Below are 228,275 nucleotides of genomic sequence, written 5' to 3'. Positions count from 1 at the left end.
CCCGATCGCGTAGCGGTGGCCGGACTTGAACCGGCGACACAGCGATTATGAGCCGCTTGCTCTACCGACTGAGCTACACCGCCTTGACATGCCTGAACCGCGGTGCCCGGAACCGAACACCGCGGCCAGCTCACCGAGCCCCAATACGGAATCGAACCGTAGACCTTCTCCTTACCATGGAGACGCTCTACCGACTGAGCTATTGGGGCGGATCCAGAACTCGGAAGTTCCTTTGGAGCCGTGAGAAGACTACATGGTCCGTCCGTGCCGATGAAATCGGGTGCCTCCTAGGACAGCAGCGTCAGCACGGTCTCGTCCCGGATCCCTCTGGCCTGCGCGGTTCGCGCCTGGAGCCACGCCTCGAGCCGCTCCTCCGAGAGCGGCCGCGAGATCAGGTACCCCTGCGCGACGTCGCAGCCCATCGCGGCCAGTTGGTCGCGGGCCACGTCCTCCTCGACGCCCTCGGCGACGACCGTGAGCCCCAGCGAGTGCCCCAGCTCGACGATCGACCGCACCACGGCCAGGTCGCCGAGGTCCGAGCCCATGCCGAACACGAAGCTCTTGTCGATCTTCACCTCGTCCACGGGCAGCTGCCGCAGGTAGGCCAGCGACGAGTACCCGGTTCCGAAGTCGTCGACGGCCAGCACGACACCCAGGTTGGACAGGGCCCGCAACACCGGGAGCGCCCGCTGCGGGTCGGCCATCACGCCGGACTCGGTCAGCTCCAGCGTGAGCAGCTCCGGCGGCACGTCGTGGCGCTTGAGCACCGCGGAGACACTGTCCGGGAAGGAGAGGTTCGCGAGGCTGCGCACGGACAGGTTGACCGCGACACCGATCCGCAGCCCCCGGTCCATCCACTTGCGGACCTTGATCAACGACTGTTCGAGCACGAAGTCGGTGAGCGCGTCGACGAGCCCCGCCGCCTCGACGGCGGGCACGAACTCGTCGGGGTGCAGGTCGCCGAACTCCGGGTGCCGCCAGCGCACCAGCGCCTCGACGCCCAGGATCTCGCGGCTGGGCAGGGAGATCTTCGGCTGGTAGTGGATCTTGACCTGACCGGTCTCCATGGCCTGCCGGAACTGCGTGACCAGCTGGAAGCGCCGCAGGAACATCTGGCCCATGCTCGGCACGTACGCGCGGGCGGGCTCGCCGCTGGTCCGCGCCGCACGCAGGGCGACATCCGCGCGTTTGAGCAGCTCGTCGACGTCCATGGTGGCGGGCGCGACGTCCCTGGCGTTCGCGGACGTGGTCTCGGAGAAGAGCACGCCGTCGGCCATGGACGCCGAGGAGTAGCCGATCACGACACCAGCCTCGATGGACAGCCGGTCCACCGGGTAGGGCGTCGACAGGCTCACGATCAGCTGGTTGGCGACGAGCTGCGCCTGGTCGAAGTCCGAGTCGACGAGCAGCGCCGCGAACGCACCGCCCTCGAGCCGGGCGAGCGGGGTGTCGGCCCCGAGCGTGTCCCGCAGCCGCCTGCCCGCCGCGATGGTGATGCGGTCGCTCCAGGCGTAGCCGAGGGCGTCGCTGATGGCGGGCTGGACCTCGAGGTCGACGCGCAGCATGACGGAGCCGGGGTTGGTGCCGAGCAGCTCGGTCGCGACCTGCCGGAAGCCGGGCCGGTTGTAGAGGCCGGTCAGCGGGTCGTGGTAGGCGTCGTGGCGCAGGGTGGCGAGCAGGCGCCGGTTGTCGAGCGCCGTGGCGAGATGGCTGGCGGTGGTGCCGATCATCCGGATGTCGGCCTGGCCGAAGCCGCGCCAGCGGGAGAGCTTGTCGTGTGCCTCGACCACGCCGAGCAGATGGCTGGCGCTGCGCAGTGGCACGACGAGCGCCTCCTGGGCGTCCCGCTCGACGAGGGCGGTCCTGACCTCGGGTAACGCGTCGACGCGGCGGAAGTGCCGCACGTGCGAGCCGGGCAGGCGCAGCAGGGCGTCGGCCCTGGCGCCGGTGGCCTCGAGGTCGTACATGGCCTTGGCCATCTCGTCGCCAGCGACGACCGTGTGCATGGGCTGCTGCGGGTCGAACCTCAACCGCAGCACGACCCGGGCGGCGCCGAGCTGGTCCTTGATGCGCTGCGCGATCCCGAGCCAGTCCTCGGAGCTGACGGCCGCGGCGGTGTCGGCACCGGCGGCTGGCCGTGCGGCGGCACGACGGCCCGACCGCGCGACGATGAGGCTGACCTCGGACAGGGCCTCGAGGTCGCGCTGCTCACGCAACAGGCCGGAGTAGGCGAGGTAGAGCGCCCAGAGCCCGCCGAGCATGGCGAGGACGAGCGGCCACCCGTTGTCGACGTTGGTGGCGACCTCGTAGCCGACGACGCCGACGGAGGCGTTGACGAGCCCGAGGACGAGCGTGCGGGACACGAGCTTGGTGGCGGCACCCAACCGGATCCGCCGCCCGAGGACGAAGACGGCGACGAGAGCGAGCAGCGTGCTGGTGACAGGTGCCGACAGTGCCCCGGCGAACACCGCGAACCATCCCGGCCGCCCGGACAACGTGTCGGTCAGGAACGCGAACACGGTGAAGGCGACGGCGATCTCGAGCGTCTCCGCACCGGTGTTGTAGAGGACCCGGTCCTGGACCCGCCTGGCGAGCAGCGTCCCGACCCCGGCGACGAGGTGGGCGGCGAGCACGACGGGGAACGGCGCGACGAACAGACCGATGGCCAGCGGAATCTCGGTGAAGGAGATAGTCCACGACACGCCGCCGCGAACGTCGATATTGACGGACAGCTGTTCGACAATGAGGAAGCCGACAGCGAGGAGGAGCCCGGTCCAGATCAGCTCGGAGCCACCGTCGAAGGGCAGCCACCAGGTGACCCCCAACGCGGCAGCGACTCCGGCGACCAGCACGAGGACCGAAAAAACGCCGAACCGGCGGTTCAGCATTGGGTAGTCCTCTGGCGTGCGGTCAGTAGACGCCGGCATGGGATGGTCCGGCATGCAACCTCCTAGGCCGCCCCATTGGCGACAACTCCCCCGCACGGTGACGAAGCCCCCCGATTGGGCTAGTCACGGTCGCGTAACTGTACCCCCTCCGTGCACAGAATCCGACTGTGCTATTCGGCGAGGATCAGGCCGCTGGACCGAGGAACCAGCTGGTCAGTCGGGTACCGCTCCGCCCGGTCGGGAAGAGCCTCCCCGACCACGGCGGCGACTCTACGCAGGTCAGCCCCTACGAGAGATAGTTCACAACGCAACCGTTCCAAGATCGTTGTGAACGCGGCCACCTCCCGCGAACGAGCCGCCGCCTTTGACCCACGTGTCCACACCGTGAGACAACCCCGGTTGCCAGATTCAACCTTCCGTGTACTTGCCACCCAAACTCACCACGCTAAGTAACTCCAACTCCTGGGGTGCGCGCGGCGTCAGCCCTTGACGATGACCAGTCGGCGACCACGCAGGTCGGTGCGGGTCCACGCCTGAGCGATGCGGCTGAGCGGCATCGTGGTGACCGGGATGGTGAGGGCGCCGCTACGTACCCATTCGACGACCTGCTGGTGGGCGGCAGGCATGGCGACGGCGTTGCGGGCGGCGCCGTAGACCTCGAGCCCGGAGGTACGCAGGGCGTCGGCGGCAAGCCGGAGATCCGGTCCGGCGGACTCACCGATCTGCACCAGCCGGGTGGACTTGGGCATGGCGAAGCTGTCCGGAACGAGGGCGCGAGTGAGCATCTCGGCAGGCCGCCCCCAGAGGTAGTCGACGACGACGTCATATCCGTCGCCGGCGTGCTCACGGAAGGCACGTACCAACCGCTCGTCGTCGACGGTGGTATCGATGACCGCGTCGGCACCGAGGGCGACGACCTCCTCGAGTGCGGCCTGGTCGCGTCCAGTGGCCACGACGCGCTTGGCACCCAACAGCCGGGCAACCTGAACAGCGAGACGGCCGGCAACACCCGTGGCGCCCTGAACCAGCACGGTCTCCCCAGCAGACAAACCACCGGCAGTCTGCATACACATGGCGCTGATGGCCGACGACAACGCCGCGGCGACCGGCGGCTCGACCCCGTCAGGGATCGGAACGGTGTGCGCCGCCGGGACGGCGACACGCTCGGCGAGCGCGCCACGAGGCGGTCGCAGCCCGCCGAAACCCACCACGGTGCCGTCGGGAAGACGACCGATGCCGTCAAAACAGGGAACCGCCGGAAGCACCTCCTGGAACCCGGCGGCGGTGTAGTGGGTGCCGGCCACGATCGCCCGGTCCACGTTCTCGACAGCGACCGCCGCTACGGTCAGCAACACCTCACCGTCATTCACCTCCGGTTCGGGGACGTCCAGGTATTCCGGAACCCCACCCCGCCGGTCGACCACAGCAGCCTTCACATCAATCTCTCTTACACCGTTAGAGAACTACCGTATGTCTAACACCGTTAGAGACACGGCGCAAGGAGTAGTCGGGTGCCGCTCAACCGCGAACAAGTCCTGCACGGGGCAATGCAACTGCTCGACGACGTCGGCCTTGAGGCACTGACCCTGCGCACCCTCGCAGCCCGCCTGGGCGTCCGAGCGCCGACGCTGTACTGGCACGTCAAGAACAAAGCCGAGCTACTGGACGCCCTGGCCGACGCGATCATGGACGAAGCGATCGCCACCACGCCCACCCCGAGCGCCGAAGAAGACAGCCGACTGTGGCTGCTGGCCGCCCTCAGCCAGTTCCGGACGGCACTGCTGCGGCACCGCGACGGCGCCCGCGTCGTCTCGGGCGCCCGCTACTCGATGCGCCGAGGCGACTTCACCGAAAGGGCCGTCGCCACCCTCGTCGACCACGACGTCGACCTGCACCAGGCGCGGCTGCTCGTCCTGGCCGGCGAGCGCTACACCGTCGGTTGGGTCCTCGAAGAGCAAGCCCCGGTGCCCGACACGCCGGAGACACCCGACATCGAGGTCGAGGCACTGAAGGCCCGCTTCCCGATGACCACCCGAGCGATCACCGAGTACTTCACCGTCGGGCGTACCGCGGACGATCTCTACGAGGACATCGCCCGCCTGGTCCTGCATCTCCCACCCAAGAACCGCTAGAGCGTCGGCGAAGTCCGACGCACCGCCGATCACGCCCGTTGCCGCAGCTGCCGACCAACAGCAACTCGTCAACCTGCTGACACGCTTCGCCGGGGACGATCGACACACCGGCCAGTCTTCGCAGGCCAATCCGCATACATCGGCGTCGGGTCGCGAGGGACAGGTCCAGCAGCCCGTCAACGGCGGAACCTATGCCGCGTATTCGCCGCGACCAGCCCAAGATTGCCCGACATACAACGGACAGAAAGCGAACGGCACGTTGACCTGTTTACCTGGTCAGCGTGCCGTGTGTGCATATGGTGGCGGGTGAAGGGTTCGAACCTTCGTAGCTTGCGCGACAGATTTACAGCGCCATCCCGGTGCGGAGATCGAAATAGGCTCTGACCTGCACTTCTGTACGTCCATTCAGGTCACCTTGGGTCACCCATGCCCCCCAGTTGCCCCCAGCGCGACAGATTTACAGCGGGCATACCAGTTCAAGATTGACATGCGCTCTGAACTGCAAGGATCTATACGGTTGTCAAGCGTTACCAGTGAGAGGCCCACGGATGGCCCACAGATCCTGATATCGCTGCCGCTGCAGCCGGCATCTCTACCTACATCGATGACCGGTACTCGTTGGCAGAATGATCGCCAACGAGTACCGGCCCCTGTGCTTGATCAAGATTGATCAGTGGTCTCGTCGAGTCATCACACCCACTCGGCCGGGGTCAGGGCGCTGCGGAGCTTTGCCAGCGCACGGTGCTGCGTCACCCGGACCGCCGTCGGTGTCAGGCCCACCGCGGTCGCCGTCTCCTGGGCGGACAAGCCCACGATCAGACGCAGCACCAGGATCTCCCGCTGCTGCGGCGCCAGCGTGCCCAGCAACTCGGTCAGACGCTCACGCAGATCCGCCGCCATCATCATCTGCTCCGGGCTGGCCCCCACGTCCACCCCGTCCGGCACGTCCGCGGCCGGGTCCGACCGGTCGCGGCCCGCCCGGCGGTAGTGGTCAGCCAACTTGTGTGCGGCGACGCCGTACACGAACGGGAGGAACGACTCCGGCTCGTCGCTGTACCGCGCCAGCGCCCCCAGTACGGCCATGCAGATCTCCTGAGCCACATCGTCCGCCGACGAGTACGCCGAGCCGCTACGGCCGATGCGTGACCGACAGTAGCGAACTATGGCCGGCCGGATCCAGGTGAACAGTGTGGAGACGGCTTCCTGATCCCCCGCCATCGACGACCTGACCAGCTCATGGAACGCGGCGCTCTTGAGACGAGCAAAGATCTCATTAGCATCTGTAGTTGAGCTAGCCGCCAATATGTAAGAAGCATTCTCCTCAGGCGAACGCGAGGTAAGTCGATACTCGACATCCGCCAAATTTAGCGGCGGGATGCCGTCGTCTTCTGGGCGATTGAGACCGGTCATCGCTGATCCTTCTAGTGATGCGCTGCGAGTTGCCGAGGAGTCTGCAGCGAGCGACCCTTACGTCGCGGCTGTCGAGTGAACCTGTTCGCATCGATGTCAGTCGAGATCGAGTAGAACGGCTTCGATCTCGCGGCGCATGTCGATCTCGTAACGTCCGTGCCTTCCGTGCAGTTTGGCGGCGCGCTGCAACACAGCAAGGGCTTGCTCTTGGCTGAGTTTACCCTTCTCCCGCCAGTAGTGAGTGAAGGTCGCTGCTGCTTCATGCATGATGTCCGTCATCAGGTTTTGATCGTCACACACGTGCGTTCGCACGTAGATCGCCAGTTCAGACCAGACAGCACGAAGTATCTCCACTCGACGAATTTCGCTGTTGTCGCCCTCTGACATGTCTACAACGTTACTGCTGTCGATCGAAGGTTCAGAACCATTGGAGAGGTCACCCGGCCCGGAAGATTCATCCGAGAGCGCATTCAGGCACAAGTTCATGAGAGAGCGCGCTTCCTCAACGCCGGTGTCGACGGCGTGCCGGAGGTGACGCAGAGCCTCGTCGTACTTTTCGCGCTCCAACTCAAAAACGCCGATCGCGAATGACCTGTACGCAAGTTCGACCTGATGGGCTCGGGTCGACCAGGAGTCTTGTTCAGTGGAAACGTGCTGCGTGGCAGCACGCAACATCCTGTCGAGCTTGATGTCTAGAATTTCGACGTCCTTGTTGTTCATCAGCGCACCTTCGGCTCATATGCGGGAGTGCGGTAGTCAGCGAGTACTGGAGACTCCGTGAGCGTTGCCTTTGCGCTCCGCAGCAGATTGTTCAGCTGGGAGGGGGTCGCTCCCAGTAGCGCCGCGACTAGTTTCTGGGGTAGCTTCCAACCGTAGGCCAACACGGCCGCCTGACGTTGCCGCAAGGGCAGCTGTTTCAGCGCTCGACGCACGTCTATTCGCAACACCAGGTCATGAGCAAACTCACGACTGTTAATGATCGTTTCTGCGGTCTGAAGCTGCGCTTCGACGTCGTCAGATAGATCCTCAGGGTGGCGACCCAGTTGGCGTTGTCGGTCGATGCACCTCAACCGAGCTATTTGGAAGAGGAGGTTCTCGGGCTCGCGGAGCTCCCCTTGCTTTTGCCAACGGGCCGCCAATTCACCCCATGCTCGCTCTGCAACCTTCACGCTGTCACAATCATCGCGCAGCAAGCGACTGACTAGCGCGTCGAGGACGACCGCGTACTCTGCCATCATCGCGCCCAGCGCCTCTCTGCTGAAGACGATCGAGCTGGCAATGATCGGCGGGTGTTCATCAGGTGTGTCAGTAGGCGGAACTAGTGGCCCGGTCACAGATGCTGCGACTTCTCGGTAGCTGACAGCGCCAGCGCGTCGGTGGAGCTGAACGCGACCGACCACTGGTCGCCCTTCTGGCGGCTGACGACCGTCCCGTTCCGCCCGGAATCACGAAGCACCTCGGCGACAGCCGCGATCGTGTGACCTCGCTCGCGGGCGATCCTCTGTGTGGTCCTGGCTCGGACGAACATCAGGACTGCACTAAGCAACGATCGCGGACGGGGAACGCGGATGAAGTCACCTTCGCTGTACTGCTCCACTTGCGCCTCCTTCGGTATTCAACGCTCTCTACTCCTTGAACCGAAGAAGGCCGGCCACTTCAGCGTCGCTCGTACAAATTCCTACGACTGGGGACTGCGGCTTCGATTGCCGCAGGCTAGTCCTGCAGAGGGGTCGCTTGAACAACGGGGTAGCAAGGACAACGAGCCAGACTACCAGTGTTACACGCATCGAGCCGCCGAGAACTATAAGTCGTTGAAGATCAGTGTGGATCTGACCCCAGTTGCCAATGGAACGTTATTCGCCGACTTCACTTAAAGATCAATATACGCTGTGACCTGCAATGATTTGATCCTCCGGTTCCCGTCAGGTGGTCACTGGCCCACAGACCGCGATAGATTCCGGATCTGTCGAGCCGGGCCAGAGACCCACCGCCAGGCGATCATCCTTCCCACGTGGCCCAGTGCAAATGCGGCTCAAGCTGCGGAATCGCCTCTGCGAGCGTGCCGCCTCGTCCCAGCGAACGGCACGATCGGACTACGTCACGTCGACAGGATGGCGGCAGCCCTTCCTCGTGACCACTTGGTCCATTCGGGGTAAGGGCGCCGAACCGTGCTGTCACCAGTTCGCTGCCGGTCAACCCCGCAGTGGCCGGCCACCACAGCATCAACACCACAACATCAACACCACAACATCAACACCACAACCGCAGTGAGGAGCACGACTCCCGTCGTGGCCACTGCCAGCGCCATTCCGGACAGCGGCTTCCGCGCAGGGCGATCAGCGCGCGACGGTAGTCGCGCCGGGGGATCTATCACGCCCGGGATCATCGCTCGTCGAGGTCACGATGTTTACCAATCCTTTAAGCCACGTGTCCTACGCAGGTTCGAATCCTGTCGTGTTCATACCTGCTCCAGGCCGTGGTCACGGCTAATCCCCTTGCTTGGATGGCGCGTTGACTAACGGGTATGTCGCCTTCAAGGCGGGCGCCTGCCAGCGCCCGCTGGCCCACGATGACACAGCCCCGTCGAACCGCGAAGGGAAACGCGCTCATCGCGCGGCAGGCCGCCGGGGTGGCCGAACCGCGGCGACGCGGCAGTTCATCGGCAACAACCTGCCGTCCCACGACCTCCGCACGGGCTACAGCCCGGGTCAAGGGACACGCCCAGCTGACACGCTGGCCATAACGAGAGAGCCCCGTCGATCCGGCAGGATCGGGCTCCCGCCACGTCGACGGGATTGCAGGAAGCCCTTCCTGAGGAAGGATCCTCAACATGACGACACCCGATGTGTATCGACTTGGTAACGCCACGGCATGTTGTGGCGTGGCGCTCCGCGCGTCCCGACTACGCTCTGCCCCGCTAGCGCGGGCCCGGAGGGTACGGCAGAGCGTAGTCGGGACCTAAGTGCATTCTATGTTTATGCAGGTCAGGGCACTATTTCAGTCGAATCGATCGACTTACACTACTCCATGTAGCCGCCGTACTGCACTGCGTGGCTAGCATGTGACGGAACCCTCCCCGGCTCTCTTGTCGAACTCAGAGTTGGTGTTTCTTCTGGGTTTGACCTGGTCTCCGAGCCGGAACCGTCTGGAGGCGCAGCCGTGCAGGACGTCCGATCGGGTGGTTGTAACACCCGGGCCGTATCGGCGATCTACCTCGTACGTTACATTGGTGTAGTTGCTCCCCGCCGTCCTCCGGGACTGGCGGGGCTTTTTTTGGGGGTAGCCGTGGAGGCTCCGCGTGTCTGCGTGGTGATCGACTATCAGAACATCCACCTGACCGCACGTGACCTGTTCGCGCCTAACGGATCGCCCCCTGAGGACTGCTTGATCGATCCTCTCAAGTTCGCCGAACAGGTGCTGCAAGTGCGAGCCAGTTGTCAGCGGGATGAGCTGCAAAAACTGGCGGAACTTGCGAGTGTTCGAGTGTTCCGAGGGCAGCCAAGCAACTCGCGCCAAGCCTTCGTGTACGGGATCTCCCAACGCCAACGATCCGAATGGACGCGCGATCGCCGGGTCGAGGTGACGTACCGGACACTCAAGTATCCGCCGTCCTGGCCGGACAAGGCCGCTCAGGAGAAGGGCATTGACGTGCTCGTCGCCCTTACCGTGGTGCGTCAGGCTTTGACCGGCGATTACGGGGTAGTGATCTTGGCATCTCACGACACCGACCTTGAGCCGGCGCTCGAGATGAGTGCCGCTGACGGCGCGAGCAAGATCGAAACGGCTGGGTGGCAAGGTGGGCGAGTCTTGCGCCTTCCCGGTGGACGTCGCCTCTGGCATACCGCCCTGTCAGGTGCCGACATGGTCCACACTCGGGATCGTCGGAACTATTTGCCCCCAGATCGTCGATAGCTAGCCCCGACGAACCCCCAGAGGGGCGACCACCGGACTACGCACATCGACGGATATAGGCCCGTCTCGCGAGTGGTCCACAGGGCCCGGACAAGATCACTTTCCACTTCTATCCCCAAAGTGAGTTGAGCTACACCTGGGTGTAGCGACAGCTCAACTCACAGCCTCTGACCAGGTGTTAATTACATCTAACTGGATTCGTCAAAGCTGCACTTGGAGTGCAAATCAACTCTAGAGGCGAGGCCAAAGGCCACTCGATTAGTTACCTAAGAGGCGCACGTGTGGTCATAGATAGATCGTTGTAAGCGCGCTGGCCTTCCGGCCTGTTCAGCTCTGGTCGGGGCCTCGTCCTAGCCAGTCTTCGACTCGTCGAAGCGCTATGGCTTGACCACCGTCGACGAATTTGGCGTACACCTTCATGAGGACAGCGACGCTGTGTCCCGCCCAGTAGGCCACTCTGGTCGGTTCGACGCCCGCAGCAAGCCAACCAGACACGCAAGCGTGTCGGAGGTCGTACGGTCGTTTACCCAGCGTGGAGGCATAGAGTTCTGCGGTGAAGGTCTCGGCGCGTGCGCTTTCCCATACCCGGCCGTACACAGAGCTGGACAGTCTCCCTCCGGACCGGACACCCCAGAACAGGTGTCCGTCAGGGGTCGTGCCGAATTGCCGCAGGTGGTCGTGAAGCAGGATGGTCAGGTCTGGCCAGCAGGGCACCGTACGTGTGTCCTTCTCCCCGCGGCCCTTGAGTGACCTCTCTTCGTGCCGTTCTCCGGAGTCTGTCCATTCCCCGCTGATCTCCGGGACGGCCCGTTCAAGCCGCAACTCCCCCCGGCCGTCGACTCCGTCCGGGAACACCCACCGCTGGTGAGTGTCGTCCCAGTTGGCAGATGGCAGTGACAGGTTCGACTTGCGGACGTTCACTGCTTCCTCTGGCCGGAGGCCGCCGAAGTACATCAGGCCGAAGAACGCGACCAGCCGCGGCGAGTTCTCGCGGACAGCGTTCAGAAGCGTTCGCGCCTGCATTGGGCTCACGACTGCGGCCGTTTCAATCTCACGAAGAGCGGTCTTGTTCTTCCGAACTCTGACCTTCCGCAGCGGGTTGAAGCTAAGCGCTTCTTTCTCGATCGCGTAGTCGATCACGCCCACCAGCGCTGTGCGACGCAGACGGATCGTGTCTGGTGCGGCCCTCGTACCATCACCCTTCTTGTCGAGTGCTGTCATCAGCCGCCGAAAGACGTCCACGTCTTCGAGTGCCCGGACTGCGCCGCCGTGTCGCTTCACCCACGTGACAGCGTCGGCGATCTCAGCGGAGGGCTCAGCATCCCTTTTCGGGTTGAACGCGATGCGAAGCGCCTTGCTGAGTACCGGACGGTCCGGCCGACTGCGGTGCGCTGGCAAGAGGGCGATGGTGACGTCGGAAAGGTCTCGGACCAGGTTGCGCCGCGAGCCGGGCGACAACTCGTCCCATCGCGCAGCACAGTGTGCGGTCACGAGGTCGAACCAGGTTGTGTCCGTCTGTTCAGGTCGGAGCATCGAGAGAGGCAGTCCGGAGCCGATGTCGAACGGTTCGCCCTTGCGGGCCGCCGTCATCAGCTCCGAGCGGAAGCTATCCGCCTGCGTCGACCGTTTGAAGCCTCGCTCACCCCTTTTCCGATCCACCGACCACCGGACGATGTACCGCGTCGGCTTCTTTGCCCCGTTGTCGTAGCGCCTGTGGATCTCGTGCACCCGCACGTCGTATGTCGTCGCCATCAGGCGGCCACCTCGCACGTGTCCCACCACGTGTCGACGTCTCGGCGATCCATGCGTAGCTTGCCGTTGGGCAGTTTGCGGTGCAGTGGCGCACGGCCCTTGGCTACCCATTCGTAGAACGTGGATCGAGAGATTCGCGCTTCTTGGCAGAAGTCGTCGACGGTCAGGAATTCGCGCTTCGGTGCCACATGTCCTCCCCTGGCTCGCGGGTGACTGGCTGACGTGGGTGTCACAGGTGGTGTCACAGCTGTTCTCCCTGGTCAGCGGGGGGTGGAGTGACTGAGTGACAGGTGTGACAGCGGTGGCGTGCCACTGGCGTTGCCGCTCGGTTCTGGCGGGTAGTACTCGCCGCTGGGGGTCTTGCGGACCTGGCCTTGGTCGGCCATGCGAGCGAGGGTCTTGCGGACCGTCGCCGGGTTGGCGTGGAGGGCTTCGGCGAGCTGGGCCGGTTTGAGGCCGGGGTGGTCGCGGATGATCCGCATGAGGTCTGCGCGGGTGTCGCGCAGCTCGTAGTCCGCAGCGGGGCCGTCGAGCTTGGTCCACGCACCGTTCTGCGGGTCGAAGCTCATCGCGTACTCAGCCTCTTCGACGTCGCGACCGGTCACGTACAGCACGCCGTCGGCGCTACCGCGAGACCGCTTCAACACGAGCGTGGCGTCTGCGGCTCCGGTCAGGCCGTTGGTGCCGGACACGAGGTCCTGCCAGTCCTCTGCGCCCTGCTTGCGGACGTGGTGAATGAGCAGGAACGGCACCCCGTAGGTGTCCGCGATGGTCTTGAACCGGGATGCTGCGGCGTAGTCGGCCGCGTAGGCCGATGCGCCGGGTAGGGTGGCGCCGCGCATTTTTTCGAAGGTGTCGATGATGACCAGTCGCGCCGCCGGGTTGTCTGCCAGCCAGTCCACGATCACGGCGTCTCCGCCGTTGGTCATGGTCGGGCAGGCGGTCTCCAGGGTGAGCAGCGGCGCGGTCCGTCCACCTCCGGCGAGCATCTGACGGCGGCGGCGCTGCAATCGGCGGCCGGTGTCCTCCAACGCGCAGTACAGCACCGGCCCGCGCTCAACCTCGATCGCGTTGAGCGCCAGATCTCCGTTCGCGATCGCCGCACCCAGTCCCAGGGAGAGCCACGACTTGCCCAGCTTGGGCGCACCGGCCAGCAGGTTCAGTCCTTCGGAGAGCAGGCCGGGCACGGCCCACCGCGGCTCCGGGAAGTGCTCCCGCATCAGCTCCGAGTCGGTCCACCGTGTACGCCGCTCCGGTCGAGTCTCGACCGCGTGCAACGGGCGTGCGGCGCTCATGCCGCCACCTGCCGGGGCCGGTTCGCGCCACGCGCGATCCCGGAGGCGATGGTGGCGCGGGCCTGCCGTTCGCTATACGCCCCGACCGCGATGTGCCGTCCGGCGGCGGTCAACAGCGTGGCTTCCACGTCGGCGGCTGCCAGCTCTCCCCCGGCGACGAGCTGTCCTAGGGCGAGCGCGGCGGCGTACAGAGTGGAGTTGCGCTCTCCTTTTCCCGCGTGAGCGACCTTCGCAGCCTCAGCTCGCACCGCGCACTGAAGGTAGCGACCACGGCGGTCACGACCCACGCTCACCGGCTGAGCAGGGGCGGCCGGGAGCGGCGCGGGTCGCAGCAGGTCACCCAGCCAGGCCGGTAGCGGAGCTGGCGGTAGATCCACAACCACCCGGTAGTCGCCGTGGCCGGCACGGGAGCCGGGCGCGACGACGTAGCCGCCATGGCCGCGCGTGTCGATCTTCCACCCGAGCTTGCCCTGCGTGTTGCGCAGTGGCTCCCCCACCTCGGGGGCGAGGAAGTACAGGTGCACACCGCTCGACGGTGTGGCGACGGTGAAGGTGTACAGCGGCACGTCTTGGCCGTGGAGGTCGGCGAGCACCGCGAGCACGTCTTGCCCGTCCCGGACACCGGGCAGGTCCCACTCCGCGGGCGGAGTGTCATCGGGCTTGGCGGTGTCGAGGTCGACCACCAGCAGCCCAGCCGGCCCGGTGGCGAGACCGATGTTGAACCGGCCTGCCGTCCAGGCGGCGCGGATGCGCTCCGGGTCGGTGGTGGCGCGCTGCTCCCACCCCAGATGACCCGTTCCGCACAAACCTGTGTGGTCGCAGTCGGTCAGGCCATGCAGCGCCGGCACCTTGGTGCCAGGCCGGAGTGGAAAGACGTGCCAGCCAAGTTGGGCAGCATCGAGCGCGGCGGTGAGCAAGTCAGCCGTGTTGTTGTCCCGAGTAGACATCGAACTACTCCCCTATTGGTCACATTGAGTGACCGTCGATGGGCATAGCTGGCCGCAGCGGGCACCGTGAGTGGCACCCGCCGGGCGGGTTAGCTGTTGGGTTAGGTCGAGAGGAACGGGTTAGGTTCCTAACTCGACTGGTTAGATCGGTGATGTTGCCGCTGGCCAGCGGATAGTTACGAGTTATGCGAGTTAGGCCAGTCGAACCAGAGCACCTGCGAGGCGGGAATGTGCGTCGTTTGTGGCGCTGTTCCGGCCTAACTCGACGGTGTTGCCGCTATCCCTGGTCGTCCAGGTCGGCAGTCGCCCGCCTGGCTAGAACATCACGTACGGTGACAGGGTCGACGGGCCAGCGGTTGCCCGTTGAGGCGACCTTGACCCCGAGGTCAGCGAGTTGCTCGCGGAGCTGCTTGCCGGTCAACCGCTGGTAGGCCGGCCACGTGGGTGCGCAGCGCTTGAGCAGAGCGGGCACGTCGGCCGCAGGCACCGGGTCGGCTCCCAACACCTCGTCCAAGTCCTCCAGGAGGTCCCGTGCTAGTTCGGTCTGCCGGACTGGCGCCGGGCCACCGGGCAGCGTCCCGCGCTCCCGCACGGCGGTCATGGCACGCTCGATGATCGGCGTGACCTGGTCGTTTTCCCTTGCTACGTCGAGGAAGTAGACCTGCACGATGTCTGATCGCTCTCCGGTGAAGCCCTTGACGACCGCAGTTCCCTTGTCAGTGCCCGGAATAAGCTCGGTAGCGCGGTGCCCAGCGGCGTACGCACCCTGCCCAAGTAGTGCGTCGTTGGCCACGTGGTCGCCCACGGCGAACGCGATGCCGTTGGAGCAGTTGCGGGTCACGTCACGGGGCATGCTGTCCTTGGTAGGGGCCTGTGTGGACACGATGAGATGGATACCGCGCTTACGTCCCAGCCGGACGATGTCGACCAGGAGCTTGGAGATCTCTTTGCCGTAGTCGGGATGCTGGATCGCTACGTGCGCCTCTTCGAGCAGGCAGAACAGTGGGTGCAGCCCGATGTCCCTGTTCGCAAGCTCGCGGGTAGCGGCCGGGGTCTCGAACTTGATCAGCAGTTCACCCCGGCCCTGCACCTCCGCGTGCAGCTCACGCAGGTGATCCAGGATTTCCGCGATCTTCTCGTCCTCCGCGCCCATGACGTAGCGGGAGCAGCGCGGCCGGAACACCTCGAAGTCAAAGTTGGCGTCGGGCACCCAAATCCGCAGCTCAGCCGTCGGGTCCAGCGCGGCACCGGCCATGATCACGCGGGCTGCGGACGACTTGCCTTGGCCGGGCATGCCACCTGTGATGGTGTTGCGCTCCATCAGTGGCGCGTTGAGCGGCACTCCGCGCAGGGTCTTGCCGAAGGGAACGCCCTTGAACACGTCCACTGCACCATCGGTGAGCAGCGGATATGCTCCCGCACCCTCCGCCAGCGCACCCTTGTCCGCCACCCACACGTCCAAGATCCCTGCTTCCGCGCCAGTAGTCGGCCACACCTCCTTGGCCAGACGGTGCAGGCCCGTGGCGAGCTGGGCGCGTTTGCGTGCGACCGTCTCCGCGGTCACCCCGGCAGGCAGACGGACGATGGCGTGCGTGCCGCGACCATCCACACGGGCCGGGGTGATGAACTGCAACGGCAGACCTTCCTTGAGATAGGCCGTGACCTGTGGGATACGCAGCGCCGCGAGCGCGCCAGTGATGGTCAGCTCGTTGATAGCAACATCCACATCGGCATCCCGCGCCGTCTGCAACCAGCCGGGCCGATGCCCGCGGCGGCGGCCTTCACGCCACGCAGCAAGCAGTACGAACAGCGGCAGGCCCATGATGAACGGCGTCCACGCGAACGCGATCGCTCCAACGATCCAGGCGACCCCGGTCATGAAGCCGCCGACTACTGACGTGAACTCCCCCGCGCCGGCCAGCTGTACGACTAGCCCGATGACTGGCACCAGTACCGCCGTGCCGAACATGAACACCAACGTGGCTAGGAAGATCTTCACGATCTGCATCGGCAGTTCACGCAGCCGCTCTGTGCGACGCTGGGCCTCGTTCTGCTTGCGCTCCAACCACTCAGCCAGCAGTTCCTGATTGCCGCTTATCTCCGCAGCCTTGATCTGACGGCGGTAGACACCCATGGTGGACGCGTCATAGGCGCGCTTGGCCCATGACTCGACTCCCTGCACCACGTCCAGTCCCGCGCGCAGCACGCCCTTACCGGCCTGCTGGGTGCGCTCAGACTCGCGCACCACTCGCACCACCTTCACCGCACGAGTAGCGGCGGTCTTCGCGGCCGGGGTGAAGCGGCCCAGCACGGCGGCACGGGGCAGCCGCCGGTCCACAGCGGAGTTCTCCTCCGGAGTCAGCAGCTCCCCGTGCGAGCGCCACTTCACGACCGTGCCCGTCGACTCCGACCCGGGGCCGTGTTCACGGTCGTCACGGCGTGGCTGCAACGGGATCACGTTGCCCACCACTCCGTCGATGTTCACGACCGTGTTCGCCGGATCGTTCACCGACCCGTTCACGGAGGTGGGCACCTCGCTGGCGTCGTGTACGTCCCTCGGAAGGCTCGCGAATACCTCCGACGTGGTGTCGTGACGAGACTCGTGAACGCCGTCATGAACGGGCTCGTGAATGCGAGCGTCGTCCTGGTTCGGGGTCATCACGCGGCCTCCCGTCCGGTGTTCACCTCGGTATGCGGGGTGAGTGCGGCCGGGTGCGCCTCGGCGACGTCGTCACGCAGCGCGGCAGCGACCTTGGACGACAACCCCGCAGAGCATCCGGTAGCGCGACGAGCCCATGCCGGGGTGATCTCGACCCCGGGCGACCACGATGCGCGGGCGTCGTTCACGTAGTCCGCGAGCATCTTCCGCGCGGGCTTGCGCTTGCTCGGCTTCGCGCGCTTCCGCGCCTGCCTGGTCGGTACCTGCTCGACAGTCCCGCCGCCGATCGCCGAGTCTGGCTCGGTGTCGGGCAGCGTGAACCCTGCCGACACGGACAACGCGGGCGGCGCTGCCGGCGTGAGGCGGCACCGACCCGTGAGCGAAGTGCGAGCAAAGGTGTACGTGCCGGGGGCGAACACCAGCCGTGCACTGCCGTCGACGTCGAGTTCGGCGATCGCAGCGCGGACTGCGGCTCGCTGCACCCTGGCGACCTTCCGTGCCACTCGCGCCGCCATCCGCACCGCGTTCCGTTCGACACGCGAACGGCGCGGAGAGGCAGTCACCAGCTGGTGCGCCACGACCCCGGCGACGCTGGCCAGGCCCATGACCGCGCCGTCGAACACGCTGCCGGTGCCCTGCCAGCCATGGCCGAAGTTCACGCCGAAACCTGCCGCAGTGAACGCCCACACCCCCACCTGCAACGCCCACACCGGACGCTCCGGATACCGGTGGCGAGCGACGTGTACCGCGATGGAGAACGCCCACATACCCAGCTCAGTGATGAAGAACAGCGCGAACCCTGTACCCGAGTGGTACAGGTCGTAGCCGTAAGCGGCCATCGCTGGCACTGCCATCAGCGCGGACACCAGCGCCAACGGATAGATCAGCAGGTCCACCACATGAAGACCCACCCAGCCACGCACTGCGGCTATCTGGGCTGCCCGGCGAGCGCGGGACTTGTCCCGGTCAGCGTTCTTCTCAGCGCGGAGCTGGCGATGCAACCGGGCGTGGTACTCGGTGTCTGCGCGCTCCCGCTCTGCCCGCGCGGCGTCCTTCGCGGTCTCGATCTCGGCGAGCACCACCGCGTTCTTACGTGCCTCCTCGGCTCGCGCGGCCTCGTCCAAGCGCCGCTGTGCGCGCCGATCGGGCACGTGGCCCGGCGCGTAGCTGGTGCCTACCATTGGGGTCTCTCCACTTCCTTGCAGGTGGTTGGGAGTCCCGACCCGGTGGGGGTTGCTGGCCGGCGTCGCCACCGGGTCGGGGTTGAACATGTGTTGGTTGGACATCACGCCACCTCGTCGACCACGTCCGAGACGCTCAGCCGGGCCGGCAGCACTCGCAGCACCGTCCGGTCTTCTCGACGGCGCGCTCGACGTGCCCGCGTCTGGTCGGTGAACACCTGTGACACTCGCGCGGCCTCCCGCTGCTCAGCGGCGGCCCACTCGCGCTCGGCTTCCTCGATGAGCGTGTCGATCTCGGCGACTTCGGCCGCTGAGGCTTCGTCGCTCGCAACGGCGGCAATGTCGTCGTCCAGATGCGGCATCAGCGCCTGCGTGACGCGCTTGTCTGTGATCTTCAGGGAAAACATCGGTCTCCTCGGACGTAGTATCTGGACTAGGCCAGATTGGAATACTGGGACAGTAAGTAGTCCAGATGCACGTTGTCAAGGGTCTGGCCTAGGCCCAATGCCGGTCGTTTAGATCGCCAAGGGTCTGCTTGTGGATCTTGGTCGTGCCTGTTTCCGCTGGTCGCCGATCGTCGAGTTGATCTTGCACTGGCTTAAACGACCGGCATTGGGCCTAGGCCAGCTATGATCGAGGCGGTGAAAGGGGCCTAATGCCAGGTCGCAAGGACATCGCTGACGTGCTTCGAGACCGGATCAGAGCCGGTGACTATCCAGTCGGCAGCAAGATGCCGAGTACGCGGGAGATAACCGGCGAGCTTGGTGGTTCCCGTGCGACGACGAGCGCCGCCCTGCACCTGCTCGCGGACGAGGGCTTCTTGACTCTCAAGGACAAGAGCACCGCTGTCGTGCGCTCGCCGGAGGCGACGGGTGAAACGCCGGAGGCTCGTATCGCTGACGTGCGTGAGGAGCTGCTGGCGCTTCGCGATGACGTCGCCGAAGTGCAGCAGCGGCTCGACGAGGTGACCGATCGACTCGCGAACGCACTGGATCGGCTGAGGACCTGACTGGGCGAGTCGCGTCAGCCGGCGAGTCGCTGCACGAAGGTCCACAGTCCCTCGATCACGCCGACGAAGGCACCTCCGACCACCTTGAACATCGCTGCCGCCTCGCTCGGATGCCTCACCACGATCACGAGCACCACCAGGCCGACGAGCACGCAGATCAGCTTGGGGAGCACCTTGCCGCCGGTCGGCATCATCGGCGTCTGGGTCTTGGCCATGGCTTCCTCCTGGGCCTTCGTCTGGGGCGTTGTGTGCCATGGCTCTATGAAACCGCTGCCTGACCAGCGGAAACAGGGCACACTAGGGGGCACACTTGAGCACTCAGGGCACAGTCGGGGAGCGTGATGACGGGTAACGCACAGCTCGAGGCCCTGATGTCGACCGCAGGGTTCCTCCGGGAAGACGGCGCGGTCGGCCTGAAGGTGTTCGGCCGTGCGGTCAGCCGGCACGCTGGGCGCGACCTCAACCACACCTACGTCCGTCGCTGGCTCAGCGGCATGGTCCCGCGCGAGGAGAAGGTGCGCCGCGCCATCGCGCAGGCACTCGGCGAACGGCTCGGCCGGCAAGTCAGCCTCGACGAGATCGGATTCGGCAAGGCCAAGTCTGTGCCCGCTGACCTGGGTCTCTCCTATCCGGACAAGGCGTCAGACGGGATCACCGCAGTCACCGACCTGTGGCAAGCGGACCTCGCGGGCGTGCCGACGCTCATCACGGCCCCTGCGAACGTCGGGGCATGGAACGACGCGTCGCTGTCCTGGCTGGTGTCGGCCCGGCATGACGCGGCACAGAGCACGGGCAGTCGGCGGGTGGGGCCGGGCGACATCGCAGGCATCCACGACACGACCAACCTGTTCGATCACCTCGACGGCCAGCACGGCGGCGCGCACGCGCGAAGCGCGCTGATCCAGTTCCTGCGTACCGACCTGGCAGCCTTGCTGCACGGGACCTACAGCGACGAGATCGGCCGTGACCTGTACAAAGCCGCCGCGCAGGCGACCCTCCTGGGCGCATGGATGTCGTACGACGCTGGCCTTCACGGTCTGGCTCAGCGGTACTTCATCCAGGCTCTTCGACTCGCCGAGTCGACCGGTGACCGGCTTCTCGGCGCGAGCATCCTCGACGCGATGAGCCACCAGGCCAACTTCCTCGGGCGGTACCGCGAAGCGGCCAACCTTGCTCGCGCCGCTCGACTGGGGACGACCACGGCAGGCTCAGCGAGCGCGGCGGCGCATTTCTACGCGATGGAGGCCCGTGCCCTGGCGCGGCTCGGCGACGCGGCCGGATGCGACGAAGCGATGTCCGGCGCCGTCCGTGAATTTGAACGACGGAATGTCGACACCGACCCTGCCGAATGGTTTGAGTACTTCAACGACGCGGAACTAGCCGCCGAACTCGGCCATTGCAACCGCGACCTGGGCCGTGCCGTACACGCGAGTGCTTACGCGACGCAGTCACTAGGGCCGACTTCCAGCGGGTACGTTCGTAGCGATTTCTTCGCGACGATGGTCCTGGCTGACTCCTACCTTGAGCAGGGCGAGACTGAGGAGGCTTGCCGCATCGCGCTGAGCGCACTGACGATTGGTGAGCAACTCAAGTCAGCGCGATGCGGGGCGTACGTCAAAGAGTTTCGAGAACGGCTAACGCGCGTTGGCAACACAGCAACGGTCAGGGAGTTTGTGGAGCAAGCGTCAGCAACTCGCCTGTGGACTCCTCAGGATGCTAGAACGGCGCCCAATCACGGCGACTTCCGCCAGACCTGATCGACTCCACGCGCTTACGCACCTCTGCGGCCGCTTCCTCGTCGGCGCCAGCCTTTCCAGCGAGCCACAAGGTCATCGAGATCTCGCGGTAGCCGGCTAGGATGCGGTACCCAGGCCACGACATGATATCGAATCCGTACACCTCGACGAACGTCCTGTATTCGTCCTCCGTATGCCACCCGAAGCGCTCGTAAAACAGTGCCGTCTGAACCAGGTCCCATTCACGCGGACCGATCGCGAAATCATCGAGGTCGATCAGTACCGGCTCGCCGTCTCGACTCAGGATCACATTGCCGACGTTGGCGTCACCGTGAATCACACCGGGCGCCAGCGGGAAGTCCAATGTCTCGTATCGACTTCGCAGTTCGCCGATCAGCTCACGCAGAAAATCCGCGTCCGACTCGTCGAGGTTCGCCAGCACGGACAGTCGGCTATCCAAGTCGGCGAAGGGTTGCGCGGCCGGAAGCACGAAGTCACTCGGCGGATCGAGGTCGTGCAGTTGCCGTATCAGGTCGGCAACCTGCTGGATCGGCGCGTACTCCGCGGTCTCGGCCACGGATACCCAGAAGGTCGCCACATGACCATCTATGTCAACCGGCTGATCAACGTCGAGTGCCCGGGTGGCCGGGTAGCCGGCCTGCTCCAACCATCGCGCGACCTGGACTTGCCGCGTGACGTTCTCCACTGTGTCCACGTCGCGGCTTACCCGCACGATCACAGGTTCTGCCAGCCGGTATACGGCGTTCGAGCCCAGTCGGACGAGCTTCGCTCCTGTCGGGTCCGCTCCGACCTGCTCACAGGCTTTCGCCAGGACGCCGTACGCCGTGCTCTCGGTCAGAGCTGCTGCGCTGCTCAATGTCTACGGTCCCTTCGCTGTACCAGCTGTTGTCTAGTGTCCGCCAGAAGCCAACCCTCTGCCTCGCTGGCGTACCGAGGCACAGACGCACCGGTCGTGCGGTCGCCGGCGGTGCGGCGTGTTCGTGATCCGGAGGTGCGCGGGTCCACCCGAACCCTCACCCGAACATGTCTGGCCTCTTGCTCTCCGTCGGCGTGTCCTCCGGCGCGAATCGGGCCAGATAGTTGAGCAGGTCGCGGTACGCACAACCCACGAACAGGGCAAGGTGTTGGACCACGTCCGGCGCGACGTCGACGATCCCGTCGGGGTGTTCGTTGAGTAGGTTGCGTGCCCACTGCCGCATCGGCCGGTAGACGTCGCTGTATTCGCTGAGCAACGCTTGCAGGTCGATCCGGATGGTCATGTTCTGCAGGTGGATACGCGCTCGCTGGAGCGCCTGACGGTGCACCGACACCGAGTCGACCTCCAGACCCCAGCACACCTCGATGAATCGGAGCATGGTCAGGTGGCGGGTGCCGTGCTCGTAGCTGAGCAGCGTGCGGTCACCGATCCCGGACGGCAATCGAGTGATCAGTTGAGCCCGGGACAAACCGCGTTCTTCGCGTAGGCGCCTCAGCTCGGTGCCAATCGCCCGGCTGATGGCCCTCTCCGTCGCATCCCCGACGATGGGCTCCGACGCCCTCACTGGTCACCCTCATTGAGCCGCCGCTCGATGTCCTGCGCCTTGCGGATTTCTATCGCGGCACACTGCAACGTCTCATGCTTGTGCCGGGTGTCAACCGCAGCGGTCTGTGCATACACAGTCGCGCTGTGCCGGTGGAACTCCGCCCACATCAACGGGTCCGCATCGCGCGCCGGCCGCTGACGCCACAGCACCTCGTGCGCCTCCGCCAGTGTCGTTGGCCCATCAGGCTGTTTCTTCGCGGAGCCACCGTGTGGCAGCGTGACTGACACCGCGTCTCCTTCCATTGATCTTCTTTGTCTGATGTGGATGCGGTCCGCCTCCCAGGATGGAATGAGAGGCGGACCGCGCCCGATCACGCGCGATGTCGGGGAAGCACGCGCGACCGGGAGTTTCGAGGCCCCGTCTTGAGGGGGTCTCAAAACGGGGCCTGCCCGTGCACACGGCTGGTGGAGAACGGTCCACCTGGGGGTGAGGCCGTGCACACTGGGACAGTCCGCTCCCGAACTGGTAGCCGGGGAATCGAGAAGCGGACCGCACCCCAGCCGCGCGAGACAGGACAGCGTTCGCGGCCGGGAGACTCTTGATGGAGTGGCGTTTCTGGCCGACAGCAGCCAGGGCGTTGAGCAACCGCTTCCTGGCATCGAGGGCGACCAACGCGGCCGGAGCTAGCTCGGCGGTTGAGGCGCATTCATCGGTGGCCTGACAGTGAGGTGCGAGTTGCGCGGCATTCGTACACTTTCGGTCAGGCTGTTCCGAAGTTCGCGAGGAAGAGCACAGGCAGGCGGAGGCGACATCAAGGGCCGGTAGGTCCGCTCCTTGCCGCACTCGTCCCACGTGAGAGCGACCCGAAGCGTGTGGGCAGGCACTCCCGAACTCCACTCGGTAATGAACTCCGGAACAAACACGTCGTGGCATGGGGGCGTTCTGTAGGCCACGGCACCGTGCCGACGCACGAGCACGACGTCAGCGACGCCGTTGTCCCAGAAGAACGCGGCGCCACGCACCTCGGGCTCGGCGCCGGAACTGTGACCCCACTCGTACAACGTCCACCCGCGCTGAGTCATCTTGTCCAGCAGCAGGTGGATCTCCAGGTCTCCAACTTGCGGCGTGTTCATGACTTCTCCCTCGTGATCCCAGGGCCGGTGGGGCAGCAGAGAGGCACTCGTTAACCGTCGAATCGCGGAGCACCTCTCAGGTCGAACCGGGCGTGCCCCACCGGCAAACAGGAAACTACACCGGAATTTCTGGTTGGAGTTGGCGAACGGTAAAGTTGCACCGAACGGAGTACGTGGGGTGCACAGGGAGTGAGCATCACGGGAGGATGTCGGCCATGACCAAAGCGGACGAGGGCGACGAGGACCCCGGCGCGCAAGCGGACCTCGGGTCGTTCGTGCAACGGATCTTGCTGGGCGCCCGGCTACGTGCTGCCCGCGAGTCCATCGAGCTGAGCAGTACGGAGGCGACAAAGGCGCTCGGGTGGTACGCGGGCAAGCTGTCCAAGATCGAACAGGGCGACGTCCCGACGAGTGACAAAGATCTCGCGGCAGCCATCCGTGCCTTCAAGATCGAGCCAAAGGAGGCCGGCGATCTGCAACGGCTCGCGAGTCTCGCCCGGCGGAAGCTGCCGCCGAGCCGGGTTGCGGAGTGGGCGGCCAAGTACGTGCACCTGGTCGCGGCGGCGCGCGAACTGAAGTTGTGGAACGCCGACGCGTTCCCGGGCACGGTGCAGACGGCTGACTACGCACGCGCCCAGCTGGAGCGCGTGGTCACCGTACGGCCGGCCGACGTGGAGCCGATGGCGCAGGACCGCGCGAAGCGAGTCGAGCGCCTACGGGCGCCGGGCGCTCCGCGGTTGTGGCTGGTTGTCGGGGAGGAAGCGCTGCACCGCGCGATCGGCGGCGCCGAGATCTTGCGTGGACAGCTCGAACAGGTGCGCGATCTCGCCGAACTGGAGAACGTATCCGTCCAGGTCATGCCGTTCGAAGCCGGCGCGCACGCATCCCACGGCGTGTCGTTCTCGATCGTCAACCTGATGGAAGGTCGATCAGGGCTCGTGTACGTAGCCGGTCCGACTACCTCGGCCGGGAGCACGTACGCGTGTATGACCTGGTCTTCGACAAGCTACGGGCCGACGCGCTCAGCACGCAGGGGACAATTGAGCTGATCAACCGTCGGATCGCTGAGCTGTAGGAGTCCCCCCGATGCAAACCCCCATCCCCATCACCAACAACGCACAGTGGCGAAAGAGCACGTGGAGTGATCAGGGAGAGAACTGCGTAGAGGTGTGGCGTGACTCTCAGGTCGCCGCCGTGCGCGACTCCAAGAACACGGCTGGCCCCATGCTGAACTTGCCCGTGTCTGCCCTAGTCAACCTTCTCGGCATCGTCGCAGAGTAAAACACCAGAAGCGAGGGCTCCCGGGATTCAAAGACATTCCCGGGGGCCTTCTTATGAGCAAAGCATCCACCACTAGCAAGGCACACAACCAATGACAATCACTCGACTCTACATGCCTTAAATAGCACGACGTCGCATTGGAAAAGAAATGATCGCCGCCACACCCCCAACCGGGCCAGCAGCCAGCATGACTCCAAGGGCCCAAGCCAACAGCGGTCTAGCGACAAACACCTCGTTCTGCCGCAAAGCCTCGACACAACTTACAGATCCAGAAAGTGTGCGCTTTGAATCCTCTTGACAGTATGCGATCTCATCGGGACTCACAGGCGCATCGGGTCGCGTCACGATGTCAACCACAAATAGCGCAGCACCAATAATTAAGAGTGCTCCCATCAAGGCATACACCCCCTTCGATACCCGACTTCTCGTCCGATGAACGTCCTCCGGAATGAGTTCGTCACGAACAACGTCGATATCCACAAGCGGGGATTCAATTCTGGGAGACCTTGAGCCAGAGACCAAAGCTGTCACCTCCCAAGACTTCTTCCTTTTCAGGAGAGAAGGCATAAATTCGACAACGCCAGCCGACCCTATGGCGCCGATGCGAGCATTCGGCGTGGCGTCGGAGCCTGACGACTCTAGCAGCCCATACATCTTGCAACCCAGGTCGACTTTGAGGGGTTGCCCGTTGTCGAAATGCACACTCGTAAGGTCCCGTTGCCCCACATTGGTAAGCTTGATAGTCACAACATATGGATCGGGGACTTCAACATCTCGATAAGAAATCTTCAGCTGGTCACTCGCCCCATCCCTGGTCAGCAAACGAGTGCACTCGTACTCAAGTCGAAGCTTCCCTCGCAGCGTCCCCCACCGCCTGGTGAAGATTGCCGAGGCGACAATGGCCACCACGCCAATCGCAACACCGGCAACTGCGATCACGTCGCTCCAAGTCCAGGTCATGGGATCTATTATGACGGCCCATTGCCAATCTTGAGAGACCACCGCTAACACAGTGCGCACCGAGATGACAGGCGCACCAGGTGTCCGGCGGCGTCAACCACGGGTGACGCACCTGCCACAGTGTCACTCGATAGGCTTTGACCTGCAGAAATAGGTGTGTCACCTGAGTGACACCCACAAGCCGCACTCGCCTCTCACACTCTCTCTATGTCACATGAGTCCTCCTCAGCGGCTGGACCATTGTTAGGTGCGCATCACTGGGAGATTGCCAGCAGGAGCAGAATAGGCTGATGTCACCCGCCAAGTTCCGGTGACGCAACCACGTCTGGAACAACCGGAACCTTTCGTCACACGCGAGAAGCCCTACAGCAACACTCGGACGCCCACCGTGGCGACACTCACCGCCAGACAGACTCGCGTGACCTGTACCGCATCAGCCGCAGAGATCGAACGATAGGTAGGCCGTATACGGCCAAGCGGCGACAGAGTGGTCCGATCCATCGACCCGTGCGCTTGGGAGCCCAGACATCGCCTGATCGTGCTCATGGTCCAGCCGCTTCAAGGCGCATCGCGCCGAACACATACCGAGCAGCGTCTAGCGGCAACAAGTACTCGCCCCATCCTGAGATGTGCCCCCCATGTGCCCCCAACTGGCCGTAGTTGACCAGTGAGAGCCGGACACAGTCGGACAGACGACAAACGGCCCGCTGACCTGTTTTCGCAGGTCACGGGCCGTTTTGGCTGCTGGTGGCGGGTGAAGGGTTCGAACCTTCGTAGCTTGCGCGACAGATTTACAGTCTGCTCCCTTTGACCGCTCGGGCAACCCGCCGGGAGTGTCCGTTCTGGCTGGACGGCCGAAACCTTACCCAACGCCCCTGCGGGGCTGCCAACCGGTATCCCCCACAGCGGTAGGCTCGCCCGAGTACCCGGTAGGCACGGCCCGAGAGGTGAGACTGGTGGCGGATCCGTCCTTCGACGTGGTGAGCAAGGTTGACCGGCAGGAGGTCGACAACGCGCTCAACCAGGCGAGTAAGGAGCTGACCACGCGGTTTGACTTCCGTGGGACGGGCGCCTCCGTCAAGTGGTCCGGTGAGGAGGCCATCACCATCGAGGCGGAGACCGAGGAGCGGTGTAAGGCCGCCATCGACGTCTTCAAGGACAAGCTGGTCAAGCGGCAGATCTCGCTCAAGGCGTTCGAGGTGGGTGAGCCCGCCGTGTCCGGTAAGACCTACAAGGTGACCGGGCAGATCGTGCAGGGGATCTCGTCGGAGAACGCCAAGAAGATCGCCAAGAAGATCCGGGACGAGGCGCCCAAGGGCGTTCAGGCCCAGATCCAGGGCGACCAGCTGCGGGTCACCGGCAAGAAGAAGGACCATCTGCAGGACGTCATCCAGCTGCTCAAGGCCGCCGACTTCGGTGTCGCCCTCCAGTTCACCAACTACCGGTGAAGGGCATCGTCCTCGCGGGGGGCAGCGGGACTCGGCTGCACCCGATCACGCAGGCGGTCTCCAAGCAGCTTCTGCCGGTCTACGACAAGCCGATGATCTACTACCCGCTGTCGGTGCTCATGCTGGCCGGTATCCGGGACATCCTGATCATCACCACACCGCAGGACATGCCCAGCTTTCAGCGGCTCCTCGGCAGCGGCAACCAGTGGGGCATCGAGCTCTCCTACGCCGAGCAGCCTCAGCCGAACGGGCTCGCGGAGGCGTTCATCATCGGGGAGAGCTTCGTCGGTGGTGACGACGTGGCGCTGGTGCTTGGTGACAACATCTTCTTCGGGGCCGACTTCTCCGCGGTCATGCACGAGCACGTCGAGGGGCTCGACGGGGCTGTGTTGTTCGGTTATCCGGTGAAGGATCCGCATCGCTACGGCGTCGGTGAGGTTGACGAGACCGGGCGCCTGCTCACTATCGAGGAGAAGCCGGCCAAGCCCAAGTCCAACCGTGCGATCACGGGGCTGTACTTCTACGACAACGACGTGGTCGAGATCGCCAAGGGGCTGCGGCCTTCGGCTCGCGGCGAGCTTGAGATCACTGACGTGAACATGACGTATCTCAGGCAGGGGCGTGCCCGGTTGCTGGACCTGGGCCGCGGCTTCGCCTGGCTGGACACCGGGACGCATGACTCGTTGCTGGAGGCTGGGCAGTTCGTCCAGGTGCTCGAGCACCGGACCGGGGTGCGTATCGCCTGTCTCGAGGAGATCGCCATGGACGGTGGTTTCATCAGCCCGGACGACTGCTACGGGCTCGGTAGCAAGCTTGCCAAGTCCGGCTATGGCGACTACGTGATGGAGGTCGCCCTCGCGGCGGGTGCCACCGGCTGACTCGTTCCTGTCACCTGCAGAGGCCCGGCTTCCTCGTGGACGCCGGGCCTTTGTCCTGACCTCGGGGAATCGCGGCCGACTTTGCCGCCGTAGTGTGATTTTGGTAACGCTCGACGACGTCTTGCCGACTATCCTGGCATCCACTCGGGAGGTCGTTATGGACATTGCCGAACGTACTCAGGCATTGGCGCTCAAGATCCGGAAGCAGAAGGCCGCCATCGAGACCGAGGAGGCGACCAAGAACGCCTTCGTCATGCCGTTCATCAGTACGGTGCTCGGTTATGACGTCTTCAACCCCGCCGAGGTGATTCCCGAGTTCACCGCCGACGTGGGGACCAAGAAGGGCGAGAAGATCGACTACGCCGTCGCGCACGACGGGAAGATCCAGCTGCTCGTCGAGGTCAAGAAGGTCAACGATCCGCTGAAGATCGAGCATGCGTCTCAGCTCTTCCGCTATTTCGCGGTGACCTACGCGCGGATCGCCATTCTCACCAACGGCGAGGTCTACCAGTTCTACACCGACCTCGACGCGCCCAACCGGATGGATGCCAAGCCCTTCCTGGTGCTCGACTTCTCCGCCCTCGACGAGACACTGCTGCCCGAGCTGGCGAAGCTCACCAAGGAGTCGTTCGACCTGGACTCGGTGATCAGCGCGGCCGGGGAGCTGAAGTACATCGGGCAGCTCAAGCGGGTGCTCGCCGCGCAGTTCAAGGAACCCGAGGACGAGTGGGTCCGGTTCCTCACCACCCGCGTCTACGAGGGGTCGTTCACGCAGCGCGTGCGCGAACAGTTCGTCCCGCTCGTCACCAAGGCCACGCGGCAGTTCCTGAACGAGCAGGTCAACGACCGTCTCAAGAACGCGCTCGGTGGGCCCGACTCCTACGTCAGCGTCTCCAAGGACGCCGTTGAGGACACCGCCGCGCCCGACGAGCCCGCTGCCGAGCCCGTCGGTGACATCATCACCACCGACGAGGAGATCGAGGGTTACCGGATCGTTCGGGCCATTGTGTGCAGTGAGGTGCCGGTCTCGCGGATCGTCGCGCGTGACACCAAGACCTACTGCGGCATTCTGCTCGATGACAACAACCGCAAGCCCATCGCTCGGCTCTGGCTCAACCGGTCCAGGAAGTATCTTGGTGTGTTCGACGAACACAAGGTCGAGACGCGTATTCCTATCGACGATGTGCAGGACATTTATCGGCATGCCGAGTATCTGCGGAAGACCGTGACCAGGTATCTCACCAAAGGGGCCACCGAGGAAACAGTTGCCGCTGACGGGCCCGTGCTCGCCGTGTGACCGTCTACCGCAGGTCGTTGCGGCGGGCCATTTCTTCCAGGCGGTGGATTCTGTCCGGGATCGGTGGGTGGGTCGAGAACAGGCGGGCCATGTGCTCGCCTGGGCGGAACGGGTTCGCGATCATCAGGTGCGACTGGGAGACCACCTGGGGCTCCGGTGCCAACGGCGCCCTTGCCGTGCCGGTCTCCAGCTTGCGCAGGGCCGACGCCAGCGCCAGGGGGTCGCCCGTCAGCTGTGCACCCGACTCGTCGGCCTGGTACTCACGCGACCGGCTCACCGCCATCTGGACTATCCCGGCCGCCACCGGACCCAGGATCGCCAGCAACAGCATCGCCAGTGGGTTCGGGCGGTCGTCGTCACCGCCGCCGAACAGGCCCGCGAAGATCGCCAGGTTGGCCAGGACGCTCACCACGCTCGCCAGCGCGCCTGCCACGCACGAGATCAGGATGTCGCGGTTGTACACGTGGGACAGTTCGTGGCCCAGCACCGCACGCAGTTCGCGTTCGTCCAGTAGTTCCAGGATGCCCGTTGTGCAGCAGACGGCCGCGTTGCGTGGGTTCCTCCCCGTCGCGAACGCGTTCGGGGCCATTGTCGGGCTGATGAAGAGCCTTGGCATCGGCTGGCGGGCGGAGGTCGCCAGCTCGCGGACTATCCGGTACATCGCGGGCTGTTCCGCCTGCGACACCGCTCTGGCGCGCATCGCACGCAGCGCCAGCTTGTCCGAGCTGAAGTACGCGTACCCGTTCATGAACAGTGCGATCGCGAGGCCGATGAACAACGCACCGCGGCCGAACAGTCCGCTGATCAGGATGATCAGCGCGCTCATGCCGCCCAGCAGCAGCGCCGTCTTCAGTCCGTTGTAGTGCCTGTGCACCTTGCGCCTCCGTGACGTCTCTCCCGCCCGGACAAACGGAGAACCATGGTCGGAAGTTCCCGTGGCGCGGCGAATCCGCAGGTCAGTTGCCTGTTTCGCCTCTTCGCCAGTACGTCGTCGGGCGGACCCCCGCGCGGTCGTGGCCTCGGTCGGACAGCAGGTGGCGTCGCAGCGCGACCATCGAGGACCGCTCCCCCGCCAGCCACGCGTCCACGCGTCCGGACGGTAGGTCGGCCGCCGCCACGGCCCTCGCGAGCAGGTCGTCGGTGCCGTCGCGGTGTAGCCACGTGACGTGCGCGCCCGGGGGCAACGGCTGTTCGTCCGTCGCGTCCGTCACCTCGACGAACACGTGGACCGGCACGTCGTCACGCAGCTCGCGCAGGATGGCCGTGATCGCCGGGAGCGCGGTCTCGTCGCCTGCCAGCAGGTGCCAGTCGGCGGTGTGGTCGGGCTGGTAGGCCGGTGAGGGGCCGACGAAGATCAGGTGGTCGCCCGGTGCGGCCTGCTTCGCCCAGTCGGAGGCCGGGCCCGCGTCGGAGTGCAGGACGAAGTCGAAGTCGATCTCACAGGTCTCCCTGTCGTATCGGCTCACGGTGTAGGTCCTGGTCAGCGGCCTGACCTGGGACCACATGCCGCGTGCCGACTCGAGAGTCAGCGGTTCGGGTAGTTCGACATCGTCTGGGTAGAAGTAGAGCATCACGTTCTGGTCGGTGCCCGCTGCGGCGAAGTCGGCGAGGTCCGGGCCGCCGACGGTGACCCTCGTCATGCGAGGCGTCAGCCGTGCCACCCGCAGGACCGGGACCCGCCACAACTTGGTCTGCTGCCGGCGCGAACGCCTGCTCACGGTCGTGTTCATCGCGCCCATCCTCTCACCGTCCTAATGTCGATCTCATGATCGAGGGGTTGGGGGCACAGGCACGCCGCCTTGCGGCCGGGGAGACGACGTCGGTCGAGCTGACGCGTGCGGCGCTGGACCTGGCGGCGGACACGCAGCCGACGCTCAACGCGTTCCGCCGCCTGCGCCGTGGCGCCGCGCTGGTGGAGGCCAAGGCCGCGGACAGCGCCTTGCCGCAGGCGAGCGCCGTCCGCTGCTCGGGGTGCCTGTGGCGATCAAGGACGACATGGACCTGGCCGGGGAGCCGACGGCGTTCGGCTGTGCCGGCGAGTACCCGGCCGCCGACGAGGACAGCGTCCTGGTGCGACAGTTGCGTGTGGCCGGTGCGGTGATCATCGGGAAGACCAACACGCCGGAGTTCGGGTTGTGGCCGGTCACCGAGGGGTCGGCGTTCGGGGTGACGCGCAATCCGTGGCACCTCGGGCACACCCCGGGTGGGTCGTCCGGCGGGTCGGCGGCCGCGGTGGCTGCGGGGGTCGTCGCGGCGGCTGTCGGGTCGGACGGGGCGGGCTCGATCCGCATTCCGGCGGCGTGGACGCATCTGGTGGGCATCAAGCCGGGGCGTGGCACGCTGCCCGGGCCGGAGGCGTTCAACGGGATCACCGAGTGGGGGCCCCTGGCTCGGACGACGGTCGATGCCGCCTTGCTGCTGGACGTGCTCGCTGGTGGATCGCGGTTCGTGGCCGCGGCTGGGCGTTCTCCTGGCCGGTTGCGGGTCGGGTTGTCGTTGCGGCCCGCGTTCATGGGTGGCGTGCGGGTTCGGCTCGATCCGGCGGTTCGTGCGGCGGTGGTCGGTGTGGCGCGGCGGTTGCACGGGCTGGGGCACGAGGTGGTGGTCGCCGAGCCGAGTTTCGGGCTGTTGGCGTTGAGTTTTCTGCCTCGGTCGCTGGCGGGGGTCGAGGCGTGGTGTGTGGCGGCGCCGGACCGGTCGCTGCTGGATCCACGGACGAGTGAGACGGGCCGGCTGGGGGCCCGGCTCGCGGGGCGCGCGCTGCGGTGGTCGACGGCGTCGCTCGACCACTACCGGCGGCGGGTCGGGCGTGTGTTCGACCGGGTCGATGTGGTGCTGGCGCCCACGACCGCGACGCCGCCGCTGCCGGTCGGGGCGATCGACGGCCTGTCCGGGTGGCGCACGGATCGTGCGGTGATGGCGGCTTGTCCTTATGCGTGGCCGTGGAACGCGTTGGGGTGGCCGGAAGTGAACGTGCCTGCGGGGATTACGGCGGGTGGTCTGCCGGTGGGTGCGCAGCTGTTGGGGCCTGCCGGGGGTGAGGAGGTGCTGATCTCGCTCGCCGCGCAGTTGGAGTCGGAGCTGCGGTGGTCGGAGCTGGTCCCTGGTGGCCGCTCGTCATCGATCGGCTGATTCGTACCGGGATGGGTTACATCGTCCTGCCGGGAAACTCAGAATGACCTCATGACGGAGACGCCACCGAAGTCGCGTTCTCCGGGGACGTCGGTGGACGAGCGGCGGGTGCTCAGGGGGACGGAGGCGGCTGCGGCTCGGACCGAGGACGCCCTGCGGCAGAGCTGGTGGAGCTTCGCCGCGAAGTGCGTGCGTTGGCCGAGCGACAACGCCCTGGTCACTGACACCACAGACGGCTCGGCCAGCGCCGGTTTTCCGAAGCCGCGGATGGGCGGCGTTCGGGCCTGACGCTGGCCGAGGAGTTCTGTGGCGGGGTCAGTCGCGGATCTCCAGGGTGCAGCACTTGGGACCGCCGCCGGACTTTCGGAGTTCGGCGATGTCCACGAAGGTCGGCTCGTAGCCCTCGGCTATCAGGTTGGCCGCCAGGTGTGTCGCCTCCATCGGGATGACGACGTTGCGGCCGTCCGAGACGCCGTTCAGGCCCAGGCACTCGGCGTCTGCCTCGTTGGCTATCACCGCGGTGGGGAACAGGCGGGCCAGAACCCGCCGCGAACCCGGTGAGAACGCCTCCGGGTAGTACGCCACGTGGGCCGGGCGGGTGGGAGACGCCTCCTGGAGTACGAACAGCGCCGTGTCCAGGTGGTAGTAGCGCGGGTCCATGAGCTGCAGCGACACCACCGGCACCCCCAGCACCTCCTGCGCCTCCCCGTGGGCGGCCGGGTCCGTGCGGAAGCCCGTGCCTGCCAGCAGGAACTCGCCCGTCCACGCGAAGTCGCCTTCCGCCTCGTTGATGGCGGTCGGCATGACCACGTCCTGGTAGCCGTGGTCCAGGAACCAGCGGCGGTAGTGGTCGGCCTCGGCGGTGCGCTGCCTGGCTCGGAACCTCGCACCCAGCACCCGCCCATGAACGACGGTGCCGGAGTTGGCCGCGAAGACCATGTCCGGCAGGCCCGCCACTGGACGGATTGTTTCGACCCGGTGACCGAGGCGGCGGAAACTGTCCGCAAGCTCGGTCCACTCCTTGACGGCCAGCTCGGCGCTGACCGGTTCGTCCGGGTTCATCCACGGGTTGATCGAGTACTCCACGGCGAAGTACCTCGGCTCGCACATCAGGTAGCGGCGCGGTGTGGCTGTGCGCCCGGGGCTGCCCGTCATGATTCCAATGTAAGTGCACGGATCACCGGCGATCAATGTCGCACTAGTGCACTTCAAGCGGCAGAATGTTGCGTGTGGACGTCATAGATCAGCGAATCATTTCGCAGCTTGTGTCGGACGCCCGTCGTAGCTACTCGGAGATCGGGAAGGTCGTCGGGCTGTCCGCGCCCGCGGTCAAACGGCGGGTCGACCGGTTGCTCGAGGCGGGCATCCTCAAGGGGTTCACCGCCGTGGTCGATCCCGAGGCCCTCGGCTGGGGCACGGAGGCGTTCGTCGAGGTCCACTGCATGGGAAACGTGACACCCGAGCGGATCCGGGCCCGGCTCCTTCCCCTCCCGGAGGTGGTCGCCGCCTACACCGTCTCCGGCGCCGCCGACGCGATCGTCCACCTGCGGGCGGGCAGCATCCACCACCTCGAGGACGCGCTCGAACGGCTCCGCGCCGTCGACATGATCGACCGGACGGTGTCGACCGTGGTGCTGTCCACACTGTTGGAGCGACCACCGGCCCCGGAGGTCACCGGGGCTTAGGGTCCTGCCATGAGTGTTTCGCTTGAGCGGCGTGACGGGGTCGGGGTCATCACGATCGACCTGCCGGAACGCCGGAACTCGCTGACCATCGACATGTCCGCCCAGCTCGCCGGGCACGTGGCCGCCTGCGAGGGCGACCAGGACGTCGCCACGATCGTGGTGACCGGGGCGCCGCCCGCGTTCTGCGCCGGCGCCGACCTCACCGCGCTCGGCGAGGCACGCGAGGAGGGTCTTCGGGCCATCTACGCGGGGTTCCTCGCCGTCGCGAAGTCCACGCTGCCCACCATCGCCGCCGTCAACGGTGCCGCCGTCGGGGCCGGGCTGAACCTGGCGCTCGCCTGTGACGTGCGGCTGGCCGGACCGCGGGCGAAGTTCGACACGCGGTTCCTCCAGCTCGGGCTCCACCCGGGTGGCGGCATGACCTGGATGGCACAGCGGCTGGTCGGGCCACAGACCGCAGCCGCCATGACCCTGTTCGGCGAGGTCCTCGACGCCGAGGAGGCCGTGCGGACCGGGCTCGCGCTCCGCGTGGTCGACGACGTCGTCGCCGCGGCGGTCGAGCTGGCCCAGCCTGCCGTCAAGGCACCTCGGGAGCTCGTCCTCTCCACCAAGCGCTCGCTGCGGACCACCGCGGCCCAGGACCGGCACGACGACGCCATCGAGACCGAGCTCGTCGCGCAGCTGGCGTCCATGGCAACACCGGAGTTCGCCGAGCTGATCGCCGCGATGCGTGCTCGGATATCCCGCAACGCGTGACAGGCCTCCCAGAATCTGGGAACCGGCACTGTGACGTCCACCGCGAATACCCTGAGCACAAAGGAAACCGTTGGTAAGGCGCGGCTACCCTTGGGCAGAGGCACGTAGCCGTGCGAGAGAGGGACCAGCAGAGCTATGAGCACCAGCGTCAACGGAGGCGGCAGAGCCACCAAGGTCACCAAGCTTGACCGGGTGGTGATCAGGTTCGCCGGTGACTCGGGTGACGGGATGCAGCTCACGGGCGACCGGTTCACCTCCGAGTCGGCGGCCTTCGGCAACGACCTCGCGACCTTGCCCAACTTCCCCGCCGAGATCCGCGCACCAGCAGGCACCCTGCCGGGCGTGTCGTCGTTCCAGCTGCACTTCGCGGACTACGACATCCTGACCCCCGGCGACCGGCCCGACGTCCTCGTCGCCATGAACCCGGCCGCGCTCAAGGCCAACATCGGCGACCTGCCCGTCGGCGGCACGGTCATCGTCAACACCGACGAGTTCTCCAAGCGCAACCTCACCAAGGTCGGCTACGACGCCGACCCGCTGCAGGACGACTCGCTGTCCAGCTTCCAGGTCCACCAGGTCGCCATGGCCACCCTCACGCAGGGCGCGCTCGACGGCACCGGGCTCTCGAAGAAGGACGCCGAGCGCTGCAAGAACATGTTCGCGCTCGGGCTGCTGTCGTGGATGTACGGGCGGCCCACCGAGGGCACCGAGCGGTTCCTGCGGGAGAAGTTCGCCCGCAAGCCCGACATCGCCGAGGCCAACGTGCTGGCGTTCCGGGCCGGTTACAACTACGGCGAGACCACCGAGGCGTTCGCGGTCACCTTCGAGGTGCCGCCCGCCGAGTTCCCGCCGGGCACGTACCGGCAGATCACCGGCAACGCCGCGCTCGCGTACGGGATCGTGGCCGCGGGCCAGGTGTCCGGGCTGCCCGTGTTCCTGGGCAGCTACCCGATCACGCCCGCGTCGGACATCCTCCACGAGCTGTCCAAGCACAAGAACTTCAACGTCACCACCATGCAGGCCGAGGACGAGATCGCCGGTGTCGGCGCCGCACTCGGCGCCGCCTACGGCGGGTCGCTCGGGGTCACCACGACCTCCGGGCCCGGCATCGCACTGAAGGCCGAGACCATCGGCCTCGCGGTCATGTCGGAGCTGCCGCTGCTGGTCATCGACGTCCAGCGCGGTGGCCCCTCGACCGGCCTGCCGACCAAGACCGAGCAGGCCGACCTGCTGCAGGCCATGTTCGGCCGCAACGGCGAGTCGCCGGTGCCGATCATCGCGCCCAACTCCCCCGGTGACTGCTTCGGCGCGGCCATCGAGGCGACGCGGATCGCACTGCACTACCGGACGCCGGTGCTGCTGCTGTCGGACGGCGCCATCGCGAACGGCTCCGAGCCGTGGCTCGTCCCGCAGGCCGCGGACCTGCCCGACCTGCGGGTACGGTTCGCGACCGAGCCGAACGCGCTCGACGGCAGCGACGAGCACTGGCCCTACGTCCGTGACACCGAGACCCTCGCCAGGGAGTGGGCCATCCCCGGCACGCCCGGCCTGCAGCACCGCATCGGCGGCCTGGAGAAGGCCGACGGCAAGGGCAACATCTCCTACGACCCCGACAACCACGACCGCATGGTGCGGCTGCGCCAGGCGAAGGTGGACGGCATCACCGTGCCGGACCTCGAGGTCGACGACCCGACCGGCGACGCACGGGTGCTGGTGCTCGGCTGGGGCTCCAGCTACGGACCCATCGGCGCGGGCTGCCGGCGCGTCCGGGGTCAGGGCATGGCGATCGCGCAGGCACACCTGCGCAACCTCAACCCGTTCCCGAAGAACCTGGGTGAGGTGCTGCGCCGGTACGACCGGGTCGTGGTGCCCGAGATGAACCTGGGACAGCTGGCGTTGCTGCTGCGTGGCAAGTACCTCGTCGACGTGCGGTCCTACACCAAGGTGGCCGGCCTGCCGTTCAAGGCGGAGGAGCTGCAGCACGTCTTCACCGAGCATGTTGAAGGGGTTGGCGCATGACCGCGGTCGATCTGGGGCTTCCTTCGTTGGGTGGGCTCGACCTGGTGCCCACCGACGACGCGCCGCAGAAGGCGAAGGACTTCAAGTCGGACCAGGAGGTCCGCTGGTGCCCCGGCTGCGGGGACTACGTCGTCCTCAACGCCATGCAGTCCTTCCTGCCGAGCCTGGGCCTCAAACGCGAGAACATCGTGTTCATCTCCGGAATCGGCTGCTCCTCCCGATTCCCCTACTACATGAACACCTACGGCATGCACTCCATCCACGGACGTGCCCCCGCCATCGCCACCGGACTCGCCGTGACCCGACCCGACCTGTCCGTGTGGGTCGTCACCGGCGACGGCGACGCGCTCTCCATCGGCGGCAACCACCTCATCCACGCGCTGCGCCGCAACGTCAACCTCAAGATCCTGCTCTTCAACAACCGCATCTACGGCCTCACCAAGGGCCAGTACTCGCCGACCTCCGAAACGGGCAAACTCACCAAGTCCACCCCCATGGGGTCACTGGACCACCCGTTCAACCCGCTCTCACTCGCCATCGGCGCCGAAGCCACCTTCGTCGCACGCACCCTCGACAACGACCGCGCGCAGCTCACCGACATCCTCACCGCCGCCGCCCAACACCGCGGCTCGGCACTCGTGGAGATCTACCAGAACTGCCCGATCTTCAACGACGGCGCCTTCGACGTCCTCAAGGACACCGGCGAGAAGGAACAGCGCCTGATCCCGCTGGAGGACGGCAAGCCGATCCGCTTCGGGCCGGAGGGTGAGTTCGGGGTCGTGCGGTCGGCGTGGGGCGGCCTGGAGGTCGCGAAGGTGGCCGAGGCGGGCGAGGAGCGGCTCGTGGTGCACGACGCCACGATCGAGGACCCGTCGTACGCGTTCGCGCTGTCGCGGCTGTCGACCCAGGACCTGTCCCACACGGTCACCGGCATCTACCGGAACGTGAACCGGCCGACCTACGACGACCAGGCACGGGCGCAGGTGGCCGCCGCGTCGGAGACCAAGCCCGCGAACCTGCAGGCGCTGCTGAACGGCAACGACACCTGGACGGTCGGCTGAACAAGCCGAGGACACGTCGACGGCCCCGGGAGATCCTCCCGGGGCCGTTCTCGTGTCGCTACTTCTTCGTCGCCGCGCGCTTCTTGTGGTCCCACGCCTGGAAGCCCGCGCCCTCGGCGTCGGCCTCGGTCTTGAACCAGACGTCGGCCTTCGTACGGGTGAAGTACGGGGACTTCGCGGTGTGGAAGAGCTTCGACGACGTCTTGCCCTTGACCGTGAAGTCGGCGGAGGGCGCGGAGCCGTCGGCGGCGGGTTTGCCGGAGCCGGGACCGTAGGGCCCTTCCGCCTGCAGCTCGGCGGTGATGCCCTCGACGTCGAGGGTGCTGATCGCCGGGTCGCTGCTCTCGCGCCGGACCTCGGCGGCGGGCTCGGCGACCGGTTCCTGCACCTCCGCGACCGGTTCCACCGGCGGGGCGTCGGCGACCGGGGTGTCGGTGACGGGCTCGACGGGCGGGGCGTCGGGCTCGCTGACCGGGACGACGACCTCGCTGGCGGTGGGCTCGTCCGCGATGATCGGGGTTTCGGTGGCGACCGGCTCCGCGGTGGTGACCGGTTCCTCGGCCGGGGCGGGCTCGGTCGCCGCCACGACGGTCGGAGCGGCGGTACCGGCGGGCGTCTCGCTCGTCGGCTCGTCCGCCACGGTCGGCTCGGCGGCGGTCGAGGTGGGCTCCTCGGTCGTCGCCGGCCCGTCGGCCTCGGTGGTGGCTTTCGCCGAAGCCTTGTCGATAGTCGTCGGGGTAGCTGCGTCCCCTTCAGCGGTCTTGCCTCCGAAAGCCGACTTCAGCTTGCCGACCAGTTGCTGCAACCAACTCACGGCGTCTGCCTCCTCGCGGATATGACGCGGTAACGATCACCGGTAGGCGTGAACAATAGGGCAAGCGGAATGTCGACTGGTGACCGGCCGTCAAGTCGGTGTCAAGAAGATCATCCGACCGGACGGAAGCCCACCCTTTCGGCCTCCGCCGCACTACGGAACCAAACCTCCGCCACGGTACGCCCGAACTGCGTCGATTCCGGTGTGCAGTACCGCAGTGCTGCCACGCTTGCCTTGATGGTGAACTCAGGTGACGGGGACGCGCCACCCGGGAGCGGCATCGCCGAGCCGGGTCCGAACGGGCCGCGGCCGGGACCGCTGCCCTGCCGCAGGCGGTGCGGGGGCGGCGGGGTGGACGTGCCCTCGTCCTCGGCCGGGACGATCGGCTCGAAGAGCGACCGCTGCGGGTCCGGCTGGTCGCCGACCGCCACCGCCGAGGGCTCCGGCGTGGATGACGGCTGCACACCGAACGGGACCTGATGCCTCGGCTTGCTCGGCACGCGCTTGGGCAGCGCGACGGGCGTCGGATCGACGCGCACGGACACCCCCTGCGAGATGCGGTTCTGCTGTGGCACGCGCTTCGGCAGGTTGCCGGACCGCGTGGTCTCCGCCGGCTTCTCCTCCGTCGCCGACGTCATGGAGGAGACGATCTCCGTCTGCTCCGCGGGTGACTCCGCCGGGTAGCCGGCGCTCTCGGCGGCCTGCTCCAGCTTGGCGAAACGACCGGAGGACTCGCCCCGCCCGAACCGCCTGCCGAGGGACTCCTGCTCGCCGAACCCCTCGGACGACTCCGGCTCCGTGAACCCTCGGGCCGCCTCGTTCCGCAGGGCACGCCGCCCGGAAGGCGTGGGCTCCTCGGGCTCTTCCGAGGGCTTCGACTCGGCCAGCGCCGCGATCGTCTCGGGGCGCAGTGCCCGCCGCCCGGTGGACTCGGGCTCGGTGAACCCCTCCTGCGGCTCCTGCTCAGCGGACTCGCCGTCGGACGCCGGCTCGCTGAACCGGTCCTCGGACTGCGGCTGGGCGATCGCGGCGGCCGTCTCGGGCCGCAGTGCCCGCTTGCCGGAGGACTCGGGCTCGGTGAACTCCGGCGAGTTCTCCGTGAAGAAGCGTCCCGACGACTCCGGCTCGGTGAACCGGTCCGCCGAGCCCGACTCGGTGAACCCGCTGGGGGCGGTCTCGGAGGTGCGCTCGGCCCTGGCGTCCTCTTCCGGCTCCTCGGCCAGGTCGTCGACGAGGCTGTCGGACTCGGCGCGAGCCAGCTCCGCCTTGCCGGACTCGTCGATCCGGCGGATCAGCTCACCGGGGATCGGGTGCGTGCGCTGGGTGAAGACGGTGCCGCCCGAGTCGTCCTCGATGGCCGGTCGCTCGTCGTCGTCCGAGAAGGGGTCGTCGTCCGAGAAGGGGTCGTCGACGACGAGCCGCGAGTCGTAGGACTCGGGCTCCTCGACCAGCTGGTGGCGGTTGCGCGGGACCGCGGCCTGCTCCTCGGGTGCCTTGTTGGCCGCGTCACCGTCGAGTTCGTCGTCGAACCAGCTTCGGTTGGCGGGCGGCGGCGACATGGCGGGCACCTCGGGCGGTGCCGAGAGGTTGCCAGCGGACACGTCGAGGTACTGGGTGGCTATGCCGGGGCGGCCCTGCTCGGCACCTGAAGCAGGCGGTGCGTCGAGCTCCGGGTCACGCAGCGGCTCGGGAGGCAGCGGCGCGAAGTCGCGGTTGGGCTCGGGCTCGGCGTAGGCGGCGAGGCGGTCGCGCTCGGGAGGCAGCGGCGGCGGGGTGTCCCGCAGCCCGTACGCGCGAGTGCGGTAGTCGTCCTGGTCGCGGTCGCCCATGCCGGGCGCGAACGTGCTCTCGACGTCGCTGTGGCGGTCGGGCTCGAAGCGCTCCGGGATGGACTGACGGCGTGCTCGCGTGGCGAGCTGGGCTTCCAGCTCACCGACGCGGCCTCGGGCCGGCCGGGCCACCAGCAACCAGCAGAGCAGTGCTCCGAGCAGGAAGGCCAGCAAGCTCCACAACCAGACCTGCCCAAAGATCGGCATCGATCGAACTCCCTCCGCGCGACGCGCGAACACACAAGCAGGGTGGGTGTCAGGTTACTGCGGCGGGTACGTGCGTAAGCACCACCCGGTCCATTTGGCAAGCCCGACACGCACCGTTGTCGCCTATCGTGTACGGGCCACCACATAGCGCGCCAGCATGTCGAGGGCATCACGCGCTGAGCAGGGCGGAAGCACCTCGAGCTCGGCACGCGCCCGATCGGCGTAGTCACCGAGCGTGCGCGCCGCCTGTTCGAGTCCCGGTGACTTACGCAACAGGGTGAGTGCCTCCTCGACCGCGTCGTCGTCGGTGATCGGACCGGCGAGCAGCTCCGCGAGCCGTGGGTCTGGGTCCTGCGCGAGCGCGTAGTGCATCGGCAGGGTCTTGACGCCCTCGCGGAGGTCCGTGCCCGGGGTCTTGCCGGACTCGTCGGCCGGAGAGGCGATGTCGATGACGTCGTCGGAGATCTGGAACGCGGCGCCGATGATGTCGCCGAACCGGTACAGCGCCTCGGTGTGCTCGGGAGCGGCGCCGGAGAACATGCCGCCGTAGCGCCCGGCCGTGGCGATGAGCGACCCGGTCTTCTGCCCGATGACGTCGAGGTAGTGCCGGACGGGGTCGTCGCCCTCCTGCGGGCCGACGGTCTCGCGCATCTGCCCCGTGACCAGCTTCCCCATGGTCTCGGCGATGATCCGCGCCGCGTCACTGCCCAGCTCGGCGACCAGCCCTGACGCGTGGGCGAAGAGGAAGTCGCCGGTGAGGATGGCGATGGTGTTGTCCCAGCGGGCGTTGATGCTCGACACCCCGCGCCGCATGGTGGCCTCGTCCATGACGTCGTCGTGGTAGAGCGTGGCCAGGTGCACCAGCTCCACCGCGGCTGCGGCCGTGACGACCTCGTCGGTGTTGCCGCCGGCGAACTGCGCGGACAGGAGCGTGAAGAGGGGACGGAACCGCTTGCCACCGGCCTTGACCAGGTGTGTCGCCGCCTGGTCGACGAACTCGACGTCACTGCGGACGACCCTGGTCAGGACCTCCTCGACCCTGACCAGGCCGCTGGTGATCGTCTCGACCAGCGCCGGGTCGGCCGTGTCGAGACCGAGCGACGCCGGTAGCCGCGGCACGGTCTGGTCAGCTGTCACTCGGCATCCGCTCCCCAACTTGGAATCCCTGGCTACAGCGTAATGTCCAGCGGTTTCACGTACTCCACGAGTGGCTGTGACACGGGTGACGGTGAGGGAGACCCCGCACAGACCGGCGCCCGCCTCCGGTGGGAGACGGGCGCCGGCGGGAGAAGCGGTCAGCGGATGGCGAAGGTGCCGCCACTCGCCCAGTCGAGCGCGAAGGCCGGGACGATGCCCAGCAGCAGCGTGATGACCACGCCGAGGGTGATGGCCGCGGTCGTGAAGGCACCGGGCACCGTCACGGACGGGCCGTCCGCCGCGGGCTCGCTGAAGTACATCAGCACGATCACCCGCAGGTAGAAGAACGCCGCCACCGCCGAGGCCACGAGAGCGACCACGACCAGCGGGGCCATGCCGTTCGACAGGGCCGCGGAGAAGACCACGAACTTGCCGATGAAGCCCGAGGTCAGCGGGATTCCCGCCAGCGCGAGCAACAGGAACGTGAAGACCGCCGCCACCAGTGGTGAGCGCTTCGCCAGGCCGGCCCACTGCGACAGGTGCGTTGCCTCGCCGTCCGCGTTGCGGACCAGGGAGATCACACCGAACGCCGCGACCGTGGTGAAGCCGTAGGCCAGCAGGTAGAACAGCGTCGAGGACACGCCGTCCGGGGTCAGCACGATCGCGCCGATCAGCAGGAAGCCCGCGTGTGCGATGGACGAGTACGCGATCATGCGCTTGATGTCGGTCTGGGTCAGGCCCAGCACGGCACCGATGACCATCGACACGATCGCGACGCCCCACAGGACGCCTCGCCACTCCCATTGGGTGGACTCGAGTCCCACGGACAGGACGCGCAGGATGCCACCGAAGGCCGCCACCTTCGTGCAGGCCGCCATGAAGGCCGTGATCGGTGTCGGGGCACCCTGGTAGACGTCCGGGGTCCACGCGTGGAACGGACCGACCGAGCCCTTGAACAGCAGGCCGACGATCAGCAGCGCCATACCACCGAACAGCAGCGTGTCCGAGCGGTCCGAGCCGGCCGCCGCGTTCGAGATGGCCGACAGGCTCACCGAGCCCGCGTAGCCGTACAGCAGCGCCAGGCCGTACAGGAAGAACGCCGACGCGAAGGCACCGAGCAGGAAGTACTTCACCGCCGCTTCCTGGGACAGCAGGCGACGGCGACGCGCCAGACCACACATCAGGTACAGCGGGAGGCTCAGGACCTCGAGCGCGACGAACATCGTCAGCAGGTCGTTCGCCGCGCAGAAGGTCATCATGCCGCCCAGCGCGAACAGCGTGAGCGGGAAGACCTCGGTCTGCATGCCGTAGCGGGCCGCGTCACTGCGTGCCGGGTGGGCACCGAGGCGCTGCTCGCGGTCCTGGATCGTGCCGGGGCGGATGGCCGCCGTCGCCACGAAGGCACCACCCGGTTCCACCGAGCGGTCCGCGATCATCAGCACCGCCCCGAGCGACAGGGCGAGCAGGGTGCCCCACAGGAACAGGGCCGGACGGTCGACGGAGATGGCGTTCGAGAACGTCGTCTCGCCGCCCGAGGGAGCGTCGGACAGGTAGAGGGCCAGTGCGACGCCGGAGCCGACCAACGCGAGCAGCGTCAGGAACACCTGCGCCGACCAGCGCTGGTGCTTCGGCAGGAACGCCTCGAACAGCACCCCGACGCACGCCGCGCCCAGGATGATCAAGACCGGCAGGACCGCCGGGTAGTTGATCGGCGCCAGCGTTTCCTTCGCCGGCGGGTCCTGGGCGAGGTAGAGAAGCGCGGACAACTCAGTTGCCTCCGTCCGAGATACCGACCGACTGGAGCGTTGCGTCCATCGTCGGGGTGATCACGTCGAGCACCGGCTTCGGGTAGAACCCGATGCCGATGACCAGGATCATGAGCGGGGCCAACACCAGCTTCTCCCGACCGGACAGGTCGAGGATCGCCCTGCGGGCACCGACTTCCGGCGCGATCGCGGTGCCGGGACCGCCGGTCACGTCCACCAGCGCGTTGCCGCGGACCGGGCCGTGGAACACCCGCTGGTAGAGCCACAGCACGTACACCGCGGCGAGGACCATGCCGACCGTCGCGATGATCGTGAACACCGGCTCCCGGCCGTACGAACCGATCAGCACCAGGAACTCCGAGATGAAGGAGTTCGTGCCGGGCAGCGACAGCGAGGCGAGACCGGCAAGCAGGAACACACCCGCGAGCGCGGGGGTGATCTTCGCGAGACCGCCGTAGTCGGCGATCAGCGACGAGCCGCCACGCGCGATCACCATGCCGATGACCAGGATCAGCATGCCGGTCGAGATCGAGTGGTTGACCATGTAGGACACCGCGCCGACCTCGGACTGCTGCGAGAACGCGAAGATCCCGAGCGCGATGAAACCGAAGTGGGCGATCGACACGTACGCGATGAACCGCTTCATGTCGCGCTGTCCCGTGGCGAGCACGGCGCCGTAGAGGACACCGGCGACACCCATGACCAGCACCAGCGGTGCGAGCGAGCGGGACGCGTCGGGAGTCATCGGCAGCAGGTAGCGCAGGAAGCCGAACGTGCCGACCTTGTCCAGGATGCCGACCAGGATGACCGCGACGCCGATCGGCGCCTCGGCCGCCGCGTCCGGCAGCCACGTGTGCAGTGGCACCAGTGGCGCCTTCACCGCGAACGCGAGGAAGAAGCCGAGGAAGATCCAGACCTGGTTCGACAGCGGCGCGTCCGACACGACCCGCACCAGCGTCGCCCAGTCGAACGTGCCGGAGCCCAGCTTCTCGGAGGAGAGCGAGTAGGCGCCGATCGCCGACGCCAGCATGATCAGGCCGCCGAGGAACGAGTACAGGAAGAACTTGACCGCCGCGTACTGCCGCCTGGCGCCGCCGTAGTTCCCGATGAGGAAGTACATCGGGATCAGCATGACCTCGAACAGCACGTAGAACAGGAACACGTCGGTCGCCGCGAACACGCCGACCGCGATGGTCTGCTGCAGCAGGATCAGCGACAGGTACCCGCCCTGCGAGCGCTCGGCAGGCAGCTTCTCGGTCCAGCCCGCGCCGATCACGACCGGCACCAGCAGGGCGATCACCGCGATCATCACGAGCGCGATGCCGTCGATGCCGAACGAGATGTGCACGCCGAGCGTGGGGATCCAGTCGAACGAGAACGCCTGCTGGAGCCGGGCCCCGGAGGGCTCGTAGGCGATCCAGGAGATCACCGCGACCACGAACTCGACGAGCGAGAACGCGAGCGCCACCTGCTTGGCGAGCTTGTCGTTCTCCCGCAGGAAGGCCACCACGACGGCGCCGACGAGCGGGATCAGCAGGAGCAGTGCCAGAAGGAACGCTCCGGAGGAGGAAGTGCTCACGCGTACCTCACCGCCAGGAAGGCAATCAGTACCAGGATGGAGCCGGCGAGCATGGACGCCGCGTAGGAGCGGACGAACCCGGTCTGGAGCCTGCGCAACCGGCCGGAGCTGCCGCCGAAGCCTGCCGCGATGCCGTTCACGAGCCCGTCGACTCCCTTGTTGTCCACGTACACCAGCGCCCGCGCGAGCCAGGTGCCCGGGCGGGCGACCAGTGTCTCGTTGAGGGCGTTGCCGTACAGGTCCTTGCGTGCCGCGCGGACCGGCCAGGCCACCGGCGACGGCTTGACCACCGGCACCTCGCGGCGGCCGACGACCAGCCACGCGATCAGCACGCCGAGCAGCGACAACGCGATCGTCAGCCACGGGATGAGCGTGTGGTCGATGGCCGTGTGCTCCGGCTCCTGCAGTGTGCCCAGTGTCGGCTTGAGCCAGTCGGCGAGCCGGTCACCGGCGGAGAAGAACCAGCCCGCGCCGATCGAGCCGATCGCCAGGATCGCCATCGGCACCCACATGACCGGGCCGGACTCGTGCGGGTGGAAGTCCCTACCGTCCTCGGACTTCAGCTCCTCCCACCGCTTCTTGCCGAAGAAGGTCATGAACATCAGGCGCGTCATGTAGAAGGCGGTCAGGCCGGCACCCAGCAGTGCGGCGAGCCCGAACGCCCAGCCGCGCCAGCCCTCGGCGCCGAACGCGGCCTCGATGATCGCGTCCTTGGAGAAGAAGCCGGAGAACGGCGGGATGCCGATCAGCGCGAGGTAGCCGAGGCCGAAGGTGGCGAACGTGATCGGCATGACCCGCCACAGCCCGCCGTACTTGCGCATGTCGACCTCGTCGTTCATGCCGTGCATGACCGACCCGGCGCCGAGGAAGAGCCCCGCCTTGAAGAAGCCGTGCGTCAGCAGGTGCATGATGCCGAGCGCGAACCCGAACGGGCCGAGGCCCACGGCCAGCATCATGTAGCCGATCTGGCTGACCGTGGAGTACGCGAGGACCTTCTTGATGTCGTCGTACGCACAGCCGATGATCGACCCGACCAGCAGTGTGACCGCGCCGACGAGCGTGACGACCAGCCTGCCGTCCTCGCTCATCATGTAGATCGGGTTCGACCTGGCCACCAGGTACACGCCCGCGGTGACCATCGTCGCCGCGTGGATCAGGGCCGAGACCGGGGTCGGGCCCTCCATCGCGTCGGGCAACCACGCCTGGAGCGGGACCTGGCCGGACTTGCCGCAGGCACCCAGCAGCAGCAGGATCGTGATCGCGGTGATCGTGGCGGGCGAGAGCTGGTCGAGGTTCGCGAACACCTCGGTGTACTGCGTGGTGCCGAGGTTCGCGAACAGGATGAAGATCGCCAGGGCCAGGCCGACGTCGCCGACCCGGTTCATCAGGAACGCCTTCTTGGCGGCGGTGGCCGCGGACGGGCGGTTCGTGTACCAGCCGATCAGCAGGTAGGACGCGAGACCCACGCCCTCCCAGCCGAGGTAGAGCGTCACGAAGCTGTTGCCGAGCACCAGGATCAGCATCGCGGCGACGAACAGGTTGAAGTACCCGAAGAACCGCCGCCGGTCGGGGTCGTCGGCCATGTAGCCGACCGAGTAGATGTGGATCAGCGAGCCGACGCCGGTGATCAGCAGCACGAAGCTGATCGACAGCGGGTCGATGCGCAGTCCGAAGTCGACCTGGAGGTTGCCGACCGGGATCCAGTCGAAGACGTGCAGGTTCTGCACCCGCTCGCCCTCCTCGAGCCTGGTGGAGGAGAAGAAGAGGATCGCGCCGTACACGAACGACGCGATGACGGTCAGGCAGCCGAGCAGGTGGCCCCACGCGTCGGTGGCCTTGCCGCCGAACAGCAGGACGGCGGCCCCGATCAGCGGGAAGGCGACCAGCAGCCAGGCGCCGCCTGCCACCCCCGAGGCTTCGTGGACCTGCTGGGCCACGGTGAACGTAGACGACACGGATTACCCCTCAGTACTTCAGCAGGTTGGCGTCGTCCACGGAGGCCGACCGGCGGGTACGGAAGATCGACATGATGATCGCGAGCCCGACGACCACCTCGGCCGCGGCCACCACCATCACGAAGAAGGCCATGATCTGCCCGTCGAGCGAACCGTTGATCCGCGCGAAGGTGACCAGCGAAAGGTTGACCGCGTTCAGCATCAGCTCGATGCACATGAACACGACGATCGCGTTGCGCCGGACCAGCACACCCACCGCGCCGATGGTGAACAGCAGGGCCGACAGCAGCAGGTAGACGGTTGGGGTCATCAGGCGTCCCCTTCCCTGGTTGGGTTCAGCGCTCGGGCTTCGGCCGGTGCGGTGCCCGCGACGGCCCTGCGGTCCTCGTCGAACCTGTCCGCTGCGGCCGACTCGATGAGCGCCGACAGCGACTCGGGTGCGATCGAGCCGTCCGGCAGGAGCGCGGGGGTGGCGACCGAGGTCGACGTGGCGAACACGCCGGGACCGGGCAGCGGCGACGGGCGGTCGTGCTCGCCGCGGAAGCGGGCCTCGACCAGCTCCCGCTGGGTCTTGCGGCCCCGGGTGTGCCGGTCGACGTACCCGAGGACCATCGCGCCGACGGCCGCGGTGATCAGCAGTGCGGAGGTCAGCTCGAAGGGGAACAGCCAGTCGGTGAAGATCGACCGGCCGATGTTCTCGACGTTCCCGTTGCCGCCGTTGGCCTCGGTGCCCTGCAGCCCGACCGGGGTGACCGAGGTGAACGAGCGGGCGACCGCGGTGACCACCAGCACGGCGAGGCCGATGCCGAGGATCGTGGCCATCAGCCGCTGTCCTCGCAGGACCTCGACCACCGAGTCGGAGGAGTCCCGCCCGACCAGCATCAACACGAACAGGAACAGCATCATGATCGCGCCGGTGTAGACGATGATCTGCACGAAGCCGAGGAACGGCGCCTGCTGGACCATGTACAGGATCCCGAGCGACAGCATCGTCAGCACCAGGAACAGCGCCGAGTGCACCGCGTTGCGGGCGAAGATCATGCCGAGCGCACCGAGCAGCGCCAGCGGGCCGAGCACCCAGAACGAGATGGCCTCACCCGTGGACATGTGGTTCTGGACGTCCTGGGCGAGAACCAGCGCGGAGTCCATCGTCATTTGACTTCCTCCTTGGTCGCGTCCGGGTAGCCCCACTTGCGCGCGAGCCGCGGCGCGTCGACGTAGTAGTCCTTCTCGTCGTCGCCGAGGCGCATCGGGTGCGGAGGCTGCTCCATCCCCTTCATCAGGGGCGCCATCAGGTCTTCCTTGGTCCAGATCAGGTCCTGGCGGTTGTCGTTGGCCAGCTCGTACTCGTTGACCATGGTCAGCGAGCGGGTCGGGCAGGCCTCGATGCACAGGCCGCAGCCGATGCACCGCAGGTAGTTGATCTGGTAGTCCTTGCCGTAGCGCTCACCCGGGGAGTAACGCTCCTCCTCGGTGTTGTCGCCACCCTCGACGAAGATCGCGTCCGCCGGGCAGGCCCACGCGCACAGCTCGCAGCCGACGCACTTCTCCAGCCCGTCGGGGTGCCGGTTGAGCTGGTGGCGGCCGTGGTAGCGCGGCGCGGCGGGCGCACCGGCCTCCGGGTACTCCTCGGTGACGACCTTCTTGAACATCGTCGAGAAGGTGACGCCGAAGCCCTTGAACGGATCAAACATCGCCATCGGTGGACTCCTTCTCCTGCGCCGTGCCGACGGCGGCCCGCTGGCGGCGGCGCTCCCGGCCGCGGACGGCCTTGCGCTTCGGGGGCTCGGGGATCTGCAGGTCCAGCGGTGGCACCGGATAGCCCCCACCCGTGATCGGCACGCGGTCCTCGTCGTCCTCGACCTTGCGGTCCGGCAGGAGCAGGGACAGCAGGATCAGGATGAGGATCGCGCCACCGCCCAGGAAGATCCACTGCCCCGCGGAGACCTCGTTCTCGTTGCGCACCGCGCGTACCGCGACGACGAGCACGATCCAGACGAGGTTGGCCGGGACCAGGACCTTCCAGCCGATCTTCATGAACTGGTCGTAGCGGAAGCGCGGCAGCGTCGCGCGGGCCCAGATGAAGCAGAACAGCAGCACGAAGGTCTTGGCGAAGAACCAGAGGACCGGCCACCAGCCCGTGTTGAAGTAGTTGTGGTTGATCAGCGAGATCGGCCACGGCGCCATGTACCCGCCGAGGAACAGCGTGGTCGCGAACGCCGAGACGATCACCATGTTGACGTACTCGGCGAGGAAGAACAGCGCGAACTTCATCGAGCTGTACTCGGTGTGGAAGCCGCCGACCAGCTCCGACTCCGCCTCGGGCAGGTCGAACGGTGCGCGGTTGGTCTCGCCGACCATCGACACCAGGTAGATCAGGAAACTCGGGATCAGCAGGTAGAAGTACCAGCCGCCCTGTTGCGCGTCGACGATGTGGCCGGTGGACAGCGACCCCGCGTACAGCACCACCGCGACGATCGACAGGCCCATCGCGATCTCGTAGGAGATCACCTGTGCCGCCGAGCGCAGCCCGCCGAGCAGCGGGTAGGGCGACCCGGACGCCCAGCCCGCGAGCACGATGCCGTACACGCCGAGCGAGGAGCAGGCCAGGACCACGAGCACGCCGACCGGCAGGTCGACCAGCTGCAGCACCGTCTCCTCGCCGAAGATCGACACCTTCGGGCCGACCGGCATCACGGAGAACGCGAGCAGCGCGGGGATGGTCGCGATGACCGGGGCCAGGAAGTAGACCTTCCGGTCCGCGCTGTTCGGGATGATCTGCTCCTTGAACGGGAGCTTGATCGCGTCCGCGAGGGACTGCAGCAGGCCGAACGGGCCGACCCGGTTGGGGCCCGGGCGCTGCTGCATGCGGCCGATGACCTTGCGCTCACCGACGATCAGACCGATGGTCATGATCGGTCCGATGAGGAGCACGACCACGACCTTGATCAGGATCAGCCAGATCGGGTCGTCGGCCAGTAGTGCAGCCCTGTCCATGCTCACTCGCCTCCTGTACTACCGGTGAGCAGGTTCTCCGCGCTGACGGAAACGACGTCGCCGTGTCCGGCCCGCAGTACACGCCGGACCTTCGACGATCCGGAGTTGCCCGGCAGCCAGACCACCCCGTCCGGGAGGTCGGCGTACTCGACCGGCAACGTGATCGAGCCGTGCTCGGTCTTCACCGTGGCCGTACCGTTGACACCGAAGCGCGCCGCGGTCTCCGGGTTGAGCCGGACCACCGCCGGGCGCCGGGTGCCTGCCAGGTGCGGCTCGTCGGACTGCATCGTCCCGTTGTCCAGCAGCTGGCGCCAGGTCGCGAGCACCGCCTGCTTCTCGCCGAGGACCGGCGCGGCCACGACCGTCGCGACCGGCAGCGGCGCCTTGCGCAGCACGCCGGACAGCTTGGCCAGGTCACCGGCGGCGGCCCTGGGGGTCTGGGTGAACAGGTCGACGTCCATCTCGACGCCGAGCGTGTCGAGCACCCGGCAGTCCGGCAGCGCGCCGGTGTTCTCCAGCGTGGCGCCGAAGACGCGGCGGCGGCCCTCCCAGTTGAGGAAGGTGCCGGACTTCTCGACCGCCGGGGCGACCGGCAGGACCACGTCGGCGAACTCGGTGACGGCGCTGGCACGCAGCTCCAGGCTGACCACGAAACCCGCCTTGCGCAGGGCTTCCTCGGCAAGCACCGGGTCGGGCAGGTCGTCGACCTCGACGCCGCCGACCAGCAGGCCGTCGAGTGCGCCACCCGCCGCGGCGGCGAGGATGCCGCTGGTGTCCAGGCCCTCGGTGGCAGGCAGCGTGCCTTCCGCGAGGCCCCAGGCCTGCTCGACCTCGGCCCTGGCTGCCGCGTCGGTGACCAGGCGGCCACCGGGCAGCAGCGTCGGGGCGGCACCGGTGTCGAGCGCGGCCCGCTCACCCGCGCGACGCGGGATCCAGGCGAGCCCGGCGCCGGTGACCTCGGCGAGCTTGACCAGTTCCGTCAGCAGGCCCGGGACCTGCGCGGCACGCTCGCCGACCAGGATGACCGCGCCCGGCTTGGACAGTCCCTCCGCGACGTCGGGGGCGTGGGTGACCAGGCCCTCGACCGCGGCGGTCTCGCCACCCGGCTGGCACGCGAGCAGCGTGCCGATGGAGCCCTTGTCCGCGCTGAACGGCCGGATCGTCTTCTCGACGGCCGGTGAGGTCCACTGTCCGATGTGGAAGATCCGCGCGCCGTGCTTGCGGGCCGCCTTGCGCAGCCGCAGGAACACGATCGGCGCCTCTTCCTCCGGCTCGAACGCCACGCACAGCACGGCCGGCGCGGCCTCGATGCCCGCGAAGGTGACCCCGTCCGCGGGCGTCGTGCCGACCACCCGTGAGGCGAGGAAGTCGAGCTCCTCGGCGGAGTGCGGGCGGGCCCGGAAGTCGATGTCGTTGGTGTGCAACGCGATCCGAGCGAACTTGGCGTACGCGTACGCGTCCTCGACGGTCAGCCTGCCGCCGGTGAGGACACCGACGCCCTTGCCGTCACGGGCCTTCGTGAGGCCTTCCGACGCGACGCGCAGCGCGTCGGTCCAGGAGGCCGGGACCAGCTCACCGGTCTCCGCGTCGCGCACGAGGGGCCGGGTGATCCGGTCGCCCGCGTTGACGTACCGGAACGCGAAGCGGCCCTTGTCGCAGATCCACTCCTCGTTGACGTCCGGGTCCTCGGCGGCGAGCTTGCGCATCACCTTGCCGCGCCGGAAGTCCGTGCGCTCGGCGCACCCTGAGCTGCAGTGCTCGCAGATGCTCGACGTCGACACCAGGTCGAACGGCCGCGACCGGAACCGGTACGCGGCGCTGGTGAGCGCGCCGACCGGGCAGATCTGGATCGTGTTGCCGGAGAAGTAGGACTGGAACGGCTTGTTCTCCGCGATGCCGATCTGCTGGTGCGCGCCGCGCTCGAGCAGGTCGATGAACGGGTCGCCCGCGATCTGGTCGGAGAAGCGGGTGCAGCGCTGGCAGAGCACGCACCGCTCGCGGTCCAGCAGGACCTGCGTGGACACCGGGATCGGCTTGGCAAAGGTCCGTTTGGCCTCGACGAACCGGGAGTCCGTGCGGCCGTGTGCGAGGGCCTGGTTCTGCAGCGGGCACTCGCCGCCCTTGTCGCAGATCGGGCAGTCCAGCGGGTGGTTGATGAGCAGCAGCTCCATCACACCCTGCTGGGCCTTGTCCGCGACCGGCGAGGTCAGCTGCGTCTTGACCACCATGCCGTCGGCGACGGTGATGGTGCAGGAGGCCTGCGGCTTGGGCATCGGCCGCCCACCCATCTCGACCTCGACCAGGCACTGGCGGCAGGCGCCCGCCGGGTCGAGGAGCGGGTGGTCGCAGAACCGGGGGATCACGGTGCCGAGGCGCTCCGCCGTGCGGATCAGCAGCTCGCCCTTCGGCGCGATGACCTCGACCCCGTCGATGGTCAGTTTGACGTGTCCCTCGGGTACCACCGTGGGCTTTTCTTCGATGGCAGTCATTTACTGGGCTCCCGCAAGCGCAGGGGTGGACTTGTTCTGGTCGCACAGCGCGAGGAACTCGTCCCGGAAGTACTTGATGCCGCTCTGGATCGGGCTGACCGCGCCGTCACCCAGCGCGCAGAACGAGCGGCCGAGGATGTTGTCGCAGACGTCGAGCAGCGTCTCGATGTCGGACTCGGTGCCCCTGCCGTCGACCATCCGCTCGAGGATGCCCGCGAGCCAGTACGTGCCCTCACGGCACGGGGTGCACTTGCCGCAGGACTCGTGCTCGTAGAACTGCGTCCACTTCATCACGGCCCACGGCACGGAGACGGTCTCGTTGAACACCATCACCGCGGTGGTGCCCAGGATCGAGCCCGCCTCGACGGCGCCCTCGAAGTCCAGCGGCACGTCGAGGTGCTCGGTGGTGAACATCGGCGTCGAGGACCCGCCCGGCGTCCAGAACTTCAGCGGGATGCCGTCCTTCATGCCACCGGCCAGCTCCAGGAGCTGGCGCAGCGTCGTGCCGAGCGGCGCCTCGTACTGGCCGGGCCTCTCGACGTGACCGGAGATCGAGTAGATCTTCGGACCGGGTGAGCGCTCGGAGCCCATGGTGCGGAACCAGTCCGCGCCACCGTTGACGATGAACGGCACGGACGCGATGGTCTCGACGTTGTTGACCGTGGTCGGCGCCGCGTAGAGCCCGGCGGCCGCGGGGAACGGCGGCTTGAGGCGGGGCTGGCCGCGGCGGCCCTCGAGCGAGTCGAGGAGCGCGGTCTCCTCACCGCAGATGTACGCGCCGGCACCGGCGTGCACGGTGATCTCCAGGTCGAAGCCGGTGCCGAGGATGTCGGCGCCGACGTACCCGGCGGCACGTGCCTCGCGGACCGCCGCGTTGAGGCGGCGGATGCAGTGCGGGACCTCGCCGCGCACGTAGATGAAGGCGTGGTGCGACCGCATCGCGTACGCGGCGATGACCACGCCCTCGATCAGCGAGTGCGGGTCCGCCATCATCAGCGGGATGTCCTTGCAGGTGCCCGGCTCGCCCTCGTCGGCGTTGATGACGAGGTAGTGCGGCTTGTCCTCGTTGGGCGGCATGAAGGACCACTTCACGCCTGCCGGGAAGCCCGCGCCGCCACGGCCACGCAGCCCGGAGTCCTTGACCAGCTGGACGAGCTGCTCCGGCGTGCCCGCGAGTGCCTTGCGCAGTGCGGTGTAGCCCTCGAGCTGCTCGTAGGTGTCGAGGCGCCAGGAGTTCGGGGACAGCCAGCGCTTCGTGAGCACCGGGGTCACCGGGTCGGGACGGTTCTCGGTGGATGTCATTTCTTCTCGACCTCCGGAAGCTCCGGCGCCTTCTCCGGCATGGCGGGGGCGGTCCAGCCCCGGTCCGCGGCCAGCTGTGCGCCACGCAGGGTCTCCACCGCGGCGGACGGGCCGTCGATCCTGCCGCGGAACTCCGCGTCGTCCTCGGGGTAGAAACCGGCCAGCTCCAGCTCGACCGTGCGCAGGTCGGTGAGCGGTGCGCCCCGCGTCGGCGCGGGCTTCTCGCCGCGGCGCAGGGCGTCGACCAGCTCGACCGCCGACTCGGGCGTCTGGTTGTCGTAGAACTCGTAGTTGACCTGCAGCACCGGACCGAGGTCGCAGGCCGCGAGGCACTCGGCGTGCTCCAGCGTGATGGAGCCCGTCTCGCCGGGGGTGCCGGAGGTGTCCTCGTGCTTGAGCGGGCTGCCGTCGTTGGACAGGTGCTTCTGCAGGCGCTCGTAGATCGCGTCGCCGCCGAGCACCGCGCACAGCGTGTTGGTGCAGACGCTCACGAGGTGCTCGCCGCACGGCTTGCGCTTGTACATCGTGTAGAAGGTGGCGACCGCGGAGACCTCGGCGTTGGACAGCTCCAGCTGCTGTGCGCAGAACTGGATGCCCGCCTGGCTCACGTAGCCCTCGACCGACTGCACCAGGTGCAGCATCGGCAACAGCGCCGACCGCGACTCCGGGTAGGTGGCGATCTGCACCTGTGCCTTGGCGATGACGTCCGGGCCGAACACGGAGAGGTCCGGCATGGCCGGCTCGACCAGCGCCCTGGTCTCCTCCGGGCTCACCGCGGAGGTGGCGATCACGTCCGTGTCGGGGCCCGTGGCGGCGTGGGTCTCCCCCGCGCCGACGCTGGAACCGCCATACGTGGAGCCGGTGTTGAGTGGTTGGTTCACGACCGCGCCTCGCTCTCTCCTCGCAGGCTCCGAGAGACCGGCGCTGGTCGTGGTGTCTGATGGTTCACTCCGCAAGCTCCGTTCACCGGTCAACCCCTCCCATCACCGGGTCGATCGAGGCGATCGCCGCGATGACGTCAGCGACCAGGCCGCCCTCCGACATCGCGGGCATCGACTGCAGGTTCACGAAGCTGGGTTCGCGGACGTGGACCCGCAGCGGGCGGGTGCCACCGTCGGACACCAGGTGGTAGCCCAGTTCGCCGCGTGGCGACTCGATCGGCACGTACACCTGGCCTGGCGGCACCTGGAAGCCCTCGGTCACCAGCTTGAAGTGGTGGATCAGGGCCTCCATGGACTGGCCCATGATCTTGCGGACGTGGTCGAGGGAGTTGCCCATGCCGTCCGCGCCGATGGCGAGCTTCGCGGGCCACGCGACCTTGCCGTCGGCGACCATGACCGGGCCCGGCTCGATCTTCTTCAGGCACTGGTTGATGATCCGCAGCGACTGGTGCATCTCCTCGACCCGCAGCAGGTACCGCGCGTAGGCGTCCGCCGCGTTGGAGGTGGGCACCTCGAACTGGTAGTCCTCGTAGCCGAGGTAGGGCTCGGTCTTGCGCAGGTCCCACGGCAGGCCCGCCGACCGCAGGATCGGTCCGGTGACGCCGAGCGCGAGGCACGCGTCGACCGGCAGGTAGCCGATGCCCTTGAGGCGGTTCTTCCAGATCGGCTGGCCGGTCAGCAGCTTGTCGTACTCGGGGAGCCGCTTGTGCATGACCTTGACGAAGTCACGGACGACCTGCTCGAAGCCCTCCGGCATGTCCTGGGCGACGCCACCGGGACGGATGAACGCGTGGTTCATGCGCAGGCCGGTCAGGTACTCCAGGAGGTGCAGGCACTCCTCGCGCTCGCGGAAGCCCGCGGTCATGGCGGTCATCGCACCCAGCTCCATGCCACCGGTGGCCAGCGCCACCAGGTGCGAGGAGATGCGGTTGATCTCCAGGAGCATGACCCGGATGACCTGCGCGCGGATCGGTGCCTCGATGCCGAGCAGCTTCTCGACGGCCAGGCAGTAGGCGGCCTCGTTGGACAGCGGCGCGAGGTAGTCCATGCGCGTCACGAACGTGACGCCCTGGGTCCAGGTGCGGTACTCGCAGTTCTTCTCGATGCCGGTGTGCAGGTAGCCGATGACCGACCTGGCCTGCGTGACCGTCTCGCCCTCGAGCTCCAGCACCAGCCGCAGCACGCCGTGCGTCGACGGGTGCTGCGGACCCATGTTGATGATGATCCGCTCGTCGTGGATCGCGTCCTCGAGAGCGGAGTCCCAGTCGCCGCCGGTGACGTTGTAGATCCGGCCCTCTGTCGTCTCGCGGTCGCTCGCGTAGGTCTGGGGCCGACCCGAGTCGGCCTTGGTCCCGGTGGTGACGTCGCTGAGGTTCTCGGTCATGAGTACGACCTCCGCTGGTCGGGCGGTGGGATCTCCGCGCCCTTGTATTCCACGGGGATGCCGCCCAGTGGGTAGTCCTTGCGCTGTGGGTGGCCGTCCCAGTCGTCCGGCATGAGGATCCTGGTGAGCGCCGGGTGGCCGTCGTAGACGATGCCGAACATGTCCCAGGTCTCGCGTTCCTGCCAGTCGGCGGTCGGGTAGACCTCCACGACCGACGGGCAGTGCGGCTGGCCGTCCTCTTCGCCGTTCCAGTCGATGGCGACCTCGAGCCGGATGCGGCGGCGCCAGGTCATCGACGTGAGGTGGTAGACCGAGTGCAGCCGCTGCGGCACGCCGACGCCGTAGTCCACGGCGGACACCGAGCTGCACAGCTCGAAGCGCAGCGCCTGGTCGTCACGCAGCATCTTGCAGAGCCGTACGAGGTGGTCCGGGTGCACGTAGTAGGTGATCTCGCCTCGGTCGACCGTGACCTGCAGGATCGATTCCGCCGGGATGCTCCGGTCCCGCATGGCGCTGAGCATCTGGTCCGTGAACTCGTCGAACCAGCCGCCGTAGGGCCGCTCGGCCGGGGCGGCGACGTGGGCGGGCAGCCGCAGGCCGCCGAAGCCTGAGGTGTCGCCGGAGCCGGACACGTTGAACATGCCCTTGCGGCTCTTGCCGGTGACCAGCGGGTCGCCCGAGGTGCGCAGCACCTCGCCGGACTTGGGCAGCGCGTCCTCGGTCGTGGGGCGCAGCTCGGTGTCGGCGGGTCGCTCCGCGCCCGAGTGCTCGTCGCCGGGCGGTGGTGTGGTGGGTTCGTCAGCCATCGTTCAGTTCACTTCTTCGCGTACTTGACGGAGGAGGCGATCATCTCGGTCCGCCTGCCCTCGGCCTCACGCAGCGCCGCACGGCGGGCGTTGAGCGGCTCGTCGGCGATCTTGGCGTGCAGCTTGAGGATCGCGTCGAGCAGCATCTCGGGGCGGGGCGGGCAGCCGGGCAGGTACATGTCGACGGGGACTATGTGGTCGACGCCCTGGACGACCGCGTAGTTGTTGAACATCCCGCCTGACGACGCGCAGACGCCCATGGCCAGGACCCACTTGGGCTCGGCCATCTGGTCGTAGATCTGGCGCAGCACGGGGGCCATCTTGTTGGTCACGCGCCCCGCGACGATCATCAGGTCCGCCTGGCGCGGCGTGGCGCTGAAGCGCTCCATGCCGAAGCGGCCGATGTCGTAGCGCGGGCCGCCGGTCGTCATCATCTCGATGGCGCAGCAGGCCAGGCCGAACGTGGCCGGCCACAACGAGTTCTTGCGACCCCAGTTGACCAGCTTCTCGAGGCTGGCCAGCAGGATCCCGTTGGGAAGCTTTTCCTCTAGTCCCATTGTTCGCCTCCCCCGTCAGTTCCAGTCGAGCCCGCCGCGCCGCCACACGTATGCGTAGGCGAAGCCGAGCGTCGCGATGAACAAGAAGATCTCCACCAGCCCGAACAACCCGAGCGCGTCGGCCGAGACCGCGAACGGGTAGAGGAACACCATCTCGATGTCGAACAGGATGAAGAGCATCGCCGTCAGGTAGTACGCCACCGGCACTCGCCCGCCGCCGACGACCGGCTGCGGGCTGGGCTCGATGCCGCACTCGTAGGCCTCCAGCTTGGCCTTGTTGTAGCGCTTGGGGCCGACAAGGGGCCCGAGCAGTGCGGAGAACGCCGCGAACGCCGCGGCGAGCACGAAGAGCAGGACCAGAGGGAGGTAGCTCCCCAGCCCTGCGGAGACGTTCTCGTTCTGTGCTACAGATGTGCTGACAGCCGCGAGTGACACTTCGCCAGTCCTTTCCCGGTGAGCGGAGCTTGCGGAGCTCACCATCACCACCGCCCGTCGGGCACCTTATGGGTCTTCCCGACGCTGCTCCGGGTTAGGCATGCCTAACCCGGGCCTTGTGAAAATCTTCACAAGCTCCCGCAAGCTTCGAGTGAAGCGATTCACAAGGCCGGGGCTCAGTGTAGAACTCGTAAAATCCGCCTGTAACACAGGCTGGCGGGTTCCCGGAACGCACTCCCGGCTCCTCGGCCGGACGCCGGTTTCCCACCCGATGGTGTGAGTCCTACCGCGACGTTCTCCACAACAGGTCGCGACCGCGCGGCGACATGACCTCGGCGTTCAGGCCGCGACCGCGGCAGGCTCGGGGCCGGTCAGCTCACGGGCCTTCCGCAGCGGCGAGAACATGATCGGCACCCACACCAGGGCGATGGCCGTCGCACCCGCCGCCACGGCCGCTCGCGGGGACGCCACCTCGCCGATCACCCCCGCCGCGGCCGCGCCGAGTGCCAGCGCGCCCATCAGCACGAAACGGAACGACGCCGTCATCCTGCCGAGCAGCCGGTCCGGCGTCACCGTCTGGCGGAAGCTCACCAGCACCACGTTGTTCGAGCCGGACATCGCGGTCACCACCACCCAGCCCGCGCCCGCGAGCCACAGGCGCGGCCCCTCCGCCACGAACGGCATGCCGAACCCGCACGGCGCGGCCACCAGCGAGCCGATCAGCGACAGCCTGCCCGCACCGACCAACGCCGCCAAGCGCCTGGCCAGGAGCGATCCCGCGAGCGTGCCGATCCCACCCGAGGCGAGGAAGAGCCCCAGCACCGCGGGCGAGACCTTCATCTCGTCCACCAGCACCACCGGCAGCATCGTGACGACCAGCACGAAGCCGAGGTTCGCCAGCGCCCCCGACGTCGCGATCGTCCGCAGTACCCGGTGGTGCCAGACGAACGAGATGCCCTCCGTCATGTCCGGCCACAGCCGGGTCGCCGACGGTGCCGGCACGGGTTCGCGGTGGCGCACCCGCAGCACGCACCAGGCCGACACCAGGAAGCTCGCCGCGTCGACCAGCACCGCCACCGGGGCCGTCACCAGCGCGACCAGGTAACCGGCCACGCCGCGGCCCGCGATGTCGTTCACCGCGTCGACGCTGACCAGCCTCGTGTTCGCCGCCAGCAGCGCCGACCGGCCGACCACCTGCGGCACGTAGGACTGGTTGGCCACGTCGAAGAACACCGTGCCGATCCCGCACAGCAGCACCACGACGTACAGCTGCGCCATGTGCAGCACGCCGAACCACCACGCCACCGGGACCGAGCACAGGACCACCGCTCGCCCCACGTCCGCCGTGACCATCACGCCGCGCCTGCGCACGCGGTCGGTCCACGCGCCGGCCGGCAGGCCGATGAGCAGGAACGCGACGGTGCTCAACGTGGCGAGCAGGCCGACCTCCCCCGGCGTCGCGTCCAGCGCGGTGACGGCGATCAGGGGTGTGGCCACGTAGCCGACGGACGTGCCGAGACGGCTGACCGCGGCCGCGGCGAAGAGCAGGTGGAAGTCACGGTTCACGTGCCAGAAGGTCACACGCGCCACCGGCCACCACCGACTGATTTAGGCTCAGCTGAATGTTGGAGCTGTCCTTCACCGCGGCGGACGTGGCCTACACGCGGTTCGCGTTCTCACCGCTGTGGGAGGTCGTGGCCTCGGTGCTCGTGCTGAAGGGCGAGCTGGGGCACGACATCCACACCCGCTGGACGGCACAGGCGGCCGGACGTCTCGACGGCTTCGACTGGCACCTGCTCGGCGACCTCGTCGTCCCGAGGGCGCGGGTGATCCCCGGCTTCGTCTGCCCGCCGCCGACCTCTCCCCTGCCCGACCTCGACGCCGAGCTGGCCACGCTCCGGGTCACCCCTCGGGACCAGATCGTCGGGGAGTTGGCGGCGATCCCGGCCATCACGACCGAGCCACCGGACGCGGCTGCGCTGGCCGACGTCATCCGGGAGTACTGGGACCGCGCGCTCGCGCCCTTCTGGCCGCGGATCCAGACCCTGCTGGAGGCCGACGTGCAGTACCGGGCCAGACGGCTGACCACTGGCGGCGCGTCCGCGTTGTTCGCCGACCTCAACCCGGCGGTGCGGTGGGAGGACGACCGGCTGCGGATCGACCACCCGAGGCTCTCCGCACGCAGGGGGCTGCGGGGCAAGGGGCTGTTGCTCGTGCCGTCGGCGTTCGCGTGGCCGAGGGTCTTCTCGATCACCGTGCCGGGTTGGCAACCGACCCTGCGGTACCCACCGAGGGGTGTCGCCGAGCTGTGGTCGCCACGGAAGGTGACACCGAGCAGGGCGCTCGTCGGCGTGTTCGGCACGACCCGCGCACGGCTGCTGGCCGAGCTGGACAACCCGGCGTCCACGAAGGACCTCGCGCAGCGGACCGGCCTGACCCCAGGCGGGGTGAACCAGCACCTCACCGCGTTGAAGGAGGCCGGGCTCGTGTCGTCACACCGGGTGGGACGGTTCGTGCTCTACGCGCGGACGGCGGTCGCGGAGACCCTGCTCCGGACATGACGGAGGGGACGCCCTGTCCGTACGACAGAACGTCCCCTCGATGTCACTCCGAGACTAGTCGGAGTTCAAGTAGTACAGCAGTCGCAGGATCTCCAGGTACAGCCAGACCAGCGTGGTCATGAGGCCGAAGGCCGCGTACCAGGCCCACTTGGACGGCATGCCCGAGCGGATCATCTGGTCGGCCATGTCGAAGTCGAGCAGGAAGTTGAACGCCGCGATGCCGATCACGATGATCGAGAAGACGATCGACATCGTGCCGCCGCCGCGCAGCGGGTTGAGGCCGAAGAACGACGTGATCAGGTTGATCAGCATCAGGGCGCCCGCGGCGATGGTCGCGCCGATGATCCACTTGGTCAGCTTCGGGGTGACCTTGACGGCACCCGTCTTGTAGACCACGAGCATCACGATGAACACCAGCGCGGTGCCGAGGATGGCCTGCAGCGCGATGCCGGGCACGAGGTACTCGAACACACCCGTGAGCGCGCCGAGGAAGAGTCCCTCGGCGGCCGAGTAGCCGAGCACGAGCCCCGCACTGGGCTTCTGCTTGAAGATGACGATGAGCGACAGCACGAGGCCGACGATCATGCCGATGATCATCGGCGGGAACGGGCTGATCGTCTCGGTCAGCACGGCGAAGGCGGTGATGATGCCGATGACCAGCGCGAGGCCGAGGGTCAGCGCGGTCTTGGTGACCACGTCGTCGACCGTCATGGGTCGCTCGGACGCGGTCGGCGGCGCCTGGTTGTAACCGCCGTATCCCGGCACGTCCGCCTGGGGCTGGGTCTGGAAGCCCGCGTAGCCGCCGCCGAGCCCGCCTCGCGGCAGGTTCCGGAACGCGGGATTACTGGTAGAACGCACTGTTCCTCCTGGGCCTGATGGCTCCTTCACCGGCTTGAACGCTCGACCGCGCCAGTCGGTTCCCGATGAGTAAAACGTACTTTACCCGGCCGTCGTGATCGCCGCGACAAACCCTGCCGGAACACTAACTGTCACGACGCCACGCCGCTTGGGGTCCCCCAACAGGGGCACTACCCTCCGTTAGCCTGACCGGCATCACTGGGGAGGCGCGAGATGAACCGGCGCTGGGGACCGATAGCCACCGGGGTCGCGCTCGCTCTCACCTTCCTCATCCTGGTGCTGCTCGGCACGGCGGGCGGCTCGGACACGCCGGCACAGACCGGTGACGAGCCCGTCGCACAGGGCAAGGCAGCGCCGCCCGCCTGGATGCGCAGGCTCCGGGACGGGGAGAAGCCGCCGCAGTTCGTGTTGTTCTCCTTCGACGGCGCGGGCTCCCACGACCACTGGCAACGCGTCCTCCCGCTCGCCGACAAGGTGAACGCGCACGTCACGGGCTTCCTCTCCGGACTGTACCTGCTCCCCGACCAGCTGCGTGGCACCTACAACGGACCCGGCCACGGCACCGGCCGCGCGTCGATCAGCTTCGGCGGCACCGACGCCGACGTGGCGACCCGTGTCAAGGACCTCAACGCCGCGCTCGCGAGCGGCCACGAGATCGGCACCCACTTCAACGGGCACTTCTGCGCGGGCAACGAGCCGAGCGGCGGCGTCTGGACGGGGGCCGACTGGACCTCCGAGCTCGACCAGTTCTTCGACATCGTCCGCGCGGCGTCCGCACGCGGGTTGCGCGTGCCGGAGACCGAGATCAAGGGCGGCCGGATCCCGTGCCTGGAGGGCGACCCCAACGCGTTCCTGCCGGTCATGGCCGACAGGGCGATGACCTACGACACCAGCCTGACCAGTGACGGCATCGCGTGGCCCTCGCGCAAGGACGGGCTGTGGGAGTTCTGGGTGCCCGTGGTGAAGGTGCCCTCGCTCGGCGGCAGGAAGGTCGTCATGCAGGACTACAACCTCTGGTACGCCATGAACGGCGCGAAGGAGGAGCCCGGCCGCGACGCCGAGCTGACCGCGGACACCCTCGACACGTACCGCGCCGCCTACCAGGCCGCGTACAACACCAACCGCGCGCCGCTCACGATCGGCAACCACTTCAACGACTGGTCGGGTGGCGCGTTCAGCCTGGCGACCGAACAGTTCATGACCGAGGTGTGCGTGCGGGCCAACACGGTGTGCGCGACCTACAGCGAGGTCCTCCGGTGGATGAAGCTGCAGGACCCTGCCGTACTCGACACCTTCCGCGACAAGCCGCGCGCCCAGATCTCGTGAGCGAGGACGGTTCGGTACGAGCCGGCCTCGGGACTCCACCCCGGCGAAAGTCGTCGCAGGCGATGTGTCGAACCGTCCTCGATGGGATGCTGTGCTCCGGCGAAGGGAGCACCTGATGGTGACCTACCTGGTGACGGGGGCGACCGGCCTCATCGGCCGGCACTACGTGGCGGAGATCCTGGCCCGACAGGACACCGAACGGGTGTGGCTGCTCGTGCGGGAGCGGTCGCGTGACCGGCTCGCCGAGGTGGCCCGTGACTGGGTCGGCGGGGACAAGGTCCGCCCACTCGTGGGAGACATCCGCGCCGAGCGCCTGGGCATCACCGACGAGCAGGTCGCCGAGCTGACCGGCACGGTCGACCACCTCGTGCACCTCGCCGCCCTGTACGACATCTCCGCGGACGACGACGCGAGCATCGCCGCGAACGTCGAGGGCACCAGGCACGTCCTCTCGCTCGCCGAGGCACTGCGGGTCGGCTGCCTGCACCACGTCTCGTCCGTGGCCGTCGCCGGCGACTACCGGGGCCGGTTCACCGAGGAGATGTTCGACGCCGGCCAGCGCCTGGTCACCGCCTACCACCGCACGAAGTTCGAGTCCGAGCGCCTCGTGCGCACGCAGACCGAGGTGCCGTGGCGGGTCTACCGGCCCGCGATCGTGGTGGGCGACTCCGTCACCGGCGAGATGGACAAGATCGACGGGCCCTACTACTTCTTCTCCGCGCTCCAACGGCTCTCGTCGGTGCCGAGCGTGCCGTTCGTGTTCCCGGACATCGGCAACACCAACGTCGTCCCGGTCGACTACGTCGCGAAGGCCTTGGCGCACCTCGTGACCGTGCCGGGGCTCGACGGCCGCGCGTTCCACCTGGTCAACCCGCAACCGCAGTCCGCGCGCGAGGTGTACAACGCCTTCGCCAGGGCGGCCGGCGCGCCGCTCGCGACCGTCGAACTGGGCAGGCAGTTCGCGAAGCCGCTGGTCGGCCTCGTGAAGCTCGCCGAGCACGTGCCCGGCGTGACGATCGCGCGGGACGCCGTGCTCGACCGCCTCGGCATCCCGCCGGTGCTGCTCACGACGCTCACGTTCGACCCGGTCTTCGACTCGACCGAGACCAGGAAGGCCCTCGCCGACTCCGGCGTCGACGTGCCCGCCCTCGGCGACTACGCCGACGTGCTGTGGCGGTACTGGCGCGAGCACCTCGACCCGTTCCGGGCACGCAGGCACGGGCAGCGCGGCGAGCTGGACGGGCGGCGCGTGGTGATCACCGGCGCGTCGTCGGGCATCGGGCGGGCGGCGGCGCTGAAGATCGCCGAGGCGGGTGGCGTGCCGCTACTGGTGGCGCGGCGGCAGGCCGAGTTGGAGGAGGTCCGTGCCGAGATCGCGGCGGCGGGTGGGCAGGCCCACGTCTATCCCTGCGACCTGACCGACGAGGAGTCGGTGACGAAGACCGTCGCGCAGATGCTGGTCGAGCAGCCGTCCGTCGACATGCTGGTCAACAACGCGGGCCGGTCGATCCGGCGGTCGGTGCAGCTGTCCTACGACCGCATGCACGACTACGAGCGCGCGATGGCGATCAACTACTTCGGCGCGGTGCGGCTGATCCTCGCGCTGCTGCCGCACATGGTCGAGCGGCGGTTCGGCCACATCGTGAACGTGTCGTCGATCGGCGTACAGGGCATCGCGCCCCGGTTCTCGGCGTACGTGGCGTCGAAGGCCGCGCTCGACTACTTCTCCAAGATCGTCGCGACCGAGACCCACGGCGCGGGCATCACGTTCACGACCGTCCACATGCCGCTGGTCAGGACGCCGATGATCCGGCCGACCAAGATCTACGACGCGTTCCCGACGAAGTCGCCGGAGCAGGCCGCGGACATGGTGCTGGAGGCGTTGGTGCGCAGGCCCAAGCACATCGGGACGCCCACCGGCCAGGTGATGTCGGCGGCGTACTCGGTGGCGCCCGGCCTGGTCGACGCGATCGCCTACCAGGGGTACCGGATCTTCCCCGACTCGACGGCGGCGGGCGGCGGCGGGCGGGTGAAGATCGGCAAGGGCGACCGCCACCTCGGTGCCGCGGCGATGGCGCTGGCCCGGCTCACGAAGGGCTTCCACTGGTGACCCGGACGGCCGCGACACGCCGTCCACTGTAGACAGTTCGGTCGAATATGTTGCGGACCGTGGTGATCCGAGTACGGTTTCATCATGGCAGTCGCCGACGACCGGGAACCCGTTGGTTTCACCGTGGTGCGCCACGGGTTCGACCGCACTCAGGTCAGACAACGTCTTGACGAGCTGACCGAGGTCGCCGAGAAGGCGACGACCGAGCGCGACGAGGCGCTCGAACAGGTCGCCGAGCTGCACGGCGAGCTGGAGATCGCCCGCCGCGAGATCGCCGCGCTGGCCGAGCGCCTCGAGACCCAGGGCGACGACGAGAGCTCGACGCGGCTGCTCGCCGTGGCGAAGTCCCAGGCGGCGGAGATCACGGCACGCGCACGTGTCGCCGCGGAGCAGACCTGGGCCGCGGCCGAGCAGGCGGCGGCGACCATGCGGGACCGCTACAAGGCGATGATCGCCTCCCTCGACGACCAGAGCGACGAGCTGAACCGCACCCACAAGTCGGTGATGGCGGCGGCGAAGACGCAGGTCGAGGAGATGACCACCGAGGCGGAACGCCGTCGCGAGGCCATCGACAAGGAGGCCGAGGAGGACCGGATCCGCATCGACCGCGAGTTCTCCGAGACGATGGCCGCGAAGCGCGAGGCGCTGCGCATCGAGATCGAGGAGACCACGGCCTCCTGCGAACACGACGTGGGCGCGCGACTGAGGGCGGCGGACGAGGAGGCCCGTCGTCGCGTCGAGTCGGTGACCGAGCAGGTCCAGCGCCTGACGTCGGTCCGCGACCAGCTGAACGAGCGCCTCCGTGACACCAAGGAGCTGCTGGACATCAGCTCGTCCCTGCTCGAACCGGTGGAGGGCGAGTCGACGACGCCCGCGGAGGAACCTCCGGCCAAGGACGACGGCTCGAAGGTCCCCCCGCAGCGCGCGACGAAACGCCAGCCCGCGAAGCGCTAGGCCATCCCGTACACCCTGGTGACGGGGATGCGCAGGACCAGCCGCTGGTCGGCGACCATGGCCGCGCGGTACTCGTCCCAGTCGGGGTGCTCGCCCGCGATCTCGCGGTAGACGTCGACGAGGTCGTCGACCGTGGCGTCGTCCGGGGCCCCGGCCACCGGGGTCAGCTCGGCGTCGCCCTCGGCCACCACGTAGGCGCGGAAGTCGGGGGCGGCGACGTAGAAGCTCACCCTCGGATCGCGGCGGAGGTTCTTCGTCTTCGCGCGGCCGTCGGTGATCGACGCCCGGATCAGACGGCGGTCGGGGTCGAAGGTGTAGCTCACGTTGGACAGCTGTGGGCGGCCGTCACGCTTGAGCGTGACCACCACGCCGCCGTGGTGTTCGGCCAACAGAGCCAGGAGGCGTTCTTCCATACCCTGATCCTGCAACCTCCAGCATTGTCCAGGTCAAGCGGCCCGGTCGGCCGCGGCGGACGCGCACGTCGCCAGGATCAGCGCCGCCACCTTCTCCGGCTCGTCGATCATCGGCACGTGCCCCGCCCCGTACAGCCACACGTGCCGGGCCCTTGGCAGCAGTGCCGCCGCCCTGCGGGCCTGGCGCGGCCACAGGATGCGGTCACGGGTGCCCCACGCGACGGTCACCGGGACGGTCGGCGGCGGGGCCGCGAAGGTGTACTCGCGACCGGCCTTCGCGACCAGGTCGAAGCCCTTCGCGCCGACCATCGACAGCAGGTCGGCGAGCATGATCTCCGCCGTCATCCGGGAGGGGTGGCCGTAGAGGAGGCTGGCGGCGGCCAGCCGGAAGTACCGGTTGCGCACGGCCGCGGTCCGCAGCCAGTCGGGGGTGCGCCCACTGGACCGGATGAAGGTCAGCACCCGCAGCGCCCACGCACGGTCGCGTGCGGTCCAGAACCCGGCGGGCGCCAGCGCGGTCGCCGACGACACCAGGCCGCGCGACGCCAGCTCCAAGCTGATGGCGGCACCGAGGGAGTTACCCGCGACGTGCGGACGGCCCAGGCCCAGGTCGGCGAAGATGTCGGCACAGGCCTGGACCGCGCTCGGCATGTCGTAGCCGCGCTCCTCGGGCAGCAGCGGCGACCCGCCGAAGCCGGGCAGGTCCACCGCGATCACGTCGTGCTTCGCGCTCAGCGCGTCCAGTACCGGTGCCCACGCCTGCCAGCGGTGGCCGATGCCGTGCAGCAACACGAGCGGGCTGCCGTTGCCCCGCCGTTCGAACGCGACCTCGATGGACATGTCCGACCTCCCCGGTGAGTGTTACCGGGAATCACAGTAACTCAGTACTCGTCGTGAAGTCGCCACCAACTGCTCGGTTCGTCGTTGCCCCGACCGGACTCCTCCCACGCCTCCTGACGTCCGAACGGGGTGAGGTCGAGGTAGCGCAGGGTGCTGACCATCAGGTCGCCGCCCCTGCCGGTGGTGAAGTAGGTGCGGAACACGTCGTCACCGTCGCGGAGGAACACGCTGAAGCCGAAGCCCGTGCCTGCGCCGCTGTCGGGCGTGAAGTCCGAGCCGAACGTCGAGTACCACGGCACGGTCCAGCCCATCCGCTCGCGGTAGGGCTCGCTCTCCTCCAGCGGTGCCGGCGCCGTGACCACGAGGGTGGTGTCGCGGGCGTGCAGGTGCTCGAGGTTGGCGATGTTGTCGACGAGCAGCGAGCAGCCGGGGCAGCGGTGCGGGTCGCCGGGATGCATCATGAAGTGGTAGGTGATCAGCTGGCGGCGGCCGTCGAACAGGTCCAGCAGCGACTTCTCACCGTCACGCCCGTGGAAGACGTACGACTTGTCCCAGCGGACCATGGGCAGCCGCCTGCGCTCGGCGGCCACCGCGTCGACGGCCTTGAGCGCCGCCTTCTCCTTGGCCAGCAGGGCTTCCCTGGCCTTCGTCCACTCCTCGACGGAAACCACCTCTGGCAGGGTCGTCGTCGTGGTCATGCGTGTCCTCCTCTGTCAAGAGATGATGCTGGCGCGCCGTGGCAGGTTGTGGGCGTGGATTCGTGCGTAGCGCCTCCCAAGCTCGGCGCAGGTTGTGCGGGACCTGGCGGCACAGTTCCTCCCAGCCCTTGGCCGCGTCGTTGGTCGCGAACCGCATGTCCCACTCGTCCAGGCCGGGTGGCGGTGCCACCCGGTACATGCAATTGGGCGTCATGACGCGGGAGGTATGGGTACTGCCCCGTAGTCCTCACCCTCTTGAGTGGCGGCAGCGAAGACCTCAGGGTCGGCGTAAACCTCGGCAGTGTGCCGCCACCCGGTGATCACCTGAACCACCGGGGCGGGACTGCCGAGTTCTCCGATCGCGTGCTTCGATCGCGTGCAAGGTGCCGATCATCTCGACGAGAAAGGCCTGTACATCCGCTCTTGGGAGGAACCGCACCCACGGGAATGCCTCGGGGATCACTGGAGTGGTGGGTGATCAGCCGGCAGCGGCCGCCGAACTTCCCCGAGGTAGGCGCCGAGGTCGTCGAAGGTCTCGCGCCAGCCCTCCTCGTGGCCGTCGCGTTCGCCGGCGGTACGGAAGATCGCCTGGTGGAAGGTCATCTCGGTCTTGCCGTCGCGGTCGTCGAAGGTGATCGTGACCAGCGTGTCGTGGCCGGGGCCGCCCGTGGGCTCGTCCCAGGCGAAGCTGAACACGAGGCGTTCCGGAGGCGTGATCTCGTGGTAGACGCCGCCCGACCAGTGCTCGACACCGTCCGCGTCGCGGATGCAGGTCCGCCACGCGCCGCCCTCGACGAGCTTGACCGTGCAGGACGGGGTGGTGAAGCCCTTCGGGCCGAACCACCTGACGAGCTGGTCCGGTTCGGTCCACGCCGCGAAGACCAGCTCGCGTGGGGCGTCGAAGACACGGGTGATCGTGAGGTCGAGGTCAGTCATCGTCATCCTGTTGCTCTTGTCGCTTCCGCAGCTCGCGGAGGTGCTCGTCCAGGCGGTCGAAGCTGTCCTCCCAGAACTGCCGGTACTCGGCGAGCCACTCGGTCGCACCCCGCAGTGGCGCCGCCTCCAGTCGGCACGGACGCCACTGCGCGGTGCGCCCGCGCGTGATCAGCCCCGCGTGTTCGAGGACCTTCAGGTGCTTCGACACCGCGGGCAGGCTCATGGCGAAGGGCTCGGCCAGTTCCGTGACCGTCGCCTCTCCCGTCGCGAGCCGCGCGAGGATGGCCCGCCTGGTCGGGTCCGCCAGTGCGGCGAACGTCGTGCTGAGCTGATCCACTGCCATACTCAACCGCCTAGTTAATTAACCAACAGGTTGAACATAGCACGCATCCGCATCCTGTCAAGCACACGGGGTTAGCGCTTTCCTCGTCGCGGAACGCGACCGGTCATGTATTCAGCGTGTTGACGACGCCCTCACCTGCAACGACCCGAACCATTCCACGAAAACATGGCGGAATGAGAACACACTGCGTGTCAACGCAATTGCTGGGAGTCGCCGAGAACGGGCAAGAAACTGTCGCTGTTGTGCCCCCGACCGGATTCGAACCGGCACTCCACCCCTTTTAAGGGGGCTGCCTCTGCCAGTTGGGCTACGGGGGCAGGCGCAGCCTAGGGCGAGATCATGTGGCAGCGGAGGGGTTTTCGGAAAATCCCTCCGCTGGACCAATCCGCGATACGCCGGTTGGCTCCATCCGCGCTGGGCTGGATAAGGCTACCGAACGGTGTATCCGAAATCGTTATCTCAGCCGCGTGACACGCGGTCGAACTCGGCTCGCGGATTGTTGATCTGGCCCATCGAGATGACCTCACGCCGTAACAGTCCACTCAGTAACCAGTCGGCTACTACGCGGAATTTCCTGTTGAACGTCGGGACCCGCGCGACGTGGTATCCGCGGTGCATCCCCCACGCGACGAAGCCCTTGGCCTTGATGTTGTAGACGTCCGCGACGCCCTTGTGGAGGCCGAGGCTCGCGACCGAGCCGACGTTCTTGTGGAAGTAGTCCTTCGGCTGCCTGTCACGCAGCACGGCGACGATGTTGGCGGCCATCACGTTGGCCTGCCGCACGGCATGCTGGGCGTTCGGCGCGCACAGCGCGTTCGGGTCCTCGGCGATGCGGGACAGGTCCGGCACGGCGGCGTTGTCACCGGCGGTCCACACGTCGGGCATGCCGTCGACCTGGAGCGTGGCGGTGGCCTTGAGGCGTCCGCGCTCGTCGAGGGGCAGATCCGAGGTGGCCAGCACCGGGTTGGACTTCACGCCCGCCGTCCACACGATGGTGTCGCTGTCGAACTCGGTGCCGTCCGAGAGGACGACGTGCCCGTTCTCGAAGGACTTGGCGAGTGTGGACAGGTACACCTCGATGCCGCGCTTCTCCAGCTGCAGCACGGTGTAGACGCCGAGGCTCTCGCGCACCTCCGGCAGGATCCGACCCGCTGCCTCGACGAGGACCCAACGCAGGTCGGTCGGCTCGAGCTCGTTGTAGTAGCGGGTGGCGAAGCGCGCCATGTCCTCGAGCTCGGCCAGCGCCTCGATGCCCGCGAACCCGCCGCCGACGAACGTGAACGTCAGCAGCTTGCGGCGCAGCTCGGGATCGCGCGTAGTCGCCGCCGCGTCCAGCTTCGCCATGACGTGGTTGCGGAGGTAGATCGCCTCGCCGATGGTCTTGAAGGAGATGCCCTGCTCCGCGAGCCCGGGGATCGGCATCAGACGGGCGACCGATCCCAGCGCCACGACGAGGATGTCGTACTCGACCCGCTCGTGGTGCCCGTCCGGCGCCTCGATCTCGACCGTCCTCGTCGCGTGCTCGATCCTGGTGACGCGCGCGGTCAGCACGTGACAGCGCTTGAGCGTCTTGCGCAGGGGCACGACGACGTGCCGGGGCTCGATCGCGCCCGCGGCGGCCTCGGGCAGGAACGGCTGGTAGGTCATGTGCGGCTGCGGGTCGATCACGGTCACGGAGGCCTCGTTGCCCTTCAGCTTCCGCTGCAGGCCCAGTGCGGTGTAGAGGCCGACGTAGCCGCCGCCCAATATCACGATCCGCTTCGGTTGCGAAAGTCCTCGACCCATATGTCCATGGTGTCACCCCTGTCCTGGCAATGCCCGTCACCCCGGGTCAGGTGTAATGCTTAACACTCACCTCACACGCTGCAGCTGGATCACCAGCACCGCGACGCCGGCGAGCCCCACGAGCGCGACCGCCTCGACGACCTGAGCGGTCGGACCGGTGGGCAGCAGCGCGGCGATGCAGACCAGTACCGCCATGGCCGCCTGGACGAGCAGGAACCGCCGGGCAGCCACCCACACGGCCGACACGTGCACCCGGCCGCGGGCAGGCATCACCCCGGCCAACCCGCAGGCGACGTGGAAGAGGTGGACGAGCGGGATCAGGACGAGCACCTCGGCCCGCAGCGGGTCACCGCCGCCGAGCGTGACCAACACCGCCGCGACGACGACCACTCCGGCGGGTGCCGGGCTGGCGGGCGCGTAGGCGGAGGCCAGCACCGCGGGCAGGAGGACGACGAGCGTCCCGACGGTGACACCCGCGTGCAGCGGCACGGACACGATCGCGGCCCCCACGACGAGAATGGTCACCCGCAGCAGGTAGGCGGGCACTCCCCGCCCGACGACCAGTGCGTCCCTCGCGTTCGAAGCCGCCACCCCGCGCGAATGTCCCACTCGTGCACGCGGGGGCCCCCCGCTTTCCACGCTACCGGGCGGCACCGACAGTTCCTGGCGGCGAGCGGCCGGGTCCGACTCGGTCATGAGCGCCGCCTCCTTCGAGCGGATCGCAGCATGGCGCCGAGCGGTGGCCCGCTCTGCCAGCGGACGACCGCCACGCCGTGTTCCTCCATCGCGCGGATGCGGACTCGGTGCTCGGCACGCAGGACCGACACCACCGCCGCGCCCCACGGCGTCGACGCGTCCGGGGTCAGGTCGTCGGGGAGCAGGTCGACCGCCACCACCAGACGACCCCTGCGGGCCACGCGGACCACCACGTCCACCAGCTTGTCGTCCAGGAACGGGGACAGGACCAGCACCGTAGCGCCCGCTGGGATCTGGGCCGGGTTCAGCACCGGGTCACCGCTGCCCGCCACGCGTTGTGCCGCGTACACGAGCTGGTGGCGGATCCGTTCCAGGTGCCGCCGCCCCGAGCCGATCGGGACACCGCTCCTGGGATGGCCGAGGTCGACGAGGCCGACCCGGTCGCCGTGGCGGAGGAACGCCGCCGCCAGGGACGACGTCGCACGCACGCCGAGGTCCAGGCTGCCGCCGGGCCGCACGCCGGAGCCCGGCAGCCGCGCGTTCCAGTCCGCCACCGCGCCGTCCACGTCCAGGCGCGTGTCCAGGGCGAGCACCAGGTCCGCGTCGGCCTCCGCGTGACGTTCGCGGACGTGCAGCGTGCCGGGTGCCAGCTCACCGCCCCTTGCCGCGGCCGCACGCAACGACACCCGCCAGTCCACGCGGCGCAGGCGGTCACCCGAGCGGAACGGGCGGATGTCACGCAGCTCCATGCCGTCGCCGGGGCGCGCGGACCGGTGCGCCCCGACCAGTCCCGCGGCACGCGGCGGCAGCGGGCCGGGCGGCAGCGGGTCGATCGGCGGCAGCACCGTGTGGTGCGCGACGACCCCGACCACCGGCCCGTACATGTACAGCCCCTCGTGGCTCGCGAACAGGTAGTCCGGCCGCAGGTAGATGCCGTGTCCCCACAGCCGCCACGACAGTCGCGTGTGGACCTCGCCCGCGACCGCGGGCAGCAGGTGGACCTTGCCTGCCCCCGGCATGTTCGGCATCGGCATGCGCAGCGCCGCGAACGCGGCACCCTCGCCGGGGTCGACCGTCACCGCGACCGTCGAGTCCTTGCCCGCGTCGACGGCCTCGTGACGCGGTTCCGACGTGACGGTCGGTGTGCCCGTCGGCGGTCGCGAGAGCAGCAGACCGACCACCAGCGGCATGCCGATCAGCACCAGTTCCAGGCGGTGCAGGACCAGGCCGACGGCCACCAGCCCCAACCCGCACACGGTCGCGCGGACCAGTGCGTCGGTTCGCCGCCACCCCTGCTCGCGGGCCGCGCGGCGGCCCGCGAACCACGCGTGGGCGCGGCTCTCCCGCCTCTCGGTCACGACGGCCGCGTCGTCGCCGGTCCGGGCACCTGGTCGAGCAGCTCGGTCACCACCTGCGTGCTCGTCACGCCGGAGCTCCACGTCTCGGCCCGCATCGTCAGCCGGTGCGCGAGTGCGGCGACCGCACAGTCCTTCACGTCCTCCGGCAGCACGAACTCACGGCCGTCCAGCACGGCAAGGGCCCGTGCCACCAGCAGCAACGCCTGCGACCCGCGTGGCGACGCGCCCACCTCCACCGCGCGGTGAGCACGGGTCGCTCCTGCCAGGTCGACGCAGTACCGCAGCACGTCGTCGTCGACCTCGACGCGTTCAAGCGCCGCCTGCAGGTCGGCGAGGCGGGTGGCGTCGATGACCGCGGACAACTCGGCCGTCTCCTGCCGCCTCGCGATGCGCCTGCGCAGCACCTCCGCCTCCTCCTCCGGCGGCGGGTAGCCGACGTCCAGCCGCAGCAGGAACCGGTCGAGCTGCGCCTCTGGCAGCGGGTAGGTGCCCTCGTACTCGATCGGGTTCGACGTCGCGAGCACGTGGAAGGGACGCGGCAGCGGGAACGTGCGGCCCTCGACCGTGACCTGCCGTTCCTGCATGGCCTCCAGCAGCGCGGCCTGCGTCTTCGGCGGCGTGCGGTTGATCTCGTCGGCCAGCAGCAGGCCCGCGAACACAGGCCCCTCGCGGAAGCTGAAGTCGCGCTCGGTCGGGTCGTAGACGAACGAGCCGGTGATGTCCGCAGGCTGCAGGTCCGGCGTGCACTGGATGCGCCGGAACTCCAGGCCGAGGGTCTGGGCGAGGCTGCGGGCCATGAGCGTCTTGCCGAGGCCGGGCACGTCCTCGATCAGCACGTGGCCGCCCGCGAGCACGGCGGCGAGCGCGAGCCGCAGCGTCCGGTCCCGGCCGACGACGACCTCGCCGACCGAGGCGAGCACGGCCGTGGCCTCGGCACGGATGTCGGTGGTGGTCAGCAAAGCTCCTCCAGACGGCGCATGAGCGCGGCGAACTCCTTGGGCGGTGGCAGTTGGGCGTCGGTCGCCGTGAGCAGGGTGTGCAGCTGTGGACCGAGCCGCTCCCTCGCCTCCGGCGTGTCCAGGTCCTGCTGGAGCGCGGCCGTCGCGATGCGACGAAGGCGCGGCTGGATCCGCGACGTGAAGCGGTACTGGTCCAGTGTGGACCGTTCGAGGCGTTCGGTGAGGGAGGTCGCGTGCAGCGTGACGCTCGAGGACGGCGCCTCCGGCTCGACGGTCCAGTCGGCGTCGAAGGTGCCGGACAGCAGGCAGCCCGCCAGGGTGACCGCGCCTGCCGGGGCCGCGAAGAGGAAGGCCCAGACGACCGGGGTGTTCATGCCCGCGTAGGCGGTGACCCCGACCGCCACGGCGACGAGGGCGGCGATGACCGAGGCACGCAGGAGCGTCATCGGATCGTCGCCAGGATCCGGTCGAGTGCGTCCCTGGCGTCGGCCGCGTCCTGCTCGCCGCTGTCCCGGCCGAAGCGGGCCCGGTGGTAGAGGGCGCGGAGGTCGGCCAGTGCCCGCTCGTCGGCGGTCTCACTCGCCAGCAGCGACACGGTGAACTCGGTGGCGGTCTGGTGCGGCGCCCGCCGGTGCTCCGTGGCGTTCTCGAGGGTGACCCACGCACGGATGACCGCGTCGCGCGGCTCGCCGCCTGGGCGGGCGAGCACGTCGCGGGCCTGTTGGACGGCCTCCCGGAGGCGCAACCGCATGACGGTGTCGACGGTGCCCTCGACCGGCTCGATCACGGCCCCGATCCCGGAGTTACGGGCCAGTGCCCGCCCGCGCAGCGCGGCGAGCACCGACAGCGCGACGGCGAGCAGGAGCATGACGGCGATGACCGCGAGGACGATCTTGAAGGCCAGTCCTGGGTCCACGTCCGCGACGCGTGGGCCCTTGGTGGGGCTGTTGCCTGCGCCCCTCGGCAGGAACGGCAGGCCGGGCTCGATGTGCGGGTCGGCCATGCGGCTGGGGACGGCCGACTGCCCGCGTGCCACGACGACCACGAGCATGAGCACTGCCGCGGCCAGGAGCGACAACGCCACCCTGGGTCCCCTCATCCCAGACAGCATGCCCGACCGCCCGCTTTCCGGCGGACAGCTTTTCCGTATCGAGACCTACGCGTGCAACTCAGCGCGCGGCGAGTTTCTTGGCGTTTCGGAGGACGGATTCCAGCATCGCGGGAGTGAGGCGCCCGGTGAACGTGTTCTGCTGGCTCACGTGGTAACAGCCGAGCAGGGTAAGCGGGGCGGGCCCGTCCAGTGCCACCGTCACCCCGTGCCCGAATTTCGGGCGGGGCACGGGAATGCGCCATCCCGCCGAGGAAAGCACGGGTAGCAGCGCCTGCCAGCCGAACGCGCCGAGCACGACGATCGTCCGCAGGGTCGGTGCGAGCAACGCCAGCTCCTCGGCGAGCCAGGGCCTGCAGTTGTCCCGCTCCCGCGGGGTCGGTTTGTTCTCCGGCGGCGCGCACTTGACCGGCGCGGTGATGCGCACGCCGTAGAGGGTCAACCCATCGTCGGCGGAGACGGCGGTCGGCTGCGAGGCCAGGCCGACGGCGTACATGGCGGCGTAGAGCACGTCACCGGAGCGGTCGCCGGTGAACATCCGGCCGGTGCGGTTCGCGCCGTGGGCCGCCGGGGCGAGTCCGACGATCGCTATCGACGCGTCGGCGGGGCCGAAGCCGGGCACCGGGCGTCCCCAGTAGTCCCAGTCCATGAAGGACGCCCTCTTGACCCGGGCGACCTCCTCACGCCAGGCCACGAGGCGTGGACAGCGGCGGCACCCGGTCACCCGCCCGTCCAGATCGGCCAGCTCCTCGCTCACCCGGAACAGCATGCCAAACCCGTAATGTGCGGGCATGGCAGACACCACCGACGAGGACCGCACCCCACCAGAGCCGACCGACGACCTCGTCACGACCTCCCACACCCTCACCGTCAAGCGCCGCAAGCTGACCTACACCGCCACGACCGGCCGGCTCGTGCTGCGCAAGGAGGTGCTGACCGACGGCAAGTTCGACGGGCACCTGCCCAAGGCCGAGGTCTTCCTCACCGCGTACACCCTCGACGACGCCGACCCCACCCAGCGCCCCGTCACGTTCGCGTTCAACGGCGGTCCCGGCGCCGCCAGCGTGTGGCTGCACCTCGGGCTGTTCGGTCCGCGCCGCGTGATCTCGGGGGACGCCGGTGACCCGGCGCCGCCGCCGTACGGCCTCGTGGACAACCCGGAGTCGCTGCTGGCACACAGCGACCTCGTGTTCATCGACCCGGTCGGCACCGGCTACTCGCGGGCCGCGAAGAACGAGAAGCCCGGCGACTACCACGGCTTCAAGCCCGACATCGAGTCCGTCGGCGAGGTCATCCGGCTGTGGACCAGCCGCAACGGCCGGTGGCTCTCGCCGAAGTTCCTGGCGGGCGAGTCCTACGGCACGACCCGCGCAGGCGGGCTCGCGCACCACCTGCAGACCCGTTACGGCCTGTACCTCAACGGGCTGATCCTGATCTCGGCCGTGCTCGACTTCGGGTCGCTGGACTTCACCAAGGGCAACGACCTGCCGTACTCGACGTACCTGCCCACGTACGCGGCCATCGCGCACTACCACGGCCTGCTCGGCGACCGCCCGCTGGCGGACGTGCTGGCCGACGCGGAGGAGTTCGCGTCGAAGGACTACCCGTGGGCGCTGTCGCAGGGCAGCAGGCTGTCGGACGAGGACCGGGCGACGACGATCGCGAAGATCGCGGCGCTGACGGGCCTGTCCGAGGACTTCGTCGACCGCGTGGATCTTCGGGTCGAGCACGTCCGTTTCTTCACGGAGCTGCTGCGGCACCAGCGTCGGACGGTAGGGCGGCTCGACGGCCGGTTCACCGGCTGGGACCCCGACTACGGCCGCGAACACTGGGAGACCGACCCGTCGTTCACGGCGATCTCGGGTGCGTACACGGCGGCGCTCAACCACTACGTGCGGGCGGAGCTGGAGTACCCCAACGATCTGCCGTACGAGGTCCTGAGCGAGTCGACGATCGAGGGCTGGTCGTACAAGGAGTTCGAGAACGCACACGTCACGGTCGCGGACAAGTTGGCGTCGGCGATGCGGGCCAACCCGCACCTCAAGGTGCACATCGCGTCCGGCTACACCGACGGCGCGACGCCGTACTTCGCGACCGAGCACGTCCTCGCGCATCTCCAGCTGCCTGCCGAGCTGCGGTCGAACATCGAGGTCGCGTACTACGAGGCCGGGCACATGATGTACGCGCACGAACCATCCCGGGTCCAGCAGTCGAAGGACATCGCGGCGTTCATCACGAAGGCGTCGAACCGTTGAACTGACGGAGAGCCCGGCGACTACGCCGTCCACCGCGAACCACTACCATCAGTCACCATGGCTCGGCCGCTCGTCACGCCGAGTCATGGTGACATGGGGCTGGGTGGGTTATGCGTGCAATCATCAGAAGGTAACGGGAAGGAGCGCGGAGTGGGCGATGTCGTGTGGCTTATGGATCGCCCCGTGTACACCTACCCGCAGGTCGACCGCATGTTGACGTTGACCAAGGGGACAGCGATGCGGTGGCTGAACGGATACCGCCGTGACGGAGTGTCTTATGCGCCCATCCTGCGGACCGAACCGAGCAGGACTCGGTGGGTGACCTGGGGTGAGTTCGTCGAGACCCGACTGCTCGCCGGCTGTCGAGACGTCGACCGCATCCCGGTTCCCCAGCTTCGACATGTCGTGGAGGTGCTGCGCGAGAAGTTCGACCGCAGGTATCCCCTGGCGAACGCACAACCGTATCTCAAGCCCGCGGGCCGCCTGATGCTGTGGAGCGCACAGGACGAGGCCGGGCTGTCGGGCATGTTCGGCGAAGAGGTGACTGGTCAGCTTCTGCTCGCCCCGTGGGTCGAGCAGTTCGTGAACGCCGCGCAGTTCGATGACGACAACGAGGGCGATGTCGCGACACTTCGACCAGATCCGGACTTCCCGGCCGTGCGACTCGATCCGTACCTGAGAGGCGGCGAACCCGTCATGGACGGGCGCAGTGTTCGTGTCACCACCATCGCCGGCCTGGTCCGTGCGGGTGAACGACCCGCCGACGTCGCCGAATGGTACGAACTGACGGAGGACGAAGTCCGTCAAGCCGTCAGCTACGACCGGCTCCACGCACGACGTGGTGACCGGGTCACACGAACCAGTGAAGGAGTTTATCCCGCGCAGGGATGAGGAATGGATTCCGGCGGTCGCCAAGCGCGGATGGGTCGTGATCACCGCCGACCGCCACATCCGCACCCGCCATTACGAAGCGAAGGCCGCGCTTGAGCATGCACTGCTTTGCGTATGTCTGAGGCCGGCTGGTGGCAACGCCTCGCGCTGGGACTACGTTCGGCTACTCGCCGCACACTGGGAAGCAGTCGAGCTGATGCGCGCCGGTCACGGTTCGGACTGGCTCGAGGTGAAGCTGCAACGCACCCGGCATCTGGACTATCAACCCGGGAAACCTCCACGGCTGCCGCACCTCGAGACCTGACTCGGTCCTCACCGACCTGGCCCGGCCCGCTGAACGGAACACGGAGGCGTTGAAGGCGTCTTCGTAACGCCCGGCTCAACTTCAGCGTGCCCGGCCAGAGACGCTGAGGCAACCGAACGCGTGGCTCACGCGTGAACCGTGGGACCGCAAGTCGTGCGCAACCCCGCGGGGAGCACATTGTGAGACCGTCGAGCAGACCATTGACCAGGCTTGGCATGGCGCTGACCGTCGTCGCGTTCGGGTTGGTCGCCGTTACCGCGGTGGCGATCGCCGAGCCGAGCGACGTGCCGTCCACGCCGTCCTCGCCAGCGGGGACGCCCTCGGCGACACCAGGGGAACCGCCCTCGGGGACGCCGTCCTCGTCGGCGGAACCCGAGACCACCGCCGTGTCCCTTGACGACCTCGACGTCAGGGCGTCGTTCGACAGGTCCGCCTACGCCACCGGCGAGGACATGGACATCACCGTGACCGTCACCAACAACGGTGCCGAGGAAATCCGCGCCAGCACCGTGATCCGCGACGAGTCGGACGCCGTCTCCGTGACGTCGGCCAACACCCTCGACAGCCTCACGATCGGCGCCGGCGAGACCGTCGTTCGGAAGCTGACCGGTGTCATGGCCCGCGCCAGGTTCGCCACCGGCACGCTGTACCTGCTCTTCACCAGCGGCAGCGACCAGCGACAGTTCGCCTTCCCCGTCGCCGTCACGCCTCGGTTCGGGCACGTGACCGGCACGGTTTACCGCGACGCCAACGGCAACGGCGTGTTCGACCGCGGTGAGGGCCTCGCGGGCGCCACGCTCACCTGGGACAGCGACCTCGACGACGACTCCCCACCGACCGTGACCACCGACGGGGCCGGGGCCTTCGCCTTGGACGTGCCCACCGGGGCCTATCACGTACGTGGCGAGGCGCCCGGCGTCGAGATCGGGTCCCGCGCGGTGGACGTGCCCGAGTCGGGGATCGACGGCCTGCTCTTCCGTGCCACGGCACCCCTGCGCGACCTGACCGCGACCGCCGCGTTCACCAAGGACACCTACGAACCGGACGACGTGCCGACCCTGCGCATCACGCTCACCAACACGGGCGACCTCGCGCTGACCGGGATCGTTGCCCGGTGCGCCGACTACCCGGCCAGCCTCAAGGGCACGGGCGCCGGCTGGGGAAACCTCGCCGGTGCCGGCATGACCGTGTCACCTCACTCGACCGTGTCCATCGACGTCACAGAGCCGATGCCGGACGGCGTCGCCGGGCACGGCTTCGTGGTGGCCGACTGCACCCTGTCCTACGCGGGCGTGTCCTCCGACCTCAACCCGCGCTTCCAGGTATCCGCGCCGGTGCCGGGCACGTCCGCCGACGTGACCGGCACAGTCTCGTCCTCCGTGGACACCGACCTCACCGGGTTCCGCGTCGTGGTCACCGCGCGCGGCGGCGGCTGCCCGATCGTCGCCGAGGCGACCACCGGGCGGGACGGCTCGTTCTCGCTCGGGCAGCTGCCCGTCGGCCGTTACCTCGTCATCCTGGTGCCTCCCACCGACGACTGGCGGGTCGCCACGCACAACTTCGCCGACCTCGACGTCGTGGCAGGTCAGGAGAACCGCATCGGGTTCGAGGTCTCTCCCGGCGCGCGGAACAGGGACTTCAAGGTGCCGCCGAACTGCACGGCCGCCCCGCAGGGCAGCGTCCTGCCGCCGCTGGCCTACACCGGCGCGAGCCTGGTCCTGCCCGGTGTCGCCGGGCTGGTGGCGCTGATCCTGGGGGCCGGCACGCTCCTGCTCGTTCGCAGGCGCGGGGACGGCTGACCAGGCCGGGTGCTCCCGTGCGATCCCAGCTCGCACGGGGGCACCCCGCCAGGCTCAGCCCAGGTACTTCGCGCCGTCCGTCACCGCGGCCAGTGCGTCCACGTTCCCGTTGCCGTAGAAGCCGTTGAACTCGGTGTCACCCTCACAGGTCGCCGTGTAGGAGTCGTCGCGGCCCTCGTTCTTGTACTCGACCGTGCGTGGTTCCGGGCACGGTCGGGCGGCTGCCGTGTCCTCCATGATCCGCTGCACGTCGTCCGGCCTCATGGTGACGTCGTCGCCGGTGTACGTGCCGTACTCGGACACGATCAGTGCCGCGACACCCGCCGCGTGCGGTGCGGCCATCGAGGTGCCCTGCAGGTACTGGTAGTACCCGCAACCGTTGTCGTCGCAGGCTTTCTGCACACCCGCCCTGACTCCCGCGTTCGTGATCTCGCCGGTCGTGCCGTCGATCATTCCCTCCGCCACCCCGACGTTCCTCGGGTACGCGGACAGGATCGCGTTCGTGTTGGTGTTGAACTGCGAGGTGCCGAAGTAGTCGCGGAGGTAGCCGCCCGGGGCGGACACCGAGATCTGCTCGAGGCCGTAGCTCGAGTAGTCGGCCTTCTTGCCGGACGGGCCGTACGCGGCGACACCGATCGTGTGCGGACCCTCGAGCGGCAGCAGGAGGCACGAGTCGTTGTCGATGTCGCGGGAGTGCGCGCTACCGGCCGGAAAGTTCGGGCTCGACGTGTCGACCTGCGGGTGGCCGCTGTCCTCGTGCTGGTTGCTGAGCGCCACGACCTGGGTGACGCCGTTGCGGTGGGCGTAGTCGAGCGCGCGGATCATGGCCGTGACGATCGTCCGCTGCTGTGCCTGCTGCTCCGGGCTGTCCGCCGGGTTCGCCTGGCAGTTGTACAGCCACGGGTCCACGTAGAACGACATGTTCACCACGTCGAGGCCCGCGTCGCCTGCGTAGGTGAGCGCGTCGACGACCGGCTGTAGGAAGAACGTGCCCGAGTCCTGTCCGGCGCGGATGTTCACAATGGACACCTGCGGGGCGACACCTGAGATGCCGAAACCGTTGGCCGCCGCGGCGATCGTGCCGGCGACGTGCGTGCCGTGGCCGCCGTCGTCCCAGTTCACCGGGTCGACGCAGCCCTCGAACTCGCACGGGCCGTCGAAGGTGTTCCCGTTGTCGTCCACGGGCATGTCCCGGGTGAAGTTGCGCGACAGCTCCTCGTCGAAGTTCGGCGCGATGTCCGGGTGCGTGCCGTCGACGCCGGTGTCGAGCACGCCGACCCGCACCCGGCTGTCGCCCGGCTGGACCGTGCGTGCCTGGTCGGCCCGGATGGACGTGAGGCCCCACAGACGACCGTCCATCGGGTCCATCGCGACGGGTGCCGGTCGGCTCCCGACCTGACCGTGCCGCCCGGCGCGGGCCTCCTTCTCGACGGCGTCCCGGTCGGTGGCCGCAGGATCGACCGGCGAGTGTCCGATCGGGACCGTCCGGCTCGCGAACTGCACGTCCGGCGCCGTCGAAAGCCGTTCGGTGAAGCCGTTCTCCGGCGCTGTCACGGTGAGGAGACCCGTCGCGGCGTTGCCGCGGGTGACCGTGCCACCCGCGGCGACCACCGCCTGTTCGAGCGCGCTCTCGGTCGCGCCGACACGGGCCAGGACGCTGTACTCGACCGTCTGACCGAAAAGGTCCGGTGCGGCGCCGGCCGGTACCGCGACCACGGCGGCACCCACCACCGCCGCGACGGCCGACACGAACTTCAGTCTCACGCACTCCTCCTCGAAGGACCAGTCAGGGCACGACCGATCTTTCCTCAGAGAAGTGACACGCGCTGGGATGAGCACCTCCCCGCGACACCAGGGCGGGCTCCTCGGAAGCACAGACCTCCTGCGCTTTCCAACACCTGGTACGGAAGCGACACCCGGATGGGGGATCGACAGGGCTCGGCACGTCACCCTCAAGGCGGATGACCTGTCGCTGCCCGCGCACGGTCGGATCGGCCACCGGCACCGCGGAGAGCAGCGCCTGCGTGTACGGGTGCATGGGGTGGTTGTAGATCTGCTCCTCGGTGCCCAACTCCACCACCTTGCCGAGGTACATGACCGCGACACGGTCCGAGAGATGGCGTACCACCGACAGGTCGTGCGCGATGAACACATAGGACAGTCCGAACTCGGACTGCAGCTCCCCCAACAGGTTCATCACCTGCGCCTGGATCGAGACGTCCAGTGCGGACACCGGCTCGTCGCAGATGATCACCTCGGGTCGCAGCGCGAGCGCGCGGGCGATCCCGATGCGCTGGCGCTGACCTCCGGAGAACTGGTGGGGGTAGCGGTTGAGGTGTTCCGGGTTGAGCCCGACGACGTCCAGAAGCTCCCGGACCTTGCCCGCCCGCGATCCCTTCGGCGCCACTTCCGGGTGAATCTCGAAAGGTTCGCCAATGATGTCGCCGACGGTCATCCTCGGGTTGAGCGAGGTGTACGGGTCCTGCAGCACGATCTGGATGCTGCGCCGGAGCTTGCGCAGCTCGGCGCCGCGCATGGCGAAGATGTCCCGGCCCTGGAACCGGGCGGTGCCGCCGGTGGGCGGCTCGAGGCGCATCAACACCTGCGCGAGCGTCGACTTGCCGCAGCCGGACTCGCCGACCACGCCGAGCGTCTCGCCCTTGCCGAGGTCGAACGAGACGCCGTCGACGGCACGCACGTGCCCGACGGTGTGCTTGAACAACACCCCCACCCGCACCGGGAAGTGCTTCACCAGATCGCGAACCTCGAGAATCGGCTCGGTACCGGGGTTCTGCTCAGACACGCGACACCAGCTCCTCCGCGAAGTGGCACTTCGACACCCGCCCGAAACCCAGCCCGTGGTCGCCGGGTACCTCCGTGCCGCACCGGCTCACCGCCATCTCGCAGCGCGGGTGGAACGGGCAGCCCGGCGGGATGTCGAGCAGGCTCGGCGGCAGACCCCTGATCGTGTTGAGCGTCGAGCCCTTCTGGTCGAGCCTCGGCAGCGAGTCCATCAGCGCGGCCGTGTACGGGTGGCCGGGGTTGCGGTACAGCGACACCGCGTCCGCGTGCTCCACGATCCGCCCCGCGTACATCACCGCGATCCGGTCCGCGACCTCCGCGACGACCCCGAGGTCGTGCGTGATGAGGATCAGCCCCATCTGCCGCGCGACCTGGATCTCCTTCAGCAGGTCCATGATCTGGGCCTGCACGGTGACGTCGAGCGCGGTCGTCGGCTCGTCCGCGATCAGCACCTCCGGGTCGAGCGCCAGCGACATCGCGATCATCGCTCGCTGACGCATCCCACCGGAGAACTCGTGCGGGTACTGCCGCACCCGCCGCGCCGCGTTGGGGATCCGCACCAGGTCCAGCAGCTCGACCGCGCGGGTGCGGGCGTCCCGCCGCGACATCCCGAGTCGCACGCGCAGCTGCTCCTCGATCTGGAACCCCACGGTGTAGACGGGGTTCAGCGCCGACAGCGCGTCCTGGAAAACGATCGCGATGCCCTCGGCACGCACGTCGTTGCGCCGCTCGTCGCTCACGGCCAGCAGGTTCTCGCCGTGGTAGCGGATCTCGCCGCCGGTGACGACCGCGGGTGGCGTGTCGAGGATGCCCATGATCGCCTGCGCGGTCACGCTCTTCCCCGACCCGGACTCGCCGAGCACGGCCAGCGTCTCGCCCGCGTTCACGTGGTAGGTCACGCCGTTGAGCACCTTGGCCACGCCGTCACGCGTGCGGAACTCCACGAAGAGGTCCTCGACCTCCAGCAATGGCGCCACGCTTCACCTCAGCTTCGGGTCGAGGGCCTCGCGGACCGCGTCGCCCAGCATCACGAACGCCAGGACGGTCACGGTCAGGAAGCCCGCGGGGAACAGGAGCATGTGGGGCGCGACCCGCACGTAGTTGCGGGCGTCGGAGATCATCACGCCCCACGACACGGCCGGGTCGCGCAGGCCGATGCCGAGGAACGACAGCGTCGCCTCCACCCCGATGAACGCGCCGAGCGCGATCGTGCCGTACACGAGGACCGGCGCCAGGCAGTTGGGCAGCAGGTGCCGGAAGATGATCCGGCCGGGCCGCGCGCCCAGCGCCCTGGCCGCCTTGACGTAGTCCTGCTGCTTCGCCGCGATGGCCGCCGACCTCATGATGCGCATGGCCACGGGCCACGACAGCACGGCGATCGACACCACCACCGCGAGCACGATCGGCAGCGCGCCGTCGATCCGCGCGTTGCGGACCAGGTTGAGGATGACGATCGCGCCGAGCACGAACGGCAGGCCGAAGAAGATCTCGCCGATGCGTGAGACCAGCCCGTCGACCCACCCGCCGAAGTACCCGCCGAGGATGCCGAGGAACGCACCCACCAGCACGGTGAGCACGCTCGCCGAGACGCCGACGAGCAGCGTCCACCTGGTCCCGTAGATGACACGGGCGTACACGTCCTGGCCCTGCAGGTCGTACCCGAACCACGCGTCGCCGGACGGCGGCTGCCGCGAGAAGTCCAGGTCCCGGTGGTTCGGGTCCACCGAGGAGAACAGGCCGGGGAACAGGGCGATCACCACGAGCAGGACGATCACCGCGCTCGCGATGATGAACAACGGCCTGCGCCGCAGGTCGCGCCACGCGTCCGACCACAGGCTGCGTGGCTTGCCGGGCCCGCCGCTCTGGTGCTCGGCCGAGGTCACGAACGCCGAGGAGTCCATCCCGGCCATGGCGGTGCTCGGTTCAGTCATAGCGGATCCTCGGGTCCAGAACGGCGTACATGAGGTCGATGAGCAGGTTGACCACCAGGAAGACCACCACGAGCAGCACGACCACGCCGACGACGATCGTGCCCTGCTTGTCGATGATCCCGTCGTAGACGAGCTTGCCGATGCCGTGGATGCCGAAGATGCCCTCGGTGACGATCGCGCCGCCCATCAGGTTGCCGATGTCGGTGCCCAGGAAGGTGAGCACCGGGATCGCCGAGTTGCGCAGCAGGTGGACACCGACGATCCGGCGTTTCGGCTGGCCCTTGGCGAGCGCGGTCCGCATGTAGTCCGCGCGCCGGTTCTCGGCGATGGACGTGCGGGTCAGCCTCGACACGTAGGCCATCGACAGGCTCCCCAGCACGAACCCGGGGATGATCAGCTCGCCCCAGGTCGCGTCGGAGGAGACCGTCGGGGTGAGGATCTCCAGCTGGAAGCCGAGCACGATCTGGATCACGAACCCCGTGACGAACGTGGGGATCGCGATCAGGAACAGCGTCGACACCAGCACCAGGTTGTCGACGAAGCCGCGGCCGCGCAGCCCGGTGAGGATGCCTGCCGTGACGCCCACGATCGCCTCGATGGCGACCGCGACGACCGCGAGCCGCAGCGACACCGGCGCCGCGAGCGCGATCAGGTCGCCGACGGACTGTTCGGAGTAGGTCTGCCCGAAGTCGCCCGTGAGCAGGGCGCCCATGTACTTGAGGTACTGCACGATGACGTTGTCGTTGAGGTTGTACTTGTCGGTCATGGCCGCCACGAACGCGGGCGGGCACGGCCGGTCGCCGCACATCCCGGTGAACGGGTCACCCGGCACGGCCCACACCAGCACGAAGATCAGAAAAGTCGTGCCGACGAAGACCGGGACCAGCTGGAGCAGGCGGCGCAGAACATAGCGTCCCATCGATGACTCCCGAATACCCGTGAGGGCCGGCTCCCCGTCGCCGCGGGGAGCCGGACCTCTGGCCTGCGGTTACTTGACCTCGACGTAGCTGAGGTCGAGCTCGCGCTTGGGGGTCAGCCGCACGTTGGTCAGGCGCTCCGACCACGCGCTGATGGACGGGGTCTCCCACAACGGCACGGCGGGCATGTCCTCGGCGATCAGCTCCTCCGCCTCGTGGTAGAGCGCGTAGGCCTCGTCCGTGGTCTCGGCGGAGTCCGCCGCGGCGAGCTTCGCGTCCACCTCGGGGTTGGAGTAGGCGTTGTCGTTCGAGGCACCGCCGGTGCGGTAGATCGGGTTCAGGAAGTTCTCGATCAGCGGGTAGTCCGCGAGCCAGCCCGACCGGTAGATCTGGGTCATGGCGTGGGCGTTGATGGCCTCGCGGATCTGCCCGAACGCCTGCACGGGGACGAACTTGCAGTCGGCGCCGAGCGACTCCTTGATCTGGCCGCAGACGGCGTCGATCCACTCCTTGTGGCCGTTGTCCGCGTTGCTGGTGATCTCGATGGGGCCGGTCCAGCCCGACCTGTCGAACAGCTTCTTCGCCTCGGTCGGGTTGTACTCGCACCACTTCCCGCACGCGCCGCCCTCGTAGCCGGGCACCAGGTCCATGGCGTACCCGTCGAGCGGCTTGCGGTTCCCCTCGAAGATCGTCTTGGTGACCTGCTCGCGGTCGATCGCCATGGAGAACGCGTGGCGGAAGTCCGGGCTGGCGTACTTCTTGTCGTACAGCGGGAACGACACCGTCTGGACCGACATGACCGGGTACGCCTTGGCGCGGCCCGGCAGGTCGGTCTGCCACACGTTGCCCGCGATGCCCTGCGGCGGCACCGTGTCGATGAAGTCGAGCTGGTTGCCCTTGACGTCGGCGTACGCGGCGTCGGCGTCGGTGTAGGTGAACTTGACGCCCTTGATCTTCGGCTTGTCGTTGCCCTGGTAGTCGTCGTACCGCGTGAGCTCGACGTTCTGGTTGGGCGTGCGGCCGACGTACTTGAACGGCCCGTTGCCGATCGGGTTCTTCTTCCACGCCTCGGGGTCGGCGAAGAACGAGGCGGGCATCGGCATGTAGGCCGTGTAGCCGGTCTTGATCTTGAAGATCGCGTGCGGCGACTTGAACTTGATCTTGAACTCGTAGTCGTTCACCTTGGTCAGGCCCGACATCTTGTCCGTGGCCGGGGTCGGTGGCACCTGTGGGCCGTCCGGCCCGTCCGGGTCCTCGGTGTAGACGTCGTCGAAGCCCTCGATCTGGATGAAGAAGCTCGCCATCTGCTGAGCGTTCGGGCCGTAGGCCGTGTAGTTCCAGGCGTTGATGTAGCTGTCGGCCGTGACCTCGGTGCCGTCGTGGAACTTCCAGCCCTTCTTGAGCTTCACGTCGTACTCGTCGGGCGCGGTCAGCTCGAAGGACTCCGCCATGGCCTCTCTCGGCTCGCCGGAGACCGGGTCGTAGTCCATCAGTCCGGTGAACATGGCGTCGATGATCTTGCTGCCACCGGTCTCGTTGGTGTCACCGGGAACCAGCGGCCGTTCCGGCTCCGAGCCGAAGACGGTGATCACGGCCGAGCTGGTCTTGCCCGCGTCGCCGCCGCCACTCGCCGGTTCCTCGCCGCCGCCGTCTCCGCCGCTGCAGCTCGTGATCACGAGCGCGACGGACATCGTGATCGCTCCGGCCGCCAGCCAGCGCGGTCTACGCATGAGGTGTCTCCAGTTCGAGTACCCCAGCGGTCCGCCGCCCGCTTACTTGGCCGGGGGCAGTCTCGTTGTGCGCCCGGACTTCGTGAGAGTGGACGTTAACGGCAGCGGCTGAGCGTGCCCAACCACGAAGCCGTCACGAATCAGTCACGATCTTCGGCGACGCCTCGTCAACCGGTCACCTGATCGACGCGGTCAGCGGAGGGAGAGCACGATCCCGTCGAGGATGTCGTGCTCGGAGACCAGCAGCTCGTCGATCCCCGCGACCTCGGCGAGCCGTTTCGCCAGCACGTCGGTGATCAGCGCCCCGCCGCCGATCACGTCGACGCGACCGGGGTGGATGACCGGATTGGCGGCGCGCTCGTCCCTCGTGGCCGCGAGCAGGCGTTGCGTCGTTCGGCCGATCTCCGCACGCGAAAGGCGGGACAGGTGTGTGCGCTCGGAGTCGTACTCCGGTAGTCCCTGTGCGTAGGCCGAGAGCGTCGTGACGGTCCCGGCGACGCCGATCCACGTCCGTGCCTCGCCGACCGGGACCGTGTCGAACGCCGGCTGGAGCCGCTCGGCGGCGAACTCGCGGGCTGCGGCGATCTCGGCCTCGGTCGGCGGGTCGCCGGGCAGGCACCGCTCGGTGATCCGCACACAGCCGATGTCGACGGACAGCGCGCCGGTCACCTCGGCCCGCTTGCCGTCCCACGTTCCGACGACCAGCTCGGTGGACCCGCCCCCGAGATCGGTGACGACGAAGGGACCGTCCTCCGGCTCGAGGTCGCCGACCGCGCCGGTGAAGGAGAGGCGGGCCTCCTCGTCGCCGGTGATGACCTCGGCCTCGACCCCCAGCGTCTCGCGGGTCATGGCGAAGAACTCGTCCCGGTTGGCGGCGTCGCGGGTGGCGGAGGTCGCGACCATGCGGACCCGCTCGGCGCCCTTGCGCCGGCAGATCATGGTGTAGTCGGCGAGCGCGTCCCGTGTCCGCTTGATGGCCGCGACCGAGAGCCGCTGGGTGGCGTCGACGCCCTCGCCGAGCCGGACTATCCGCATCTCGCGGTGCACGTCACGCAGGTGCGCGGTGCCGTCCTCGTGCTCGGTCACGTCCGCGACCAGCAAGCGGATGGAGTTCGTCCCACAGTCGATCGCCGCAACCCGTGCCATGGCGCCAGCCTAGGCGAGCGCCGTGCACGGGTTGTGGACAACCCTGTGGACAACCCCTGTCAGCAGCTCGGGGCGGGCGTGGTGGTCGGGTCCGTGGTCGTCGGGTCCGTCGTCGTGGGAGTCGACTCCGTCGGCTCGCTCGGCGGCGGCTGCTCCGTCGTCGTGGTCGTCGTCGTGGTCGTGGTCGTCGACGACGGGTGCGGGATGCACGGGAGCGACGGGACGGTGCTCACGACCGGCGACTTCGACGTCGTGGTGGTCGGCGGCGGCGAACTCGGCGGCGTGGTCGGCGGGTTCGTCGTCGGCGTGACCAGCGGCGGGGTCTCGCCGTTGGACGACGGGCCCTGTCCGTAGCCGGGGTCGTAGGTCGTGTCGGGGCCGTAGTCGTAGTCGTCCGGCGGCACGTAGTCGTCGGCCATCGGGGTCACGCCGTCGGCGTAGGCGTCGGCCCACAGGAGCACGGTCGCCACGTAGCTGTCGGAGTGGTTGTAGCGGAACACGGCCGTCGCGCGGTCCTGCGGCTTCGCCAGGTCCAGGTTGCCGGAGCACAGGTACTTGCCTGCCGCCAGCGTCTCGTCGTACACGTTGTGCGGGCTCTTCACGCCGTCCTCGTTGCCGTCGGAGGCGTAGCCCTCCCACGTCGACGGGATGAACTGCATGGCGCCGACCGCGCGGTCCCAGCGGGCGTCGCCGTCCCACTTGCCGCCGTCGGTGTCGCGGATCGCCGCGAAACCGCCGCCGCTGAGGACGGGCCCGAGGATGTTCGGGGTGGTGTTGCCGTCGAGGTCGACGCTGCCGTGGCGGGCGTGGTTCGACTCGATGCGGCCGATGCTGGCGAGCAGCGACCAGTCGAGGTGGCAGTTCGGCTGGCTGGCGGCGAGCATGTCGGCCGCGTTCATGTACGCCTCGAGCAGCGTGCTCGGGATGCCGAGCTCGTCGTCGGAGGGGGCGTCCTCGCCGAGTTTCAGCAGGCTGTCGACGTCGTCGGCGTTGTCGAGCAGGTAGTCGCCGATCTTGTCCCGGTCGTTCAGCCGACCGGACGCGCCGACCTCGCTCGGGTCGGTCATGCCCTTCAGTCCGCCGCCGATGCCACCCGCGACCTGGGTAGCGCCTGCCGCCAGACCGATCGGCTCACCAGCGACCGCCGCGGCCGCCAGCAGGACCGTGCTGGTCGCCGCCACCAGCTTACGGCGCCGCCGCCGTAGCCGCCGCTCGGCTGATCTTCCGTTCGCAGCACTCACCTGTACCGAACCCCTTCGCGCCGTGCTCCGCCGAACTGGTCGCCGTTCGTCGCAGCCTGTGTGCCGCCTGCCACCGTCTCATGAACCATCATCACAAGAAAGGGGTCAACCGACGGTCAAGTTGTAACCGTTCCCCTCTGGGACGTAGATATACGGGCGCGAGGTTGCCCTTTCGGGTACATCAGCTCAACCGGGCACGAACTTGCCACTTACCAGTTGGCGCGACACGTCTCCCCAGGCCAGTCGGCCCTGAGCAGCTCGACGGCCTCGTCACCGAAGGGGTTCACACCGGGCCCCATGGCCAGCGCGTGGGCGACGTGCACGTGCAGGCACTTCACGCGACCAGGCATTCCGCCCGCGCTCACGTCGGTGCCCAGCGGCTCGATGGCGTCCCGCTCCGCGAGATAGGACCGGTGCGCGGCGAGGTAGGCGGCCGCCAGGTCGGGGTCCGTGGCGAGCCGGTCGGTCATCTCCTTCATCAACCCGCTCGCCTCGAGCCTGCTCGTGAGGGAGGTCAGGCGCGGACACGTCAGGTAGTACAGCGTCGGGAACGGGGTGCCGTCGTCCAGCCGGGGCGAGGTTTTGATCACCGCGGGATGCCCACTCGGGCAGCGGTACGCGACCTCCCGGATGGCCCTCGGCGGGCGGCCGAGCTGTTCCGCGACCGCGACCCGGTCGGCCTCACTGACGTTCACGGCGTTCCCTCGCCGGCTCGGTGCCGCCGCTCGCTGCCGCCCTGTGCCCGATGGTTCGTTCACTCCCCCGACACCGCGTTCCACAGCAACTGGTACCACGACTCGTCCTTCGCCTTGCCCTTCGCCGGCTCGTCGCCGGGCACGTCACTGCCCGAGTCGCCGGGCAGCTCGACCATGTACGGGGTCTCCCCCGGCATCACGTACCGCAGCCGCCGCCGTGCCTCGGCCTCCACCTGCGCCGGGTCGGCCAGCTGCGCCTTGCGCTCCTCGAGCGCCTCGACCTGGGACCGCAGCTCGGCCTGCCGCTGCTCCTGGAGCGCCACGTCGTCACGCTGGCCGAGGTAGGTCCGCAGCGGCACCGCCACGGACAGCGCCAACGCGCACACCACGATCGCGAACACCGCCGCCCGCCGCGTGGTCGACAGCCCGAAGGCCGCCGCCGCGCGGACGGTCCGGCTACGGCCCGTGCGCGCAGGCACCACCGGGCGGGCGGGACGCCCGTCCTTCGGCCTGCGCACGCTCTGCGGGCGCCTGCCACCGGTGGTGCGCTGTCGTGGTTCGCGCGCGGGCTCGTCCGCCATCAGCTCTCCGGGTTGAACCTGGGGAAGGCGGCGTCTCCGGCGTACCGGGCGGCGTCGCCGAGGATCTCCTCGATACGCAGCAGCTGGTTGTACTTCGCCGTGCGCTCGCCGCGTGCCGGGGCACCCGACTTGATCTGCCCGACGCCGGTCGCGACGGCCAGGTCGGCGATCGTGGTGTCCTCGGTCTCGCCGGACCGGTGGCTCATCATGCTGCGGTAGCCGTAGGAGGTGGCCAGGTTGACCGCGTCCAGCGTCTCCGAGAGCGTGCCGATCTGGTTGACCTTGACCAGCAGCGCGTTGGCGGCGCGCCGCGCGATGCCCTCGTCGAGGCGTTCCGGGTTGGTGACGAACAGGTCGTCGCCGACGATCTGCACGCGGTCGCCGATCTCGTCGGTCAGCCGCACCCAGCCGTCCCAGTCGTCCTCGGACAGCGGGTCCTCGATGGACACCATCGGGTACGCGTTGAGCAGCTCCGTGTAGTACGCGGTCATCTGCTCCGCGCTGCGCTTGGTGCCCTCGAACGTGTAGGCGCCGTCGGAGAAGAACTCGGTGGCGGCCACGTCCAGGGCGAACGCGATGTCCCGGCCGACCGTGTAGCCGGCCTTCTCCACCGCGGTGACGATCAGGTCGAGCGCCTCGCGGTTGCTGGGCAGGTTCGGCGCGAAGCCGCCCTCGTCACCGAGGCCGGTGCCGAGGCCCCGGCTCTTCAGCACCGACTTGAGCGAGTGGTAGACCTCCGCACCCCAGCGCAGCGCCTCGCGGAAGGACTCCGCCCCGATCGGGGCGATCATGAACTCCTGGATGTCCACGTCGGAGTCGGCGTGGGCGCCACCGTTGAGGATGTTCAGCATCGGCACGGGCAGCACGTGCGCGTTCGGGCCGCCGATGTAGCGGAACAGCTCGAGGCCGCTGGACTCCGCGGCCGCCTTCGCGACGGCGAGCGAGACGCCGAGGATGGCGTTCGCGCCGAGCCGCGACTTGTCCGGCGTGCCGTCCAGGTCGACCAGTTTCTGGTCGACGATCCGCTGGTCGACGGCGTCGATGTCCTTCAGCTCCGGCCCGATCTCGTCGAGCACGGCGGCCACCGCCTTCTCGACGCCCTTGCCCGAGTACCGCTTGGCATCGCCGTCGCGAAGCTCCACCGCTTCGTGCTCGCCGGTGGACGCCCCCGAGGGGACCGCCGCACGGGCCAGCGTGCCGTCGTCGAGCGCGACTTCTACCTCGACGGTCGGGTTACCACGCGAGTCCAGGATCTCACGCGCACCGACCTGCTCGATTACCGCCACGTGCTTGCTCCTCAACCGGTTCAGGGAAGTCTCGCCACGAGGGTACCCAGCCCTCCGATTCCCCCGTTGGAGGCTCGCTCTGGACCTCCCGAACACAGCGTCACCACCCAAGAGGATCTTTCTGGAACACCTTCGGCGCGGGTAGCGTTGTCGCCACCATGACCGGAGACGCCCAGGAGACGTTCGAGGCGTTCCGCCGCGCGGAGTCGTTGGTGGCGCAACGCCGGCCCCTGGATGCCCTGGCGGTGTTGGCCCCGGTCCTCGACGCCGAACCCGACAAGACCTCGGTGCACCTGCTCGCGGGCCGCGCCTACCTCATCTCGGCCCAGCTCAGACGGGCCGAGATGGCTTTTCGGCGGGTCATCGAGCTGGATCCGACCGACCACTACGCGTTGTTCGCGCTCGGCAAGACCCTCCAGCGGATGAGCAGGCTCACCGAGGCGCAGACCCAGCTGCGGCTGGCGGTGGCGATGCACCCCGACCCCGCGTACCAGGAGGCGTTGGGCGAGGTCAGCGCCCGTATCTCGGTCGAGCGCGACCGCTAGCCGGCGGCTTTGGCGTAGGCGTCCGCGCCGCTGAAGACGTTCCTGCCGTAGGTGACCGACTCGTTGTACGTCAGCACGGCCTTCCACCAGCCCTCGGCGCTGGACAGGTCGCCGCCCGCCGCGCACAGGTACTTGGCCGCGCTCATCGCGGCGTCGTCCATGTTCTGCGGGTCGGGTGAGGTGCCGTCGCCGCTGGCCCGCACGCCCCAGCGCATCCAGGTCGTCGGCAGGAACTGCATGGCGCCGACGGCGCGGTCCCACCGCCTGTCGCCGTCGAGGCGGCCGCCGTCGGTGTCGGGGATGGCCCGGACCCCCGGCGAGCCGTCCAGCGGGATGCCGATGATCGGCGGCGTCAGCTCGCCGTCCGCGCCGATCTCCGTGCCGCCGTACCGGCCGTGGTGGGACTCGACGCGGCCGACGCCGGCGAGCGTCGCCCAGTTGATGTTGCAGCCGGGCGTGGTCTGCCGGGTGGCGATCTCCGCCTGGGCGTAGGCGACCAGGCTTCGCGCCGGGATCTCGGTCTTCTCGGACAGCCGCGCCGCCCACGCCTCCACGTTCGAGGAGTCGGCACCGGGCACGACCGTCGTCGTGGGTACGGCGGCGCCGGGTGCGACGTCGAGCTCGGGCACCTCGAACCCGGGTGGTGGCTGTGCCGGCGTGGTCAGTCTGTTGGGCCGACCCGTCCCGACCACGACGATCGCGACCACCGCGACGAGCGCGGCCACGATCACGATCAGTCCACCCAGCCTGCGGTGGCGGCGGGTAGGCGGCTCCGGCTCGGGTCTGTCGTGAACCGGAGGCGAGGGATGGGACACACCTCCAGGCTACGGATCCGCGTGGCGTGGTGTGGCTCACCACGGCTGGAAGTACCGGGAAAGATCCGGTTCGAGGTCGTTCATCCCTTACCTGAACTGGACAAACACGCGCATCCGGACACCGACGGGTGCATTTGGATCTCGGGTGCCGGGGCCGACTGGACATGACAGGTAAGGCTTGCCTATTTTCAGCAAGGTTAGGCATACCAACACCGGGAGGCACCGTGCTGACCAGCAGCGCGCTGATCGGCCTGCGCGAGGGGCTCGAGGCCGCGCTGGTCGTCAGCATTCTCATCGCCTTCCTGGTCAAGTCGGACCAACGGGCCGCGATCAAGTGGGTGTGGGGCGGGGTCGCCGCGGCGCTGCTCATCTGTGTCGGCATCGGGACCGTCGTCGCCTACACGATCGGGGAGATGCAGTTCGAGCACCAGGAGATCGTGGGCGGCTCGCTGTCCATCGCCGCCGTCGGCTTCGTCACGTGGATGATCTTCTGGATGCGGTCGACGGCCAGGACGCTCGCGAAGGAGCTGCGCGGCAAGCTGTCCGACGCACTCGCGATCGGGCCGGTCGCGGTTGCGGTCATGGCACTGCTCGCGGTGGGTCGCGAGGGCCTGGAGACCATGGCGTTCTTCTACGCGAACGTCCGCACCGCGGAGGCGGGCACGCGGGAGCCGCTGATCGGGTTCATCGTCGGCATCGTGGCCGCGGTCGTGCTCGGCTGGCTGATCTACCGGGGCGCGGTCACGTTCAACCTCGGCAAGTTCTTCACCTACACGGGTGTGCTGCTGGTGTTCGTCGCGGCGGGCATCCTCGGCTACGGCCTGCACGACCTGCAGGAGGCCGGCGTGCTGCCCGGCCTGAACACCCTCGCGTTCGACCTGTCCGGTCCCATGCCGGAGGACTCCTGGTACGGCGCGCTGTTGAAGGGCCTGCTCAACTACTCCGCCCAGACCACGGTCCTGCAGGCCGTCGTGTGGGTGCTCTACGTCGTGGTCGTACTGACCCTCTTCCTGTGGCCGCGCAAACAGACCACGCCGGCCGCGTCCCCATCCACCCCCGTTCCAGTCAAGGAGCACTCGTGACCTCGACCCGTGCAGTCCTCGTCGGCGCTTTGGCGCTGGTGACGCTGGCCGGCTGTGGCACAGCCACGCCGTCGGAGAAGACCGGCGGCGCCATCACCGTCTCGGCAGGCGACGACAGCTGCAAGGTGGCCCGCACCTCGTCGGACGCGGGCAACATCACGTTCGAGGTGACCAACAAGGGCAACCGGGTCACCGAGTTCTACCTGTACGCCGAGGGCGACCGGATCATGGGCGAGGTCGAGAACATCACGCCCGGCCTGACCAGGCGGCTGATCGTCGAGGTGTCCGACTCCGGCAAGTACGAGACGGCGTGCAAGCCGGGCATGCAGGGCAAGGGCATCCGCGGCGACTTCACGGTGACGGGCAACGCCAAGAAGGCGACCGACACCGACGAGAAGCTGGCCGACGCGACGGCGAGCTACCAGCGCTACGTGAACTCGCAGGTCGTGGCCCTGGTCGACAACACGAAGCAGTTCACGACGGCGGTCAAGGCAGGCGACGTCGAGAAGGCCAAGTCCCTGTACCCGGTGGCCCGCCTCTACTGGGAGCGCATCGAGCCGGTGGCCGAGAGCTTCGGCGACATCGACCCGAAGACCGACGGCCGCGAGGACGCCCTCGACCCGGGCATGGCGTTCACCGGCTACCACCGCCTGGAGAAGGACCTGTGGTCGCAGGGCCTGCAGCCGGACTCCAATGCGATCGCCGACCAGCTGATGTCGGACATCGAGGACCTGGCGACCCGCGCGAAGACCGTGGAGCTGACCCCGCTGCAACTGGCCAACGGCGCGAAGGACCTGCTGGACGAGGTCGCGACGGGCAAGATCACCGGCGAGGAGGACCGCTACTCGCACACGGACCTGTGGGACTTCCGCGCGAACGTGGACGGCTCCCAGGCGGCGATCAACTCGCTGCGCCCGGTGATCCAGGACCGCGACCCGGACCTGCTCACCACTCTGGACAAGCAGTTCGCGGCGGTGGACGCGGTGTTGGAGAAGCACCAGAAGGGCGACGGCTACAAGCTGTACACGGAGCTGACCCAGGACGACATCAAGGAGATGTCCGAGGTGGTGGACGCCCTTGGTGAGCCGATCAGCCAGGTGGCAGAGGTGGTGGCAGGGAAGTGACGCTCTCGCGTCGCAGACTGTTCGGTGTCGTCGGCGCCGGCGCGGCAGTAGCCGGCGTCGGCGCCGCGGCGGGTGTGCTGGCCACGGAGGCGCTGTCCGACGACCAGGTGACCCCGACCTCGGGCGCGGCGGAGGCGGTGCCGTTCTACGGTCGGCACCAGGCGGGGATCGTGACGCCTGCGCAGGACCGCATGCACTTCGTGGCACTGGACGTCCGCACCGAGGACCGCGAGGAGCTGCGGACGCTGCTGGCGGACTGGACCGCGGCGGCGGAACGCATGACCCGCGGCCTGGAAGCCAAACCGAACGGCGCGGTGGGCGGCGTGGCGGACGCGGCCCCCGCGGACACGGGAGAGGCGCTGGACCTCCCGGCGTCGGCACTGACGCTGACCATAGGTTTCGGCGCGTCGCTGTTCGACTCCCGCTTCGGCCTAGCGGACAAGCTGCCCCCGGCGCTGGCCCCCCTGCCGAGGTTCCCGGCCGACGAACTGGACCCGGCGAGGTCGGACGGCGACATCTGCCTACAGGCCTGCGCGAACGACCCCCAGGTGGCCGTCCACGCCATCCGCAACCTGGTGCGGCTGGGATTCGGCAAGGTCGCGGTCCGCTGGTCGCAGCTGGGCTTCGGCCGGACGTCGTCGACCTCGAAGGCGCAGAAGACGCCGAGGAACCTGTTCGGCTTCAAGGACGGCACGAGGAACCTGAAGGCCGAGGAAGCGGACCTGCTGGACAAGCACGTGTGGGTGTCCGAGAAGGACGGCCCGGACTGGATGGTGGACGGTACCTATCTGGTGGCCCGCAGGATCCGCATGCACATAGAGATCTGGGACAGGACGACCCTGGCGGAGCAGGAGGCGATAGTCGGCCGGACCAAGGGCGAAGGTGCGCCGCTGGGACAGGTGGCGGAGTACGACGAGCCGGACCTGAACGTGAAGGGCGAGGGGGGCGTCCCGGTGATAGCGGAGGATGCCCACATCCGTCTGGCGTCGTCGGAGACGCAGAAGGGCACGAAGATCCTGCGGCGGGGCTACAACTTCACCGACGGCACGGACGGTCTGGGGCACCTGGACGCCGGACTGTTCTTCGTGTGCTTCAACAGGGACTCGAGGAAGCAGTTCGTCCCCATGCAGCAGGCGCTGTCGTCGAAGGACAAGATGATGGAGTACCTGGAGCACACGGGCTCGGGCCTGTTCGCGGTGCCACCCGGGGTCGGCAAGGGCGGCCACTGGGGCGACACACTGTTCGGGTGACCATAGACAAGATCGCCTGGCTGGAGATACGCGACGGCAGGATCCTGAGCACGAGGTCGAAGGGCAAGGACCCCTTCTACCTGCCGGGCGGCAAACGGGAGCCGGGCGAGTCCGACCTGGACACGCTGGTGCGGGAGATCCGCGAGGAGCTGGCCGTGGAGGTGGACCGCACGACGGCGGTCCACGCGGGCACGTTCACGGCGCAGGCCCATGGCCACGCCGAGGGCGTGGCGGTGCAGCTGACCTGTTACTCGGCGGATCACGAGGGCACCCCGGTTCCCAGCAGCGAGATAGAGGAAATCCGCTGGCTGACGTACGAGGACCGCCCCAGGGTGTCCCCAGTCGACCAACTGATCTTCGACTACTTACATGGGGCAGGCCGCCTACGCTGAAGTCTCGCGAGGCCGCCTGGCCCGGATGGCGTAGAGCAAAGGAATCCGCGGCGAGGAGTCGGGGAAACGGAACCACCCGTCCTCCCCGCGAGCCATGTCGCCGAACCGAGGCCAGGGAAGGGCCCCGTCCTCCCGCAGCACCTCGATCGTCAACCCGGCCGCGGCGAGAGCGGTGACGACGTCCCCGATACCGTGCCGCCACTCATAGGCGACTCGGGCGGAGGTCAGGGCAGGGCCGTCGGTGTAGGTGCGGGTGGCGTCGCGCTTCTCGACCCCGCGCCCGGCGAGGTAGTCGAAACGCAGCAGCGGCTCCCCCGCCCCGTCGGCGGGCGGCACGACCCCGAGCGAGTAGAGCAGGGGGTGGAACTCAACGAGATAGACAAACCCGCCGGGTCGCAGCAACGCGAAGACCACGTCCGCCCAGGCCGGAAGATCCGGCAGATAGCAAAGCGCCCCCTTTCCTGTGTAGATCACATCGAAATCCCGCCCACCGAACGCGGCGACGGCGTCGTAGACATTTGCTCGCACGTAGGAGACGTCCGCCCCGAACCGCTCGGCGACATCCCGAGCCCCCAGAACCGACTCCGTCGAGAAGTCAAGACCCACAACCCGAGCCCCCCGCCGAGCGAGCGCGACGGTCTCGACTCCCAGGTGGCACTGGAGATGGGCGAGGTCGGTTCCGCGCAGCTCCCCGAGGTCCTCCCACTCGTAACCGGCGAACCAGGACTCGGGCTCCCGGGAGCCGTCGACCCCGTAGAACGAGCTAGCGAGGTGGACAGGCGTCCGCTGATCCCAGTTGGCCTCGTTGGCTGACATCATTCGCTCTGTTTCAGGCTCGAACCCACGCACCAGCACATGGAGCCACAAACCCACCCCCAAGTCCACCCAACAGGAAAGGGTCCACCCCAAAGATCCCCGAGAGCCGCTCGCTTCGAACGGCAGGCAGGCAGGACACCACTCCACCCGCCGCAGCCATCGACAGCCCTCTCACCTGCCTTCCAACTCTCACCCTTCGCTGGCCGGACACGCGCCGGGAGCAGCCCTCTGTCGCCACAGTCGACCCGGCCCGTCTGCAGGCGCGCCGCCCCCACCTGCGAGCCGCTTCCAGTGCCGGAGCCGCCTTCGGTGGCCTGACCGCCGCCTCACCCGGGTCGTCCACGTCCAGCACGGCCGACCCAACCCACCTGCCCAGCCGACCCAACCATCGGCCGCCACCCTCAACCGTCTGACGGCCGCCTTCGGCGCCAGCCGCCTACACAACCGCCCCAACCCCACCCGCCAACCGACAGACCCCGTCTGCCAGCCGCCGCCACTGCCGGCAGCCGATCCCACCCCCTAGGCAGTCATCCGCGCCCGCCGTGCAGCCGTCATCACGCACCGGCAGCCGCCCCCACCGGTCTCTGCCTCTCACTCGCGCCCGGCCTCCCGGCGGGCGCCAGCAGCCCCTCGCAGCCCGCCTGTCAGTCGGGCCCTAACGAGCCAGCAGCCGTCATAACCACCTCCAACCCACCTTCCAGCCGTCACTGCCAGTACTTCCAGCCGCCGGCGGCAGTCCCCAACCGCGTTCAGTCCGAGCATCCACCGTCCAGTCCGCCAGCCATCGCCAGTCCGCCCGCCAGCAGTTATCCCCAACCGCCTCCCACTCCGCCTTCTAGTCGCCGGCAACCGCCGCCCCTTCCCACTGCCAGCCCGTTCCCCAACGCCAGCTCTTCAACTCTTCAACCCACTGTCAGTCGTCCGACCCGCCTACCGGCCGTCTCCGCCCAACGGGAGACTCCCTCATCCACTACCGGCCGTATCACTCGCCGCCAGACGGCCTCGTTCGCCTTCCGACCCGCCCGTCTGCGACGAGGGCGGCCTCCTTCCTGTCCACCCGCCCACTGTCAGCCATCCACTCGCCTACCCGCCAACCCCAGCCCCGTCACACCCACTGGCAGCCCCACACCCACGGCAGCCGCCCTGCCTGCCGGCTGACCCACCATGACTGTCAGCCGACACCTAACCCGGCAGCCGTCCCGACCAAGCTGCCTTTCTGACGAGGCTGCGTTCCCGACCCCGGCTGCCTTCCCGACCCCGGCTGCCTTCCCGACCCCGGCTGCCTTCCCGACCCCGGCTGCCTTCCTAACCAGACGGCCGTCCTGACCAAGCTGCCTTCCCGACCCGACGGCCGACCAATCCCAACCGTTGGCAGCCCGCGCCGCCCGGCCCATCCGGCCGCGCCTACCCGCCCGCAGCCCCACCCGCCCGTAGGCCCGCGAGTCAAGCCAACGGCGGCAGATCCGGCTGTGAAGCCGCAGGGGTCTCCGCCAACGCGGTGAGAGCCAGGCGGATCGCCTCATCCAGCTGGGGGTCTCGACCTGCGGCGTAGTCCTGCGGGGTCACCACCACCTCCACGTCCGGGTCCACCCCGTAGTTCTCGACTCCCCAGCCGGGGCCGGTCATCCACGTCGCGTACCGGGGTTGGGTGACGAGAGTCCCGTCCACCAAGCGATACCTGTTGTCGATCCCGATGACTCCGCCCCACGTCCGGGTTCCTACTACGGGCCCGATCCCCAATGCCTTAATCGCGGCGTTGACGATGTCCCCGTCCGACCCGGAGAACTCGTTCGCGACCGCAACCACCGGTCCCCGCGGCGCGTCCACGGGATAGCTCTCCGCCGCGTTCCCGTCCCGCGTGATCTGCCAGCCGATCACCTTTCGCCCGAGCTTCTCCACGACGAGTTGTGAGAGGTGGCCGCCGCGGTTCTCCCGCACGTCGACGATCAGCCCTTCGCGCCGCACCTCCAGCCGCAGGTCCCGGTGCAGTTCCGCCCATCCGCTGGCGATCATGTCGGGGACGTGCAGGTATCCGAGCCGCCCATCGCTGGCGGAGTGCACGTAGGTCCGTCGGTCGGCGACCCAGTCGTGGTAGCGCAGCGGCATGTCGTCCACCAGCGGCACGACCACGACACTCCGGTTGGCGCCACCCCCGCCGGGCGCGATCACCAGCTCCACCGGTTTCTCCGCGGTGCCCGCCAACAGCGGGAACGGACCGGCGACGGGGTCGACCGCCCGCCCGTCCACGGCGACGATCGCGTCCCCGACCCGAACCGCGACGCCTGGCGCGCGTAGCGGCGACCGCGCGTGCGGGTCCGACGACTCACCCGGCAGTATCCGGTCGATCCGCCACACGTCCCCGTCCCGCACCAGGTCCGCGCCCAGCAGACCGATCCGCCGCGCCGACTGGATGCCCCGTCCCGGAGGTGACACGTAGGCGTGCGAGGTGCCCAGCTCTCCCTGCACCTCCCATAAGAGGTCGACAAGCTCGTCGTGTGAGTTGATGCCGTCGACCAGCGGGCGGTACCGCTCGAGCACTCCCACCCAGTCGACTCCGTTCATGTCCGCCCGCCAGAAGTGGTCGCGCATCAACCGGCCTGCCTCGTCGAACGACTGGCGCCACTCCGCGGCCGGGTCCACCTGCACGCGCACTCGTGACAGGTCCACCCGCACCGCGTCGTCCCCGTCGTCCGACGAGTCGAACTTCTGGTCCGCCGCCTGCACCCGCAACCGCCTGCCGGACCGCACGAGGAGCCGTTCGCCGTTTCCGGTCACCCACACGCGGTCGACGTCGCCGGCCAGTGTCTCCAGCTTGCGTTTGGTGAAGTCGTAGCGTTCCAGCTCGACCTTGCTCTGGTGGTGGTCACCGTCCCCGTCGTGGCCCAGCTCTCCGGACAGCGGGTACCGCAACCACACGAGCCCGTTCTTGACCGCGTGCAGCACGCCGTACCGGGCGGCCTGGACGGGCAGTGCCACCACCCGGTCGGCCAGGCCGTCGAAGTCGACCTCGGTGCGCGGCGCGGAGTCGTCGTCGCCGTCCTTGTCCTTGTCCTTGTCGGCGGGCTCGTCCTCCACCGGCCTGCCCCTCAGCTGCGGGGAGAAGGGCGACGGCGTGGTCGCCGCCAGCGGCACCAGGTGCGGCCGAGCGCCGTACGGGAACGACATGTCGAAGACGTGCGTGTCGTACACGGGGTCGAAGCTCCGCACGGACATGAACGCGAGATGTTTGCCGTCGACGGTGAACACCGGGTCGGTGTCGACGAACCGCAGCGGCGTCACGTCCATGATGGACAGATCGGTCGTGCTTGCCATCCTGATGTGGCGCAACGGGCTCGGCCCCGGATGTGACCACGCGAGCCACGCCGAGTCGGGTGAGAATCTGAGATCGCACGGATCGCCGTCCTTGGTGTGCACCAGTTCGCGGAACTCACCGCCGTCGATGTCCGCCAGCAGCACACGGCCGTCGTGCGTGGCGACCGCGACTCGCCGCCCGTCCGGCGACGCCGCCAGCTCGAGCACGCGGCCGAGCTGCCCGGACCCGATCCGGCGTGGCGGCGCGGACGATCCGTCCACCGGCGCGATCTCCAGCGCCTCCTCGCCGTCGGCGTCCGTCACCCAGACGACCTGCTCGCCGAGCGTGCGTGGATACCGTGCCCGCACACCCGGCTCGGCCGACAACGCACGCACCGGACCGTCCCGATGCGTGAGCCAGTGCACCGTGCCCCGCACCTCGACCGCGCTCCCACGACCGGTCTGGTCCGGCCCGATGTCACCGAGCTCGTCGGCCGCACGCACCGGATACGGCGCCCTGGCAAGGCGTGGCCCACCGAGCCGGACGTCGAGCTCGCGCGGCTCGCTGTCCAGGCCGTCCACGAGCCAGAGCCGCCCGGCGCGGTGGAAGATCACGCGGTGGCCGTCCGTGGTGGCGTTGCGCGCGTAGAACTCACCGGGCGCGTCGACCGCGTGCCGGCGCAGATCGCTCCCGTCCGGCAGGCACGAGTACAGGTCGCCGACGCCCTCGTGGTCCGACAGGAACGCGACCCGGTCACCGACCCACATCGGTGCCGAGAGGTTGCCGTCCAGCTCGGGCAGGAACCTGCTGAACTCACCGGACCCGTCCGCGTCGAGCCACAGCTTGCCCACGGTGCCGCCTCGGTACCTCTTCCACCACGCGGGTTCCCGCGAGTTCGCGCTGACGACGAGGGCCGCGCCGTCAGGCCCGTCGGCCACTCGGCCGACGGGACCGTAGGGCAGCCGCCGGAACACCCCGTCCTGGTCGACCGCGTACGCCCAGGTGCGGCGAATGCTCGGCTGCCCGACCGTGCTGATGGCCAGCACTTCGTCGCCCCGCCACCCGAACACCTCGGTGTTGACGTCGGCCCAGTGGGTGAGGCGGCGACTCGGGCCGCCCTCCACGGGCGCGACGTGCACCTCTGGTTCGACGTCACGCCAGCTGGTCCAGGCGAGCCGCGTGCCGTCCGGTGAGAAGCGAGGCGAGCTGACGGCGACCTGGTCCGCGGACGCACGCCAGGCGCGCCCGCCGCCGAGCGGGGCGAGCCACACGTCGTCCTCGGCCACGAAGGTCACGAGTTCGCCGTGCAGGTGGGGGAAACGAAGGTACGAGTCGTTCACGGCCGCCACGTTAGCCGCGATCACCGACAGTGCCACGGCCAAAAGGGGCAGTTTGTCGGACGAACCCGAACGAAGGGTCCATTCATGCGCTCGACTCGACGCGGCCGGGAGCCGCGTCCGTCCACAGTGGCCAGTCGACGGGGAAGTCGAACGAATGGGACTTTCGCTCGGCCTTGTTCGTGACAACCGTCCCGACCGACGTCATCGTGGAGTCATGACACGAGCACATTCCGTCACCACGGTCGTTATCGCGGCTGTCATCGCAGCCGTCACCCGAGCCGTCAGCGCGGCCAGAACCGACGCCAGTCCGACTCGTCCATGCCGGCCGGGTCGACGCCTTCCGAGCGCGCGGCCTGCTCCGCGACACGGACGGCCTCGGCGAACCGGCGCGCCTCCGCACGCAGCGAGTCCTCCGGGTCGTCGCCGGAGAGTTTGGCCATGGCCGCCGCCGCGAACAGCGGCGAGTCGGGCAGCAGGTCGACTGGGAGACCCACGCGCCTGGTGCGCTGTACCAGCTTGGCGACCAGCGCGGCCGCCGGCTGACCCATGGCCACACCGTCCACACTGGACTCGCGTTTCTTCTCCTGCTGCTTCAGCTGTTCCCAGCGGTTCTCCTGCGAGCGTGCGTCCCGCACCTCGGGATCACCGCCGCCGAACACGTGCGGGTGCCGACCAACCAGCTTCGCGACCAGCTCACCGGCGACGTCGTCGATGGAGAACGGCTCGTCCGACGCTTCCTGGGCGACCCTGGAGTGGAACAACACCTGCAGCAGCACGTCGCCGAGCTCTTCCCGGAGAGCCGCCCTGTCGCCGTCCTCGATGGCTTCGAGCAGCTCGTAGCACTCCTCGACCAGATACTGCCGCAGCGAGTCGTGCGTCTGCTCCGCGTCCCACGGGCAGCCACCCGGCGAGCGAAGGCGATCCATCACGGCAACCGCTTCCAGCAGCCTGCCGCCGTACACCGGCTCGGGGCGGACGACCTCGGCGCCGAGTGCCAGCAGGACAACGGCGTTCGGGTCGTCAAGCTCGGCGGTCAGCAGCACCACGGGGCTGGTACGCGCCTCGTCCGCGAGTGTGGCGGGCGCGTCCGCCGTCGTGTAGACGGCGGACGCCGAACGGACCACCGGCAGTGCCGCGCCCGGGATCGCACCGCCGGGGCCGAGCAGCACCACGGCCGTTCCCGACGGGATGGGCCCGGCCGCCCGCGTCACGACTTGTCGGACGTGGGCCGCACCACGAAGCCGGACACGTCGGCCTCGTTCTTGGGCACGACGGTCAGCGTCACGTCGTTCCAGACGCCGTAACGCGGGCTGATCCTGAGGTCCTGGCCCATCACGTACGGGCGCAGCACGTACCGGCCGAGTGCCGGGAGCTGGCTGCCGTCGACCTGGCTCAGGTCGATGTCGGGGGACATGGTGGCCGCGGTCTTGGTGGAGAGCACCTGCACGACCTGGAAGCCGCTGCCGCCCGAGGCGCCCTGGCTGGCCGGCAGGACGAACACCGAGTTGTCGGGCGCGGAGAGGTACACGCCGTCCGGGGTCTGGCCGGTGTCCTGGTTGATCTGCGGCTCGGCCCCGGCCTTCGCGGCGGCGGCACGCATCAGGGACGCGGCGTCACCGGGGTTGGCGGCCACCTTCTCGGCGAGGTCGCGCGCCTCGTCGCCGTTCTCGATCGAGACCAGGCTGTAGGAGGCACTGTCACGGCCGATGTGTGCCCTGGCCAGCGCGTCGAGCAGCAGCTGGTCGTTGGCGTACGCGTCGAAGCCGCGTGCCCGGTAGACCAGTTCGGGCACCAACTGCTCGGTCGGCACGCTGCTGTCCGCGGACAGCTTCTGGTCGAACGGGTTCTGGCTGCGCAGGTCCGACAGCAGGTCCTGGTCGACCTTGACGCCCTCGCGCTTGGCGACGACGCCGAGCACGTCGTGCACGATCAGCTGGCTGACCGCCTCGCGTGCGACGAGGTCGAGCTTGTGCTGCTGGGCGAGGCTGCGTGCCGCGGGTTCCTTCACCACCTTGTCGACCAGGCTCTGCACCTCGTCGACCGAGATGACGTGGTCGCCGAGAATGACGGCGGAGTTGACCTGGCTTGGCCCGGTGCCACACGCGGACAGCGTCGCGACCAGCACGGCCACGGCGGCGAACGGCGCTACGACACGGCTAAGGACACTCGTCACGGTGGCCAAGCCTCTCACAGGCCCCTACCCGACCGGCGCCGGGGCGATCACAAGGGACTTGAGGAACTTCGCGCACCACTCCAGCAGCTCGACGTCGCGCAGTGGCGGGGCGCCGATCCGGCCGCCCGCGCCGCCCTCGGTCGGCCTCGGCACGGTGATCAACTCACTCACCGGCTTGTAGTTCGCCTTGGGGTGCAGGCGCCTCAACCGGACGATCTGCGAGTCACGAAGCGCGAGCGGCGCGATACGGATGGAGCTGCCCTGCGTCGTCACCTCGCGGACGCCGTGCTCGCGGCACGTCTGCCGGAAGGCTGCCACCGCGAACAGCCGCTGCACCGGCAGCGGCGGCGTGCCGTAACGGTCCTTGAGCTCCTCCTCGACGGCGGTGAGCCCGTCGGCGTCCACCGCGGCGGCGATCTTGCGGTAGGCCTCGAGGCGCAGCCGTTCCCCCGGCACGTAGTCGTGCGGGATGTGTGCGTCGACGGGCAGGTCGACCCGCACCTCGGCCAGCTCTTCCTCCTCCTCGCCCGGTTCGGCGCCCGCGTGCTTGCGGAAGGCGTCGACGGCCTCGCCGACGAGGCGGACGTAGAGGTCGAAGCCGACGCCAGCGATGTGGCCGGACTGCTCGGCGCCGAGGATGTTGCCGGCTCCTCGGATCTCCAGGTCCTTCATCGCCACCGCCATGCCCGCACCCAGCTCGGTGTTCTGGGCGATCGTGGCGAGCCGGTCGTGGGCGGTCTCGGTGAGCGGCGCCTCCGGCGGGTAGAGGAAGTAGGCGTACCCGCGTTCGCGGCCGCGGCCGACGCGACCACGCAGCTGGTGGAGCTGCGCGAGGCCGAGCAGGTCGCCACGCTCGACGATGAGTGTGTTGGCGTTGGCGATGTCGAGGCCGGTCTCGATGATCGTGGTGCACACGAGCACGTCGAACTCGCGCGCCCAGAAGCCCTCGATGAGCTTCTCGAGGCGGTCCTCGTTCATCTGGCCGTGCGCGGTGACGATGCGGGCCTCCGGCACCAGCCCCCGGAGCTGACGTGCGGCCTTCTCGATGCTGGAGACCCTGTTGTGCACGAAGAACACCTGGCCGTCGCGCAGCAGCTCGCGGCGGATGGCGGCGCCGACCTGCTTGTCGTCGTAGGCGCCGACGTAGGTGAGGATCGGGTGCCGGTCCTCCGGCGGGGTGAGGATGGTCGACATCTCGCGGATGCCGGCGAGCGACATCTCGAGCGTGCGCGGGATCGGGGTGGCGGACATCGTCAGCACGTCGACGTGGGTGCGGAGCGCCTTGATGTGCTCCTTGTGCTCGACGCCGAACCGCTGCTCCTCGTCGACGATGACGAGGCCGAGGTCCTTGTAGCGGATACCGGTCTGCAGGAGCCGGTGTGTGCCGATGACGATGTCGACCTCGCCGGAGGCGAGGCCCTCGACGACGGCGTCGGCGTCCGGGCCGTGGGTGAACCGGGACAGGCCCTTCACGTTGACCGGGAACGAGGTCATGCGCTCGGTGAACGTGTTGAGGTGCTGCTGGGCGAGCAGCGTGGTGGGCACCAGGACCACGACCTGTTTGCCGTCCTGCACGGCCTTGAACGCGGCGCGCACGGCGATCTCGGTCTTGCCGTAGCCCACGTCGCCGCAGATGACGCGGTCCATGGGCACGCCACGCATCATGTCGGCCTTGACCTCGTCGATCGCGGCCATCTGGTCGGCGGTCTCGGTGAACGGGAAGGCGTCCTCGAGCTCGCGCTGCCAGGGAGTGTCGGCGCCGAACGCGTGGCCGGGCGCGGACTGGCGGGCGGCGTAGAGCTGCACGAGCTCCGCGGCGATCTGCTTGACCGCCTTCTTCGCCTTGGCCTTGGTGTTCTTCCAGTCGGAGCCACCGAGCTTGTTGAGCGTCGGCAGCTCGCCGCCGACGTAGCGGGACACCTGGTCGAGCTGGTCGGTCGGGACGAACAGGCGGTCACCCGGTTGACCGCGTTTGGAGGAGGCGTATTCGAGAAGTAGGTACTCGCGGGTCGCACCGCCGACGGTGCGCTGGACCATCTCGACGTAGCGGCCGATGCCGTGCTGCTCATGGACCACGTAGTCGCCCGCCCTGAGCGCGAGCGGGTCGACCGCGTTGCGCCTGCGGGAGGGCATCTTCGCGGAGAGGTCCCTGGTGGAGGTGCCGTGCCGGCCGCCGGTCAGGTCGGTCTCGGTGAGCACCACCAGGGCGCACTCCGGGGCGATGAAGCCTTCCTCGAGGGCGCCGCGGACGACGGTGACGATGCCGCCCGCCGGTGGCTCGGCCAGGCCGTGCTCGACGAAGGTGGCCGGCACGTCGGCGTCGGAGAGCTGCTCGACCGCGCGGCGGGCGGTGCCGGCACCGGGGACCACGAGGACGGCGGCGCCGCCGGTGGCGGTGTGGGCGCGGAGGTCGGCGAAGGCGCGGCTGACGTCGCCTCGGTAGCCCTCGACGGCCACGATGTCGAGCTGGACGACGTTCTCGTCGGGGGTGGTGAGCTGGGAGAGCGTCCACCACGGGTGGCCGGTGTCGCGGGCGTGCGAGGCGATCTCGGTCAGGCCGCGGTAGGCGGATGCGCCGAGGTCGAGTGGCGACTTGCCGCCGCCCGCCGCGGCCATCCACGCCGCCTCGAGGAACTCCTGGCCGGTGCGGACGAGGTCGTGGGCGCGGGTGCGGACCTTCTCGGGGTCGATGACGAGGACGTGTCCGCCCTCGGGCAGGACGTCGGTGAGCAGGTCGAGCTCGCCCTCGCAGAGGACGGGGATGAGGGCCTCCATGCCCTCGACGGGGATGCCGCCGGCGAGCTTGGCGAGCATCTCGGCGAGGTGGGCGTCGGCCGAGCCGTTGGCGGCCTGCTCCTCGGCGAGTTCCATGGCGCGCCGGCGAACGTCCTCGGTGAGCAGCAGCTCGCGGCAGGGCGGGGCGTTGAGCTCGGTGATCTCGGTCGGCAGCGAGCGCTGGTCGGCGACGGAGAAGCAGCGGATCTCCGAGACCTCGTCGCCCCAGAACTCGACGCGGGCGGGGTGCTCGGCCGTCGGCGGGAAGATGTCGAGGATGCCGCCTCGGACGGCGAACTCGCCGCGCTTCTCGACCATGTCGACGCGGGTGTAGGCGAGCTCGACGAGGTACTCGACGAGCCCGTCGAAGTCGTGCTCGGCACCCACGGTGAGGTGCACCGGGTCGAGCTTGCCCAGGCCGGGGGCCATGGGCTGGATGAGGCTGCGCACGGTGGCGACGACGACCTGTGGCGGGTCGTCGCCTCGGAGGCGGTGCAGGACCTCGAGCCTGCGGCCGACGGTGTCCGCGCGCGGGGAGAGGCGCTCGTGCGGCAGCGTCTCCCACGACGGGAGGTTGACGACGGCGTCGCGGCCGAGCAGGTCGCGGAGGGCGGCCGTGAGATCGTCCGCCTCGTGGCCGGTGGCCGTGATCGCGAGCACGGGCTTCCTGGCGGCCAGGGCGGCGGTGACCAGTGGCCGGATGGCGGTGGGGCCCTCCAGCTCGAGATTGGCGACCCCGACAGCCTCGGTGATCTTTGTCAGGGCTGGGTCGGGCAGCACTGCTTGCAGCAGACCGGACAGAGACACTGGAAGTAACCCCTCGGAGCACACGTGGACATACCCCTGCCCAGGACGAGCCCGGCGAAGGGGTTCTCACTACCCAGCCTACGTGCCCCGATCCACGGATTTCATGTCGAGGCGACGGGCGGCCGTGAACTGTCCGCCCGCCGGATGCGGATGGGTGGTGGCCCTGCCGCCTGCGAAAGAGAGCCCGATGCACGAACCCGACGAGGACCATGTGACGGTCGTCGAGCGGCGGGCCGCCGATCCTCGTCTTCGACGTAGACATCCACGCCTATCTGGGCATAGCGAGACGGCACGCGAGTAGTGGTGCCGCCCTCGAACAGACCAGGTCGGGCAGTTTCCCCGAGTCGGGGGCCGGGCGTTTCAGAAGCGGGGTGGGCGCTTCTCCAGGAACGCCCGCACGCCCTCTGCGTAGTCGGCGCTCGTCACCGACCTCTCGTAGAGGGCGTGCACGGTCTCGTCCTCGTCGAAGCGGCCTTCGGTGATCCGGTCGATGATGAACTTCGCGCCCAGCACCGAGACCTGGGACCGGCCCGCCATGGTCTCGGCGAGGGTCATCGCCCGTGGGACGACCTCGTCCGCCGGGTGGGACTCGTTGACCAGGCCGATGCGCAGTGCGGTCGACGCGTCGAGCAGCTCGCCCGTGAACAGGATCTGGCGGGCCCACGACGGGCCGACCGCGTCGACGAGCCGCTTCGTGGACGTCGCGTTGTAGACGATGCCCAGCTTCGCCGGGGTGATGCCGAAGCGGGCGTCGGCAGCGGCCACGCGGAGGTCGCAGGCCAGGGCTATCTCGCAGCCGCCGCCGACGCAGACGCCCGTGATCGCGGCGATCACCGGCTTCTCCAGGCCCGCGATCGACCGCTCCCCCGCGTGCACGGCGTCGCTGTAGCGGCGGGCTCCCTCCGGGTCGGCACGCAACGAGGTGAACTCGCTGATGTCCGCGCCCGCCGAGAAATGGTCGGTGCCGCGGATGACCAGGGCGCGCACCGAGTCGTCGGACGCCACCTTGTCCAGGAGGCCCGGCAGGGCCGACCACATCTCGAAGCTCATCGCGTTGCGCTTCTCGGGGCGGTCGATCGTCAGCACCGCCACCGCGCCCGTGCTCTCCAGGTTCAGCGTCACTCGGCCACGGTAGCCAGCGCGGCACGCAGCGCCGCCATGTCGTCGGTCACCCTCGCCTGGCGGTCGTGCAGCTCCCGCCTCGTGCTCGCGAACAGCTCCACACGCTCGGCGACGTCCGCGCGGAGCCTCTCCCGTTGGGTCACCGCGTGCTCCGCCGCCTCCCGACGCAGCCTCGCGTCGGTCATCAGCTGATACACGCCCACACCCACCGCACCGAGCGCCACGAACACCCAGCCCCATCCGGCGACGACCGCCAGCACCACGAACAGGACCGCGACCACACCGGCCCCGATCGCCGCCTGCCTGCCCCTCGACTCGGGCCTCGACACCTGCCCCACCATGTCCTCGGCCTTCTGGAGCGATGTCCCGTCCGCCTCCGTCGGGGTGATCGTCACCTGGCCGTAGCGGCTGCGGTAGGTCACCGTCGCGGGCGGCTGGGTGCGCGTAGCCGCCTCGAACTTCTCCGCCACCGACAGCACCACCGCGGCACTCGCACGCAGAGCCAGTGCCCTGCGGCCCTTCCGCTCGGCCACCAGGTCCTCGCGCAGCAGGTCCGTGGCCTTCCCGACCTGGCCGTCCCACGTCCGCGACTCGGCGCTCGTGCCCTCGATGACCGCCCGCAGCTCCCGCTCCCGCACCAGCAGTGGCAGCTCGACCGGGCTGCCCTCGTCGATCAGCAGGTCGAGCGTCCGCCGCACCAGCGGGTCCGCGGTGGCCTCCCGCTCGCCGGTGTGGGCGTCCAGAGTGGACGTCACCCAGTCCCGCAGGCCCGTCAGCCTGTCGGCCGCCTGCAGGGCCGTCACCAGGTCGGCGACGCCGTCGAGGTCCCTCGGCATCTCCACCTTCGTCGGCGACGACGACGCGGCCCGCAGCGTGTCCTCGAGCGAGGAGTCGGCGAGCTTGCTCAGCAGCGACCCGCACTCCGACCAGCCCCCCGGCCCGAAGAAGCCGTCCGCTGCGAGCAGCCACATCGCGCGCTCGTACCTCGACACCGTCTCCGACAGCGCAGGCACGACCTCGCCGAAGGCCTGCGGCGTGCCACCGACCGAGGACGCGAACAACGCGTGGAAGGCCTTCGTACGCAGCGGGTCCCTGGCTTCGGCGAGCGACAGCGCCTCCGCGTCGACCACGCCGTCGGCCACGCCGCGCAGTGCGACGAGCGCGGGCGCGAGCCAGTAGCCCTCCGCGTCGGCCACGTCGACGACCGGCTCGCCCGCGAGCAACCGCTTCATCTGGTGGCGCACCCGGCCGTGCGCGTGGAACAACGCCAACGTCACCCGCAGGTCGCTGATCTCGACGAACGCGTCGAACGCCGCCGAAAGCCTGGTCAGGCGCTGTTCCAGCGAGCCGCTGACCTTCGACAGCTCCGACTTCAGCCGGGCCGTCGACGCCCGTGCGGCCGACAGCGACGAGCTCACCGAGGTCAGCTCGTCCTCGAGCCCCGAGAGGCGCTTGTTCTGCTGCCAGTCAGTCCAGTAGTTGTCGCTCATCCCGGTTCCTCCCTCGGCGCCACCACACAACAGTGCGACGCGCGACCGGGCATTCTGGACTCATGCGAACCCGGACGAGTTTCGCCGTTGTCGCGACCGTGCTCGCCACCCTCACCGCCTGCACCGACAGCCCCGCGCAGCGTGACGTCGGTCAGGTGCCCGGCACGAGCGAGCCGACCTCCCCGAGCAGCGCGCAGACGCCGCAGCTCAAGGTCGAGACGGTCGCGGGCGGGCTCTCCCACGGCTGGGACATCGGCTTCCTGCCCGACGGCAAGGTCCTCGTCTCCCAGCGCCCCGCCAAGATCGCGCTCCTCTCCGGGAGCGCGCCGGGCGCGACGACCACCGAGCTGAAGGCCGACCTGTCCGACGTGCTCGTCCAGGGCGAGGGCGGTCTCCTCGGCCTGGTCGTCCACCCCGACTTCGAGCAGTCCCGTGAGTTCACGACCTGCCAGACCCACACCGAGAACGGGCAGCCGACCGACATCCGCCTGGTCACCTGGCGACTGTCCGAGGACGAGAAGGTCGCCACCCGCGTCAAGGACCTGCTCACCGGCCTGCCCCTCAACCCGTCCGGCAGGCACTCCGGCTGCAGGCCGACGCTCGCCCGCGACGGCGCGCTGCTGGTCGGCACCGGCGACACCGCCAGAGGCAACATCTCGCAGGACCGCACGATCCTCGGCGGCAAGGTGCTGCGCCTCGACCTGGACACGGGCGAGCCCCTGCCGGACAACCCGTTCGTCGGCTCGGACAACGAACGCGAGCGCTACGTCTACACCTACGGCCACCGCAACATCCAGGGCGTGGCACTGCGGCCGGACTCGGACCAGGTGTTCACCGCGGAGCACGGCCCGGACAAGAACGACGAGGTCAACCTCGTCCAGGGCGGGAAGAACTACGGCTGGGACCCGTCCCAGGGCGGCACGGTCGGCGGCTACGACGAGGGCGTGCCGATGACCGACCTCGGCCGCTTCCCGGACGCCGTGCCGTCGAAGTGGCAGACCGGCGACCTCACCGAGGCGGTGTGCGCGGCGACCTTCCTGGACGGCAGCCAGTGGGGTGCGCTCGACGGCGCCCTCGTGATCACCGCGCTGAAGGGCGCGAAGGTGATCATCCTGTCGCTGTCCGAGCAGGGTGACGTGACGTCGGTTTCGGTCCCGAAGGAGTTCGACTCGACCTTCGGCAGGTTGCGTGCGGCACGAACGGGGCCCGACGGCGCGCTCTACATCACGACCAGCAACGGCGACGACGACAAGCTGCTGCGCGTCACGCCCGCCTGAACCCGGCACACCGCCTGCGCGTAATAAGAGCGCATGAGCACCTTCCCGCAGCCGTTGCTCGACGCCCTGGCCGAGGACCCGAGGCGGACGGTCCTCGAACACGGCGACCGGAAGGTCTCCTCGGGCGAGCTGCTCGCGACCGTCCGCCGCATGGTCGGCGCGCTGGAAGAGAACGGGCTCGGGCGCGGGAGCGGGGTCGCCATGCTGACCGGGGTCTCCCCGGAGGCGTTCGCGGCGTACCTGGCGGCGGCGGTCGCTGGCTGCCGGGTGATCGGTGTGCGGCCCGGGTACCCGCCCAACCAGCTGCGGCACGTGCTGACCACCGGTGTCGACGTGCTGGTCACCGACGGCCCGACCATCTACGGCAGGACCATCACGGTCGCGGAGCTCGCCGACGGCCCCCGGCGCGACCTCGATCCCGCCGGCGGGCCGGACGACGTGGCACGCCTGATCTACACGAGCGGCAGCACCGGCACGCCCAAGGGCTGCATGCAGAGCTACGAGGCCATGTCCCACCACTGGTCGTGGGCGCCGGACATGTGGGACGACGACACCCGCGACCTCGCGGGCCACGGCGAGCGGTACCTGCTGTTCGGCACGCTCGCGTCCGCGGTCGTGCAGGACTACGTCGTGCTCGCGCTGCACAGCGGCGGCACCGCGGTCATCCCCGCCGTGGACGAGCCGCTGCCCTACGCGATACAGCGGTACGGCATCACCGGCACGATCCTGAACGTCCCGCGCCTGTACCAGTTCCTCGACATCCTGCGTGCCCGCGACGTCGACACGTCGTCGCTGAGCGGCATGGTCGTCGCGGGCTCACCGCTGCCGCCGCACCGCTTCAAGGAGGCCGTCGACCGGCTCGGCCCGGTGGTGTACCAGGCGTACGGCCAGAGCGAGACCGGCAACCTCACCCTGCTCACGCCGGCGCACATCGAGACCCACGGCCCGGACATCCTGTCCTCGGTCGGCAGGCCGCACGCCCACGTCGACGTCGCGGAACGCGACGGCGAGCTGTACGTCCGCACCCGCTACGCCATCTCCGGCTACTGGGCGGACGATGAGGAGACCGCCGACCTGCTCGCGGACGGCTGGGTTCGCACCCGCGACCTCGGCCACCTCGACGAACGCGGGTTCGTGCACCTCACCGGCCGCGCGCGGGACGTGATCATCGTCAACGCGACGCCGTACTACGCGGGTCCGATCGAGGCGGTCCTCGCGGCGCAGCCGGACGTCGACCAGGCCTACGTCGTCGGGGCGCCGGACGAGCTGACAGGGGAGGCGGTGCACGCGTTCGTGGTGGCGGCCCCCGACCGCGTCCCGTTCGACGACGCGCTGCGCGGCGCCGTCCTGGACGCACTCGGCCAGGCCTGCGTGCCCAAGACGATCACCCTCCTCTCGGAGGTGCCCGTCGCGAACAGCGGCAAGCCCGACAAGCACGCACTCCGCGACTCACTGCGGTAAACGCCTGGACGCGTCCGGGACGATGGAGGGCGTGCCGGACCCACAGGACCTCGACGCGACCACCGTGGCGCGACTGATCGCCGCGCAGTGTCCACAGTGGGCGGACGAGCCACTGCGGCCCGTCGCGAAACCCGGTGTGGACAACTCCACGTTCCGCCTCGGCGACGACAAGATGGTGCGGCTGCCCCGGTTCGAGCGGTGGATCGGCCAGGTGACCCGCGAGCAACGCTGGCTCCCTTGTCTGGCGCCGCATCTGCCGCTGCCGGTGCCGAGACCACTCGCACAGGGCGAGCCTGCCGAGGGTTTCCCGTACCCGTGGTCGGTGTACGAGTGGCTGCCCGGCGAGCCCGCGGACGCCGCGGAACTGACCGACCTGCGCCAGGTGGCCGTCGACCTCGCCGAGTTCCTGCTCGCACTGCGGGCGGTCGACGCGACGGACGGCCCGCCACCCGAGTCCAGCAACGGTTTCCGCGGCTGCGACCTCGCCGACGAGCGTGACTCGCCGGTCGTGCGGTCCTACCTGGCGTCGCGCATCGACCGGCTCGACGGGATCCTCGACACGGGTCCGGTCCGCGAGCTGTGGGACGAGGCACTCGCGACCCCCGTGTGGTCCCGTTCGCCCGTCTGGGTCCACGGCGACCCGGCCCCGTCGAACCTCCTGGCCCGCGACGGCCGCCTCAGCGCGGTGATCGACTTCGGCACCCTGGCCGTCGGCGACCCCGCCGTCGACCTCATCGCCGCGTGGACCCTCCTGGACGCGGACAGCAGGAAGGTCTTCCGCGACAGGCTCGACGTCGACGACGACACCTGGACACGCGGTCGCTGCTGGGGTCTGTCCGCGACACTGCCCGACCCCGCGACCATGACCGAGAAGTCCGTGGCGGACCTGAACGCGGTACTGGCGGACCGCTAGGCGACGGGACCGTTCTCCAGATGGGACAGTCCGTTCCACGACAGGTTCACCAGGTGCGCGGCGACCTCCTCCTTGCGGGGCTTGCGCACGTCCAGCCACCACTGCCCGGTCAGCGCGACCATCCCCACCAGCGCCTGGCTGTACAGGGCGGCGAGCTTCGGGTCGTAGCCGCGCGAGCTGAACTGGACCCCGAGGATGTCCTCCACCTGCGACGCGATGTCGTTGAGCAGCGACGAGAACGTCCCCGTCGCCGACGCGACCGGCGAGGCACGCACCAGGATCCGGAACCCGTCCGCCGAGCCCTCGACGTAGTCGAGCAACGCGACGGCCGCGCGTTCCAACAGCATCCTGGGATGTGCTTCCTCGGCGAGTGCCGAGGTCATCTTCGCGAGCAGGTTGTGCATCTCCCGGTCGACCACGACCGCGTACACGCCTTCCTTGCCGCCGAAGTGCTCGTAGACCACCGGCTTGGACACGTTCGCCCGGTGGGCGATCTCCTCGACCGACGCACCGTCGAACCCCTTCTCCGCGAAGAGGGTCCGCGCGACGTCCAGCAGCTGCTGGCGCCGTTCCTCACCCGTCATCCGTACGCGAGGTTTCGGCGCCTCCCCTCGTCGGGGAGGCGCCGAACGTGCGCGTTCCCGCCGCCTGACTGCCACTTCGCTCACCCTAGGCGCAATTACCGACAGCAGACGGGTTAATTACGCTTCCTGCCCTGCCGAGATCTTCGCGAGGCGCTGTGGCGTCGGCCAACGGACGCTGTGCACCCAGCCGAACTTCTCGAAGAGCCAGATCATGCGGGCCGAGGTGTCGATCTGTCCCCTCTTGACACCGTGGCGCGCACAGGTCGGGTCGGCGTGGTGCAGGTTGTGCCACGACTCGCCGAAGGACAGGATCGCGAGCGGCCACACGTTGGCGGCCCGGTCGCGGGACACGAACGGCCGGTCGCCGATCATGTGGCAGATCGAGTTGGTGGACCACGTCACGTGGTGCAGGATCGCGACCCGCACGAGGCCCGCCCAGAAGAACGCGGTCAGCGCGCCCCACCAGGACCAGGTGATCAGGCCACCCGCGACCGCGGGCAGCAGGAACGTGACCGCCGTCCAGACCGCGAACAGGTCGTTGACCTTGACGATGTCCTTGTCGGCCATCAGGTCCGGCGCGAAGCGCTCCTTGTTGGTGATGTCCCGGTCGAACAGCCAGCCCATGTGCGAGTGCCAGAAGCCCTTGGCGATCGCGACCGGGCCGGTGCCGAACAGCCACGGCGAGTGCGGGTCGCCCTCCTTGTCGGAGTAGGCGTGGTGGCGGCGGTGGTCGGCGACCCAGATGATCGGCGGGCCCTGCACCGCCATGCTGCCCGCGACGGCGAGCGCGATCTTCAGCGGCCGCTTGGCCTTGAACGAACCGTGCGTGAAGAAACGGTGGTAGCCGATCGTGACGCCGTGGCCGGTGATCTCGAACATCACCACGGCCAGGATCACGTCAGTCCAGGTCAGCCCCCATCCCCACGCCAGCGGAACCGCGGCGATCAGCGCCGCGAACGGCACGAAGATGAAGACGTACACCCCCAGCTGGACATAGTTGTTGCGGCTGCCGACCGTGATCGGCTTCGGGCCCCCGTTGGGCGGCGCCGCGCCGCCTGATGTCTCGTCGAGGGTCGTCGTCATATAGCTACCCCGTCTTCTTCACGTCGACTTAGGCGAGCCTCGCCTACGGAACCGTAACTTACGTGTCCCAATGAACCAGGCAAGGTCCCCACCCCGCCACTCGCGTGATCCACGTCACACCCATTTGGACGCGCTTGGGGGTAGTTGGCCGGGTACTGATGCCACGGCGACAGCGCACATGCCACGATGTCCTACCGAGGGTGACAACCATCGCCCTCGATCCGCCGTGGTGTAAAGGCAGCACCTCAGATTTTGGTTCTGATGGTCCAGGTTCGATCCCTGGCGGCGGAGCTGCTCGTGCCGAGGCGGGCAAAGGTTCGATGGTGTGAAGGTGGCAGCCGCGTGGTTGGCGAACGGGACGATCTCGTCGCGTTGGACGAGCGCTCTGACGCGTGGCTGGTGGGCAGGTCGAGAGAGCTCCTCGCCATCACCCAGGCGGGCGAGCGAGCCGATCCCGGCCGCCACATCGACGAGATGGACCGCCTCCTCGACCAGGCACGCCAGCGCGGCGAGGAGCGGATGGTCGGACAGCTGCTGCGTGCCGCGACCGCCATCCGCGTCGTCGACTCCAGCACGGCCGAGGCCGCGAGCGACATGGTGGAGGAGTTCCTCGACCACGCCCGCCGCAACGACCTGCTCGTGCTCCAGGCCGACGCGCACGCGCTGCGTGGCCTGCGCCTGCTGCTGATCGGCCGCGAGGACGACGCGCTTTCCGAGGTCGCCGTCGGGCTGGCGATGCTGGACGAGAAGATCGCACCGGACCTGGGCTTCGGCAGCCGCGCGTGGCACGTGCTCATGGCCTCGACGCTCATGGACCTCGGCACCGTGCTCGGCCAGCTCGGCGTGTACGAGACCGCCGACCAGGTGATGAAGAAGGCCAACCGGCACATCCGCAACGGCGCCGGGTCGCACGACATCTCCGTGCACCTGCTCACCAGGACCCGGCTCCAGCTCGGCTGGGGCCTGCGGCTGGAACGCGCGGGCGACGCCACGGCCGCCGCGGAGCACTTCGCCGAGGGCGCGGCCATGGCGGAGGCCATCGAGCTGCCGTTCCGGGAGTCGCTGTTCCGCAGGCGCAACGACCAGACCGCGGCGGAGCAGATGCCGGTCATCGGCGCGGCACACGCGCTCGCCAACCCGGCGGACAGCCACATCGACCGGATGATCCGCCTGCTGGAGATCTCCCCGCCCCGCGAGCTGATCTTCGTCGGCATCGCGCTCGCCCGCTGCCTCGAGAAGTCCGGAATGGTCGAGGAGGCCATCAAGACGGTCGGCGCCGTGCAGAAACGCATGCACAGCTCGCCGTCGGAGCAGGGGTTGTACCTCTGCCTGGTCCGCGAGTTCACCCGGCTGTCGGAGTACGGCCCCAACGACGGTGGCGAGCGGACCGTCAGCGCGCTCCAGCTCTACGTCACCGAACTCGAGGCGCAGCTCTCCGACGACCGGAAGTCCCGCAAGGCCACACTGGACACCCGGCGTGAGCACGAGCGGCTGTCCCGCAGGCACGGCACCGTCGCCAAGCAGGCGCTGCAAGACCCGCTGACCGGGCTGCCCAACCGGCGTGCGCTGGACGAGCGGCTGGCGGAGCTGGCCGCCGAGATCGGCGACAAGCCACTGGCCATTGCGCTGGTCGACCTCGACGGGTTCAAGGGTGTCAACGACCGGATGTCGCATGCGGACGGTGACGACGTGCTGCGGGTCATCGCCTCGACCGTGCGGGACACGCTGCGCGGGTCGGACATGGTCGCCCGTTACGGCGGCGACGAGTTCATCGTCCTGCTCCCCGGCGCGCCGCTGACACCGGCGACCGCGGCACTGCGCCGCGCGGCGGACGCCGTGAACGCCCTGCCGCAGGACCTGTCGCGCGGGGTGACGCTGTCGGTCGGCGTCGTGTCGCTGCGGCCGGGCGAGTCGGCGGCGCGGGCCCTCGCGCGGGCGGACGCCGCGATGTACCAGGCGAAGCGGGCGGGCGGCAACGACGTCGTCGCGATCTCCGAGGAGGAGCCGGAGCCCGCGGAGGAGACCGCGGCCACGCCGTAGCGGGACTCCGCGAACCAGCCGCAACACCCCAGAACGCGCCTTTCAGGACAGCGCGAGGGACAACGTAGGATCGAAAACCTGGCCGGAGAACCGGCTCGGACAATCGTCGCGCCAATAACGAGGAGACGGCTGATGCCGAAGGGCCGTAGCGGGCTCGGTGAAGTCAGCACGATCATTCTTGCCGCCGGTGAGGGGACGAGAATGCGGTCCCGCACCCCCAAGGTGTTACACCGGCTCGCCGGGCGCTCGCTCGTCGAGCACGCCGTGCGCGCCGCCGCCGGGGTGGGGCCGGTCCGCATGGCCGTCGTCGTCGGGCACGGCAGGGACGCGGTCACCGAGCACCTCAACGAGGTCGGCAAGGGCATCGACACGACGATCACCATCGCCGTCCAGGACGAGCAGCACGGGACGGGGCACGCCGCGAGCTGCGCGCTCGAGGCCCTGCCCGGCGATCTGGCAGGCACAGTTCTGGTCACCTACGGTGACGTCCCGCTCCTCGACACCGTCACGCTCTCCGCGCTGCTCGCCGAGCACGCGACCGAGGGCAACGGCGTGACGGTCCTCACCGCGGAGGTCCCGAACCCACGCGGTTACGGCCGCATCGTCCGCGACAAGGACGGCACGGTCGCGGCCATCGTCGAGGAGAAGGACGCCACGCCGGAGCAGGCGGCCATCACCGAGATCAACTCCGGGGTCTACGCGTTCGACGCGCACGTGCTCGCCAACGCGCTCGCCCAGCTGTCCACCGACAACGCCCAGGGCGAGCAGTACCTCACCGACGTGCTCGCCATCGCGCGCGGCGACGGGTACCGCTGCGGGTCGTGGACCTGCACGGACCCCTGGCTCGTCGAGGGCGTCAACGACCGCGTGCAGCTCGCCGCCATCGGCGCGGAGCTGAACCGGCGGCTCACCGAGCGCTGGATGCGGGCCGGGGTGACCATGGTCGACCCCACGACCGTCTGGCTGGACGCGAGCGTCGAGCTGTCCCCCGACGTCGTGCTGGAGCCCAACGTCGTGCTGCGAGGCGCGACCACCGTCGGCGAGGGCGCCACCATCGGCCCGGACACCACCCTCACCGACGTGCGGGTCGGCGCCGAGGCGAAGGTGGTCCGCACCCACGGCGGCGAGTCGACCATCGGCGAGCACGCGAGCGTGGGCCCGTTCGCCTACCTGCGTCCCGGCACCGTGCTGCACGACAAGGGCAAGATCGGCACGTTCGTCGAGGTCAAGAACTCGGAGATCGGCGAGGGCACCAAGGTCCCGCACCTGTCCTACGTCGGTGACGCCACCATCGGCGAGTACTCCAACATCGGCGCGGCCAGTGTGTTCGTGAACTACGACGGGACGACCAAGCGCCGCTCGGTCGTCGGGTCGCACGCACGCACGGGCAGCGACAACATGTTCGTCGCCCCGGTCAAGGTCGGCGACGGTGCCTACACCGGCGCGGGCGCCGTCCTGCGGGAGGACGTGCCGCCGGGTGCCCTGGCCGTCTCGGCCGGTTCGCAGCGCAACATCGAGGGCTGGGTGCTGCGCAAGCGGCCCGGCACGCCCGCCGCGGACGCGGCGCGACGGGCACTCGGGATCACGGAGGAGCTATGAACGCGAAGTCCGGGACGCCGAAGAAGAACCTCATGTTCTTCTCCGGGCGTGCACACCCAGATCTCGCCGAGGAGGTCGCGAAGCACCTCAACGTGTCGATCACGCCCCAGTCGGCGTACGACTTCGCGAACGGCGAGACGTTCGTGCGGTTCGAGGAGTCGGTGCGTGGCTGCGACGCGTTCGTCATCGAGAGCCACTGCGAGCCCATCAACCAGTGGGTGATGGAACAGCTGATCATGGTGGACGCGCTGAAGCGCGCGTCGGCCAAGCGGATCACCGCGATCATGCCGTTCTACCCGTACGCGCGGCAGGACAAGAAGCACAAGGGCCGCGAGCCGATCTCCGCGCGCCTGATCGCCGACCTGTTCAAGACGGCGGGCGCGGACCGGATCATGACCGTGGACCTGCACACCGCGCAGATCCAGGGCTTCTTCGACGGCCCGGTGGACCACCTGTTCGCGCAGACGCTGCTGTCCTCGTACATGCGGGAGAAGTACGGCACGGACAACGTGACGGTCGTGTCCCCGGACGCCGGCCGCACGAAGCTCGCGGAGAAGTGGGCCGACGACCTCGGCGGTGTGCCGATCGCGTTCATCCACAAGACCCGCGACCCGTTGCGCCCCAACGACGTCGTCGCCAAGCGCGTGGTCGGCGAGGTGCGTGGGCGGCTGTGCGTGGTGATCGACGACATGGTCGACACCGGCGGCACGATCGCGAAGGCCGTGGAGCAGCTCGTCGAGGAGGGTGCCGCCGACGTGGTCGTCGCCGCCTCCCACGGCGTGCTGTCGGGCCCGGCGCCGGAGCGGCTCTCGAAGTGTGGCGCGCGGGAGGTCGTGTTCACCAACACGCTGCCGATCCCGGACGAGAAGCGCTTCCCGACGCTGACGGTGCTGTCCATCGCGCCGCTGCTCGCACGGGCGATCCAGGAGGTCTTCGAGGACGGCTCGGTGACGAGTCTCTTCGACGGGAACGCCTGAGGGGACTCGTGCCTGTAACCCCCGGGTGCACTTGCGGAAAGCGAAGAAGTAGACTAGCGGGGTTGCCTCGGCGAGGGCAGGCGTTTTCACGCCTGGCGTGATCGACGCGGCGGTGTTCTACTGCCGCGCGTACTCACTCGCCGACGGCCACCACCGCCGCCCCCGAAGGTTTTCTTGTAACAAGGAGTGCACCACCGTGTCCGAGGTCCGTCTCGCCGCCGAAGCACGTACCGAGTTCGGCAAGGGCGCCGCGCGCCGCACCCGTCGCGCCGGCAAGATCCCCGCGGTGCTCTACGGCCACGGTTCCGACCCGAAGCACCTGGCGCTGCCGGCGCTCGAGTTCGCCCGCGTGGTCCGCGAGCACGGTCAGAACGCCGTGCTGACGCTGGAGTTCGACGCCAGCAGCGAGCTGGCGCTCACCAAGACCGTCACCACGCACCCGATCAAGAACTACATCGAGCACGTCGACCTGCTGCTCGTCGTACGCGGCGAGAAGGTCGCCGTCGAGGTGCCGATCGTGCTCACCGGCGAGACCTCGCCCGGCACGCTGCTCACCCAGGACCTGACCACCATCGAGGTGTCGGTCGAGGCGCTGCACATCCCGGAGCAGTTCGAGGTGTCGATCGAGGGTGCCGAGGCCGGTTTCCAGGTCTTCGCCAAGGACGTCGAGCTGCCGTCGGGTGCCGAGCTGGTGACCGACCCCGAGGCGATGGTGCTCGCGGTCAACGAGGCCCAGAGCGCCACCGACGCGGACGAGGACGCCGAGGCGGAGACCCCGGCACCTGCCGAGCCCGCCGAGGACTGAGCATGACGCCCGGGCGGTTCCTTCCGGGGCCGCCCGGACCGGTCTCGCACGACCTGGTTCACCACTACCTGGGTTCGCCATGACATCGCCAGACGAGCCGGTCCTGGTTGTCGGTCTCGGCAACCCCGGCCCCCGCTATGCCGCCAACCGGCACAACATCGGTTTCCTCGTGGTGGACGAGCTCGCCGCGCGGGTCGGCGGCAGGTTCAAGGCCCACAAGGGTGGCGCCGAGGTGCTCGAGTGCAGGCTCGCCGACCGCAGGGTCGCGCTGGCCAAGCCCCGGTCGTTCATGAACCTCTCCGGTGGCCCGGTGGTGGCCACCGCACGTTTCTACAAGGTCGCGCCGGAGAACCTGATCGTCGTGCACGACGAGCTGGACCTCCCGTTCCCGAGTGTGCGCCTCAAGCTCGGCGGCGGCGAGAACGGCCACAACGGTCTGCGCTCGATTTCCAAATCGCTGAGCACGCGGGACTACCTCCGAGTACGGTTCGGCATCGGACGGCCGCCAGGACGGATGGACCCGGCAGACTTCGTGCTCCGGGACTTCTCCGCGACCGAACGAAAAGAGCTGGCCATCAGCGTCGACCACTGCGCGGATGCGGTGGAGGCGCTGGTGGGCAAGGGCCTGGAGGCGGCGCAGAACCTCTTCCACGCACGGTAGGAGCGGGCTTGTGGACGTTGTCCCCCTCACCCCGGTGGTCGTCGACTGCGTGACGTTCGACCGGGCGCCCCTCGGTCGTCGCGGCTACAACGAGGACCAGGTGGACGACTTCCTGGACCGTGTCCAGGCCACGTTGGAGGGCAGGGACTCCCTGACGGCCCAGACGGTTCGGGACGTGACGTTCGACCCGGCTCCGTTCATCCGTCGTGGGTACCACGAGGAGCAGGTGGACGAGTTCCTGGATCTCGTGGTGGAGGAGCTGTCCCGTCGCGAGGGGACGCTGCGTATCCCCGCCCACCTGCGGCCGACGCCTCCGCCGACGGCCGCCGAGCAGACGACGCCCATGCGGTTGGCCCAGCCGCCGTCGGTGTCGAGCGCGCGGTCACGCAGGCACGAGGCGGCCTCCGGCCCCCCGAGATCCACGCTACCGGCAGCCACCGACAGTTCCGGTGCCGTGGGGAACGGCGTGCGGGGAACGTCGGCGCAGGGGGTCTCCGCGATCAAGCCGGTCGACGCCGCACCGCCGGTCGAGTCCGTTGTGTCGCGACCTGCACCAGTCGACAGGACGGCACGGTCGGAGTCCGACCCGGTGGCGGCCGGGGACAAGCCGACCACCTCGGAGGCGCCGGTCAGTCGGCCGGATGAGCCGCCTGCGGTGGGAGACGACGGGCCGCAGGCGCTCGAACGGCACAGCCCTCCGGCGGTCGAGGCGGGAACCGACCGGCAGCCGACGGGACTCGCCACAGTGCTCGCGCCGATCGATCAGCCGGGAGCAGTCGACGCGCGAGGACCGGCGTCCACCGAGTCAGTGCCGGCAGCGCCGGCCGAGTCCGGCGCCCTGCCCACGTCGATCGACCGGCCGGACGCGGACCCACAGAGCACCCCGCCGGCCGACCAGCCACCGTCAGTCGCGCCGGCGGCCGCCGAGCCCACCTCGGAGGTGGGAGGCAAGTCCGTCGCCTCGCACACGCCGGAAGATCTGCCGGCCGGTACCCCACCACAGCCTCCGTCGGCCGAACCGGCAGCCACGCCCGCCGCCTCGGCGTCGGCCGACCGGCCAGAAGCGGACGGCCACGAGACACCGCCACGGTCCTCGGCCGCAGTGGCACCCTCCGGCGCCCTCGAGACGGATGCCTGGCGCGACTCCGACCACCTCGTGCTGCCCGTTCCGCCGGCGCCGCCCGGTGAGCGGGGCTACCGACCCGGCGACGTGGAGCGGCTCATGCGCCTGCTCGCCGCCGCGCTCGACGACCCCGGCTCCCCCGATCCCGACAAGCTGGCCGCGCTCAAGCTCGGCAGGACCTTCTTCGTCGGGCAGGGGTACCACGTCGAGGCCGTCGACGCGGTCAGGCAGGCCTGGCTCGACGAGCTGGGCCGCCGGGCCCTATGACGCGGCGGCCCTGATCGACTCGGCCAGCTGCTCTCCCGCCGCCGCTCTGCGGAGCTTGCCGGACGGGGTCTTCGGCAGCGTGCCGGGCGGCAGGACCAGCACGGCCGACGGGCGGGCGTTGACCGCCTCGAACACCCGCGCGCCGATCTCCTTGCGCAGCACCTTCACCTTCTCCGCGTCGGACGCGAGTCGGGACTCCGCCACCACCGCGAAGCGTTCCCGACGTGTGCCCGCGTCGAGGCGCACCGCCACCGCGTTCCCGGCACGCACGCCCTCGACCGACGTCGCCGCGCGTTCGATGTCCGTCGGGTAGATGTTGCGGCCCGCCAGGATGATCACGTCCTTCGCGCGGCCGCAGATGACGATCTCACCGTCCACTGTGTACCCGAGGTCGCCGGTCGCGAGCCAGCCGTCGGCGTCCTGTGTCGCCAGTGGGCCGTCCACCGTGAGGTAGCCCGGGGTCACCGACGGGCCCCGAACCTGGATCTCGCCGACTTCCCGTTCGCCCACAACGGAGTCGCCGGAGACTATGCGGGCCTCGAACCCCGCCAGTGGCGGGCCCAGGATCGCGAACGTGCGGCGGTCGGCCTCCGGAGTGGACTCCTCCACGGGGACCGCGTGGTTCTCCGCTTCGAGCGACACCGCGTCGACGTGGTCGAGGCGCAGGCCGATCATGGGGCTGGCGAAGGAGATCGCGAGCGTGCCCTCGGCCATGCCGTAGGCCGGGAAAACGCATTCCGCGGGCATCTTGAACCGTGCGCCCGCCGCGACGAACGACGCGACGGCCTTCTCGTCGATCGGCTCCGCGCCGTTCAGTGCGATACGTAAGGTGGACAGGTCGTAGGCGCCGTCCTCCTCGCCGCCAAGTCGCCGTCCCAGCAGGGCGTACGCGAAGTTCGGGGCCGCGGTGATCGTCCCGCCGTGGGTGGAGATCAGCTTCGCCCACAGCAGCGGCGCGGTCAGGAAGTCGACCGGGGTGACCTTGACCAGCTCTATCCCGAACACCATCGGCGTGGTGTAGAAGCCGACCATGCCCATGTCGTGGAACATCGGCAGCCACGACACCATGATGTCGTTCGCCGGGTCCAGCTCGGCACGCTCGGCCATGGCCGAGATGTTCGCGAACAGGTTGCCGTGGGTGATCCGCACGGCCTTCGGCTCGGCGGTCGAGCCGCTCGTCAGCTGCAGCAGCGCGGGCATGTCCTCATCGACCTCGACGAACGTCTCCAGCGGCGTGCCGGACAACAGGTCGGCGATCAGCAGGTAGCCGATGCCGTGCTCGTCGAGCACCGGTCCCAGCTGGTCGAACGGCTCGCCGAGCAGCACCAGCTTGGAGCCGATCATGTTCAGCACCCGGACGGTGTCCTCCGCCCACATCGCGAGGTCGGACCTCGGTGTCGGCTGGTGCAGCATGGTGACGCTGCCGCCGGACAACCACACGGCGTGGATCGCGGGCCCGATCGCGGCGGGTGCCGCGGCCAGCACCGCGACCGCGTCGCCCGGCGCGAGCCCGTGCCCGACCAAGCCGCTCGCGACGACCCTGGCCTGCTCGTGCACCCGCGCCCACGTGGTACGCACCGGCTCGCCCGGCTCGCCAGTGGTGACACCCCGATCGCTGGTCCTCGCGGTGGCGACCAGCTTGTCGACGAAACGGCTCATGCGGCAAGGGTAAACGGCACTATTCGGCCACGTCCGCCACGTCCAGCCAACGTTGTTCGACAGTTGACTTGTCCGCCAGCAGCGACCGCAGCTCGGCGTCCAGCTCCAGCAGCCGGTTCCCGTCGGTCGCGGCCTCGGCCAGCGCCTGGTGCAGCTCGGTCTCCCGCCTGGTCAGCTTGTCCAGCTGGCGTTCGAGCCTGGCCAGCTCCTTCTGCGCGGCACGCCGCTCCGCCGCGTTGGACACCGGCTTGTCGGCCTGCTTCGGCGCGGCGGCGGGCACGATGGCGTCGCGGCGGTTCAGGTACTCCTCGATGCCGCCGGGCAGGTCGGTGATCCGCCCGTCGCCGAGCAGGGCGACGACCGTGTCGCACACGCGCTCGACGAGGTACCGGTCGTGCGAGACCACGACCAGCGTGCCCGGCCACGAGTCGAGCAGGTCCTCCAGCTGCTGCAACGTGTCGATGTCGAGATCGTTCGTCGGCTCGTCCAGCAGCAGCACGTTCGGCTCGGCCATGAGCAGCCGCGCGAGCTGCAGCCGCCTGCGTTCGCCGCCGGACAGGTCGCCGACCGGCGTCCACTGGCGCGCGGGCGGGAACCCGAACCGCTCGGTCAGCTGCGACGCCGACATCTCCTGCTTGCCGAGCGTCACCCGCCTGGCGACCTCCTCGACGGCCTCCAGCACCCGCAGCTGCGGCGGCAGGTCGTGCAGCTCCTGCGTCAGGTACGCGGGCCGCACGGTCTGGCCCTGCACGCGTTTCCCGGTCTCCGGCTCGATCTGACCGGCCAGCAGGCGCAGCAGCGTCGTCTTGCCGGAGCCGTTGACGCCGACGAGCCCGATCCGGTCGCCGGGGCCGACACGCCAGGTCTGGTTCTCGACCAGCAGCTTGTCGCCTGCCCGGAGCGTGACGTCCTCCAGCTCCAGCACCGTGCGCCCGAGGCGCCGCCTGGCGAACGCCAGCAGCTCGACGGAGTCGCGCGGCGGCGGCACGTCGGAGATCAACGCTTCCGCGGCCTCGATGCGGTAGCGGGGCTTGGACGTGCGCGCGGGCGGACCCCGGCGCAGCCAGGCCAGCTCCTTGCGGGCGAGGTTGCGCCGCTTCTCCTCGAGGGTGGCGGCGAGGCGGGCGCGCTCGGCACGCGAGAACACCCAGTCGGCGTAGCCGCCCTCGTACTGCTCGACCTTGCCGCCGACGACCTCCCAGGTGCGGGTGCAGACGGTGTCGAGGAACCAGCGGTCGTGTGTGACGACGACGAGTGCCGTGCCCCTGGCGAGCAGGTGCTCGGCGAGCCAGCGCACGCCCTCGACGTCGAGATGGTTGGTCGGCTCGTCGAGGATCAGCAGGTCGAGGTCCTGGACGAGCGCGGCGGCCAGCGCGACGCGGCGGCGCTCGCCCCCGGACATGTCCCTGACCGGCGCGTCCAGTCCGAAGGCCGTGATCCCGATGCCGTCGAGGATCGAACGGGCGCGGGGGTCGGCGGCCCACTCGTGTTCCGCGGTGATGCCGAGCGGGTCGAGCACGGCGTTGCGCACGGTCGCGCCCTCGGCCAGCTCCGTCCGCTGCGTGACGACGGCCTGCCGCAGGTCCCGCCCGCGGCTCACGCGCCCGCCGTCAGGCGGCTCGAGCCCCGCCAGGACCTCCAGGAGGGTGGTCTTGCCACCACCGTTGAGCCCGACGACGCCGATCCGGTCTCCCGCGGCGACACCGAGCGAGACACCGTCGAGCAGCGGCTTGACGCCGTAGCTCTTGGCGACCGCCTCGAGGTTGACCAGGTTGACCACGACGCTGACGTTACCGACTGTCGGTAGGCTTGCCGCATGCGCCCGCGTCCTGGTGAGGTGCTGCACTTCTCGGAAGACCCCACGATCACCCGGTTCGAGCCCCACGTGGCACCGACGGCGCAGGTAGGGGACCCGTACGTCTGGGCGGTCGACTCGGAACGCTCGCCGTCGTACTGGTTCCCGCGTGACTGTCCGCGGGCCATGGCCTGGGCGACGGAGACGTCGACCCGCGCCGACCGCGACCGCGTGCTCGGGCCAGGGGGCGGCGACCGGGTGCACGCCATCGAGTACGGCTGGCTGGAGGCCATGCGTGCGGTCCGGCTGTACGCCTACCGCCTGCCCGTCGCCAGTTTCCGGCCCATCGGCACGCCCATCCCCAACGCCCACGTCTCGACGAGACCGGTGGTGCCGCTCGGTCCTCCCGAGCCGGTCGGTGACCTGTTGGCGCTGCACGAGGAGTGCGGGATCCAGCTGCGGGTGCTGAACAACCTGTGGCCGTTCTGGGACGGGGTGGTCTCCACGACGCTGGCGTTCAGCGGGATCCGCCTGCGGAACGCGAAGCCTCGGCGCTAGGCGTGCACCTGCGGGGGCGCCGACCTCGGTTCGTCGTCGCCGCCGATCACCCGCGCGCCGGGGACCGGGCCGTGGACAACGCGGACCGTCCGGCAGACACCGGCACCCGACAGCTCCGCCGCCACACGCAGTGCGTCGTCGGCGTCCGCGCACAGGAACGCGCACGTCGGCCCGGAGCCGGACACCGTGCCCGCCAGCGCGCCCGCGGCAACGCCCGCGCGAAGCGTCCGGCGCAGGCCCGGTCGCAGGGAGACCGCGGCCGCCTGGAGGTCGTTGCCGAGCAACTGCGCCAGCCGGTGCGGTTCGCCGGAGGCCAGTGCCTCCAGGACCGGCTCCACCTCGCCCACCCTGGGCGGTTCGCCCTCCAGGCGCAGGCGGTCCAGCTCGCCGTAGACCTTCGGGGTGGCCAGGCCGCCCCTGGCGAACGCCAGGACCCAGTGGAACGTGTGCCGCGACAGGACGGGGACGATCGCCTCGCCACGGCCGGTGCCCAGTGCGGTACCGCCGTGCAGCATGAACGGCACGTCGCTGCCGAGGTTCGCCGCGATGCCGGCCAGCTCGTCGCGGCCGATCTCGAGCTTCCACAGGTTCGCGAGGCCCACCAGCGTGGCCGCCGCGTCGGCGCTGCCGCCAGCCATGCCGCCCGACACCGGGATGCCCTTGCGGATCAGCACCCGGACCTTCAGCTCGGCGAGGTCGCGGCCGACGTGGCGCGCCAGCTCCTCCACCGCGCGCCACGCCAGGTTCGCTCCGTTGGTCGGCACCGCCGACGCGCCCTCGCCCTGGACCTCGACCCCCGGGTCCTCCGCGACCGCCACCGTGACCTCGTCGGTGAGCGACAGCGACTGGAACACCGTCGTCAGCTCGTGGAAACCGTCCTTGCGTACGTCACCCACCGCGAGGTGCAGGTTTACCTTGGCAGGCACCCGGACGGTCACCGGGCGAGGGACAACAGCAAGCACTCCTTAAGCCTACGGGCACCCTCACGACCGGCCGTTACGCGGCCGCGACCTCCCGCAGACCGGCCCGTGCGCGCTTCACGAACGCACCCCGCTCGGCCAGCCAGCCCAGTGCCGCGTCGACCCGCTCGCCGCCGGTCATACCGAGGCGGAACCGCGCGACCGGCGTCTCGCCGATCTTGGTCACGCCACCGCCGGACACGGTGATCTCCGTGTCGAACCGGCTCGCGGCCTCCGGCAGCAGCGCGCCGATCGACGCGAACCCGACGAGCACGACGTCCGCGACGCCCTGGGTGGCCGAGTCGACCGACGGCAGCACGGCACGCGCGACGCGGCTGTCCGGGTCGCGCACGAGGTCGAGCAGCTTGCCCTGCTCCAGGATGCGGCCGTGCTCGAGGACGGCGACGTCGTCGGCGATCCTGCGCACGACGTTCGTGTCCGGGGTCACGACCAGGACGGTCGCGCCCAGCTCGGCGCGTGCCCGGTCGAGGACGGCGAGGACGCCGGCGGCACCCGTTGCGTCCAGCTCACCGGTCGGGTCGTCGGCCAGCACGACCGCGGGCTCGCCGACCAGTGCCCGTGCGACCGCGACGCGCTGGCGCTGGCCCGCGGTCAGCTGGTCGGGGTAGTTGGCGGCGCGCTCGGTGAGGCCGATCAGGTCGAGCAGCTTGCCGACCTTCTCGCGGCGGCGCGGGCCGTCCATGCCGGCCTGCTCCAGCGGCAGCGCGATGTTGCCCGCGGCGGTGCGTTGCGGCAGGAGCGACTCGCCTGCCGGCACGACGCCGATCCTCGAGCGCGCGGCCCGCAGGCTGCGCTGGTCGAGGACGCCGGTGTCGAGCCCGTCGAGGCGGACGACCCCCGCGTCGGGGCGCTCGCGCAGTGCCAGCACACGGGCCAGGGTCGACTTGCCGGAGCCCTTGGCGCCGACGACACCGGCGATGACACCGGTCGGCACGTCCAGGTTGATGCCATCCAGCGCGACGACGGCGCCGGTAGTACTTCGGAACGACTTTGTCAGGTTCTCGACGGTAATCACGTGCTTGCTCCAGTCCAGGCTCACGCTGCGCGTTCGTGTCGCGCGTGTGGGTGATGGCCGCGAGTGTGCGGCCGGGAATCGTCGGAGTGGCTCTAATCAGATGTCGATGAGCGTCAGCGACGACAGCCTGTGACAGTGCGACGGCACTGGTCGATTACCCGCCGGGTGGTGAGGATGGGCACCGTTCTCACTCCTCCATCGTTCCTGGCGGTAGCACCTGCCCGGTGGCGGGTGGTTGCTGCGGCGTCTCGGAGCCAGGTCTCTCGGCCGCTCGGGATGGATACCTCAAGTAGTACACCTGACGGGTCCTGTTGATTGCAACCCGTCGCAGGTCAGATTAAGTCCTGATATTCGGCGGATCACACCCCTTACGGGTGGTCCTTACCTGCCATTCGGGTGATAGCAACGTAGTCACTTACCGTCAGGGTCTCGCCGCGCATGGTCGGATCGACACCCGCTCGGGTGAGAATCTCGGCCGCCTGGTCCGCCGAACCGGCCCAGGAGGCGAGCGCGGCACGCAGGGTCTTGCGCCGCTGCGCGAAGGCCGCGTCGACGAGCTGGAAGAGCGAGTGCCGGTCGGCGTCCGGGGTGGGGCGGCGGGTGAGCAGGACGAGTGCGGAGTCGACGTTGGGCACGGGCCAGAAGACGCTGCGCGGGACGGTGGCGACCCGCCGGGCCTCGGCGTACCAGGCGATCTTGACGCTGGGGACGCCGTAGACCTTCGAGCCGGGCCCGGCGGCCATCCGGTCGGCGACCTCGGCCTGGACCATGACCAGGGCTCGCGCCATGGTGGGCAGCTTGGCGAGCAGGTGCAGGACGACGGGGACGGACACGTTGTAGGGCAGGTTGGCGACGAGCGCGGTGGGGTGGCCGAGTTGGTCGGCGGTGACCCGGAGGGCGTCGCCGTTCACGACGGTGAGCCGGCCGGCCAGGTCGGGCGCCCGCTCCGCGACCGTGCGCGGCAGGCGCTCGGCGAGCACCGGGTCGATCTCGACGGCCACGACCCGCTCGACGGCGGGCAGGAGCGCGAGGGTGAGCGACCCGAGGCCGGGGCCGACCTCGAGCACGGTGTCGTCGCGGTCGAGGGCGGCGGCGGCCACGATGCGCCGCACGGTGTTGGGGTCGTGGACGAAGTTCTGGCCGAGCTTCTTGGTGGGGCGCACGCCAAGCTCCTCGGCGAGGCGCCGGATGTCGGCGGGCCCGAGCAGAGCACTGGTGTCGCCCTCAGTCACCGGGCGAGCCTAGCCATCGGGTGGAGGTCGCCCGGCCCACCCCCGACCGACGACGTGATCGGCGATCGACCATCACACGACAGGGACGCGATCGGCGGGAGAGCCCGCCACTATCTCCCGCTCCCGCGACACCCGACGCGGCGACCCGGCCTGGCAAGGCGCCGCCGCCCAACACGGTCGCGGTCTCATGCACATCCCGCCGTGCACGAAACCGCGGGTCTTCGAGAGGTGGACATGACTGTGGGCCGGGCTCCCTCGGAAGGGAGTCACCGGCCCACGGTCAGGAGTTCCTACGTGGGGAGGCCGAGCTTGCGAGCGCAGGCAGGCCACGCGCCATAGCCGCCGCGGTTGTCGCGGACCTTGGTCGCGATGGCGATCTGCTGCTCGCGGGTCGCCAGGTCCGGACGCGACGCGTACTGGCCGCCGCCGTTGGCGTTCCACGTGCTGATGTTGAACTGGAGGCCGCCGTAGTAGCCGTTGCCCGTGTTGATGGCCCAGTTGCCGGTCGCCTCGCAGTAGGCGAGGCGGTCCCAGACGTCGCCGTCGGAGATGACCGGCTGCGGCGGCTTCTTGGTGCCGACGCGGACCACCTTGGGCTTGGCCTCCTTGGTGACCTTGGAGCCGATCTCCTCGCGGCCGACCTCTTTGCCGTTCTTGATCGTGATGCGATAGGTCGCGATGCGCTCGCCCGCCACGCCCGGGTCCACCACTACCTCGGTGCCCTTGTCGGCGTTGGGGTCCTCGATCTCCTGGACCTCGGGGTCGATCGCCTCGGTCTGGTTGACCACGGTCACGCCGTTGCGGGTGACCCGGATCTCGGCGCCGTCGGTGATCTTGACGTCGGCGCCCGGCGCGATGGAGTCCTCGGGGCCGAGGGAGAGCTTCAGGTCCTTGAGCAGCTCGCCCGCGGTGACCGCGTTGGTCTGCATGGCCTGGGGGGCGTTGCCGCCGTCGAAGAACGTGATGTTCTTCAGGGTCTTGACCTCGACGGCCATCCCGTTGAGAGGGATCTCCTTGTCGAGGTCCTGGGAGAGCTTCGCGCCCTCCGGGGAGAGGTTCAGCTGCTTGAGCGCCTCGCCGACGGTCGTGGCGCGGACCCAGAAGTCGCGCTTCTCGCCGTCGACGGTCAGGTGCAGCTGGCGGCCGCGCTGGAGGACGATCTTGCCGTCGTCGTTGATGGGCGCCGCGGGCGACGGGGAGAGCGCGTCGTGGCTGCCGACGGTGATGCCCTCGTCCGCGAGCACCTCGCCGACCGTGTCGGCGTACGTGCTGACCTGGAGCGACTCGCCGTCGACGTCGACCGTGACGGACTTGTTCATCGCGATCGCCGCGGCACCGCCGCCGATCAGCGAGACCAGGATCGAGGCGATGGTCGCCTTGAGGACGGACTTCTTCCAGCGCTTGATGCCGGTGACGACCTCGGCCGGAGGCTCGTCCTCACGCGACAGCTCGTACGCGGTGCCGTCCGCGGACAGCGCGTCCGGGATGACCGGCAGGACCGTCGTCTCGGCGTTGATCAGCTTGATCAGCTGGTCGACGTCGACGTTCGCCGCGGCCATGAGCTCGTCCGCCTGCGAACCGAGGGCCACGCGGACGTCGTTGTCGGTGATCGACAGCGAGCCGGAGTAGGCGTTCTCGTCCGAGTCGGGCAGTTCGTAGAAGTCGGGGAACTCGGAACGCCACGCACGGAAGTCCTCGTCGAGAACCGTCGTCGCGGGTCCGGCTTCGACCGGGGTGAACCAGTCCGTGTCGGCGTTCGCCGAGTCACTTCCTGGTCTGTTTCCGGAACCAGTCACAGGGTCGATACCTCCTGAAGGCCGCAGCCGAGCCCGACTACTGCAGTAGCTACGCGCTTTCGCTTGTTACGACTTCCGCGGCTGGCCACCGGTCCCCGACCATCCGGCCTCACCGCGGACTGTCCCTGGAACAACTTCGTCCCGGGGGTACGGTCACGGGACAGTAACGGGGGCGGGCAGGTTGCGCAAACACATCGGCGGGTGTCGTGACCCTGCTCACTCCACGAATGGAGGAGTACCCGTCACCCGATCATCGCAATTCTCACATCCAGCCGACAGATGATCAGCGCGCTGTGACGCTCGGCAGGTCGAACACACGCTCGGCCGTCGCCGTGACCTCGGCGGCGAGAGTTTCGGTCGGGACCCCTCTGAACTGCGCAAGCGCCGCCAACGTGTAAGCGGCGCAGTACGGCTCGTTCGGCCTGCCCCTGAACGGATGCGGCGTGAGGAACGGCGCGTCGGTCTCCACCAGCAACTGGTAACTGGGAATGACCGCCAATGCGTCACGAAGGGCGTGCGCGTTGCGAAAGGTGACGGTTCCGGCGAACGACAGCACGTAACCCCGCGCCACGCAACGGCTCGCGAACGCCGCGTCCCCGGAGAAGCAGTGGAAGATCACCTTCTCGGGTGAACCCTCCTCGGCGAGGATCCGGAAGATGTCCTCGTGCGCGTCGCGATCGTGGATCATCAGCGGCTTGCCGACCCGCTTGGCGAGGTCGATGTGCCAGCGGAACGCCTCCTGCTGCGCCTCGGGCGGCGAGTAGTCCCAGTAGTAGTCGAGACCGGTCTCCCCGACCGCGACCACCCGAGGCTGGTGCGCCAGCTCCTCGACGACCGCCCGGTCGGCGTCGGTGAACGCCGCCGTGCGCGTCGGGTGGACGGCGACCGCCGCGAAGACCCGTGGGTCCCACGTGGCGGCCTGAGCGGCCCACTGGGCCGCCGCCAGGTCGTCGGCCACGGTCACGACCCGCGTCACGCCGGCAGAGGCCGCCCGGTCGACCATGGCGGTGACGTCGGCGGCGTCCTTGGCGCCACAGGCGTCCAGGTGGGTGTGCGCGTCGACGACGGGAAAAGGGAGGGCCTCCGGGATGGGAGGCCGCTCCCCTCCGCGTTCTGCCATCAGTCGCCGACCGGCGCCCAGTCCGGCCCGGTCTCGCCGAGCTTCGGGTCCAGCTTCGTGAACAGCGGTGTCGGCTTCTCCAGCGGACGGCCCGCCTCGATGGGCACCGACTCCCACCTCGCCTGCTCACCCGCGTAGTCACCGGTCAGGATCGGGTTGATCTGACCGGGGACGTCCAGGTCCTCGACGTCCTTCACCTCCGGCTGGGCCGCCCACACGCCCTTGCCGCCCAGCGCCTCGTGCACCTTCTGCGCCGAGTGCGGCAGGAACGGCGTCAGCAGCGTGTTCGCGTCGGCCACCACTTGCAGCGCGGTGTGCAGGATCGTGTCCCGGCGGGCCGGGTCGTCCTTGCGCTTCCAGGGCTCCTGGTCGGACAGGTACTTGTTCGCCGCGCTCACGACGCGCATGGCCTCCGACGCCGCCTGCTTGAACCGCGAGCTGCGCAGGTGGCCGCCGACGACGCCGAACGCGTCACGGGCCGCCGCCTTGAGCGCCTCGTCCTCGGCGGTCAGCGCGGTCGGGGTCGGGATGGCGCCGACGTTCTTGTGCGCCATCGAGATCGACCGGTTGACCAGGTTGCCCCACTCGTTGGCCAGCTCGAAGTTGACGCGGCGGACGAACTCCTCCCACGTGAAGTCGACGTCCTGGGTCTCGGGCCCTGCCACCGAGATGAAGTAGCGCAGGCTGTCCGGCCCGAACTCACGCAGGAAGTCGTGCACGTAGATGACCGTGCCGCGCGAGGTGGAGAACTTCGCCCCGCTCATCTTCAGGAACTCGGACGACACGACCTCGGTCGGCAGGTTCAGCGTGCCGAACGCGCCGGGCTCGCCGCCCTTGTCGCCGGCGCCGTTCTGCCCGAGCAGCAGCGACGGCCAGATCAGCGAGTGGAAGACGATGTTGTCCTTGCCCATGAAGTAGTAGCCCTGGGCGTCGGGGTTGGTCCAGAACTCCTGCCACGCGTCGTCGTTCCCGGAGCGGCGTGCCCACTCGACCGAGGCCGACAGGTAGCCGATGACCGCGTCGAACCACACGTAGAACCGCTTCATCGGCCGGTCCCGCCAGCCGTCGAGCGGGATCGGCACGCCCCAGTCCAGGTCACGGGTGATCGCACGCGGCTTGAGGTCGTCGAGCAGGTTCAGGCTGAACTTGAGCACGTTCGGCCGCCAGTCCTGCCTGCTGCTCAGGTAGTTCCCGAGCGCGCCGGTGAACGCGGGCAGGTCGAGGAAGAGGTGCTCGGTCTCGACGAACTCGGGCGTCTCGCCGTTGATCTTCGAGCGCGGGTTCTTCAGGTCGGCCGGGTCCAGCTGGTTGCCGCAGTTGTCGCACTGGTCACCGCGGGCGCTCTCGTAACCGCAGATGGGGCAGGTGCCCTCGATGTAGCGGTCGGGCAGCGTGCGGCCGGTGGACGGGCTGATGGCGCCCAGCTGCGTCTTCTCGACGACGTACCCGTTCTTCCACAACCCCAGGAACAGGTCCTGCACGACCTTGTAGTGGTTGCCCGTCGTGGTGCGGGTGAACAGGTCGTAGGACAGGCCGAGCCCCTGGAGGTCGCCGTTGATCTGGCGGGCGTACTTGTCCACGGTCTCGCGTGGCGTCGACCCCTCGTTGTCCGCCTGGACCTGGATCGGCGTCCCGTGCTCGTCGGTGCCGGAGACCATCAGCACCTTGTGCCCCGCCATGCGCATGTACCGGGAGAAGACGTCGGAAGGTACGCCGAATCCGGACACATGACCGATGTGGCGGGGGCCGTTGGCGTAGGGCCAGGCCACCGCTGTCAGCACGGGGTTGCTCATGTTTGCTTAGCCTACGGAGCAGTACTTGTCGAGGACGAACGGGTTATCTGAGGAGGCAGGGTGTCCGCCACGCGGCTCTTGGTGCTCGGCGTCGTGCGGATGTACGGCAGTGCGCACGGCTACCAGGTCCGCCGCGAGCTGCTGACCTGGTCAGCGGACAAGTGGGCGAACGTCGCACCCGGCTCGATCTACCACGCGCTGAAGAAGATGGCGGCGGAGAAGCTGCTCGAGGAGGTCTCCACCGAGGAGGAGGCGCAGGGCCCCGACCGCACCGCCTACCGGCTCACCCCGGACGGCGAGACGGAGTTCGGGCTGCTGTTGTCGCGCTACCTCGCCGAGAGCGACGACTCGGCGCAGGGTTCGCACCGGCTGGCCGCCGCGGTGACGTTCCTGCCCGCGCTCCCCCGCGCCACGGTGTTGAGCCTGCTGCGCCACCGGCTGACGCAGGTGGCCGGGCAGCGGGCCACCGCGCAGGACATGCTCGACCACGGGACGGAGTGGGGTCAGCCCGAGCACGTCGAGGAGCTGTACGGGCTGTGGGTGGCGTCGGTGGGAGCGCAGGAGGTGTGGCTCCGAGGGCTCGTCGAGCGCCTCGAAGCCGGCAGGTATGTGATGGCCGATGACGAGGGCGCAGCCTTCGGCTCGCCCTCTAATCAAATTTGACTGTTGCGGCCCGGTCGACCATGCTGTCTCCGCCTAGTCAAATTTGACTACATGGAAAGGACAGACATGATCGAAGCTCGCGGTCTCGCGCGGACCTTCCGATCGCGGGGCCGTACCGTCGAGGCCGTCCGCGGGGTGGACCTCGACGTGCACGCTGGGGAGCTGGTCGGTTTCCTCGGCCCGAACGGCGCGGGGAAGACGACCACGCTGCGCATGCTCACGACCCTGTTGCGCCCGAGCTCCGGCACCGCCACCGTCGGCGGCGTCGACCTGCTCGCCGACCCGGTCGGGGTGCGCAAGAAGATCGGCTACGTCGCCCAGGGCGGCGGCACGGCACCCGAGTGCCGGGTGATCGAGGAGATCGAGATCCAGGGCCGGTTCTACGGCCTCTCGAAGGCCGACGCGGTGCGGCGCGGCGCGGACCTCGCCAAGCAGCTCGACATCGGCGGCCTGGAACAACGCCTGGTCAGGACGCTGTCCGGCGGCCAGAAGCGCAGGCTGGACATCGCGCTGGGGTTGATCCACTCGCCGGGGCTCGTGTTCCTGGACGAGCCGACCACCGGGCTCGACCCGCAGAGCCGGGCGAACCTGTGGGAGCACATCCGCTCGCTGCGCGACGAGCACAACGTGACGGTGTTCCTCACGACCCACTACCTCGACGAGGCCGACTCGCTGTGCGACCGGATCCTCGTCATCGACCACGGCCAGATCGTCGCCGAGGGCACGCCGGACGAGCTGAAGGCGCAGGTGTCCGGCGACGGCGTCGTGGTCGGGGTGCCCACCGACTCGGTGGCTCACGCCGCCGAGATCGCGGGCAGGCTGCCGGGTGCCACCGAGGTCACCACGGCCGACAACACCGTGCGCTTCCGGGTCCCGCGTGGGGACACCGCACTGCCGGAGCTGCTCCGCGCGCTCGACGCCAAGGACATCGCGATGACGTCGATCCAGGTCCAGCGGCCCTCGCTCGACGACGTGTTCCTGGCCATGACCGGCCGCACCCTGCGTGACGCCGAGGAGGGCCACCATGCGTGAGGTCTGGCTCGTGTTCCGCAGGCACATGGCGATCTCGCTGCGCAACCCCGCGTGGGTGATGATCGGGATCATGCAGCCGCTGCTGTACCTGCTGCTGTTCGGGCCGCTGATGACGAAGATCGTGTCGTCGACGCCCGGCTTCCCGCCCGGGGACAGCTGGCAGATCCTCGCGCCGGCACTGCTCGTGCAGCTCGGGCTGTTCGGCAGCATGTTCGCCGGGTTCGCGTTGCTCGGCGACCTGCGCAACGGCGTGATGGAGCGCCTGCGGGTGACGCCGGTGAGCAGGCTCGCGCTGCTGCTCGGGCGGGTCCTGCACGACACCGTGCAGCTGCTCGTCCAGGCGGTGTTGCTGCTGCTGGTGGCCTACCTGGTGTTCGGCATGCGGGCACCGGTCGCGGGTGTCCTGCTGTGCCTGGTCATGGTGATGCTGCTCGCGGTCACGCTGTCGTCGGCCTCGTACGCGATGGCCATGATGGTGCGCAGCGAGGAGGCGTTCCCCGCGCTGCTGACCACGATCTCGGTGCCGTTGCTGCTGCTCACCGGCATCCTGATCCCGATAACGACGGAGCTGGCGCCGCGCTGGCTGTACGTGCTGTCGCGGATCAACCCGTTCGCGCACGTGATGGACGCCGAGCGGGCGTCCTTCCGGGGCGACTACTCGGTGGACGGCCTGCTCACCGGCAGCGTCGTGCTGTTCGTGATCACGATCCTCGCCGTCTGGTGGGGTGCGCGGACGTTCCAGCGAGAGAACGCCTGAGCGCGCACCCCCGCGAGGTGACACCTACCTCGCGGGGGTGCGCGTGCTCAGAGGTTGACCGCCCGCATTCCGCCCGGCGTGTAGCGGTCGCCCGACACCGAACCGACGGGGACGACCGACTCGATCTCCGCCAGCTGGTCGGCGGTCAGCGTCACGTCGGCGGCGGCCGCGTTCTCCTCCAGGTACTTCACCCGCTTGGTGCCCGGGATCGGGGCGATGTGCTCGTCCTGTGCCAGGAGCCACGCCAGCGCCACCTGGACGGGGGTCACCCCGAGGGAGGTCGCGACGCCGTGCACGCGCTCGGCCAGCGCGATGTTCAGGCCCAGGTTCTCGCCCTGGAACTGGGGCAGGCCGTGCCGCATGTCGCCGTCCTGGAGATTGCGCATCGTGTCCAGGTCGCCCGTCAGCATGCCCCGGCCCACCGGCGAGAAGGGCACCACGCCGATCCCCAGCTCCCGCGCGACCGGCAGGACCGCCTGCTCCAGGTCGCGGTTGAACAGCGAGTACTCCGACTGCAACGCGCTGATCGGGTGCACTGCGTGCGCCTTGCGCAGCGTGTCCGCGTTGACCTCGGACAGTCCGAGGTGGCGCACCTTGCCTGCCGCGACCAGCTCGGCCATCGCGCCGACCGTGTCCTCGATCGGGACGTTCGGGTCGCGCCGGTGCAGGTAGTACAGGTCGATCGTCTCGACATCGAGCCGCTTCAGCGACCGGTCGACCGCGTCGCGGACGTACTCCGGGCTGCCGTCGACCTCGACGACCCCACCGCCCACGACACGCAGGATGCCGCACTTCGTCGCGAGCACGACCCGGTCCCGCCGGTCCGCGATCGCGCGGCCGACGAGGTCCTCGTTGTGGCCCTGACCGTAGACATCGGCGGTGTCCAGGAAGTTCACGCCGAGGTCGATCGCCCGGTGGATCACCTTGATCGACTCGGTGTCGTCCGCGGGTCCGTAGACCTGGGACATCCCCATGCAACCCAGCCCCAGTGCCGAAACCTCCAGGTCACCGAGCTTGCGCCTGCCAACCACGGGCTCTCCTCCTTCGCTGTTGGCTGACACCAGCCAACACCCTGGAGCGCGCTTCAGGTCAACTCCGGACGGCCGCGTCGTAGAGCGACTTCTTGCTCACGCCCGCGCTCGTCGCCACCTGCGCGGCGGCGTCCTTGAGTCGCATGCCCTCGTCGGCGAGGCGGCGGACCTCGGCCGTCAACGCGTCCATGTCCTGCTCCCGGCCCGGTTCGGCACCCGCCAGCACGACCGTGATCTCGCCGCGCACCCCGTCGGCCGCCCACTCGGCCAGCTCGGCGAGACCGCCGCGCCGGACCTCCTCGTAGGGCTTGGTCAGCTCCCGGCAGACCGCCGCCCGCCGGCCGGCACCCAGCACCTCGACCGCCAGCTCGAGCGTCGCGGCGATGCGGTGCGGGGACTCGAAGAACACGGCCGTCCTCGGCTCCTCGACCAGCGCGGCGAAGAACCGGCGCCGCTCGCCGTCCTTGCGGGGCGCGAAGCCCTCGAAGCAGAACCGCTCGCACGGCAGACCCGACAACGCGAGTGCCGTGGTGACCGCGGAGGGCCCCGGCAGGCACGTCACCGGCAGGTCCTTCGCCACGCATGCCGCGACCAGCCGGAAGCCGGGATCGGACACGCTGGGCATGCCCGCGTCGGTGACCAGCAGGACGGTCTGCCCGGCCTCGACGGCGGCGACCAGGCCGCCGAGCCTGCTCGTCTCGACCGCGTCGTAGAAGGACACGACACGCCCGGACAGCGTGGCGCCGAGGGCCATGGCGAGCGACCGGGTCCTGCGCGTGTCCTCCGCGGCGACCACGTCCGCCGTGTTCATGGCCTCGACGAGGCGCGGCGAGGCGTCCCGCGAGTCGCCGAGCGGGGTGGCCGCGAGGACGAGCCTGCCGTGCTGTTCAACCATCGTGTCGCTCCGTGTTGGTGATCCCGACGCGGACACCACATCGCGCCGCCTACGATCCTTGCCCGTGAGTCTTACCGTCGATCGCCAGGCTGCGGTCTCACCGAGCTTCGGTGGTGCCGGCGGGAGGCCCCTGTCGGAAGCCGACCTCGCCGAGATCCACCTGATCGGCAAGCCGATGCCGACCGACCGGCTGCGTAGCTGGCTGGTCGCGGGCTTCCTCGCGGTGTTCGGCGGTTTCGTGCGACTGCAGAACCTGGGCTTCCCCACGGACAAGGGCACCCCGGTGTTCGATGAGAAACACTACGTGCCGCAGGCGTGGGAGTTTCTCCGCAACGGCGGTTACGAGGACAACCCGGCCTACGAGCTGACCGTCCACCCGCCGCTCGGCAAGCAGCTGATCGCGATCGGCGAGTGGATCTTCGGCTACGACGGCTGGGGCTGGCGCTTCACGTCGGCGCTCGCGGGCGCGCTGATGATCCTGCTGATCATCCGGATCGCCCGCAGGCTGACCAGGTCGACGCTGCTGGGTGCCATCGCGGGCGTGCTGCTGATCTGCGACGGCGTGTCGCACGTGCAGAGCCGCATGGGGATGCTGGACATCTTCCTGGCGTTCTTCGTGCTGGTGGCGTTCGGCTGTCTGCTGCTCGACCGCGACCAGGTGCGCAAGCGCCTGGCGGTCGCCGTCCGGGAGGGCTGGGCGACCGAGTCGGCCTACGGCCCGTTCCTCGGCTTCCGCTGGTGGCGGTTCCTCGCGGGCGTGTCGCTGGGGCTGGCGTGCGGGTCCAAGTGGTCCGGCGTGTTCTTCATCATGGCGTTCGGCGTGCTGACGGTCCTGTGGGACGTCACGGCGCGCCGCGCGGCCGGCATCGAGCGGCCGTGGCGGGGCACCATCTACCGCGACCTGCTGCCCGGCCTGTGGGCGTTCGTCGCGGTCGGCATTCTCGTCTATTTGTCGACATGGTGGGGCTGGTTCATGTCGGAGACGGGGGTCGACCGCCACCTGGCCGACGAGTCCGTCCACCACGGCTGGTACGACTTCCTGCCCACCGCGCTGCGGTCGCTGTGGCAGTACTCGGGCAACGTCCTGGACTTCCACGAGAACCTGAAGACCCCCGCGACCGGCCAGCACCCGTGGGAGTCGAAGCCGTGGACGTGGCCGATGGGCCTGCGCCCGATGCTCTACTACTACGACGGCGGCACCGTCTCCTGCGGCGAGGAGCGCTGCGTCAGCGCCACGATGCTGATCGGCACACCCGCGCTGTGGTGGGTCTCGCTGCCGGTGCTCGGCTGGGGCCTGTGGCGCATGATCGCCCGGCTGGACTGGCGCTACGCGGGGGTCGTGGTGGCCTACCTGGCTGGTCTGCTGCCGTGGTTCACCAACCTGGACCGCCAGATGTACTTCTTCTACGCGACGCCGATGGCCGCGTTCCTGGTGTTGGGCATCGTGCTCGTGCTCGGCCAGATCATGGGCACCGCCCCGGACGGCTACGAACGCCGAGGGACCGGTCTGCTCATCGTCGCCCTGTACGTGGGCATCGTGGTCGCCAACTTCGTCTGGCTGTGGCCCGTCCTGAACGGCGACTCCATCTCGGAGGTCCGCTGGCAACAGGAGCTGTGGCTACCGAGCTGGCGCTAGCCCGACAACCGGCCCCGGCGTACTGAAGGACGCCTTCAGTACGCCGACCGTTACGAAGGACGCCTTCAGTACGCCGGGGTCGGGCGTGTTCACCGCCGGTTGATCTGGGCGCGGGGGACGATCTGCGTCACCGGGCCCGCGGTCTCCTGGCCCGCACGGGCGATCCACGCCGTTATCTCGCGCTGGATCGCCGCCAGCGTCGGCCTGCGGGCCGGGTCCTTGTCCAGTGACGCCGCCAGCAGTCGCAGGTGGGTGCTCCGCTGCGGCAGGTGCGACAGCGGCTCGGCCTTCGCGGCGGCCATCAGTGCGGCCATGGCGTTCTCGCGGACACCACGCGGCGGGTGACCCGCGAGGGCGAAGCTCACCGTCGCGGCCAGCTGCCAGGCGTCCGACGCCGGTGTCGCGGTCGCGCCCGTGGCGGTCTCCGGGGCCAGGAAGTCGGGGGTGCCGACCATCATGCCCGCGGCCGTCAGCGTCTGGTCGCCCTTCGAGCGGGCGATGCCGAAGTCGATGAGGTGCGGCATGCCCTCCGGGTCGACGATCACGTTCGCGGGTTTGACGTCGCGGTGCAGCACGCCCTTCGCGTGTGCCGCGGACAGGGCGCCCGCCATCGTCAGCCACAGGCGGGCGGCCTGCAGGTCGCCCAGCACGCCCTGTCCGTGCACGACCTCCGCCAGCTGCTCGCCCTCGATGTACTCCATGATCAGCCCGAGGCCGTCGCCTTCGGAGACGATGTCGTAGACCCGCACGCAGTTCGGGTGGTGCACGGCCGCGAGCGCCCGCGCCTCACGCAGCATCCGCTCCTCGGTCTCGGCGTCCGGCGCGTGCGCCATCTTGATCGCGATCGTGCGGTTGAGCTGCGTGTCCTTCGCCAGCCACACGGTCCCGAATCCGCCGGTGCCGAGCTGGCGCAGCTTCTGGAACCGCGAGCCCGCGGGCCGGATGACCGCGGTCGGCTTCTCCGACGCGAACGGCAGCGGACCGGGGTCGGCCGCGAGCGCGGCGAGGGCCTGACGGTCGGGCTCCGGCTCGGGCATCCTCGGCGCCACGCGCGTCGGCGGCGGCGTCCTGACCGGCTGGGCGGGCGGCTGCGGCTTGTAGGGCGGCGGCTGCGGCGGCGGCACGTACGGGGGCGGTCGCTGCGCGCCCTGCTGTTGTGGTTGCTGCTGCGCGGCGGCCTGCTTGTACCGCCGTTCGATCACCGACCAGCTCGGCGGACCCACGACGAGCAGCGGCAACAGCCCCAGCACGCTCGCCAGCAGCACGCCGATCCACATGTAGGTGGCAACGTTCACCGCCACCGCCACGCTCAGGACCAGGGCGGCCACGAACGGCAGCCAGTAGAACCGGCCGGGCCACTTCGGGCCACGGCGGAACGCGAGCCGCGCCTGCAACCACACGAACAGGATCGCGATGCCCGGCACCACGAGCAGCATCGCGTACCGCAGCACCAGCATCGGGCCGCTCTCGAACGGGTGGAACAGGACCTCGTAGACGTTGGCGCGCCCACCCATGTAGGAGACCTGGGGGTCCATGTTGCAGAACGCCTTGCCCATGGACCCGGCCTCGGTGGCGGTGAGCCCCGTGCCCACGCTCGTGTCGCCGTTCGGGTTGACCTCGGCGTTGTGGAACACGGTGCGGAACGTCTCGGAGACGCCGTTCGTGTACAGCCACGGCAGCAGGAACGCGAAGACCCCGCCGAACAGGCCGAACACCGTGAGCGTCGCCGCGTTGTAGGTGTTGCCGGTCCCCTTGCGGACCAGCGCGATGAGCACCGCACCGAGTGGCGGCAGGAGGCCCACCAGGAAGCCGGCCATGATCGAGGCCCACACCCAGTCGCCAGGGCAGATGCTGGGCTGGAAGATGTCGTGCGCCAGGGAGATCAGCGAACTACCCCAGTCGACGAGCAGGTTCACCGCCCCTCCCTCCCTATCCGTTCATCAGACCAGACGAACACGTCCGGCGTTCCACCCTATGTCGACCTGTTATGACGACGTTGGAGACGGTGACCAGGTTGCCGCCACGAGCTAGGTTCGGTACCTATGGGCAGCTACCAGGACTCGTACCGACAAAGCCTCGCGGACCCCGAGGCCTTCTGGTTGGCGGCCGCCGAGTCCATCGACTGGGTCACCCCGCCCACCAGAGCCCTCGACGACAACACGGCTCCGTTGTACCGGTGGTTCCCCGACGGCGTGCTGAACACGTGCCACAACGCGCTCGACCGGCACGTCGACGGTGGCCGCGCGGACCAGACCGCCCTCATCTACGACTCGCCGGTGACGGGTAGCAAGGCGTCGTTCACCTACCGTGAGCTTCGGGACGAGGTCGCGACCTTCGCGGGCGCGCTGCGCTCGCTCGGCGTCGGCCATGGCGACCGGGTGATCATCTACATGCCCATGGTGCCACGGGCGGTCGTCGCGATGCTGGCGTGCGCCCGGCTCGGCGCGGTGCACTCCGTGGTATTCGGCGGGTTCGCCCCCAAGGAGCTCGCCAGCCGCATCGAGGACGCGCGGCCGAAGGTGATCGTGGCGGCGTCCTGCGGCGTCGAGCCGACCAGGGTCGTCGAGTACAAGCCGATCATCGACGAGGCACTGGCCGCGACGTCGCACCAGCCCGACCGGGTCGTCCTGCTGCAGCGCGAGCAGGCCCCCGCGACGCTGGGCGAGCGGGACGTGGACTGGGACGAACTGGTCGCGGACGCCACGCCCGCGGAGTGCGTGCCCGTGCAGGCGACCGACCCGCTGTACATCCTGTACACGTCCGGCACGACCGGCAGGCCGAAGGGCGTCGTACGGGACAACGGCGGGCACGCGGTCGCGCTGGCCTGGTCTATGCCGAACATCTACGACCTCCACCCCGGTGAGGTGTGGTGGACCGCGTCGGACGTCGGTTGGGTCGTCGGCCATTCCTACATCGTGTACGCCCCGCTGCTGACCGGCTCGGTGACATTGCTCTACGAGGGCAAACCGGTCGGCACCCCGGACGCCGGCGCGTTCTGGCGCGTCGTCGCCGAGTACGGGGTGAAGGCCCTGTTCACGGCCCCGACGGCGTTCCGGGCGATCAAGCGGGTCGACCCGTCGGCCGCCGAACTGGCGAAGTACGACCTGTCCGGATTCGAGACCCTGTTCCTCGCGGGTGAGCGGCTCGACCCGGAGACCTACCACTGGGCGAGCGAGAAGCTGGGCGTGCCCGTCGTCGACCACTGGTGGCAGACGGAGACGGGCTGGGCGATCTGCGCGAACCCGCGTGGCCTCGACGACCTGCCGATCAAGGCAGGCTCGCCGTCCGTGGCGGTGCCCGGCTACGACGTCCACGTCCTCGACGGCGACGGCAACGACATGCCCCGCGGTGGTGAGGGCGCGATCGCACTGAAGTTACCCATGCCGCCAGGCACCCTCCCGACCCTGTGGGGCGACGACGACCGGTACGTGGAGTCGTACCTGTCCCGCTACCCCGGCTACTACCTGACCGGCGACGGCGGCTACGTCGACGAGGACGGCTACGTCTACGTCATGGGCCGCACCGACGACGTCATCAACGTGGCGGGCCACCGCCTGTCGACCGGCTCGATGGAGGCGGTCCTCGCGGCGCACCCGGCGGTCGCGGAGTGCGCGGTGATCGGCGTCGCGGACGACGTGAAAGGCCAGCTGCCGCGTGGTTTCGTGGTGCTGAAGGCGGGCGTGGAGATCACCGAGGAGGCACTGCGGGCCGAGCTGGTGGCGGCCGTCCGCCGGGACATCGGCCCGGTGGCGGCGTTCCGCGACGTCTCGGTCGTCGACGGCCTCCCGAAGACCCGCTCGGGCAAGATCCTCCGCAGGACGATGCGCGGCATAGCCAACGGCCGCGACGAACCCGTCCCCTCCACGATCGAGGACCCCGCGGTGCTCGACGCCATGCGGACTGTCCTCCGAGGTGGTGACCGCACCTCCTCCTGACTGCTGATGACGGGCCGTCGGTCTCTCCCTAGGTTCGGTAGCAGGGACGAACTGGGGAGGAAACATTGCGGTACCTGGGGGTAGCGGCGTTGTTGGCGCTCGCGGGCGGGCTGGTCGCCGTGCCTGCGGGCGCGTCGACCGCCGCGTTGCGCGGCGACACGGTCGTACTGCCGAACCTGGACGACGACAGCCGCCGCTGTCTGGTCACCGACGCCCAGCTGGACGCGCTGGGGTCGGCGGTCGACGACGAGCTGGCCGCGTGCAACGACGCCGGGGACGACGTGGTCAACGGCCGCGCCGACGAGCGGGACCTGGCCCGGCTGACGGCCCGGGGCGCCGAAGCGGGCCGGGTCACGGTCTCGGGCCGGGCCCACGTCTTCGTGCGACGCGGCGGCTCGTGGACACCTGCCGCCACGCTGTCGGCCGCGGAGCTGCGGGACGGCGTCGAGCTGGGTGTCGAGGCGACGGACGTCCGCAGACCTGACTGGGACGGCCGGGTCACCGTCACACTCACGTCAGGCGAACGAGTGGTGAGTCACCACCTTCGGGTGGCGCCGCTGCTGTTGCAACACGACCTGCAGCCGGTCACCACGGCGTTCGCCGCCCGTCCGGGTGGCGGAGCGGGTCACCCGGACGGCTGGACCTGGATCGACGGATCGTGGGAGCCACACGACTGGGAGTCGTTCAGCGCCGGGCTCAGGTCGGCGCCGATGCGCTACCTGACCGGCACCGACACGTGGTGGCAGGACGTCTGGTGGCAGGACTTCTTCGAGCCCGCCTACGCGCGTGCGGGTGGGCAGACCATGCGGTTCGCGATCCGCTCGGCGAACATCTGGGACATCGACGGGGTGCGCACTCCCCGGCCCGCGGCACGGGCGGTGTTCCGCGACCTGCGCGGCCCGGACGTCGCGGTCGTGCAGGAGCTGGTCGACGACGGCCGGGACGCCGTGCAGGACCTCCGCAACGCGACCGGCAACATCGAGTCGCTGCCGCCGTACGAGGGCTACCCGCGCGGGCGGCTCGTGTACGGCTCGGATCCCAGCGGCGAACTGACCCCCGACCCGGCGTTCGTCGGGCTGCTGACCAGCCAGGACCAACAGCCGCCGGTGGTGGTCGACACGTCGTGGCTGCTCGTGGGTCACACCGACGAGACCACGCACGTGGTCCGTGCCGCCAACGACCGGGGCTGGACGCTGATGGCCGCCGACCCGCGCCTCGCGCTGGCGACCATGCGGTCGGCACAGGCGGGCGGTCGCGGTGACGCCCGGTTCACCGGCCGTGACACCGGCACCATCGACGAGGTGCTGGCCGACCCGACCGTCCTGGCCGACAACGAGGAGGCCGCCAGGCACGTCGACGACCAGCTGTCGGTCCTGCTGGCCGAGACCGGCCTGCGCGCCGACGAGGTGGTCCGGGTGCCGGTCCTGTTCAGGAAGGTGGCGTCGGCGGGGCTCTTCGTCGCGGCGACCCCGGGCATCCCGAACGGCCTGTCAGTGAACGCGCAAACGTTTGCGGCACCCGATCCGCACGCGCCCGTCGTGAACGGCGTGGACATCTTCAAGTCGGTGGCCGAACGCGCGCTCCGAGGTGTGCACGTCGACTGGGTCGAGGACCTCGGCTGGGCACACCTCGGCGGCGGCGAGGTCCACTGCACGACCAACGCCTGGCGCGCGTTCTAGACGGACGGGTCGCCGCCGCACCGCGCGGCGGCGACCCCGGCTCTCACAGGTTGATCATGTGGCCCGCGAGGCCGTGGATGGCCTCCTTGACGGCCTCGCCCAGCGTCGGGTGGGCGTGGATGTTGCGGGCCATCTCGTGGACGGTCAGGTCCCACTGCTGGCCGAGCGTCAGCTCCGGCAGCAGCTCGGTGACGTCCGGGCCGATGAGGTGCCCGCCGAGCAGCTCCCCGTACTTCTTGTCCGACAGCAGCTTGACGAACCCGCGTGCGTCGCCCAGGCCGTGCGACTTGCCGTTGGCCGTGAACGGGAACTTGGCCACAACCACGTCGAAGCCTGCCTCGCGGGCCTGCTCCTCGGTGTAGCCGAAGCTCGCGATCTGCGGCTGGCAGTAGGTCGCGCGCGGCACCATCCGGTAGTCGATCGGCATGGTCTCGGCACCCGCGATGGTCTCGACCGCGACGATGCCCATGGCCTCGGCGTTGTGCGCGAGCATGAGCTTCGCGGTGACGTCGCCGATCGCGAAGATGTGCGGCACGTTCGTGCGGCCGTACTCGTCGATGTCGATGGCACCGCGGTCGGTGGTCGCCACGCCCGCCACGTCGAGGCCGTAGCCCTCGATGTTCGGCTGGAAGCCGATGGCCTGCAGGACCTTGTCGGCCTTGAGCGTCTTCTTCTCGCCGTTCGCGGAGACCTCGACGGTGACCTGGTCGCCGGAGTCGTCGATCGACTCGACCCTGGTGGAGGTCATGACGGTGACGCCGAGCTTGCGGTAGTGCCGCGCCAGCTCCTTGGAGACCTCGACGTCCTCCAGCGGCACGAGCCGGTCGAGGAACTCGACGATCGTGACGTCGACCCCGTAGTTGGCCAGCACGTACGCGAACTCGACGCCGATGGCACCCGCACCCGCGATGATCATGCTGCCGGGCAGCTCCGGGTTGAGGATCTGCTCCTCGTAGGTGACCACGCGCTCGGACAGCCGGGTGCCCGGCAGCAGCTTGGTCTTCGCCCCCGCCGCGATGACGCAGTGGTCGAAGGTGATGGTCTCGCCGTTGACCTCGAGGCTGTTGGCGCCGGTGAAGGTGCCCCGCCCGGTGTACTCGGTGATCCCGTTCTTCTTCATCAGGTAGTGCACACCCTTGACCCGCCCGTCCGCGACGGTGCGGCTGCGTGCGTGCGCGACCCCGAAGTCGAACCGGACCGTGCCGTCGACCTCGATGCCGAAGGTCTTCGCGTCGTTGTTGAAGATGTGCGCCAGCTCGGCGTTGCGCAGGAGCGCCTTGGAGGGGATGCAGCCCACGTTGAGGCAGACCCCGCCCCAGTACTTCTCCTCGACGACCGCCGTAGAGAGCCCGAGCTGCGTAGCCCGCACGGCGGCCACGTACCCACCGGGCCCGGCACCGAGAACCACGACATTGAAATGTGTACTCACGACCCAACCCTAGGCGAAACGGGTGCGGTCGTGCCGCCCACGGTCGGCAACCCCACTGACACGCCCGCTACCGCAGACCCTGGGCCCGCAGCTCGCCACGCAGCCTGGACAGCGCGCGGTGCTGCATGACCCGCACCGCACCCGGCGTCGACCCGAGCATCTCGGCGGTCTCCCCCGCGGTCAGCCCCACGACGACGCGGAGCACGACCACCTCGCGCTGCTGGCACGACAGCTCCCGCAGCAGCTGGTCGAGGCGGACGGCGAGGTCCTGGCGGACCGCCTCCTCGGCCGGGTCGTCGTCGCTCGCCCTCGGCTCCGGCACCTCGGCGTAGGGCTCGTCACGCATCCGTGCCCTCGCCCGCCAGAAGTCGGCGACCTTGTGCGCGGCGATGCCGTAGACGAACGCGAGGAACGGCCTGCCCCGGTCCTGGTAGGCGGGCAGGGCACGCAGCACGGCGACGCAGACGTCCTGCGCGACGTCGTCCGCGGACTCGAACATGCCCGCGCCCCGGCCGATCCGCGACCGGACGTACCGCACGACGAACGGGCGGACAGCGGCGAGCAACCGCTCGCGTGCGTCCGGCTCACCCCGTCGGAAGCGCGCCAGCTGGACCTCGACGCTCTCGCGGAGACTTGCCTGGCCGTGCTCGTCCATCTCCAAGACAACACACCGACCTTCCCCCACCCGTCCTCCCGATGTACCCATGTAGTCCAAGAGCGTCGAACCGCGGCACACGTGCGAAAAGCACCCGAAACTTCCAGTTTTTGTCCACTTTTCGCGACGCGGGGAACCCCGAGGCCAGACGGTGTGGCCACACCCGATCAGTGAAAGGTTCTCCGACCAATCCGGCATCTCGTTTGCTGTCAACGAAAACGGACGGACAACGTCTTCGCGGATTGCCTTGACAGGGCGCACGGGTGGGACCAGAGTTCTCCCATTGGTCTAAACCACTAGGTCTATACCAGTAGGTCTGAACCACAGAGCGGACGCGCGGCCAGCGCACGGAAGGACAAGATCGTGAAGCGCTTGACGAAGCTGATGGCCGGCGCGGCGGCCATCGCGTTAGCCACCGCCGGTTGTGCCGGCTCCGGTGGAGGTTCCAGCAGCGACAGTGGCGGTGGCGACAAGACGCTGACCGTCTGGCTGATGAACGGCTCGGCCCCCGCGACCCTCACCGACGCTCTCAACAAGGAGTTCGAGGCCGCCAACAAGGGCGTCACGGTCAAGTACGAGGTCCAGGAGTGGAACGGCATCCAGGACAAGCTCACCACGGCCCTGGCCAGCCAGGACCCGCCGGACGTCATCGAGCTCGGCAACACCCAGGCGCCGTCCTTCGCCGCCGACGAGGTCCTCACCGACCTGACCGGTGACGTCGACTCGCTCAACGGCGGCCAGTGGCTCTCGTCGCTGAAGGACTCCGGCGAGTGGGACGGCAAGCAGTACGCGGCGCCGTTCTACGCGGCCAACCGCGTCGTCCTGTACCGGACCGACATGTTCCAGCAGGCGGGCATCGCCGCGGCGCCCACCTCGCGTGCGGAATGGCTCGACGCGATCACCAAGCTCAAGGCCAAGTTCGGCAGCGACCCGCAGTTCCAGCCGCTGTACCTGCCGGGCCAGAACTGGTACTCGCTCCTGTCGTTCATCTACGACGAGGGCGGCGACATCGCCGAGAAGAGCGGCACGGACTTCAAGGCCACGGTCAACTCCCCCGAGGTCAAGTCGGCGCTCCAGTTCTACAAGCAGCTCGTCGACACGTCCGGCACGACCGCGCCGAAGGACAACGACGAGCAGAACCCGGAGCAGGCGGGCATCTACGGCCAGGGCAAGGTCGCGATGATGATCGCGCTGCCGTGGGAGCTCGGCACGGCCGCGAAGGACAACCCGGACATCGAGAAGAACTCGTCCGCCTTCGCGATCCCGTCGAAGACCGCTGGTAAGACGGCGCCGGTCTTCCAGGGTGGCTCGAACCTCGCGATCCCCGTCAACAGCAAGAACCCCGAGCTCGCCAAGAGCTACCTGAAGATGCTGCTCTCGGACAAGTACCAGAGCCAGCTCGCCGAGGCCGGCATGGTGCCGGGTGCCTCGACCGACCTTTCCGCACTCGACGCCAAGCCCGTCAGCAAGGCGATGGCGGCTGCGTCCAAGGACGGCAAGGCCGCCCCGGCCACCCCGAAGTGGGCGACCGTCGAGGCGGGCCAGAACCCGCTCAAGGACATGCTGACCGCGTACCTGACCGGCGCCAAGGACCTCGACACCGCGACCAACGACGCGAACTCCGCGCTGGACGCCGCGTTCAAGGGATGACGGCGACGGTGAACACGGCGGTGCCGACGGGGACCTCCCCGCCGGCGCCGCCGCGCGCGCGTCGCCGGCGCACCGTCAGCCTCGGCGACCGGACGATCCCCTACCTGCTCCTCGCGCCAGCGGTGATCGTGATGCTGGTCCTGCTGGGCTGGCCCGCGGTGCAGGTGGTCGGGATCAGCTTCCGCCAGCTCGACCTCGGTCAACTGGTGCGTGGCGAGATCGTCTGGGTCGGGCTCGACAACTACACGTCGGTACTGGCCGATCCGGAGTTCTGGACCATCACCCTGCGGACCGTCGTGTTCACGGCCGCGGTCGTGGCGGGCACCGTCCTGTTCGGCGCGGTGATCGCGCTGCTCATGCGTCACCTGTCCGGGCCGGTGCGGGTGATACTCCAGGTGACCCTGGTGCTCGCGTGGGCGACCCCCATCCTCGCGACCACGACGGTGTTCCAGTGGATCTTCGACCAGCAGTACGGAATCCTGAACAAGACGCTGGTGAAGCTGGGCTTCGGCTCGTTCGAGCACTTCTCGTGGTTCTCCAGCGGCGCGAGCACCCTCACGGTGATCGGTCTCCTGATCGTCTGGCAGGCCGTGCCCTTCGTCTGCTTCACGATCTACGCGGGCCTGCTGCAGGCGCCGAAGGAGCTGTACGAGGCGGCCGCCATGGACGGCGCGACGCCGTGGCAGACGTTCTCGACCGTGTCCTGGCCGTCGATCCGCCCGCTGGTCACGCTGGCCACGTTCCTGTCGGTGATCTGGGACTTCAAGGTGTTCGCGCAGGTGTGGGCGATCCGCCAGGGCGGCCCGGACGGCGAGAGCACCACGCTGCCGCTCCTGCTGTACCTGCGGGGCATCGCCGGTAGGCACTTCGGCGTGGCGTCCGCGGTAGCGGTCCTGATGATCCTGGTCCTCGTCGTGCTCACCGCGCGTTACCTGCAGTTGCTACTGCGCACCCGGGAGGGTGACATCTCGTGAGCGGAGCTTGCGGAGCGAATCATCGATACTCAGGCCGGCTCGGAGCCTGCGGAGCGGTCCGGTGCCACGGAGCGGGCGAGGAGGCGGCGTGAACAAGACGAAGGGTCAGCGCATCGCGCTCAACACGGCCGGCGTGGTCGTGGCCGTGTTCTTCGCCTTCCCGACGTACTGGCTGCTGACCAGCGCGTTCAAGCCATCCACCGCGTTGCTGACGCCGGACTACGACCTGCTGCCGCTGTCGTGGACGTTCGACAACTTCGCCAGCGCCTGGTCGAAGCCGGGGTTCCTCGGGCACCTGACCAACAGCCTCATCGTCACGGTCGGCGCGGTGCTGTTGTCGCTGGTGGCGGGGGTGCTCGCGGCGTTCCCGTTGGCACGACTGCGTTTCCGCGGCCGCAAGGGCTTCCTGCTGCTGGTGCTGATCGCGCAGATGGCGCCGGTCGAGGCGTTGTTCATCCCGATGTTCCTGCTGATGCAGGACGCCGGGCTGCTCAACAAGCTGCCGTCGCTGCTGCTCGTGTACTTCGCGATCACGCTGCCGTTCACGGTGTGGACGCTGCGCGGGTTCGTGCAGGGCATCCCGTACGAGCTGGAGGAGGCGGCGATGGTCGACGGCTGCGGCCGCTTCGCCGCGTTCCGGCGCGTCGTGCTGCCGTTGCTCGGCCCCGGCATCGTCGCGACGTCGGTGTTCGCGTTCATCACGGCGTGGAACGAGTTCCTGTACGCGCTGGTGTTCATGCGGGACAAGGACAAGCAGACGCTGCCGGTGTGGCTGTCGACGTTCAAGACCATCTTCGGCACCGACTGGGGCGGGATCATGGCCGCGTCGGTCATGTACGCGCTGCCCGCGCTCGTGTTCTTCCTGCTCGTGCAACGCAAGCTGGTGTCCGGCGCGACGGCGGGGGCGCTCAAGGGCTGACCGCGTCGGAGGGTCATGCGTGACCTTGTGGTCTGGACCACTGGTGGTCTATACCTGGATGTCCGACCCTTCGGGAGGATCTTGTGTCCAGGTTCCCTGCGCCTCGTTCCATAACTGTCCTGGCCGTCGGTGCGTTGACGCTGCTCGGTCTCGGCGTGCCGGCATCGGCCGCTCCCGCTCATGAGGAGTCCCGCATGACCCAGGTGATACCGGCGCCGGTGTCGGTCACACCTGACCGCCACGGCGGCGGTTTCGAGCTGTCCCGTGACACCGTGATCAGCACCGGCCGCGGCGCCCGCGGCGTCGGCGAGTACCTGGCCGGCGTGCTGCGCCCGTCGACCGGCTACCGGCTGCCGGTCGTCACGGACCACCGCGGAGGCGGCGGGATCACGCTGTCCCTCGGCTACGTCCCCCCGAGCCTGGGCAACGAGGGCTACGAGCTGACCGTGACCCGGCACGGCGTCGCACTGAAGGCACGCACGTCAGCGGGCCTGTTCTCCGGCGTGCAGACGCTGCGCCAGCTACTCCCGGCGAAGGTCGAGAGCCGCACCCGGCAGCGCGGCCCGTGGACCGTGCAGGCGGGCAGGATCGTCGACTACCCGCGCTTCGCCTACCGTGGCGCGATGCTCGACGTGGCGAGGCACTTCTTCTCGCCGACCGAGGTCAAGACCTACATCGACCAGCTGGCCATGTACAAGATCAACCACCTGCACCTGCACCTCGCGGACGACCAGGGCTGGCGCATCGAGATCGAGGGCTGGCCGAGGCTGACCGAGTACGGCGGCTCCACGGAGGTGGGCGGCGGCCCCGGCGGCTACTACACGCAGGCCCAGTTCCGCGACCTGGTCGCGTACGCGGCGGCCCGCCACATCACGATCGTCCCGGAGATCGACCTGCCGGGCCACACGAACGCCGCGCTGGCGTCGTACGCCGAGCTGAACTGCGACGGCGTGGCGCCGCCGCTGTACACGGGCATCGAGGTCGGCTTCAGCTCCCTGTGCATCGACAAGGACACCACGTACGACTTCCTCCAGGACGTGATCTCCCAGCTGGCGAGGCTGACCCCCGGCCCGTACCTGCACATCGGCGGCGACGAGGCCCACTCGACCACGGACGAGGACTTCGTGAAGTTCTTCGACCGGGTCTTCCCGATCGTCGAGGCAACCGGCAAACGAGCGGTCGGCTGGCACGAGTTCCTGAAAGCCACCCCACCCACGTCGGGCGTGGCCCAGTTCTGGGGCACGACGACGAGCAATGACCTGGTGGTCGACGGGGCGGCGGCAGGCAACAAGATCCTTATGTCGCCGGCCAACAAGGCGTACCTGGACATGAAGTACGACGCGAACACCCCGCTGGGCCTGTCGTGGGCAGGTTTCACGGAGGTGGACGACGCGTACGACTGGAACCCGGGGGCGTACGTCGAGAACGTGCCGGAGTCGGCCGTGCTCGGCGTGGAGGCGCCGCTGTGGTCGGAGACGCTGGAGAACATCGACAACATCGAGTTCATGGCGTTCCCCAGGCTGCCTGCCATCGCCGAACTGGCGTGGTCCCCGTGGTCGACCCACGACTGGCAGTCGTTCCGCTCCCGCCTGGCCGAACAGGGCCCGAGGTGGGAAGCGATGGGCGTCGACTTCTACCGGTCGCCACAGATCCCCTGGTGATCACGCGCTGACCGGCGGCCACCTCGCGCTGAGGTGGCCGCCGTCATGTCGCGGAACTGCCCTGCCGGACAAGGGCGTGATCGCTAGCGTGGGCAGCATGACGTCGAACGAGACCCAGCCGTCGCCGTGGGAGGTGTTGGCCCCGATAGCCGACCTCGTGACCCCCATGGCGGTCCGAGTGGCGGCCACCCTGCGACTGGCGGACCTGATGTCCGAAGGCGTCACGGAGGTCGAAGAGCTGGCGACCCGAACCGAGACGGACGCGGATGCCCTCGGCAGGCTGCTACGCCACCTGACCTGCCACGGAGTGTTCACCGAGCCGGCGCCGAACCGGTTCGCACTGAACGAGACCGCCGACCTGCTGAGGTCGGATCACCCAGGGGGCATGCGAGCGGCGTTCGACCTGAACGAGTTCGGCGGCCGCATGGACCTGGTGTTCACGAACCTCCTGCACACCGTCCGCACCGGTGGGCCAGCGTGGGAGACCGTGCACGGTGCCCCGTTCTGGGAGTACCTGGCCACCAACCCCACCATGGCGGCGTCCTTCGACGCCTCGATGGCGGGCTCGACACGCACCGCGGCAGCCACCGCCTACGACTGGACCGACGTACGGCATGTCATCGACGTCGGCGGCGGCACCGGGGCGCTGCTGGCCGAGATACTGGCAGCCAACCCCGACATCCGGGCGACGCTGGTAGACCTACCCGACACAGTCACCAGAGGCCGAGAGCGCCTGGCGGAACGAGGCTTGGGCGACCGGTGCGAGTTCGCAGGCCAGAGCTTCTTCGACCCACTGCCCACAGGCGGGGACGTGTACCTGCTCAGCGCCGTACTACACGACTGGGACGATGACCAGGCCACGAAAATCCTCCGCGGATGCGCCCAGGCCGCAGGTAAGACGGGCCGGGTGGTCATAGTCGAGTCCCACGGAACAGCAGGCGACGACCCCGGCATGTTCGCCGAGATGAACCTGCGCATGTTGGTGCTCTCAGGCGGCCGCGAACGCACCGTCGAGGACTACCAGGCACTGGCCACAGCGGCAGGCCTGACCACGACCGATGTCAGAACAACCTCCACCGGCCTGGTCGTCATCGACTGCGAGCCGACTTGATCCCACCGCAGAGTGGCCCCAAACCAGCTGACCACCCTCGGGCAGACCACGAACGCAACGCCAAGCCCCCGCCTGCGCCGACGGGGAACGCCCCACTGAACCCGAGACGCGACGACCGCTCAGGCTAGCCCGATGCCGCAACAAGCTCCTCGACGACGCCTTGGTGAAGGCAGAGGACAAGGACTCCGAGCGGAGCCCCCGGACACATTGGCACCGATCCAAGACCTGCCCCAGAAGCCCGAACCCGCTCCGGGCCAACCCGACCTCGAGCCCAGCCCGAGGCCAACCACCGCTCCTGCAGCCCAAGCCCGATGGCGACCGGAGATGCCGGTCGCCCGCCACGGCCAACCCGATGCCGAGGCAGATTCAAGGCCCGAGCCTCCGCCAACAGCCGGGCCACGCGCCGAGATAGGTCACCCGGGCCGACCCCACCAGACCTGATGCCGACCGGAGACCCGGTCAACCGCCCGCAGCCAACCCAGCGCCGACCCCAACCCGAGGCCCCCGCCAACAGCCCAACCACACACCGAGGCAAAAACGGCCACCCCGCCCGATCCCCACAAACACAATGCCGACCGCACACCCAGTCGACCACCCCTTGGCCAACCGGACGCCGACACCAACCCGAGGCTCAAGCCTCCGCCGACAGCCCAACCACACGCCAACGTTAGTGGGCCACCCCGACACATCGACTCCTGTTTCCCGGCAGGGGAAACCGGGATGGTGACATCCGAACAGGACACGGGCTCAGCCGTGGCGGACCGGTGTGGGCAACAACCAAGCACGACGCCAACCGGAGACCGCTCAACCACCCGCGGCCAACCCGACCCCGACACCAACCGGAGGCCCAAGCCTCCGCCAACAGCCCAACCACACGCCAACGTAGGTCAGCCACCCGAGCCAACCCCACAAGCACAATCACCGCCCCGACCAACTCAATCCCGACACCACCCGAGGCCGGTCACGCGCCCCGAACCAACCCAACTTCCGACACAAACGCGGGTCCAAGCCTCCCCCGACAGCCCCAACCACGCATCGAGGCAAGTCGGCACCCCCGACAGCCCCCACCATGCACGATAAACCGCCCCGCCCGCACCAACCCCGATACCAACCCGAGGCCCGGCCCACCGGCCCACCGGCCCACCGGCCCACCGGCCCACCGGCCCACCGGCCCACCGGCCCACCGGCCCACCGGCCCACCGGCCCACCGGCCCACCGGCCCACCGGCCCACCGGCCCACCGGCCCAGACGGGCGAATCACGGGTCACACGACCTCCACGCCACCCCCCAACCGCGCCCGTTCAGCGGCGAACACCGCCAGATGCGACTCGAGCGACTCCGCCGCGCCGGACAGGATGTGCCCCGACTCCCCGGTCTCCACTGCCCGGGTGAACGCATCCATCAATCCGGCGTCACCACCCCCATGTCCCTCCTCCGTGTCGATGCCCGCGCTTCCGGCCTCCAACACCTCGACGGCCCCCGACGTGAAGTCGTGCAGCCGGACAGTCTCGCCATCGCCTTCCAGGTATCCCCGTGTGCCGAAGATCCGCGTCTGTCGATCCATGTGCGGTGTGAACGCCGTCATCGTGAAGGTCGCTGTCACGCCACCGCCGAACTCCAGCGCCACCACCTGGTGATCCACCACATCGTTGTCACACGCGTACACGCACCGCCCGTACGGACCAGTCCGCAACGCCTCCGTCACCCCGTTCTCCGTCACGTCGTCGGTCAGCACGCTCACTGGCCAACCCTTCCGGCCCTCGCTGAGCATCCCCAGGTACAGCCGCGGTGCCGAGTAGGGACACGTCGGCTCCACCGCACAGTCCAGGCACCGGTCCGCCGCCCCGGCGGGCTGCGACTCTCGTCGGAAGTGCCGCAGCGAGCCGAAACTCGACACCCGTTGGATCGGTCTGCCGACCACGTGCCGCAGCCAGTCGATGTCGTGCCCCGACTTGGCCAGCAGCATGAACGACGCCTCGTCGGTGCGGCGCCAGTTCCCCCGTACGAACGAGTGCGCGTAGTGCCAGTGCCCGACCGGCTCCAGGTGCTGGACGCTCACGATCTCACCCAGCCGACCATCGTCCACCAGCCGCTTCACCAACCTCGTGTACGGCCGGTACCGCATGACGTGGCAGACCGCGAACAGCACACCTGCCTCGGTCACCGCGTTCACCAGCGCCGTGCACTCCTCGGCGGACGGTGCCAGCGGCTTCTCCACCAGCAGGTGATAACCCTTGCGGGCCAACGCGATCGCCGGTTCGACGTGTTCGGCGTCCTGTGTGGACACGATGGCCACGTCCGCGAGCCGAGGCGCGGCAGCCAGCTCCTGCCACGACGTGAACACGTGCTCGACACCGTGCTCCCGCGCCAGCGACTCCCGCTGGTACGCACGGGGTTCCGCGACGGCCACGACCCGTGCGCGGTCGCCGTGCCTGCCGATCCACCCGGCGTACCCGCTGCCACGCTGTCCGGCGCCGACAATGGCGTATCGCACCATCACTACTCCTTCACGTACCTCGTCACCGTCACCGACGCGGTCACCCGCACCGGCTGCGGCAGGGCGGACACCCGCTCCGCCAGGACGTCCCCGTCCACATGCCACGCGCTCGGTCCCATGCCGACCAGCGCCAGCACCTGCCCGTGCGTCAACGACATCCCGAACTCACACCTCTCCTCCCCGGATACCACGAAACCCGGTAGGGACGCCGACACGCGGGCGGCCTTGTCCGCATCGACCGTCAGCAGGTGCAGGGCCGACACCAGCTCGCGGAGGTGTGCGGGTGTCGGCGACACCACGACCAGTCGACCGTCCGAGGACAGCACGCGGGCGGTCTCCGCAGCGTTGCGTGGGGCGAACACGTCGAGCACCACCGAGATCGCACCGTTACGTACCGGCAGGCGTTGCCACGTGTCGGCACCCACCGCACCCAGGCGGGGATGCGCGCGAGCGGCCCGGCGCAGCGCGGGCTTGGCGATCTCCAGCGCTATGCCCACCCGGTCGGGTGCGGCGTCCAGGACCGCCGCGAGGTAGTGGCCCGTGCCGGCACCCAGGTCCAGCACGCAGCCCTCCCCCGAGGCCGCCGCCACGGTCGCGGCCACGATCGGGTCGTAGTGGCCCGCCGACAGGAACTCGTGCCGGGCCGTGACCATGTCCGCGTTGTCCCCGGTCACCGGGGCCTTGCCTGCCTGCAGGTTCACGTACCCCTGCCGGGCGATGTCGAAGGTGTGTCCCGACTCGCACCGGAGCGAGCCGGGTGAGGCCGTCAGCGTGGTCGAGCAATGTGGACAGCACAGGTAGGAGAGGACGTCGGCGAGCACCGTCCGACCCTAGTGGCGCGTGGTTGATGTTCATGGTCAGGACGATGACACGGGGGACCGACAGTTCCGGGACTGGTGGTGCTAGCCCCACCCCGGGTTCGGGTGGCAGCGCCAGTGATTCGGACACACTGCGGAGCCAGGCTTAATCCCATGTTCCTGCGCCGTCACCCATTCACTGTCGCTGGGCTCGTCGTGATCGTCACGCTGGGCCTTCTGTTCGGCTCGTTCGTCACACCACTCGGTGAACATGCCTGGGGCGAGCGACTTTCGTACGGTGTGCCCGCCTTCGCGGACGGCAGGTGGTGGTCGGTGTTCACCGGCGTGCCGTTCGCGATCACGCCGCTGTGCTACGTCGCCGTGCTCGCGAGCTTCGCCGCGTTCGTCGGCCTCGCCGAGCACCGGCTCGGCACCGCCAGGACCATGGGGATCTGGGCGATCGGCCACGTCGCGGGCGTGTTCGGGGCCATCGGCCTCGTCGACCTCACCGGCAGCGCCCTGACCTCGGCCATCGACGTGGGCCCGTCCGGCGGCGCGATGGCGGCCGCGGCAGTCGTCACGGCGACCCTCCCGTCCCGCTGGCGTTTCTGGGCACGCGCCGGCCTCGTCACCTACGTGGTCGGATCGCTGCTGGTCATCGGGCACCTCGCCGACGTCGTGCACCTGGTCGCCGTCGCGGTGGCGCTGCCGCTCGGCCCCCTGTTCGTCCGCCGGGCCGCCAGGAACACCGGTAGCGACCAGGCGATCGACCTTCTCGAGGCGCACGGCGGCGGCACCCTGTCCTGGATGACGACCTGGCCGGGCACGGAGTACCTCTACGGCGAGGACGGCTACGTCGCCTACCGCCGTCACGCCGGCGTCGCCATCGCCGTCGGTAACCCGGTCGGCTCACCGGAGTGGCGACGGAACGCCCCTGCTGCCTTCGCCGCCCACTGCGACAGGAACGGCCTGGTCCCTGCCTGGTTCTCGGTCAGCGCCGAGACCGCGGACAACGCGGGCACACACCGCGTCCAGGTCGCGGAGGACACGCTCGTCGACCTGCCGGGACTCGAGTTCCGCGGCAAGAAGTGGCAGGACGTCCGCACCGCGCGCAACCGCGCGACCAAGGACGGCATCCAGTTCCGCATGGTCAGCCTCGCCGACGAGTCGCTCGCCGTCAAACGGCAGGTCAGGGAGGTGTCGGCGGGCTGGCTGAAGAGCAAGCACACGCCGGAGCTGGGCTTCACTCTCGGCGGCGTCACCGAGGCCATGGACCCACGTGTCCGCGTCGGCATCGCGGTCGACGGCGACGGCACGGTCCACGGCGTGACGTCGTGGCTGCCGGTCCTCGACGGCAACGGCAAGCCGCGTGGCTGGACCCTCGACATGATGCGCCGCAGGGCCGGCGGCTTCCGCCCGGTGGTCGAGTTCATGATCGCCGAGGCCTGCCTGACCTTCCAGTCCGAGGGCGCCGACCTGGTGTCGCTGTCCGGTGCACCGTTGGTCCGCTCGGACAGGAGCAAGGTCGGCGGCATACAGAAGGGACTCGACCTCATGGGCAGGCTCATGGAGCCGCTCTACGGGTTCGCGTCACTCCACGCGTTCAAGGCGAAGTTCCAACCGCGTACGGAACCACTCTTTCTGGTGTACCGCGGTACGGGTGACCTGCCACGGATCGGAGTCGCGATCCTGCGTGCGTACCTGGCTAAGCCGGCCAGCGCCGAGCAGCGGAGGACAGTGCCGAACGTGCTCCGGCGGCCAGCTCTCGCACCAGCTCCGCTGCAGGCAGGGGTCGGGCGAACTCGTACGACTGTCCTGCCCACAGGGACATGGCCTGCTGGTCTCCGGCCCGCCGCAGGTCTCTGGTCAGCTGGTGGACCTGCGGATATGCCGCAGGCGCGGCGGCGGAGTGCTCGGTCAGGAAGCGGTTCACCAGCCCACGCGCGGGCCGGCCGGTGAAGGCGCGGGTGACCGACGTGGGCGTGTCGCCCGCGGCGAGTGCCGCGAGGTGGAGCGGGTTCGCCCCGCTCTCCGGGCAGGGCAGGAACATCGTGCCCAGCTGCGCGGCACTCGCGCCCGCGACGAGCACGGCGGCCACGTCCGCGCCGCTCGACAACCCGCCCGCCGCCACCAGCGGCACGTCGACTGCGGCGGACACCTTGCGCAGCAACGGGATCAGACCCGTGTGGTCGGTACCCTCGTTGACGAAGGAGCCGCGGTGGGCACCGGCCTCCTGGCCCTGCACGCACAGGCCGTCCGCGCCCGAGGCGACCGCCTCCCGTGCCTCCGCCGCCGACGTCACGGTCACGAGCACCTCGCAGCCGTGCGCCTTCACCTCGGCGATGACCTCGGACGAGGGACACCCGAACGTGAAGCTGACGACCGGCACGTTGGCCTCCGACAGCAACGCCAGCTTGGCCTCCCAGGCGTCGTCCCCGCCGACCGGATCGCCGAGTGGGACGCCGTACCGCTCGGCCTCGCCACGCAGCGCGGCCGCGTACGCCTCGACCGCCGAGGCGTCGACCGGCGTTCGTTCCGGCACGAACACGTTGAGCCCGAACGGTCTCCCGGTCAATGCGCGGGTCGCGTCCACCTGCGCCCGCACGGCGTCCGCCGTCAGGTAACCCGCGGCGAGGAAGCCGAGGCCCCCGGCGTTCGACACGGCGGCGGCCAGCTCGGGCGTCGACCCGCCACCTGCCATCGGCGCCTGCACAATCGGCTCGGGCAGTTCGTCGATGATCGTCACGGCGCCAGCTCCTGTCCCGTCAGCCGCAGCAGCGGCGCGGCCTTCACCACTGTCTCGGCCATCTCCTCGTCCGGTGTGGACAGTGCGATGATGGCACCGCCGACGCCGTAGGACACCCGGTCGGCCCAGGCCACGAGCGTACGGATCACGATGCTCAGGTCGGCGGCCCCGGACAGCGAGAAGTAGCCGAGCGCGCCCGCGTACACACCCCGGGAACCGCCCTCGAGCCGGTCGATGATGGCCATGGTCCGCAGCTTCGGCGCGCCGGTCATCGAACCGCCCGGGAAGGCGGCGCGAACCACGTCGACGGCCGTCCGGTCCGGCCGCAGCCTGGCACGGACCGTGCTGACCAGCTGGTGCACGGTCGGATGTGTCTCCACGTCGAACAGGTCCGCCACGGTGACACCGTCGAGCGCGGCGACGCTGCCGAGGTCGTTGCGCACGAGGTCGACGATCATGAGGTTCTCGGCGCGGTCCTTGGCCGAGGTCGCCAGTTCGTGGCGCAGTGCGGCGTCCCGCGCCGGGGTCGCGCCCCTGGGCCGGGTGCCCTTGATCGGCTTCGACTCCGCGACGCCGTCTGCCGTGACCCGCAGGAACCGTTCCGGCGACGCGGAGAGCACGCTCAGCTCGCCGAACCGGAGCAACGCGCCGAACGGCTCCGGGTTGACCCGGCGCAGGCGCCGGTAGGCGGGCCACGGGTCGAGCTTGCCGTGCGCGGTGAGCTGGTTGGTGAGGCACACCTCGTACGTCTCGCCCGCGACGATCTCGCGCTGGCAGGCGGCCACCAGGTCGAGGTAGGCGTCGCGGCCGTGCCGGGGCCGGAGCGGTCCCAGGTCGGGAACCCGCAGGTCAGGAGAATTGTCGGGGCAGGCGGGTAGCGTCGCCTCGACCTCGTCGAACCAACCGTCGTCGCTCAGTGCAAGGAGGTGGACCTGACGCTCGAGGTGGTCGAACACGATCGCGCGGTCGGCGAAGATCATGGCCGCGTCCGGGTGCTCGGACCGGTGCGTGTTCGGCGAGCCGCACTCGGCCTTCAGCTCGTAGCCGAGGTAGCCGACCCAGCCGAGGGCGAACTCGAACGGCAGGTCGGGCGGGGTGACCCGGTGCTCGGCGAGGTCGGCTGCGAGCCAGTCGAGGAACCCGCTGTGCACGGTCTCGTCGCGGTCGGCGCTGCGGACGGTGACCGTGCCGGTGGTGACATCCGCTGTGGCGACTCGGGCGTGGGGACCGCTCGCGTCACCGAGGAACGAGAACCGGCCGCCCGCGCCGCCCTCGTCGGCGCTGTCGAGCCAGAAGGAGTAGTCGGAATGAGCGAACAAAGCGTCGAACACGGTCTCGGCGGAGGCGCCCGTGGTGACCCGCCGGTGCTCGATCGTACGTGCCCGTCGTGGCGAACGGACCTCCACGACGGGTCTCGTCCTCGGCTGTCGTAGGAAGTTCGCGAGCAGCCGGTGGCCGTGCCGCGTGCGGATCGACTCCGGGTGGAACTGCACGCCCCACTGCGGCCGGTGGCGGTGCCGCACCCCCATGAGCACACCGTCGTCGCTGGTGGCGATCGGTTCGAGGGTGTCGGGCAGCGTCGTCGCGACGAGTGAGTGGTACCGGACGGCGTCGAACGGCGACGGCAGGCCGGCGAACAGACCGGAGCCGTCGTGGAGGATCGGCGAGGTCTGGCCGTGCCGCACGTGCGGGGCCGGGCCGATCGTGCCGCCGTGGACGTGGCAGATGCCCTGGTGGCCGAGGCAGACGCCGAGCAGCGGGATGGTCGCCGTGCGGATCACGTCGGCACAGACGCCGAAGTCACCGCGTCTCTCCGGGCGCCCGGGGCCGGGCGACAGGATGACGTGGGTGTAGGCGTCGAGGTCGACGGGCTCGTCGTTGCGCACGACTGTCGGCGCCACGCCGGTGACCGCGCCGACCAGATGGCACAGGTTGTACGTGAACGAGTCGTAGTTGTCGATGATCAGCGTGCCCATACCACCTCGGAGCTTCACCGATGGTCGATGCGCGGCGCAAGGCGTCATCCGTCACGTGGGGACTGGCCGGCAGCGTGGCTGTCCGCGCCGCTGCCGGCCAGCGGTGGTGAGGAGCGGTTGGTTCCCACTGTGGGCAAGGGAACCGGGTCGACAACGCTCCTCGACCAATGCTCAACCCACGCGAGTTCCCGAGACGAGGAACACGGGCAGGGCGACGAAGAGCCGGTCGTCGCGGGCGCGGGCGACCTGGTCGTCGAGCCAGTCGCCGTCGCCGATGGTCTCGAGCATCGCAAGGATCATGGGGTCGGTGAACACGAACGTGTGCACCTGGACGGTGACGTCGGTGAACCCGTTGTCCAGCAGGAGGTTCCGGTACCGACGGCCGGCGCGCGGGGTGGCCATGCCGTCCGCGCGGGCGTGGACGAGCGCACGCGTGCGGTCCGGGTCGGACGAGTCGATCAGGATGGTGTCCCAGTCCTGACCGACGAGCACCGCGCGTCCGTTCCTGGCCAGCACCCGCCGCGCCTCGGCGACGGCACGCTCCGGCTCGGGAACGGCGTGGAGCACCTTGTCCGCGCGGTACCCGGTGAAGGCGCCGTCGTCGAAGGGCAGCGCGGTGGCGTCGGCGAGGCGAAACTCGGCCTCGGGCCAGCGTTGCTTCGCGGCCGCCAGCATGTCGGGATCGAGGTCGACGCCGACGGCGGCCACCCCGCGAGCGGTGAGCTCGCCGGTGGCACGACCGCCGCCGCAACCGACGTCGACGACCGTGTCGCCGAGTGATTCGTAGGTACGTTCGCGCAGGTCACGCGCCTCGGGAAGGTCGTCGAGGGCATCGAGCATGGTCAGTAGCGTGGACATGCCGCACATCGTGCGACTTAATGTGAACATGAAGTCAATCGGCGATGTGGCGGCCCAGTTCGGCGTGGCGACACACGTCCTGCGGCACTGGGAGGCCGAGGGGCTGCTCGCCCCGACGCGCGACGGCGATCGCCGTCGCTACACCGAGGCGGACGTGAACCGGGTGGCGGCGATCATGCTGGGCAAACAGGCAGGCTTCACCCTGTCCGGCATCCGCGCGATGCTGTCAGCCCCGACCGCCGCCGCCCGTCACGAGGTGGTGACCCGCCACCGCCAGGAGCTGGCCGAACGAATCGCGCTGGCCCAGGCGGCGATGTCCATGATCGAGGGCGCGCTCGTCTGCACCCACGACGACGTCATGGCCTGCCCTACCTTCCTGCGGCACCTTGGGCAGCCGGCTCCTTCTTCTCCGCCGGATTCGGCGCCAGCCCCAGCTCGATGAGGCTGTGGGCCGTGTCCAGGATGGTTTCCCTGGTCGGCCGCAGCGTCAGCCCGAGCTCGCGGCTCGCCTTGTCGTGGCTCACGTCCTCGCGACGACCGACGAAGCCGAGCGCGTGCCGCAGCGACGGGTCGAACCGGGCCATCACACGCAACACCCACGTCGGCAGCCCACCCGTCGGCACCCGGTAGCCCCTGGGGTTGAACTCCGCCGCGAGCACGGCCGCGACGTCCCTCATCAGCGTGAACTCGCCTGCGACGATGTACCGGTTGCCCGCGGCCCGCGGCGTCTCCAGCGCGAGCCGGTGCGCGGTCGCCACGTCCCGGACGTCGGCGATCGCGAACCCCATCTTGGGCGACGCGGGCACGTCGCGAACCAGCAGCCGGTGCACGACCGCCACGGACGTGCCGATGTTCTCGCTGAGCAGTGGCCCGAGCACCATCCCCGGGTTCACCACCACCAGCTCGAGACCGGACTCCTCGGCGAAGTCCCACGCCGCCCGCTCCGCCAGTGTCTTGCTCTTCGGATAGGCGGGACTGCGCTCCAGGACCGACCAGTCCTCCTCGGCCCGGACGACGCCGCCCGGATGCCCGCTGACCACGGCCGCGATGGACGACGTCACCACGACGCGCTTCACCTTCGCGTCGGCCGCGGCACGCAGGACCCGCAACGTCCCGTCGACCGCGGGCCTGATCAGCTCGTCCTCGGACGCGGGCACCCCGTTGGGAAACGGCGAAGCCACGTGCACGACGTAGTCGCACCCGTCGACCGCCTCGGCCCAGCCCGCGTCCCGCGTGAGGTCGGCGGCGACCGTGTCCCCGCCCACCGGCCGCCGCGCAGTCCCGCGCACCTCGTAGCCGTGTGCCTCCAGGTCCTTGACGACGTGTCCGGCCACGTACCCCGACGCACCGGTCACCAACACCCGTCCAGACATGCACATCCCCGATCTATGCAGTGTTCAGATAATCTGAGCACTGTATATATCAACCAGGTGTGCAAAAGCAAGGAATCACTTAGTCTCATGGCGTGGCCAGGCCCAACTACCACCACGGCGCATTGCGGGAAGCGCTGCTCAAGGCGACGCTGGAGTTGATCGAGACCGAGGGCATCGGCGCGGTGAGTCTGCGACAGGTCGCCCGCTCGGCAGGAGTCAGCCCAGGCGCGCCGTACCACCACTTCCCCGACCGTGCGGCACTACTCACGGCCCTGTCCGACGAGGGCTTCCGCCGCCTGGCGGACACGCTGACCAGAGCACACGAAACCACGAGCACGGCAACAGAAGCCCTGGAGGCCATCCTTCTCGCATACGTGGAGTTCGCCCAAGCCAACCCCGCCTACTTCCGCCTGATGTTCCGGCCGGAGCTGAAACAGTCCCACAAGGGCGACACCGGAACGGAAGCGGGTGAGGCGGCCTTCGCCGTCCTCGACACCACGGTGTCCGAGTGCCTGGCAGAGAAGGAAAGCGACATCAACCAGGACGTCCTGGCGATGACGATGTGGAGCCTCGTGCACGGCTACGCATCCCTGTGGCTGGACGGCCAACTGACCAACCGGACGACCAACCCGGCCAAACTGGCAAGCCAGATAACGAAACTGACGACAACCCTGATCCCCGCCGTCTGAAACCCGGTGCCGGCCACCCAGGCGTCAACCCGGGGTGGCCGGCACGAAGGACGGTCACCGCCACGTCCTCGGGTCGTGCGAGGGGTCGTCGTACATGGGCGGGCAACCGCCGTCGACGGCTTCGGGGCGCAGTTCGTAGTGCCATGGTTCGTTGCGGTAGATCTGGCAGAGCCCGTACTCGGTACCGTGCTCGGACAGCCAGACCCTGCCAGCGGGCGGTCCTATGTCGACGGCGTGCCCCGACACGTGCGCGGACGTGTCCGGAGTGGCCACCCAGCGGGCGGCTTCCTCGGCTGAGCCGTACTTCGAGACCGCATCGTGCAGCAGCTGCTCCTGGTACTCCGGGGAACGCCAGCCGCCGTTGACGAACAACTCGACCCCGTCACCCTCGGCGGCGGTCGCCGCTCGACGCAGGGCACCGAGCAGGTCGGGATCGAGGTTGACCACGGCAGGCGTCTCCTCGTCGAAGACCGTCACGGGGTCGGGGACAGCGCCGTGCGCCTTGCCGAGGACGTGCCGGGCGGCAGGCAGTCGGGTGCGGTGCGGCGCTGTTCGACTCATGCCGACAGCCAAGGCCGCGTGCCGTTACCAGCATGTACCCGGTTTTCGATATGCCGGCGAGATGGTGCGGGACGTAGCGTCGAGAGCATGCGTGTGTTGATCGTCGAGGACGAGCCCTACCTGGCGGAAGCCATCCGCGACGGCCTGCGCCTCGAGGCGATCGCCGCCGACATCGCCGGTGACGGCGACACCGCGCTTGAGCTGCTCAGCGTCAACTCCTACGACCTCGCGGTCCTCGACCGTGACATCCCCGGCCCGTCCGGCGACGAGATCGCCGAAAGCATCGTCTCCTCGGGCAGTGGCATGCCGATCCTCATGCTCACCGCCGCCGACCGGATCGACGACAAGGCCTCCGGGTTCGAGCTGGGCGCCGACGACTACCTCACCAAACCGTTCGACCTTCGCGAACTGGTCATGCGACTGCGGGCACTCAACCGCAGGCGAGCACACGCCCGGCCCCCGGTCAGCGAGATCGCGGGCCTGCGGCTGGACCCCTTCCGCCGGGAGGTCTTCCGCGACGGGCGCTACGTCGCGCTCACCCGCAAGCAGTTCGCCGTGCTCGAGGTACTCGTCGCCGCGGAGGGCGGTGTCGTGAGCGCAGAAGAACTGCTGGAGCGGGCGTGGGACGAGAACGCCGACCCCTTCACCAACGCCGTCCGCATCACCGTCTCCGCCCTGCGCAAGCGGCTCGGCGAGCCGTGGCTCATCGCCACCGTGCCCGGGGTCGGGTACCGCATCGACACCGGCCCCGAGGGAGCGAACCGTGGCTAGACCGGCCGGTATGAGCGTCCGCCTCAAGCTCACCCTCAGCTACGCGGGCGTGATCATGCTCGCGGGCACCCTGCTGCTCGCGGTCGTGTGGGTGTTCCTGCTGCGCTACGTACCCGAGACGATCTTCACGGCACCTCCCGGAACCCGGCCGAGGATGGGCATGATGGTCATCCCCGACCGCTCCGACCTGTTGAGAGCGTTCGTCCCGAAGGCAGCCGCGATGCTGGTCTTCCTGCTGACGTTCAGCCTGCTGGGCGGCTGGGTCCTCGCGGGCAGCATGCTCGCGCCGCTGACACGCATCACCAACGCCACCCGCCTGGCGGCGAACGGCTCGCTATCCCACCGGATCCAGCTGGAGGGCCGCAGGGACGAGTTCCGCGAGCTGGCCGACGCCTTCGACGCCATGCTCGCGCGGCTCGAAGCACACGACGCAGAACAGCAGCGGTTCGCGGCCAACGCCTCCCACGAGCTGCGCACCCCGCTGGCGATCACGCAGACCCTGCTCGACGTGGCCCGCAACGACGTGAACCGCGACACCGGCGAGCTCGTCGACCGCCTCCACCTGGTCAACAGCCGGGCGATCGACCTCACCGAGGCCCTGCTCCTGCTCAGCCGCGCCAACCAGCGGTCCTTCACCCGTGAACACGTCGACCTGTCCCTGACAGCCGAAGAAGCGACCGAGACGCTCCTCCCGCTGGCCGAGAAACACGGCGTCACCGTCGAGACGTCCGGTGAGATGACCCCGACCACGGGCTCCCGGGCTCTCCTGCTGCAGATGACCACGAACCTCGTGCACAACGCCATCGTCCACAACCTCCGCGAACACGGCACCGTGCACGTCGACACCGCCATCCGCGCGGGATCGGCCGTGCTGACCGTCGAGAACACCGGCGAGAAGCTGTCCCCACAACTGGTCTCGACCCTCACCGAACCGTTCCGGCGCGGCACCGACCGCGTACGCGGCGACCACGCGGGTGTGGGCCTGGGACTGGCCATCGTCAAGAGCATCGCCAAAGCACACGACGGAACCCTCACCCTCACCCCGCAGGCAGGAGGCCTGCGCGTCACGGTGGAACTGCCCGCCGCCCCACCACAAACCAACAGACGACGATCGACGGAACTGCAACGCGACCACCAGTAACGCGATCCTCACGACGCGAACCCACGCAGTGGTCGCGAAACAGTGATGGGAAAATCGAAATACCGGTCCGGATACGGTTCGTCCGTCAACGTGTAATGCCACCACTCACGGTCGTACGAACTGAACCCACAGGCCTCCATGACATAGCGAAGATGCCCACGATTACGCGCCTCGATCGGCGTAACTCCGTCAGCCCCGTGATGCGAGATCGAGTCCATCAGATCATGGTCACCACCCATGGGAGCAAGCTCACCGGTAGCCAGATCGTAGAACGTCAGATCAACCGCACTTCCCCGACTGTGACCCGACTTCTCGGCCACATACCCTCTCTCGAACATCTCGGCCCGGTCGATGTTCGGATAGTGCCGCGTCTTCGTCCGACCGTCCTCAGGCTGCGCAGACCAACGCACAAAGCGATCGACGGCACGCTGCGGACGATAACCGTCCCAGAGAAGCAGGCCGAACCCCAGGGCCGCGGCCATCTCCTGCGCACGCTCCAGGGCCGCACACAAAGCCCGCGTACCGACAATCCGGTTCGCCACGTACCCGTCCACAGGCTTGCCGGTGAAGTTGTCCCAGGTGGCGTATTTGGCATCCCAACGTATCCCGGGCACAACCTCGTCAACGAACACGAAACCGTCCTTCATTGCGCCTTCCCCGTCAAAGCCAACGACACGATCCGGTCGATCACCTCGACAAGCGACACACCCGCGGCAGCCATCATCCTCGGATAACGACTGTACGAAGTAAGACCGGGCAAAGTATTGACCTCATTGAGAACCACCGTTCCGTCCTCCTTGAGGAACATGTCCACACGCGCCAGCCCCCGGCACCCCAGCGCACGATAGACAGCCTTGGCCGTCTCCAGGACGAGCAAGCGCGACTCAGCCGAGATATCAGCGGGCACGGTAACAGTCGAGTTCTCGGAACCACTCTCAGGATCATCCTCCTGATGAATTCGAAAGAACCCATGAGACATGGTGATCTGATCCGGCTCGCCAGCGAACAACTCCGACTCGTTCCCCAAGATCGCACACCCGACCTCGCTGGCAACGATGGCCTCCTCGATCAACACCTTGGAGTCGTACTGCCGCGCGACCTCCACGGCACCATTCAGCCCTTCTCCGCTGAATACCTTGGTGACACCGAAAGACGACCCCGATCGCGCCGGCTTGACGAAGACAGGATACGTAAGCCGACCGGGATCGATCTCCTCGCCCGCACCGAGAATCCAGAAATTCGGCGTAGCGATCCCAGCGCCCCTGGCGACGACGTAGGCGAGGGACTTGTCCATACACAGAGCAGAACTTTGGAGATCACAGCCGACATAAGGAATGCCGGAGAGTTCCAACAAACCCTGTATCGCACCGTCCTCACCAAGCTTGCCGTGCAACACGGGCAGCACGACGTCCAGACGGATCGCCTCGTACCGTTCCTGCTCCAGCACAAGCAGTCCGTGAACGCCCCTGTCCGGCGACAACACGACCGGCCGACAGGCACCGGCTTCCCAGTCCGCGTCAGGACCGTCACAGAGCTTCCAGGCACCGCTCCGCGTGATCCCGACCCAGAACGGCTCATACTTCTCGGCATCGAGACTCGCGGCGACCTCCAGCGCGGACTTGACGGAGACGGGATGTTCCTCGGAACAACCCCCGAACAGAATTCCGATCCTCATACCCAGTCCTGCCTTCCACGTTGCGATTCCCGACAGTTGACGATGGAGTTCTCGACGATGTCGACCAGGGCGTGGTCCGTGTAGTAAGCAGCGTGCGGACTGACGACGACGTTCGACATTTCCTGCAGCCGCAACAGCTGCTTGCTTTCGACAGGCTTGTTCCGGCAGTCGGCGTAGAACGTCCCCTCCTCCCCTTCGAGAACATCCAGTGCCGCACCGCCCAAACGACCGCTCTCCAACGCAGAAACGAGGGCCTCGGTGTCAAGAAGAGCACCACGCCCGGTATTGACGACAAACGCGCCATGCTTGAGACGACCGATACGCCGACGATCCAGGAGGTGGTGCGTATCCACACCAAGCGGCGCATGAAGCGTCACAATGTCACTAACCGACAACAACTCGTCGAGAGGAACATAGTCGGCAGAGGACCGAGGACGAACGTCATAGGCCAGCACCTGACAGCCAAAGCCACGCAGCCTGTCGATGACCGCCGACCCGATGCGCCCGGTGCCAATCACCCCGACGGTCAGGTCACGCAGCTCTCTCCCACGCACGTCCTGCAGCCGGTAGTCATGGGCATCCACCCGCCGAATGATGGATTTCGCTCTACGCACGACCATCAACATCAACATCAACGTGTAGTCGGCAACACTGTCCGGCGAATAAGCAACGTTCTCAACAGAGATGCCAACACTCGCCGCATACCCGACATCGATGTGGTTGTACCCAATGCTCCGGGTGGAGATGTACTCCACACCGACACGACTGAGCGCAAGAAGAGCAGAGTTCGCAACCTCAGCCTTGTGACCAACACTCACACAGCGATTCCCGGCCACCAGCCCAACATTGCCATCGGACAACGGCGCCTCGACGAGAACAGGAACAACGCCAAACCGAGGCCCCAACTCCCGAAACAGAACAGCCTCATCCGGCCCACACCCATAAACCGTGACCCCGACAGCCGAAACACCCGAAGAAGCCAACGGCTGAACAAAGCGATCCGCAGGAAGGGACGACTCACCGAAGGTCATGCCCCCAAGTCAACCCAGCACAACGTTGCCAACACGTATGCGGTTTCGGATACACAGACGACACACGGCCGCAGCCAACATCCGGGTTCAAGCCCGCACCGGGGGTCCGGGGGCAGAGCCCGCCGGGCGGGGCATGGGGGTTGCACCCCCACAAACACAGAGGAGCGAGCCGGTCAGCGCCCTCCGCTGACACAGCTCGCCCCGAGTGACGTGGAGCTGCGGGGAATCGAACCCCGGACCTTCTCGATGCGAACGAGACGCGCTACCAACTGCGCTACAGCCCCTGATCTGTGTGCGGGCGAAGCCTATCAGACTCCTACTCGCCCACCGCGCGGCGGTAGGGCGAGTTGCCCGGCTCCTCGAGGTCGTCGAAGACGGGGTCCTCGTCGTCGACGTCCACGACCATGGCGTTGCCCCGGTAGGCGGGCGGTGCGGGTGGTCCGTCGACCACACGCTCTCGCTGTCCGGGCTCGTCGTGGTACAGCTCCTCGACGTACTCCTCGACCGTCCTCGGCTCCCCGGTGGGCGCCTCCTCGGCGTACTGGGCAGCCCGTGCGTACGCCTCGGCCTGCGCCTGGGCGTGGTAGGCCTGCGCGCGCCTGACCCGCTGCATGCGGACGAGACGTCGCTCGCGGATCTCGTCCTCGATGCGGACCTGGCGGCGCAGGTAGACGAGGTAGGACACGAGGACGACGTCGATGAAGCCGTGGGCCCACCAGAGCTGGACGAACACGAAGCCTGCGAGGACACCGGTGACGATCGCGCCGATGATCATCGCCAGGACGACCCGCTGGCGGTACGTGTACCTGGCGCGGGCGATGACGGCGGCGGCCTCCGGGTCGAACCCGCCCCGGCCAGGGCGGTAGCGGCGCGGGTAGCCGTCGTCGTAGTAGCTCATGTCAGCCTGGCCCGTGTCGTCATCCGGCACATCCTCCGAGGCGTCTGTGACCTCCGCCACCAGATCTTCCTCGAAATTCTCCCGGATCTCATCCTCTTCGTGCACGGGGGCCTCCTCCGGGTCGAGCTCGGCCCCCGCCTCCGCCTCTCCGCTGCGCACGACGCGTGCCGCCAGTTCCGAGCCGCCGGTCTTCGCGACCTCCTGGCGCTTGCGGACGATCATGGGCACGAGGACGACGAGCCATGCGACGACGAGCGCGACCACGACGAGTGAGCTCGGCATGACACCTCCCCTTGCGCACCGCGAACACACCAAGACGACTCGGTCGCCACGTTAGTCACAACAGTCACAGGAGTGTCGGAGGCGCGCCGACACGCAGAACGGCGCGACCAATCCAACACAACCAGGTGATCATGCCCGGTCAGGCGCGCGCGGCACGTCCGTCGGCGACCAGCTTGGCGATGAGTCCACTCGGGACGTCCTCTGTGGTCAGTGCGAAGCACAGGTGGTCCCGCCAGGTGCCTGCCACGTCGAGGTATCTGCGGAACAGGCCCTCCTCGCGGAAGCCGAGCTTGGTGAGGACCCTGATGCTCGGCGCGTTCTCCGGCCGCACGGTCGCCTCGAGCCGGTGCAGCCCGGCGTTGAAGAAGCAGTGGTCGACGACCAGCGCGGCGGCGGCCGTCGCGACCCCGCCGCGGACCGCGTGCGTACCGACCCAGTACCCGATCCACGCCGAGCACAGTGAGCCACGGACGATGTTGCCGACGGTGACCTGCCCCGCCACCTGGCCGTCGACGGTGACCACGAACGGAAGCGACATGCCGCGTCTGGCCAGCGCCCGCAGCGTCGACCACTGGCCCGGCCACGCGAGGGCGGCATTGTTGGCGTCCCAGTCCCCCGGCGTGGTCGGCTCCCACGCCTCGAGGTGGCGCCGGTCGCGCCTGCGGATCCTGCTCCACGCGGCGGCGTCCGACAGCCTCGGCTTGCGCACCTCGAGCAGGCCCGCCGCGACACGCAGCGGCCCGAGCCGTGCCGGCCAGCCGGGGTGCCGCCCCATCGGGCCCTGTCGTTGGCTCAACTGCTCAGCCACGCTGCGCCAGGAAGCTGACCTGGACCTCTTCCCCGACCACGACCTCGGTCGTCTCGTCGTCGACGAGGATCAGGCAGTTGGCCTCGGCGAGCGAGGCGAGCAGGTGCGACCCGGACTGGCCGAGCGGCTGGGCCAGGTACTCGCCGTTGTTCTCGTCGCGAAGCAGCTGCGCGCGCAGGAAGCCTCTTCGTCCCTTGACCGACACGACTGGCGACAGTAGCCGGGCGGCGATCTGGCGCCGGTGCGGGTTCCGTTTTCCTTGCGCGGCACGGATCAGCGGCCGGACCATCACCTCGAACACGATCAGCGCGCTCATCGGGTTGCTCGGCAGGAAGAACGTCGGCACGGCGTCCGGGCCGAGCCTGCCGAAGCCCTGCACGGAGCCGGGGTGCATGGCCACCCGCGTCATGTCGATGTCGCCGAGGTCCGACAGCGCCGCACGGATCTCCTGTGCGGCCTCGCCGCCGACACCACCCGCGATGACCACGATCTCGCTCAGCAGCAGCCTGCCCTCGATGGTCTCGCGCAGCCGCCTCGAGTCGGTGGCCACGATGCCGACCCGGTTGACCTCCGCACCCGCGTCGCGTGCCGCCGCCGCGAGTGAGTACGAGTTGACGTCGTAGACCTGGCCCTGGCCCGGCGTGCGGTCGATGTCCACCAGCTCGTCACCGAGGGTGATGATCGAGACCCGGGGCCTCGGGTACACCAGCACCTTGGCGCGCCCGACGGCCGCGAGCAGACCGACCTGGGCCGACCCGATGGCGGCGCCCCGGCGCACGGCGACATCTCCGGTCTGGACGTCCTCGCCGGTGCGCCGGACGAACGCGGCCGAGGGCACCGGCTGGTTGACCGTCACCCGAGCGTGGTGCCCGTCGGTGTACCCCATCGGCACGACGGCGTCGGCGAGCGTGGGCAGGGGCGCGCCGGTGTCGACGCGCACGGCCTGTCCCGGCTGCAGCCGTCTCGGCTGCCGCGAGCCGGTCGAGATCTCGCCGACCACGGGCAGCAGCACGGGCTCAGTGCCCGCCGCCTGGACGTCCACGCTGCGTACCGCGTAGCCGTCCACGGCGGCCTGGTCGAACCCGGGCAGCGCCCGTTCCGCCACGACCTCCTCCGCGCACAGCAGACCCTGTGCCTCGGAGATGGCCACCCGTACCGGCGCGGGCCGGACTGCGGCGGCGAGCGCCCGCCCGAGCTGCTCGTCGACTGACCTCATCGCGGTGCCCTCACCGATTGTCTTGGTTTACTCCTCCACCCGCACGCGCAACCACTCGCGCAGTTCTGGCCCATATTCGGGGTCTTGGAGCGCAAAGTCCACGGCGGCACGCAGGAAGCCCCCAGGATTGCCCAGGTCGTGACGTCCACCCCGGTGAACCACCACGTGGACCGGGTGACCTTCGGAGATCAGCAGGGCGATCGCGTCGGTGATCTGGATCTCCCCGCCCCTGCCGGGCTCGGTGCGCCTGATCGCGTCGAAGATCGCCACGTCGAGCAGGTAGCGGCCTGCCGCGGCGAAGGTCGAGGGGGCCTCCTCCGCCGACGGCTTCTCCACCATGCCGTTGACCTTCTTGACGTCCGGGTCGTCGGTGTCCTCGACGTCGAACACGCCGTAGGGCGAGATCTCCTCACGGGGGATGTCGAACGCGCACAGGACGGTGCCGCCGTAGCGGGCGCGGGTGTCGATCATGCGGCCGAGGACGCCACGCGGGAGGACGAGGTCGTCGGGCAGCAGGACGGCCACGGCCTGCTCGTCGGCGTCCAGGTTGGCCTCGGCGCAGCCGATGGCGTGGCCGAGGCCGAGCGCCTTCTCCTGGATGGCGGTCTGGACGGAGGACAGCAGGCCGGGGGCGCGGGTGATCTTCTCGACGAGCGCGGCCTTGCCCCGGCTGCGCAGCTCCTCCTCCAGCTCCGGCTGCGGCCGGAAGTACTGTGCGACGGCGTCCTTGCCCGGCGAGACGACGAGGACGAGCTTGTCGAGCCCCGCCTCCGCCGCCTCGGTCGCGACGTGCTCGATACCGGGCGTGTCCACGACCGGGAGCAGCTCTTTCGGTACGGACTTGGTGGTCGGCAGGAACCTCGTGCCGAGGCCGGCGGCCGGCACGATGGCGGTTCGGATCCCGGCTGGCTTGGTTACTTCATGGCCGGAAGTGACTGCGGTGGGTTGCGCCATGGACAGCGACTCTAACCTCATCACGTGGCCCGGCCTGGGAGTGATCCAAGTCAGCAAGCCGCACACACCAAGTGGCGGTGGCGCAAGGAGCTGCTTTCCGAACGACGTCGCGTGCCCGCAGCAGTGCGGTTTTCCGAGGCGATGTCACTGTCCACCCATCTGACCAGCGGCAGAATCGTGCGTCCCGGGCAAACCGTGTGCGCGTACGTGCCGATCGGGTCCGAACCGGGGTCGGCGCAGATGCTCGACGATCTGGCCGAGTTCGGGGCACGGGTGCTGTTACCGGTCGTCACTGGCGACGGTCCGCTCGACTGGGGCTGGTACGCCGGTAGAGAGTCACTGAGAGCCGGGCCCTACGGGCTGCGCGAACCGGTTGGCGAGCTGCTGGGCTCCTTCGCCCTGCGGATCGCTGATCTCGTGCTCGTGCCCGCGCTCGCGGTCGACAAGGACGGGATCCGCCTCGGACGTGGTGCTGGTCACTATGATCGGTCCCTCGCGGACATCGCCTCCGGAACCCATCTCGTGGCCGTGGTCCGTGACCAGGAGATTTTCGAGGCTCTGCCGTCGGAGGCGCATGACATCCGGATGACCGCGGTGCTCACACCCAATCGCGGACTACTGCGTTTCGTGTGAGACGCGAGGACGTGTTTGCGCTCCGGGGCTGATCTGTCGCATCATGGCGATTGGCACTCCATCGTCTGGAGTGCCAGCCAGTTGGGGAACGAGGAGTCACCGGTGCCCACTTACCAGTACGCGTGTACGGCGTGCGACCACCGTTTCGACGCGGTGCAGTCCTTCAGCGACGCGTCGTTGACCGAGTGCCCGGAGTGCGGCGGCAAGCTGCGCAAGCTGTACGGCTCGGTCGGCGTGGTGTTCAAGGGCAGCGGCTTCTACCGCAACGACAGCCGGTCGGAGAGCAAGTCCAAGGCGACGGCGCCCGCCGCCACGTCCTCGACGGACAAGGCCGCCTCCTCGACGGCCTCGTCGTCGGAGAAGTCGTCGTCCACCGCCGAGAAGTCGTCGTCCTCTTCGGAGAAGTCCTCGTCGTCCTCGACCTCGTCCACGGACAAGGTCGCCTCCTGAGGGAGTTGTCCACAGCTCACTGAGTTGTCCACAACTCGTCGGTAACCAGACCGGCCCGACGGCGTTCCCGCCGTACCGTCGTCCGCATGAAACGCTCCCGCCGCCGTCTCGACGGCTGGCCTCGCTGGCTCGCGCTGCGCCGGATCACCTCGCTGGTCCTGGTGCTGGCCGCCGGTGCCCTGGCCGTGCTGCAGGCGAACCGCGATACCGCGGCCACCGTGCCGATGCTGGTCGCCGCCCGTGACCTGGCCCCCGGGATGACCCTGCGGGCGGCGGACGTCGAGGTGACCCGGTTACCTGCGTCGTTGCGTCCGCCCGCCGCACTGACGTCCCCCAGGGAGGTCGCCGGGCGGGTCCTGGCCAGTGCCACCACCGTTGGGGAGCCGCTGACGCGTGTCCGGTTGATCGGCGTGGAGAACAGCCGGCTGGCCGCGGGTGGCTCCGACGTTGCGGCGGTCCCGTTCCGGCTGTCCGATCCGGCCGTGGCGGACCTGTTGACGCCCGGGGCGGCCGTGGACGTGGTCACGGTCGAGCCGGACGACACCGGCCCGTGGGTCCTCGCCGCCGACGCGACGGTCCTGACGGTCCGCCGTGCCGATGACGACGCGCGTCTCGTGGTGCTCGCGTTACCCAGGGAGGAGGCGACCCGGGTGGCGGCGGCGGCGCTCGACTCACCGGTGACCGTCACGTTGCGCTGAGGCGTTCTGCGGTGCCGGCGTGAGGCGTGCGGTGCCTGTGGCGTCCGTCCTCGTTCTGGATCGACTGAGCCGTGCGTACTCGTCGTAGTCGTCGGGCTCGCGTTTCCGCAGGTCCATGCCCTATAAGGCAGAGAACGTCCGCCTGTTGGGCAGTGCTGTGCGTAGCTCACTACGCTCCGTGCGACAACCGACGCGAAAGGAGCCGCTGGTGCTCAAGGGCTTCAAGGACTTCCTGATGCGCGGGAACGTCGTGGACCTGGCCGTCGCCGTCATCATCGGCACGGCTTTCACCGCGATCGTGACCGCGCTCGCCGACCACTTCATCAAGCCACTGATCGCGGCCTTCGGCGGCGCCGAGGTGACGGGCCTGTCCTGGAACATCGTCGACGGCAACCGTGAGGCGACGATGGACTTCGCAGCCATCATCACGGCGGTCATCAACTTCCTCATCGTCGCCGCGGTCGTCTACTTCATCATCGTCATGCCGATGAAGAAGCTCCAGGAGCGCCGCAAGCGTGGCGAGGAGACCGGCCCGTCCGAGCCGTCGGACATCGAGCTCCTCACCGAGATCCGTGACCTGCTCCGCCAGCAACAGCAGGGCCAGGCGACCCAGCAGCTGCGCCAGCCGTCGTCACCCCAGCAACAGCCCCAGCAGCCCCGTAGGCAGCCGCCTCCGACCCGCCCCCACTGAACCGGGTCCGGCTCAGCGCTCACCACAGAGCGCTGAGCCTCACCGGTCGTGGTGAGGCGGGCGTTCCCGCTCGTACCACTCGTCCGTGTCACGCTCCGGCGGTTCCGGGTCGCGCTCGTCGGACGTTGTCTCGGGAAGGATCTCGCCGAAGATGTCGTCCAGGTCCTTCCGGTTCCGGTCCGGGGTCGTCATTCCAGGGCGGACAGCTCGTCGATCACGTGCGGGACGAGCGCCGACAGCGTCGCCATCCCGTCGCGGACGGCCGAGCGCGAGCCGGCCAGGTTGACCACGAGCGTGCTGCCCGAGATGCCCACGAGCCCACGCGAGATGCCCGCGTCCACGGCACCCGCGGCCAACCCGGAGGACCGGATGGCCTCGGCGATGCCCGGGATCGGCCGGTCCAGCACCCCCAGCGTCGCGTCCGGTGTCACGTCGCGCGGGGACACACCCGTCCCACCGACGGTGATCACCACGTCGACGCCGCCGATCACCGCGGTGTTCAGCGCGTTGCGGATGTCCACGTTCTCCCCGGCCACCGCGACGGTCCCGTCGACGATGAACCCGTTCTCCTCCAACAGCTCGGTGACCAGCGGACCCACGGTGTCCTCGTTCTCCCCGTGTGCCACGCGGTCGTCCACGATCACGATGAGAGCCCTGCCAAGCCGCTGTGCACTCCGTTCCATGCGCTCACCGTAGTAGGAGCTACCCGTCCGCCAGCGGCAACCCGGCCAGCCCGGCGAGCAGGTGCCGCAGCCCGAAGTCGAACTGCTCGTCGAGGTCGAGGTCGAAGTCGGCGCTCGCCGCCACCGCCTGGAACGTCGGGAACGCCCCGGAGGCGATCACCGAGGTAATCGCCTCGCCGCGCGTGTCGATGAACTCGTCGTAGGTCAGCCCGGTCTCCTGCTCGGCAACGACCTCGGGCTCCAGGCTGACCGCGAGCCCCCGCACGTAGCTGAACATGGTCAGATGCACCTGGAAGATCGGCCTCGTGCCGAGTCCCGCGGCCTGCAACGCACTCATCACCCACTCGCTGTAGGCCAGCACGTTCGGCGTGACCTGCGGGCGGGTGAGTGACATCACCGCGGCCACCCACGGGTGCGCACGGAAGATCACCCACAGCCGACGCGCCCCCGCCTCGACCGCCGCGAGCCAGTCCCGCGGCGGCGGGGTGTCGAACCGGTGGTCGGCGAACACGGTGTCGATCATCCGCTCGACCAGTTCGTCCTTGCTGGGCACGTGGCGGTAGAGCGACATCGTGGCGACGCCGAGCGCCGTCGCGACGCGTCGCATCGACAGCGCCGGGGAACCCTCCGCGTCGGCGATCGCCATCGCGGTGCGGACCACGTCCTCCCGGGTGACCTCGGTGTGAGTGGCGCGCGGGCGAGGCGTGACCGTCACGGCTGGTGCCGTACTCGCCACGACCGTGCCGATGCCGGGGCGCGCGACGACCAGCCCCTCCTGCCGCAACGTGGTCAGCACTCGCGTGGCGGTCGCCATCGCGACGCCCCACTGCCGCGTGATCTGGCGGGTCGAGGGCACCCGGTCGCCCGGCGCGAGCTCGCCCGAGGCGATGCGCCGCCGGATGCCGGCCAGGATCTCGGCCGAGTCGGCCACGTCGACCTCCCCGTACTAGTGCACCTGCTTTCAACTGCACACGCAAAGCCTAGTGCACTAGTACAGATACAGTGTACGTACACCTACAACAAAGGGGAGCACCCATGAACGTCCTGATCTCCGGCGCGAGCGTCGCCGGCCCGGCGCTCGCCTACTGGCTGAACCGCCACGGCGTGCGGACCACGATCGTCGAGCGCGCGGACGCGGTCCGTCCCGGCGGGCTCGCCGTCGACTTCCGGGGCACGGCCATGCGGGTGCTCGACCAGATGGGCATCCTCGACGAGCTTCGCGCCCACGCCACCCTCTCGGGTGACGCCTCGGTCGTCGACGCGGACGGCAACCACCTCGCGACGATGCCCGGCGCGATCTTCGCCGGCGAGCTGGAGGTGTTGAAGGCCGACCTGACCCGCATCCTCCACGACCTGACCCGGCACGACACCGAGTACGTCTTCGGCGACTCGATCGCGACGCTGACACAGGACGCGGACGGCGTGCGGGTCGAGTTCGAGCGGGGCGCGCCGAGGTCGTTCGACCTCGTGGTCGGCGCGGACGGCCTGCACTCGCGCGTCCGCACCCTGGCTTTCGGCCCCAAGGAGCGGTTCACCCACCCGATGGGATACGCCTTCGCCACGTTCAGCACCGACAACTACCTGAACCTGGACCGCACGGGCATGTCCCACGTGTCCGGCGACCGCTCGCTGAACGTCTTCGCCGCCAGCCACAACGCCTTGCTCCGGGTGATGCTCATGTTCCCGGCGCAGGACGTGCCGCGTGACCGCGCGGCCCAGGAGGAGGCGATCCGCCTGGCGTACGAGCACGTCGGCTGGGAGGCGAAGCACCTGGTCGCCGCGATGCCCGCGGCGACCGACTTCTACTTCGACGAGCTGAGCCAGATCACCATGCCCAGCTGGTCATCCGGCCGCGTGGCACTCGTGGGTGACGCCGGCTACTGCGCGTCCCCCATGTCCGGCCGTGGCACCTCGCAGGCACTGCTGGGCGCGTACGTCCTGGCAGGCGAGCTGTCCACACAGGACACACACGAGATGGCGTTCGCCGAGTACGAGCGAGCCCTGCGCGACTACGTGGCCGGCACGCACGAGATGGGCCGCCAGGCACGCGACTCGTTCACCATCCCGGTGTCGCAGGAGCTGTTCGACGCGATCGCGGCCATGGACACCGGCGAGGACTCCCCCGACGACATCGAGCTGAAGGACTACGCGAATCTGACCATTCGGTGACGTGTCCCCCCGTTTCCTCGCGCGCACCCGGCGACACACCTAGCGTCGCCGGGTATGCGAGTAATGGTCACCGGCGCCGCCGGCTTCATCGGCTCCCACGTGGCGGAGGCGTTGTCCGCCCGAGGACACGGGGTGGTGGCGATGGACAACCTGCTGCCCAAGGCACACGGCGACGGAGCCACGTTCGACGGCGTGGTGGGTGACGTCCGGGACCCCGCGCTGCTCGCGGACCTGCTGACGGGCGTGGACGTGGTCTGCCACCAGGCCGCGATGGTGGGCCACGGCGTGTCGCCCGCCGACGCCCCGGACTACGTGCTGCACAACGACCTCGGCACCGCGGTGCTGCTGGCGGCCATGCACGAGGCAGGCGTGCGTCGTCTCGTGCTGGCGTCGTCCATGGTCGTCTACGGCGAGGGCCACTACGAGTGCCCGGCCCACGGCCCGGTGGCACCGGCACCGCGCCGCATGTCCGATGTGGACAGTGGGAGGTACGACCCGCCGTGCCCCGTCTGCGGCGCGAACCTGTCCTCCGGGCTGGTGTGCGAGGACGCCGCACTGGACCCGAGAAGCACCTACGCGGCGACGAAGGCCGCACAGGAGTACCTGGCGTCGGCGTGGGCCAGGCAAACAGGGGGCACGGTGTGGGCGCTGCGGTACCACAACGTCTACGGCCCGAGAATGCCCCGGGACACCCCGTACGCCGGGGTCGCGTCCCTCTTCCGCTCGGCACTGGAGCGCGGCGAGGCCCCGACCGTGCTGGAGGACGGCAGGCAGCGGCGGGACTTCGTCCACGTGACGGACGTGGCACTCGCCAACGCACTGGCCACCGAGACGGCGGGGTCGGAGGGAACGCTCACCCCGGTGAACGTCTGCTCCGGCACCCCGCACACAGTGGGTGAGCTGGCCACCGAGCTGGCGAAGGCCTGCGGCGGACCAGCCCCGAGAGTGATCGGCGGCACCCGCCCGGGCGACGTCCGCCACGTGGTGGCCGACCCGGCGAGGGCCCGCGAGCTACTGGGCTTCACCGCGAGGACCACGTTCGAGCAGGGCATCGCCGACTTCGCGACGGCACCGCTACGTGCCCCGGCCGCCCTGGTGTGAGGTCACACCGCGGCCAGCGGGAGGCGCACCTCGAAACGGCAGCCCGGCCCGTGGTTGTGGGCGTCGATCCGGCCCTTGTGCGCCTCCACCAGGCCCTTCGCGATCGCCAGGCCCAGGCCGCCGCCCACCTGCTCCTCGTCCGACTGCGACGGGGTGCGGGCCGCGCTCCCCCGGAAGGCCACGTCGAAGACCCGCCCCAGCTCCGCGTCCGGGATGCCGCCGCACGCGTCGTCGACCGCCAGTACCGCGTCCCCGCCGTCCACGCCGATCTGCACCGCGACCGTGCCGTCCGGCGGTGTGTGCCGGATGGCGTTCGACACCAGGTTCCTGACCACCCGCGCCAGCTCGGGGTTCGACCCGAGCACGATCGGCGCCGTCGGCGCGTCGGCCAGCACCCGCACCCGCTTCCGCTGTGCCACCGGCACCTGCGCCGACAGCACGTCGCTCACCACCTCGCGCAGCGCCACCTGCGACATCGTCAGCCGCAGCGCGCCTGCCGTGATCCGCGACAGCTCGAACAGGTCGTCGACCATGCCGGACAGTCGCCTGGTCTCGCCGCCGATCCGGTTCGCGTAGCCGGACACCTCGGTCGGCGACGACACCACGCCGTCCGCCAGCGCCTCGGCCATCGCGCGGATGCCTGCCAGCGGGGTGCGCAGGTCGTGGCTGATCCACGCCACCAGCTCGCGCCGCGACGCCTCGGCCGCGCGTTCCCGTTCGCGGGCCTCGCGTTCCCACACGCTCCGGCGCGCGATCGCGTTCCCCAGGAGCAGCGCCACCGGCAGCGTCACCAACAGCACCAGCAGGCACACCAGGGACATCGTCGTCAGCGTCGCGTTGAACATGAAGCCGCTGACGCCGAGCACGCCGGTCAGCATCGCCACGATCGGCACCAGCACCAGGACGGTCATCGTCGTCGTCAGCGAGCCGCGGCGGACCCAGTACAGCAGCGCCGCGCCGACCGCGATCACCGGCAGCACCAGCACCAACGCCACCGGCAGGATGTCCAGGGCGTGGCTGAGCATGTCCGAGAATGACTCGTTCGGGTCGAGAATGCCCGGCGCCTGCTCACGCACGGTCATAGCGGTACCCCACTCCCCACACCGTCGCGATGCGGGTCGGCTTCGCCGGGGTGGTCTCGATCTTCTCGCGCAACCGCCGCACGTGGACGGTCACGGTGGACTGGTCGCCGAAGTCCCAGCCCCAGACCTTCTCCAGCAGGTGCTCACGCGTGCACGCCTCGCCGGGGTGGGTCAGGAAGTACGCCAGCAGGTCGAACTCCCGCGTGGTCAGCGACAGGTCGGTGCCGCCGCGGGTCGCCCGCCGCGCACTCACGTCCAGCTCGAGGTCGCCGTCGGCGATGGTGCCGGCGAGCGGTGCCGGGGCGGCCCGCCGCAGCACCGACGACACCCGCAGCGCCAGCTCACGCGGGCTGAACGGCTTGGTCACGTAGTCGTCCGCGCCGAGTTGCAGTCCGGCGATCCGGTTCTCCTCCTCGCCGAGCGCGGTCAGCATCACCACCGGCACCGTGCTCGTCGCCCGGAGCCGCTGACACACCTCGAGCCCGCTGATACCGGGCAGCATCAGGTCCAGCACGACCAGGTCAGGCTTGTGCGCGGCGATCCACGCGAGTGCGTCCTCGCCGTTGTCGGCCAGCGCGACCTGGTGTCCCGCCAGCTCGAGATACCTGCGCACGACGTCCCGCACGGTCAGGTCGTCGTCCACCACCAGCACGGTCGTCACGTCCGCCACCTCACCAACTCGTCAACAACAGGTGCTCGACCACGAGCGCCACGCCGGCCTGTGCCGCGAGCCACCACCGCCGCGACGCGGGTGGGAGCGTTACCGCCGCGAGCACCAACCACACCGCGAACGGTAGCCATATTCGTTCCACCTCGGCCTTCGAGAGTCCGGAAAGGGTCGCGGTGAGCACGGCGAGTGCCGCGCCCCGGACCAACGCGTCGACCGGTGCCGCGGGTCTGCGCAGGCCGGTGAGGAAGTCGACACGCCGCAGCCCGGCGAGCACCGGACCCACCGCCAACGCGAGGCACGCGAAGTCCGCCCACACCCAGTACCAGTACGGACGGTGCGCGGCGATGCCCTGGTGGTAGCGCTCGACGACCAGGTGGTAGCCGTCGAACCACCAGAAGCCGGCGAGGGCGAACACCGCGACCACCGCCAACGCACCCGGCACCGCGTAACACAGGGCACGCCAGTTCCGCGTCACCAGCACGACCGCGAGCGCGATCGGCGCCATGAGCGGCAACCCGTAGGACAGGAAGACCCCGAAGCCGAGCACGGCACCGCCGGCGAAGCACAACGTCCGGCCGCCCCGGCTCGCACCCGTCGCGAACAGGGCGACCCCGCACGCCGTGACACCCGCGAACATCGCGTCGGCGGACACGCCGAGCCAGATCGCGCCGGGCAGCAACGCGACGAACGGGACCGAGGCGCGTGCCAGGTCGTGCCTGCCGAGCGCGGCGACCGTCGCGGGCACGGCCACCGTGACCGCCGCGCCGGCGAGCACGCACACGACGCCTGCCGCGCCACCGCCGGACAACCCGATGCGGTCCAGCCAGACAAACACGAGCGTCGCGCCGGGTGGGTGGCCCGCCACGTGCGTGGGCCAGGAGGCGGGCTGGAAGTCGAGGATGCGCGAGGTGAAGGTCTCCAGGAACCTCGGGATGCTATCGACCTTCGCGGCGACGCCGAGGTACTCCCCACCGGACTCGAGCTGGTGCGCGACGCCGCGCTGCCAGCCGTCGACGAGCGCGAGCGCGAAGATCCAGGCGACGGAGGTCGCGTAGCCGGCGGCGAGAAGCGTCCGCCAGCGGAGGCGGTCCGCGAGCATCGGTCCCCATGCGACGGTGCCCGCGGCGATCATGACCGCGAACACGGTGCCGGGACCGACCCTCGGATAGAGGTCGGCGAGGACGGGGTACTCGCCGAACCGCGGCGCGGCCCGGGAGTACAGGTCGGCGCCGTAGTTCCTGGCATGCGTCAGGAACCCGACGGCGGTGGCCAGCAGCACGAACCCGATGACCGCGGCACCGGCGACCAGGTCGCCGCGAACGGTTTTCCTCACTGGCGGAGACATCACCACTGGACGGACGGTAGTGTCCCGCGGAGTTTCCGCGCGGTGGAGACGGAATCCGTCAGAACTCCGTAAGAACTGCCGCGCCGTCATTCTTTGGTAAGCACCGCAAGCATTTCCGGAACCCGGTTGCCGCCCTAGTTTCGTTGGTATGAACTCAGTCGACGTCGTGCTCCCCTGTCTGGACGAGGCCGCCGCGCTGCCCGGTGTGCTGTCGGCGCTGCCCGCCGGCTACCGGGCGATCGTGGTGGACAACGGTTCCACCGACGGCTCGCCCGCGGTCGCGGCCGCCTACGGCGCGACGGTGGTGCACGAGCCGCGGCGTGGTTACGGCGCGGCCGTCCACACGGGTTTGTCCTTGTCCAGCACGGAGATCGTGTGCTTCCTCGACGCGGACGGCTCGCTCGACCCCACCGAGCTGGTACCGCTGGTGGCGGCCGTGTCCGGCGGCGCACGACTGGCGGTGGGCAGGCGGGTGCCGGTGTCCCGCGACGCGTGGCCGTGGCACGCACGCGCGGGAAACCGCGTGCTGGCAACGATCCTGCGGCGGCGTGGGTTGCTGGTGACGGACATCGCGTGCATGCGGGCGGTCCGGCGCGCCGACCTGCTGGCGCTGGACGTGCGGGACCGGGCGTTCGGGTACCCGCTGGAGCTGCTGGTCCGTGCCGCCGAGGCGGGCTGGTCGGTGGTCGAGCGGGACGTCACGTACCGGCCGAGGGCGGCGGGCACGAAGTCGAAGGTGTCCGGTTCGGTGCGCGGCACGTTCCGCGCGGTGCGGGACATGGCCGGGGTGCTGTGATGGACGCGGTGGTGTTGGTGGTCGCGAAGGCACCCGTGGCGGGGCTGGCGAAGACCCGGCTCGGCTCGTCGATCGGCTTCGAACGGGCGGCCGACCTGGCTGCGGCGGCACTACTGGACACAGTGGACAGTGCACGCGCGGTGCCGGACGCCCGGGTGGTGTGCGCGCTGACGGGTTCACTGGCCTGCGCGGAACGTTCGACGGAACTCGTCGCCGCGCTGCGGGACTGCGTGGTGCTGCCGCAACGCGGCCAGGACTTCGCGGACCGGCTCGCCAACGCACATGCCGACGTGGCGGCCCATTTCCCGGGTTGGCCGGTCGTGCAGGTGGGGATGGACACACCACAGGTGCCACCGGCGCTGCTGATGGCCGCCCTGGCGCGACTGCGTGAGACGGACGCGGTCCTGGGCCCGGCGACAGACGGCGGATGGTGGGCGCTGGGCCTGCGCAGGCCCGCGGACGCCTCGGTGTTGCGGACCGTGCCGATGTCACGCCCGGACACCGGCGCCCGCACGCTGTCGGCGTTGCGGAAGGCAGGCCTTTCGGTCGAGCTGCTCCCGTCGCTGTCCGATGTGGACACGATCGGCGACGCGGTCACCGTCGCCGCCCAGATCCCGACCTCACGCTTCGCGCGGACGTTCGCGGTGATGTCCCGATGATCGACTTCGAGCCCGGCCTCCTCGGCCGCCCCTGCTGGCTGGAGCTCGCGACGGGCGAGCGGATCACCCTGCCAACGGAACGGTGGCGGGCCGCGCCAGACCCCGGCGACGAGCTGCTGCTGAGCAGCTGTGCCGGCCCGACGCTCGACATCGGCTGCGGCCCGGGGCGTCTGACGGCCGCGCTGACCGAGCGGGGCGTCGCCGCGCTGGGCATGGACGTGTCCGAGGTGGCGGTGCGCCTGACGATCGAGGCGGGCGCACCGGCGGTCCGGCGGGACGTGTTCGACACCCGGCCGGCCGATGGCGGCTGGCGCCACGCGCTGTTGGCCGACGGCAACATCGGCATCGGCGGCGACCCGGTGCGCCTCCTGACGCGGGTGCGTCAGCTGCTGCGCCGAGGTGGAAGCGCGCTGGTGGAGGTGGACCCGCCCGGCATCGGGCTGCGCAGCGGCCGGGTCCGGGTGTCGACGGACGACGGCGCGGGCCCACGCTGGTTCGACTGGGCCTGGCTGGGGGCGGACGCGGCCTCGTCGACAGCGAGGCGGGCAGGCCTGACGGCGCGTTGGGTGCGTGAGGCCGGTGGCCGGTGGTTCACCGAGCTGGTGCGCTCATGACCGACGACGAGCCGCGGCACCAGCGGGTCAAGCGGCGGCTCCTGCCTGCGGAAGGGAGCCGTCTCGCCCGCCTGATCGACCGGGTTCAGCCCCGGGAGGAGGACTTCCGAGGGCCCGCCCACCATGAGAAGGTCACCGCGCGACTCGGGGTCTGGCTCGGGGTCGCGTTCCTGCTCTGCTTCGCCACGGGGCTGCTCAGCCACGCCATCCAGAAGCCGCCGGGCTGGTTCGTGTGGCCCGCCGCGCCGGTCAACCTCTACCGGGTCACCCAGGGCGTGCACGTCATCTCCGGGATCGCCGCGATTCCCCTGTTGCTCGCCAAGCTGTGGTCGGTCTATCCCAAGCTCTTCTCGCGCCCGCTGATCCGGTCCCTGCCACACGCGCTCGAGCGGCTCTCCATCCTCGTGCTCTCCGGAGCGGCGTTCTTCGAGCTCGCCACCGGACTGTTCAACGTTGCCCAGAACTACCTCTGGGGGTTCTACTTCCCGGCCGCCCACTACGCGGTCGCGTGGCTCGCCGCCGGGTCGATCCTCCTGCACGTCGCCGTCAAGCTGCCCGTCATCCGACGTGCGCTCGGCAGGCTCACCGAGGACGAGCCCGACCGTCGGGGCCTGTCGCGACGGGCGTTCCTCCGCACCACCTACCTCGCCACCGGGGTCGCGGTCGTCGCCACCGCGGGCGCCACGGTTCCCCTGTTGCGTGAGGTCTCCCCGTTGTCCTGGCGTTCGGATCGCGGCCCGGCAGGGTTGCCCGTCAACCGGACCGCCGGGGCCGCGCGAGTCACCGAGCTGGCGATGAGCCCCGACTGGCGGCTGGAGATCGTCCACGGCACGCGCACCACGGCCCTGTCGCTCGCCGAGCTGGAGGCCCTGCCGCAGACGACCGCGGAGCTGCCCATCGCGTGTGTCGAGGGGTGGAGCCAGAGCGCGAGCTGGACAGGGGTGCCCGTGGTGGACCTCCTCCGGCTCGCGGGCGCGGGGCCCGACCACGAGGTGCGGTTCACGTCGCTCGAACAGAAAGGCGCCTACCGGACCAGCACGCTGCCCACGACCCACACCCGCGGGACGCTCCTCGCCCTGCGCCTGAACGGCGAACGACTCGCGCTCGACCACGGCTTCCCGTGCCGCGTCATCGCGCCGAGCAGGCCGGGTGTGCTGCAGACCAAGTGGGTCCACCGACTGGAGGTGCTGTGATGCGGGTTCTCCTCGCGCTCGCCGGGCTCGTCATGCTCGGGTACGGCGGCGTGCTGGCCTGGGAGTTCGGCTCGTCCCGCACCATCAACGCGGTCGAGGGTCTCGCGTGGTTCGCAGGTGGCCCGATCGTGCACGACGGGCTCGTCGCGCCCGTGGTCGGGATCGTCGGGTTGGGGATCGCGCGGGTCGTGGCCAGGCCATGGCGGACGCCGGTCGCCGTCGGGGTCGTGCTCAGCGCGGTGCTGACCCTGCTCGCCGTTCCGCTGCTGTGGCGGCCGTTCTACGTGGCCACCAACCCCGGGCTGCACGACCGGGACTACGGGACCGGACTCGCCATCGCGCTCGCGGTCGTCTGGGTCGGCGTCGTCGTCAGCGGATTGGCCCAGCGCAGATGGTCTCGATTGGCACTTGGACGGGACCAATCGAGTTCCTAGGGTGGTCAGCATGACCAAAGTGGACATGTGGTTCGACCCGAAGTGCCCCTGGGCGTGGATCGCGTCGCGGTGGCTGCTCGAAGTGGAGCGGGTGCGGGACGTCGACGTCCGCTTCCACGTGCTCAGCCTCGCCGTGCTCAACGAGGGGCGCGAGGTCGAGGGCTGGTACCGCGAATGGCTGGACGCCGCGTGGGGACCGGCCCGTGTCGCGAAGGCCGTCGAGCAGAAGTGCGGGGACGTCCGCGGCCTCTACACCGCGCTCGGCAACCGGATCCACCTGGAGAAGAAGCCACTCGGACGGGACCTCTACGTGGCGGCGCTGGAGGAGGCCGGACTGCCTGCCGAGTTCGCCGACGCCGCCGAGTCGACGGAGTACGACGAGGCCATGCTCGCCGGCAACCAGGCCGGGCTCACCCCTGTCGGCGAGGACCTCGGCACGCCCGCCCTCCACGTGACCATGCCGGACGGCTCGGTCAACGCGTTCTTCGGGCCGGTCGTGTCGCCTACTCCCCTCGGTGAGGCGGCAGGGTTGCTGTGGGACGGCGTGCTTCTCGTGTCCGCCACGCCGGGGTTCTTCGAGCTGAAGCGGGCCCGGTCACGACCCGTCGTCAGCTGAGGTCGATCTCGATCACGGCCGGGTGACCCAACACCCGGTCGAGTGCGTCGGCGAACTCGTCGGGTGTGCGGACCCGTTCGCCACGCGCGCCGAACGCGTGGGCGTACGCCGCGAAGTCGGGGTTCACGAGATCGGTGCCGTACTCGCGGCCGGGGAAGCGCCGCGCCTGGTGGTCGCGGATCGTGCCGTACGAGCCGTTGTTGACGACGACGACCAGCGGCGCGAGCCCGTAGCGAACGGCGGTCGCCAGCTCCTGGCCGGTCATGAGGAAGCACCCGTCACCCGCGAACGCGATCGCCTGCCGCTCGGGGTGGACCAGCTGCGCCGCGACCGCGGCGGGCAGTCCGAAGCCCATCGACCCGGACTGGGTACCGAGGTGCGCCGGGAACGTCGTGAACCGGTGGTGTTTCTGCGGCCATGCCGTGTACGCGCCCGCCCCGGTGCTGATGATCGGATCGGGCACCCGCTCGTCCAGCACCCGCATGAACTCCGTGGCGACCGACGGCGCCGGGCCACGAAGGTAGTTCTCCCGCAGCTCGCCGAGCCAGGCCGACGGCTCCCGCGACTCGACCGGCAGAGCGGCGGCGAACCGTGCCTGCCCGGCCACGATCGCGAGATCCGCGCGATGAACCTGTTGCAGCACACCGGGATCGGGATGCACGTGGAGCAGCTTCTGTGTGGGGGCAGGCACGTCGAGCAGCTCGAAGTCGTCGACGGTCAACGCGTCGGGCCGGGTGCCGACGAACGCGAGCACGTCGGCCCGCGCGACCGCGTCGGCCAGCCCGGCGGTCGTGTTGAGCCCGAGCGTCCCCACGAAGGCGGGTGACCGGTGGTCGACGAGATCCTGGTGCCGCACGGCGGTGGCGAGGGGAATCCCGGCTGCCTCGGCGAAACGCCGCACGGCGAGGGTCGCGTCGACGTGCCACCCCGTCCCACCGACGACGAGCAGGGGCCGGTCAGCGGCGAGGAGCGTCCGCGCGAACGCGTCGACGTCCTCGGGCGCGGGCCCAGGCACCACCGCGGGCACGGGAGCGACCACCGGGGCGGTGGTGGACGTGGACAGCACGTCCTCCGGCAGCTCCACCACGACCGGCCCTGGTTGCCCGGACACGGCCGTCACCATCGCCCGCGCGACGAACTCCGGCATGCGGTTCGCGACATCGACCCGGTACACGGCCTTGGCGAGCGGCGCGAACATGGCCCGGATGTCGACCTCCTGGAACGCCACCCGATCCCGGTTGGTGGTCGGCACCTGCCCGACCAGCAAGACCATCGGACACGCGTCCTGCCGAGCGACATGGACACCGCCACTGGCATTGGTGGCGCCAGGCCCACGGGTGACGAGACAGATTCCGGGGCGCCCGGTCAGTTTCCCGTAGGCGGCGGCCATCATCGCGGCCCCGGTCTCCTGCCGGGCGGTCACGAGCCGCACACGGTCGCGATGGGCGTAGAGACCGTCGAGAACCGGGAGGTAGCTCTCCCCGGGCACACAGAACGCGAGATCGACCCCGTACGCGAGAAGTTGTTCGACGAGAACGTGACCAGCTAGCCGCATAGGAGGACCTTAAGATCGTCCACCGCACAACGCTGGGTCGACACCGCTTCCCTGCCGTCTGACGGCGAACACCGCACGCGGGCGAGCGAGGGGTTTACCGTCCGCGTGCGGTGTCGCACAGAGCCCCGTTGGGAGCTCTTCCCGGCTCGGGGGCATCGAGCCGGAGTTGGTCTCGGCCGCTGTCCTGCGGCCGAGCGTCTGTGGTGGGAACGGTCGAGCAGTTCCCGACTAATCATTCAGTCTCTACCGTCTGACCGGCAAGTGTGGCCTCAACTGTGCGCGAACCGTTGCTCAACTCAAGCCGAACCTTGTCTCCCGGCTTGTGCGAACGGACCGCGGCCACGAGTGCGTCGGACGTGTCGATGTGGCGGTCGTCGAGCTTGGTGACCACGTCACCCGTCTTCAGACCCGCCTGCGCGCCGGGGCCGCCCGCGGTGACGTCGACGATCAGCGCACCGCCGCCCTGGTTGTCACGCACACTCACGCCCAGGATCGTCTGCGTGGCCTTGCCCGTCTTGACGATCTCGTCGGCCGTGCGCCTGGCCTGGTCGATCGGGATGGCGAAGCCGATGCCGATCGAGCCTGCCTGCTGACCACTGCCACCGCCGGTCTGCGGCGAGTAGATCGCCGAGTTGATGCCGATGACCTGACCCGCCATGTTGACCAGGGGGCCGCCGGAGTTACCCGGGTTGATGGCCGCGTCGGTCTGGATGGCGTCCATCACCGTCGCCTGCGAGCCGTCCTCACCGCCCGCGCGGGTCGGGCGGTGCAGGGAGCTGACGATGCCGGACGTGACGGTGCCGGACAGCTCGAACGGCGAGCCGATGGCCACCACACCCTGGCCTACCTTGAGCGCGTCGGAGCTGCCGAGGTCCACGACCGGCAACCCGGTCTTGCCGTCCGCCTTGACCACGGCGACGTCGGAGGTCGGGTCGCGCCCGACGACCGTCGCGGAGGCCGTCGAGCCGTCCGAGAAGACCGCGGTGATCTTCCCGCTCTTGGCGGCCACCTCGACGACGTGGTTGTTGGTCACGATGAGCCCGTCGGAGCTGATGATGAACCCGGAGCCCTCCCCTGCGGCGTTCCGGCCCTCGACCTGCAGCTGCACCACGCTCGGCGACACCTTCTCCGCCACCGCCTCGACGGTGCCGGACGGCGACGACGACGTGTGGTCGGCGGGCGGCTGCTGGTCCAGCGCGTTGGTCACCGGCGCGTTGTTGCCGTTGTCGCTGGCGAGGTAGCCGCCGAGCGCGCCCGCGCCGCCCCCGACGAACAGCGCGAGCACCGCCACCCCGATCACCAGCGCGGCACTCCCACGCTTCTGCTGCTGGGGCTGGGGCTGGGGATGCGGTTGCGGCTGGCTCGGCCGGATCAGGTAGTTGCCGCCAGGTGGCGTGGGTCCTCCCGGCGCCGCCGTCCCGTAAACCACCTGTTCCGTTGGCCGCGCCCACTGGTTCTGCTGGGGGTGTGCCGCGCCCGCGCTCCACTCGCTCGGCGGCACACCGATCCCCTCGTGCCACGTCACGCCGGGCGGTGGTCCCGACACCCCGCCCGGCGTTCCCGCGACACGGCCGGCCGGCTCGTCCCCCGACGGACCCGGCTGACGCGTGTTCCCCGCCCCGGCGAACCAGACACCACTCGCGGGGACACGCTGCTCCGGCAGTGTGTCCCCACCCCCCAGGGTGTTCGGCTCGCCGGCTCCCTCATTCCCCGACCCGCTCGACGGCCCGGCCTCCCCCGAGGCCGGGCTGTCGAAACGGGCTTCCTCCCCACTGCCCGAGGTGTCGGCACGCCCGTCGAAGGCCTCGCTGGACTGGTTCGCCGGCCCGGTGGACCACTCGTCGTTCCCCGGGTTCGTCGGCCGGTTGTCCTCGGTCATGTGCCCACCTTCCGCCATGGTCCTGAGAACGGCCTGAGACCAACCTTTGCGGACTCAGAGAATCGGCTCGGGACTTCCTGGCAGCCTCATCGCGATGAGTGCCCCGCCGTCCGCGGACCTACCCGCGAACACCGCTCCACCGTGCCGCTCCGCGGCGCTTTTCACAATCGCGAGCCCGAGCCCCGAGCCGGGCAGCGTCCTGGCCTCGTCGGAGCGGTAGAAGCGGTCGAACACGTGCGGCAGGTCCGCGTCCTTGATGCCCGGCCCCGCGTCCGCCACCTGCAGGAACGCGTAGCCGTGCGCGGCGGCCCGCAGCTCGACCCGCACGGTCCCGCCGGCCGGGCTGAACTTGACCGCGTTGTCCAGCAGGTTCAGCACCGCCCGCTCCAGGGTGTGCGGCTCCCCGTACAGGTACCAGGGCTGCAGGTCGACCTCGAACGACACCTCGCCCGCCCGTCTGCGTGCCCTCGCCAGGGCCTGTTCGACGACCTCGACCATGTCCATGTGCTCGTGTGTCAGCGTCGGCGCGTCCTCGCGGGCCAGCTCGACGAGGTCGCCGATCAGCTGGGTCAGCTCGTCGAGCTGCGCACGCAGGTCGTCGTGGATCTCCGCCTTGTCGACGTCGGAGAGCTGCGGTGTGTCCGGCTTCTCCGCCGCCAGCAGCAGCTCCAGGTTGGTGCGCAGGGAGGTCAGCGGCGTCCGCAGCTCGTGCCCGGCGTCGGCGACGAGCTGGCGTTGCCCGTTCTGTGCCTCGGCGACGGCGCCCAGCATGAGGTTGAAGCTGTGCGACAGTCGCGCCAGCTCGTCGTCGCCCTCCACCTGGATCGGCCGCAGGTCACCCGTTCGGGCGACACGTTCGGTCGCCATGGTCAGCCGCTGCACCGGTCTCAGACCCGTCCGCGCCACGGCCGTGCCCGCGATCGCCGCGACCACCACCCCGGCGCCGCCGATCAGGAACAGCACCAGCGACAGGTCACCGAGCTGCTTCTTCGTCTGGCTCCACGACTGCGCCAGCACCAGCACGCCGCCCTGGTAGGACACGGCGACGACCCTGGTGTCGGTCTTCTGGTCGGTCCGGATGTGGTCGTCCGCGCCGCTCGCGACGGCCAGCTCGGCCGAGCTGATCGGCGGCAGCCGTCGCGGGTCGCCGAACATCAGGGTCCCGTCGGACTTGACCCACGCGACCTGCACGTCGTTCAGCGCGAGCAGCCCGATGGGGAACTGCTCACCGGTCGGGGTCGTCCCGATCCACTCGTTCTGGACGGTGCTCCGCGCCTTCTGCCACAGCGCGTCGTCGAGCTGGGTGTACAGGTTCTCCCGAACCGTGAAGTAGGCGCCGAGCGACACGAGCGCGACGGCTCCTGCGACGCAGCTGGCCGCGAGCAACGAGACCCGCGCACGCAGCGACGCCCGCTTCCTGCTCGTGAACGGCGCGCCGAGCAACATCACGGGGGCGTCTCCCGCAGGACGTAGCCGATGCCCCGCACCGTGTGGATCAGCCGTGGCTCGCCGTCGGCCTCGGTCTTGCGGCGCAGGTAGCCGATGTAGACCTCCAGCGCGTTGCCGGAGGTCGGGAAGTCGTAGCCCCAGACCTCCTCCAGGATGCGGCTGCGGGTCAGCACCTGCTTGGGGTGCGCGAGCAGCAGCTCCAGCAGCGCGAACTCGGTGCGGGTCAGGCTCATGGACCGCTCGCCGCGCTTGACCTCGCGGGTGCCGGGGTCGAGCTCCAGACCGGCGAACCCGAGAGCCTGCGGCGCCGGGCCGTTCGCGGTGTCGAACGTGCGGCGGCGAAGGAGCGCACGCAGCCGGGCGAGCAGCTCCTCCAGCGCGAAGGGCTTCGGGAGGTAGTCGTCGGCGCCCGCGTCGAGGCCCGCGACCCGGTCGGACACGGTGTCACGGGCGGTCAGCACGAGAATGGGCAGGTCGTCGCCGGTGCCGCGCAGCCTGCGGCACACCTCGAGCCCGTCGACACGCGGCATCATCACGTCGAGGACCATGGCGTCCGGCCGGGCCGTCGACACCGACTCGAGTGCCTGCTGGCCGTCCGTGGCCAGGTCGACCTGGTAGCCGTTGAACTGCAGCGAACGCCGCAGCGAGTCGCGAACGGCCCGGTCGTCGTCGACAACGAGGATACGCATGGCGTCAGTGTCACCCAGCGTGCTGAGACCTGCCTGAGAGGCTCAGAACGAATCGGCCATTCTTGGTAATCGGGGCGCACCGGTCAGCTGGTCGAGTAGTCGCGCGGCGGCCGCATCACCGTCGAGGAGACCGCCCCTGCGCAGCATCGCCGTGTCGGCCGAGCCCGCGAACCAGGGGCCGAGCGCGCGGGCACGCAGCCGCACCGTGCCGTCGCCTCCCGGCTCGCAGCTGACCCTGCCGCCGTCCACTGTCAGCCGGTGGCGGCCTGCGTGCCACGGCGCGTGCTCGTCGACGACCTCGATGTCCACGCTGGTCGGCGCCAGACAAGCGGCGTTGGGCCAGCCCCGCGCGCCGACCGCGGCCGGCAGGTCGACCACGCGCAGCATCCACCCGTGGTTGCGCACGTCGTGCACCACCGGCAGCGTCATGAGCAGCTGCCACCAGGCGGGGTCGTTGATGCGCAGCGAGACCTCGGTGAGGATGCCGGTCCAGCGGCCGAGGTTCGCGAACAGCCCGAGCGCGGTCTCCCGGTCGTCGGCGACGAGGTCGTGGACGACGAGCGTGTCACCTTCCGGACGTTCACCGGTGAGATAACCGAGGACCGTGCCGTCCTCGGCGGTGGCGACCTCGACGATGTCCAGCTCCAACATGCGTTCCGGCTCGAACGCGGCGGTCGACCGGTCGAGCGTGCCGTCGACGGTTCGCGCGAACCGCAGGTAGCACTCGTGGATCGCGGCCGTGTCCGCCTCGGTGGCGTGGCGCATGACCACGCGCTCGGTCGGCTTGGGCAGCATCGCGAACAGCTCGGGTCGCAGCGTGACCCGCTCGTAGTTGCCGGTCTGCTCCCAGCCGCGGCCTCGGTAGAGCGCGGGCACGGACGGGTAGAGCGCGGAGATCGCCTGTCCCCTGTCACGCATCTCCGGCAGGACCGCGTCGATCAGGGCGGTCGCGACGCCGCGACCGCGACCGGCGGGCGCCACGGCCACACTCGCGAGGCCACCCATCGGCACCGCGGCGCCGCCGAAGAACTGCGCGTACTCGCGGACCTTCAGTACCCCGACCAGCCTGCCGTCCAGCTCGGCGACCAGCCCGTGCCAGCCCTTCTGCTTCGACCACAGCGACGCCGGACGCGGCTCTCTCGGCCCCCCGAACGCCAGTCGGGCGATCTCGTAGATCTGCTCGTCATCGGCGTCGCGCGGCGGCCGAACGATCACGTCTGCTCCCTACGACCAGTCGAAGAACCCCCGGCCAGTCTTGCGGCCGAGCTCACCGCGCGCCACCTTGTTTCGCAGCAGCTCCGGCGCCGCGAAACGCGGGCCGAGCTCGGTCGTGAGGTGTTCGGCGATGGAAAGCCGCACGTCGAGGCCGACCAGGTCGGTGAGCCGCAGCGGGCCCATCGGCCAGCCGTAGCCGAGCCGCATGCCGGTGTCGATGTCCTCAGCGGACGCGACACCTTCCTCCAGCATCCGGATGGCCTCCAGGCCGACGGCCACGCCGAGCCGCGAGGTCGCGAAGCCGGGCGAGTCGCGGACCTCGATGACGGTCTTGCCGAGCGACTCTGCCCAGTCACGGGCCTTGACGACCTGCGCGGGGTCGAGGTCGTCGTGCACGACCAGCTCGAGGAGGACCTGCACCGGCACGGGGTTGAAGAAGTGCATGCCGATCACGTCGTCGCCGAGCCTGCGGATCGACAGGGACGACGTGTTGGAGGCGAGGAGCGCGTCCGGGCAGGCCTTCCGCACCTGGGCAAGGATGCCCCGCTTGAGTTCGACGTCCTCGGGCACGGCCTCGATGACCAGCTCCGCCGTGCCGGGCAGCTGGTCGATGGCAGGCACCACGTCGAGGCGCGTGAGCAGGTCGTCGGCTGGCGCGTCGAGCTTGCCCCGGTCCTGCGCCTTTCCGAGCGAGGCGGCGACGGCCTGTCTGGCGGCGTCCGCCCGCTCCTCACCCGCCTCGGCGACGGTGACGCGGTCACCGGCGGCGAGGAGTACGTGGGCGATGCCCGCTCCCATGGTGCCGCCGCCGACGACCGCGGCAGTGCGGGTCACTCGACGACCTCGGCGGAGAACATGGCGACGAGGTCCATGCCGCCGATCTCGGTGAGGTTGGCCCCGGCGACCTGCCACTCCGGTGAGGCGAAGGCGGCCTTCATGGCGTCCTTGGACTCGAAGTACAGCTCGGCGACGAGGTAGGGCTCGCTGTCCTGGAGGAACCCGGGCACGAACGTGCGGGTGACCTTCGCGATCTCCTGGCGGATGAGGCCGGGGACCTTGTCGATCAGTGGCTTGTGCGACTCGAAGTACGCCTTGTCGAACGCCTCGCCGTCGACGGGGTGCTTGTACAGCGCGACATACTTGATCATGTGACACTCCTCGCGTCTGACGCCGGTCGAACTGCAAGAGCTGGCGAAGAGGCACGATAGCGCCGTGCGGATCATCCTGCTGCGGCACGCGGAGAGCCTTGGCAACATCGACGAGCTCGCCTACACGAGGACACCCGACCACGCGCTGCCGCTGACAGTGCGTGGGGAAACGCAGGCGATGGCGGCGCGGCCGCTGGTGCACGGGCTGGTGGACGGGCCGCTGGCCGCGTACGTCAGCCCGTACGTGCGCGCCCAGCGGACGTACGGGCTGCTCGACCTGTCTGCCGAACGGGTGGTGCCGGAGCCGCGGCTACGCGAGCAGGACTGGGGCAACCTGCAGGATCCCGTCGAACAGGAACTGGAGAAGCAGCGCCGCAACGACTACGGCCACTTCTTCTACCGCCTGCCCCACGGCGAGTCCGGCGCCGACGTCGACGACCGTGTCGCGTCGTTCCTCAGCGAGCTGGAGCTCCGCATCGCGAAGGACCCCGCACACCCGGACACCGTGCTGGTGGTGTCCCACGGCCTGACGATGCGTCTGCTGTGCAGGCGGGTGTTCGCGTGGAGCATCGACCTGTTCGAGTCGCTGTCGAACCCGGAGCACTGCGCGATCCGGGTACTGGACAACGACGGGACGGGCTGGCGTCTGAACGAGCCGTTCGCCCAGTGGCGCGACTCCCCGGACGGCACGAAGCAGCTGTGAGTCCTCAGGTCAGCAGCAGCGTCTTGCCAACGGTCTGCCGTGCCTCGATGGCCTCGTGTGCGGCCTTGGCCTGGTCCAGCGGGAAGGTCTGCCCCACCAGCGGCGTGACCTCGCCTCGCGCGGCCTTCGCGAGCATCTCCGTCAGGGCCCCGCGTTTGTCCACGCCCTTGCCCATCTCGAGGATCCCGACGACCGTCACCCCCGGCCGCGGCGGCTCGGTCTTCGGGAACTCACCCGCCGACGACCCGTACGCGAGGAACCGGCCGCCGGGGCGCAACAGCCCGTACGCGGCGGTACCGATGTCGCCGCCCGTGCCGTCGAACACGACGTCCACCGTGCCGACCCGGTCGGTCCAGTCCTGGGTCGAGTAGTCCACGGCGTCGTCCGCGCCCCACTCGCGGACGAAGTCCAGCTTGCGCGCACCCCGCGCCGCGCCGACGACCTCCGCGCCGGCGGCCTTGAGGATCGGCACGAACAGGGTGCCGAGACTGCCGCTCGCCGCGTTGACCAGCACGCGCTCACCCGGCCGCACGTTCGCCGAGCTCAGCGCGAGCACGACCGTCGGGCCGTCGTGCAGCAACGTCAACGCCTCCGGCAGACCGAGCGCGTCGGGCACGGGCTCCACATCGGACACCTCGGCGACCGCCTGCTCGGCGTACCCACCGACGGGCGTCATCCCGTTGTTCTTCCCGGTGTGCGCCAGGACCCGCCGCCCGACCCACGAGCCGTCCACATCGGACCCGACCGACCGCACCGTGCCAGCCACACCGTTGCCGGGCACGTACGGCGGCTCGACACTGAACCACTCACGCCCCCAGCCGGCACGCAGCCGTGCGTCCATGAACAGCACGTCCACCGCCGCGACGTCGACGACCAGCTGACCGGGACCGGCCACCGGGTCGGGCGACTCACGAAGCGTCAGTACCTCGGGCCCACCGAACCTCGTCACTTCCACAGCACGCATGAGGCAAGTCTCGAACCTCGAGCATGGTGGAGGTCAAGCGATCAGGCCGCCCCGGTAGGCCACCAGCGCCGCCTGCACCCGGTTGACCGCCCCGATCTTGCCGAGGACCGCGGACACGTAACCCTTGACCGTGGCCTCCGACAGGTGCAGGGCGCTGCCGATCTCGGCGTTCGACAGCCCCTGCCCGATGAGCGCGACGACCTCACGTTCCCGATCGGACAGTGACGCGAGCAGTCGACGCGCAGGCTCCGCCGCCCGCTCACCGTCCGCGACCGCCGACAGGACCCGTGCCGCGACCTTCGGGTCGAGCACGGCACCGCCGCGGGCCAGGTCACGCACCGCCTTGATCAGCACCTCCGGCTCGGTGTCCTTGAGCAGGAACCCGCTGGCGCCGATGCGCAACGCCTCCTGGACGTACTCGTCGACGTCGAAGGTCGTCAGCATCGCCACCACCGGCGGCTCCGGCAGGGCGCGCAGCTTACGCAGCGCGACGATCCCGTCCGCGGACCGCATCCTGATGTCGAGCAGCACGACATGCGGTCGGTGCTGTCGCGCCGCGTCGGCGACGTGCACGCCGTCATCACACTCGGCGACGACCTCGATGTCGCCGGCGCTGGTCAGTATTGTGCGAAGTCCTGAGCGGACGAGGTCCTCGTCATCCGCGAGCAGCACCTTGATCACGAACGCCTCCCCGACAGTGGGCGCCATGGCGGGTCTACTTGACGGTGAGATCCTACCCCGTTGCCGTGAGTGACCAGCGGTTTAGGCCGGGCGCATGGCGTCCGTCAGCTTGACCCGGGCACCGCTGCGCATCACCGCGTTGGCGTAGATGCGGCCCGCGAACCACACCAGCAACGGGATGAGCACGAGCACGAGTCCAACCGAGACAACCTGCTCCCACACCGGAACCCCGCCCATGGCCAGCCGCATCGGCATCAGCGTCGGCGCGAACACCGGTATCACCGACAGGATCTCGGCGAGTGTGCTGTCCGGTTGGGACGGTAGGACCGAGATGCCGATGACGTACCCGACGATGACGAACATCAGGGCGGGCATGATCACCCCGCTGACGTCCTCCTGGCGTGACACGAGAGCCGCGAGCCCCGCGAACACCAGCGAGTACATGATGAACCCGAGCAGGTACCAGACAACCAGCCACACCACCGTGCCGACGGCCGCCGACGTCGAGATCGTCAGCACGTCCAGCCCGAGCGCCACGGCGAGGCCGACCCCGCCGATCACCACCATCTGCACGAGCCCGACGAACCCGATGCCGAGCACCTTGCCCGCCATCAGCTGCCATGGCCGGATCGCGGAGAGCAGCAGCTCGACCACCCGGCTCGACTTCTCCTCGACCACCCCCTGGGCCACCATCTGGCCGTTCAGCATCAACGACATGTAGATCAGGATCCCGGCGACGATGCCCAGGATCAGCTGCCCCGACTGGTACGGATACGGCTTCTCCAGCGGCTCGACGTCCAGCTTCGCGTTCGCCACGGCCGACTGCACCTGTGCGGGGTCGCCACCAAGGTCCGAGATCTCGTTGTTGAGCGCGACCTGCCCGGAGATCACGGTGAGCACGTTCTTGAGGTCGCCGTCGAGATCCTTCTTGACCACGACCCGCAACGTGCCGTCGGTGCCGCCCGCGGTCACCAGGGCGTCGAGCGACTCGTCGGAGACCTGCGAACGGCCGGCCTTCTCGTCGACGGTCTTCACGTCGATGGTCTTGCCGACCTGCTTCGCGGTGGTCCTGATGGCCTCGGCGAGCGAACTGGTCGACGAGGTGACCCCGATCGTCGCGTCGGACCCGCCGCTGACGGCCTTCATCACCAGGGAGAAGCCGACGAGCAGCACCAATATCGCCACCGTCGTGATGATGAACGCCTTGGACCGCATCTTCGTGACGACCTCACGCCCCGCGACGAGGCGCACCGCCTCCCACGAGCTGAGCCGAACATCCGGAGTGCTCATGCCACAACCCCCGCCCCATCGAACCCACCATGCCGGGCACAGGCGTGCCCGGTCCTGCCAACGCGGTCGTTCCCGGTCATGCCGCGTCCTCCTCGGTCTCCTGCGTCACGACCTCGCGGTACAGCTCGGTCAGCGACGGCCGCCTGCGGCTGAACTCGGTCACCGGCCCGGTCGCCAGCGCGGCCCGCAGCACCGCCTGGTCGTCGGCGCCGTCGCCGAGCTCCAGCACCGTCCGGTCGCGGACGTGCTCGCGCACGGTCACGCCGGGCAGCCCCGCGGCCCAGCCCTCGGTGGCGTTGGGCGCGACCACGACCAGTTCGGCGGCACCGCCGGACCGCAGCTCGTCGACCTCGCCGATCGCGACCATCTGTCCACTCCGGATGATCCCGACGCGGTGGCACAGCCGCTCGACGAGCTCGAGCTGGTGGCTGGAGAAGACCACCGGGATGCCCTCGGCGGCCTTGTCCAGCAGAACCTTGCTCATCACGTCGACCGCGATCGGGTCGAGCCCCGAGAACGGCTCGTCGAGGACGAGGATGGTCGGGTTGTGGATCAGGGCCGCCGCGAGCTGCACGCGCTGCTGGTTGCCAAGGCTCAGGTTCTGGACGTCGTCGCCCGTTCGGTGCGCGACCCCGAGCCGCTCCGTCCACTCTGTCATCGACTGTTTGGCGTCCCGCGTGGACAAGCCGTGCATGCGCGCCAGGTAGACGAGCTGCTCACCCACCTTCATCTTCGGGTACAGCCCACGTTCCTCGGGCATGTACCCGATGTGCCGGCGAGTCTCGAGCGTGATCCGCTCGCCGTCCCAGCGCACCTCGCCCGAGTCCGCCATCAGCACACCCAGCGCGATACGCATCGTGGTCGTCTTGCCGGCGCCGTTACTGCCGACGAACCCGAACAACTCACCAGCACGCACGTCGAACGTAGTGTCCTTCAGAGCAACAACGTCGCCGTAGCGCTTGGAGATGTGGTCGATCTCAAGCCGCCCGTCACCCACTGCGGATTCCTCCCCGTACCAGACCGTCGGGGGAACCCTAGTACCCCGATCAACCCTGACGCAGCGAACCGATGCTGAACTCCACCCCCTGATCGTCACGGCATGCCGCATGCCACCCCGCCGAGTTGGGCTGTTTGTCGCCTGCCGTGCCACCCGCCTCCCGAACAAGCCTGGTAGCGGCTTCCACGTCGCTCACCCGGAAGTACACGTCAGGGGCGCCTGCGTGGTCGACGAACACCCCACCGGGCGGCACGGAGTTCCCGATGTTCCAGCCGCCCGGGTGGGAGCCGGGCGATAACTCCCAGCCGAGCGCGGCGACGTACCGGTCTTTCGTCACCTCGTCGACAACTGGGACGACGTAGTAGAAAAGGTCACCTTCCGCGCATTTGGGGTCCTGGCCGGCATACCCGTCAGCCGGCTGCCACAACCCGAGGGTGCCGCCCTCGGCCAGACAGCTCCACCCCGACGCCGACTCCACCGGATCGGGCGCGTCCCCACCGAGCTCACGCAGCCGTGCGACGGTGGCCGCAATGTCCGACACCTCGAAGTACAGGTCGATGCCCGGCTCGCCGGCACCGAGGCCACCGGCGGGCGAGCTGCCGTCGATGTGGTCGTCGGACCGGAAGCTCCAGCCGAAGACGGTCGAGTAGAAGCTCTTGGCACGCGCCAGGTCCGGCACGTGGATCGCGTAGTACATGTTGGACTCCTTGGGTCATTCGGTCCACTGGTGGAGGGCCAGGCGCCAGTCGCCGTCCCGGTGCACGAACACGGTCGAGACCGTGACCGACCGAGGTTTCTCCTGCTGTTCGTGCATAACGGTGGCGTGGTGCGTGAACACCGCGGTCGAGTCTCCGATGTGGACGATGTGTGGGTCGGTCAGGTCGTACTTGTGGTAGACGGGATGCCCGGCCATGGCGGCGACGCACTGGGCCTTCGTGTACGTGTTGCGCTCACCCGGAAAGATCAACATCGCCTCGTCGGTCAGGTTCCGTTCGAAGAACTCGAGATCCCCGCTCGCGATCGCGTCGAGGAAGTCCCCCAGCCGGGCGAGGAGCATCCGTTCCAGTGAGTGCCGGGCGAAGCCCGCTAAAAGCCCCGCCCAGTTGGCCTTCTCCCAGCCACCGTGCCGCACGACGACCCGGGTGCCGCCGCGCACGGCCTCGAACCGCACCTCGACCTCGGTGCGCTCGGCATGGTCGACGCCGGGCGGCCCGTAGCTGAACGCCAGCCGGGGCCCCGGCTCCCACGCGGACACGCGCCCGATCTCGGCACTGCCCTGCATGAGCCGCCCGTCCTCGAAGCGCAACTCCCCTTCGATGTCGCCCCACAGCGAGCGATCCGCCCGCCACCATGCGGCGATGTCCCTGGTGAACAGGTCGAACGCGGTGGCGGGATCAACCTCCACCTCGACCGTCACGTGGGCCTCGGTCATTCCTGTTTCCTCTTGTTCGCGTAGTCGGAGAAGGCACCGAGCTGGTCGGTCCAGAACGCCTCGACCTGGTCGAGCCAGGCACGCAGCGCGAGGAACGGCTCGGCCCTCAGTTGGTAGACACGCACACGCGCGTCCTCTTCGAGTGCACGCACCTCCACGAGGTTGGAGGCACGCAGTACCCGCAGGTGGCGACTGATCGCGGGAAAACTCATCCCCGCCGCGTCAGCGAGTTCGCCGGCCCGCCTTGGCCCCAGCCGTAACTCGTCGACCACCTGCCGCCGGATGGGGTCGGCGAGAGCCACCAGCACCTCGTCCACTTGGTTTCGCACAGTGGTAAATATTAATGGAAGCGTTAACCATGTCAACCCCCGTGGCACTGTGAGACCACCGACCTGGGAAACGTCAGCCGCAGGGCCGCGGCGCCGGCCGACGCCCGGCCACGTAGGCCGCAGGCGGAACCCCCATGAGGTGCCTGAACTCGGCCGTCATGTGCGACTGGTCGTAGTACCCGACAGCCGTCGCGACATCCGCCCACCGTCCGTGCGGCGCCGTCGCGAGCACCGCCCGAACCCGCCGGATCCGCGCGAAGTGCTTGGGCGAAAGACCAACGGAGTCGGTGAACAACGTCCGCAACCGACGTTCACTGATGTGCAGCCGCCGAGCCGTGTCCGCCACGGTCACCCGGGAGAGCAGGTCAGCAGCCGACGCGACCAGGTCGTCCCCAACCGCCCGACCGGCAAGCGCCGCGACGAGGACCCCGACCGGATCGTCCAGGAGCCGACCGACGTCGACGCCGGGTAACTGCCGCAGGGGTACGACGCGATCGGCAAGATCCCGCAGCGGACGCCCGAGCACGGCCTGACCACTCCCGGGCCGAAGCCGAATCCGCAGGCAGGAGGGCCCGGTTTCGCTCAAGTGGTAGGCGGCGCGGGTCCGAGGCCCCATCACCACGACCTCAGGCCGAGGAACAGTCCGCACGACAAGCGTCGCGGCATGGTCAGGCACATCGACGACCTCCGCACCCAGCGCTGCGGCCTCGTCGATCCCAACCACCCACGGCCGAAGTTCGGACGGCACAAGAAGCGGCCCCACAAGCCCACAGTAGCCGCGGTCACCGACAACACCCTGTGCCGAAAGTTCCTATAGGACGGCGCCAGCTGGCCGCGACAGTTCACCCATGATCCTCGTAACCGGCGCGACAGGCACGATCGGCAGCCAGGTAGTGCGACTGCTCTCCCAACAAGGCGTGCCGTACCGCGCCATGTCCCGCACCCGAACCGGCCCGAACTACGTGAACGCCGACTTCACCGACCCAGCATCGTTGTCGGCCGCCACAGCAGGCGTGGACGCGATCTTCCTGGTGACAACACCCCCAACTCCAACCCCAGACCACGACCTGGCCCTGCTGGAAGCGGCCAAGGGCGTGCCCAAGGTGGTCAAACTGTCCGCCAACGGCACCGGCGAGCGATTCGGAGGCGAGGTGATGGGCGCCTGGCACCTGGTCGCCGAACAGGCGCTGGAGGCAAGCGACCTGGCGTGGACCATCCTCCGCCCGACCAGCTTCGCGTCGAACTTCCTCGCCTACTCCCTCACCGACCCGATCCCGGACATGCTGGGCCCGGCCCAACAAGCGGTGGTCGACCCCCGAGACGTGGCGGCGGTAGCCGTGGAGGCACTGCTGACCAACGCCCACGCCGGCCACCGATACGACCTGACCGGCCCGGACCTGCTCACCTTCGCGGACCAGGCCAAGACCCTCGAGCGAGTACTGAACCACCCGATCACGACGGTAGACGTCGACGCAGGCCAGACCCTCCAGGCGACGGGCATGCCCCCAGAAGCGATCCAAGCGGTGACGACGGGCGTGGCCTGGGCCCGAGCAGGCGGGGCAGCCTACGTGACCTCGCACGTCCCGACCATCCTGAACCGCCCGGCCAAGACGTTCGAACAGTGGGCCACCGACCACCAAGATGCCTTTACCACGATGCGGTGACACCCCGGTCTCGACAGCCGCTAGGCTGTCGGACAGCGCCCTCGTAGCTCAGGGGATAGAGCGTCCGCCTCCTAAGCGGCAGGTCGCAGGTTCGAATCCTGCCGGGGGCACGTACAGCATCCGCACGAGGAGCGTCTGGTAGCTGACCAGGCGTTTCTTGTGCGTTGTCCATGGTGTTGATGATCCTTTCTGCCGCTTCGGCGATGGTGTAGAAGTCGTCGGCTGGGAGCCTGATGGTGATCGTGGCGTCGTCACTGTCCGGGTGCAAGCGGATCGTCAGGTGAGTGATCTCGAACAGTCCCCGGAGTAGCTGCTCGGGCGCCTCGGTGAGGTTGAGCGTCAGGTACGGCAGAGCGTCGAGCAGGTCGACGTCATCGGCGGTCGGTCGGGGCGGACCGGCTTGCTCGGCGGCGTCCAGTTCGGCGATGGCCGCGAGGGCGGCGCGGCGTTCGGCTTCGAGGTCGTTGTAGGTCTGCCGCAGGCCTTGGCCGAACGGGTCGTCGGGTGCGCAGTCCTGGGCTTGACGCATGACGTTGTCCTGCCGGCGGGCGAGATCGGCGAGAGTGCGTTGGAGCCGCTCTCGTTCGGCCTCTCGCTGCCGAGTCTCGCGGTCATCGGTACTCGCGAGATTGGCCGCGAACAGCTCTCGGCGGTGCGGGCCGAACACTCGGGTGATGTAGACGTGCGAGACGGCGTCGAGAATCTCGTCCTCTCGGATGTAGGCGGCCTTCTCGTGCCCCGCGTGCTTGTCGGGGCGTCCGCGGTTGTTGGAGGCGGGGTTGCACATGTAGTAGGTGGAGTTGTGGCGGTGGTTGCCGTACATCCTCCGTCCGCAGTCGTGGAAGACCATGCTGCGCAGCACGTACGTACGACGGGTCTTGGGGTGGGTGTTGGGGGCGTTGCCGTCGCGGGAGCCGCGTTTGGCTTTGCGGCGGGCGGTGAGTTCGTCGTACATCCACTTCGGGATCAACGGCTCGTGCACCGGCTCTGCCGACCAGACCCAGAACGCCGGATCGTTGACCTTGCCTCGGCGAGAGCGGGTGGCACGCTTGTTGAACACCTGGTAGCCGGTGTACTTGGGGTTGACCAGGATCTCGTACACGCTGGTCTTGCCCCACGCACCCCGCGCCCGCGTCCTGCCGGGCGGTTCGGGTGGCGGGTACTTGGCCGGTTCGGCGTTGAGCCGGTCGGCGATCGTGTCGTAGCCCAGGTTCTCGTGGTAGCGCCACAACGCGATCTGAGTGACCGTCTCCCCACGCACCCCGTCCGGCTCCAGCCGAGCCTTGGTCTGGCCCTTGGCGGCCTTCATCGGGTTGGGATGCCGGAAGGTCTTGGCCCGGTACCCGTACGGTGGTTTGCCGATGTTCCAGCCGTCACGCACGTGGGTGCACAGGCCGCCCCAGGACTGTTCTCCGGTGTTGTAGGCCTCGTGTTCGGCCACCGCCTGGTTGATCCGCCGTAGCAGGATCCGCTGCGCTCGCGACCCGTCCAGGGTGATCGGCTCGTTCGCGGCAAACAAGGGCACATCGGCGCGTTCCAGATCCCGCTCGATCGACAGCCCTTCAAAGGCGCGGCGGGCGACCCGGGAGATGCTCTCGCAGATCACCACGTCGAACCGCCGCTTCGGGTGCGCCGCTTCGGCCAGCAGGTCAGTGATGCCGCCGTCGCGGGGGATGGGGATGTTGAACTTCTCGTAGCCGGTCTTGCGGCCGCGTTGGTCGAGTTCGAGGCGGCCGGACTCGACGTCGTAGAAGTGGGCCACGATCACCCAGGCTTCGGGCAGGGCGTTCTTGACGTTGTGGACCTGCCGCATCACCGACTGACGCGGGTCTTGGAGGTCCTCGGTGGAGGTGCGGCACAGCACCGCGACCCGGACTTCTCCGCCGAGCAGTTGGCCCAGCAGCGCTGAGCGCATGCCCAGCGGGGAGACCGCGTAGTCGGACAGTCCGGATGGGCCGGTCGCCGGCACCGGCGGCTTGGGTAACGAGCCTCGTCGGAGCGCGGGCGGCGGCGGGTCCGTGTGTGGGTCACGCGGGTCATGCGGGTGTGTCATCGGTATCACCATCCTCACCAGAATCAGCCGAAGAATCGGTTTCGGATTTCTTTTGCTCGTCGTGTGCCCATTGGAGCAGGTCCCGAACGATCTCAGAGAGTTTTTCGCGTAATCGGTCGCCTTCTGGTCCGCCGATCCACTCAACTTCGCTCCAGTAGCGGCGATCGGTGCCGCGTTTGCGCGGTTGATCATACCACTGCGCTGGGTCGTCTGAGCCGGTTTCTGGCTGAGGTGTCGGCAGTCCCGCGATGTCGTCATCCGGCGCTGGGCGCGGCGATGGAATTACAAAATCTGACGCGTCGCCGCTGCTCTGGCGATTGCCTGGGTCGTTTTCCGATGCGAGATCGGATCCCATTGTCCTTCCCCCCACATTCCTTGTCTCTCGGTGCGCTGTGGAGGGGAACACCCAGGAAAGCCCTCCGCGTATGCGCGTTCTCTTCGGTTGTGGCGGGGAAGCCAGCGCGAGACAGGTAGCCAACAGGGGGGAGGATTGGCTACCGCGCCGGCACCCCACGTTAGACCCACGGTAACACCAACACGGCCCCGGTTGCAGGGGCACATGCGCGGTCACGAGCCGTGACAGACTCCATGACGGGCCAATTCGGAAAGGGACAACATCGGACAAGAACCGTTGTGGTGCAACCATAGTTGTTGCTGCGATTGCTGATGTCCGGTGTGGTGCGGGCACATCACTGTGGCGCGTTGTGGGAATCTCACCCCACACCGATCGGCGCGGAGTTCAGTCGAACATGACTATTTCCTGGAAATTTCCAGCATTGTTCCGTGGTGATTTCCAGTGGCGTGGGGCGTACGACGACGATCCCGCAGTAGGCGGCGAGGATCCGGCCGTGCCCGGCACCGATGTGCTCATGGTTCGACGTAGACCCGTACCGCAGTACCGGATTACTGCTAGCTGGGGCAGGTGACAGTATCGGCGCGGCGTTCGATGAGGACGGTGTCGTGCCAGGTGCCGCCCTGTTGGGCGATGCGTTCGCGGATGCCGACGGTGCGGTAGCCGGCTTGGTGGTGCAGTGCGATGCTGGCGCGGTTCTCGGTGAAGATCGCGGTTTGCAGGGTCCACAACCCGGCGGCGTCGGCGGCGATGACTTGTTGGCGGATAAGGGCTTTGCCGATCCCCTGGCCGCGATGGTGCTCGGCGACGTAGATGGAGCTTTCCGCGACGCCTGAGTAGCACTCCCGTGTGGACACGGGTGACAAGGCGGTCCAGCCGACGACCTGGCCGTCACGTTCGGCGACCCAGCGGTGGTCGGGCAGCCAGCGGGCGTCCAGGCTGGCGCGGCTGGGCACGGCGGTCTCGAAGGTCGCGACGCCCGTGGCGATGCCCTCGGCGTAGATGCGGCGCACTGCCGGCCAGTCCTCGTCGCGCAGGGCGCGGACGGTGACGTCGGTCGGCACGTCTTCAGGGCAACACGGGCGGGGTGCGAGCAGGCCCATGACGGCGTCGGCGGCGTGTGGGAGGCCGACGCAGCAGGCTTGGTTGACGGTGACGCGGGTGCTGGTGCCTTCCTTGTGTAGCAGCAGGAACCCGACGTCGGCGAGCTTGCGGACGTGGTGGGAGCACGTGGACTGGCTGATGCCCAGCAACTCCGTGAGCGCGCCGACGCTGAGGCCTCCGGGGCTGGTGGCGACCGCGTGCAGGAGCCGGACGCGGGTGGGTTCGGACAGGCAGGCGAACCACTCGGCGTAGGTGGCGGCCTCGGCGTCCGGAAGCACAGCGGCCCGGAGCACGGGCGGGCTGGTCGTCATGCCGGCCACTATATCGGTCTCCATCGATGGTTGCCTACATCGACATTCATCGATACTCTCACCATTCAATCGAGCTGGATCGATGGAAGGGGTTGGTGATGTCGGAGTATCCCGTGGTGGTGGTTGGTGCCGGGCCGGTGGGGTTGGCGGCGGCGGCCCAGCTGGTGGAGCGAGGGGTGGAGCCGCTGGTGGTGGAGCGGACAGATCGGGCGGGGGCGGCGGTGGCCGAGTGGCATCACGTCCGGTTGTTCTCGCCGTGGTCGGAGCTGGTGGCCCCGGCGGCCGGGCGGCTGCTGGAGCCGACCGGTTGGCAGCGCCCGGACGGCGAGACGTATCCGACCGGGGCAGAGTGGGCCGACCGGTACCTGCACCCCCTCGCGGATGTCCTCGGTGAGCGGGTTCGGGTCGGTGTCGAGGTGGTGGGGGTGGCGCGGCGGGGGCGGGACCGGGTGGTGGACGCCGGGCGGGACACCGAGCCGCTGACCGTGCACGTTCGGCACCGGGACGGGCGGGAAGAGCGGATCACCGCCCAGGCGGTGGTGGACGCGTCGGGCACATGGGGTGGGCCGAACCCGCTCGGCGGCGACGGGCTACCCGCGCTCGGCGAATGGGCCGCGGCGGACCGGATCACCTACCGGGTGCCGAACCTGGCCGACCCGCAGGTGCGAGCCCGGTACGCGGGTCGGCATGTCGCGGTGGTCGGCAGCGGGCACTCGGCACTGACCGCCCTGGTCGCGCTCGCCGACCTCGCGGAGCAGGGCACCCGGATCAGCTGGGTGCTGCGGCGGGGCGTGGTCGGGGCGGTGTTCGGTGGCGGGGAGGCGGACCAGCTGCCGGCGCGGGGCGCGCTGGGCCAGCGGGCGAAGGCTGCTGCCGCCGCTGGGCACGTGACCACGGTGACCGGGTTCCGCACCGAGGCCGTCGACCGTCGCATGGACGGGCGGCTGACGCTCGTGTCCGGTGCCGATCGGGTGTCTGGTGTGGACGAGGTGGTGGTGCTGACCGGGTTCCGGCCGGACCTGTCCTGGCTCTCGGAGCTGCGGCTCGACCTCGACCCCACCCTGGAGGCACCGGTGACGCTGGCGCCGTTGATCGACCCGAACGTGCACTCCTGCGGCACCGTCTATCCCCACGGCGTCAAGGAGCTGGCGCACCCGGAGCCGGGCGTCTACCTGGCGGGGATGAAGAGCTACGGCCGCGCCCCGACGTTCCTCGCGATGACCGGCTACGAGCAGGTCCGCTCCATCGCCGCCGCGCTCGCCGGGGACCGGGAGTCGGCGGAACGGGTGGAGCTGGTGTTGCCGGAAACCGGCGTGTGCGGCGGCTCCGGCGTGTTCGACCAGCCAGCCGACACGGTGGGTGGTTGCTGTGGTCCGACCGGCGGGGTGGAGACGCTCACCCTGGCCGCGCCACCGACGCGATGACCCGCGACGCGACCACGCTGGCCGACGCCGAGAGGGTGGTGTCGCGGGGCGGGCGGCGGGTCGCGCTGGCGACCTTGTGTGCCACGCAGATCACCAGCTGGGGTGTGCTGTTCTACGCCTTCCCGGTGCTCGCCGGCGACATCACTGCGGCCACCGGGTGGCCGGCGGCGGCGATCACCGGAGCGTTGTCAGCCAGCCAACTGGTGGCCGCGCTGGTCGGGATCCCGGGGGGCGGTGGCTGGACCGGCACGGCCCGCGCGGGGTGATGACCGCCGGCTCGATCATCGCGGTACCCGCGCTGATCGTCGTCGCGACCACGCAGCACCTCGTGTGGTTCTTCGCCGGGTGGCTGGGGGTCGGGGTGGCGATGGGCGCGGTGTTGTATCCACCCGCGTTCGCCGCGCTGACCCGCTGGCACGGCCCCAACCCCGTCCGCGCGCTCACCGTCCTGACCCTGGCCGGTGGGTTGGCCAGCACGGTGTTCGCGCCGGAGACCGCCGCGCTAGCCACCCGCATGGACTGGCGGGCCACCTATCTGGTGCTCGTCGGGGTTCTGACGGTGGTCACCATCCCGGCCCACTGGTTCGGGCTGCGCCTGCCCTGGCCACCCCGCCCCCACCCCGACCCTGGCGGTGAGACGCTGGATGCCGATCCGCGTCGAACCGCCCGCAGCAGGGCGTTCCTCGCGCTCGCGGTGGCGCTCGGCCTGGCCGGGTTGGCGACGTTCGCCGCAGTGATCAACCTCGTGCCGCTCCTCGTGGAACGCGGGGTCAGCACCCAGCTGGCGGCGGTCGCGCTCGGGCTCGGCGGCGCCGGCCAAGTCGTGGCGCGGCTCGGGTACGCCGCGCTCGTCCGCCACACGTCTGTGTTGGCCCGCACTGCGGGAATCCTGCTCGCGCTCGCGGCCACCACCGCCGTGCTCGGCGTGCTCACCACCGGACTCGCGCTGGTCGCCGGAGCGGTCGCGGCGGGAATGGCGCGTGGCGTGTTCACCCTGGTACAGGCCACCGCCGTGACCGACCGGTGGGGCCACCGCCACTACGGCCACCTCACCGGACTGCTGTCAGCCCCGCTGACCATCACCATGGCCGCCGCCCCCTTCGCCGGGGCCGCGCTGGCCGCCGTGTTCGGCAGCTACGCCACCAGTTTCCTCGTCCTCGGCGCGCTCGCCGCCGTCGCCCTGTCCTTCCTCACCATCCCCACAACAGAAAGCACATCCTGATGAACGACATCGACGCACTGGTGATCGGCGGCGGACAGGCGGGTCTCGCCGCCGCCCACGCCCTGCGCCAAGCCGGCCGCGCCCCGGTGATCCTTGAAGCCGGGGAGGAGCCGGTCGGGTCCTGGCCCTCCTACTACGACAGCCTCACCCTGTTCTCCCCCGCCCGCTACAGCTCCCTGCCCGGCATGCCGTTCCCCGGCGACCCGGACTGCTACCCGCACCGCGACGAGGTCATCGACTACCTCCGCCGCTACGCCAAGCACCTCGCCGACGAGCGTGATATGGACATTCGCACCGGCCATCGGGTCACCGCTGTCCGCCACCACGACAACCAGGACAGCCCGTTCGAGGTCGACGTCCAGGACGGCCCCACCCTGACCACACCACTCGTGATCGCGGCATCGGGCGCCTTCACCGAGCCGCACCGACCCGCGTTACCCGGCCTGGACAGGTTCACCGGGACCGTGCTGCACTCCGCCAACTACCGCGAACCAGGCCCGTTCGCTGGGCAGCGGGTGATCGTGGTCGGCGCGGCGAACACCGCCGTGCAGGTCGGCTACGAGCTGGCCACGGTCGCCACCGTCACGATCGCCACCCGCAAACCCATCCGGTTCGCGCCCCAACGTCCACTGGGACGCGACGTGCACTTCTGGTCGGTGATCTCCGGGTTCGACCACCTGCCGATCGGCCCGTGGTTGCGCACCAAACCGCACATGCCGGTCAACGACGACGGCCGCTACCGCCGCGCCATCACCGCCGGACGCCCCGACCAACGCCGGATCTTCACCACGCTCGACGGCGATCAGGTCGCCTGGCCGGACGGCGCCCGCGAACACGTCGACACCATCCTGCTCGCCACCGGCTACCAACCCGCGCTCTCCTACCTCCACCCAGAAGACCGCCACCAGCAACGCGGGCTCTCCACCGTCCACCCCGGACTCGGCTTCGTCGGCCTGGAATGGCAACGCAGCTTCGCCTCGGCCACCCTGCGCGGCGTCGGCCGCGACGCCCGCTACGTCGTCCACCACCTCACCCGCCAACACCCACGGCGATAACCCGACAACGCACTTCAAGCCGGCGTCGCCACCCCGCGTCCCTTCTGTCTGGTCCGGCCGAACCTTGCGGATGTCGTGTCGCTGAGCTGCGGCACGACAAGTAGGTCCGGACAGGGGCGCGGCGTGTTGTCCGGGGCAACTTTGCGGATTCGGCGCCAAACAGGCGCAGCGGGTGCCGACGCGGATTGTCTCGGCTTCGAAGTTCCTAGGTCAGCGCGGTGGACCCGAACGGTTGAGCGCCGAGTTTCCGTCGGTGAGCGCGCCCAATTTGTGTCAGTGATGTGGCCGGCTGGCCACCGGTGTCTTCGGGGTCTGCTGCTGTTGTAACGCGTTTCGGATGTCCGCTACTGCCTCCCGCGGTATGCGGCATCAACCGCAGCCTCGTAGTCGCGATGGAACTGCGCTGCGACCTGGTGCGCGCCCGCACCATGCCATACCGCGGTCTTGGAGAGGAGGGGGTGGAATCCCTCGGGGACCTCGGGCATGACGATGCCGTCGGCGTCGACGCTGGTGTGGATGATGCCGGGGAAGGCCGCAGGGTCGAGGGGAACCCTCGCCCACGGGTTGATGAACAGATGCAGCCCCTGGGCGAACGTCTCCCGGTAGCTGGCGGGCTGCCTCCCTACTGTGTAGACGAATTGGTGGGGCTCGATCGCGTCGGGTGAGTTGTCGTATGAGGTGCCGAACCGGACGAGTGCGGTGTCGGGGTGGCCGAGGCCCTGCTCGGTGCCGATGCGGTTGAACTTGGCGATGGTGTGCTGGTTGCTGAACAGCACCCCGGAAAGGTCGGCCGCCTCGGGTTGCCGGAACAGCGCGCTGGGGATCGTCTTGCCGTTGAACTCGTGGAGTTCGATCTCTTTCTGGGTAATGACGCGGTTGTCGGTGTTGTCGCGGCTGAGGGCTTGCGCGAGCCCGTAGAGGTAGTTGCCGACCAGGGCGTCGGGTTCGAACTGGGCGTGATCGTTGTGGAACGCGCCGACTGCGACCACGAACGGCAAGCCCTTGACGTGGGGTTGTTCCCAGTAGGGGCGGCCCTGGGCATCGCGGTGTATCAGTTTGCGCCGGATGGCCTTGGCGATCTGGAAGACGAACTGGCGGTCTGCGGCCGGTAGATCCGGGGGGAGCAGGTCCGGCGGAGTGTTGGCGTCGGGTGCCGTTCCCTGCGCGGGGTTGGTGGTGGTGACCTCGATCGCGACGGAGTGCTGGCCGCGCAGCACGTAGTCAGGGGCAGCCGCGCTGCGGTCGAGGTCGAGGTCCTTCTCTTCGAGGTAGGCGAATAGCGCCAGCTCGAGCACACGGGCGGAGAACCCACCGGTCTGGAACTCCCGGACGAAGCTGCCATCGACGTCGTGGAAGTTGGCGTAGACCTCGTTGATCAGCGCGCGGGCCGCCTCGTGGCCGGGTTGAAGGGCCGCGTGCCGGAACAGGGGATTGAGCTTGTCGACCGGGACGGTCGGGGCGAACAAGTCACGGGTTTTCTGCGGCATGGAGGGTTGTCTCCTGGCACTGATCGAGGCGGTGTAAGCAGCGACATTGACGACGGTCAGGCTGATGGCTGAGCAAGGCCGGTCGGACCTAGTTTTCGGATTCGGCGGAGCCGTCGGGAGCGTTTGGACTTTCGGTTGGCTCGTGGCCGAAGAGCTGCAAGCAGCGAGTTCCGAGTCTCGTGATGCCGTGTGCGTCGGTGTTCGCCATGCCGTCCCAGGTCCCGTCGCCCAAAGTACGCAACGCGCCGTGGCGAATGAGCGCGGCCAGCACCCCGTCAAGAAAGCCGTCGTAGTCGGGCAGCGCCAGTGCGAGATGGGTCCGTTCCCAACCGCGGTGTCCGCCAGGGTTGGACCACATCGATTTCGGAGGCTCCGGTTGCTCAGCGATCAGTTTCAGCACCACGACGTGTGGTGCTTCCAGGTCGTTCACCATCGAAGCCAGCAGCCTCGCTTCGTCAAGGTGGCTGTCGCTGCGCAGGCCATCGGCGAGGATCTGGCCGAGGGCCTGGATCTTGTCCTCCATCGAGGTCCGCGCCGCTGCTTCCAAGACCTGGGCGAGCAGTTCGAGGCGAGCGTCATGACCAACTGCCCGCTCCGCCAGGATGTCGAGGCCAACGTCCAGGAGGTCGGCGGCGTGTTCGAGCGACCGCGCCGCGCGGTCCCCGCGGCGCTCTCCTGCTCGGGTCCACACCTGTTGCAGATACTTGAGCACTGGTGCGCTGCCACCCACCAGCGTCGCCCCGACGGGGTTCGCACCAAGTGCGACACTCGCCAACGTGGCGAGCGCTCCGAGCGCAGCGTCTTGACCTGCCCCCGAAGCCGCCTTGCCCGATTTGCCACGCTTCGTCATCGTCACTCCTGTCCAGATTCGGCTAAAGGTCGCGGTGGCTAGTTTGCGGATGTTGTGGAGGCTGGGTTCAGTCGTCGAGCAGGGGCTGGAGGTTCGACCCGGCAGCGGAACCACCCCGGCCCCGTGGGTGGCCTCCAGGCGCTTGACCAGCGGCGCATCAACCGCGACCGCGTCCCGGTCGAGTCGTCGGCAAGGCGGGCGAAGTAGTCCGGGGCGTGCGAACGCGGCTTGCCGTCCTCGGCGGTCCAGAACAGCCAGAACGGCTGCGAGGCGACGCCGACCACGTCCGGATCGAAGTCCAGCACGATCAGCGTGTCACGCTCCACCCCAGGACTCGTAGCCGACCAGCGTGCTGGTCGTCGCAGTCCACCACCGGCCCGAGAGGTGGCGCTGGCCCTTGTACGAGGGGAACTTCCGCACCGGCCGGCACGACTCGAACGGCACCGACCAGGCCGCCGTCCACGGCAGGCGCTGCTCACCCTCGTCATCGGCGAACGCGACCTCGAACCGCTCCGCCGGGGGCGGCGCTCCACCAGGCACAAAGATCCAGATTCGGCACCGCGGCATTCTCCCGACGACACCCGACCCGACCGCCAGCGCCCCGCAAACTACCCCCGGACTCCGAACCAGTCCCCGAAACTACCTCCGGATACCGAAGGGTTCGGGTGGACACGACACCTTCCCCACCCATTGGGTGACTTGACGCCCGACATCCACTCAATCATCATTGAGTCAATGAACGTTGAGTGGTCCTCTGAGGTGGTGGCGCGGGCGCGGCTGCACGCGGCGCTGGGCGAGCCTGCCCGGCTGGCGATCGTCGATCGCCTGCTGCTCGGGGACGCCTCGCCCAGCGAGCTTGGCCGTGCCCTGGGAATCGGGAGCAACCTGCTCGCGCACCACGTGAAGCTGCTCGAACAGGCCGGTGTGATCGAGCGGTCCCGATCGGAGGGTGACCACCGCCGCACCTACCTCCGGCTGCGCCCCGCTGCGCTGGCCGGTCTCGTGCCGGCCGGTGTAGTGCGTGCGGCGCGTGTGGTGTTCGTGTGCACGCACAACTCGGCCCGCTCGCAGCTGGCCGCAGCGTTGTGGCGGCGTCGTAGTCAGGTGCCCGCTGCCTCTGCGGGCACCCAGCCCGCGGCGCGCGTGCATCCACTGGCGGTCGCCACCGCCCGCGAGCACGGCCTGTCACTGGCCCAGGCGCGCACCGCACACGTCCACGAGGTGCTTCAACCCGACGATCTGGTGGTCGCGGTGTGCGACAACGCCCACGAACACCTCCCCGACCACACCGGTGCGGACGCTGTCCGGCTGCACTGGTCGGTGCCCGACCCGGCCCCGGTCGGCACCGAGGACGCGTTCGACCGGGCCTTTCGTGATCTCGCCGACCGGGTCGACCGGCTGGCCCCCGCCGTCCAGACCGGAGGAAAGCCATGACTGACATCCACGACCCCACCCACCGCGATCTCAGCATCGACCAGCAGCTGGCGTTGAAGACCGCCGCCACCCGACTGCACGGCGAGTTCGACGGAGTGTTCGGCACCGAGACCATCGAACGGTTCCTGCACTCCAGCTACGACCAGTTCGCCGCCCACTCCACCATCCCCCGGTTCCTGCCCCTGCTCGCGGAACGGTTCGCCCGACAACGCCTGCACGCCCTAGCCCGCGTCGAAGGCCACCACACTGACGGGAAACCGACGGTGTTGTTCCTGTGCGTGCACAACGCCGGCCGCTCCCAAATGGCCATGGGCTTCTTCCAACACCTCGCCGATGACCGTGCGGTCGCCTGGTCCGGCGGCTCCGAACCCGGCTACGAGATCAACCCCGCCGCGATCGCGGCCATGGCCGAACGCGACATCGACATCTCCGGCGAGTTCCCCAAGCCCTGGACCGACGAGATCGTCCGCGCCGCCGATGTCGTGATCACCATGGGCTGCGGCGACGCCTGCCCGGTCTTCCCCAGCAAGCGCTACCTGGACTGGACCCTCGACGACCCCGCCGGCAAGAGCGTCGAGGACGTCCGCCCGGTCCGCGACGAGATCGAACGCCGTGTGCGCGGCCTCCTCGTCGAGCTGGGCGTCCCGGTCGCATGACCCGCAAACTCCTCGCCGAGTTCCTCGGCAGCGCGCTGCTCGCCGCACTGGTGATCGGCTCGGGCATCGCCGCGCAACGCCTCTCACCCAGCGACGTCGGCCTCCAGCTGTTGGAGAACGCCGCCGCCACAGCGGTCGGGCTCTACGCGATCATCCTCATCTTCGGCCCGGTCAGCGGCGGGCACTTCAACCCCGTCGTGTCACTGGTCGACGCGGCACTGGGTGGACTGCCCTGGCGCCACGCAATGGCCTACCTGCCCGCCCAGATCCTCGGCTGCGTGACGGGCGCGGTGCTGGCCAACGTAATGTTCACCCTCGATCCGGTCAGCATCGCCGCCACCCACCGCGCGACCGCGGCACACGGCGTGTCCGAAGTCGTGGCCACCGTGGGCCTGCTGCTGGTGATCTTCTCCCTGGTGCGATCCGGTCGCGTCGAGCGTGCTCCAGCTGCGGTGGGAGCGTTCATCGGCGCGGCGTACTGGTTCACCTCCTCCACCAGCTTCGCCAACCCCGCCATCACCATCGGCCGCATGTTCAGCGACACGTTCGCCGGCATCGCCCCAGCGTCGGTGCCGCTGTTCATCGCCATGCAGTTACTCGGCGGCGTGGTCGCCGTGGTCCTGGTTCGCGGGCTCTACCCCGACACCACCCCGAATCCGACGCCTGACGTTTCACTCCACCGAGCTGATCACCGCCTCGACGGTGTTGATGATGCGGTTCTACCGCACCCGGTCGCTGACACCGCCCCAGCACACGACTGACCCCCGGTGACACCTCACCGATAGCGAGGATTCACAGGCTCGGGCCACCTCGTTCGATGTCCTGGTGGATGTCAGTGTGGAGGGTGCGCTGGTGGTATTCGACGTCGGCTTGGAGTGACGGTTCGGGCTGACGTTCGAGCGTGGCGTGGTCCAGGGTTTGTTGGCGCTGCTTGAGCGTCTCCTGGATGCGGAGCTGCCGTTCGAGGGTGCGTTGCGTGTCGGGCATCGCATCGCGGAGTTGTCGTTCAGTGAGGAGTTCCTCGCGTCGGGTGCCGGCATCGAGGGCGGCGGTGTCGTAGCTAGCGATCCGCTCCCCCAGCCGGGTCAGCTCGTGTTGGTCAGTGTCGTGGGCGCGTTGCCGATCCTGGACATAGGTGGCTTCGGCGCGCTCCAGTTGCGGGCGGGCCTGCCGCCAGGCGCCGGGTCCGCCGAGCTGCTGTTGGAGTTCGGCGGCGTAGCGGGCCAGCTCGGCGACCTCGGCGTGGGCGCGTTCTTGGAGGGCGCGGTCGGCGGCGGCCTCGGCCTGGAGCTGTTCGCGGCGGCCGGGTTGCCACCAGCGGGTGCGTTCGGCGTCGATCTCCTTGCGTGCGGCGCGTTCGGCCGCGTCGGCGGCCTGGGTGCGGGCGTGCTGCCAGCGGCGTTCGATCTCTTCGAGCGTGCCCTGGCGTTCCGCGTTGACCCGCAACCGGTGCAGCTCGCTGTCCAGCTGGGTGACACGCGGGCCACGCCCGGCCGCCACAGCCTGTTCCCTCTCGCTGAGTTGTCGGCGGGCCTGCTCGGCGGCGGCCACCTCGCGGGCCTGGCGGCGTTCCGTGTCGCGGATAGCGTGCGTGAGTTGGGTGTCGGTGAGCCGGCTGTGCGGCCGGTTCTGCCACTGCGCTTCCAGCCGCAGCCGCTCCAGCCGCTCCTGGATCTGCCGTTCCCGGCGCTGTTCCAGGGTCTGCATGGCCTTCTGGTGGGACTCCGCCCGGAGTACCTCGACCCGCTCCGGTCCGAGTTGGGCCGTGAGGTCCCGGCGCTGGGCCTGGAGGGCTCGGTAGGTATCCCGGTCGTCGGCGACGCGCGCCGCCACGGACCGGCGAACCAGGTCTTGCCACTGCTGGCGCTGCTCGTCGGTGACCGTCACCGGCTCCCGTCCGGGCCGTGACCGTGGTTGGGAGCGGTCCGGCTGGGCCGTCGGGGCCGGCTCGGTGAAGTCCGGTGGGCGGACTGGTTCCGGTACTGGTGCCGATGGCACCGGTGCCACAGTCTCGGCGGTGGTACCGGTACCACTCACCGTTCCGGTACCGGTGGGGTCGGCGGGGGCCTGGGCGAGGTCGACGAGCACGGGGCGGTCGTTGGCGTTGTCGGCGGTTGCGGCGGCGCGTTCGGCGAGGGCGGCGATGACGCGGTCGGTGAGTTCTTGTTGGTTGCGGGGTGGGCCGTAGAAGAGTTCCTCGCGTTCGCCTTCCAACTCGGCGCGGGCCCCGAACAGCATGGCTTGGCCTTTGTCCCGCGAGAGGGACACGTACAGGCCGGGGTTGTCCATGCCAGGGCCATAGACCAGAACGCTGCCGTCGTTGCGGGTGCCGTCCGGGCGCTCCCACTGCCCGCTGACAGTCAAGCCTTCGGCCTTGTGAGCGGTGAGCGCGTAGCCCAACTCGAGCCCGCCTTGGGCGATGTAGCCGGGCGAGAGCACCGCACGAGATGGCTCCGCCTCGGTGTCGGCGGCCGGGTCGCGCCACGCCACCTCCACGCCCTCACCGGTGACGGCGGTGACCACACCCCGGTAGCCGTTGAGCACCATGTCGCCGGTGACGGCTTGTTGATGGCGATCGTTGCGGCGGATCAACACCAGATCACCGACATGGAACCGAGTCTCTCGCCCGCCGGGCAGCCGGAGGTTCGCACTGTCGCCGAGTTCGCCCCGGGCCTGCCGAACCGCCTGTGTCGCCTCGTTGATCCGCGCCACTTGCTCGTTGGTCGCGGCGAGCATCAACAGCCCAGCGGTCAGGGCGTGCGGATCAGGCGCCCCCTCGCGAAGCCGCAGCCAGGTCGACACCATCGCAGCCACCGCTTCGTCGGAGGTCTCGGTGGCTACGAGTTCCCCGAGGCGTGCCCAGGTGTGCAGGGCCTCGGCGTGTCGACCGTCGCGGAACGCCGCCAGCGCGTTGCGTTCGTCCGCTTGGCGCTGCCGGCGGTTGTCGGTCAACCGCGCCCCGCCGAGGAGCTGGTGGAGGTAGCCGAACATCGACCCCACACCCACACCCCGCAATTGCTGCGGGTCGCCGACTTCCACGATCTTCGTGCCCGCCTCGGCGGCGGCGGTGTAGAGCTTCGCGCGGTCACGGTCAGAGGTGAGGTTCGCTTCGTCCAACACGAGCACGTCGATGCCGGCGAAACCGTCGCGGTTGTCGATCCGCCACAGCCACTGCGCCACCGTCCGCGACACAATCCCCGACTCGGCCGCCAGATTCTGCGCGGCCACGGCAGCGGTCGCGGCCCCAGCCACCTTGTAGCCGGCGGCTTCCCACGCCACCCGCGCCGCGCGCATGAGCGTGGTCTTGCCGGTGCCGGGCGGCCCCTCGACCGCTTCGACGGCGCGACCGTTCGTGACCACGCGGTGCAGCACGTCGCGTTGCTCGGCAGAGAGCGGGAACCCTTGCGCGGTCTCCACCACGCCGAGGGCCAGGTCCACTGTCGCGGCCGGCACGCGGGCACGGTCCTGTACGTCGGCTGTGGGGTCGCTGGCGGCTGTGGCGGCGGCCAGGATGGTGCGCTCGGCGGCGGTCACATCCTTAGTGGTGTACAGCGTGCCGCCGGACATCTGATGCGCCCCGGCGAGCTGGGTGTGTGCGCCCGGTCCGGCCAATGCCTGGTCGACACCCGCGGTGGGGAGCGCCTGGAACGCAGGGTGGGCCAGTGCCAAGTCCGTCAGCCGCTCCACGTCCTCGATCTCGGCGCCGTGCGGGAGAGCGTCGGCGACAGCGGCAACGGCATCCAGGTGGGAGAAGCGGCGGGCGTGCGCGGTCAACCCGTGCTCGGGGTCGGTGAGTTTCGCGACCAGGTCGTCCAGACTGATGCCGAACCGGGCCTCCAACTCGTGGTTCGCCTCGACCGGTCCAGTTGTCATGCCGGACCGGTAGGCGGTCAGCACGCGGTCCATGAGCGTGTCCGGGTCCAGACCGCCCCGCACCGCGTCCGCCCGCCACAGGCCACGAAGGGTGGCGTCGCTTGCGGCGGTTGTCTCCGACTTCGCCGACCGGGATTCGCGGGTGAGTATGCGGGCCTCAGCGGCCGAGACGTCGGCGTTGCTGTAACCGAGTTGCTGGAGCACCGCGGAGACTTGTTGGCCGCGTTTGGAGAAGTACCGGATCGCCTCGTCCGGGATCTGCGCCACCTCCCACACCCCAGTCCGCGCAGAGCGGGTGAAGGTGATGCCCAACTGGTTGTGCAGGAACGCCCGAACCTGGGCCTGGGTGACCTTGTCGATCGCCGGGGCATGCCGCATCAGGTCCCGGCCACCGGCGGCCACAGTCAGCCAGGTGCCGTCCGGAGCTTTGGCCATGTTCGCGATGGTGATGTGCACATGCCAGTGGGGATCCCCGACCGCCGCGTCACCGACCGGGCGAGCCGCCCGGTGGGTCATCACCCATCCCGCAAACCCGGCAGTTTGCTCCTGGCGGGCTGCGTGGCCGTCGCCGTGCTTGCCGCGCCGCACGTAGGAGGTGCGACCTTCAACCCAGCCGAACGTGCGCTCAATCGCCGCCGTGTAGCTGGCCTCGACCTGGGCAACGAGGTCGTCGGGGAGGAACGCCAGCAACAGGCTCGCCGACTTGGGCAGAGTGATACCGATGTCGAACCCGACGATGCCGACCGGCACCCGACGCGGTGTCAGCTCGATCTTCGGTTGCCCGTTCTCGTCCAGCTCGGGTTTGCCGGCCTCGTCCACGACCGCTTGGGGCTCGTAGAGGTTGCTGTAGGTCGCGAGCAGGTCGACGTCCGGCCACACCTGCTCGGCCTCCAGGCCGGCGGTCTCGGCAAGCGCCAGGGCGTCGTCTACGCGCAGTAGTGCGGCGTCGCCGCGCCGGGCGACGGCCCGGACGGCGGTGTTGAAGGCTGAGCGTTGCTTGGGCTTGGCGAACATGTCGACGGGATCGTCCAGACCACGCTCGGCAGCCAACGCTTGCGCGGCGGCCACCAGCGGGCCTAACGGCACCTTCGCGTCGGCCGGGACGGCGAGTTTCGGCGCCACCAGTTGCTCGCCGGTGACCGGGTGCTTGCCGGCCATCAGCGAGCGCGCGAGGTCGTGTTGCTCGGTGGTCAGCTCCGCCCCGGCCGTCAGACCGTCCAGACCGAACTCGGGCAGGCCCCGGCCGATCCACCGCAACGGCCGCTCCCGTCCGTCCGCGTGATAACGGAACTGGACATCCGAGTCACAGCCGTGCTGGGTCAGACCCAGCCGGTAGTCGATCTGCTCGGCAGATCCCCCGTAGATCGCCGTCACATACGCCATAGCGCGTCCCCCCGAACGCGCGGAACACATCGCTCCTTCGTCCTCCCGACGAAGATCATTTCGGGTATCCCGCTAGGGATACCTTACCGGTGTGCGTTTAATGCGTCGAGGAATTATGGAGCTTTCTCGTGGAGAGCGTGGCGTGTTTTGTCTTAGGTTCGAATCGGGGGATTCGAATTGTAGCGTGATGTATGGGGCGAAGTGGTGTCGGACCCTGGGAAGGCTTCAAGGCCGGAAACCCTGCTGTTCAGTCGGACATCGAGAGTCCAGCCGGCTCGCAGCTCGGACAACGCGACCTAATAGCACGACATGGTGAGCGTGGGCTAGACGTGCCCACGGTGAGGGTTTGGCTGTTCACTCGCGTAACGATCAACGCGTAGCGCGCAGCCGTCGTGTCGGTTTGCGTTGCTACTGCGTGTGGGGTGAAGGCGTCATCGATTGGGCTGGGGCGAATGGACATCAAGACGTTTAGCAGGCGCGCCCGTGCGGGTGTAGTAGGCGGAGATCCGACCTCGCCAAACGGTGGTCTTCGGAGGGATGTGTACGCCGTTCGTTGGCGCGGAGGGAAGCTCGGTGCTGCTGTTGGCCGATGATTTCTTCTTCGTCGCACACGACTCGATCTCGATGAAGCGCCGGCTCGCCGACCGCGTCGTGCGGCTCGGCTTGGCGGGGGCGCTACTGGGTGAGCAGGTGCTGTTCCGTCGCATCAACGTGCGCGGTGAGCGGATCCGAGTGGTGGATCCGTCGCCGCCTCGGGATGCGTTGGCGCACACGGTTCTCGACCACCTGCTGGCCGAACCGGGGGTGACGTCGATGCGGGACTGGTTGCGGTTCTTCGCTCAGGACGCGTACGAAAAGGTGTTGCAGCGGTTGATCCGTGAAGGGCACGTCTACGTCCGGGAAGAACGTCGTTTCCTGAGGGTGATCACGGTGTTCGAGCCCACGATGACGACCCGCGCTGGCTGGCCGGAATCACGGTTGGCGAGTCGGTTAAGCGCGGGCGCGGCATTGGAACCACCGGATGTCGTGTTGGCCGGTCTGGTCGCGGCGACTGGCCTCGACACGTACGTCTTGGCCGACACGCCACCGCACGCCCGGCCGTACTTGCAGCGCGTGGTGAGCAGTCTGCCGCCGTCGTTGCGTGAGGTGGTGAACCAGACCGCTACTGCTGTTGGCGATGCAGTCCTCAACGCACGAACGTAACCCTTTCGCACCAACACTTTGAGGAGCTTGCTCATGTCTGCTGCAAGACAGTCCGCGCGGCCAAGCAATGTAGCGACGGCGTTGGCCGCGGACCGGCTTGGTGTGCCGGCGGTGGTCTTCTTTGTCATGTCCGCCGCCACACCCCTCACTGTCGTCGCTGGCGTTGTCACCACGGGCTATGCGGTCACTGGCATCACCGGGTTGCCGATCGCCTTCGTAGTGATCGGTGCGGTCCTGGCGTTGTTCTGTGTCGGCTATGTGTCGATGGCCCACCGGGTGGCCAACGCGGGGGCCTTCTACGCCTACATCTCGCAAGGGATCGGTCGCCCGGTCGGCGTGGCGGGTGCGTGGGTCGCGTTGGTCGCCTATAACGCGCTCCAGGTCGGGCTCTACGGCGCGATCGGTGCCGCCACCACTCCGCTGCTGAGCGCCTGGTTCGGGCTCGATGTGGCTTGGTGGGTGGTCGCTCTGATCGCCTGGGCGATCGTGGCCGTGCTCGGCCAGCTGCATGTCGATGTCAACGGGCGTGTGCTGGCCGTGCTGCTGGTTGCCGAGGTCGCGGTCATCGTGGTCTACAGCCTCGCCAACATCGCCAACCCGGCCGGCGGAACCATCACATTCGACACGCTGGACCCCACGGCCCTGTTCGCTCCTGGCGTCGGGGCAATCCTCGCGCTCGGCGTGCTCGGGTTCGTCGGGTTCGAAGGAGCAGTCGTCTATTCCGAAGAAGCACGCGACCCGCAGCGAACCATCCGGATCGCCAGTTACGTCGCGGTGGGCGTGATCGCCGGCCTGTACACGCTTGGCTCGTGGGCGATGAGCGTAGCGACTGGACCTGACCAGATCGTGGCCCAGTCGCAGGCTTCCAGCACCGAGCTGATCTTTCAGCTCGCCGGTACCCATCTCGGCGTTCTGATCGTGGATATCGGCCGGGTGCTGTTCGTGACCAGCGTGCTCGCCGCGATGATCAGCTTCCACAACACGACCGCGCGCTACGTGTTCGCGTTGGGCCGTGAAGGTGTCCTGCCGGTGGTTCTCGGGCGCACGTCGCCCCGCACCGGTTCGCCCTGGCTCGGGTCGGTCATCCAGAGTGTTGTGGGGCTTGTGGTCATCGTGCTGTACGCGGTCGCTGGCTGGGATCCGGTCGTCCAATTGTTCTTCTGGGGCGGCACTGCCGGCGGGCTCGGCGTGCTCTTCCTCATCGTGACAACCTCCGTCGCGATCGTCGTCTACTTCCTCCGCCAGCCGGCTGGGGAAACCGTGTGGCGGCGGCTCGTGGCCCCGGTCCTTGCCGCCGTTCTGCTGCTCATCGTGGTCGTGTTGGCGCTCGTCAACTTCGCCACGCTGCTTGGCGTCGACCCCACGTCGCCATTGCGCTGGGGTATCCCGCTCGCCTACCTCGTGATCGCCGTCCTCGGGGTGGTGTGGGCGCTCGCCCTGCGATACCGACGCCGCACGGTGTACGCGGCCATCGGCCTCGGCGCCAAGAGCGCCACCGCCACCCGCGCAGCCGACGACGCGGCTGATGTGCCCGCCAAGCCCGACTTCGACTGGACGGAGGACTCTCGATGACGCACCCCACGATTCACCGTGCGACCGCGAACGACGCAGCCCAAACCGCCGAGCTGATCGCCGACGCCTTCTTCACCCTGGATGCCACGGAGTGGCTCATCCCCGACGCTGGCGAACGCGCCCGGGTGCTGCCGGCCGATTTCGAGATCTACGTTGACCACGCCCTCACTCACGGCGAGATCCACCTCATCAAGCGCGCTGACGGCGAGCTGGTCGCAGCCGCCGTCTGGTTCGCTCAACCCACCGGCCCGCTCCCCGAACCGGACAACTACGAGGAACAGCTTGTGGCCGCGTGTGGGGCCTACGTCGACCGGTTCCGCACGCTGGATCGGCTGTTCGAGGACAATCACCCAAGCACCTACCCGCACCACCATCTCGCCTACCTCGCGACGCAGCCGGACCGGCAAAGGGGCGGACTGGGATCGGCACTGCTGCGGCATCACCACCGCCAGCTCGACCACTTCGGTACCCCGGCCTTCCTTCAGGCCAGCAGCGAGCAGGCACGCAAACTGTACGAACGCCACGGCTACGAATGCCTCGGCGACCCGTTCTACCTACCCGAAGGTCCCGCGTTCTGGCCGATGTGGAGAGAACCTCAGAGGGCGGAAACGGGCAGCGGCTCACGATGACCAGCCCGTCGTACCTGACGGGTATCCGCCGGTGTACGTGACCGGGTTACTCCCCCACCCGAGATCGACGCCGGCGCTCGGTGGTGGGACGCGCTACCCCCAACCCTTGAGTGCGTCCCACCACCGGCTCCCGTTCAGGGCAGGGCCTGCCACGTGGAGGATCAGAGCTTGAGGCCGATCCAGCGTGCGAAGCCGGAGAGTGTGTCGCTTCGGCGGTGTTCATGGTGGACGAGCACGCGGATCGTTTCGTGCACCATGGGGTGATACCGGGTCTGGCTGGGTGCGATCCGGCGAGCCTTCTGCAACGCCACAAGCGCCTGGCGCCGGTCACCGTGGTAGAGCTGGCCACGAGCGAGGTCGATCCAGTGATGACCGACCCGTTCACGTGGCGTGTCTGCGGGAAGCTCGAACTGGCTCGCGCGCTTGACTGCTTCCGTGCCATCGAGCATGTCGACGGCAAGCCCCACCGATCAGATGTTGACGTTGGTGGGGCCGAAGCAGAGCCGGTAGTCGTCGCGGTCAACGCCGATACGTGCGGCGGTCTCCCGTGCCTCGGCCAGGTGTGCGTCGGCCAAGTCGCGCTGGCCGGCGTGGGCCGCGGCCAGGCCCGACTTCAAGTGCAGGTTGCCCCAGGTGGCCAGGGTCGGTGCGTCGTCGTTGCCGAGTTGGTCCTCGATGCGTGACCGGCTGCTTTCCAACAGCCGCAGGGCCGATGACCAGTCGGCCGCGCTGATCAGTTCGCCGGCTCGTCGGTAGTCGCCGACCAGTACGGCCAGCTCGTCGCCGGACTGCGCGGCTGCCCACTCGTAACGGTCCACCGCAAGCGAGGAGAGGTCGGTGTAGCCCCAATGCCACTGATTTAGGTGGTGACAGGGCCGGTAGCCTGCCGTCTTGTGGATCTTGAGGCGGGCGGTGACGCGGGTCGGAGCTTGGTCGACCGG

General features: G+C 69.0%; 206 protein-coding genes, 7 tRNA genes, 4 pseudogenes and 1 riboswitch. Of the genes and pseudogenes, 80 read left to right on the top strand and 137 right to left on the bottom strand.

The genetic code is table 11. The annotated features are described in order from the left end of the window. Positions 1-10: 10 nt before the first annotated feature. The 4 genes from CLV71_RS30150 to CLV71_RS30135 form a co-directional block, all read right to left on the bottom strand. Positions 11-83, bottom strand: a tRNA-Met gene (locus tag CLV71_RS30150). A 53-nt stretch (positions 84-136) separates the two neighbouring features. After that, positions 137-209: transfer RNA gene (locus CLV71_RS30145), tRNA-Thr, on the bottom strand. A 78-nt stretch (positions 210-287) separates the two neighbouring features. Then, the gene (locus tag CLV71_RS30140; RefSeq protein ID WP_424923921.1) at positions 288-2,927 is read right to left on the bottom strand and encodes a putative bifunctional diguanylate cyclase/phosphodiesterase; all 2,640 of its coding nucleotides are present in this window, start codon (positions 2,925-2,927) and stop codon (positions 288-290) included. Positions 2,928-3,367: 440 nt separating this feature from the next. After that, positions 3,368-4,324 carry a quinone oxidoreductase family protein gene (locus CLV71_RS30135; protein ID WP_133906250.1) on the bottom strand — a complete coding sequence of 319 codons (957 nt, stop codon included), beginning with the start codon at positions 4,322-4,324 and terminating at the stop codon, positions 3,368-3,370. Between the two features lie 75 nt (positions 4,325-4,399). Here CLV71_RS30135 and CLV71_RS30130 point away from each other — a divergent pair, with 75 nt between their 5' ends. Then, positions 4,400-5,020 carry a TetR family transcriptional regulator gene (locus tag CLV71_RS30130; RefSeq protein WP_133906249.1) on the top strand — a complete coding sequence of 207 codons (621 nt, stop codon included), beginning with the start codon at positions 4,400-4,402 and terminating at the stop codon, positions 5,018-5,020. Between the two features lie 690 nt (positions 5,021-5,710). Here CLV71_RS30130 and shbA (CLV71_RS30125) read toward each other — a convergent pair. The 4 genes from shbA (CLV71_RS30125) to CLV71_RS30110 form a co-directional block, all read right to left on the bottom strand. Continuing rightward, complete coding sequence (gene shbA / locus CLV71_RS30125) at positions 5,711-6,430, bottom strand: RNA polymerase sigma factor ShbA (RefSeq protein WP_133906248.1); 720 nt, start codon at positions 6,428-6,430, stop codon at positions 5,711-5,713. Positions 6,431-6,526: 96 nt separating this feature from the next. After that, on the bottom strand, positions 6,527-7,150 hold the full coding sequence (locus tag CLV71_RS30120; protein WP_133906247.1) for a hypothetical protein: 624 nt from the start codon (positions 7,148-7,150) through the stop codon (positions 6,527-6,529). Further along, positions 7,150-7,764, bottom strand: a complete 615-nt coding sequence (locus CLV71_RS30115; protein WP_133906246.1) for an RNA polymerase sigma factor — start codon at positions 7,762-7,764, stop codon at positions 7,150-7,152. The genes CLV71_RS30120 and CLV71_RS30115 overlap by 1 nt, the downstream gene beginning before the upstream one ends. Further along, positions 7,761-8,027, bottom strand: a complete 267-nt coding sequence (locus tag CLV71_RS30110) for a hypothetical protein (protein WP_133906245.1) — start codon at positions 8,025-8,027, stop codon at positions 7,761-7,763. Before CLV71_RS30110 ends, CLV71_RS30115 begins: the two co-directional genes overlap by 4 nt. Positions 8,028-9,736: 1,709 nt before the next feature. Here CLV71_RS30110 and CLV71_RS30105 point away from each other — a divergent pair. Then, the gene (locus CLV71_RS30105) at positions 9,737-10,342 is read left to right on the top strand and encodes a PIN domain-containing protein (protein WP_166664311.1); all 606 of its coding nucleotides are present in this window, start codon (positions 9,737-9,739) and stop codon (positions 10,340-10,342) included. A gap of 327 nt (positions 10,343-10,669) precedes the next feature. On the opposite strand, the gene CLV71_RS30100 is transcribed toward CLV71_RS30105, so the two are convergent. The 7 genes from CLV71_RS30100 to CLV71_RS30070 form a co-directional block, all read right to left on the bottom strand. Then, positions 10,670-12,094: a tyrosine-type recombinase/integrase gene (locus CLV71_RS30100; RefSeq protein WP_133906243.1), complete on the bottom strand. Its 1,425-nt coding sequence runs from the start codon at positions 12,092-12,094 to the stop codon at positions 10,670-10,672. Beyond that, positions 12,094-12,282, bottom strand: a complete 189-nt coding sequence (locus CLV71_RS30095) for a helix-turn-helix transcriptional regulator (RefSeq protein WP_133906242.1) — start codon at positions 12,280-12,282, stop codon at positions 12,094-12,096. The genes CLV71_RS30100 and CLV71_RS30095 overlap by 1 nt, the downstream gene beginning before the upstream one ends. 72 nt (positions 12,283-12,354) lie before the next feature. After that, positions 12,355-13,389, bottom strand: coding sequence for an AAA family ATPase (locus CLV71_RS30090; RefSeq protein WP_133906241.1), 1,035 nt, complete (start codon positions 13,387-13,389; stop codon positions 12,355-12,357). Further along, a complete protein-coding gene (locus CLV71_RS30085) occupies positions 13,386-14,336 on the bottom strand; it encodes a bifunctional DNA primase/polymerase (protein WP_133906240.1) in 951 nt (316 codons plus the stop codon). Before CLV71_RS30085 ends, CLV71_RS30090 begins: the two co-directional genes overlap by 4 nt. A 277-nt stretch (positions 14,337-14,613) precedes the next feature. Beyond that, a complete protein-coding gene (locus tag CLV71_RS30080; RefSeq protein ID WP_243866807.1) occupies positions 14,614-16,995 on the bottom strand; it encodes an ATP-binding protein in 2,382 nt (793 codons plus the stop codon). Then, positions 16,995-18,119: a hypothetical protein gene (locus CLV71_RS48755; protein WP_208297813.1), complete on the bottom strand. Its 1,125-nt coding sequence runs from the start codon at positions 18,117-18,119 to the stop codon at positions 16,995-16,997. The genes CLV71_RS30080 and CLV71_RS48755 overlap by 1 nt, the downstream gene beginning before the upstream one ends. Before the next feature lie 161 nt (positions 18,120-18,280). Then, positions 18,281-18,583 (bottom strand): hypothetical protein, encoded by a 303-nt coding sequence (locus CLV71_RS30070; protein WP_133906239.1) that lies wholly within the window; start codon positions 18,581-18,583, stop codon positions 18,281-18,283. Between the two features lie 248 nt (positions 18,584-18,831). Between CLV71_RS30070 and CLV71_RS30065 the strand changes: the two genes are divergently transcribed. Beyond that, a complete protein-coding gene (locus CLV71_RS30065; RefSeq protein ID WP_133906238.1) occupies positions 18,832-19,185 on the top strand; it encodes a GntR family transcriptional regulator in 354 nt (117 codons plus the stop codon). Between the two features lie 14 nt (positions 19,186-19,199). On the opposite strand, the gene CLV71_RS30060 is transcribed toward CLV71_RS30065, so the two are convergent. Next, complete coding sequence (locus CLV71_RS30060) at positions 19,200-19,400, bottom strand: hypothetical protein (protein WP_133906237.1); 201 nt, start codon at positions 19,398-19,400, stop codon at positions 19,200-19,202. Between the two features lie 126 nt (positions 19,401-19,526). Here CLV71_RS30060 and CLV71_RS30055 point away from each other — a divergent pair, with 126 nt between their 5' ends. After that, positions 19,527-20,942, top strand: coding sequence for an NsdA family TPR-like regulatory protein (locus tag CLV71_RS30055; protein ID WP_133906346.1), 1,416 nt, complete (start codon positions 19,527-19,529; stop codon positions 20,940-20,942). Here the strand turns inward: CLV71_RS30055 and CLV71_RS30050 are convergent. From CLV71_RS30050 to CLV71_RS30035, 4 genes are all read right to left on the bottom strand, one after another. Then, entirely contained in the window at positions 20,902-21,798 is an 897-nt protein-coding gene (locus CLV71_RS30050) for a phosphotransferase family protein (RefSeq protein WP_133906236.1), read from the bottom strand. The two genes, CLV71_RS30055 and CLV71_RS30050, sit on opposite strands and share 41 nt — an antisense overlap. Before the next feature lie 157 nt (positions 21,799-21,955). Then, positions 21,956-22,483 (bottom strand): helix-turn-helix domain-containing protein, encoded by a 528-nt coding sequence (locus tag CLV71_RS30045; protein WP_133906235.1) that lies wholly within the window; start codon positions 22,481-22,483, stop codon positions 21,956-21,958. Further along, complete coding sequence (locus tag CLV71_RS30040) at positions 22,480-22,752, bottom strand: AMED_5909 family protein (RefSeq protein WP_133906234.1); 273 nt, start codon at positions 22,750-22,752, stop codon at positions 22,480-22,482. Before CLV71_RS30040 ends, CLV71_RS30045 begins: the two co-directional genes overlap by 4 nt. A 396-nt stretch (positions 22,753-23,148) precedes the next feature. Next, positions 23,149-23,598 (bottom strand): hypothetical protein, encoded by a 450-nt coding sequence (locus CLV71_RS30035; RefSeq protein ID WP_133906233.1) that lies wholly within the window; start codon positions 23,596-23,598, stop codon positions 23,149-23,151. A gap of 215 nt (positions 23,599-23,813) precedes the next feature. Between CLV71_RS30035 and CLV71_RS30030 the strand changes: the two genes are divergently transcribed. Continuing rightward, positions 23,814-24,647 carry a helix-turn-helix domain-containing protein gene (locus CLV71_RS30030; protein ID WP_166664310.1) on the top strand — a complete coding sequence of 278 codons (834 nt, stop codon included), beginning with the start codon at positions 23,814-23,816 and terminating at the stop codon, positions 24,645-24,647. Between the two features lie 37 nt (positions 24,648-24,684). After that, positions 24,685-24,879, top strand: coding sequence for a DUF397 domain-containing protein (locus tag CLV71_RS30025; protein WP_133906231.1), 195 nt, complete (start codon positions 24,685-24,687; stop codon positions 24,877-24,879). 117 nt (positions 24,880-24,996) lie between these two features. Here CLV71_RS30025 and CLV71_RS30020 read toward each other — a convergent pair whose 3' ends face one another. Further along, positions 24,997-25,839 (bottom strand): hypothetical protein, encoded by an 843-nt coding sequence (locus CLV71_RS30020; protein WP_133906230.1) that lies wholly within the window; start codon positions 25,837-25,839, stop codon positions 24,997-24,999. A 745-nt stretch (positions 25,840-26,584) separates the two neighbouring features. Continuing rightward, a tRNA-Tyr gene (locus CLV71_RS30015) sits at positions 26,585-26,668 on the bottom strand. Between the two features lie 127 nt (positions 26,669-26,795). Here CLV71_RS30015 and CLV71_RS30010 point away from each other — a divergent pair. The 3 genes from CLV71_RS30010 (at position 26,796) to CLV71_RS30000 (ending at position 29,462) form a co-directional block, all read left to right on the top strand. Beyond that, positions 26,796-27,287: a YajQ family cyclic di-GMP-binding protein gene (locus CLV71_RS30010; RefSeq protein WP_166664309.1), complete on the top strand. Its 492-nt coding sequence runs from the start codon at positions 26,796-26,798 to the stop codon at positions 27,285-27,287. Then, positions 27,284-28,165, top strand: coding sequence for a glucose-1-phosphate thymidylyltransferase RfbA (gene rfbA, locus CLV71_RS30005; RefSeq protein ID WP_133906228.1), 882 nt, complete (start codon positions 27,284-27,286; stop codon positions 28,163-28,165). The genes CLV71_RS30010 and rfbA overlap by 4 nt, the downstream gene beginning before the upstream one ends. 100 nt (positions 28,166-28,265) lie before the next feature. Next, complete coding sequence (locus CLV71_RS30000) at positions 28,266-29,462, top strand: type I restriction endonuclease (RefSeq protein ID WP_424923919.1); 1,197 nt, start codon at positions 28,266-28,268, stop codon at positions 29,460-29,462. 4 nt (positions 29,463-29,466) lie between these two features. Here the strand turns inward: CLV71_RS30000 and htpX are convergent, their stop codons facing one another. Together htpX and CLV71_RS29990 are read right to left on the bottom strand one after the other, a co-directional pair. Then, entirely contained in the window at positions 29,467-30,336 is an 870-nt protein-coding gene (gene htpX / locus CLV71_RS29995; protein WP_133906227.1) for a zinc metalloprotease HtpX, read from the bottom strand. A gap of 82 nt (positions 30,337-30,418) precedes the next feature. Then, entirely contained in the window at positions 30,419-31,192 is a 774-nt protein-coding gene (locus tag CLV71_RS29990; RefSeq protein WP_166664308.1) for a siderophore-interacting protein, read from the bottom strand. Between the two features lie 241 nt (positions 31,193-31,433). Between CLV71_RS29990 and CLV71_RS29985 the strand changes: the two genes are divergently transcribed. Next, positions 31,434-32,594: an amidase gene (locus CLV71_RS29985; protein WP_481734477.1), complete on the top strand. Its 1,161-nt coding sequence runs from the start codon at positions 31,434-31,436 to the stop codon at positions 32,592-32,594. Positions 32,595-32,645: 51 nt separating this feature from the next. Continuing rightward, the gene (locus tag CLV71_RS29980) at positions 32,646-32,882 is read left to right on the top strand and encodes a hypothetical protein (protein WP_133906225.1); all 237 of its coding nucleotides are present in this window, start codon (positions 32,646-32,648) and stop codon (positions 32,880-32,882) included. A 27-nt stretch (positions 32,883-32,909) separates the two neighbouring features. On the opposite strand, the gene ddaH is transcribed toward CLV71_RS29980, so the two are convergent. Further along, positions 32,910-33,749, bottom strand: coding sequence for a dimethylargininase (ddaH, locus tag CLV71_RS29975; RefSeq protein WP_243866796.1), 840 nt, complete (start codon positions 33,747-33,749; stop codon positions 32,910-32,912). A gap of 74 nt (positions 33,750-33,823) precedes the next feature. Here ddaH and CLV71_RS29970 point away from each other — a divergent pair, with 74 nt between their 5' ends. From CLV71_RS29970 to CLV71_RS29955, 4 genes are all read left to right on the top strand, one after another. Then, on the top strand, positions 33,824-34,279 hold the full coding sequence (locus tag CLV71_RS29970) for an Lrp/AsnC family transcriptional regulator (protein ID WP_133906224.1): 456 nt from the start codon (positions 33,824-33,826) through the stop codon (positions 34,277-34,279). 9 nt (positions 34,280-34,288) lie between these two features. Further along, positions 34,289-35,035: an enoyl-CoA hydratase gene (locus tag CLV71_RS29965; protein ID WP_133906223.1), complete on the top strand. Its 747-nt coding sequence runs from the start codon at positions 34,289-34,291 to the stop codon at positions 35,033-35,035. Positions 35,036-35,170: 135 nt separating this feature from the next. Then, on the top strand, positions 35,171-37,054 hold the full coding sequence (locus CLV71_RS29960) for a 2-oxoacid:acceptor oxidoreductase subunit alpha (protein ID WP_133906222.1): 1,884 nt from the start codon (positions 35,171-35,173) through the stop codon (positions 37,052-37,054). Continuing rightward, positions 37,051-38,115 (top strand): 2-oxoacid:ferredoxin oxidoreductase subunit beta, encoded by a 1,065-nt coding sequence (locus CLV71_RS29955; protein ID WP_133906221.1) that lies wholly within the window; start codon positions 37,051-37,053, stop codon positions 38,113-38,115. The genes CLV71_RS29960 and CLV71_RS29955 overlap by 4 nt, the downstream gene beginning before the upstream one ends. Positions 38,116-38,173: 58 nt before the next feature. Here the strand turns inward: CLV71_RS29955 and CLV71_RS29950 are convergent, their stop codons facing one another. The 18 genes from CLV71_RS29950 to CLV71_RS29865 all read right to left on the bottom strand — a co-directional run bounded on the left by CLV71_RS29950 (position 38,174) and on the right by CLV71_RS29865 (position 59,903). Continuing rightward, positions 38,174-38,929, bottom strand: a complete 756-nt coding sequence (locus tag CLV71_RS29950; RefSeq protein ID WP_133906220.1) for a sunset domain-containing protein — start codon at positions 38,927-38,929, stop codon at positions 38,174-38,176. 110 nt (positions 38,930-39,039) lie between these two features. Further along, positions 39,040-40,965, bottom strand: a complete 1,926-nt coding sequence (locus CLV71_RS48750) for a sunset domain-containing protein (protein ID WP_208297812.1) — start codon at positions 40,963-40,965, stop codon at positions 39,040-39,042. A 123-nt stretch (positions 40,966-41,088) separates the two neighbouring features. After that, the gene (locus CLV71_RS29940; RefSeq protein ID WP_133906219.1) at positions 41,089-42,102 is read right to left on the bottom strand and encodes a polyprenyl synthetase family protein; all 1,014 of its coding nucleotides are present in this window, start codon (positions 42,100-42,102) and stop codon (positions 41,089-41,091) included. A gap of 158 nt (positions 42,103-42,260) precedes the next feature. Further along, positions 42,261-43,868, bottom strand: a complete 1,608-nt coding sequence (gene nuoN / locus CLV71_RS29935) for an NADH-quinone oxidoreductase subunit NuoN (RefSeq protein WP_133906218.1) — start codon at positions 43,866-43,868, stop codon at positions 42,261-42,263. A 1-nt stretch (position 43,869) separates the two neighbouring features. After that, a complete protein-coding gene (locus CLV71_RS29930) occupies positions 43,870-45,447 on the bottom strand; it encodes an NADH-quinone oxidoreductase subunit M (protein WP_133906217.1) in 1,578 nt (525 codons plus the stop codon). Then, on the bottom strand, positions 45,444-47,354 hold the full coding sequence (gene nuoL, locus CLV71_RS29925) for an NADH-quinone oxidoreductase subunit L (RefSeq protein ID WP_133906343.1): 1,911 nt from the start codon (positions 47,352-47,354) through the stop codon (positions 45,444-45,446). The genes CLV71_RS29930 and nuoL overlap by 4 nt, the downstream gene beginning before the upstream one ends. Before the next feature lie 58 nt (positions 47,355-47,412). Then, on the bottom strand, positions 47,413-47,712 hold the full coding sequence (gene nuoK / locus CLV71_RS29920; protein ID WP_075127779.1) for an NADH-quinone oxidoreductase subunit NuoK: 300 nt from the start codon (positions 47,710-47,712) through the stop codon (positions 47,413-47,415). Further along, positions 47,712-48,557, bottom strand: a complete 846-nt coding sequence (locus CLV71_RS29915; RefSeq protein WP_133906216.1) for an NADH-quinone oxidoreductase subunit J — start codon at positions 48,555-48,557, stop codon at positions 47,712-47,714. Before CLV71_RS29915 ends, nuoK begins: the two co-directional genes overlap by 1 nt. Next, complete coding sequence (gene nuoI, locus CLV71_RS29910; protein ID WP_133906215.1) at positions 48,554-49,102, bottom strand: NADH-quinone oxidoreductase subunit NuoI; 549 nt, start codon at positions 49,100-49,102, stop codon at positions 48,554-48,556. Before nuoI ends, CLV71_RS29915 begins: the two co-directional genes overlap by 4 nt. Beyond that, entirely contained in the window at positions 49,089-50,399 is a 1,311-nt protein-coding gene (gene nuoH, locus CLV71_RS29905; protein ID WP_133906214.1) for an NADH-quinone oxidoreductase subunit NuoH, read from the bottom strand. The genes nuoI and nuoH overlap by 14 nt, the downstream gene beginning before the upstream one ends. A 2-nt stretch (positions 50,400-50,401) precedes the next feature. After that, entirely contained in the window at positions 50,402-52,888 is a 2,487-nt protein-coding gene (locus CLV71_RS29900) for an NADH-quinone oxidoreductase subunit G (RefSeq protein ID WP_133906213.1), read from the bottom strand. Further along, a complete protein-coding gene (nuoF, locus tag CLV71_RS29895) occupies positions 52,889-54,190 on the bottom strand; it encodes an NADH-quinone oxidoreductase subunit NuoF (RefSeq protein WP_133906212.1) in 1,302 nt (433 codons plus the stop codon). After that, entirely contained in the window at positions 54,187-54,924 is a 738-nt protein-coding gene (gene nuoE, locus CLV71_RS29890; RefSeq protein WP_208297818.1) for an NADH-quinone oxidoreductase subunit NuoE, read from the bottom strand. Before nuoE ends, nuoF begins: the two co-directional genes overlap by 4 nt. A gap of 229 nt (positions 54,925-55,153) precedes the next feature. After that, a complete protein-coding gene (locus CLV71_RS29885; protein WP_133906210.1) occupies positions 55,154-56,515 on the bottom strand; it encodes an NADH-quinone oxidoreductase subunit D in 1,362 nt (453 codons plus the stop codon). Next, positions 56,512-57,321, bottom strand: a complete 810-nt coding sequence (locus CLV71_RS29880; RefSeq protein ID WP_133906209.1) for an NADH-quinone oxidoreductase subunit C — start codon at positions 57,319-57,321, stop codon at positions 56,512-56,514. The genes CLV71_RS29885 and CLV71_RS29880 overlap by 4 nt, the downstream gene beginning before the upstream one ends. 8 nt (positions 57,322-57,329) lie before the next feature. After that, positions 57,330-57,878, bottom strand: coding sequence for a NuoB/complex I 20 kDa subunit family protein (locus tag CLV71_RS29875; protein WP_133906208.1), 549 nt, complete (start codon positions 57,876-57,878; stop codon positions 57,330-57,332). Between the two features lie 15 nt (positions 57,879-57,893). Next, complete coding sequence (locus CLV71_RS29870; protein ID WP_424923918.1) at positions 57,894-58,313, bottom strand: NADH-quinone oxidoreductase subunit A; 420 nt, start codon at positions 58,311-58,313, stop codon at positions 57,894-57,896. 339 nt (positions 58,314-58,652) lie between these two features. Then, complete coding sequence (locus CLV71_RS29865) at positions 58,653-59,903, bottom strand: MFS transporter (RefSeq protein WP_133906207.1); 1,251 nt, start codon at positions 59,901-59,903, stop codon at positions 58,653-58,655. Positions 59,904-59,935: 32 nt separating this feature from the next. On the opposite strand from CLV71_RS29865, the gene CLV71_RS29860 reads away from it, so the two are divergent. Next, positions 59,936-60,874, top strand: coding sequence for an ArsR/SmtB family transcription factor (locus CLV71_RS29860; protein ID WP_133906206.1), 939 nt, complete (start codon positions 59,936-59,938; stop codon positions 60,872-60,874). Positions 60,875-60,928: 54 nt separating this feature from the next. Here the strand turns inward: CLV71_RS29860 and CLV71_RS29855 are convergent, their stop codons facing one another. Beyond that, positions 60,929-61,732 carry a Bax inhibitor-1/YccA family protein gene (locus CLV71_RS29855; protein WP_133906205.1) on the bottom strand — a complete coding sequence of 268 codons (804 nt, stop codon included), beginning with the start codon at positions 61,730-61,732 and terminating at the stop codon, positions 60,929-60,931. Between the two features lie 213 nt (positions 61,733-61,945). Here CLV71_RS29855 and CLV71_RS29850 point away from each other — a divergent pair, with 213 nt between their 5' ends. From CLV71_RS29850 to CLV71_RS29840, 3 genes are all read left to right on the top strand, one after another. Further along, entirely contained in the window at positions 61,946-63,058 is a 1,113-nt protein-coding gene (locus CLV71_RS29850; RefSeq protein ID WP_133906204.1) for a polysaccharide deacetylase family protein, read from the top strand. Between the two features lie 115 nt (positions 63,059-63,173). Then, positions 63,174-65,168 carry an SDR family oxidoreductase gene (locus CLV71_RS29845; RefSeq protein WP_133906203.1) on the top strand — a complete coding sequence of 665 codons (1,995 nt, stop codon included), beginning with the start codon at positions 63,174-63,176 and terminating at the stop codon, positions 65,166-65,168. A gap of 84 nt (positions 65,169-65,252) precedes the next feature. Next, the gene (locus CLV71_RS29840) at positions 65,253-66,122 is read left to right on the top strand and encodes a coiled-coil domain-containing protein (RefSeq protein WP_133906202.1); all 870 of its coding nucleotides are present in this window, start codon (positions 65,253-65,255) and stop codon (positions 66,120-66,122) included. Here CLV71_RS29840 and CLV71_RS29835 read toward each other — a convergent pair. From CLV71_RS29835 to CLV71_RS29770, 13 genes are all read right to left on the bottom strand, one after another. Continuing rightward, positions 66,119-66,535 carry a PPOX class F420-dependent oxidoreductase gene (locus CLV71_RS29835; RefSeq protein WP_133906201.1) on the bottom strand — a complete coding sequence of 139 codons (417 nt, stop codon included), beginning with the start codon at positions 66,533-66,535 and terminating at the stop codon, positions 66,119-66,121. The genes CLV71_RS29840 and CLV71_RS29835 overlap by 4 nt on opposite strands. A 33-nt stretch (positions 66,536-66,568) precedes the next feature. Continuing rightward, positions 66,569-67,375, bottom strand: coding sequence for an alpha/beta fold hydrolase (locus tag CLV71_RS29830; RefSeq protein ID WP_133906200.1), 807 nt, complete (start codon positions 67,373-67,375; stop codon positions 66,569-66,571). Positions 67,376-67,416: 41 nt separating this feature from the next. Further along, positions 67,417-68,073: a DUF899 domain-containing protein gene (locus CLV71_RS29825; RefSeq protein ID WP_133906199.1), complete on the bottom strand. Its 657-nt coding sequence runs from the start codon at positions 68,071-68,073 to the stop codon at positions 67,417-67,419. Positions 68,074-68,532: 459 nt separating this feature from the next. Then, a complete protein-coding gene (locus CLV71_RS29815; RefSeq protein ID WP_133906198.1) occupies positions 68,533-69,009 on the bottom strand; it encodes an SRPBCC family protein in 477 nt (158 codons plus the stop codon). Further along, a complete protein-coding gene (locus tag CLV71_RS29810; protein WP_133906197.1) occupies positions 69,002-69,352 on the bottom strand; it encodes an ArsR/SmtB family transcription factor in 351 nt (116 codons plus the stop codon). The genes CLV71_RS29815 and CLV71_RS29810 overlap by 8 nt, the downstream gene beginning before the upstream one ends. A gap of 243 nt (positions 69,353-69,595) precedes the next feature. Next, positions 69,596-69,669: transfer RNA gene (locus CLV71_RS29805), tRNA-Leu, on the bottom strand. A gap of 142 nt (positions 69,670-69,811) precedes the next feature. Beyond that, entirely contained in the window at positions 69,812-71,137 is a 1,326-nt protein-coding gene (locus CLV71_RS29800) for an NAD(P)/FAD-dependent oxidoreductase (RefSeq protein ID WP_133906196.1), read from the bottom strand. Positions 71,138-71,203: 66 nt separating this feature from the next. Continuing rightward, the gene (locus CLV71_RS29795; RefSeq protein ID WP_133906195.1) at positions 71,204-71,728 is read right to left on the bottom strand and encodes a hypothetical protein; all 525 of its coding nucleotides are present in this window, start codon (positions 71,726-71,728) and stop codon (positions 71,204-71,206) included. A 101-nt stretch (positions 71,729-71,829) separates the two neighbouring features. Then, positions 71,830-73,191 (bottom strand): DUF58 domain-containing protein, encoded by a 1,362-nt coding sequence (locus CLV71_RS29790; protein WP_133906194.1) that lies wholly within the window; start codon positions 73,189-73,191, stop codon positions 71,830-71,832. After that, positions 73,188-74,150, bottom strand: a complete 963-nt coding sequence (locus CLV71_RS29785) for an AAA family ATPase (RefSeq protein WP_133906193.1) — start codon at positions 74,148-74,150, stop codon at positions 73,188-73,190. The genes CLV71_RS29790 and CLV71_RS29785 overlap by 4 nt, the downstream gene beginning before the upstream one ends. Next, positions 74,144-74,596 carry a DUF7269 family protein gene (locus CLV71_RS29780; RefSeq protein ID WP_133906192.1) on the bottom strand — a complete coding sequence of 151 codons (453 nt, stop codon included), beginning with the start codon at positions 74,594-74,596 and terminating at the stop codon, positions 74,144-74,146. The genes CLV71_RS29785 and CLV71_RS29780 overlap by 7 nt, the downstream gene beginning before the upstream one ends. Beyond that, a complete protein-coding gene (locus CLV71_RS29775) occupies positions 74,593-75,249 on the bottom strand; it encodes a DUF4129 domain-containing protein (protein WP_166664307.1) in 657 nt (218 codons plus the stop codon). The genes CLV71_RS29780 and CLV71_RS29775 overlap by 4 nt, the downstream gene beginning before the upstream one ends. 70 nt (positions 75,250-75,319) lie before the next feature. Continuing rightward, positions 75,320-76,051 (bottom strand): uracil-DNA glycosylase, encoded by a 732-nt coding sequence (locus tag CLV71_RS29770; protein WP_279588763.1) that lies wholly within the window; start codon positions 76,049-76,051, stop codon positions 75,320-75,322. On the opposite strand from CLV71_RS29770, the gene CLV71_RS29765 reads away from it, so the two are divergent. The 4 genes from CLV71_RS29765 (at position 76,050) to CLV71_RS29750 (ending at position 80,507) form a co-directional block, all read left to right on the top strand. Beyond that, positions 76,050-77,513: a S10 family peptidase gene (locus tag CLV71_RS29765; RefSeq protein ID WP_133906190.1), complete on the top strand. Its 1,464-nt coding sequence runs from the start codon at positions 76,050-76,052 to the stop codon at positions 77,511-77,513. The genes CLV71_RS29770 and CLV71_RS29765 overlap by 2 nt on opposite strands. 150 nt (positions 77,514-77,663) lie before the next feature. Beyond that, on the top strand, positions 77,664-78,404 hold the full coding sequence (locus tag CLV71_RS29760) for a DUF433 domain-containing protein (protein WP_166664306.1): 741 nt from the start codon (positions 77,664-77,666) through the stop codon (positions 78,402-78,404). Between the two features lie 37 nt (positions 78,405-78,441). Beyond that, entirely contained in the window at positions 78,442-78,708 is a 267-nt protein-coding gene (locus tag CLV71_RS29755) for a hypothetical protein (protein WP_133906188.1), read from the top strand. A gap of 215 nt (positions 78,709-78,923) precedes the next feature. Then, complete coding sequence (locus tag CLV71_RS29750) at positions 78,924-80,507, top strand: carboxypeptidase-like regulatory domain-containing protein (protein WP_133906187.1); 1,584 nt, start codon at positions 78,924-78,926, stop codon at positions 80,505-80,507. A gap of 54 nt (positions 80,508-80,561) precedes the next feature. Here CLV71_RS29750 and CLV71_RS29745 read toward each other — a convergent pair whose 3' ends face one another. From CLV71_RS29745 to eno, 11 genes are all read right to left on the bottom strand, one after another. Continuing rightward, positions 80,562-82,271, bottom strand: a complete 1,710-nt coding sequence (locus tag CLV71_RS29745; RefSeq protein WP_243866795.1) for a S8 family serine peptidase — start codon at positions 82,269-82,271, stop codon at positions 80,562-80,564. Between the two features lie 22 nt (positions 82,272-82,293). Continuing rightward, a complete protein-coding gene (locus tag CLV71_RS29740; protein ID WP_133906186.1) occupies positions 82,294-83,310 on the bottom strand; it encodes an ABC transporter ATP-binding protein in 1,017 nt (338 codons plus the stop codon). After that, entirely contained in the window at positions 83,303-84,286 is a 984-nt protein-coding gene (locus CLV71_RS29735; protein ID WP_133906185.1) for an ABC transporter ATP-binding protein, read from the bottom strand. Before CLV71_RS29735 ends, CLV71_RS29740 begins: the two co-directional genes overlap by 8 nt. Positions 84,287-84,289: 3 nt before the next feature. Beyond that, positions 84,290-85,240 (bottom strand): ABC transporter permease, encoded by a 951-nt coding sequence (locus CLV71_RS29730; protein WP_133906184.1) that lies wholly within the window; start codon positions 85,238-85,240, stop codon positions 84,290-84,292. Continuing rightward, positions 85,233-86,159, bottom strand: a complete 927-nt coding sequence (locus tag CLV71_RS29725) for an ABC transporter permease (RefSeq protein ID WP_133906183.1) — start codon at positions 86,157-86,159, stop codon at positions 85,233-85,235. Before CLV71_RS29725 ends, CLV71_RS29730 begins: the two co-directional genes overlap by 8 nt. Positions 86,160-86,228: 69 nt before the next feature. Then, the gene (locus CLV71_RS29720) at positions 86,229-87,887 is read right to left on the bottom strand and encodes a peptide ABC transporter substrate-binding protein (RefSeq protein WP_133906182.1); all 1,659 of its coding nucleotides are present in this window, start codon (positions 87,885-87,887) and stop codon (positions 86,229-86,231) included. A 192-nt stretch (positions 87,888-88,079) separates the two neighbouring features. Beyond that, entirely contained in the window at positions 88,080-89,033 is a 954-nt protein-coding gene (locus CLV71_RS29715) for a Ppx/GppA phosphatase family protein (protein ID WP_133906181.1), read from the bottom strand. Between the two features lie 59 nt (positions 89,034-89,092). After that, positions 89,093-90,214: a lytic transglycosylase domain-containing protein gene (locus CLV71_RS29710; protein ID WP_133906180.1), complete on the bottom strand. Its 1,122-nt coding sequence runs from the start codon at positions 90,212-90,214 to the stop codon at positions 89,093-89,095. Between the two features lie 269 nt (positions 90,215-90,483). After that, complete coding sequence (locus CLV71_RS29705) at positions 90,484-90,969, bottom strand: DUF501 domain-containing protein (protein WP_133906179.1); 486 nt, start codon at positions 90,967-90,969, stop codon at positions 90,484-90,486. A 59-nt stretch (positions 90,970-91,028) separates the two neighbouring features. Further along, complete coding sequence (locus tag CLV71_RS29700) at positions 91,029-91,550, bottom strand: FtsB family cell division protein (RefSeq protein WP_133906178.1); 522 nt, start codon at positions 91,548-91,550, stop codon at positions 91,029-91,031. Next, a complete protein-coding gene (eno, locus tag CLV71_RS29695; protein WP_133906177.1) occupies positions 91,550-92,836 on the bottom strand; it encodes a phosphopyruvate hydratase in 1,287 nt (428 codons plus the stop codon). Before eno ends, CLV71_RS29700 begins: the two co-directional genes overlap by 1 nt. Positions 92,837-92,994: 158 nt before the next feature. On the opposite strand from eno, the gene CLV71_RS29690 reads away from it, so the two are divergent. Then, positions 92,995-93,381 carry a tetratricopeptide repeat protein gene (locus tag CLV71_RS29690; RefSeq protein WP_133906176.1) on the top strand — a complete coding sequence of 129 codons (387 nt, stop codon included), beginning with the start codon at positions 92,995-92,997 and terminating at the stop codon, positions 93,379-93,381. Here the strand turns inward: CLV71_RS29690 and CLV71_RS29685 are convergent. Beyond that, a complete protein-coding gene (locus CLV71_RS29685) occupies positions 93,378-94,112 on the bottom strand; it encodes a lytic murein transglycosylase (protein ID WP_243866794.1) in 735 nt (244 codons plus the stop codon). The genes CLV71_RS29690 and CLV71_RS29685 overlap by 4 nt on opposite strands. A gap of 308 nt (positions 94,113-94,420) precedes the next feature. Between CLV71_RS29685 and efeU the strand changes: the two genes are divergently transcribed. From efeU to CLV71_RS29665, 4 genes are read left to right on the top strand one after another with little or no spacing between them, the layout of a single operon-like run. After that, the gene (efeU, locus tag CLV71_RS29680; RefSeq protein WP_133906175.1) at positions 94,421-95,278 is read left to right on the top strand and encodes an iron uptake transporter permease EfeU; all 858 of its coding nucleotides are present in this window, start codon (positions 94,421-94,423) and stop codon (positions 95,276-95,278) included. Further along, positions 95,275-96,402, top strand: a complete 1,128-nt coding sequence (gene efeO / locus CLV71_RS29675; RefSeq protein WP_133906174.1) for an iron uptake system protein EfeO — start codon at positions 95,275-95,277, stop codon at positions 96,400-96,402. The genes efeU and efeO overlap by 4 nt, the downstream gene beginning before the upstream one ends. After that, entirely contained in the window at positions 96,399-97,652 is a 1,254-nt protein-coding gene (gene efeB / locus CLV71_RS29670) for an iron uptake transporter deferrochelatase/peroxidase subunit (protein ID WP_133906173.1), read from the top strand. Before efeO ends, efeB begins: the two co-directional genes overlap by 4 nt. Further along, positions 97,649-98,044 (top strand): NUDIX hydrolase, encoded by a 396-nt coding sequence (locus tag CLV71_RS29665; RefSeq protein WP_133906172.1) that lies wholly within the window; start codon positions 97,649-97,651, stop codon positions 98,042-98,044. The genes efeB and CLV71_RS29665 overlap by 4 nt, the downstream gene beginning before the upstream one ends. Here the strand turns inward: CLV71_RS29665 and CLV71_RS29660 are convergent. From CLV71_RS29660 to CLV71_RS49540, 7 genes are all read right to left on the bottom strand, one after another. After that, positions 98,036-98,893 (bottom strand): class I SAM-dependent methyltransferase, encoded by an 858-nt coding sequence (locus tag CLV71_RS29660; protein ID WP_243866793.1) that lies wholly within the window; start codon positions 98,891-98,893, stop codon positions 98,036-98,038. The genes CLV71_RS29665 and CLV71_RS29660 overlap by 9 nt on opposite strands. A 1,410-nt stretch (positions 98,894-100,303) precedes the next feature. Further along, complete coding sequence (locus CLV71_RS29650) at positions 100,304-103,492, bottom strand: S41 family peptidase (protein ID WP_133906171.1); 3,189 nt, start codon at positions 103,490-103,492, stop codon at positions 100,304-100,306. 281 nt (positions 103,493-103,773) lie between these two features. Further along, a complete protein-coding gene (locus CLV71_RS29645; RefSeq protein ID WP_133906170.1) occupies positions 103,774-104,703 on the bottom strand; it encodes a nucleoside triphosphate pyrophosphohydrolase in 930 nt (309 codons plus the stop codon). Continuing rightward, positions 104,700-105,665: a hypothetical protein gene (locus CLV71_RS29640; protein WP_133906169.1), complete on the bottom strand. Its 966-nt coding sequence runs from the start codon at positions 105,663-105,665 to the stop codon at positions 104,700-104,702. The genes CLV71_RS29645 and CLV71_RS29640 overlap by 4 nt, the downstream gene beginning before the upstream one ends. Before the next feature lie 24 nt (positions 105,666-105,689). After that, the gene (gene mfd, locus CLV71_RS29635) at positions 105,690-109,241 is read right to left on the bottom strand and encodes a transcription-repair coupling factor (RefSeq protein ID WP_133906336.1); all 3,552 of its coding nucleotides are present in this window, start codon (positions 109,239-109,241) and stop codon (positions 105,690-105,692) included. A 366-nt stretch (positions 109,242-109,607) separates the two neighbouring features. Then, positions 109,608-110,369, bottom strand: a complete 762-nt coding sequence (locus CLV71_RS29630; RefSeq protein ID WP_243866792.1) for an enoyl-CoA hydratase/isomerase family protein — start codon at positions 110,367-110,369, stop codon at positions 109,608-109,610. Beyond that, positions 110,366-111,859, bottom strand: a complete 1,494-nt coding sequence (locus tag CLV71_RS49540) for a hypothetical protein (RefSeq protein ID WP_243866791.1) — start codon at positions 111,857-111,859, stop codon at positions 110,366-110,368. The genes CLV71_RS29630 and CLV71_RS49540 overlap by 4 nt, the downstream gene beginning before the upstream one ends. Positions 111,860-111,921: 62 nt before the next feature. Between CLV71_RS49540 and CLV71_RS29620 the strand changes: the two genes are divergently transcribed. Genes CLV71_RS29620 through CLV71_RS29610 form a run of 3 tightly spaced genes read left to right on the top strand, consistent with a single transcriptional unit; the run spans position 111,922 to position 115,510 of the window. Further along, entirely contained in the window at positions 111,922-113,136 is a 1,215-nt protein-coding gene (locus tag CLV71_RS29620; protein ID WP_133906167.1) for a PQQ-dependent sugar dehydrogenase, read from the top strand. Positions 113,137-113,169: 33 nt separating this feature from the next. Then, complete coding sequence (locus tag CLV71_RS29615) at positions 113,170-114,597, top strand: class I adenylate-forming enzyme family protein (RefSeq protein ID WP_133906166.1); 1,428 nt, start codon at positions 113,170-113,172, stop codon at positions 114,595-114,597. 31 nt (positions 114,598-114,628) lie between these two features. Then, positions 114,629-115,510 (top strand): aminoglycoside phosphotransferase family protein, encoded by an 882-nt coding sequence (locus CLV71_RS29610; protein WP_243866790.1) that lies wholly within the window; start codon positions 114,629-114,631, stop codon positions 115,508-115,510. Here the strand turns inward: CLV71_RS29610 and CLV71_RS29605 are convergent. Both CLV71_RS29605 and CLV71_RS29600 read right to left on the bottom strand, forming a co-directional pair. After that, positions 115,507-116,094 carry a TetR/AcrR family transcriptional regulator gene (locus tag CLV71_RS29605; protein WP_133906164.1) on the bottom strand — a complete coding sequence of 196 codons (588 nt, stop codon included), beginning with the start codon at positions 116,092-116,094 and terminating at the stop codon, positions 115,507-115,509. The genes CLV71_RS29610 and CLV71_RS29605 overlap by 4 nt on opposite strands. 117 nt (positions 116,095-116,211) lie before the next feature. Continuing rightward, on the bottom strand, positions 116,212-117,177 hold the full coding sequence (locus tag CLV71_RS29600; protein ID WP_133906163.1) for an acyl-CoA desaturase: 966 nt from the start codon (positions 117,175-117,177) through the stop codon (positions 116,212-116,214). A 220-nt stretch (positions 117,178-117,397) separates the two neighbouring features. Between CLV71_RS29600 and CLV71_RS29595 the strand changes: the two genes are divergently transcribed. From CLV71_RS29595 to CLV71_RS48745, 7 genes are all read left to right on the top strand, one after another. After that, positions 117,398-117,468 (top strand) — tRNA-Gln (locus CLV71_RS29595). Positions 117,469-117,519: 51 nt separating this feature from the next. Then, positions 117,520-119,217, top strand: coding sequence for a GGDEF domain-containing protein (locus CLV71_RS29590; RefSeq protein ID WP_243866789.1), 1,698 nt, complete (start codon positions 117,520-117,522; stop codon positions 119,215-119,217). A gap of 132 nt (positions 119,218-119,349) precedes the next feature. Next, entirely contained in the window at positions 119,350-120,816 is a 1,467-nt protein-coding gene (glmU, locus tag CLV71_RS29585; RefSeq protein WP_133906161.1) for a bifunctional UDP-N-acetylglucosamine diphosphorylase/glucosamine-1-phosphate N-acetyltransferase GlmU, read from the top strand. Continuing rightward, positions 120,813-121,793 (top strand): ribose-phosphate diphosphokinase, encoded by a 981-nt coding sequence (locus tag CLV71_RS29580; protein ID WP_133906160.1) that lies wholly within the window; start codon positions 120,813-120,815, stop codon positions 121,791-121,793. Before glmU ends, CLV71_RS29580 begins: the two co-directional genes overlap by 4 nt. A gap of 196 nt (positions 121,794-121,989) precedes the next feature. After that, positions 121,990-122,598: a 50S ribosomal protein L25/general stress protein Ctc gene (locus CLV71_RS29575; RefSeq protein ID WP_133906159.1), complete on the top strand. Its 609-nt coding sequence runs from the start codon at positions 121,990-121,992 to the stop codon at positions 122,596-122,598. A 79-nt stretch (positions 122,599-122,677) separates the two neighbouring features. Continuing rightward, the gene (gene pth, locus CLV71_RS29570) at positions 122,678-123,259 is read left to right on the top strand and encodes an aminoacyl-tRNA hydrolase (protein WP_133906158.1); all 582 of its coding nucleotides are present in this window, start codon (positions 122,678-122,680) and stop codon (positions 123,257-123,259) included. Positions 123,260-123,269: 10 nt separating this feature from the next. Further along, complete coding sequence (locus CLV71_RS48745) at positions 123,270-124,649, top strand: DivIVA domain-containing protein (RefSeq protein ID WP_243866788.1); 1,380 nt, start codon at positions 123,270-123,272, stop codon at positions 124,647-124,649. On the opposite strand, the gene CLV71_RS29560 is transcribed toward CLV71_RS48745, so the two are convergent. Both CLV71_RS29560 and CLV71_RS29555 read right to left on the bottom strand, forming a co-directional pair. Continuing rightward, positions 124,644-126,308, bottom strand: coding sequence for a fatty acyl-AMP ligase (locus CLV71_RS29560; RefSeq protein ID WP_133906157.1), 1,665 nt, complete (start codon positions 126,306-126,308; stop codon positions 124,644-124,646). The two genes, CLV71_RS48745 and CLV71_RS29560, sit on opposite strands and share 6 nt — an antisense overlap. A 19-nt stretch (positions 126,309-126,327) precedes the next feature. After that, on the bottom strand, positions 126,328-128,088 hold the full coding sequence (locus CLV71_RS29555; protein ID WP_133906156.1) for an ABC-F family ATP-binding cassette domain-containing protein: 1,761 nt from the start codon (positions 128,086-128,088) through the stop codon (positions 126,328-126,330). A gap of 36 nt (positions 128,089-128,124) precedes the next feature. Here CLV71_RS29555 and CLV71_RS29550 point away from each other — a divergent pair, with 36 nt between their 5' ends. Next, on the top strand, positions 128,125-128,661 hold the full coding sequence (locus CLV71_RS29550; RefSeq protein WP_133906155.1) for a DUF6886 family protein: 537 nt from the start codon (positions 128,125-128,127) through the stop codon (positions 128,659-128,661). Here the strand turns inward: CLV71_RS29550 and CLV71_RS29545 are convergent. The 6 genes from CLV71_RS29545 to metG all read right to left on the bottom strand — a co-directional run bounded on the left by CLV71_RS29545 (position 128,658) and on the right by metG (position 136,597). Then, positions 128,658-129,623: a 4-(cytidine 5'-diphospho)-2-C-methyl-D-erythritol kinase gene (locus CLV71_RS29545; protein WP_133906154.1), complete on the bottom strand. Its 966-nt coding sequence runs from the start codon at positions 129,621-129,623 to the stop codon at positions 128,658-128,660. The two genes, CLV71_RS29550 and CLV71_RS29545, sit on opposite strands and share 4 nt — an antisense overlap. A 34-nt stretch (positions 129,624-129,657) precedes the next feature. Further along, entirely contained in the window at positions 129,658-130,656 is a 999-nt protein-coding gene (locus CLV71_RS29540) for a methionine ABC transporter ATP-binding protein (RefSeq protein ID WP_133906334.1), read from the bottom strand. Between the two features lie 192 nt (positions 130,657-130,848). Continuing rightward, positions 130,849-130,939: riboswitch (SAM riboswitch) on the bottom strand. An 85-nt stretch (positions 130,940-131,024) separates the two neighbouring features. Next, complete coding sequence (gene rsmA / locus CLV71_RS29535; protein ID WP_133906153.1) at positions 131,025-131,888, bottom strand: 16S rRNA (adenine(1518)-N(6)/adenine(1519)-N(6))-dimethyltransferase RsmA; 864 nt, start codon at positions 131,886-131,888, stop codon at positions 131,025-131,027. Positions 131,889-132,178: 290 nt separating this feature from the next. Beyond that, positions 132,179-133,684, bottom strand: coding sequence for a resuscitation-promoting factor (locus CLV71_RS29530; RefSeq protein WP_133906152.1), 1,506 nt, complete (start codon positions 133,682-133,684; stop codon positions 132,179-132,181). 283 nt (positions 133,685-133,967) lie between these two features. Then, the gene (locus CLV71_RS29525) at positions 133,968-134,804 is read right to left on the bottom strand and encodes a TatD family hydrolase (protein WP_133906151.1); all 837 of its coding nucleotides are present in this window, start codon (positions 134,802-134,804) and stop codon (positions 133,968-133,970) included. Continuing rightward, positions 134,804-136,597: a methionine--tRNA ligase gene (gene metG, locus CLV71_RS29520; protein ID WP_133906150.1), complete on the bottom strand. Its 1,794-nt coding sequence runs from the start codon at positions 136,595-136,597 to the stop codon at positions 134,804-134,806. The genes CLV71_RS29525 and metG overlap by 1 nt, the downstream gene beginning before the upstream one ends. Before the next feature lie 60 nt (positions 136,598-136,657). On the opposite strand from metG, the gene CLV71_RS29515 reads away from it, so the two are divergent. The 3 genes from CLV71_RS29515 (at position 136,658) to CLV71_RS29505 (ending at position 139,049) form a co-directional block, all read left to right on the top strand. Then, the gene (locus CLV71_RS29515; protein WP_133906149.1) at positions 136,658-137,260 is read left to right on the top strand and encodes a PadR family transcriptional regulator; all 603 of its coding nucleotides are present in this window, start codon (positions 136,658-136,660) and stop codon (positions 137,258-137,260) included. Positions 137,261-137,326: 66 nt separating this feature from the next. Then, positions 137,327-138,292: an ATP-binding cassette domain-containing protein gene (locus CLV71_RS29510; RefSeq protein ID WP_133906148.1), complete on the top strand. Its 966-nt coding sequence runs from the start codon at positions 137,327-137,329 to the stop codon at positions 138,290-138,292. Then, positions 138,285-139,049 (top strand): ABC transporter permease, encoded by a 765-nt coding sequence (locus tag CLV71_RS29505; protein ID WP_133906147.1) that lies wholly within the window; start codon positions 138,285-138,287, stop codon positions 139,047-139,049. The genes CLV71_RS29510 and CLV71_RS29505 overlap by 8 nt, the downstream gene beginning before the upstream one ends. 47 nt (positions 139,050-139,096) lie before the next feature. Here the strand turns inward: CLV71_RS29505 and CLV71_RS29500 are convergent, their stop codons facing one another. Both CLV71_RS29500 and rsmI read right to left on the bottom strand, forming a co-directional pair. Next, positions 139,097-140,080: an aldo/keto reductase gene (locus CLV71_RS29500; protein ID WP_243866787.1), complete on the bottom strand. Its 984-nt coding sequence runs from the start codon at positions 140,078-140,080 to the stop codon at positions 139,097-139,099. Between the two features lie 58 nt (positions 140,081-140,138). Continuing rightward, entirely contained in the window at positions 140,139-140,975 is an 837-nt protein-coding gene (rsmI, locus tag CLV71_RS29495; RefSeq protein WP_133906146.1) for a 16S rRNA (cytidine(1402)-2'-O)-methyltransferase, read from the bottom strand. Between the two features lie 130 nt (positions 140,976-141,105). Here rsmI and CLV71_RS29490 point away from each other — a divergent pair, with 130 nt between their 5' ends. Next, on the top strand, positions 141,106-142,611 hold the full coding sequence (locus tag CLV71_RS29490; RefSeq protein WP_243866805.1) for a dolichyl-phosphate-mannose--protein mannosyltransferase: 1,506 nt from the start codon (positions 141,106-141,108) through the stop codon (positions 142,609-142,611). Between the two features lie 89 nt (positions 142,612-142,700). On the opposite strand, the gene CLV71_RS29485 is transcribed toward CLV71_RS29490, so the two are convergent. Further along, positions 142,701-144,527 carry a serine/threonine-protein kinase gene (locus tag CLV71_RS29485; RefSeq protein ID WP_243866786.1) on the bottom strand — a complete coding sequence of 609 codons (1,827 nt, stop codon included), beginning with the start codon at positions 144,525-144,527 and terminating at the stop codon, positions 142,701-142,703. A 126-nt stretch (positions 144,528-144,653) separates the two neighbouring features. Here CLV71_RS29485 and CLV71_RS29480 point away from each other — a divergent pair, with 126 nt between their 5' ends. Together CLV71_RS29480 and CLV71_RS29475 are read left to right on the top strand one after the other, a co-directional pair. Next, on the top strand, positions 144,654-146,546 hold the full coding sequence (locus tag CLV71_RS29480; RefSeq protein WP_133906145.1) for a propionyl-CoA synthetase: 1,893 nt from the start codon (positions 144,654-144,656) through the stop codon (positions 146,544-146,546). A 65-nt stretch (positions 146,547-146,611) separates the two neighbouring features. Continuing rightward, entirely contained in the window at positions 146,612-148,225 is a 1,614-nt protein-coding gene (locus tag CLV71_RS29475) for a protein-arginine deiminase family protein (protein WP_133906144.1), read from the top strand. A gap of 43 nt (positions 148,226-148,268) precedes the next feature. On the opposite strand, the gene lpdA is transcribed toward CLV71_RS29475, so the two are convergent. Both lpdA and shbA (CLV71_RS29465) read right to left on the bottom strand, forming a co-directional pair. Beyond that, the gene (gene lpdA / locus CLV71_RS29470; RefSeq protein ID WP_133906143.1) at positions 148,269-149,654 is read right to left on the bottom strand and encodes a dihydrolipoyl dehydrogenase; all 1,386 of its coding nucleotides are present in this window, start codon (positions 149,652-149,654) and stop codon (positions 148,269-148,271) included. A gap of 67 nt (positions 149,655-149,721) precedes the next feature. Next, the gene (gene shbA / locus CLV71_RS29465) at positions 149,722-150,309 is read right to left on the bottom strand and encodes an RNA polymerase sigma factor ShbA (protein ID WP_133906142.1); all 588 of its coding nucleotides are present in this window, start codon (positions 150,307-150,309) and stop codon (positions 149,722-149,724) included. A gap of 363 nt (positions 150,310-150,672) precedes the next feature. Between shbA (CLV71_RS29465) and CLV71_RS29460 the strand changes: the two genes are divergently transcribed. The 5 genes from CLV71_RS29460 (at position 150,673) to CLV71_RS29440 (ending at position 156,624) form a co-directional block, all read left to right on the top strand. Next, positions 150,673-151,959 (top strand): extracellular solute-binding protein, encoded by a 1,287-nt coding sequence (locus CLV71_RS29460; RefSeq protein ID WP_133906141.1) that lies wholly within the window; start codon positions 150,673-150,675, stop codon positions 151,957-151,959. Continuing rightward, on the top strand, positions 151,956-152,933 hold the full coding sequence (locus CLV71_RS29455; RefSeq protein WP_133906140.1) for a carbohydrate ABC transporter permease: 978 nt from the start codon (positions 151,956-151,958) through the stop codon (positions 152,931-152,933). The genes CLV71_RS29460 and CLV71_RS29455 overlap by 4 nt, the downstream gene beginning before the upstream one ends. An 88-nt stretch (positions 152,934-153,021) precedes the next feature. Further along, complete coding sequence (locus CLV71_RS29450; RefSeq protein ID WP_133906139.1) at positions 153,022-153,852, top strand: carbohydrate ABC transporter permease; 831 nt, start codon at positions 153,022-153,024, stop codon at positions 153,850-153,852. A 194-nt stretch (positions 153,853-154,046) separates the two neighbouring features. Then, positions 154,047-155,513, top strand: a complete 1,467-nt coding sequence (locus CLV71_RS29445) for a beta-N-acetylhexosaminidase (RefSeq protein WP_133906138.1) — start codon at positions 154,047-154,049, stop codon at positions 155,511-155,513. A gap of 97 nt (positions 155,514-155,610) precedes the next feature. Beyond that, on the top strand, positions 155,611-156,624 hold the full coding sequence (locus CLV71_RS29440; protein ID WP_133906137.1) for a methyltransferase: 1,014 nt from the start codon (positions 155,611-155,613) through the stop codon (positions 156,622-156,624). Positions 156,625-157,888: 1,264 nt separating this feature from the next. Here CLV71_RS29440 and CLV71_RS29435 read toward each other — a convergent pair. Together CLV71_RS29435 and CLV71_RS29430 are read right to left on the bottom strand one after the other, a co-directional pair. Then, positions 157,889-159,121: a Gfo/Idh/MocA family protein gene (locus tag CLV71_RS29435; RefSeq protein WP_133906136.1), complete on the bottom strand. Its 1,233-nt coding sequence runs from the start codon at positions 159,119-159,121 to the stop codon at positions 157,889-157,891. A gap of 2 nt (positions 159,122-159,123) precedes the next feature. Beyond that, entirely contained in the window at positions 159,124-159,942 is an 819-nt protein-coding gene (locus CLV71_RS29430; RefSeq protein WP_133906135.1) for a putative RNA methyltransferase, read from the bottom strand. A 150-nt stretch (positions 159,943-160,092) separates the two neighbouring features. Here CLV71_RS29430 and CLV71_RS49535 point away from each other — a divergent pair. Further along, positions 160,093-161,556: pseudogene (locus CLV71_RS49535) on the top strand (bifunctional lysylphosphatidylglycerol flippase/synthetase MprF); the annotation flags it as partial. 67 nt (positions 161,557-161,623) lie between these two features. Here the strand turns inward: CLV71_RS49535 and CLV71_RS29420 are convergent. The 3 genes from CLV71_RS29420 to CLV71_RS29410 form a co-directional block, all read right to left on the bottom strand. After that, complete coding sequence (locus tag CLV71_RS29420; protein ID WP_133906330.1) at positions 161,624-162,658, bottom strand: NAD(P)H-dependent flavin oxidoreductase; 1,035 nt, start codon at positions 162,656-162,658, stop codon at positions 161,624-161,626. A 2-nt stretch (positions 162,659-162,660) separates the two neighbouring features. Continuing rightward, on the bottom strand, positions 162,661-164,640 hold the full coding sequence (pabB, locus tag CLV71_RS29415; protein WP_133906134.1) for an aminodeoxychorismate synthase component I: 1,980 nt from the start codon (positions 164,638-164,640) through the stop codon (positions 162,661-162,663). Positions 164,641-164,811: 171 nt separating this feature from the next. After that, complete coding sequence (locus CLV71_RS29410) at positions 164,812-165,498, bottom strand: methyltransferase domain-containing protein (protein ID WP_133906133.1); 687 nt, start codon at positions 165,496-165,498, stop codon at positions 164,812-164,814. Here CLV71_RS29410 and CLV71_RS29405 point away from each other — a divergent pair. Beyond that, complete coding sequence (locus CLV71_RS29405; protein WP_243866803.1) at positions 165,497-165,940, top strand: helix-turn-helix domain-containing protein; 444 nt, start codon at positions 165,497-165,499, stop codon at positions 165,938-165,940. The genes CLV71_RS29410 and CLV71_RS29405 overlap by 2 nt on opposite strands. Here the strand turns inward: CLV71_RS29405 and CLV71_RS29400 are convergent. Next, positions 165,867-166,871, bottom strand: a complete 1,005-nt coding sequence (locus CLV71_RS29400; RefSeq protein WP_133906132.1) for an NAD-dependent epimerase/dehydratase family protein — start codon at positions 166,869-166,871, stop codon at positions 165,867-165,869. The two genes, CLV71_RS29405 and CLV71_RS29400, sit on opposite strands and share 74 nt — an antisense overlap. A gap of 92 nt (positions 166,872-166,963) precedes the next feature. Between CLV71_RS29400 and CLV71_RS29395 the strand changes: the two genes are divergently transcribed. Further along, positions 166,964-167,560, top strand: coding sequence for a TetR/AcrR family transcriptional regulator (locus tag CLV71_RS29395; RefSeq protein WP_133906131.1), 597 nt, complete (start codon positions 166,964-166,966; stop codon positions 167,558-167,560). Positions 167,561-167,614: 54 nt separating this feature from the next. Here the strand turns inward: CLV71_RS29395 and CLV71_RS29390 are convergent, their stop codons facing one another. Then, positions 167,615-168,121 (bottom strand): M15 family metallopeptidase, encoded by a 507-nt coding sequence (locus tag CLV71_RS29390; RefSeq protein ID WP_133906130.1) that lies wholly within the window; start codon positions 168,119-168,121, stop codon positions 167,615-167,617. A gap of 87 nt (positions 168,122-168,208) precedes the next feature. On the opposite strand from CLV71_RS29390, the gene CLV71_RS29385 reads away from it, so the two are divergent. After that, the gene (locus CLV71_RS29385) at positions 168,209-168,892 is read left to right on the top strand and encodes a response regulator transcription factor (protein WP_133906129.1); all 684 of its coding nucleotides are present in this window, start codon (positions 168,209-168,211) and stop codon (positions 168,890-168,892) included. After that, the gene (locus tag CLV71_RS29380) at positions 168,885-170,033 is read left to right on the top strand and encodes a sensor histidine kinase (RefSeq protein ID WP_133906128.1); all 1,149 of its coding nucleotides are present in this window, start codon (positions 168,885-168,887) and stop codon (positions 170,031-170,033) included. The genes CLV71_RS29385 and CLV71_RS29380 overlap by 8 nt, the downstream gene beginning before the upstream one ends. 8 nt (positions 170,034-170,041) lie before the next feature. Here CLV71_RS29380 and vanX read toward each other — a convergent pair whose 3' ends face one another. The 8 genes from vanX to CLV71_RS29340 form a co-directional block, all read right to left on the bottom strand. Then, positions 170,042-170,680 carry a D-Ala-D-Ala dipeptidase VanX gene (gene vanX, locus CLV71_RS29375; RefSeq protein ID WP_133906127.1) on the bottom strand — a complete coding sequence of 213 codons (639 nt, stop codon included), beginning with the start codon at positions 170,678-170,680 and terminating at the stop codon, positions 170,042-170,044. After that, positions 170,677-171,708: a D-alanine--(R)-lactate ligase gene (gene vanA, locus CLV71_RS29370; RefSeq protein WP_133906126.1), complete on the bottom strand. Its 1,032-nt coding sequence runs from the start codon at positions 171,706-171,708 to the stop codon at positions 170,677-170,679. The genes vanX and vanA overlap by 4 nt, the downstream gene beginning before the upstream one ends. Next, the gene (locus CLV71_RS29365; RefSeq protein WP_133906125.1) at positions 171,705-172,739 is read right to left on the bottom strand and encodes a D-isomer specific 2-hydroxyacid dehydrogenase family protein; all 1,035 of its coding nucleotides are present in this window, start codon (positions 172,737-172,739) and stop codon (positions 171,705-171,707) included. Before CLV71_RS29365 ends, vanA begins: the two co-directional genes overlap by 4 nt. A 211-nt stretch (positions 172,740-172,950) precedes the next feature. Then, positions 172,951-173,023 (bottom strand) — tRNA-Ala (locus tag CLV71_RS29360). A 32-nt stretch (positions 173,024-173,055) separates the two neighbouring features. Then, on the bottom strand, positions 173,056-173,919 hold the full coding sequence (sepX, locus tag CLV71_RS29355; RefSeq protein WP_133906124.1) for a divisome protein SepX/GlpR: 864 nt from the start codon (positions 173,917-173,919) through the stop codon (positions 173,056-173,058). 139 nt (positions 173,920-174,058) lie between these two features. Next, positions 174,059-174,694 carry a GNAT family N-acetyltransferase gene (locus CLV71_RS29350; protein ID WP_133906328.1) on the bottom strand — a complete coding sequence of 212 codons (636 nt, stop codon included), beginning with the start codon at positions 174,692-174,694 and terminating at the stop codon, positions 174,059-174,061. Between the two features lie 25 nt (positions 174,695-174,719). Further along, positions 174,720-175,943, bottom strand: a complete 1,224-nt coding sequence (gene glp, locus CLV71_RS29345; protein WP_133906123.1) for a molybdotransferase-like divisome protein Glp — start codon at positions 175,941-175,943, stop codon at positions 174,720-174,722. 27 nt (positions 175,944-175,970) lie between these two features. After that, entirely contained in the window at positions 175,971-176,897 is a 927-nt protein-coding gene (locus tag CLV71_RS29340) for a UTP--glucose-1-phosphate uridylyltransferase (protein ID WP_133906122.1), read from the bottom strand. A 24-nt stretch (positions 176,898-176,921) separates the two neighbouring features. Between CLV71_RS29340 and CLV71_RS29335 the strand changes: the two genes are divergently transcribed. The 4 genes from CLV71_RS29335 (at position 176,922) to mscL (ending at position 179,369) form a co-directional block, all read left to right on the top strand. Further along, on the top strand, positions 176,922-177,530 hold the full coding sequence (locus CLV71_RS29335; protein ID WP_133906121.1) for a 5-formyltetrahydrofolate cyclo-ligase: 609 nt from the start codon (positions 176,922-176,924) through the stop codon (positions 177,528-177,530). A gap of 102 nt (positions 177,531-177,632) precedes the next feature. Beyond that, complete coding sequence (locus CLV71_RS29330; protein WP_133906120.1) at positions 177,633-177,980, top strand: FmdB family zinc ribbon protein; 348 nt, start codon at positions 177,633-177,635, stop codon at positions 177,978-177,980. Between the two features lie 86 nt (positions 177,981-178,066). Next, entirely contained in the window at positions 178,067-178,678 is a 612-nt protein-coding gene (locus CLV71_RS29325) for an SAF domain-containing protein (RefSeq protein WP_133906119.1), read from the top strand. 208 nt (positions 178,679-178,886) lie between these two features. After that, a complete protein-coding gene (mscL, locus tag CLV71_RS29320) occupies positions 178,887-179,369 on the top strand; it encodes a large-conductance mechanosensitive channel protein MscL (protein WP_133906327.1) in 483 nt (160 codons plus the stop codon). Between the two features lie 39 nt (positions 179,370-179,408). Here mscL and CLV71_RS48000 read toward each other — a convergent pair whose 3' ends face one another. The 3 genes from CLV71_RS48000 to CLV71_RS29310 are packed head-to-tail and all read right to left on the bottom strand — an operon-like array spanning position 179,409 to position 180,983. Further along, the gene (locus CLV71_RS48000; RefSeq protein WP_166664304.1) at positions 179,409-179,561 is read right to left on the bottom strand and encodes a hypothetical protein; all 153 of its coding nucleotides are present in this window, start codon (positions 179,559-179,561) and stop codon (positions 179,409-179,411) included. After that, on the bottom strand, positions 179,558-180,052 hold the full coding sequence (locus CLV71_RS29315) for a MogA/MoaB family molybdenum cofactor biosynthesis protein (protein WP_133906118.1): 495 nt from the start codon (positions 180,050-180,052) through the stop codon (positions 179,558-179,560). The genes CLV71_RS48000 and CLV71_RS29315 overlap by 4 nt, the downstream gene beginning before the upstream one ends. Before the next feature lie 19 nt (positions 180,053-180,071). Next, positions 180,072-180,983, bottom strand: coding sequence for a TetR/AcrR family transcriptional regulator C-terminal domain-containing protein (locus CLV71_RS29310; RefSeq protein ID WP_133906117.1), 912 nt, complete (start codon positions 180,981-180,983; stop codon positions 180,072-180,074). Between the two features lie 104 nt (positions 180,984-181,087). On the opposite strand from CLV71_RS29310, the gene CLV71_RS29305 reads away from it, so the two are divergent. Together CLV71_RS29305 and CLV71_RS29300 are read left to right on the top strand one after the other, a co-directional pair. Beyond that, the gene (locus CLV71_RS29305) at positions 181,088-182,221 is read left to right on the top strand and encodes an FAD-dependent monooxygenase (RefSeq protein ID WP_133906116.1); all 1,134 of its coding nucleotides are present in this window, start codon (positions 181,088-181,090) and stop codon (positions 182,219-182,221) included. A gap of 54 nt (positions 182,222-182,275) precedes the next feature. Beyond that, positions 182,276-183,322, top strand: coding sequence for an NAD-dependent epimerase/dehydratase family protein (locus CLV71_RS29300; RefSeq protein WP_133906115.1), 1,047 nt, complete (start codon positions 182,276-182,278; stop codon positions 183,320-183,322). Positions 183,323-183,324: 2 nt separating this feature from the next. Here the strand turns inward: CLV71_RS29300 and CLV71_RS29295 are convergent, their stop codons facing one another. From CLV71_RS29295 to CLV71_RS29285, 3 genes are read right to left on the bottom strand one after another with little or no spacing between them, the layout of a single operon-like run. After that, positions 183,325-184,377, bottom strand: coding sequence for a sensor histidine kinase (locus CLV71_RS29295; RefSeq protein WP_133906326.1), 1,053 nt, complete (start codon positions 184,375-184,377; stop codon positions 183,325-183,327). 13 nt (positions 184,378-184,390) lie between these two features. Continuing rightward, on the bottom strand, positions 184,391-185,074 hold the full coding sequence (locus CLV71_RS29290) for a response regulator transcription factor (protein ID WP_424923917.1): 684 nt from the start codon (positions 185,072-185,074) through the stop codon (positions 184,391-184,393). A 1-nt stretch (position 185,075) separates the two neighbouring features. Continuing rightward, a complete protein-coding gene (locus CLV71_RS29285; protein ID WP_133906114.1) occupies positions 185,076-186,419 on the bottom strand; it encodes a hypothetical protein in 1,344 nt (447 codons plus the stop codon). Between the two features lie 148 nt (positions 186,420-186,567). Between CLV71_RS29285 and CLV71_RS29280 the strand changes: the two genes are divergently transcribed. The 6 genes from CLV71_RS29280 to CLV71_RS29255 are packed head-to-tail and all read left to right on the top strand — an operon-like array spanning position 186,568 to position 190,731. Next, positions 186,568-187,215, top strand: a complete 648-nt coding sequence (locus CLV71_RS29280; protein WP_133906113.1) for a glycosyltransferase family 2 protein — start codon at positions 186,568-186,570, stop codon at positions 187,213-187,215. Further along, complete coding sequence (locus tag CLV71_RS29275) at positions 187,215-187,874, top strand: TIGR04282 family arsenosugar biosynthesis glycosyltransferase (protein WP_133906112.1); 660 nt, start codon at positions 187,215-187,217, stop codon at positions 187,872-187,874. The genes CLV71_RS29280 and CLV71_RS29275 overlap by 1 nt, the downstream gene beginning before the upstream one ends. Next, positions 187,871-188,488, top strand: a complete 618-nt coding sequence (locus tag CLV71_RS29270; protein ID WP_133906111.1) for a class I SAM-dependent methyltransferase — start codon at positions 187,871-187,873, stop codon at positions 188,486-188,488. Before CLV71_RS29275 ends, CLV71_RS29270 begins: the two co-directional genes overlap by 4 nt. Beyond that, complete coding sequence (locus CLV71_RS29265; RefSeq protein ID WP_133906110.1) at positions 188,485-189,681, top strand: molybdopterin-dependent oxidoreductase; 1,197 nt, start codon at positions 188,485-188,487, stop codon at positions 189,679-189,681. Before CLV71_RS29270 ends, CLV71_RS29265 begins: the two co-directional genes overlap by 4 nt. After that, complete coding sequence (locus CLV71_RS29260) at positions 189,681-190,115, top strand: hypothetical protein (RefSeq protein ID WP_133906109.1); 435 nt, start codon at positions 189,681-189,683, stop codon at positions 190,113-190,115. Before CLV71_RS29265 ends, CLV71_RS29260 begins: the two co-directional genes overlap by 1 nt. Positions 190,116-190,125: 10 nt before the next feature. Continuing rightward, positions 190,126-190,731, top strand: a complete 606-nt coding sequence (locus tag CLV71_RS29255) for a mycothiol-dependent nitroreductase Rv2466c family protein (protein ID WP_133906108.1) — start codon at positions 190,126-190,128, stop codon at positions 190,729-190,731. Here CLV71_RS29255 and CLV71_RS29250 read toward each other — a convergent pair. The 7 genes from CLV71_RS29250 to CLV71_RS29220 form a co-directional block, all read right to left on the bottom strand. After that, on the bottom strand, positions 190,724-192,286 hold the full coding sequence (locus CLV71_RS29250; RefSeq protein WP_133906107.1) for a thiamine pyrophosphate-dependent enzyme: 1,563 nt from the start codon (positions 192,284-192,286) through the stop codon (positions 190,724-190,726). The two genes, CLV71_RS29255 and CLV71_RS29250, sit on opposite strands and share 8 nt — an antisense overlap. A gap of 232 nt (positions 192,287-192,518) precedes the next feature. Continuing rightward, entirely contained in the window at positions 192,519-194,165 is a 1,647-nt protein-coding gene (locus tag CLV71_RS29245) for a S1C family serine protease (protein WP_133906106.1), read from the bottom strand. 54 nt (positions 194,166-194,219) lie between these two features. Next, positions 194,220-195,611 (bottom strand): sensor histidine kinase, encoded by a 1,392-nt coding sequence (locus CLV71_RS29240; RefSeq protein ID WP_133906324.1) that lies wholly within the window; start codon positions 195,609-195,611, stop codon positions 194,220-194,222. Next, positions 195,611-196,303 (bottom strand): response regulator transcription factor, encoded by a 693-nt coding sequence (locus CLV71_RS29235; RefSeq protein WP_133906105.1) that lies wholly within the window; start codon positions 196,301-196,303, stop codon positions 195,611-195,613. The genes CLV71_RS29240 and CLV71_RS29235 overlap by 1 nt, the downstream gene beginning before the upstream one ends. Before the next feature lie 42 nt (positions 196,304-196,345). Beyond that, complete coding sequence (locus CLV71_RS29230) at positions 196,346-197,518, bottom strand: GNAT family N-acetyltransferase (RefSeq protein ID WP_133906104.1); 1,173 nt, start codon at positions 197,516-197,518, stop codon at positions 196,346-196,348. Positions 197,519-197,527: 9 nt separating this feature from the next. Next, complete coding sequence (locus tag CLV71_RS29225) at positions 197,528-198,352, bottom strand: 3-hydroxyacyl-CoA dehydrogenase family protein (RefSeq protein WP_279588761.1); 825 nt, start codon at positions 198,350-198,352, stop codon at positions 197,528-197,530. After that, entirely contained in the window at positions 198,349-198,666 is a 318-nt protein-coding gene (locus tag CLV71_RS29220; protein WP_133906103.1) for an EthD family reductase, read from the bottom strand. Before CLV71_RS29220 ends, CLV71_RS29225 begins: the two co-directional genes overlap by 4 nt. A gap of 64 nt (positions 198,667-198,730) precedes the next feature. Between CLV71_RS29220 and CLV71_RS29215 the strand changes: the two genes are divergently transcribed. After that, entirely contained in the window at positions 198,731-199,369 is a 639-nt protein-coding gene (locus CLV71_RS29215; protein ID WP_133906102.1) for a histidine phosphatase family protein, read from the top strand. 4 nt (positions 199,370-199,373) lie between these two features. On the opposite strand, the gene CLV71_RS29210 is transcribed toward CLV71_RS29215, so the two are convergent. The 8 genes from CLV71_RS29210 to CLV71_RS29175 all read right to left on the bottom strand — a co-directional run bounded on the left by CLV71_RS29210 (position 199,374) and on the right by CLV71_RS29175 (position 205,588). Next, positions 199,374-200,333: a zinc-binding dehydrogenase gene (locus CLV71_RS29210; RefSeq protein ID WP_133906101.1), complete on the bottom strand. Its 960-nt coding sequence runs from the start codon at positions 200,331-200,333 to the stop codon at positions 199,374-199,376. A gap of 33 nt (positions 200,334-200,366) precedes the next feature. Continuing rightward, entirely contained in the window at positions 200,367-201,014 is a 648-nt protein-coding gene (locus tag CLV71_RS29205; protein ID WP_133906322.1) for a response regulator, read from the bottom strand. A gap of 81 nt (positions 201,015-201,095) precedes the next feature. Beyond that, positions 201,096-202,304 carry an ABC transporter permease gene (locus CLV71_RS29200; RefSeq protein ID WP_133906100.1) on the bottom strand — a complete coding sequence of 403 codons (1,209 nt, stop codon included), beginning with the start codon at positions 202,302-202,304 and terminating at the stop codon, positions 201,096-201,098. 76 nt (positions 202,305-202,380) lie between these two features. Then, entirely contained in the window at positions 202,381-203,301 is a 921-nt protein-coding gene (locus CLV71_RS29195) for an ABC transporter ATP-binding protein (RefSeq protein WP_243866783.1), read from the bottom strand. 49 nt (positions 203,302-203,350) lie between these two features. Further along, positions 203,351-203,998: a VOC family protein gene (locus tag CLV71_RS29190; RefSeq protein ID WP_133906098.1), complete on the bottom strand. Its 648-nt coding sequence runs from the start codon at positions 203,996-203,998 to the stop codon at positions 203,351-203,353. Positions 203,999-204,013: 15 nt separating this feature from the next. Beyond that, on the bottom strand, positions 204,014-204,733 hold the full coding sequence (locus CLV71_RS29185; RefSeq protein ID WP_133906097.1) for a DUF4440 domain-containing protein: 720 nt from the start codon (positions 204,731-204,733) through the stop codon (positions 204,014-204,016). Continuing rightward, positions 204,730-205,062: an ArsR/SmtB family transcription factor gene (locus tag CLV71_RS29180; RefSeq protein ID WP_133906096.1), complete on the bottom strand. Its 333-nt coding sequence runs from the start codon at positions 205,060-205,062 to the stop codon at positions 204,730-204,732. The genes CLV71_RS29185 and CLV71_RS29180 overlap by 4 nt, the downstream gene beginning before the upstream one ends. Positions 205,063-205,135: 73 nt before the next feature. Beyond that, on the bottom strand, positions 205,136-205,588 hold the full coding sequence (locus tag CLV71_RS29175) for a helix-turn-helix domain-containing protein (protein WP_208297810.1): 453 nt from the start codon (positions 205,586-205,588) through the stop codon (positions 205,136-205,138). 322 nt (positions 205,589-205,910) lie between these two features. On the opposite strand from CLV71_RS29175, the gene CLV71_RS29170 reads away from it, so the two are divergent. Continuing rightward, positions 205,911-206,726, top strand: coding sequence for an NAD(P)H-binding protein (locus CLV71_RS29170; protein ID WP_133906094.1), 816 nt, complete (start codon positions 205,911-205,913; stop codon positions 206,724-206,726). A gap of 37 nt (positions 206,727-206,763) precedes the next feature. Further along, positions 206,764-206,836, top strand: a tRNA-Arg gene (locus CLV71_RS29165). Between the two features lie 629 nt (positions 206,837-207,465). On the opposite strand, the pseudogene CLV71_RS50715 reads toward CLV71_RS29165, so the two are convergent. Next, positions 207,466-208,332 (bottom strand): annotated as a pseudogene (locus tag CLV71_RS50715) (recombinase family protein); the annotation flags it as partial. Positions 208,333-208,353: 21 nt separating this feature from the next. Here CLV71_RS50715 and CLV71_RS49525 point away from each other — a divergent pair. Next, positions 208,354-208,635: a hypothetical protein gene (locus CLV71_RS49525; RefSeq protein ID WP_243866781.1), complete on the top strand. Its 282-nt coding sequence runs from the start codon at positions 208,354-208,356 to the stop codon at positions 208,633-208,635. Between the two features lie 127 nt (positions 208,636-208,762). Here CLV71_RS49525 and CLV71_RS49520 read toward each other — a convergent pair whose 3' ends face one another. Next, on the bottom strand, positions 208,763-209,134 hold the full coding sequence (locus CLV71_RS49520; RefSeq protein ID WP_243866780.1) for a hypothetical protein: 372 nt from the start codon (positions 209,132-209,134) through the stop codon (positions 208,763-208,765). Positions 209,135-209,688: 554 nt separating this feature from the next. Beyond that, positions 209,689-210,546: a helix-turn-helix domain-containing GNAT family N-acetyltransferase gene (locus CLV71_RS29150; RefSeq protein WP_133906093.1), complete on the bottom strand. Its 858-nt coding sequence runs from the start codon at positions 210,544-210,546 to the stop codon at positions 209,689-209,691. A gap of 98 nt (positions 210,547-210,644) precedes the next feature. On the opposite strand from CLV71_RS29150, the gene CLV71_RS29145 reads away from it, so the two are divergent. The 3 genes and pseudogenes from CLV71_RS29145 (at position 210,645) to CLV71_RS29135 (ending at position 214,247) form a co-directional block, all read left to right on the top strand. Further along, positions 210,645-211,970 carry an FAD-dependent oxidoreductase gene (locus CLV71_RS29145; protein ID WP_133906092.1) on the top strand — a complete coding sequence of 442 codons (1,326 nt, stop codon included), beginning with the start codon at positions 210,645-210,647 and terminating at the stop codon, positions 211,968-211,970. Continuing rightward, positions 211,967-213,192: pseudogene (locus tag CLV71_RS29140) on the top strand (MFS transporter). Before CLV71_RS29145 ends, CLV71_RS29140 begins: the two are co-directional and overlap by 4 nt. Next, complete coding sequence (locus tag CLV71_RS29135; RefSeq protein ID WP_133906091.1) at positions 213,192-214,247, top strand: flavin-containing monooxygenase; 1,056 nt, start codon at positions 213,192-213,194, stop codon at positions 214,245-214,247. Before CLV71_RS29140 ends, CLV71_RS29135 begins: the two are co-directional and overlap by 1 nt. A gap of 344 nt (positions 214,248-214,591) precedes the next feature. Here CLV71_RS29135 and CLV71_RS29130 read toward each other — a convergent pair whose 3' ends face one another. The 4 genes from CLV71_RS29130 to CLV71_RS48735 form a co-directional block, all read right to left on the bottom strand. Next, positions 214,592-215,734, bottom strand: a complete 1,143-nt coding sequence (locus CLV71_RS29130; protein WP_133906090.1) for a hypothetical protein — start codon at positions 215,732-215,734, stop codon at positions 214,592-214,594. An 88-nt stretch (positions 215,735-215,822) separates the two neighbouring features. Further along, positions 215,823-216,584, bottom strand: a complete 762-nt coding sequence (locus tag CLV71_RS29125) for a hypothetical protein (protein WP_133906089.1) — start codon at positions 216,582-216,584, stop codon at positions 215,823-215,825. A gap of 38 nt (positions 216,585-216,622) precedes the next feature. After that, positions 216,623-216,910 (bottom strand): hypothetical protein, encoded by a 288-nt coding sequence (locus CLV71_RS48740; RefSeq protein WP_208297809.1) that lies wholly within the window; start codon positions 216,908-216,910, stop codon positions 216,623-216,625. Continuing rightward, on the bottom strand, positions 216,900-217,124 hold the full coding sequence (locus CLV71_RS48735; protein ID WP_208297808.1) for a hypothetical protein: 225 nt from the start codon (positions 217,122-217,124) through the stop codon (positions 216,900-216,902). The genes CLV71_RS48740 and CLV71_RS48735 overlap by 11 nt, the downstream gene beginning before the upstream one ends. A gap of 195 nt (positions 217,125-217,319) precedes the next feature. Here CLV71_RS48735 and CLV71_RS29115 point away from each other — a divergent pair, with 195 nt between their 5' ends. From CLV71_RS29115 to CLV71_RS29105, 3 genes are read left to right on the top strand one after another with little or no spacing between them, the layout of a single operon-like run. Continuing rightward, positions 217,320-218,018, top strand: coding sequence for an arsenate reductase/protein-tyrosine-phosphatase family protein (locus CLV71_RS29115; protein ID WP_133906088.1), 699 nt, complete (start codon positions 217,320-217,322; stop codon positions 218,016-218,018). Continuing rightward, positions 218,015-218,674 carry an arsenate reductase ArsC gene (locus CLV71_RS29110; RefSeq protein ID WP_133906087.1) on the top strand — a complete coding sequence of 220 codons (660 nt, stop codon included), beginning with the start codon at positions 218,015-218,017 and terminating at the stop codon, positions 218,672-218,674. The genes CLV71_RS29115 and CLV71_RS29110 overlap by 4 nt, the downstream gene beginning before the upstream one ends. Then, positions 218,671-219,435, top strand: coding sequence for an aquaporin (locus CLV71_RS29105; protein WP_133906086.1), 765 nt, complete (start codon positions 218,671-218,673; stop codon positions 219,433-219,435). Before CLV71_RS29110 ends, CLV71_RS29105 begins: the two co-directional genes overlap by 4 nt. A 31-nt stretch (positions 219,436-219,466) precedes the next feature. Here CLV71_RS29105 and mobF read toward each other — a convergent pair whose 3' ends face one another. Next, a complete protein-coding gene (gene mobF, locus CLV71_RS29100) occupies positions 219,467-223,930 on the bottom strand; it encodes a MobF family relaxase (RefSeq protein ID WP_166664303.1) in 4,464 nt (1,487 codons plus the stop codon). 573 nt (positions 223,931-224,503) lie between these two features. On the opposite strand from mobF, the gene CLV71_RS29095 reads away from it, so the two are divergent. From CLV71_RS29095 to CLV71_RS29085, 3 genes are read left to right on the top strand one after another with little or no spacing between them, the layout of a single operon-like run. Continuing rightward, positions 224,504-225,133 carry a GOLPH3/VPS74 family protein gene (locus tag CLV71_RS29095; RefSeq protein WP_166664302.1) on the top strand — a complete coding sequence of 210 codons (630 nt, stop codon included), beginning with the start codon at positions 224,504-224,506 and terminating at the stop codon, positions 225,131-225,133. A 33-nt stretch (positions 225,134-225,166) separates the two neighbouring features. Then, a complete protein-coding gene (locus CLV71_RS29090; RefSeq protein WP_133906083.1) occupies positions 225,167-226,705 on the top strand; it encodes an APC family permease in 1,539 nt (512 codons plus the stop codon). Beyond that, a complete protein-coding gene (locus tag CLV71_RS29085) occupies positions 226,702-227,334 on the top strand; it encodes a GNAT family N-acetyltransferase (protein ID WP_133906082.1) in 633 nt (210 codons plus the stop codon). Before CLV71_RS29090 ends, CLV71_RS29085 begins: the two co-directional genes overlap by 4 nt. Before the next feature lie 161 nt (positions 227,335-227,495). Here the strand turns inward: CLV71_RS29085 and CLV71_RS29080 are convergent, their stop codons facing one another. Both CLV71_RS29080 and CLV71_RS47995 read right to left on the bottom strand, forming a co-directional pair. Beyond that, positions 227,496-227,801 carry a hypothetical protein gene (locus CLV71_RS29080; protein ID WP_133906081.1) on the bottom strand — a complete coding sequence of 102 codons (306 nt, stop codon included), beginning with the start codon at positions 227,799-227,801 and terminating at the stop codon, positions 227,496-227,498. A gap of 3 nt (positions 227,802-227,804) precedes the next feature. Continuing rightward, positions 227,805-228,275: pseudogene (locus CLV71_RS47995) on the bottom strand (hypothetical protein); the annotation flags it as partial.

The organism is Actinophytocola oryzae (assembly GCF_004364325.1).
Classification (GTDB): domain Bacteria; phylum Actinomycetota; class Actinomycetes; order Mycobacteriales; family Pseudonocardiaceae; genus Actinophytocola; species Actinophytocola oryzae.
Note: the sequence above shows the minus strand (reverse complement) of the source record. Positions and strands in the feature narration are given on the sequence as shown.

Excerpts from the sequence above, each read along its gene's own strand:
- CLV71_RS30140 (WP_424923921.1), bottom strand. The coding sequence starts at position 2,927 with ATGCCGGCGTCTACTGACCGCACGCCAGAGGACTACCCAATGCTGAAC.
- shbA (WP_133906248.1), bottom strand. The coding sequence starts at position 6,430 with ATGACCGGTCTCAATCGCCCAGAAGACGACGGCATCCCGCCGCTAAAT.
- CLV71_RS30120 (WP_133906247.1), bottom strand. The coding sequence starts at position 7,150 with ATGAACAACAAGGACGTCGAAATTCTAGACATCAAGCTCGACAGGATG.
- CLV71_RS30100 (WP_133906243.1), bottom strand. The coding sequence starts at position 12,094 with ATGGCGACGACATACGACGTGCGGGTGCACGAGATCCACAGGCGCTAC.
- CLV71_RS30090 (WP_133906241.1), bottom strand. The coding sequence starts at position 13,389 with ATGAGCGCCGCACGCCCGTTGCACGCGGTCGAGACTCGACCGGAGCGG.
- CLV71_RS30085 (WP_133906240.1), bottom strand. The coding sequence starts at position 14,336 with ATGTCTACTCGGGACAACAACACGGCTGACTTGCTCACCGCCGCGCTC.
- CLV71_RS30080 (WP_243866807.1), bottom strand. The coding sequence starts at position 16,995 with ATGACCCCGAACCAGGACGACGCTCGCATTCACGAGCCCGTTCATGAC.
- CLV71_RS30070 (WP_133906239.1), bottom strand. The coding sequence starts at position 18,583 with ATGTTTTCCCTGAAGATCACAGACAAGCGCGTCACGCAGGCGCTGATG.
- CLV71_RS30065 (WP_133906238.1), top strand. The coding sequence starts at position 18,832 with ATGCCAGGTCGCAAGGACATCGCTGACGTGCTTCGAGACCGGATCAGA.
- CLV71_RS30060 (WP_133906237.1), bottom strand. The coding sequence starts at position 19,400 with ATGGCCAAGACCCAGACGCCGATGATGCCGACCGGCGGCAAGGTGCTC.
- CLV71_RS30055 (WP_133906346.1), top strand. The coding sequence starts at position 19,527 with ATGACGGGTAACGCACAGCTCGAGGCCCTGATGTCGACCGCAGGGTTC.
- CLV71_RS30035 (WP_133906233.1), bottom strand. The coding sequence starts at position 23,598 with ATGAACACGCCGCAAGTTGGAGACCTGGAGATCCACCTGCTGCTGGAC.
- CLV71_RS30030 (WP_166664310.1), top strand. The coding sequence starts at position 23,814 with ATGACCAAAGCGGACGAGGGCGACGAGGACCCCGGCGCGCAAGCGGAC.
- CLV71_RS30025 (WP_133906231.1), top strand. The coding sequence starts at position 24,685 with ATGCAAACCCCCATCCCCATCACCAACAACGCACAGTGGCGAAAGAGC.
- CLV71_RS30020 (WP_133906230.1), bottom strand. The coding sequence starts at position 25,839 with ATGACCTGGACTTGGAGCGACGTGATCGCAGTTGCCGGTGTTGCGATT.
- CLV71_RS29990 (WP_166664308.1), bottom strand. The coding sequence starts at position 31,192 with ATGAACACGACCGTGAGCAGGCGTTCGCGCCGGCAGCAGACCAAGTTG.
- CLV71_RS29980 (WP_133906225.1), top strand. The coding sequence starts at position 32,646 with ATGACGGAGACGCCACCGAAGTCGCGTTCTCCGGGGACGTCGGTGGAC.
- ddaH (WP_243866796.1), bottom strand. The coding sequence starts at position 33,749 with ATGACGGGCAGCCCCGGGCGCACAGCCACACCGCGCCGCTACCTGATG.
- CLV71_RS29965 (WP_133906223.1), top strand. The coding sequence starts at position 34,289 with ATGAGTGTTTCGCTTGAGCGGCGTGACGGGGTCGGGGTCATCACGATC.
- CLV71_RS29960 (WP_133906222.1), top strand. The coding sequence starts at position 35,171 with ATGAGCACCAGCGTCAACGGAGGCGGCAGAGCCACCAAGGTCACCAAG.
- CLV71_RS29955 (WP_133906221.1), top strand. The coding sequence starts at position 37,051 with ATGACCGCGGTCGATCTGGGGCTTCCTTCGTTGGGTGGGCTCGACCTG.
- CLV71_RS48750 (WP_208297812.1), bottom strand. The coding sequence starts at position 40,965 with ATGCCGATCTTTGGGCAGGTCTGGTTGTGGAGCTTGCTGGCCTTCCTG.
- nuoK (WP_075127779.1), bottom strand. The coding sequence starts at position 47,712 with ATGACCCCAACCGTCTACCTGCTGCTGTCGGCCCTGCTGTTCACCATC.
- CLV71_RS29915 (WP_133906216.1), bottom strand. The coding sequence starts at position 48,557 with ATGACGATGGACTCCGCGCTGGTTCTCGCCCAGGACGTCCAGAACCAC.
- nuoI (WP_133906215.1), bottom strand. The coding sequence starts at position 49,102 with ATGGCGATGTTTGATCCGTTCAAGGGCTTCGGCGTCACCTTCTCGACG.
- nuoH (WP_133906214.1), bottom strand. The coding sequence starts at position 50,399 with ATGGACAGGGCTGCACTACTGGCCGACGACCCGATCTGGCTGATCCTG.
- CLV71_RS29900 (WP_133906213.1), bottom strand. The coding sequence starts at position 52,888 with ATGACTGCCATCGAAGAAAAGCCCACGGTGGTACCCGAGGGACACGTC.
- nuoF (WP_133906212.1), bottom strand. The coding sequence starts at position 54,190 with ATGACATCCACCGAGAACCGTCCCGACCCGGTGACCCCGGTGCTCACG.
- nuoE (WP_208297818.1), bottom strand. The coding sequence starts at position 54,924 with ATGCCGGACCTCTCCGTGTTCGGCCCGGACGTCATCGCCAAGGCACAG.
- CLV71_RS29885 (WP_133906210.1), bottom strand. The coding sequence starts at position 56,515 with ATGACCGAGAACCTCAGCGACGTCACCACCGGGACCAAGGCCGACTCG.
- CLV71_RS29880 (WP_133906209.1), bottom strand. The coding sequence starts at position 57,321 with ATGGCTGACGAACCCACCACACCACCGCCCGGCGACGAGCACTCGGGC.
- CLV71_RS29875 (WP_133906208.1), bottom strand. The coding sequence starts at position 57,878 with ATGGGACTAGAGGAAAAGCTTCCCAACGGGATCCTGCTGGCCAGCCTC.
- CLV71_RS29860 (WP_133906206.1), top strand. The coding sequence starts at position 59,936 with ATGTTGGAGCTGTCCTTCACCGCGGCGGACGTGGCCTACACGCGGTTC.
- CLV71_RS29850 (WP_133906204.1), top strand. The coding sequence starts at position 61,946 with ATGAACCGGCGCTGGGGACCGATAGCCACCGGGGTCGCGCTCGCTCTC.
- CLV71_RS29845 (WP_133906203.1), top strand. The coding sequence starts at position 63,174 with ATGGTGACCTACCTGGTGACGGGGGCGACCGGCCTCATCGGCCGGCAC.
- CLV71_RS29840 (WP_133906202.1), top strand. The coding sequence starts at position 65,253 with ATGGCAGTCGCCGACGACCGGGAACCCGTTGGTTTCACCGTGGTGCGC.
- CLV71_RS29835 (WP_133906201.1), bottom strand. The coding sequence starts at position 66,535 with ATGGAAGAACGCCTCCTGGCTCTGTTGGCCGAACACCACGGCGGCGTG.
- CLV71_RS29830 (WP_133906200.1), bottom strand. The coding sequence starts at position 67,375 with ATGTCCATCGAGGTCGCGTTCGAACGGCGGGGCAACGGCAGCCCGCTC.
- CLV71_RS29825 (WP_133906199.1), bottom strand. The coding sequence starts at position 68,073 with ATGACCACGACGACGACCCTGCCAGAGGTGGTTTCCGTCGAGGAGTGG.
- CLV71_RS29815 (WP_133906198.1), bottom strand. The coding sequence starts at position 69,009 with ATGACTGACCTCGACCTCACGATCACCCGTGTCTTCGACGCCCCACGC.
- CLV71_RS29810 (WP_133906197.1), bottom strand. The coding sequence starts at position 69,352 with ATGGCAGTGGATCAGCTCAGCACGACGTTCGCCGCACTGGCGGACCCG.
- CLV71_RS29800 (WP_133906196.1), bottom strand. The coding sequence starts at position 71,137 with ATGGGTCGAGGACTTTCGCAACCGAAGCGGATCGTGATATTGGGCGGC.
- CLV71_RS29780 (WP_133906192.1), bottom strand. The coding sequence starts at position 74,596 with ATGACGCTCCTGCGTGCCTCGGTCATCGCCGCCCTCGTCGCCGTGGCG.
- CLV71_RS29775 (WP_166664307.1), bottom strand. The coding sequence starts at position 75,249 with ATGAGGGGACCCAGGGTGGCGTTGTCGCTCCTGGCCGCGGCAGTGCTC.
- CLV71_RS29765 (WP_133906190.1), top strand. The coding sequence starts at position 76,050 with ATGGCAGACACCACCGACGAGGACCGCACCCCACCAGAGCCGACCGAC.
- CLV71_RS29770 (WP_279588763.1), bottom strand. The coding sequence starts at position 76,051 with ATGCCCGCACATTACGGGTTTGGCATGCTGTTCCGGGTGAGCGAGGAG.
- CLV71_RS29750 (WP_133906187.1), top strand. The coding sequence starts at position 78,924 with ATGGCGCTGACCGTCGTCGCGTTCGGGTTGGTCGCCGTTACCGCGGTG.
- CLV71_RS29730 (WP_133906184.1), bottom strand. The coding sequence starts at position 85,240 with ATGACTGAACCGAGCACCGCCATGGCCGGGATGGACTCCTCGGCGTTC.
- CLV71_RS29725 (WP_133906183.1), bottom strand. The coding sequence starts at position 86,159 with ATGGGACGCTATGTTCTGCGCCGCCTGCTCCAGCTGGTCCCGGTCTTC.
- CLV71_RS29720 (WP_133906182.1), bottom strand. The coding sequence starts at position 87,887 with ATGCGTAGACCGCGCTGGCTGGCGGCCGGAGCGATCACGATGTCCGTC.
- CLV71_RS29715 (WP_133906181.1), bottom strand. The coding sequence starts at position 89,033 with ATGGCACGGGTTGCGGCGATCGACTGTGGGACGAACTCCATCCGCTTG.
- CLV71_RS29700 (WP_133906178.1), bottom strand. The coding sequence starts at position 91,550 with ATGGCGGACGAGCCCGCGCGCGAACCACGACAGCGCACCACCGGTGGC.
- CLV71_RS29690 (WP_133906176.1), top strand. The coding sequence starts at position 92,995 with ATGACCGGAGACGCCCAGGAGACGTTCGAGGCGTTCCGCCGCGCGGAG.
- CLV71_RS49540 (WP_243866791.1), bottom strand. The coding sequence starts at position 111,859 with ATGAGCGACAACTACTGGACTGACTGGCAGCAGAACAAGCGCCTCTCG.
- CLV71_RS29620 (WP_133906167.1), top strand. The coding sequence starts at position 111,922 with ATGCGAACCCGGACGAGTTTCGCCGTTGTCGCGACCGTGCTCGCCACC.
- CLV71_RS29615 (WP_133906166.1), top strand. The coding sequence starts at position 113,170 with ATGAGCACCTTCCCGCAGCCGTTGCTCGACGCCCTGGCCGAGGACCCG.
- CLV71_RS29605 (WP_133906164.1), bottom strand. The coding sequence starts at position 116,094 with ATGACGGGTGAGGAACGGCGCCAGCAGCTGCTGGACGTCGCGCGGACC.
- CLV71_RS29600 (WP_133906163.1), bottom strand. The coding sequence starts at position 117,177 with ATGACGACGACCCTCGACGAGACATCAGGCGGCGCGGCGCCGCCCAAC.
- glmU (WP_133906161.1), top strand. The coding sequence starts at position 119,350 with ATGCCGAAGGGCCGTAGCGGGCTCGGTGAAGTCAGCACGATCATTCTT.
- CLV71_RS29580 (WP_133906160.1), top strand. The coding sequence starts at position 120,813 with ATGAACGCGAAGTCCGGGACGCCGAAGAAGAACCTCATGTTCTTCTCC.
- pth (WP_133906158.1), top strand. The coding sequence starts at position 122,678 with ATGACATCGCCAGACGAGCCGGTCCTGGTTGTCGGTCTCGGCAACCCC.
- CLV71_RS29560 (WP_133906157.1), bottom strand. The coding sequence starts at position 126,308 with ATGAGCCGTTTCGTCGACAAGCTGGTCGCCACCGCGAGGACCAGCGAT.
- CLV71_RS29550 (WP_133906155.1), top strand. The coding sequence starts at position 128,125 with ATGCGCCCGCGTCCTGGTGAGGTGCTGCACTTCTCGGAAGACCCCACG.
- CLV71_RS29525 (WP_133906151.1), bottom strand. The coding sequence starts at position 134,804 with ATGGCAGAACGCGGAGGGGAGCGGCCTCCCATCCCGGAGGCCCTCCCT.
- metG (WP_133906150.1), bottom strand. The coding sequence starts at position 136,597 with ATGAGCAACCCCGTGCTGACAGCGGTGGCCTGGCCCTACGCCAACGGC.
- CLV71_RS29510 (WP_133906148.1), top strand. The coding sequence starts at position 137,327 with ATGATCGAAGCTCGCGGTCTCGCGCGGACCTTCCGATCGCGGGGCCGT.
- CLV71_RS29505 (WP_133906147.1), top strand. The coding sequence starts at position 138,285 with ATGCGTGAGGTCTGGCTCGTGTTCCGCAGGCACATGGCGATCTCGCTG.
- rsmI (WP_133906146.1), bottom strand. The coding sequence starts at position 140,975 with ATGGTTGAACAGCACGGCAGGCTCGTCCTCGCGGCCACCCCGCTCGGC.
- CLV71_RS29480 (WP_133906145.1), top strand. The coding sequence starts at position 144,654 with ATGGGCAGCTACCAGGACTCGTACCGACAAAGCCTCGCGGACCCCGAG.
- shbA (WP_133906142.1), bottom strand. The coding sequence starts at position 150,309 with ATGGACGAGCACGGCCAGGCAAGTCTCCGCGAGAGCGTCGAGGTCCAG.
- CLV71_RS29455 (WP_133906140.1), top strand. The coding sequence starts at position 151,956 with ATGACGGCGACGGTGAACACGGCGGTGCCGACGGGGACCTCCCCGCCG.
- CLV71_RS29445 (WP_133906138.1), top strand. The coding sequence starts at position 154,047 with ATGACCCAGGTGATACCGGCGCCGGTGTCGGTCACACCTGACCGCCAC.
- CLV71_RS29440 (WP_133906137.1), top strand. The coding sequence starts at position 155,611 with ATGACGTCGAACGAGACCCAGCCGTCGCCGTGGGAGGTGTTGGCCCCG.
- CLV71_RS29435 (WP_133906136.1), bottom strand. The coding sequence starts at position 159,121 with ATGGTGCGATACGCCATTGTCGGCGCCGGACAGCGTGGCAGCGGGTAC.
- pabB (WP_133906134.1), bottom strand. The coding sequence starts at position 164,640 with ATGGGCACGCTGATCATCGACAACTACGACTCGTTCACGTACAACCTG.
- CLV71_RS29405 (WP_243866803.1), top strand. The coding sequence starts at position 165,497 with ATGCCGCACATCGTGCGACTTAATGTGAACATGAAGTCAATCGGCGAT.
- CLV71_RS29410 (WP_133906133.1), bottom strand. The coding sequence starts at position 165,498 with ATGTCCACGCTACTGACCATGCTCGATGCCCTCGACGACCTTCCCGAG.
- CLV71_RS29400 (WP_133906132.1), bottom strand. The coding sequence starts at position 166,871 with ATGTCTGGACGGGTGTTGGTGACCGGTGCGTCGGGGTACGTGGCCGGA.
- CLV71_RS29390 (WP_133906130.1), bottom strand. The coding sequence starts at position 168,121 with ATGAGTCGAACAGCGCCGCACCGCACCCGACTGCCTGCCGCCCGGCAC.
- CLV71_RS29385 (WP_133906129.1), top strand. The coding sequence starts at position 168,209 with ATGCGTGTGTTGATCGTCGAGGACGAGCCCTACCTGGCGGAAGCCATC.
- vanX (WP_133906127.1), bottom strand. The coding sequence starts at position 170,680 with ATGAAGGACGGTTTCGTGTTCGTTGACGAGGTTGTGCCCGGGATACGT.
- vanA (WP_133906126.1), bottom strand. The coding sequence starts at position 171,708 with ATGAGGATCGGAATTCTGTTCGGGGGTTGTTCCGAGGAACATCCCGTC.
- CLV71_RS29365 (WP_133906125.1), bottom strand. The coding sequence starts at position 172,739 with ATGACCTTCGGTGAGTCGTCCCTTCCTGCGGATCGCTTTGTTCAGCCG.
- sepX (WP_133906124.1), bottom strand. The coding sequence starts at position 173,919 with ATGCCGAGCTCACTCGTCGTGGTCGCGCTCGTCGTCGCATGGCTCGTC.
- CLV71_RS29350 (WP_133906328.1), bottom strand. The coding sequence starts at position 174,694 with ATGGGGCGGCACCCCGGCTGGCCGGCACGGCTCGGGCCGCTGCGTGTC.
- glp (WP_133906123.1), bottom strand. The coding sequence starts at position 175,943 with ATGAGGTCAGTCGACGAGCAGCTCGGGCGGGCGCTCGCCGCCGCAGTC.
- CLV71_RS29340 (WP_133906122.1), bottom strand. The coding sequence starts at position 176,897 with ATGGCGCAACCCACCGCAGTCACTTCCGGCCATGAAGTAACCAAGCCA.
- CLV71_RS29325 (WP_133906119.1), top strand. The coding sequence starts at position 178,067 with ATGAAACGCTCCCGCCGCCGTCTCGACGGCTGGCCTCGCTGGCTCGCG.
- CLV71_RS48000 (WP_166664304.1), bottom strand. The coding sequence starts at position 179,561 with ATGACGACCCCGGACCGGAACCGGAAGGACCTGGACGACATCTTCGGC.
- CLV71_RS29315 (WP_133906118.1), bottom strand. The coding sequence starts at position 180,052 with ATGGAACGGAGTGCACAGCGGCTTGGCAGGGCTCTCATCGTGATCGTG.
- CLV71_RS29305 (WP_133906116.1), top strand. The coding sequence starts at position 181,088 with ATGAACGTCCTGATCTCCGGCGCGAGCGTCGCCGGCCCGGCGCTCGCC.
- CLV71_RS29300 (WP_133906115.1), top strand. The coding sequence starts at position 182,276 with ATGCGAGTAATGGTCACCGGCGCCGCCGGCTTCATCGGCTCCCACGTG.
- CLV71_RS29285 (WP_133906114.1), bottom strand. The coding sequence starts at position 186,419 with ATGTCTCCGCCAGTGAGGAAAACCGTTCGCGGCGACCTGGTCGCCGGT.
- CLV71_RS29280 (WP_133906113.1), top strand. The coding sequence starts at position 186,568 with ATGAACTCAGTCGACGTCGTGCTCCCCTGTCTGGACGAGGCCGCCGCG.
- CLV71_RS29275 (WP_133906112.1), top strand. The coding sequence starts at position 187,215 with ATGGACGCGGTGGTGTTGGTGGTCGCGAAGGCACCCGTGGCGGGGCTG.
- CLV71_RS29270 (WP_133906111.1), top strand. The coding sequence starts at position 187,871 with ATGATCGACTTCGAGCCCGGCCTCCTCGGCCGCCCCTGCTGGCTGGAG.
- CLV71_RS29265 (WP_133906110.1), top strand. The coding sequence starts at position 188,485 with ATGACCGACGACGAGCCGCGGCACCAGCGGGTCAAGCGGCGGCTCCTG.
- CLV71_RS29260 (WP_133906109.1), top strand. The coding sequence starts at position 189,681 with ATGCGGGTTCTCCTCGCGCTCGCCGGGCTCGTCATGCTCGGGTACGGC.
- CLV71_RS29255 (WP_133906108.1), top strand. The coding sequence starts at position 190,126 with ATGACCAAAGTGGACATGTGGTTCGACCCGAAGTGCCCCTGGGCGTGG.
- CLV71_RS29250 (WP_133906107.1), bottom strand. The coding sequence starts at position 192,286 with ATGCGGCTAGCTGGTCACGTTCTCGTCGAACAACTTCTCGCGTACGGG.
- CLV71_RS29245 (WP_133906106.1), bottom strand. The coding sequence starts at position 194,165 with ATGACCGAGGACAACCGGCCGACGAACCCGGGGAACGACGAGTGGTCC.
- CLV71_RS29240 (WP_133906324.1), bottom strand. The coding sequence starts at position 195,611 with ATGTTGCTCGGCGCGCCGTTCACGAGCAGGAAGCGGGCGTCGCTGCGT.
- CLV71_RS29235 (WP_133906105.1), bottom strand. The coding sequence starts at position 196,303 with ATGCGTATCCTCGTTGTCGACGACGACCGGGCCGTTCGCGACTCGCTG.
- CLV71_RS29220 (WP_133906103.1), bottom strand. The coding sequence starts at position 198,666 with ATGATCAAGTATGTCGCGCTGTACAAGCACCCCGTCGACGGCGAGGCG.
- CLV71_RS29210 (WP_133906101.1), bottom strand. The coding sequence starts at position 200,333 with ATGCGTGCTGTGGAAGTGACGAGGTTCGGTGGGCCCGAGGTACTGACG.
- CLV71_RS29200 (WP_133906100.1), bottom strand. The coding sequence starts at position 202,304 with ATGAGCACTCCGGATGTTCGGCTCAGCTCGTGGGAGGCGGTGCGCCTC.
- CLV71_RS29190 (WP_133906098.1), bottom strand. The coding sequence starts at position 203,998 with ATGTACTACGCGATCCACGTGCCGGACCTGGCGCGTGCCAAGAGCTTC.
- CLV71_RS29185 (WP_133906097.1), bottom strand. The coding sequence starts at position 204,733 with ATGACCGAGGCCCACGTGACGGTCGAGGTGGAGGTTGATCCCGCCACC.
- CLV71_RS29170 (WP_133906094.1), top strand. The coding sequence starts at position 205,911 with ATGATCCTCGTAACCGGCGCGACAGGCACGATCGGCAGCCAGGTAGTG.
- CLV71_RS49520 (WP_243866780.1), bottom strand. The coding sequence starts at position 209,134 with ATGGGATCCGATCTCGCATCGGAAAACGACCCAGGCAATCGCCAGAGC.
- CLV71_RS29150 (WP_133906093.1), bottom strand. The coding sequence starts at position 210,546 with ATGACGACCAGCCCGCCCGTGCTCCGGGCCGCTGTGCTTCCGGACGCC.
- CLV71_RS29145 (WP_133906092.1), top strand. The coding sequence starts at position 210,645 with ATGTCGGAGTATCCCGTGGTGGTGGTTGGTGCCGGGCCGGTGGGGTTG.
- CLV71_RS29135 (WP_133906091.1), top strand. The coding sequence starts at position 213,192 with ATGAACGACATCGACGCACTGGTGATCGGCGGCGGACAGGCGGGTCTC.
- CLV71_RS29130 (WP_133906090.1), bottom strand. The coding sequence starts at position 215,734 with ATGCCGCAGAAAACCCGTGACTTGTTCGCCCCGACCGTCCCGGTCGAC.
- CLV71_RS29125 (WP_133906089.1), bottom strand. The coding sequence starts at position 216,584 with ATGACGAAGCGTGGCAAATCGGGCAAGGCGGCTTCGGGGGCAGGTCAA.
- CLV71_RS29115 (WP_133906088.1), top strand. The coding sequence starts at position 217,320 with ATGAACGTTGAGTGGTCCTCTGAGGTGGTGGCGCGGGCGCGGCTGCAC.
- CLV71_RS29110 (WP_133906087.1), top strand. The coding sequence starts at position 218,015 with ATGACTGACATCCACGACCCCACCCACCGCGATCTCAGCATCGACCAG.
- CLV71_RS29105 (WP_133906086.1), top strand. The coding sequence starts at position 218,671 with ATGACCCGCAAACTCCTCGCCGAGTTCCTCGGCAGCGCGCTGCTCGCC.
- mobF (WP_166664303.1), bottom strand. The coding sequence starts at position 223,930 with ATGGCGTATGTGACGGCGATCTACGGGGGATCTGCCGAGCAGATCGAC.
- CLV71_RS29090 (WP_133906083.1), top strand. The coding sequence starts at position 225,167 with ATGTCTGCTGCAAGACAGTCCGCGCGGCCAAGCAATGTAGCGACGGCG.
- CLV71_RS29085 (WP_133906082.1), top strand. The coding sequence starts at position 226,702 with ATGACGCACCCCACGATTCACCGTGCGACCGCGAACGACGCAGCCCAA.